The sequence below is a fragment of the Lysobacter sp. F6437 genome (assembly GCF_052547215.1).
This window is the reverse complement of record NZ_JBQWRB010000003.1, coordinates 57,262-278,984: the sequence shown is the minus strand read 5'-3', so window position 1 is coordinate 278,984 and position 221,723 is coordinate 57,262. Positions and strand designations below refer to the sequence as shown.

The window sequence follows — 221,723 nt, the reverse complement described above, 5'->3', positions numbered from 1 at the left end:
CGGCTGATCTGCAGCACCGGGGCGGCGGTCTCCAGGTCGACCTGGCGGATGCGCGAACCGGTGACTTCGATGCGGTCGAGGGTGGTGGGGTCCTGCGGGGCCGGGGCGGCTTCCTGCGCGCCGGCAAGGGCCGGCACAAGTGCCACCGCGATACCGGCCGGCAGCAGGCCGAGCCTCATCGCGGGGCGCAAATTGCGGTTAATCATCTATCTCTCTCCAGATAACGTTATGGGCGCGTTAAGCGCGTCGCCCAAACTACGGCCCGCGGGGCTACGCCGCTTTGCGGCCGAGGCCGGCTGACTTTGCCGAACCGGTCCTTGCAGCAATGGTCGACAGCGCCGGCAGGGGGGCCATCGCCAGCTTCCTGGCGGCATTGCGGTAGCCGGTCGCGGAGACCCCGTAGCGCGCGCGGAAGGCGCGGGCGAAGCTGCAGCAGTTGTCGAAGCCCGAGGCGGCGGCCACTTCGCCGATCATCAGCTGGCTGTTGTCCAGCAGGTCCGCCGCACGTTCCAGTCGCATCCGGGCGGATGCCGCCTGCGGGCTTTCGCCGTACAGGGCATGGAAGGTCTTGGAGAAGTACCAACTGGAGAAGCTGGTCAGCTCGGCCAGTTCGCTGATCCGGACCACCCGGTCGCAGTTGCCCTCCAGGTACATGTGGGCGCGCTGCATGCGCCCGAACACCTGGCGCTTGCGTGCCCCCGAACGTCCGGGGCAGCGCGCGATGCGCCCACGAAGGTCGCCTTGGACCGCCGCCAGTTGCAACAGCAGCGGCCGCAGCACCGCGATCTCGGCGGCGCCATCGGCACCCGGCTGGAGGGTGGCGAGGCGCTGGCCGGCAGCGCGCCAGAGGCGTACCAGCATCCGCGCTTCGCGCTTCTGCAGGCCGCCCCTCCCGGCGTGCAGACCGAGATCCGGAACGCGGCCCGCCGCCTTCAGCACATCCGCGCCCAGGCTGATACCGATGCAGACGCCGTGGCGGTCGGTCTGCAGTTGCGGGCGGGAATCGCGCTCGAGCGCGATCCACTCGCCGCGGCGCAGCCGGAACCGGCCTTCGCGTGCCTCGACCCAGGAACTGCCACGCAGTTGCACCCAGACGGTGAACACCTGTGGTGACAACTGCGCGCTGCCGAGCCGGGAGATACCGATACACGTGGCCGGAATGGCGCCCGCGGGGGTCCCGCCATCCGCCGGGTCGAGTTGCAGCAGTTGGCCCCGATCGGCCCAGAGAATCTTGTCCATCGCCTACCCATTTGCCAGGAGTGGCCCATGGGTTTGCCGCATCGGCTGGCCGGCTTCAGGAAAGTTCGCGGAGAGTTGGCCGAAATCGTGCCGAAGGTCGGGACGAAGAAATCACGAAAGGACTTTTCCCAATCCGGCCAATCACTTGCCGACGCCCGGCCAGAGGGCCTCGGCCGGCGGGTCGTACTTCGCAAAGCCAATGTCGCTGGCGTCGTACTCCACCAATGTGACGTACAGCCGGTTCGAGCGGGGGTCCAGGCTGAGTCCGTACGTCGCTGCGCGGCGATTGACGTCCAGACAGCGCGGCGCCCCGCCGGCCGCCGCCCCGTGCACGTCCAGCAGTGCTGAACAGCCGGCGGTACGCTCGATGCCGTAGACCCCGCCGCCCGGCGCCGCGGTCCACGACCGATAACGCTCGGGGGTTGGCCAGGTGCTATCGACCTGGCGCACGCTGCCGGGGTCGAGCTGGAGGTCGGCCTGCCAGAGCCCGGACTCGGCAGGACGCGCGAACAGGACACGGGCACCCGGTGCGTCCACTTCGATCCGGGACACGTCGTCGAGCCTGCCCACGCGTTTCCAGCCGTCGCTCAGATGGTCCAGCAGGTCGACGTGCAGCCGCCCGCGCCGGTCGGCCGACACCACCAGCACACGCTCACCGGAGCCGGTCGGATCGGGCATGTAGATCGCCTGCAACGGTTCCTCCACCGGCAGCGCGAGTCGGGTCATGCGGCCGCTGGCAGGCTCCACCTCGTACACGCCGGGCGAAGCCGTGCCGGCGGAATCGATCCCGCGACCGACCACGAGCAGGCGCTGGCTGTCGGCCGACCACCGCGGCAGATAGCGCGACTCGGGGCGCAGGCCGTCCAGCAGCCGCAGCGAGTCCGGATTGTCCACGTCGGCCCACCACAGCCGGTATTCACCGGAGCGGTCGGAGACGAACGCCAGTTGCCGCCCATCCGGGGCAATGGCAGGCAGGCGGTCACGGCCCGATGACCGGAACATGCGTTCGCCCGGGCCATCCCCGTCCAGGTCGAACCGGTAGACCCCGAACCAGGTGGTTCGCTGCACGTAGGCCAGGGCGGGTGCGTCGGCGGCGATCACCGGATCCTCGGCGTCCGTGATCCCCAGTTCGACGTGGACCCCGGTGTCGAGATCCAGCCGGTACAACCGGCTCTCGTTGTCATGGTGCCGGGAATAGACCAGCGCCCGCCCGTCCCGGTCCCAGTCCCAGCCGCGGATCTGGGCGTTCAGGTGGGTCAGCCGCTCCGCGGTTCCACCGGTTGCCGGCAAGCGCCAGAAATCGCCCAGCGGGGTATTGCGGACAAACACGATCCAGCGCCCGTCGGGCGAATACCGCGGGGCGAAATCATGGTTCAGCGGGCTGGCGCCTTCCTCCAGCGTGCTCAGCCGGCCCGTGTCCAGGTCCAACCGCTGCAGGCCGGGACGGTCGTGGGAGATGCCATGGCTGCCGAACACCAGCCCCTTGCCGTTTGGGGTCCAGTCGAAACTCGGCATGTAGTGTTCATCGCATTGGCCCACGACGCGGTCGGCACCGCCGCTCGCGGACACCACGCGGATCTCGCACCGTTCGCCCTGCACCACCCGCAGGAATGCGATCTCGCGGCCGTCGGGCGACCAGGCCGGGCTGACGTCGTCGGCCTGTCCATCCGGCCGGGTCAGCTGCCGCGGCGGCGTCGGCGTCGTGGTCTGGACCATGATCGCGATGTTGCGCTGGCCCCGCGGCACGGCCCTGTACGCGACCATCGACGCATCCGGGCTGAGGCTGGGGCTCCACTCGAAGCCCGGCGAAGACGTGATCAGGCGTGGCTCGGAAACGTTGGCGCCCACTGGCGTTTGGGGAGCGGTGGGCGATGGAACCGGTTTGCTGTGCCACACCGACCACCCGTAAAGGAGCCCGGCCAGCACGAGCGCGACCAGCGTGGCCCCGACCATCGCGCCCCAGCCGGCGCGTTGCTGTCGCGCACCGGCCGGGATATCGATGTCGTGCCGGGACGGCACCACCTCGTTTCCGCCAGGCCTGTCGGGCTGCGGCACCGCGGCCATGGTTTCCGCGACGGCCGCGGGCGGCGACGGCAGCCACTCCACTTCGGCAAGGAGCCGGTAGCCCCCCTTGGCGATGGTCTCGATATAGGGAGGCGCGCCGTCCGCCGGCCCGAACGCCTTGCGCAACTGGGTCACGGCCTGGGTGACGACGTCATTGGTCGGCATCGTGTCGGGCCAGACCCCGGCCAGCAGCGTATCCCGGCTGACCACCTTTCCCGCGTTGTCGACCAGCACCCGCAACACGCCCATCGACTTGGGCGTGATCCGCACCGGCCGGCGCGCACCCGGGGCATGGACCTCGCGCAGCGGCACGTCGACCTCGCACTGGCCTACGCGCAGGCGATCGGATGGCAGGAATTCAAGGTAGTTCGACATATCCGTTCGATTCTGACGCACCCCAAAGGTGCGGTCATGTGCCTGAAGGAAAAGCGAACCGCCCAATGTCGCAAAACGTGACCGTTGCAAACGCCCGCAGCGCTACTTCGCGTCGCGTGCCCGTCCCAGCGTCAGCCCGATCAGCCGCGACACCACCAGCGCGAGGTAACCCACGCCGGCGAACTGCTCCAGCATCACCAGCACCCGCGCCATCGGCGTCACCGGCACCACGTCCCCCAGGCCGGTGGCCGACAGGTTGGTGGCGCTGAGGAACAGCAATTCGATCCACGGACGGTTCGTGGCCGGGTCGAGCATGTTGACGAAGCTGCCCGGGTCCACCATCTGGCACACCAGATAGGCGAACGCGAACGCCCAGACCAGCAGGGTGAACGTCGCACCGGCCGCGAACAGTTCGTCGGCGCTGACGATGTGGTCGCTCAGCATGTAGCGGATCAGGCCGCTCGCGGCGTAGAAGTACAGCGCCGACTCGAGGGTCGACGACACGATCATCAGGGTGTCGCTGGCCAGCAGGATGGAAAACACCGACGCTGCGATCGCCGGCGCCGCGACCAGCCATGCCACCCACTTGACCGCCGGGCTGCGCGATACCACCCACACCGCCAGCAGCGGGAACAGCACGCCGAACGCGCCGAACAGCGCGCGGCCGCTGTGGCGGCCGTCGAACACCGGGTACAGCAGCAGGCTCAGCAACTGCGCCGCCAGCAGCACTGCCGATGGATGGCGCCGGGCAAGGAACTGCCAGCGGCGGTACAGGAAACCGTGGTTGCTCATGGGCATGGCCGCGAGTTTGCCGCAGAACCGCCGCTGGCGCGTGATCAGGCCTTGCGGTACACCTCGGCGCCGGCGGCGCGGAACTCCGAGGCCTTCTCCGCCATGCCCTCGGCCAGCGCGGCCTGCTCGTCGACGCCATGCTCGGCGGCGTAGTCGCGCACGTCCTGGGTGATCTTCATCGAACAGAAATGCGGGCCGCACATCGAGCAGAAGTGCGCGCTCTTGTGGGCGTCCTTCGGCAGGGTCTCGTCGTGGTATTCGGTCGCGCGCTCGGGGTCGAGGCCGAGGTTGAACTGGTCTTCCCAGCGGAACTCGAAGCGCGCCTTGCTCAACGCGTTGTCACGCGCCTGCGCGCCGGGATGGCCCTTGGCGAGGTCGGCGGCGTGGGCGGCGATCTTGTAGGCCATCAGGCCTTCGCGCACGTCGTCCTTGTTGGGCAGGCCGAGGTGCTCCTTCGGGGTGACATAGCAGAGCATCGCGCAGCCGTACCAGCCGATCATCGCCGCGCCGATCGCCGAGGTGATGTGGTCGTAGCCGGGCGCGATGTCGGTGGTCAGCGGGCCGAGGGTGTAGAACGGCGCCTCGCCGCAGACCTCCAACTGCTTGTCCATGTTCTCCTTGATCAACTGCATCGGCACGTGGCCGGGGCCTTCGATCATGGTCTGGACGTCGTGCTTCCAGGCGATTTTTGTCAGCTCGCCGAGGGTTTCGAGTTCGCCGAACTGGGCGGCGTCGTTGGCATCGGCGATCGAGCCCGGGCGCAGGCCGTCGCCGAGGCTGAAGGCGACGTCATAGGCCTTCATGATCTCGCAGATGTCCTCGAAGTGTTCGTACAGGAAGCTTTCCTTGTGGTGCGCCAGGCACCACTTGGCCATGATCGAGCCGCCGCGCGAAACGATGCCGGTGACGCGCTTCGCCGTCAGCGGCACGTAGCGCAGCAGCACGCCGGCGTGGATCGTGAAGTAGTCGACGCCCTGCTCGGCCTGCTCGATCAACGTGTCGCGGAAGATCTCCCAGGTCAGTTCCTCGGCGCGGCCGTCGACCTTCTCCAGCGCCTGGTAGATCGGCACGGTGCCGATCGGGACCGGCGAGTTGCGAATGATCCACTCGCGGGTCTCGTGGATGTGCTTGCCGGTAGACAGGTCCATCACCGTGTCGGCGCCCCAGCGCATCGACCAGACCAGCTTCTCGACTTCCTCGGCGATCCCCGACGACACCGCGGAGTTGCCGATGTTGGCGTTGACCTTGGTCAGGAAGTTGCGGCCGATGATCATCGGCTCGCTTTCGGGGTGGTTGATGTTGCTGGGGATGATCGCGCGGCCGCGGGCGACCTCGTCGCGGACGAATTCGGGGGTGATGATCTTCTGGATGTTGGCGCCGAACGATTCGCCCGGGTGCTGGTTCAGCAGGTGCGCCTCGCGGATCGCGTCGATGCGCTGGTTCTCGCGGATCGCGATGAATTCCATCTCCGGGGTGACGATGCCGCGGCGGGCGTAATGCATCTGGGTGACGTTGGCACCGGCCAGCGCGCGACGCGGCATGGGACGGTTGCCGAAACGCACGGCGTCGAGCTTCGGGTCGTGCTCGCGCTTGCGACCGAACTCCGACGACAGGCCGGACAACGCCTCGGTGTCTCCGCGCTCGGCGATCCACTGCGCGCGCAACGGGCTCAGGCCACGAGCCAGGTCGATCGACGATGCCGGATCGGTATAGGCGCCGGAGCAGTCGTAGACCGCCAGCGGTGCATTGTCCTCGCCACCAAACAGGGTCGAAGTCGGCGCCAGGGTGATCTCGCGCATCGGCACCCGGATGTCAGGGCGCGACCCTTCGACATGGATCTTGTGCGAGCCGGGGATCGGGCGCACGACGTCGGCGGACAGCTGCTCCGCCTGCTGCTGAAGGTTGGAGGGGATGGCATTCATGGCGTTCGTCCTGTGGCGGCGTGGACGAAGCGGCGGCGCACGGACCCACGGCGGAGCCGGGTCCGGCGAAGCTTCCCTACGGCGGTCTCAACCGCATCAGGTTCGAAGGGTCTGTCTCAACCGGCCCAACCGCACCGGTACCCCCGCTTCAGCGCGCATTTGACCACGGCCATGGCCCGAGGGCCAGTCGCGCGGCGCGGCGGCGATTTACCGCCGCGCCGGCACCTTGACCCGGAACCACGCCGCATACAGCGCCGGCAGGAAGAACAGCGTCAGCACCGTGGCGACCAGCAGGCCGCCCATGATCGCCACCGCCATCGGTCCGAAGAACGCGCTGCGCGACAGCGGGATCATCGCCAGGATCGCCGCCAGCGCGGTCAGCACGATCGGCCGGAAGCGGCGGACGGTCGCTTCCACGATCGCCTCCCAGGTTTCGTGCCCATCGCTGCGGTCCTGCTCGATCTGGTCGACCAGGATCACCGAGTTGCGCATGATCATCCCGGCCAGCGCGATCGTGCCGAGCATCGCGACGAAGCCGAACGGCACCCGGAACACCAGCAGGAACAGGGTGACGCCGATTAGTCCCAGCGGCGCGGTCAGCAACACCATGATGCTGCGCGAGAAGCTGCGCAGTTGCAGCATCAGCAGGGTGAACACGACGAACAGGAACAGCGGCACGCCGGCGGCGATCGAATCCTGCCCGCGCGTCGAATCCTCGACGCTGCCGCCGATGTCGACCGAGTAGCCGAACGGCAGGTCGGCACGGATGTCGTCCAGTGTCGGCGAGATCTGCGCCATCACCGTCGCCGGCTGGGTGCCGTCGTAGATGTCGGCGCGCACGGTCATGGTCGGTTTGCGGTCGCGATGCCAGATGATGCCTTCCTCGAAACCGTATTCCAGCGTCGCGATCTGCCCCAACGGCACGCTCTGGCCGCTTGCGGTCGGCACCATCAGGCTGCCGAGCTGGTCGAGCCGCACGCGCTCGTCGCCGGTGCCGCGCAGCATCATCTCGATCAGCTCGTCGCCCTCGCGATACGTACTGACCTGGTTGCCCGACAGCGAGCCGCCCAGCACCTGCGCCAGCTGCGCCGAACTGATCCCCAGCGCGCGCGCGCGGGCCTGGTCGACCTGCAGGCGCACGACCTTGCCGGGCTCGTCCCAGTCGAGGTTGACGTTGGCGACGTGGCCGTTCCCGCGGATCTTCTCGCGCACCTGGTAAGCGATCTCGCGGACCCGCCCGATATGTTCGCCCGAGACCCGGAACTGCACCGGATAACCGACCGGCGGCCCGTTTTCCAGCCGGGTCACGCGCAACTGCAGTTCAGGGAACTGCGGCACGATCTCCTCGATCATCCAGCTGCGGACCTCCTCGCGCGCCTCGATGTCGGCGGGCATCAGCACGAACTGGGCGAAGTTGGCCGCCGGCAACTGCTGGTCCAGCGGCAGGTAGAAGCGCGGCGAACCGGTGCCGACGTAGGCGGTGTAGTTGACCAGGTCTTCGCGCTCGGCCAACAGCTTTTCCAATCGCTCGACCTGCGCCCGGGTCGCCTTCAGCGAGCTGCCCTCGGCCAGCTCCATGTCGACCATCAGTTCCGGCCGCACCGAGTCCGGGAAGAACTGCTGCGGCACGAAGCGGAACAGCACCAGCGAGGCGGCGAAACCGGCGATGGTCAGGCCGATCACCAGCCAGCGACGGCGTACGCACCACAACAGCCACGCGCGGAAGCGCTGGTAGAAACGCGTGCCATACGGATCGTGTGTGTGGCCGTCGTGCGGCGCCGGCGCAAGCATGTCGGCGAACGCCGGCCAGTGGTCGGCCCAGCGCTGCCGCTGCGCGTGCCAGCGATCAGCCAGCGAGCCGGGCTTCGGCGCCGCGGCATGGCCGCCGTCGGGCAGCAACTTGTCGCCCAAGTAGGGAATGAACACCACCGCCGCGACCCACGACACCAGCAGCGCGATCGTCACCACCTGGAACAGCGAGCGCGTGTACTCGCCGGTGCTCGACGCCGCGGTCGCGATCGGCAGGAATCCCGCCGCCGTGATCAACGTGCCGGTCAGCATCGGGAACGCGGTCGAGTCCCACGCGAACGCCGCCGCGCGCAGGCGGTCCAGGCCCTGCTCCATCTTGATCGCCATCATCTCCACCGCGATGATCGCGTCGTCGACCAGCAGCCCCAGCGACAGCACGAGTGCTCCCAGGGAAATCTTGTGCAGGCCGACCCCGAACAGGCTCATGACGGTGAAGGTCATCGCCAGCACCAGCGGGATCGACAGCGCCACCACCAGCCCGGTGCGCAGGCCCAGCGACAGGAAGCTGACCAGCAGCACGATCACCACCGCCTCGGTCAGCACCTTGACGAACTCGTTGACCGACTCCTCCACCGCGGCGGGCTGGTCGGACACCTTGTGCAGTTCCATCCCGGCCGGGAGCGTCTGCTGCAATTCGGCGAACGTCTCCTCCAGGGTCTCGCCCAACTCGAGGATGTCGCCGCCATCGCGCATCGACACGCCGATGCCGATCGCATCCTCGCCGATGAAGCGCATGCCCGGTCCCGGCGGGTCGGCGAAGCCGCGGTGGACTTCGGCGACATCGCCCAGCCGGAACGTGCGGTCGCCGACCCGGATCGGGAAGTCGCGGATCTGCTCGACGCTCGTGAACTGTCCGCTGATGCGCAACGGCACCCGGCTGCTGGGAGTCTCGAAGAAGCCGGCCGGCACCATCGCGTTCTGCTGGTCCAGCGCATCCTTCACTGCCGCGGCGGGCACCCCGAGGGTGGCCAGCTTGGTATTGGAGAGCTCGATCCAGATCTTCTCGTCCTGCACCCCGAACAGTTCGATCTTGCCGACGTCGGGCACCTGCTGCAGCGCCAGTTGCACGCGCTCCGCATAGTCCTTCAGCACTGCGTAGTCGAAGCCCTCGCCGGTCAGCGCGTAGATGTTGCCGAAGGTGTCGCCGAACTCGTCGTTGAAGAATGGCCCGACGATGTCACGCGGCAACTCGGGGCGCAGGTCGCCAATCTTCTTGCGCACCTGGTAGAACAGTTCGGGGATCTCGCCGGAGCGCATCGAGTCGCGCGCGGCGAAGATCACCTGCGACTCGCCCGGCCGCGAGTACGAGCGGATGAAGTCGTACTCGCCGGTCTCCATCAACTTCTGTTCGATCCGGTCGGTGACCTGGCGGCCGACCTGCTCGGCGGTCGCTCCCGGCCACAGGGTATGGATCACCATCACCTTGAAGGTGAATTCCGGGTCCTCGCTGCGACCGAGCTTGAAGTACGACATCGCCCCGGCGATCGCCAGCACCAGCATCGCGTAGACCACCAGGCTGCGGTGGCGCAGCGCCCACTCGGAGAGATTGAAGCGCATGGCTCAGCCTTCGTCTTCGGACGACGCAGGCACGGGGGCTTCGACGGATCTGTTTTCGCGATCCACCGGTGCAACCTTCTGGCCGGCACGCAACAGATGCCCGCCGGCCGCGACCACCCACGCATCGGGCGCCAGGCCACTTGTCACCGGCGCGCGTTCGCTGCCATACGGGCCGACCTCGATCGGCTGCAGCTTCAGGGTGGATGTCGCGGGATCGACCACGAACACCGCGACCCCGTCCTCGCCAACGCGCTGCAACGCCGACAACGGCACGCTGAGTGCACGGTCGTCGTTGGTGGCGAAGTACACGCGCGCACTCTGGCCGAGGTCGAGCGTTCCTGCCGGCGCATCGATGGTGGCGCGCGCGGCGAACGTGCGCGATGCCGGGTCGGCAGCCGGCGCGACCTCGCGTACGCGGCCGGGCCAGCGCTTGCCGGGTCCGGACCACAGCTCGACCTGCACCGCCTGGCCCGGCTTGATCGTGTCGATCGCGCCCTCGGGCACCGCGAACACGACCTCGCGTCGGCCATCGGCGGCGAGGGTGAAGACCGGCTGGCCGGCACCGACGACTTCCCCGGCTTCGGCCTGGCGCGCGGCAATCACGCCATCCGCAGGTGCGCGCAACTGGCTGTAGCCGGCCTGGTTGCCGGCGACCTCGAGCTCGGCGCGCGCGGCGTCCACCTGGCCCCGGGCGGCGACGGCGGCGGCGTCCTGCGCATCCATGGTCGAGCGGCTGACCAGTTGCTGGTCGGCCAGCGTCGCGAACCGGGCGCGGTCGGCGCGGGCGCGACCGAGTTCGGCTTCGGCCGCGGCGAGTTGCGCGCGGGCGGCTCGGGCGCGCGCCTGCAGGTCGCCGGCGTCCAGCGTGGCGAGCACGTCGCCCTGCTTCACGTGGTCGCCGACATCGACCCGCCGCTCGACCAGCTTGCCGCCGACCCGGAACGACAGCGGGCTTTCCTCACGGGCGCGGATCTCGCCGGCCAGCGAACTGAAACCGTCAGTGGCCGCGGAAGGATGGGTCACCAGTACTGGGCGCGCCGCATCGGTCGGGGCCGGTTCGCCGCCGCAGGCCAACAGCAAGGCGCTGATGGCGAGTGCACATAACGTACTGCGCGTCCCGGCGCGAGCGGTGCGACGCGACGGCAAGCAACGGGTTCGACTGCGCATGGTCTGACGCCTTGTGTGGATTTAGTGCACCAGCCGGTACTGTATAAATATCGAACCCGGTAGTCTAGTATTGAATGATGGTCGCTCGATCCTCCCCTGACAGTCCCCACCACGATCCCGCGGCAACCGAGGCGGCGAAAGCCTCCGGACCGGGCCGCCCGAAAGACCTGGCCAAGCGCGCGGCGATCCTCGAGGCGGCCAAGCAGATGTTCACCCGGCACGGGTTCGACGGCGCCAGCATGGACCAGATCGCATCCGCGGCCGGGGTCTCCAAGCTCACCGTCTACAGCCACTTCGGCGACAAGGAGACGCTGTTCGGCGCCGCGGTCAAGTCCCACTGCGAGACCGGCCTGCCGACGTCGCTGTTCGAGGCCCGCCCCGATATCCCGTTGCGCGAACGCCTGCTGGCCGTGGCCCGGGCGTTCTACGGGATGATCACCAGCCCCGAGGCGATCGCCGGCCACCGCATGCTGTGCACGCCGCAACTGGCCGGCTCGCCATTGTCCCGGCTGTTCTGGGAGGCCGGTCCGGAACGGGTGCAGAACGCGTTCGGCACGCTGCTGGAGCGGCGCATCGCGTCGGGCGAACTGGATATCGAGCCCAGCCCCGAGGCCATCCACCGCGCCGGCACCCAGTTCTGCGTGCTGCTCAAGGGCGAGCCGCACGCGATGCTGGTGTTCGGCTGCGGCGACGTCGGCCCCGCCGACATCGAGGCGCACCTGGCCGCGTCGGTCGACATGTTCCTGCGCGCCTATGCCACCGACCGGAGCGGAACCCCGCGGAGCTCGCGATGACCCCTGACCGCGGTCGCGGTTACTTCTGGCACTCAGGGCCGCGCGACCCGAACGGCGATCCTGTCGCGGCCGCATCAAGCGGCCAGCGGCGCCCGGCGCCGGTACAATTGGCGGTCCACCGCGAGACTGAGACCCTGCAATGAGCACGATCGATTACGCCAACGCCCGTGAACTGATGGTCGAACAACAGGTTCGACCGTGGGACGTGCTCGACCCCCGGGTGCTCGACGTGATCGCGACGCTGCCGCGCGAAGAGTTCGTGCCCGCCGCCCACCGTGCCCTGGCCTACACCGACATGGCACTGCCGCTGCCGCATGGCGAGCGCATGATGAAACCGGTGGTCGAGGGCCGCACCCTGCAATCGCTGGCGCTGCAACCCGGCGACGACGTGCTCGAGATCGGCACCGGCAGCGGCTACCTGAGCGCCTGCCTGGCGCGGCTGGCCCGCGACGTGGTCAGCCTGGAGCAGCACGCCGACCTCGCCGACACCGCCCGCAGCCAGCTCCGCGCCCAGCGCCTGGGCAACGTCAACGTGATCCACGCCGACGCGTTTGCCTACGACACCGATCGCCGCTTCAGCGCGATCTGCGTGACCGCCGCAGTCGATGCCATTCCGGCGAAGTTCGTCGAATGGCTGCAACCGGGCGGGCGCATGTTCGTCATCCGTGGCCGTTCGCCGGCGATGGAAGCGGTACTGCTGCACAACGATGCCGGCCAGCCGCGCATCGAATCACTGTTCGAGACCGACCTCCCCTATCTCGTCGGCGCGGCGCCCCAGCCCGTCTTCGAGTTCTGAAGAAAACCCAAGGACACAGCATGATTCGCCGCCGCCTCGTTCTCGCCCTCGCCTTCGTCCTGCTGCCGGCCACCGCCGCCGCGGAAGACCTGTTGCAGACCTACGAGCTGGCGCGCGCCGGCGACCCGCAGTTCGCCGCCGCCGAATCCGGCCGGTTGTTCACCCGCGAAGGCGCGGTGCAGGCGCGCGCGCAGATGCTGCCGCAGATCGATGGCAGCGCCAGCATCAGCCGCTCGCGCAGTGAAGGTCCGGCGACCCAGACCCAGTTCGATCCGACGACCGGCGAGCCAGTGCAGTTCACCGGCGACATCGAAAGCGAGACCACCACCCGCAGCGTCGGCATCAACGGCAGCCAGATGCTGTTCGACATGTCGCGTTTCACCGCGCTGCGCAGCCAGAAGGCATTGAGCCGCGCCAGCGACTTCCAGCTCGAAGCCGCCGGTGACAACCTGATCACGCGTACCTCGGCCGCGTACTTCAACGTGCTGGTCGAGCTGGAAACCCTGGCCGCCGCGGAAGCCGCCGAGACCGCGCTGCAGAAGCAGTTCGATTTCGCCTCCAAGCGGCTGGAGGTCGGCCTTGCGCCGATCACCGACGTCCACGAGGCCCGCGCCCAGTACGACAGCGCGCGCGCCAACACCATCCTCGCGCGCACCCGCGTCGCCGATGCCTACCAGGCGCTGGCCGAGATCACCGGAACGCCGGTCAACAACGTCCGGGGCCTGCCCGCGGACTTCCAGCCGCAGTTGCCGGTCAGCGAAGGTGTCGATTCGTGGGTGCAGACCGCGTTCGAGACCAATCCGGCATTGCAGGCCAAGCAACTCCAGGTCGAATCGGCCCAGGCCGATGTCAGGACCGCGCAGGCCGCGCACCTGCCGACGCTTTACCTCAATGGCGGTTACAGCAAGGGCAGGACCACCGGCGACCGCACCTTCAGCAGCAGTGACCTTCCCGAGTCGGTCAACAGCCCGATCGAGAGCGAGAGCCGCGGCCCTGAAATCGGCATCACCCTCAACGTGCCGATCTTCTCCGGCGGCGCCACCCAGTCGCGCGTGCGCCAAGCCATCGCGCAGCGCGACATCGCCACCGACGAGCTGGAGCAGCAGAAGCGCGCGCTCGAGCGCAACACCCGCAATGCCTACGAGACCCTGGTCGCCGGCATCAGCGAAGTCGAGGCCCGTCGCCTCGCGCTGGTGTCCGCGCAAGCCGCGTACGACGCTTCGCAGGTCGGGCTGGAAGTCGGCACCCGCACCGTGCTCGACGTGCTGAACAACCAGAACAACCTGTTCACCGCGCAGCAGGCCTATGCGCTGGCCCGCTACAACTACCTGCAGCAGCGGCTGACACTCGAGCAGGCTGCGGGCACGCTCGACATCGCCGACGTGCAGGACATCAACCGCCTGCTGACCGTCGACGCGGATGCGCAGGTGCAGTCGGAAATCCGGCAGTAAAGGGACGGGCCGCACCCGGCCCCGCACCCTGTAGGAGCGGCTTCAGCCGCGATCGAACAACCGTTCGCCCGCGCCGGTTCCAGGTCGCGGCTGAAGCCGCTCCTACGAGTTCGACGGGCGTGCCTGCCCCGCCACCGAAGGCAACACCGGCTGCAACAACACCAGCGTCTGTGCCAGTGCACCGCGGCCGGTTTCGACCAGTACCCGGCCGGCCTCGGCCATCGCCTCGCGCGCCTGCGGGTCATCCAGCAGGCGTACCAGCTCCACTTCGACCTCACCGGCATCGGCGCAGACGCGCAACGCGCCCGCGTCATCGAGGCGTCGCGATATCTCGGAAAAATTGTGCAGGTGCGGGCCGGTCACGATCGCGGTCCCGGCCGCCGCTGGCTCCAGCAGGTTGTGCCCTCCGACCGGCTGCAGGCTGCCGCCAACGAACGCAGCGTCGGCGCAGGCATAGAAGTTCATCAGCTCGCCCAGGGTGTCGACCACGAACACCGCATCATCGGCGCGCGGCCAGCGACCGCGCGAACGCGTCGACACCGACCAGCCCACCGACCGCGCGTGTTCGGCGACCAGCCGGAAGCGCTCCGGATGGCGCGGCGCCCACAGCAGCAGCAGGTCGGGGAACCGCGCGCGCAGGTGCCGGTGGATGCCGATGACCGCGGCTTCCTCGTCCTCGTGGGTACTGGCGGCGATCCATACCGGCCGCACGCCGCAATCGACGCGGAACTGGCTGGCGAAGGTTTCCAGCGTCTCCGGCACGGCCACGTCGAACTTCAGGTTGCCCGTCTCGACCACCTGCGCGGAACGCGCGCCGAGCCGCACGAAACGCACCCCGTCGGCGAGTGACTGCGCCGCGACCGTGCGCACCGTACGCAACGCCCGGCCAATCAGCGGTGCCAGCACGCGGTAGCCACGCAGCGAGCGTTCAGACAGCCGGGCGTTGAGGATCAGCGACGGGATGCCGCGGTCGCGGCAACCGAACAGCAGGTTCGGCCACAACTCGGTTTCCATGATCAATGCCGCATGGGGCCGGTAATGGTCGAGGAAACGGCCGACCGCACCGGGAAGATCGTACGGCAGGTAGACGTGCTCGACCTCGTCATGCCGCCACAGCGCGCGCACGCGCTCCGAGCCGGTCGGGGTGATGGTGGTGACCAGCAGGCGCAGGTCCGGACGGCCGCGCTTGAGCGCGTTGACCAGCGGCACCGCCGCGTTGACCTCGCCGACCGACACCGCATGAAGCCACAGGGTCCGCCCGCAGTATGCGGTGCGATAGCGGGCGTAACGCTCGTGCCAGCGCTGGAAATAGGCGGGCTGGCGGAAGCCGCGCCATATCAGGTGGTAGACCGTGACCGGCACCAACAGGTACAGCGCGGCCGAGTACAGGCCGCGCAACAGGCGCTCGATCATGTCCGTCCGCATCGTGCCAAGGATAGCGAACAGCACGCTCCGTCGGGTGCAGGCGCGGCGACGATAGAATCACCGGCATGTCGACTTCGCCCGCCGCCGCCCTGCCCGCCCCTCCATGGGGACCGCGCCACTGGCCGACCTGGGCCGCGCTTGGCCTGATGTGGCTCGCGGCGCGGCTGCCGTGGTCGCTGCAACGCACGCTGGGTGCCGGCATCGGTGCGCTGGCGATGCGGCTGGCCGGGGCGCGGCGGCGGGCGGCACGGATCAACCTCGAGTTGTGCTTCCCGGAGATGGACGGAGCCGCCCGCCAGGCATTGCTGCGCGAGAGCTTCCGCGACTTCGGCATCGGCCTGTTCGAGTTCGCACGGGCGTGGTGGGGTCCGGTCGAACCGATGCGTCGCACGGTGCGGATCGAGGGAGTCGACGGGATCCGGGCGATCCTCGACGGCGGGCGCGGCGTGCTGCTGGTCTCGGGCCACTTCATGACCCTGGAGATGTGCGGGCGATTGATGTGCGACGAGTTGCCGCTGGCCGGCATGTATCGCCGCCACCGCAGCCCGGTGATGGAGTGGGCGGTGATGCGCGGACGGCTGCGCTATGCCACCGCGATGTTCGGCAACGACGAGTTGCGCGGGGCGATGCGCCACCTCAAGCGCGGCGGCATCCTGTGGTACGCGCCGGACCAGGACATGCGCGGCAAGGACACCGTGTTCGCACCGTTCTTCGGGGTGCCGGCGGCGACGATCACCGCGACCCACCAGTTCGCGCGGCTGTCGGGCTGCGCGGTGGTGCCGTTCTTCCATCGTCGCGAAGGCGCCGACTACGTGTTGCGGCTGGGTGAGCCGCTGCCGGACTTTCCGTCCACCGATGCGCAAAGCGACAGCACCCGGGTCAATGCCGCGATCGAGGCGATGGTGCGCGAGGCACCGAGCCAGTACCTGTGGATCCACCGGCGTTTCAAGCGACGCCCGCCGGGCATGGAATCGCCATACCGCTGAACCGGCTCAGGTCGCCGATGGCGGCTCGATCGCCCGTCCCGCCAGCAGGCTGCCTGCGTACAACGCCGCCAGCAACAGCGTCAGTCCGCCCCAGAACGTCGAGTAGAACGCCAGGTGGGTGTTGAGCGGGAACACCGTCACCGCCAGCGCCAGCATCGCCGGCCGTGCGCGTTCGCGGGCGGCCGCATCGGCGAAGCGCCACGCGCGCCAGGCCAGCGCGGCGCCCAGCAGCCACAGCAACAGCCCGAAGCCACCGGTTTCGCTGAGTACCTCCAGCACGATCTGGTGGGCGTGGAACGCCGGCCCCTCGCCCCATTGCGCGACCTCGCCGCGCTGCGGGTCGCACGCCGGGAACGCCTCGCGGAAGCCACGCGCACCGACGCCGTTGACCGGATGCCGCCCAGCCATGCACAACGCCGCGCCCCAGATCCGGCTGCGTCCCGACAACGCCCGGTCGACGCCTTCCTCATTGGCCGCGAGTACGTGGGTGGTACGGACCAGGCGGTCGCGGACATCGTGCGAGGCGTAGGCCAGTACCACCAGCATCACCGCGCCGAAGCCGAACACCGCGACCAGCTTCTTCCAGCCCAGCACCCGCCAGCCCGACAGCACCAGTACCAGCGCGTAGGTGATCCAGGACGCACGCGAGCCGGCCAGCACCACGACCACGCCCACGGCGGCCGCGGCGAGCAACCAGCCGGCACTGCCGAACCGGCGCCCGGCGGCGTACAGCGCGAACGACGACAGGCTCGCAATCACGATCCCGAGTTTCAGGTTGCATGGCCCGAGGATGCCGCCGAGGCGGTCGGCGCCGGCAACCTCCTCGGCCGTGCACATGCCGTGGCCACTGATCGCCTGCTTGATCGAGTCGATCCCGAAGAACAGCGGACTGGTACCGGTCAGCGCCTGCAGCAGTGCATCGACGGTCCATATTCCGATGATTACCGCGAGTCCGCCGAACGTGGTGCGGCGGCCGCGGTCGTTGGCCACCGCCGACGCCACCAGCCAAAGGAATGGCAGATAGCGCAGGTCGACCGCGGCCTCGCGCAGCGATCGCGGCGGATCGACCGCATCGAAGGCCGAGACCAGTTCGGGCAGCCAGTAGGCGAAGAACAGTACGCTGGTGAGCGCCCAGGCCTGGTGGCTCAGCAACTGGTTGCCACCGCTGAAACGCGAGGAAACCAGCTTGACGATCGCCAGCAACGCGCCCAGCACCAAAATGCCTTCGGCGTAGCCCGGGGCGGGCCACAGCGCAACGTAGGCGAGGATCCATGCCGGCGCCCAACGCCAGCCGCGGACCGGGCCGTGATCGTGGTCGTGGTCGTGGTCGTGGCCAGGCGACGACAGTGTTGGCGAATCAGTCGATGAGTTCGGCATAGACGGCCAGTGTGGCGCGCTGCATCGCGCGCAAGGTGTAGTCGGACAGTGCAGGCATCGTACCGGCTGACACCGCTGGCCGTGCAAGCAATTCCCGGGCACCGACGAGTAGTGCGTCCGGATCAAAGGGTGGAACCGCGCCGGCAGGTTGCAACTCGCGCAGCAACTCACCGACCCCACCGTGTGCCCATCCCAGCACCGGCCGCGCGGATGACAGCGCCTCGACCACGGTACGGCCGAATGCCTCCGGTTTGCGCGACAGTTGCAGCACCAGGTCGCTGGCGGCATAGGCCCGGGCGATCCGGTCCGTCGGCGGAGTGAACGCCAAGGCATCGGCGATACCAAGCGCGCCGGCACGTTCTTCGAGTTCGGCGATATAGGCTTCGCGACCGGCCTCGCGCGCGCCCGGCAACCACAGGCGCGCGTCCAGGCCATCGCCGCGCAGGCGCGCAAGCAGTTCCAGCGCATCGGCGTGGCCCTTCAGGCGGGTGCCGCGGCCGGGCAACAGCAGCAGCGGGCCGTCGCCAGCCAACGCCGGGTGCAGGTCAACGGCCCACGCACGCGCATCGCGATCCGGCACCGGCGCGGGCGGAAACGCGAGCGGGTCGATCCCGCGCGGAATCACCCGCAACTTGCCCGGCTCGGTCGACGGGTAGTGCTGCAGCACGTAATCGCGGACGGCGTCGGACACGCAGACCACGCGCTCACCCCGGGTCATCACCGCGCTGTAGCGCGAGGGCGAGTTGAGCCCGTGCACGGTGCTGACCAGCCGCGGACGCTCGGACGCCCCCATGCCGCGCAAAGCAAGCACGCCGACCCAGGCCGGTAGCCGCGAACGTACATGGACGATATCGGCACGCTCGCGTCGCAGCAGCGCGCGTAGCGGGCGCACGCGGGCCAGCGTAGTCAGCGACTTGCGACCGATGTCGAGTTCGATGTGTTCGGCGCCGAGCGCCTGCAGCCGCGGCACCAGTCGTCCGCCGACCGACACCACCAGCGCGCGATGGCCGGCTTCGACCAGCGCCTGCGCGATCTCAAGGGTGGAGCGTTCGACCCCGCCCGACTGCATCGCCGGCAACAGCTGGACGACGGTCAGCCGGCGCATGGCCGCGGGCTCGCGACGGTCAGTCTTCGAGGACGAAATGCGCGCCGCAATACGGGCAATCGCATTCGCGCTCGGCTTCGATCGGCAGGTAGACCCGCGGATGCGAATTCCACAGCGCCATCGACGGCAACGGGCAACTCAACGGCAGGTCGGCGCGCGAGACGGTGTAACGGCGCTCGGCATTGGCCTGGGTGGGGTGGTCGTGGGCAGCTGCGGTCATGTCGATGGCGGCGGTGATGCGAGGGCCGCAGTTTAGCAGCCGGCAGCCGCAAAGCCCGCCCGCTGGCCCGACCCTGTAGGAGCGACGTAAGTCGCGATTTCCTCGCGAACCGGGATCGCCGTGCGATCGCGACTTACGTCGCTCCTACAGGGAGCCTCCGGTGGGTCAGGCCGGCAGGTCGAACAGCAGGAGGTCGGCGCGCGATTCGCCTTGGCCCGTGATCCGTAACGGGCCACCTTCCTCGACGTAACCCAGTGCATCGCCGGCTACCAATGCGCGGCCGTTCACTTCCACCGCGCCCTGCGCCACGTGCAGCCAGTATCGCCGCGACGGCTGCAACTCGCGCTCGGCCACCTCGCCTGATGCCAGCCGCGCGTTGAACACGCGCGCATCCTGCCGGATCGCCAGGCTGCCACCGGCGCCGTCGGGCGACGCCAGCAGTTGCCAGCCCACGGCGTCGGTGGCATCGCGCTGCGCATACGCCGGCGCGGCGTTGACCCGGTCGGGCTGCAGCCAGATCTGCAGGAAATGCACCGGCTCGTCCTTCGAGGCATTGAACTCGCTGTGACGCACGCCGTGGCCGGCGCTCATCCACTGCAGCTCGCCCGGACGGATCACCCCACCGCCGCCGGTGCTGTCCTCGTGCGCAAGCGCGCCGGACAGCACGTAGCTGAGGATCTCCATGTTGGAGTGGCCGTGGGTCGGGAAGCCCGCGCCGGGCGCGACGCGGTCTTCGTTGATCACCCGCAGCACACCGAAGCCCATCCAGTCGGGATCGTGGTAGTCGCCGAACGAGAACGTATGGCGGCTGTCGAGCCAGTCGACGTGCGCCGGGCCGTGGCCGCGACTGCCGGAGGGGCGTTCGATGATCATGTTCAGGCGTCCTTGGGCACCGCGGCCTCGGTGGTGATGCGCAGGCTCACCTCGTCGCTGACGGCCGGCGCCGCCATGCCCAGGTCGAAGTCGGTGCGCTTGACGGTGGTGGTGGCGTCAAAACCGATCGCGGCCTGCCCGCCCATGTTCTCGCCGATCTTGTTGAGGGTGACGTCGAGCACCACCGGGCGGGTGATGTCCTTGATGGTCAGCTCACCGGTGACCGTGAGCTTGCCTTCGCCAGCGGACTCGACCCTGGTGCTCTTGAAGGTCGCGACCGGGAACGCGGCGGCATCGAAGAAGTCGCTGCTGCGCAGGTGCTCGTCGAACTTGGCGGTGAAGCTGTTGAGGCCCGACAGCGGCAGGGTCACTTCGACACTGGACGCGGCGACGTTGTCGGCGTCGTAGACCAGGGTGCCGTCGGCATCGCCGAAATGCGCGCTCGGGTTGGAGAAGCCGAAGTGGCTCCACTGCGCGATCACGTCGGTGTGGGCGGGATCGAGCTTGTAGGTGACCGGCTCGGCGAACGCGAGGGTGCTGGCGCTGGCCAGGGCGACGGTGAAGGCGAGTTTCTTGAACATGGGGATATCTCTTGGTGTGTTGGGCTTTGCCGGAGGCACCTGTGCATCCGGCGGGTCGGTCAAAGAATTCGCGCGGCCTCGTCGAACGGCAGCCGCGGCGAACGTGCGAACAGCTTGTCCGGGTCACCGTGACCGAGGTTGACCAGGAAGTTGGACTTGATCGTGGTGCCGTTGAAAAACACTTCGTCGACCATCGCGTTGTTGAAGCCCGACATCGGCCCCGTGTCGAGCCCCAGCGCGCGCGCGGCGAGGATCAGGTAGGCGCCCTGCAGGCTGCCGTTGCGGAACGCGTGGTCGTGGCGACCTTCGCGCGGGCCGTCGAACCAGCTCTTGGCGTCGGTATGCGGGAACAGGTACGGAAGTTTCTCGTGGAAGTCCTCGTCATAGCCGATGATCACCGTCACCGGCGCGGCCATGGTCTTGGCGTGGTTGCCTTCGCTCAACGCCGGGCCGAGCTTGGCCTTGGCCTCGGCCGACTTGACGAACACGAACCGCGCCGGCGTCTGGTTGGCACTGGTCGGGCCCCACTTCAGCAGGTCGTAGAGCGCGCGCAGGGTGTCGTCGCTGACCTCGCCGCCCAGCTCGTTGTGGGTACGGGCGGTGCGGAACAGCTGGTCGAGCGCCTGCGGCGGCAGTGCTGCGGTCGGGGGCGTGGCCTGGTCGGTCATTCGGGTCTCCATGAATGCGATGGTCGCGGAGAAGCCGCGGCCGATGCAGGCAAGTGTAAAGTCTGCCGTTGAAGCAACAGCCGACGCCTTCGCAACGTATTACCGACATAAATGGAACAATCGAGCCCCCGCGCGAGCAATTGGATGCTGACCGACGGCAATGCCGGCAACGTGCGCCAGGCGCGTGCACTGGCGGCGGCGCTGGGGCGGCCGGCGCGCGAATGGGTGCTCCGTCCGCGCGCGCCATGGCGATGGCTGGCTCCGCGCGCGCTGCCCGGCGCGGGTTTGGCATTCGGCGATGATTTCCGCGACGCGCTCGCAACGCCGCCGCGGCTGGCGGTCGGCTGTGGCCGGCAGGCCGCGCTGGCGACCCGGCTGCTGCGCCGGCGCGGTGTGCAGGCCGTGCAGATTCTCGACCCGCGACTCGCACCGCGACACTGGGACCTGGTGGTCGCGCCGGAGCATGACGACCTGGCCGGCGACAACGTCATCCGCCTGCTCGGCAGCCTCAATCCGATAGACGACGCGTGGCTGCAATCCGCGCGGCGCCACTTCAGTGCGCTGGCGACGCTGTCGCAACCACGCACCGCGCTGCTGTTGGGTGGCAACAGCGCGCATGCGCGGTTCCAGCCGACGTGGTGGGATGCGCTGGCCGACCGCTTGCAACGGGTGGTCGATGGCGAGGGCGGTTGCCTGCTGGTGACCACGTCGCGACGCACCCCCGCCGAGGTGACCGCGCGCCTGCACCAGCGCTTCGCGGGCCGCCCGGGCATGGTCTGGAGCGGCAGCGCCGATGGCCCGAATCCGTATTCCGGCCTGCTGGCCTGCGCCGACCGCATCGTCTGCACCGCGGACTCGGTCAACATGCTGTCGGAAGCCTGCGCGACCACGCTGCCGGTGTTCGTCGCCGGCATCGACGCGGTGCGTGGGCGGCCGCGGCGGTTCGTCGACAGCCTGCTGGGCCTCGGCCGGGTGCGGCCGGTGGACGGCGCCCTCGCTGCGTTCCCGGTGACCCCGTTGCGCGAGACCGCTCGTGTCGCCGCGGAAGTGCGCCGGCGGCTGGCGCTGGATTGAAGTCCGGATCTCGCCCCATGTAGGAGCGACGCAAGTCGCGACTTCCTCGCGAACCGGGATCGCCGTGAAATCGCGACTTACGTCGCTCCTACATGGGGATATCGCGCGTGGGGATATCGCGGTTGGATCCGGGTTCGGTCGCGGGCGTCCCGCTGAAATCCAGACCATGCACCGCCGCTGCATCGCGTATCGCGGCGCGCGCCGCTTCGACCGCCCCGTCGCGGGGCACTCGCCGCTGCCGCCGGTCAAGGCTGCATTCGAGCCCGCGCGTGAGCAGGGTCGCGTGCGCTGCGAGCAGTCTTGCGGCGGTGTCCGCATCGAACACGCCGGCCTGTCGCATCGTCTCGATCAAGCCCGGCGTGTCGCGCGGGCCGAGCAGGCCGGGCGCCGCGTCGGCATGGTCCAGCACCAGCGCCTGCAGCAGGAATTCCAGATCGACCAGCCCGCCCTCGCCCTGCTTGAGGTCGAAGGCCGCCGCGTCGCTTCGATCGAGCTCGGCACGCATGCGCGCACGCATCTTCGACACGTCGGCGCGCACCTCGTCGGGGTCACGCTGGCGCGCGAGGGTCTCATCGCGGACGCGCCCGAAGTCGGCGCACAGGCTGGCGTCGCCGCTGACGCAGCGTGCGCGTACCAGCGCCTGGTGTTCCCAGTTCCAGGCGCGGCTGCGCTGGTAATCGGCGAAGCTGGCCAGGGTCGATACCAGCAGGCCCTTGGCGCCGTCGGGCCGCAGCCGCACGTCGACGTCGAACAGCCGGCCGGCCGCCGATACCGTGCCGAGCAGCGCCACGACCTTCTGCGCCAGCCGCGCGAACCAGCGCGATGCATCCAGCGGGCGGGCGCCGTCGGACTGGTCGGCACCGTCGGTGGTGTCGTAGAGGAACACCAGGTCGAGGTCGGAACCGAACCCCAACTCGCCGCCACCGAGGCTGCCGTAACCCAGCACCGCGAACCGCGCCCCGGGTACCCGGCCATGCACGGCCGCGACCTCGCGTTGGGCCAGGGCGAGCACGCGCATCACCACGCCGTCGGCCAGCCATGCCAGTTGCCGTGCGCTCTCGACCGCATCCTGGCGGCCATCGCGGGTGGCCATCGCGATCCGGAAGCTCAACGCCTGCCGCACTTCGTTGAGTGCATTGAGCACCGCCTCGGTGTCGTCGGCGGCGATGCCGTCGTCGACACCGTCGCCGGCATCGCGCGCAACCGCCAGGCAGGCCTCGATCACTTCCTCGCGCCCGGGCAACGGGCCGCCAATGCGCGCGTCCAGCAACTCGTCCAGCAACAGCGGGTACGACGCCAACCGCTCGGCCAGCAACGCGCTATGGCCGACCACCTCGACCAGACGGGCCAGCGCCGGCGGCTGCTCGTCCAGCAACGCGAGGTAGGCGCTGCGGCGCAGGATGTTGTGCAGCAACGCGAGTAGCCGGCGCAACGCGAGCATCGGCTGGCTGGACCCGGCCGCACCCTGCAGCAACGCCGGCAGCACGCGATCGAGCCGGGCGCTGGTGCTGTCGGACAGGCCGCGCACACCGGGACTGCGGACCAGGTCGCGCAACAGCGAATCGGCCGACGCGGCGTCGGCGAAACCGGCGCCGGACAGCGACGCGAGTTCGCCGGGCTGTTCGCCCGCGGTATCGCGCAACTTGCGCCAGTAGCCGGCCAACGCGCCCGGCTGGTGCGTCGCCGGACGTGGCGCCAGCAGCGCGGCGAATTCCTCGCTGACCACCGCGCGATGCATGTCCAGCGCGGTGCGCAAGGCCGTCCAGTCGCCATACCCGAGGCCGTCGGCAATGCGGGCGCGATCGAGCGCATCGTCGGGCAGCGCGTGGGTCTGTTCGTCGCGCAGCATCTGCAGGCGGTTTTCCAGTCGTCGCAGGTAGAGGTAGGCCGTGGCGAGCGCGTCGCCCGCAGCGGGTTCGACCTGGTTGGCCTCGACCAATGCATTCAACGCGGGCTGCAACTGGCGGTCACGCAATTCCGGTTCTCGACCGCCGCGGATCAACTGCAACGCCTGCACCAGGAACTCGATCTCGCGGATGCCGCCGGGACCGCGCTTGACGTCATCGGCCAGTTCCTTGCGCGCGACCTCGGCGCTGATCGCGGCCTTCATGCCGCGCAGTCCGTCGAGCGCACCGTAGTCCAGGTAGCGCCGGTAGATGAATGGGCGCAGGGTCTCCAGGAAGCGCTCGCCCGCGTCCAGGTCGCCCGCCACCGGTCGCGCCTTCTGCCAGGCGTAGCGCTCCCAGTCGCGCCCTTCGCGCTGGAAGTACTGCTCCATCGCGGGGAACGACCACGCGACCCGACCGGCGTTGCCGTACGGGCGCAGCCGCAGGTCGACCCGGTGGCAGAAGCCGTCGGCGGTGACCTCGTCGAGCAACCGGACCAGGTGTTGGCCGAGCCGCGAGAAATACTGCTCGGCTTCGAGCGGCCGGGCGCCATCGCTGGTGCCGCCGCCGTGCTCGTAGGCATAGACCAGGTCGATGTCCGAACTGAAGTTGAGTTCGCCACCACCGAGTTTGCCGAGCCCGAACACCACCAGCCGTTGGTGCACGCCATCGTCGTCGCGCACGACGCCGTGGCGGCTGGCGAAGTCGGGTTCCAGCGCGCGCAGCGCCAGGTCCAGGCAGGTCTCGGCAAGCGCGGTACTGCCGGCGAGGGTGGCGTCGACATCGTCGAGGCCGTGCACGTCGCGCCAGACCAGCCGGGTCGATTCGGCCGCGCGGTAGCGGCGCAGGAGGCCCGGCCAGTCGCCGCGGTGGTCGGCGGAGAGCGTGGGCGCCACCGCGGGCGTGGCACCGTCGTCGTCGAGCAACCGGCGCAGCAGGTCGGGTTGGCGCGACAGGGTGTCGACTGCGAAATCGCTGGCAACCGCCACCGCACGTAGACGGGCCTGGCCGGTCGTCATCGACGGGCCGGCAGCAGCCAGCAGGCGCGCAATCGCGCGCTCGGCGATGGCATCGGTGGCAGGGCGGTCGGGACCGTCGGGGGCGTCATTCATCGAGGCGATGATGGCAGAAGTAAAAAGCCCGCCCCGGTCGAACCGGTAGCGGGCCTGCTCCCTCCCCCACGTCGGGATGCGGCCCGATCGTGAAGGAGTTGTTAGGTCGAGTGCACGCTGCAGTGCAAAAAAGAACCGCCCGGTTCAGAAACACAACGGGAGGAAACCCGGTTCACGCCGCCGCGAAGAACATCAGGTACACCAGCCGTCCGTTCTCGATCCGATCGCCGAACGCCGGCCCCGCCGTGTGCCACAGCCACGGCCGCAGCATCACCAGGCGGTTGAAGCGCATCGGCACGCGCATGGTCATTTCCCACTTCGAGTCGTCGGTGCCATCGCGTTCGATCAGTTGCTGGTACATCGCCGCGCGCGAGGAAAAGCCCATCGCCGCGATCTCCTCGTCGTTGAACGGCGCGCGATCGGTTCCGGTCGGGCGGTGACGGAAGAACTCCGTGCCGCCCTGGCAGTCTTCCGGTGCGCTGAGGTAGAGGATCCCGGACCAGTGCGCCGAGTCGACGTGCACCTTGGCGCGGCCGACATCGTTGGCCAGCGTGATCCGGAACTTCGCGTGCGACTGCGGCGGCGACACCGGCTTGAGCCGTTCGCCGACGATCCGCGAGGCGGCTTCAGACAGCCCGTCGATCTCCAGCCGCTCCAGCGAGTTGCGGCCGGGAAACGCACCCTGCAGATCCGGGTAGTTCAGCCCGAGCGCAGTCTGGCGGAACTGCCGTGCGTCGTGCACGCCGAGGAAGTCGTCGACGATGATCAGTGAAGTTGGCATGGGCGCGGAGCCTAGCCCGGTGGCCGCAGCCGCTCAAGGCGTGCAAACAAGAACCCCGCCTTGCGGCGGGGTCCCTGGTATTGCGGGTAGTGCGGGAAGGCGTGGGATCAGAAGCCCATGCCACCCATTCCGCCCATCCCACCCATGTCGCCGCCACCCGGCATCGCCGGCTCTTCCTTCTTCGGCAGCTCGGCAACCATCGCCTCGGTGGTGATCATCAGCCCGGCGATCGACGCGGCGTTCTGCAGCGCGGTGCGGGTGACCTTGGTCGGGTCCAGGATGCCGAACTCGAGCATGTCGCCATACTCGCCGTTGGCGGCGTTGTAGCCGTAGCTGCCCTTGCCTTCCTTGACGTTGTTGAGGACGACCGAAGCCTCTTCGCCAGCGTTGATGACGATCTCGCGCAGCGGCGCTTCCATCGCGCGCAGGGCGATCTGGATGCCGTGGTTCTGGTCTTCGTTGTCACCCTTCAGGCCGGTGATCGCGGCCAGCGCGCGGATCAGCGCAACGCCGCCGCCCGGGACCACACCCTCTTCCACTGCGGCGCGGGTCGCGTGCAGGGCGTCTTCGACGCGGGCCTTCTTCTCCTTCATCTCGATCTCGGTCGAGGCACCGACCTTGATCACCGCCACGCCGCCGGCCAGCTTGGCCACGCGCTCCTGCAGCTTCTCGCGGTCGTAGTCGGAAGAGGTCTCCTCGATCTGCGCCTTGATCTGCTTGATGCGGCTCTCGATGCCCGCGGTGTCGCCGGCGCCGTCGATGATGGTGGTGTTCTCCTTGGAGATCTGCACCTTCTTCGCGCGGCCCAGGTCGTTGATGGTCGCCTTCTCCAGCTGCAGGCCGACTTCCTCGGAGATCACGGTGCCGCCGGTCAGCACGGCCATGTCTTCCAGCATCGACTTGCGACGGTCACCGAAGCCCGGCGCCTTGACGGCGCAGACCTTGACGATGCCGCGGATGGTGTTGACCACCAGGGTCGCCAGCGCCTCGCCTTCGACGTCTTCGGCGACGATCAGCAGCGGCTTGCCGGCCTTGGCCACGCCTTCCAGCACGGGCAGCAGGTCGCGGACGTTGGAAATCTTCTTGTCGTAGAGCAGGATGAACGGGTCATCCAGTTCGGCCTGCATCGACTGCTGGTTGTTGATGAAGTACGGCGACAGGTAGCCGCGGTCGAACTGCATGCCCTCGACCACGTCGAGCTCGTTCTCCAGGCCCGAGCCGTCTTCGACGGTGATCACGCCTTCCTTGCCGACCTTGTCCATCGCCTGCGCGATCAGGTCGCCGATGTTGGCGTCGGAGTTGGCCGAGATCGTGCCGACCTGGGCGATTTCCTTGGAGGTCGACGACGGCTTGGAGAGGTTCTTCAGCTCGCCGACGGCCGAGGTCACGGCCTTGTCGATGCCGCGCTTGAGGTCCATCGGGTTCATGCCGGCGGCGACCGCCTTCATGCCCTCGCGGATGAACGCCTGGGCCAGCACGGTGGCGGTGGTGGTGCCGTCACCGGCGATGTCGGAGGTCTTGGAAGCGACTTCCTTGACCATCTGCGCGCCCATGTTCTCGAACTTGTCGGCCAGCTCGATCTCCTTGGCGACGGACACGCCGTCCTTGGTGATCGTCGGGGCGCCATAGCTCTTGTCGAGCACGACGTTGCGGCCCTTCGGGCCCAGGGTGGCCTTGACGGCATTGGCGAGAACGTTGACGCCGCGCACCATCTTTGCGCGCGCGTCTTCGCCGAAACGGATTTCCTTGGCGGACATTGCGGATTACCTCAAAAAGAATTGCGGAAAAGGGGGTTGGAACGGGAGGACGAAACCGCGATCAGCCGAGGATCGCGAAGATGTCGTCTTCCTTGACCACCAGCAGGTCGGTGCCGTCGAGCTTCACTTCGGTGCCGCTGTACTTGCCGAACAGCACCTTGTCGCCGACCTTGACCTTCGGCGCGCGCACGCTGCCGTTGTCGAGGGTCTTGCCTTCGCCGACCGCGACGACCTCGCCCTTGATCGGCTTCTCGGTGGCCGAGTCCGGGATCACGATGCCGCCGGCGGACATCTTTTCTTCTTCCATACGCTTGATGACCACGCGGTCGAACAGCGGCTTGATATTCATGGCAACCTCTAAGTGGTTGAAAGGGTGGGGAAAGAACGCGGAATCTAGCAGTCTCCCCAATCGAGTGCCAAGACCGGGGACGACAACGCCCGACTCAATCGGGACTGCCGGGGAGATGGGGGGCGCAATGGCGCTTTCAAGGCCGGTGGATGCGATCGGCGTCATCGCGACGCAAAAAAAGAGCGTGCCCCGAGGGACACGCTCTTTTCCGGTTTCGGGATTGGCTTCCGAGCGCGGCGCGATCCTGCACCTCTCCCCTGACCTGGACCCCCATGTCGAGCCGACTTCCTGTCGGTCAGCGGCCATGGTGGCCATTTTTGGTCACCGTGACTACAGACCACCCGGTATGGGATGGCTACCTCCGGTGGCTCCTATGTGTGATAAACGTCGAATAACCGTGGCCCGTCCGGGTACATCTTGAAATATAGCCACCGATAGGAAACCACTTGACGTGAATATCAGGCGCATAGTTAATACCGGTACCTACGACTTTGCCCGTGTACAAAACCCATGACCCCGGAATTACGCATCCGTCTCGCCCGTCGCCATGGCGGCTTGTCCCAGGCCGCGCTCGCCGCCGCGGTGGGTGTCCAGCGCAGCGCGGTCAGCCACTGGGAAGCATCTCCCGGCAAGTCGCCCAGCGCCTCGCACCTGCGCCAGGTGGCGATGGCGACCGGGGTGCAATTCGAATGGCTGGCGACCGGGCGCGGCAAGATGACCCTGTCGCCGGAAGTGGCGATGGATTCGGTCGCGGCCGCGGATGCACTGCTGGTCGACGATCCACTGGAGCTGCGGCTGCTGACCGCGTTCCGCGACTGCCCCCCGCGCTCGCGGGTGCCGCTGGTGGAGATCGCCGAGCAACTGGCGGTACACCGGGTCGGCCGTCCGCGTGGCGGCAGCCGGAGCTGACCCGCGGCTCCGGTGCAACGCGCTGGGCTAGGCTATGCAGCCCTCCACCCAGGTTCCCCGGTCAATGTCCGTCCTGCTTTGCCTGTGCACCTGCCCCGATGCCGCCAGCGCCCGCATCATCGCCGAGGCGCTGGTCGCGGAACGGCTGGCCGCCTGCGTCAGCCGGTTGCCGGGGCTGCAATCGACCTATCGCTGGGAGGGTGCGATCGAACATGCCGATGAAGTACTGCTGCTGATCAAGACCGGCGCCGACCGGCTCGACGCCGTTACCGCGAGGGTGCAGGCACTGCATCCATATGAACTGCCGGAACTGATCGCGGTCGAAGCCGCCGGCGGACTTGCGCCGTACCTCGCCTGGGTGGCCGAACAGACCCGTGAAGATGACTGAAGAAGCCAAGCACCCGCTCCACCGGGGCTTTCAACTGCTGGTCCTGACCCTGCTGCTCGGCGCACTGGCGCCGGCCATGGCGGCGATCGATCCGGACGACCTGCTGCCGGTCGACGAGGCATTCGCGCTGGAAGCGCGGGCGGAATCGCCCGATGCGATCGCGATCGACTGGCGCATCGCCGACGGCTACTACCTCTACAGGCACCGGACCAGCGTCGAGGCGGATACCGGCTTCGACGCACGGCCGCTGCAGATGCCGCCGGGCGAGGCCCACGAGGACGAGTTCTTCGGCGCGGTCGAGACCTATCGCGACCGGTTGCACGCGACCCTTCCGGGCCAGGCCAAGGCAGCGAGCACGGTCCTGACGATCAAGTACCAGGGCTGTGCCGACGCCGGCATCTGCTATCCGCCGCAGACGCGCAAGGTAACCGTTGCGCTGCTGGCCGGGGGTGCGAACAACGCAGCCACCGCGCCGCTGGTGCCGTTTGGCGCTCAGGGTGCAGGGGGTGCAGCGAATCCGCTGGCCGGGAGCCTCAATCCATTGCTGGGCGGTACGGCTGCCGGCACCGATCCGTTGCCGTTGCCGCCGGAGCAGGCGTTCGGCTTCGAGGCGATCGCCGGTGATGGCAATTCCCTGCTGCTGCGCTTCACCCCGGCGCGCGGCTACTACCTGTACCGCGACAACACCTCGCTGGAACTGGCAGGCAACGATGCCGGCATCACCCTCGGCGCGCCGCAATGGCCGCAAGGGACCGAGCACCGCGACGAGCACTTCGGCGACGTGGTGGTCTATTTCCGCCAGATCGACGTGCCGCTGCCATTGCGGCGCACACGCCCCGACCCGGCGACGCTCCGGCTGACCGCGACCTTCCAGGGCTGCCAGACGGACGGGATCTGCTATCCGCCGATGACGCGGATTGTCGAGGTGGCGTTGCCGACGGGTGTGGTGACGGCCGACAGCGTGGCGACCCCCGCGTCCGCCGATCGGGATGAGGCTTCCGACAACAAGCCCGATCCCGCCGAAACGCAAGCTGCGATCGCTTCGAGTAGGAGCGACGTAAGTCGCGATCGCACGGCGACCCCGGATGGCGAGGCGTTCGCGACTGACGTCGCTCCTACAGGGGCCGACTCGCGGGATGTCGCGGGAGTACCGGGCGCCGGTCTGGCCGAGGACAGCCGCCTTGCCGCCGCGCTCTCAGGCCCCGACCGCTGGCTGGCGCTGCTGAGCTTCTTCGGTTTCGGCCTGTTGCTGGCATTCACGCCATGCGTGCTGCCGATGATCCCGATCCTGTCCGGACTGATCGCCGGTGCGTCGGCGGGCCACGAGCGGGGCCTCGGTGCCAGGCGCGCATTCGGGCTGTCGCTGGTCTACGTGGTCGCCAGTGCGATGGTGTTCACCGCGGCGGGCGTGGTCGCCGGGCTGGTCGGTGCCAACCTGCAGATCGCGTTCCAGGACCCGTGGGTGCTGGCGGCGTTCGCGGCGCTGTTCGTGGCGTTGGCGCTGTCGAGCTTCGGGCTCTACGAGATCCAGTTGCCCGCCGCGCTGCGCAATCGGCTCGGCAGCCTCAGCGACCGCCAGCGCGGTGGTTCACTGGCCGGGGTGGCGGTGATGGGCGCGCTGTCGGCGCTGATCGTCGGTCCCTGCGTGGCGCCGCCGTTGGCAGCCGCGGTGCTGTATATCGGCCAGACCCAGGACCCCGTATTTGGCGGCGCCGCGCTGTTCCTGCTGGCGATGGGCATGGGCGTACCGCTGCTGGCGTTCGGCGTTGCCGCCGGCAAGGGCCTGCCGACCAGCGGGCCGTGGATGGTCGCGGTGCAGCGGGTGTTCGGCTTCGTATTCCTCGGCCTGGCGGTGTGGATGCTGTCGCGGATCCTGCCGGCGCCGTTGGTGCTCGGTTTGTGGGGCGCGTTGCTGATCGGCTCCGCGGTGATGCTGGCGCTGGCGCTGGGTAGGTCAGCGGCGCGTGACGGGCTGCGTGCGCTCGGCTGGACCGCGGCCGCGCTGCTGGGCGTGGCCGGCGCGACGCAGGTGGTCGGCGCGCTGGCCGGAAGCCACGATCCGCTGCGGCCGCTGGCAGGGCTGCGTGGCGGCGGCACCGAGGTCCGCGAACTGCCGTTCCGCACGATCAAGTCGCTGGCCGACCTCGACCGCGAGATCAAGGCCGCCGCAGCGGCCGGCCGGCCGCTGCTGCTCGACTTCTATGCCGACTGGTGCGTGGCCTGCAAGGAGATGGAGAAGTACACGTTCCCCGAGCCCACCGTGCACGCCGCGCTTGCCGATTTCGTCCTGCTCAAGGCCGACGTCACCGCCAACGACACCACCGACCAGGCGCTGATGAAGCGGCTCGGCATCATCGGCCCGCCGGCGACGCTGTATTACGTCGACTCAGCCGAGCGCCGCGAACTGCGGCTGTTCGGCTTCGAACCCGCCGCGAAGTTCGCCGAACGCGCCGATCGGGCGCGGGCGGCGCTGCCATGAAGCCGTTCACCAAGGTCCTGCTGGTCGCGGTCGGCGCCGGAACGCTCGGCATCGTCGCCGGGCTGTGGTCCAACGGTCCCGGGCCGCTGCTGGAATCCGAGCTCGGCCAGCGGGCGCTTCAGGGCGCGCTGTCCGCGTCCGCACCGCCGACACCGGACGGATTGGCCGTCGCCCGCCGTGGCGAAGTGATCCCGACCGTGGTGCTTCCCGACCTCGATGGCCGCCAGGTCACCCTGCCCGCCGCCCACGCGGGCCGCCCGCTGCTGGTCAACTTCTGGGCCAGCTGGTGCGGTCCGTGCATCCAGGAGATGCCAGAACTCGACCGCTTCGCTGCCAGCCAGGCCGCCGACGGCGTGCAGGTGGTCGGGATCGCGCTGGACGACGTCGAGGCGGTCCGGGCGTTCCTGCAGCACACCCCGGTGCGCTACCCGATCCTGCTCGACGCGCCCGGCCCGCGCGATTCGGGCGTGCAGCTCGGCAATCCCAAGGGCGTGCTGCCGTTCACCGCGCTGATCGATGCGGAGGGACGGCTGGTCAAGCAGAAGATCGGCCCGTTCGAGCACGGCGAGATCGACGGATGGGCCGCACCATGACCGGCGGCATTCAAACATCCGTTTAAATCGCGACAACTTCGGCGAAACAGCAGGGAACTTCTGGACAACGCGGCAACGCTTCGGCCACACTGCCGCCTTTCCGAATCCCGGCCCTCCATGCCAAAGCTGCTGGTCCTGCACGGCCCCAACCTCAACCTGCTCGGCGAACGCGAGCCGGCAGTGTACGGGCAGGCCACGCTGGCCGAGATCGACGCCGACCTGCGCGCACGCGCCGAGGCCGCCGGCCACGCGCTGGAGTGCATGCAGTCCAACGCCGAGCATGTGCTGGTCGAGCGGGTGCAGGCAGCGCGCGCCGACGGCACCGCACTGATCCTCATCAACCCGGCGGCCTTCACCCACACCAGCGTCGCCCTGCGCGATGCTCTGGCCGCCGCGGCGGTGCCGTTCTACGAGATCCACCTGTCCAACCCGCACGCCCGCGAACCGTTCCGCCACCACAGCTATTTCAGCGACCTGGCCGCGGGCGTGGTCGCAGGGTTCGGTGTCGACAGCTATCGCTACGCGCTCGATGCCGCGCTGTCGCGGCTGGCCACGGCCCGGCCCTGACGGCCCACCCGACCTATACGTGCCGCTCATCGCGGCGTCCCGAATTCCACCAAGAGGCCCACCCATGGACCTGCGAAAAATCAAGAAACTCATTGACCTGCTCGAAGAATCCAACCTGGCCGAGATCGAGATCAAGGAAGGCGAGGAGTCGGTGCGCCTGGCCCGCAGCCCGCGCGGCGGCGCCGTTGCGCCGATGATGCAGGCCGCGCCGGTGCAGATGCAGGCCCAGATGCCCATGCCCATGCACTCGCCGGTCGACGCCGCCACCGGCGGCAGCGCCAAGCCTGCCGATGACCTGCCCGCGGGCCACGTGCTGCGCGCGCCGATGGTCGGCACCTTCTACACCTCGCCGGCGCCGGACAAGCCGCCGTTCGTGACCGTCGGCCAGTCGGTGCAGGCCGGCGAGACGCTGGCGATCATCGAGGCGATGAAGATGTTCAACCCGATCGAGGCCGACGTCTCCGGCACCGTGCTCAAGGTGCTGGCCGAGAGCGGCCAGCCGATCGAGTTCGACCAGCCGCTGTTCGTGATCGGGTGATCCATGCTGGATAAAGTCGTCATTGCCAACCGGGGCGAGATCGCGCTGCGCATCCTGCGCGCCTGCCACGCGCTCGGCATCCGCACGGTGGCGGTGCATTCCACCGTCGACCGCAACCTCAAGCACGTCGCGATGGCCGACGAGTCGGTCTGCATTGGTCCTGCGCCGTCGACCGACAGCTACCTCAACATGGCGCAGCTGATCGCCGCGGCCGAGGTCACCGACGCGCAGGCGATCCACCCGGGCTACGGCTTCCTGTCGGAGAACGCCGACTTCGCCGAGCGCGTCGAGGAATCGGGCTTCATCTTCATCGGGCCCAAGGCCGAGACCATCCGCCTGATGGGCGACAAGGTCGAGGCGATCCGGGCGATGAAGGAAGCCGGCGTACCCTGCGTGCCCGGCAGCGGCGGCCCGCTCGGCGACGACGCCGAGACCAACATCAGGATCGCCCGCGAGATCGGCTACCCGGTGATCGTCAAGGCGGCCGGTGGTGGCGGCGGCCGCGGCATGCGCGTGGTCCACACCGAAGCCGCGCTGGTCACCGCAATCCAGACCACCAAGGCCGAGGCCAAGGCCGCGTTCGGCAACGACATGGTCTACATGGAGAAGTTCCTGGAGAACCCGCGCCACGTGGAGATCCAGGTGCTCGCCGATGGCCAGGGCAACGCCGTGCACCTGGGCGAGCGCGACTGCTCGATGCAGCGCCGCCACCAGAAGGTGGTCGAGGAAGCGCCGGCGCCGGGCATCACGCCCGAGCAGCGCGCGGAGATCGGCAGGGTCTGCACCGAGGCCTGCATCCGGATCGGCTATCGCGGCGCCGGCACGTTCGAGTTCCTGTACGAGAACGGCCGCTTCTACTTCATCGAGATGAACACCCGCATCCAGGTCGAGCACCCGGTCACCGAGATGGTCACCGGCATCGACCTGGTGCGCGAGCAGCTCAACATCGCCGCCGGCCACAAGCTGTCATTGAAGCAGGACGACATCGTGCTGGAAGGCCATGCGATCGAGTGCCGCATCAACGCCGAGGACCCGGACACGTTCATGCCGAGTCCGGGCCTGATCCAGCATTTCCACGCTCCCGGTGGCCCCGGCGTGCGCGTCGATAGCCACATCTACGAGGGCTACCGCGTGCCGCCGAACTACGACTCGATGATCGGCAAGCTGATCGTGCACGGTCCCGACCGCGAGACCGCGATCTGCCGCATGCGCGTGGCGCTGAGCGAGATGGTGGTGGACGGCATCAGGACCAACATCCCGCTGCAGCAGCGGATCCTGGCCGACGTCGGCTTCCAGCAGGGTGGGCAGAACATCCACTACCTGGAGAAGCGACTGAAGGAGCAGAAGGAAAAGTCGCTGTCGATCGTGTAGTCACGCACTTCCGGGCCGTGGCATCTACCGGGGCCCCTGCGGGGACTCCGGTGCCGGTTGCTGGGTCCCCGGGATCGGCCGTACGCCGTCGCTCGAGGAGACACTGATCACGGTCACGTACTCGCTGGAGCCGTCGGGCCAGATGACCCTGAAGGAACTCCCGGTCGGAAGCGTGGCGAACGGCGCGCCGCTGCCGGCGCGATAGGCCGCGGCGACCTGCGCGGCACCGGCCACCCGTTTCTCCAGCGGCGAATTCACCGACGTGGCCGTCACTGCCGACATCCCGCGGTAATCCTTCCCGAGCACGTCGATCACGACCCCGGCGGCCGCGACGGAATACGCGGCGAACAACGTGGTCCAGAACAACAGCTTGACCCTGCGCACGACAGCCTCGTTTTTCATTTCTGCACCTTCTTCTCGCCCGTCAGCGAGTCGGCCATACCATTCACCACGTCCGCCCCCTGTCGCGGCACTGCGGCATCGAAGACAAAACTGCTGAAATCCTGCCCGGGATCGCGCGAGCAGATCCCGCCATTGGCGCACTGCGACACCATCACCGCGCTGTCGGCACCGCACTCCATGCCCAGGTCACAGGCGGCGACCTGCCACGCCACCTCAGCCAGCCGGGTACCCGCGACCTGGCCCTCGAAGGCCCGGTCGCCACTCGCCTGGATGCCCATCGCCGGCGCCAGTGCCGCGAAGGATTCCGGATCCTGCGACTGCTGCACCCGATCCACCAGGTCGTGCTTGTACGCGTCGCTGGTGTCGAGCGGTTCGCCGGCGGCCAGCAGCGCGGCTTCCGCGGCAAGGCTCCCGGCCTCCGCGGCCTCGCGGGTCATGCCAAGAATCACCGTGTACGACAGGTCGTCGCCGGGCACGAACCGGGCACAGCGCTCGCTGGTGCGGGTCCGTGCGGCGACCATCGCATTGGAGGTTGCGAGCCCCATGTCCCTGATCGCGCGGGTGTCGCCGGCATAGTCCGCCGGCGCCATGGCATACGCCGAGCAGTAGTCGTAGACCCGGCTCAACATCCAGGTGGCCTCGGGATCGCCCGCCCGCGCCGCGGGCGCCAGCGTGTTGGCGTAGGCGTACAGGTCGCGTGCGTGCTCGAACCCCGCGCGGTGGTCCGGCATGCCGGGGACGCCGCGGTGCGGCCACCCGGCCGGCGTGTCGGCGGCGAAACCATGGCCGGCAGCGGGCTGCCGGGCACCAAGGGGCGCCTCGCCGGCAAGCCCGGTCGCGGCCGCGTCGACGGAAACCACCGCGCCCGGTTCGCCCCGGTACGCAACGATCCCCGCCAGCAACAACGCTGACGCCAGTGCAAACAGGACCAGTTGGCGGTGCACGGCAGGCAAAAGGGACGGCTCCCGGTGTCGAACCGCGAGACAGGCGGCGCGTCATCTTAGATCAACGGCCGGTTGCCTGCGCCGGGCACACGTCCCAACATGCATGTCCCGTACGCGATTGCCCGACATGCCCTTCCTCGAACTCACCGTGTCCTGCACAGAAGCCGACCAGCCGCGCCACGAGCGCGCGCTGGAGAACGTCGGCGCGCTCGCGGTCACCCTGGCCGACGCCCACGCCGACGCGCCCGACGAGCAGGCGATCTTCGAGCCCGGCGTCGGCCAGACCCCGATGTGGGGCGAACTGGTGCTGACCGCGCTGTTCGAGGGCGGCACCTCCGAGACCCTGCTGCTGCATGCACTGGCCGCCGCCGACGAGGGCATCGACTGGTCGCGTGCGCAGTTCCGCGAGATCGCCGACCAGGACTGGGAGCGGGCGTGGATGGACCAGTACGAGCCGCTGAAATTCGGTGCCCGGACCTGGATCGTGCCGTGGAACCACGACCTGCCCGAAGGCGCCGACGCACCCGACGCCGCGGTGGTGAGGCTCGACCCCGGCCTCGCGTTCGGTTCCGGCACCCACCCGACCACCGCGTTGTGCCTGCAATGGTTCGACGCACTGGCCGCCGAAGGCGTACTCGATGGCGCGACCGTGCTCGATTTCGGCTGCGGCTCCGGCATCCTCGCCCTGGCCGCGCTCAAGCTCGGCGCCGCCAAAGCGGTCGGCGTCGACAACGACCCACAAGCCCTGCTCGCCACCGATGACAACGCCGCGCGCAACGGCGTCGGCGAGCGGCTCGCGGTGTACCTGCCGGACGACGAACCGGTGGCGACGTACCCGGTCGTGGTCGCCAACATCCTCGCCTCGGCGCTGGTGGCTCTGGCCGACACGCTCGCCGCGCGGGTCGCGCCGGGCGGCCGCATCGCACTGTCGGGCATCCTCGACGGGCAGCAGGACGAGGTGCTGGCGCGCTACGCAGGTGGTTTCGAACAGTTACAGGTCGAGCAGCTGGACGACTGGATCCGGATCAGTGGCGTCCGTCGCCGCTGAGGCCCGGGCCGCGCGCGGGCTCGGCTAAACTCCGGCGCATGTTTGTCCCCTGCCCTCATTGCGGATTCCTGGTGGCCCTGATCGTCTCGCGGGGCGGGCCGGCGCAGCACTGCCCACGGTGCAGGAATCCGCTGGATGTCGAGCCGGACACCGGAGTCGACACCGACGCGCCCACTCCGCCAGCCCCGGAACCGCCGCTCGAACCGGAGCCGCAACCGACACCCGCCGCCGCGGCGCCTGCAGCGACGCCCGCATCACCCGGCGACCGGCCACGCCGACGCGTCCGCCGCTCGCACGCACCCAGCTTCGCCCGGGTCGTCGCACCCGCACCAGCCGCGCGCAAGCCGTGGTCCGGATGGTTGATCATCGCGGGGCTGGCCGTGCTGCTGGTGCTGCAGTTGCTGCTCGCGCAACGCCAGGAGCTTGCCGCAAGCGAACGCTGGCGACCATTGGCCAGCGGTGTCTGCGCGGTGTTCGGCTGCACACTTGCGCCGTGGCACGAGCCCGGCGCCTACACCATGCTCGCGCGCAGCGTGCAGCCGTCCGGCACGCCCGGCGTGTTGCGGGTGACCGCCAGCTTCCGCAACGACGCACGCTGGCCGCAACCGTGGCCGGCGCTGGCACTGAGCCTGTCGGACGTGCGTGGCCAGCCGGTCGCGCAACGCACGTTCGCAGCCCGCGACTACCGCGGCGGCGATGCTGCCGGCGACTCCGAACTCGCGCCCGGGCAAAGCGCCAGCGTGCAGTTCGACGTGGTCGAACCGGCCTCGCCGATCGTCGCATTCAACTTCGAATTTCGATGAACGGGCGACCCGCGGTGTCGGCAGCCACGTTCGCGCGTTAGACTCGATCCCCCGTCGTCGAACCGCAGGATGCGGCGCATGTGCCGCGCGACGGTTGCCTACGTCCGGGGGAGACGCGCTTGAACGCCGCAGCAGACCGTAACGATTCCAGCCGCCCGGAAACCGGACGCACCGGTCCACGGGTGCCGCTACGGGACCACGTCGCCACGTCGATCCGTCGTTACCTCGGCGACCTCGACGGTTGCGACAACGGCGATCTCTACCAGATCGCACTGCAGGAACTCGAGATCCCGCTGTTCGCCGAAGTGCTGACGCACTGCGACGGCAACCAGAGCCGCGCCGCGGCGATGCTGGGCATCCACCGCGCGACCCTGCGCAAGAAGCTGCGCGACTACGGCCTGGCCTGAGGTCGCCGCAGCAGGGCCGGTATAATTGGCGGCTTTCCCGCCGAAGCCGCCTGCCATGACGTCCGCCCCCTCGCCCGCCGCACCGGTAAAGATCCGCCGCGCCCTGCTTTCCGTGTCCGACAAGACCGGCCTGGTCGAACTGGCCCGCGCCTTGGCCGGCCACGGCGTCGAACTGCTGTCGACCGGCGGCACCGCCAGGGCGATCCGCGAAGCCGGGCTGGCGGTGAAGGACGTGTCGGAGGCCACCGGCTTCCCGGAAATGATGGACGGCCGGGTCAAGACCCTGCACCCGGCCGTGCACGGCGGCCTGCTCGGCCGCGCCGGCACCGACGAGGCGGTGATGTCGCAGCACGGCATCGACGCGATCGACCTGCTGGTACTGAACCTGTATCCGTTCGAAGCGGTGTCGGCCAATCCCGACAGCACGATGGACGAGATCATCGAGAACATCGATATCGGCGGCCCGGCGATGCTGCGCTCGGCGGCGAAGAACTTCGCCCGCGTCGCGGTCGCGACCGAGCCGGCGCAGTACGAAGCGTTGCTGGCCGAACTGGCCGCGAACGACGGCGCGCTGTCGGGCAAGACCCGGTTCGCGCTGTCGGTGGCCGCGTTCAACCGCGTCGCGTTCTACGACGCCTGCATCGGCAATTACCTGTCGTCGATCAATGACGACGGCAGCCGCGCGCTGTTCCCGGCGCAGAGCAACAGCAATTTCACCAAGGTCATGGACCTGCGCTACGGCGAGAATCCGCACCAGCACGGCGCGTTCTACCGTGACCTGTGGCCGGTGCCGGGCACGCTGGCGACCTTCACCCAGTTGCAGGGCAAGGAGCTGAGTTTCAACAACCTCGCCGACGCCGATGCCGCGTGGGAATGCGTGCGCCAGTTCGACGCCCCGGCCTGCGTGATCGTCAAGCACGCCAACCCGTGCGGCGTCGCGGTCGGCGCCGGCAACGGCGAGGCTTACGAGGCGGCGTTCGCGACCGACCCGACTTCGGCGTTCGGCGGCATCATCGCGTTCAACAAGACGCTCGACGCGGCGACCGCGAAGACCATCCTCGACCGCCAGTTCGTCGAGGTGCTGATCGCGCCCGACTACGACGCCGAGGCGCTCGCCTACGCGAAGAAGAAGGCCAACGTGCGTGTGCTGCAGATCCCGCACGGCGACGGCCGCAACAACTTCGACATCAAGCGGGTCGGTTCCGGGCTGTTGATGCAGACCAGCGACATCCGAGAGGTAACGCGCGATGAGTTGAAGGTGGTCACGAAGATCGCGCCGACCGAAGCGCAACTCGACGACTTGCTGTTCGCCTGGCGCATCGCGAAGTTCGTGAAGTCGAACGCGATCGTCTACGCGAAGGACGGCCGCAGCATCGGCATCGGCGCCGGCCAGATGAGCCGGGTGGTGTCAGCGAAGATCGCCGGTTTGAAGGCCGAGGAAGCCGGGCTGGTGGTGCCGGGTTCGGTGATGGCGAGCGATGCGTTCTTCCCGTTCCGCGATGGTCTCGACGCCGCTGCCGCAGCAGGGATCAAGGCGGTGATCCAGCCGGGTGGCTCGATGCGTGACAACGAGGTGATCGCCGCGGCCGACGAACACGGGATCGCGATGGTATTCACCGGGGTCCGGCACTTCCGCCACTGACGGGCTGCGGCTGCGGCTGCGGCGGCAACGGCAACGGCAACGGCAACGGCAACGGCAGAAGCTTGAGGGCTCTCGGCTTCGGGATGGGCGACGCCCTGCCGGGGTATTGTCTCCGCCCCTCCGTCGGGCCATCCATGGCCCGAGTCGGGGGCGTGCGCCATCCTTGGCGCACTCTCCGCAATACCCCGGCAGGACGCCGCTCCACGGTTTGGGTTCAGCGAGTTCCTGTTCAACCCGTGAACCCGTGAACCCGACTTCCGCATGCCTTTGTAGGAGCGGCTTCAGCCGCGATCGGGCAATCATTCGCTCGCACCGACTCCAGATCGCGGCTGAAGCCGCTCCTACCCGAAGCTATTCACGAAACCGCAAACATCCGGGCAGGAGGTGGACGGTGGGGGTGTTGCGGAAAAGCGGGCCATGGATGGCCCGCGGCCCGCCTCAGGGCAGGACCGCCCTGACGAAGGGCTGGAGCAACACCCCCGCCGGCCGCCTCCTGCGCGCCGACATCGCCCGAAGCGCCGTTGCTGTTGCTGTTGCTGTGGCTGTGGCTGTGGCTGTGGCTGTTGATGTGGCTGTTGTTGCGGTGGCCGCAGCCGCAGCCCAAGCGACCCTATCGATCAGCCCGACTCCCGATCACGCCAGATCTCGTGATCCACGCCATCGCCCAGCTCCGGATAGTCGGCGATATGGAACACCGGCGACCGTCCCGCAGCGAGCTGCCGGTCGTAGTCACGGGTCAGCTTCACCACCACCCCCGACAACCCCAGCAGCGCGGCCAGGTTGAGCGTCGCCATCATCGCCATTGCCGCATCGGCCGCGCTCCACACCAGCGGTACCTGCGCGTACACGCCCCAGACGATCACCCCCAGCGCCGCCACCCGCAACACGAACAAACCGACATCACCGCCACCGAGGTAAAGCAACCCACTCTCGGCGTACGAGTAGTTGCCCAGGATCGTGGTGAACGCGAAGAAGAACAGCGCGATGGCCGCGAACCAGCTGCCCCACGGGCCGAAGAACACCACCAGCGCGTTCTGGGTGATCACCACCCCGTCGCCACCGTCGGCAAGCACGCCCGACAGCAGGATCATCAACCCGGTCGCGGTACAGATCAGCAGTGTGTCGATGAACACACCCAGCGACTGCACCAGCCCTTGGCTGGCCGGATGGTGCGGCACCGGGGTCGCCGCCGCGGCGATGTTCGGCGCGCTGCCCATGCCGGCCTCGTTGGAGTACAGCCCGCGCTTGACGCCGTTGAGCATCGCCGCCGCCAGCCCACCCATCAGGCCGCCGGCCGCCGGCTCCAGCCCGAATGCGCTGCGCACCACCAGTGCCAGCACCGCCGGTACCTCGGCGATGTTGGTCGCCACCACCCACAGCGCCAGTCCGAGGTAGGCGACCGCCATGAACGGCACTACCCATTCGGCCACCCGCGCGACCGAACGCACGCCGCCGAAGATGATCAACGCGGTCAGCACCACCAGTCCGATTGCGATCTGCGCTTCGCTGAAGCCGAACGCGAGGTTCAACGACTGCGACATCGCGTTGGCGTGCACGCTGCTGAAGATCAGCCCGTACGAGAACACCAGACAGATCGAAAACGCCACCCCCAGCCACGGCAGCTTGAGCCCGCGCGACATGTAGTAGCCCGGACCGCCCCGATACTGGCCGTCCTCGTCGCGGACCTTGTACAGCTGCGCCAGCGCGCTCTCGGCATACGCCGTCGCCATGCCGAGTGCGGCCACCACCCACATCCAGAACAGCGCGCCCGGCCCGCCCAGGCTCAACGCGATCGCGACGCCGGCGAGGTTGCCGGTACCGACCCGCGAGGCCAGGCTGGTGCACAGCGCCTGGAATGGCGAGATGCCGGCGCTGTCGCCAGCGGTGCCGCGGCCGATCACGTGCAGCATGTGGCCGAAGCGGCGCACCTGCACGAACTTCAGCCGCACTGTGAAGTACACCCCGACCGCGATCAGCCCGTACACCAGCACGTAGTTCCACAGCACCGTGTTGACCAGGCCGATCACCGGCGTCAGCAGCGCCTCGATGCCGTTGAGGACGAACTCCATCGCGATTCCCGTTGTTGTCACCGAAGCGGGCGATGCTAGCAGCCGGCGGCCTATCGGCTCCGGTAAAATCGGTCCGATCATCCAGCCGTCCCTACCCCTGTAGGAGCGGCTTCAGCCGCGATCGGAAAATCGGTCGCCCGCGCCGACTCCGGATCGCGGCTGAAGCCGCTCCTACAACAGCCCGGGCAACCGGTCAGATCCATTACAAGGATTCGCTATGAAAATTCTCGTCATCGGTTCCGGCGGCCGCGAACACGCGCTGGCGTGGAAGCTCGCGCAATCGCCGCGCGTCACCGAGGTGCTGGTCGCGCCCGGCAACGCCGGCACCGCGCACGAGGACAAGTGCCGCAACGTCTCGATCAAGGCCGACGACCTCGACGGCCTGTTGAAGCTGGCGCAGGACGAAGGCGTCGCGGTGACCGTGGTCGGTCCCGAGGCGCCGCTGGTGGCCGGCGTGGTCGATCGCTTCCGCGCCGCCGGCCTGCGCGTGTTCGGGCCCACGGCCGCGGCCGCGCAGCTCGAAGGCAGCAAGGCGTTCGCCAAGGACTTCCTCGCCCGCCACGGCATCCCGACCGCGTTCTATGCGGTACATACCGAAGTCGACGCGGCGCTGGCCTACGTCCGCGAGAAAGGCGCACCGATCGTGATCAAGGCCGACGGCCTGGCCGCCGGCAAGGGCGTGATCGTGGCGATGACGCTCGACGAAGCCGAAGCCGCGGTGCGCGACATGCTCGCCGGCAATGCGTTCGGCGCGGCCGGCGCGCGCGTGGTGATCGAGGAGTTCCTCGACGGCGAGGAGGCCAGTTTCATCTCGATCGTCGACGGCGCCACCGCGCTGCCGATGGCGACCAGCCAGGACCACAAGCGCGTCGGCGACGGCGACACCGGTCCCAACACCGGCGGCATGGGCGCCTACTCGCCGGCGCCGGTGGTCACCCCGGAAATCCACGCGCGCGTCATGCGCGAAGTGGTCGAACCGACCGTGCGCGGGATGGCCGCCGATGGCGTGCCGTTCACCGGCTTCCTTTACGCCGGCCTGATGATCGACGCCAGCGGCGCGCCGAAGGTGATCGAGTTCAACGTGCGCTTCGGCGACCCTGAAACGCAGCCGGTGATGATGCGCCTGCAGTCCGACCTGCTCGACCTGGTGGAAGCCGCGATCGATGCCCGCTTGGCCGACACCGAAGCGCAATGGGACCCGCGTCCCTCGCTCGGCGTGGTGATGGCGGCCGAGAACTACCCCGGCACCCCGCGCAGCGGCGACCCGATCGGCAGCTGGGACGTGCCCGAGATCGGCGACAGCAAGGTGTTCCATGCCGGCACCCGACTGGTCGACGGCCAGGTCGTCACCGCCGGCGGCCGCGTCCTGTGCGTGTGCGCGCTCGGCGATACCGTGGCCGAGGCGCAGCACCGCGCGTATGAAGCGGTGTCGGGGATTTCATGGCACGGCGAGTTCCACCGCCATGACATCGGCTGGCGCGCGATCGAGCGCGAGCGCGCCACCTCCTGACTCGGCGCTTCTGTAGGAGCGGCTTCAGCCGCGATCGGACAATCGTCCGTCCGCACCGATTCCAGATCGCGGCTGAAGCCGCTCCTACAAAAGTCCGGAGCCATCGCCGCGTGGCGACCGTCTGCTAGGCTCGCCGCCAGCCCCCGGGGGAACCCGCATGTCGTCAAGCCAGTACACGCTGCTGCGCCAGCGCCGCTTCCTGCCGTTTTTCCTGACCCAGTCACTGGGCGCGTTCAACGACAACGTCTACCGCCAGGCGATCATCGGGATGCTGTTCTGGCTCGGCGTCAGCGCGGAGCAGAAGACGCTGTACGCCACGCTCGCGCCGGCGATCTTCATCCTGCCGTACTTCCTGTTCTCGGCGCTGGCCGGGCAGTTCGCCGAGCGCACCGAGAAGTCCACGCTGATCCGCATCACCACGGCCATGGAGATCGTGATCATGTCGCTGGCGGCGGTCGGCTTCGTGACCACCAACATGGCGGTGCTGCTGGTCGCGCTGTTCCTGACCGGCGTGCAGTCGACGCTGTTCGGACCGGTCAAGTACTCGATCCTGCCGGCAGTGCTGCACCCGCGCGAACTCACCGGCGGCAACGGACTGGTCGAGATGGGCACGTCGATCTCGATCCTGCTGGGGATGATCCTCGGCGGTTCGATCTTCGCGATGGCCGGCGCCAGCGGGCCGTGGGTGGCGGGCGCGGCGATCATCGCGCTGGCGATCGTCGGCCATCTGGTCAGCCGCGCGATCCCGAAGGCCGGGGCCGGTGCGCCGGACCTGAAGGTCAACTGGAATCCGATTCCCGAATCGATCGCGGTGCTGAAGCTCGCACGCAAGCAGTTGGCGGTACGCAACGCGATCCTCGGAGTCTCGTGGTTCTGGTTTGTCGGCACGGTGTTGACCTCGCAACTGCCGGCCTACGCCGAGGTCTACCTGGGCGGCTCGGCGACGCTGTACATCTTCGCGCTGGCGCTGTTCTCGGTTGGCACCGGGACGGGCTCGATGCTGTGCGAGCGGCTGTCGGCGCGCACGGTCGAGATCGGGCTGGTGCCGTTGGGCGCGTTCGGGATGACCGCGTTCCTGCTCGACCTCGCCCTCGCGCGGCCGGGCATAGCGACGGCAACGGGACTGGACGTGCCCGGGTTCCTGCAGCAGCCGGGGGCATGGCGCACGGTCGTCGACCTGCTCGGGATCGGCCTGTTCACCGGCTTCTTCGTGGTGCCGCTGTTCGCGCTGATCCAGAGCCGCACGCCGAAGTCGGAGATGTCGCGGGTGTTCGCCGCGCTGAACATCCAGAATTCGGGCTTCATCGTGCTGGCCGCACTGTCGTCACTGGCAGTGCAGCGCTGGCTGGGCTGGACGATTCCGCAGGTGTTCCTGGCACTGGCGATCGCCAACGCGCTGGTCGCGATATGGATCTTCACGATCGTGCCCGAGTTCCTGATGCGCTTCCTCAGCTGGGTGCTGGTGCGCACCCTGTACCGGCTGCGCGTGCAGGGGATCGACCGGGTGCCCGATGAGGGCGCGGCGCTGGTGGTGTGCAACCACGTCAGCTACATGGACGCGTTGATCCTCGCCGCGAGCATCCCGCGGCCGGTGCGCTTCGTCATGTACTACCGGATCTTCAACGTGCCGGTGATGCGCTGGATCTTCCGCACCGCCAAGGCGATCCCGATTGCCGGTGCGCGCGAGGACCCGGCGTTGATGCAGCGCGCGTTCGACGAGATCGACGCGGCGCTGGCGGATGGACAGGTGGTGGGGATCTTCCCCGAGGGCCGGCTGACCTCCGATGGCGAGATCGCGGCGTTCAAGTCGGGGGTCGAGAAGATCTTGGCGCGTGCCGCATTGGCCGGGCGGCCGGTGCCGGTGGTGCCGATGGCGCTGCGCGGGATGTGGGCGAGCATGTGGAGCCGGCGCGACACGCGAGTGGGTCTGATGCGGGTGCCGCGGCGCTTTCGGGCGCATGTCGAGGTGGTGGCGGGTGAAGCGTTTAAAGGTGCGCAGATGGATGCGGAGGTGCTGGAGTCGAAGGTGCGGGCGCTGCGCGGGGATGCTGCCTAGGCCCGCGGCGTAGGCGTCGGCCGGCATGCTCTTGTAGGAGCGGCTTCAGCCGCGATCCGGAACCGGGTGATCGACCGGGGATCCGATCGCGGCTGAAGCCGCTCCTACAAAGGACGGTTTTCGCAGGCCTTGTCAGCTCACGAAGCCGGCGATCACGAACAGCGCCAGCACCGCCAGCCACACCAGCAGGCAACGCCAGACCAGGCTCATCGCATCGCGTAGTTCGGGAAGGTCGGGCATTCCGGGACCGGCGATCGCCGCGGCGTTGGAGGCGGTGACCCCACTTTCGCCGCTGCCGTCGTCAGCCTGCCCGGCGACATAGTCGGCGGCCTCCTCGGCCAGTTCGCTGCGCACGCTGGCCCGAGCGACTGCACCGAGAAAGCGCTTGTCCAGCCGCAACGAGGCGCCGCCGCTGGCGCGCCAGGCACCGAGCACGGCATCGAAGTTGCCGACCAGCGCCAGCGCCAGGGTCATCAGTTGTGCGACCGGCCATTCCAGCAACGCCAGCAGGAAGCGGGCGCCGCGCGCGGTATCGCTGGGCAGGTTGCGCGATGCGTCGCCGCCGGATGGGGTCACCGACAACACCAGCAGCCGATACAGGACCGCACCGACCGGGCCCAACAGCAGGAACCAGAACAGCACCCCGAACCAGCGACGCATCGCGTTGCGGAATACCGACTCGACCAGGTTGCCCGGGTCCAGCGACGGGTTGCCGTCACTCGACAGCCACGCCGCGGCCTCGGCACGCGCCAGCGGGTCGTGCGCGTCGAGTACGGCGTTGACGTCGCGGTCGAGGTCACGCGGGCCCCAGGCGTAGAACAACACCGCGACGCCGAACAGCAGTTCGGCCACGCCCAGCAACTGCGCATCGAGCGCGATCTGGAAAAACCCGACCACCAGCAGCGGCGGTACCAACGCCAGCGCGATGCCCCATTGTCCGCGCCAGAAGCCGTCGTCCGGGAACTGCCGGTTGAGCCAGCCGACCCAGTCGCGATACCAGCCGTACTGCCGCACCGATGCCGCCAGTGACGGGGCCAGGTGGCCGAGCACGAGCGCTACGACGGCGGCGATCAGGGTGACTGACATGCGGGCTTCCTCCGGTGTCGCGCGCGGCTGCGCGACCACGGTTCGATTCTAGCGCGAGGCGTCGCTTTCGATCTCGCGCAACCACTGCTCGATCAGCCAGCGCGAGATCGAGATCGGCGCCGACAACCGCACGCCATCGTCATCCTCGTCGCCGTCACGTGCGCGGGCCGCGCGGATCTCGTCGGCATCGAACCAGCGCGCGTCTTCCAGTTCATCGTCGACCCGCGGCTCGTCGGGCTCGGCACGCGCGATGAAACCGAGCATCAACTGGCCCGGGAACGGCCACGGCTGCGAACCGAGGTAACGGCAGCCACGCACGCGCACGCCGGTTTCCTCCAGCACTTCGCGGGCCACGGTCTGCTCCAGCGTTTCGCCTGGTTCGACGAAACCGGCCAGCACCGAATAGCGCCGCGCCACCCAGCCGCGCTGGCGGCCGAGCAGGATCCGCGCGCCATCGGTGACCGCCACGATGACTGCCGGGTCGGTGCGCGGGTAGTGTTCGATCCCGCAGCCATCGCAGCGACCGAGCCAGCCGCCGCGTGAGAATCCGAGGGTGCCACCGCATACCCCGCAATGGCGATGCCGGCGACGCCAGTGCTGCAACGCGCGGGCCTGCGCGAACACGCCGGCATCGAATGCCGGCCACTGTCCCGCGGCGCTGCGCAGGTCAATCCGGCCGGGTGCCTGCAACGCGGTCAGTGCGGCATCGAGCGCGAACCAGCCGCACCCGTCCCCATCGCGCCCCAGGAAGATCGCCGCACCGGTGCCGCCGGGTCCTTCGCTGACCTGCGCACCGGTCGGCGCGAACAGCGCGCCGTCGGCATCGACCAGCGCCTGGCCATCGTCATCCAGCAGCACCACCCGTGCTTTCGGCCACAGTGCCGCGAGTGCTTCGGGCTCGCCACGCAGGGCGTCGGCGCGGTCGAGCACGCCGTGGCAGGCCGGATCGACCGCGGGAATCCGCGTGTCGGCGTCGGCGAAAGCGTCAGGTCCGACAAAGGCGAAGGGCGCGATGCCGCTCACGCCCGCGTACTCACGCCGAGAAGGACGACCCGCAACCGCAGGTGGTCTTGGCGTTGGGATTGCGGATCACGAATTGCGCGCCGTGCAGGCTCTCGGTGTAGTCGACCTCGGCGCCCATCAGGTACTGCAGGCTCAACGGGTCGACCAGCAAGGTGACGCCGTCGGTCTGCACCGCCAGGTCGTCCTCGCCCTGCTCCTCGTCGAACTCGAAGCCGTACTGGAAGCCCGAGCAGCCGCCGCCCTGGATGTAGACGCGCAGCTTGAGCTTGTCGTTGCCTTCCTCGCGGACCAGTTCGCGGACCTTCGCCGCCGCCGCCGAAGTGAACTGCAGCGGGCGTTCAAGCGATTGGTAGCCCGGTTCGGCGGGCAATCCGGGCAGCGGGGTAATCACGTCGTTCATCCGCTCAGGATGGGGGGCGCGGGTGCCTCATTCAAGCTCGGGTGCAGGCGCGGTAGCGCCGGTCGCCTCGGCCCAGGTGAACGAATGCTCGATTGCCGCACCCGAGCGCGGCTCCAGATGCACCGTCACCCGCACCGGGCTGAAGCCTTCGGGCAGGAACACGTCGCCCTCGACCTGCTGGAAATACTTGAAGGAATACGCCACTCCCTCCGAATCCGGCTGCTGCCGCAGCGCGTCCCAGTCCAGCGTCTGCCGTTTTCCGCCATTGGTCCCCTCGACCTCCAGGGTCAACTGGCCGGTACTGACCGCACCGCGGTTGAGGTTCTGGGTCAAGGTCGTCTTGAAATGCCAGGCCGAGCCGTCGCGCGCCTGCACGCTCTGCGACTGCATCGCCAGCGCATGCACGCTGAGCCCGTGGCGCTGGGCGGTGGCGCCGACCAGGCGTTCGTAGAAGGCGACGTCGGCGCGCAGACCGGCGATCTCCTCGTCGCGCTCGGCCAAGGTGCCCTGCAACTCGCGGTTGGCCTCGCGGCTGATCTGGTCGGACCGGCCCAAGGTAGCGACGCGCTGTTGTAGTTGCTCATGCTCGGACTGCAGTTGTTCGCGCGCGGACTCGCTGTCGGCCAGCTTTGCGCGGATGTCGGTCGAGGCCGGCGACAGCACCCGCCACAAACCCCAGGCACCGAACGCGAGCGCCAACGCGACCGCCACGACCAAAGCGATCCGCCAGTTGCGTGATGTGGAGGGAGTGGGCGTGCTGGCCATCGATGCTGCCATTCGGGGAGCGGTGGCCAGACTACAACGCCGATGACGCGGGGGTCAGCCAGTGATGGCGCTGACGTCCACCCTCCCTTCAGTTTCGGGCAGCTCGGCGGCGCGGCCGCGGAACTGCGCGACCTCGCCATGCTTCGCCGCGGCCTGCTCCGCCTCCACATGCAGCAACCGGCCGGTCAGGGTCGAACCGGCGGCCATCTCGACCACCTTGTAATGCGCGTTGCCCTGCACCCGTGCGCGCGAGGCCAGCTCCAGCCGCTCGCTGCAATGGATGTCGCCGTCGACCCGGCCATTGATCACCACCACCGGCGAGTGGATCTCGCCTTCGATGCTGCCGCTTTCCGCCAGCGTCAGCACCGCTTTCTCGCCCTCGGCGGCGACCAGCTTGCCGATCACCCGGCCTTCGATGTGCAGGCCGCCGCTGAATTGCAGATCACCGCGGATCACCACTTGCGGACCGATCAGGGTGTCGATCTGCCCCTCGGGCAGCTTGCTGCTCTTGTTCTTCAACATCAGGTATCCCCGGTTCCGGAAGGTTGGACCCAGGCCACCGCCTGGTCGAGCGACGCGTTCTCGCCGCGCAATGACACCCGCACGCGTTGCGGGACAAAGCCCTCGGGCAGCATCACGCTGCCCCTGAGCTGCTGGAAATAGCGGAACGAATAGGCCTGCGCGGGCGCGTCGTCGCGCTGGTGCAGGCGGTTCCAGTCGACGGTGGCGAGCTTGCCGTCCCGGACCCCCTCGACCACGAACCGCAACTGGCCGGTACTGACCGCGCCGCGGTTGAGGCTCTGGGTCAGCATCAACTCGTAGTGCCAGGTGCCGCCGGCCTCCGGCACGAACTCGGCCGAGTGCACGCTCAGGCCCTTGGGCTTGCGGGTCGCGCCGGCCAGCCGTTCGTAGAACGCGAGGTTGGCCTTGAGGTCGGCGATCTGCTGGTCGCGCTCGGCCAGTTCCTGCTGGACCTGGTGGTTGGCGGCACGGCTGATCTGGTCGGAACGCTTCAGCGTGGCCTGGCGCTGGCCCAGCGCACGCACCTGGGCCTGGGCCTGCTGCAATTGGGTCCGGGTGGTCTCCAGCGATGCACTGAGGCCGGGCAACCGCGGCGCGACGTACCAGCTGGCGGCCATCCACGCGAGCCCCAGCGACAGCACCCAGCCCAACAGGATCGCCACCCGGAATGCCGGCCGGCGATCGGGCGCGCGCGGCACGATCACATAACTTGAAGATGTTGTCCGAGCCATTGTCCCCGGACGGCGGCAACCCGCCGTCACTCCCCTATACTCGGCCCAAGTCTAGCGGGGATGCCCGATGTCGGATGCGCACCTGTTCGCAATTGGCGTAGTCCTGGCCTGGCTGGCCGGGGTCCGGGTCTACCTGACGGTGTTCGGGGTCGGCCTTGCCGGGTTCTTCGGCTGGCTGGACCTGCCCCAGGCGCTGGAGGTGACGGCCTCGCCGTGGGTGATCGGCGTCTCCGGCGTCCTTGCGATCGCCGAATTCTTCGCCGACAAGATCCCCGGGGTCGATTCGGGCTGGGACCTGGCGCATACCCTGCTGCGGGTGCCTGCGGGCGCGTTCCTCGCGGCGGCAACGATGTCGCCCGACGGCGACCTCGGCATCGGGACGCTGGCCGCCGGCGCAGGGGTCGCGCTGACAAGCCATCTGATCAAGAGCGGCTCGCGCGCCCTGCTCAACACCTCGCCGGAACCGGTCAGCAACTGGACCGCGTCGATCGGCGAGGACGTCGCCACCGTCGGCGGCCTGGCGCTGGTGTTCAACTACCCGTGGATCGCACTCGCGCTGGTGGTGTTGATCAGCCTGACGATCGGGACGCTGGTGTGGTGGCTGTGGCGGAAGATCTTCCGCCGCCCGCCACGACCCACGATCAACCGGACCTGAGTCCGGCCGGTTCAGTCCTCGATCTTGCGGGCGAGGTAGTTCTGCTCGCCGATGCGCTCGATCAGGTCGAGCTGGGTCTCGATCCAGTCGATGTGCTCCTCCTCGGAATCGAGGATGTCGGCGAACAGCTGGCGGCTGGTGAAGTCACCGACCTGCTCGCAATGGGCGATGCCCTCGCGCAACGCCGGCAGCGCTTCAAGTTCCAGCGCCAGGTCGCAGGTCAGCACCTCCCGCGGGCCCTCGCCGATGCGCAGCTTGCCCAGCGACTGGAAGTTCGGCAGCCCTTCGAGGAACAGGATGCGTTCCGACAGCCTGTCGGCGTGCTTCATCTCGTCGATCGACTCGTGGTACTCGTGGTCGGCCAGTTCCTTCAGGCCCCAGTTCTTCAGCATCTTGGCGTGCAGGAAATACTGGTTGATCGCGATGAGTTCGTTGTAGAGCGCCTTGTTGAGCAGCTCGATGACCTTGGCGTCGCCTTTCATGGCCATGCTCCGGATGCGGGGAATGGCGCCACTCTAGTGTGTTCCGGCAAGGCATGACGAAACACGAATCGAGTGCATCCGCAGTCGGTTATCAGTGGCTTTGGTCCGCGGCGAACGCCTGCGGACCGGTCGGCTCAGGCCGCGTGTTCCAGGTCGTGCCGCAGGATGGGCAGGGGCAGCGCCTGGACCGCGCGCGCCTGCATCAGCAGTTCGCTGGCCACGTCGACGCAGCTGCCGCAATTGGCGCCGGCACCGGTGCGCATGGTCAGCTCGGCCATGGTCCTGCAGCCGGCGTCCGCGGCATGGCGGATGTCGTGGTCGGTGACTCCGTTGCAGATGCAGACGTACATGCGCGGCGGCGGGGCTGGCAGCCGGATTGGCTGCAGCCGCATTCAACTACGAATGAGAATGATTGTCAATTCACCAGGATTAACGGCTGCCGCCATCGCCCCGCACCGGCGCCTGCCCCGACCGTGTCCGCGGGCGCTGACGATTCCAGCCATGGCCGCGCACCTCCGGCCCGGGCAGCGGCACCGCCTGCGCCCCGACCAGCCGCTGCGCGACCGGCGCGAGGTGGCGCAGTGCGCTGGTGTAAACCCCGCGCTTGAAGATCACCACGTGCTCCAGCGGGTACCAGAAGTCGACCCAGCGCCAGTGGTCGAACTCGGGCTTGTCGGTCAGGTCGAGCCGTAGGTCGGACTCCTGCCCGGTCAGCCGCAGCAGGAACCAGACCTGCTTCTGGCCGATGCAGACCAGCCGGTCGTTGCGGCGGATCGCGCGCTGCGGCAGGCGATAGCGCAGCCACCCCGGGGTCGCGCCGAGCACTTCAACATGCTCGGGCAGCAGGCCGGTCTCCTCGCGCAATTCGCGGAACATCGCCTCGAGCGGGGTCTCGTCGGTATTCATCCCGCCCTGCGGGAACTGCCAGCCATCACGCCGGATGCGGCGTGCCCAGAAAAGCCGGCCATCGGGGTGCATCAGAACAATGCCGACGTTGGGTCTGAAACCGTCCGGATCGATCACGATGCGGACTCCTGATTCATTTGACTTGCGTCACTGCCATCGACTCTGCCACGTGGGGGCGAGGACAACAAGGCGGACAGCCGGCAGGCGCAGCGGACGGGTGAACGGCCCGTTGACAGCCCGGTCGCGGACCGGGAAAATTGCCGGTTCCCCGTGGCTATGTAGCTCAGCCGGTTAGAGCACAGCACTCATAATGCTGGGGTCGGTGGTTCGAGTCCACCCATAGCCACCATTGGGGAACACAGGCAAGCCCGCGATTTCGCGGGTTTTTTTGTGCCCGATGGTTGTCCGCGCAACACGCACGGAGTCACACCGGGGGACCACGCCACGTGGGTTAGAGTCGGGGTCGGCAACCGCGAGGACGCCATGTCCCATCGTTTCATGTTCGCCCGTACGTACCTGGCCGACCTGGCGCTGTTGGCCATGCTGGTCGCGACGACCGCGTGGCTCTCGCTCACCCTGGCACGCGGACCGGGCGAGCTCGCCGCGATCTGGGTCGGCAACGGCATCATCGCCGGCTGGCTGCTGTCCCGGCGCACCGCGAGCTGGCCCGTCTACGTTGCGGTGGCGTTTGCCGCCGAACTTCCCGCACGCATGCTGGCCGGCGACGAGGCCCCGTACGCCGTTGCCATCGCGATCTGCAACCTGGTGGAGGTGCTGGTGGTCGCCGGCGTGGTCCGCAACCGCATTCCCAACATCCGCGACCCGAAGGACTGGGTGAACCTGGGCGGGATCGCCACCGGGGCAACGCTGGCGGCATGCGCGCTGGCCGGCTTGGTGGCGACGGCGGTGGCGCACTACATGCATGGCCAGGACGTCGTTCGCGCCTTCGTCGGATGGTATGCGGCGCATGTCGTGGGCATGGTGATCGTGGCGACCACGACGCTGGTCGCCCAGCACGAGCGGATGGGCCTGTTCGTCGCGCCGGGCCGGCGCTGGAGCCTGGCGGCCAACGTGGCCCTGGTCGTCGCCGTGGGCGTGGCGGTGTTCGCCACCCGATACCCGGTGCAGTTCCTGGCCTACCCCGCGCTGCTGCTCGCGGCGGTGCGCCACCGCTTCGTCGGCGTGGCGCTCGGGGTGATCGCGCTGGCGATGGTTGCCGCCACCGCCACCACCTTGGGCTACGGGCCCCTGCAGGACCTGGCGGCTGAAGGCCGCATCGCGCTGATACAGATCTACCTGGCCGGTGGCTGCCTGATGACCCTGCCGGTGTGCCTGTCGATGGCCGAACGCGACCGCCTCGCTTCACGGCTCGGCGACAGCGAACGGCGCTACCGCATGCTCGCCGACCACTCGCATGACGTCATCGCCCGCATCCGCGCCGACGGTGTCCGCCTGTACGTTTCTCCATCGGCGACCGAGATGCTCGGCTGGTCGAACGCGCAGTTGCTGGGGTCGCGCTGGGAACTGCTGCACCCCGACGACCGCGAGCCGCAGCGGCAGGCCATGGCCGACGCCTTCGCGTCGGGCGAGCCACGCACCGACATCTATCGCATCCGCCACTTCGACGGCCATTACATCTGGATCGAGGCGGTATCGCGCTGCATACCCTCCCCCGTCGGCGGCAGCCCGGACGAGCTGGTCATCACCATCCGCAACATCAACCGCCGGATGGCCGCCGAGCATGCGCTGGCGGAAAGTCGGCGCGAGCTGGAGCGGCAGTCGCGCGTCGACACCCTGACCGACCTCGCCAACCGCCGCCAGTTCGAGGAGCGCCTCGCCCTGGCGCTGAAGCGGCTGCGGCGCAATAGCACCCCGGTCGCGCTGATGTACCTGGACATCGACCACTTCAAGCAGATCAACGACCGCAACGGCCACGCCGCGGGCGATGTCGTGCTGCGTGCGTTCGCGAGGCGGCTTTGCGACAACGTGCGCGACACCGACCTCGTCGCCCGGCTGGGCGGGGACGAGTTCGTGATCCTGCTGGAGGACGCGGCGGCCGACACCGCCGAGGCGGTCGCGCGCAAGCTGGTGGACTGCATGGGCCAGCCCATCGATGTCGGCGCGACCTCGCTCACCATCGGCACCAGCATCGGCATCGCCCATGCGCGGCAACCGACCGATGCCGCGACGCTGATGGCGGAGGCGGACGCCGCGCTGTATGCGGCCAAGGCTGCCGGACGCAACCGATATGAGGTGGCCGGCTCCCGTCCGACCGGGACGTCGTCCTCGGCGTAGATCGCACCGTACCGCTAGCCGCTGCAGCCTCCACAGCAGATCGACGGCAGCACTTCGACCTGCCCGTGCGCCACCTCGCAACCGAGCGCGTGCAGCAGCGCGCGCAGTTCGTCGACGCCGAGCGAGGTGGCGATGCGCAGACCACCGGCCGGGTCGATGTCGAACACGGCGGCGGGATCGGCATCCAGCAGCGCGCCCTCGATCAGGTCCGGCTGCGGCAGCGGGGCGTTGGGGGTGAGTCGGCATTCCACGGTTCGGTCCTCAGGTGTTTTCCGGTTCCGGCAAGACGGCCTGGCGAATCAGCAGCGCGAGCTTGTCCGGCACGCCGTCCCATTTGGCCGCGTCCTTCATTGCTGGGATCCGCTTGTCGATCACTGGCCACGTCGGTGCCAGTTCGGCGTTGATCGCGATGAACGGTTCCTGCCCGCCCGGCACGTCGCCCTCGGCGTAGATCGCGCCAACCGGGCACTCGTCGACGCACAGGGTGCAGTCGATGCATTCGACCGGGTCGATGACGAGGAAATTGGGGCCTTCGTGGAAGCAGTCGACCGGGCACACCTCGACGCAATCGGTGTGCTTGCAGTTGATGCAGTTCTCGGTGACGACGTGGGTCATGTGTCGTCCTCCTGGCGCTTCGGGTACGGCCGGAATGTTCGGCCCAACGATGTGCCGTCGCCCTGATCTGGATCAATTCGGCCGGGCCGATCCCGCGCGAGACTGCACCCATCGAAACGAACAACCCCACTGGAGCAAACCGATGATCCGCAAGCTTTCCCTCGCTGCCGTGCTTGGCGCCGTGGCCCTCCCGGCGATGTTCATGGCCAGCCCGGCCAGTGCCGCCACCTGCAGTGCGACGGTCGAGAGCACCGACGCGATGAAGTTCACCACAAGCGAGCTGGTCGTGCCGGCGTCGTGCAAGGACTTCACCGTCACCCTCAAGCACATCGGGCAGTTGCCGAAGACCGTGATGGGCCACAACTTCGTGGTCGGCAAGAGCGCCGACATCGCCGGCATCAACGCCGACGGCATGAAGGCCGGTGTTGCCGCCAACTACGTCAAGGCCGGCGACACCCGCGTGGTCGCCGCCAGCAAGGTCATCGGCGGCGGCGAGTCGACCACGGTCAAGATCCCCGTAGCCAAGATCAAGGCCGGCGAGAAGTACAACTTCGTCTGCACCTTCCCGGGCCATTCCTCGATCATGAAGGGCACGCTGAAGCTGGGCAGCTGATCGCCCACGCGCCGGCCTGCCGGCACCCCGCAAACGGCGGCGACCGATGGAGAATCGGCCGCCGCTTTTTCTTTATCCACCGGCCTTTGCTGAATGCGGCGCGGTTGACGACAGTCAAGGCGGGACTGCCGGCCCGCACCTAGCCTGTAACGCATGACGACCACCCCCGCCTTCGATACCGAGCTGCTGCGCCGCTACGACCGGCCCGGCCCGCGCTACACGTCCTACCCGACCGCGCCGCAGTTCAGCGGCGCGTTTGGCGAGCCACAGCTGCGCGAGGCGGCGACCGCCAGCAACGGCGACCCGATCCCGCGCCGGCTGTCGCTGTACGTGCACGTGCCGTTCTGCATGAGTCCGTGCTTCTACTGCGGCTGCAACCGCATCATCACCCGCGACCTCGGCCGCGGCGAAACTTACCTGGTGCGGCTATACCGCGAGATCGCGATGATGGCGGAGCTGTTCGACCGCGACCGCGAGGTGATCCAGCTGCACTTCGGCGGCGGCACGCCCAACTTCCTGTCGCCGGCGCAGTTGGCCGACGTGGTCGACAGCCTGCGCAGCCACTTCCGCTTTTCCGACTCGCGCAAGCGCGACCTGTCGATCGAACTCGACCCGCGCTTCGTCAAACCGGCCGACGTCGCCGAGCTGGCGGCGATCGGCTTCAACCGCGCCAGCCTCGGCGTGCAGGATTTCGACCCCGCGGTGCAGCAGGCGGTCAACCGCATCCAGTCGGTCGAGGAGACCGTCGCGATCATCGACGCCTGTCGCGACAACGGCATGCGCTCGGTCAACGTCGACCTGATCTACGGCTTGCCGAAGCAGTCCCACATCGGCTTCGCGCGCACGCTCGACACCGTGGTCGCGGCCCGGCCGGACCGCCTGGCGGTCTACAGCTACGCGCACCTGCCGGAGCTGTTCAAGGCGCAGGGCCGGATCAACGCCGAAGACCTGCCGTCGGCCAGCGAGAAACTCGGCCTGCTGCAACTGGCAATCGAGAAGCTCACCGCCGCCGGCTACGTCTACATCGGCATGGACCACTTCGCCCTGCCCGACGACGACCTCGCCACCGCCCAGCAACGCGGCGGCCTGCACCGCAACTTCATGGGCTACACCACCCATGCCGACACCGACCTGGTCGGGCTCGGGGTCAGCGCGATCAGCCACATCGGCGACAGCTTCAGCCAGAACCCGCGCGACCTGCCGAGCTGGCAGATCGCCCTCGACGAGGGCCGGCTGCCGGTATTCCGCGGCATGCGCCTGAGCGAGGAAGACCAGCTGCGCGCCGACCTGATCCAGCGCCTGATGTGCCAGGGCGAGATCCCGATCGGTGCACTGGAGCGGCGCTACCTGATCGATTTCCGCGACTACTTCGCCGACGCGCTGGAGCGCCTGCAGCCGCTGGTCGACGACGGCCTGGCGCGGATCGAGCCGGACCGGATCGTGGCGACCTCGCGCGGGCGCCTGCTGCTGCGTAACATGGCGATGTGCTTCGACCATTACCTACACACGCCGGGCCCCGCCCACTCCGCCGTTACCGCCACGCCGCGCTTCTCCCGCGCGATCTGAGGGTTGCATGGAAGCCGGCATGAAGCCGACCGTGTTCCCGCGGCAGGACGGGCGCACGCTCGCCGACGACGGTGACCGGCTGAATTTCTGCTCGACCTGCGCGTTCTCGCAGGCCTGCCTCGACGAAGGCATGGACAAGGGTGGCCTGCACGACCTGCACATGCTGGTCGAGCACGTCGGGCCGTTCCACGCCGGCGACCACATCTTCCGCGAGGGCGACCCATTCGAGGCGATCGCCGCGGTCCGCGCCGGCACGGTCAAGACCTACGTGATCGACCGCGACGGCCGCGAGCACGTGCTCGGCTTCCACCTGCCCGGCGAGGTGATCGGGCTCGATGGCATCGACGGCGACCGTTACCCGTGCAACGCGGTCGCGCTGGACACGGTGATGTTGTGCCGGTTCTCATTCCCGAAGATTTCGGTGCTGGCCGCGCAGTTGCCCGGCTTGCAGCGCCACCTGTTCCGCCTGCTCAGTCGCGACATCGGCCGCGCCGCGTTGCTGGCCGGTGACTGGACCGCCGACCAGCGCATGGCGGCGTTCCTGATCGGGCTGTCACGGCGGCTGGCCGCGCGCGGCTTCTCGCCCAGCCGCTTCCAGTTGACGATGGCGCGAACCGACATCGCCAACTACCTGCGCCTTGCGCCGGAAACGGTCAGCCGGGTGCTGCGGCGGTTCCAGCAGGACGGGTTGCTGCAGGTCGACCGGCGCGAGCTGGAACTGATCGGTCGCGAACGCCTGGAAGCGCTCGCCGAGCCGGTACTCCGGGTCTAACAACCCCGCGTTCACCTTTCGATAACGGCGGCTTGCCCAGGTTGTGGCCGGGGCCGAAGCTGAACGCCAGCGGGACAAACCCTGAACCATCCCGGACTTGACCCACGTCAGGTCGCCTCCGCGCGCACCGGCCCAGACTGCGCGGACCTACCCGGAGAATGGAAATCCATGGATACGACGAGGCGGTTGTGGCTTGGGCTCGGCGCCCTGCTGATCGTGAGCTTCGGCATCATGTTGTGGATCGGCCGCGACATCTACCAGACCGCACCGCCGATCCCGCAGCAGGTGGTCAGCGAAAGCGGCCAGGTGCTGTACACCCGGGCCGACATCGATACCGGCCGGCAGGTCTGGCAGAGCATCGGCGGCCACCAGAACGGCTCGATCTGGGGCCACGGCGCCCTGCTCGCCCCCGATTGGTCGGCCGAGTGGCTGCACCGCGAGGCGGTCGCGATGCTCGACGCCCGCGCCCGCACGGAGTTCGGCAGTGCCTACGGGGAACTGGAGGCGCCCGAGCAGGCGCGGCTGGAGCAGCAGATCCGCCCGCTGTTGCGCACCAACACCTACGACCCGCAGACCGGCACGATCACCGTCTCCGACGAGCGCGCGCAGGCGATCTCGCAGGTGGCCGCGCACTACATGAGCGTGTTCTCCAACGACCCGGCCACCACCGAACTGCGCGAGGCCTACGCCCTGCGCGAGAACCCGGTGCCGGACATGGAGCATCGCCGGCAGATGACCGCGTTCTTCTTCTGGGCATCGTGGGCCACGGTCACCGAACGGTTGGATGACGACACCGGGCTGTCGTACACCCACAACTTCCCGCACGAACCGCTGGTGGGCAACAAGCCCAGCGCCAGCAGCTTCATGTGGTCGATGTTCTCGATCCTGTTCATGATCGCCGGCATCGCCCTGCTGGCATGGCACTACGCGGTCTGGCACTCGAAGGAGCCGAAGGTCGAGCCGCCGCTGAAGGACCCGTCGCTGAGCATCGTGGTGACGCCGTCGATGCGCGCGGTCGGAAAATACTTCTGGCTGGTGATGGCGCTGTTCCTGACCCAGATCCTGCTGGGCGCGACCACCGCGCACTACCAGGTCGAAGGCCAGGAGGCCTACGGCCTGGCGCTGGCGGACTTCCTGCCGTACGCGCTCACGCGCACGTGGCACACCCAGTTGGCGATCCTGTGGATCGCGACCGCCTGGCTCGCCACCGGCCTTTATCTCGCCCCGGCGATGTCGGGGCACGAGCCGAAGTTCCAGCGCCTCGGCGTCAACTTCCTGTTCGTCTGCCTGATCGTGATCGTGGTCGGCGCATTCGCCGGGCAGTGGTTCGCGGTGATGCAGAAGCTCGGGCTGGAGCACAACTTCTGGTTCGGCCACCAGGGCTGGGAATACACCGACATCGGCCGCTTCTGGCAGATCTTCCTGTTCATCGGCCTGTTGCTGTGGCTGGTACTGATGGGCCGGGCACTGTGGCCGGCGCTGCGCGCGAAAACCGAGACCACCTCGATCTCCGGGCTGTTCTTCCTGTCCACCGTGGCCATCGCGCTGCTGTACGCGGCCGGCCTGATGTGGCGCGAGGACACCCACATCTCGATCATCACCTACTGGCGCTTCTGGATCGTGCACCTGTGGGTGGAAGGCTTCTTCGAGGTATTCGCGGTCGCGGTGATCAGCTTCATCTTCGTCAAGCTGGGGCTGGTGCGCGGCAAGTCGGCAACCATCAACGTGCTGTTCGCGACCATCGTGTTCATGGCCGGCGGCGTGCTGGGCATGTTCCACCACCTGTACTTCGCGGGTGTCACGACCGGCATCATCGCGTTGGGTGCGAGCATCTCCGCGCTTGAAGTGGTGCCGCTCGCGCTGATCGGGCTGGAGGCCTACGACACCTGGAAGAACGGCCGCGCCACGCCGTGGATGCAGCGCTACAAGTGGCCGATCCTGTTCTTCATCGCGGTGAGCTTCTGGAACCTGGTCGGCGCTGGCCTGCTCGGCTTCCTGATCAACACCCCGATGGCGCTGTACTACATGCAGGGCACCAACCTGACCGCGGCCCACGGCCACACCGCGCTGTTCGGCGTCTACGGCATGCTCGGCATCGGCCTCATGCTGTACTGCCTGCGCGGCATGCGGCCGGAGCGTCGCTGGATCAACGGCCTGCTCAGTGGCGCGTTCTGGAGCTTCAACATCGGCCTGGCGCTGATGACGGTGCTCACCCTGCTGCCGATGGGCGTGTTGCAGCTGGAAGCCAACCTGACCCACGGCTACTGGTACGCCCGCTCGGCGGAGTTCATGAACCGCGCGATCATCGACGTGCTGGTGTGGCTGCGGGTGCCGGGCGACACCATCCTCGCGGTGGGTGCGTTCCTGGTGGCGCTGTTCGTGATGTCGCTGTGGCTGGGCCCACGCCCTGTCAACGAGCCGTCGCGGTTGCAGGAGCGACTGGCACGCGAGCAGGAACTCGGCGAGGAAGCTTGATCGCGTCGCGTTCGATGCAATCAGGGGGCGGCTTCGGCCGCCCCTTTTTTTCGCCGCGGGCGGATGACCTGGATCAATGCCGCGCCACCCCTTCGCCGACACACTGACCGCCATGGACATCCAAACTCCGCGCAGCTCACCCCACCTGCTGGCCGCCGCGCCGCACCGGCTGATGTTCTTCATCGGCTCGACCAACCTGCTGCTGGCGATGGCATGGTGGGCGGCCTGGCTGGCGTCGACGCGCTGGCCGGCGCTGGTGATGCCGCAACCGGATGCGTACGCCGGCTGGCTGCATGCGTTCGTCATGCAGTACCAGATGCTGCCGAGCTTCTTCTTCGGTTTCCTGCTGACCACGTTCCCGAAATGGATGGGGCAACCCGACGTCGACCGCTGGCGCTACCTGCCGGTCGGCGCGGGCCTGTTCGGCGGCCAACTGGCGACGCTGCTCGGCGCGATTGGCTGGGACGCCGGCATCGTTGTCGGTCTGTTGCTGACCCTCGCCGGGTGGCTGGCAGGACTGCTGATCCTCGGCTCGCTGGTCTGGCGCGACCAGAGCCGCAACTGGCACGCGCGCTCGTGCTTTGCCGCGCTGGTGCTGGGCCTGGCCGGGCTGCTGTGCTGGGCCGCGTTCGTGCTCGGCGCCTCGCCGCTGTGGGTGTTCGCGAGCATCAAGATCGGCAGCTTTGGGCTGCTGTTGCCGGTGTACCTGACGGTTGCGCACCGGATGTTCCCGTTCTTCGCCAGCCGGGTGGTGCCCGGTTACCAGCAGTGGAAACCGCTGTGGCTGTTGGCGGCGTTCTGGCCGCTCGCGCTCGGTCACCTGCTGCTCGAACTGTTCCACGCCTACGGCTGGCTGTGGCTGGTCGATGCGCCGCTGCTGGCGCTGACCGGCCTGATGCTATGGCGCTGGTGGCCGCGCGGCGACAAGCCGGGAATCCTGTCGGTGCTGTTCATCGGCATGGCGTGGCTGCCGCTGGCGTTCGCGTTGTACCTCGGCCAGAGCATCGCCTTTGATCTGACCGGCGTGTACTGGCTCGGCCGCGGCCCGGCGCACGCGCTGTTCGTCGGCTTCTTCGGCAGCGTGCTGGTGGCGATGGTCACCCGCGTGACCCAGGGCCATTCGGGCCGGCCGCTGGTGATGCCGGCGGCGGCGTGGTTCGCGTTCATCGCGATCCAGATCGTCGCGGAGATCCGGGTCGGGGCCGAAGTGTTGCCCGATTCGATGGCATGGCAGGCGGTCGCGGCGATCGGCTGGCTGGTCGCGTTCGCGCCGTGGGTGGTGCGGATCGGGCGGATCTACCTGGCGCCGCGCGCGGACGACAAACCCGGATGACTGCCGCGATCGAAAGCAGCGCGCCGCCGCGTGATGGATCGCGACAGCAAATAGCGGCACAACGAGAACAGGCATCGAGGCAAGCGAACCCATGATCGAGTTCTACCCGCAGATCAAGATGGTCCACATCTTCCTCGCCCTCGGCAGCGGCGCGATCTTCGCCCTGCGCGGCGCCGGCGTGCTGGCCAACATGCGCTGGCCGCACTGGCTGGTGGTGCGCTGGACCAGCTACGCGGTCGACACGTCCCTGCTGACCGCGGCGCTGATGCTGTTGACCATCCTGCCCGGCGAAATGTTTTCCAACGGCTGGTTGACGGCGAAACTCGTGTTGCTGGTGGCCTACATCGTGCTTGGCGTGTTCGCGATCAAACGCGCGCGCACCGGGGCTGCGAAAGCGGTCTGCTATGTCGCCGCGCTGGCGACCTTCGGCATGGTCTACAGCATCGCGCGCGCGCACCATCCGCTGGGGTTCCTGTATGGCCTGGTCGGCTGATGCCGTATCCGCGGACCCGCGTCCTATGAGCGGTACTGCGGCTTTTTGGTAGGAGCGACGAAAACGGGGGCGGGGCCCGGGTGATGAGGTAGTGCGGAAAGTCGGCCATGGATGGCCGACGGCCCCGAGTCAGGGCAGGGTGAGCGCAGGCGGCTTGCGCGGCACCGCCGCGCGTCTGCGGGAACGCCCGGCGTGCTACGCCGGTCAGGCCCGCGGAGCGGCCCTGACCGAGGGGTGCAGCACTACCCTGCCACCCGGGTCACGCGGCGCGGATGCACCCGAAGCGCATTCCGCAATGCGACATCAAACCCCGGCAAACACCAGCGTGCCGTTGGTCCCGCCGAAGCCGAAGCTGTTCGACATCACCGTCTTCAACTTCGCCTCGCGGCTCTCGCGCAGGACCGGAAAGCCTTCGGCCTTGGGGTCGAGGTTCTCGATGTTGGCCGAGCCGGACATGAAGCCACCACGCATCATCAGAAGGCAGTAGATCGCCTCGTGCACGCTGGCCGCGCCGAGCGAGTGGCCGGTCAAGGCCTTGGTCGACGACAGCGGCGGGACGTTGTCGCCGAACACCTCGCGCACCGCGCCCAGCTCGACCACGTCACCGACCGGGGTCGAAGTGCCGTGGGTATTGAGGTAGTCGATCGCGCCGACGCCCTGCCCGTCCAGCCCGGCCATCGCCATCTTCATGCAGCGCACCGCGCCTTCGCCGGACGGCGCGACCATGTCGACGCCATCGGAGGTCACGCCGTAACCGACCAGCTCGGCGATGATGTCGGCGCCGCGCGCCTTGGCGTGCTCGTATTCCTCCAGCGCCAGCATGCCGCCGCCACCGGCGATGACGAAGCCGTCGCGGTCGAGGTCGTACGGGCGCGAGGCCGACTCCGGGGTGTCGTTGTGCTTGGTCGACAGCGCGCCCATCGCGTCGAACTGCGAGGTCATGCCCCAGTGCAGTTCCTCGCCGCCGCCGGCGAACATCACGTCCTTGACGCCGTGGCGGATCAAGTCGGCGGCCGCGCCGATGCAGTGCGCCGAGGTCGCACAGGCGGCGGAGATCGAATAGCTCAGGCCGCGGATGCCGAACGCGGTCGACAGCGCCGCCGACACCGTCGAACCCATCGTGCGCGGGACCATGTACGGGCCGACCTTGCGCACGCCTTTCTCGCGCATCAGGTCGCCGGTGGCGATCTGCCATTCCGGCGAACCGCCGCCGGAACCGGCGATCAGGCCGCTGCGCTCACTGCGGACCTGCTCGTCGCTCAGGCCCGCCTGCGCGATCGCGTCGCGCATCGACACATACGCATAGGCCGCGGCGTCACCCATGAAACGCTTGAGCTTGCGGTCGATCTGCTCGACCAGGTCGATCTGCGGCGCGCCGGCGACATGGCTGCGCAAGCCCATCTCGGCGTACTCGGGGATGAAACGGATGCCCGACTTCAGCGCGCGCAGCGAATCGGTGACGCTCGCCGCCGCGTTGCCGATGCACGACACCAGGCCCATGCCGGTCACGACTACACGGCGCGAACCGGTACCTGCAGTATTGATGGCGGCCATGCTCAGAATCCTTCCGTCGAGGAGAACAGACCCACTCTAAGGTCGGAGGCCGTGTAGATCTCGCGACCGTCCACCAGCGTGCGACCGTCGGCGATCACCAGTTCGAGCTTGCCGCGCATGACCCGGCGGATGTCCAGCTCGTAGCTGACGATTTTCGCATCCGGCAGTACCTGTCCCGCGAATTTCACCTGGCCGACGCCGAGCGCGCGACCGCGGCCCGGCGCACCCAGCCACGGCAGGTAGAACCCGCACAGCTGCCACATCGCATCCACGCCGAGGCAACCGGGCATCACGGGATCACCCTCGAAGTGGCACTCGAAGAACCACAGGTCGGGGCGGATATCGAGTTCGGCGCGGACCAGGCCCTTGCCGTACTTGCCGCCTTCGGTGGATATCTCGGTGATGCGGTCGAACATCAGCATCGGTGGCGCCGGCAGGCGTGCATTGCCGGGGCCGAACATCTCGCCGCGGGCGCAGGCCAGCAACTGGTCACGGTCGAAGGAAGAGGGTCGATTCATCTGGTCAGGCACAGGCAATCCGCAGTTCGCAAAACCCGATTCTGCCGGTTTGCCGCGAAGCTTGCGTGGATGCGCGTCAACGCGTTGAACCGTACGCCTACGGATGGGCGCCCGGAAAGACCGGCAACGGCGTCGGGATTCATGGCGTGGCGCCTGCCAGGCGACCGAGCGTCGCCAGCGCCGTCTCCGCCCGTGCATCCAGCGGGTGGCCACAGTTGAGCCGCAGGCAGTGGCCGAAGCCGCGGCTGGCGGAAAACATCGGCCCCGGCGCGATGCTGATCCCCTGGGCCGCGCCCTCGCGTTGGATCGCCAGCGCGTCGGTGCCGGCCGGCAGTTCCAACCACAGGAAGTAGCCGCCGCCGGGCCGGGTGACCCGGGTGCCGCGCGGGAAATACCGGCCGACCGCCGCCAAGTGCTCCGCCTGCTGCGCGGCCAGGGCCTTGCGCAACCGCCGCAGGTGGCGGTCGAAGCCGCCGCGTTGCAGATAGTGGGCGATCGCCAGTTGCGACGGCACGTTGGTGTTGAGCGTCGTCGTCAGCTTGTGCCGGGCGATGCGCGCGGCGAAACGTCCGCCCGCGACCCAGCCGATCCGGTGCCCCGGCGCCAGGCACTTGGAGAACGACGAGCAGTGCATCACCAGCCCGTCGCGATCGAAGGCCTTGGCCGGCACCGGCCGTTCGCCACCGAAGTACAGCTCGGCGTAGACGTCGTCCTCGATCAGCGGGATGTCATGGCGCGCCAGCAGCTCGACCAGTTCGCGCTTGCGCGTCGCCGGCATGCTGGCGCCGAGCGGATTCTGGAAATTGGTCATCACCCAGCACGCCTTCGGCGCGTGTCGCGTGATTGCCGCTTCCACTGCATCCAGATCGATCCCTTCGCGCGGGTGGGTCGGCACCTCGATCGCGCGCAGCTTGCGGCGCTCGAGGATCTGCAGGGTGGCGTAGAAGCACGGCGATTCGACCAGCACCGCGTCGCCCGGCCCGGTCACCGCGCCGATGCACAGGTTCAGGGCCTCCAGCGCGCCGTTGGTGACGACGATGCCGTCGGCGTCGACCGGCATGCCGCCGAGCAGGTAGCGCAGCGCGATCTGCCGGCGCAGCTCGGCATTGCCCGGGGTCAGGTCGTCGACCGTGCTCCACGGGTCGATGTGCGGCGCGGTGGTGGCCAGCGCGCGGCCGAGCCGGTCCAGCGGGAACAGCAGCGGGCTCGGGAACGCCGAGCCGAACGGCACCACCTCGCGCGCCATCGACGCCTGCATGACCTCGAACACCAGGTCGCTGATATCGACGCTGCGCGACTCGCCATCCGGGCGCGACGCCAGTTCCGGTTCCGGCGGCTGGGCCGCGGCGGCGCGGGTCACGTAGTACCCCGAGCGCGGCCGCGACTCGGCCAGCCCGCGCGCCTCGAGCAGGTAATAGGCCTGGAACACCGTCGACGGGCTGACCCCGCGCGAGGCGCTGGCCTGGCGCACCGAGGGCAGCCGGTCGCCCGGCTTGAGCACGCCGCGACGGATGGAGTCGGCGACGTCCTCGGCGAGGGCTTCGTAGCGCTTCATGGCCAACGGGCCTGAACAGACCCAACTGATATGGTTTTTTTCACGGTTACCTGAGTCTACGCCTGCTGATCCGGTCCACCTATCCTGTCACCCGTCCCATAAGGATCGCGCGCGCGCCGATGAACCCGCTGGTCGAACTCAACCTTGCCCTGATCCTGTTCCTGCCCTGGTACGCGATCCTGGCCGTGCTGTTCTGGCTGTTCCCGCGCCAGCCACGGACCTTCGCGCGCAAGGCGTTCGACAGCGCCAGCCTGGTGCTGGCGACCGCGCTGTCGGCCTGGAGCATGTACTGGAGCATGGACACCGCCGACCCGCAGCACGGCCACATGTGGGGACAGATCCTGGCGACCTCGTTGTCCTATGGCGTGTTCCTGGCCGCCATGGCCGCGGCGATGCTGCTGCGCTGGCGCTGGCTGCGCGGGCGCACGGCGGTGGGCGCCCACTCCCCGCAGGCTTCCACCGAGGGCTACGCCCCATGAAGACGCTTTTCATCCTGGCCTTCCTCGGCCTGATCATCTACAACCTCGGCGCCGGCCTGTATTACATGCTGGTCGACACCGGCAAGAGCAAGCGCACGGTCAACGCGCTGACCCGGCGGATCGTGTTGTCGATCGCGCTGATCGGGATGGTCGCGGCCGGGATCTACACCGGCGTGATCGACCCGCACGGCGTCGGCGCGTGAACGGCGCCTGACACACCCCCGGTGTAACGTGCCGGGGTGGATTGATCTGGATCAAGCGGCTCGCCCACCGCGGCCGCGAAAATAACCGCGACAGCTAAACCAAGGCCTGCCATGACTGCGATCGACCCCGCCCCGGCGGCCGGTGCCCCTGCATCGGCCACCGTGCGTGACCACGTGCCGGATTCCGCACGCGGCTTCTACAACGACAAGGTGGTGCACCAGTTCGTGGTCGCGACCATGTTCTGGGGCATCGTCGGCATGGCGGTCGGCGTGTTCATCGCCGCCCAGCTGTACTGGCCGGCGCTCGGCGAAGGCATCGCCTGGCTTGGCTACGGCCGGCTGCGGCCGCTGCACACCAACGGCGTGATCTTTGCCTTTGGCGGCTCGGTGCTGTTCGCCACCTCGCTGTACGTGGTCCAGCGCACCTGCCACGTGCGGCTGATCAGCGACAAGCTCGCCAGCTTCGTGTTCTGGGGCTGGCAGGCGGCGATGGTCGGCGCGCTGGTCACGCTGCCGCTGGGCATCACCCAGGGCAAGGAATACGCCGAGCTGGAATGGCCGCTCGACATCCTCATCGCGATCGTCTGGATCGCCTACGGCTGGCTGTTCTTCGGCACGATTGCCAAGCGCCGGGTCAAGCACATCTACGTGGCGAACTGGTTCTACGGCGCCTACGTGATCGCGGTCGGGCTGCTGCACATCGTCAACAACCTGGCGATCCCGGCCGGGCTGTGGAAGTCGTACCCGGTCTACAGCGGCGCGGTCGATGCGATGGCGCAGTGGTGGTACGGCCACAACGCAGTCGCGTTCCTGCTGACCGTCGGCTACCTGGCCATGATGTACTACTTCGTGCCGAAGCAGGCGCAGCGGCCGATCTACTCCTACCGGCTGTCGATCGTGCACTTCTGGGCACTGATCTCGATCTACATGTGGGCCGGCCCGCACCACCTGCACTACACCGCGCTGCCGGACTGGGCGCAGTCGGTCGGCATGGTGTTCTCGGTGATCCTGCTGGTGCCGTCGTGGGGCGGTGCGATGAACGGCATCCTCACGCTGTCGGGCGTCTGGCACAAGCTGCGCACCGACCCGATCCTAAAGTTCCTGATCGTGGCGATCAGCTTCTACATGATCGCCACCTTCGAAGGCCCGCTGCTGTCGATCAAGACGGTCAACTCGCTGAGCCATTACACCGACTGGACCATCGGCCACGTCCATGCCGGCACCCTGGGCTGGGTGGCGATGATCTCGGTCGGCTCGGTGTACTCGTTGTACCCGCGGCTGGTCGGGGTCGAGAAGATGTATTCGATCAAGTGGATCGACACGCACTTCTGGATGCACACGCTCGGCGTGGTGTTCTACATCGTCTCGATGTGGATCGCCGGCATCACCCAAGGCCTGATGTGGCGTGCGACCAATGCCGACGGCACGCTGACCTACAGCTTCGTCGAGTCGCTGGTGGCGACGTATCCCTACTACCTGGGCCGCCTGGCGGGCGGACTGCTGATCGTCGGCGGCATGTGCCTGATGGCGTGGAACCTGTGGCGCACGCGGCAGATGGCGACCGTGCCGGCATTACACCCGGTGCTGCCGCCACACACGGCAGAAGCGAAGGGCTGAGGACGCGGACATGGGACTTGGACACGAGAAGATCGAGAAGAACGTCGGCCTGCTGGCAGTGCTGACGGCGGTGGCGGTATCGCTGGGCGGACTGGCCGAGATCGTGCCACTGATGTACCAGGCCGAGGCGATCGAGCCGCTGCCGGGGGTCGAGCCCTACCCCGCGCTGCAACTGGCCGGGCGCGACGTCTATATCCGCGAGGGTTGCTACAACTGCCACTCGCAGATGGTCCGCACGCTGCGCTTCGAGACCGAGCGCTACGGCCACTATTCGCTGGCCGGCGAGTCGGTCTACGACCGGCCGTTCCAGTGGGGCTCCAAGCGCACCGGGCCGGACCTGGCGCGCGTCGGCGGCCGCTATTCCGACGACTGGCACCGGGTGCATCTGATCGACCCGCGCGCGGTGGTACCCGAGTCGAACATGCCGGCGTTCCCGTGGCTCGGGAAGAACGCAGTGGACGCCGCGCAGGTCACGGTGAGCATGCAGGCGCTGCAACGCCTCGGCGACCCCTACACCGATGAACAGATCCAGCAGGCCGCGAGCGACGTGCGCGGCAAGACCGAGCTCGATGCGGTCGTGGCGTACCTGCAGGGTCTGGGCCGGCACGCGCCACGTGGCGCGGCGGCGGCCAGCGAGGTGGCGGACGCGCCCGCGGGCGTAGCCGGCAATGAATCCGGGGAGGGCTGAGCAATGTTGTCGGGACTGATCACACTCGGCCTGCTGCTGTTGTTCGTGGCGATCTGGGCCTGGGCCTGGCAGCCGCGGCACAAGGCGTCGTTCGATGCCACCGCGCGGCTGGCGCTGGAGGATGACGCAAGCGAACCCGCGACCCGGGAGGCCCGGCCATGACTCCGTTCTGGTCGTGGTTCGTGATCGCGCTGACGGTGCTCAACATCCTCGGCGTGGCCTGGCTGCTGTGGTGGACCTCCAAGCGTCGCCCGGGCGATCCCAAGCCCGAGGAGACCAGCCATTACTGGGACGAGGACATCACCGAGTACAACAAGCCGATGCCGCGCTGGTGGATCAACGGCTTCTATATCTCGATCGCGTTCGGCATCGGCTACCTGTTCTGGTTCGGCGGCTGGGGCAGCTACGCCGGCATGAGCGACTGGAGCTCGTCACGCGAGCACTCGCTGGACAAGGCGGCGTGGGACGCAACCCTGGCCGAGACCTTCCGGCCCTACGACGGTCAGCCGATCGACCGACTCGCGACCGACCCGACTGCGGTCGAACTGGGCCGCTCGATCTTCGCCAACACCTGCGCCACCTGCCACGGCTCCTCGGCCCAGGGCGCGATCGGCTACCCGGACCTGACCGACGACATCTGGCACTGGGGCGGCGAGCCCGAGCGCATCCTGCAGACCGTGCTCGACGGCCGCGATGGCGTCATGCCCGAATGGGGCAAGGTACTCAACGGCATGGGTGGCGCCAATGCGGTCGACCACGTGATCGCGTACGTGCAGGTGCTCGGCACACCGGACCAGTCGATGTACAACAATGCCCGGGCCGTTCGCGGCAAGAAGCTCTACGACGGCGTCTGCGTGGCCTGCCACGGGGTCGAGGGCAAGGGCAACATCGAGCTGGGCGCGCCGGACCTGACCGACGACTACTGGATGTACGGCAACAGCACCGCCTCCCTGCGCGAGACCATCGCCAATGGCCGCCACGGAACAATGCCGGCGCATGGCGAGCTGCTCGGCGAGACCCGCTCGCGGCTGGTCGCGGCCTATGTCTGGTCGCTGTCGCACAGGGCAGGCGCGGCGGCCGACAACGCGGCGGGAACGGCGCAGTGAGCGCGTACGCGCCGCCGCCGTTCGACCATGCGCCGCGACCGATGGCGCAGCGGATCGGCGCGATCCTGTGGCCGAGCTTCTTCGCCGCCGGGGTCGCGACGATGGTGTTCTTCGCCTTCGTCGACCCGCTGGAGCTTCGCGACATGACCTTCCCGCACGTCGCGATCACCCGCGGCGTCGGCTACACCATCGGCTTCTTCACCTTCTGGCTGGCGACCGCGTCGTCGAGCCTGTTCACCTGGCTGCTGCTGCGCCCGGCGAGCCGCTTCAACAAATCATTGCCACTGGAGTAATCCCCCGCGGTGAGCAAGAAGATCGACATTGATCTGCTGGATTCCGGCGGCGACTCGTTGTATGTCAGCGAGCGCAAGGTCTACCCGCGCGACGTGTCCGGTCGCTACGACCGGCTGCGCAAGGCCGCGGTGGCCTGGCTGCTGGGCATGTACTACGTGTTCCCCTGGCTGCAGTGGGACGGGCGCCAAGCGGTGCTGTTCGACCTGCCGGCGCGCAAGTTCCACGTGTTCGGGCTGACCTTCTGGCCGCAGGACTTCACCTTCCTGGCGATGCTGCTGGTGATCCTGGCGCTGCTGCTGTTCTTCGTCACCGCGCTGGCCGGGCGGCTGTGGTGCGGCTATGCCTGCCCGCAGACCGTGTGGACCGAGGTGTTCCTGTGGATGGAGCGCTGGACCGAGGGCGACCGGCCTGCGCGGATGAAGCTCGACGCCGGCCCTTGGACGCGCGAGAAGGTGCTGCGCAAGGGATCCAAGCACCTGCTGTGGCTGGTGTTTGCATTGTGGACCGGCTTCACCTTCGTCGGGTTTTTCACCCCGATCACCGGACTGGGCACGCGGCTGTGGCCATTCGACTGGAACGGCTGGGAAGTGTTCTGGGTGTTGTTCTATGCGCTGGCAACCTGGGGCAACGCCGGCTTCCTGCGTGAGCAGGTGTGCAAGTACATGTGCCCGTATGCGCGCTTCCAGAGCGCGATGTTCGACCGCAACACCCTGATCATCGCCTACGACCCAATGCGCGGCGAACCGCGTGGCCCGCGCAAGCGCGGCCTGGCCAGCGTGCTGGAACGCGCGCGTGGCCTGCTCGACGTGCGCAGCGCCTACGACTTCGTGTTCCGCGCCAGCCGCCACCCCAGCGCCGCCAGCAACCGCCTGCAGGCCGCGAGCACGGTGACCTTCGATGTCGGCCTGGAGGCCGCGCCGCTGCCGAAGTTCGCGCCCGAGGAACTCGGCGACTGCATCGACTGCACGATGTGCGTGCAGGTCTGTCCGGTCGGCATCGACATCCGCAACGGCCTGCAGTACGAGTGCATCGCCTGCGGCGCCTGCATCGATGCCTGCGACGACGTGATGGACAAGATGGGCTACCCGCGCGGGCTGATCCGCTACTCCACCCAGAACGCGATCGACGGCAAGTCGACCCGGGTGCTGCGCCCGCGCATCGCGATCTACGGCGCGCTGCTGCTGGTACTGGTGGCCGCGTGGAGCTGGGGCGTCGGCACGCGCAGTCCGCTGATCGCCGACGTGCTGCGCGACCGCAATGCGCTGTACCGCATGGCCGCCGACGGTGTCGAGAACGGCTATACCCTCAAGCTGGTCAACAAGACCGACGAGGCGCGGGAGTACCGGGTGAGCCTGCAGTCGGCAAATGCCGACATCGCCCTCGACGGCGGCACCCGCACCGTCCGCGCCCATGCCGCGCAAGTGCTGTCACTGCCGCTGGTGGCGACCGCGCCGGCCACGCTGAAGGGCCGCCACGAGGTCGTATTCGTGATCGAGTCGGTCGACGGCAAGGCCCGCGAGACCGTCGACAGCAGCTTCTTTGGACCGATGTGATGGACACAAACGACACGCCCCCGCAGGACACCCCCGAGCGCTCCTCGCCGTGGCGGCAACCGGTCATCTGGCTGGTGATCGCGCTGGTGGCGGCGTCGGTCATCGGCGGCATCACGATGATCGTGATCGCCAGCAACGCAGGCAATGACGACGCCGTCGCCGACCCGGTGCAGCGCACCGCCCAGGTGCAGACCGCCGACCTCGGCCCCGATGCCGCCGCCCGCGAGCGCAATCTCAGCGCGATCGTGCGGGTCGATGCCGAGCTGGAGCTGGTCGAGGTGTTGCCGGTTGAAGGCGACTTCGATCCGGCCGCGCTGCTGCAACTGCACCTGCGCCATCCGGTCGAGGCCGCCGAGGACGTGACGTTGCAGTTGCAACCGACCGAATTGGGTTGGCGCACCGGAACCGAAGTCGCCGGCGACCACGATTGGAACGTCGAACTCGGCCCGGTGAATGGCAGCTGGCGCCTGCAGGGCCGGCTGCCCGCGGGCCAGCAGGCCGCCCACCTGCAACCCGCGCTATCGGCCCAGTAGGCGGTGCGATGTCGGCGACGCTGGCCCCGGGCGTGAGCCGCGACGACCTGCTGGCCGTCGCCGCCGACGGCTGCTACCACTGCGGTGAGCCCCTGCCGGCCCGACCCGCGCAACTGCAGGTCGATGGCCAACCGCAGGCGTTCTGTTGTGATGGCTGCGCCGCGGCCGCGCAATGGATCCGCGATGCCGACCTCGGCGACTACTACCGCTTGCGCAGCGAGCACGCCGCGCGGGTCGGCACCGATGCGATCGACCTCGCCGTCTGGGACCGCGAGGAACTGCTGGCCGAGCATGTGCATGACGTTCCCGGCGGCCGCGAAATCACCCTGCTCACCGACGGCATGCGCTGCGCCGCCTGCGCCTGGCTGATCGACCGCGCACTGGCGCGCGAGGACGGCGTGCTCGAAGCCGGCGCCAACGCGATCACCGGCCGCATCCGGCTGGTCTGGGACCCGCAACGCACCCGCCTGTCGAAGCCGCTGCAGCAGCTGGTCGCGCTCGGCTACCGTCCGTACCTGGCCAGCGGCGAAGCGCGCGAGGCCGCGCGCCGGCGCGAACGCAACCGCGACCTGGTGCGGATCGGCATCGCCGGGCTGGGTTCGATGCAGGCGATGATGCTGGCCGGCTCGCTGTACCTCGACACCACCCACAGCATGCCGGTGCCGACCCGCGACTTCTTCCGCTGGCTGACCCTGCTGGTGTCGACGCCGGTGGTGTTCTACGCCGGCTGGCCGTTCATCGCCGGCGCCTGGCGCGAGTGGCGCCACCGCCAGCTCGGCATGGACACGCTGATCGCCGGCTCGACGCTGCTGGCGTACTTCGCCAGCGCGGTCGAGACCGTGCGCGGCGGCGAGCACGTCTGGTTCGACGCGGCGGTGATGTTCGTGTTCCTGCTGCTGGTCGCCCGGCAACTGGAACAGCGAGCGCGCAACATCGCCAGCGCCCAGGTCGATGCGCTGGCGCGGGCGCGGCCGGCGTTCGCGACCCGCGAACGCGGCGACGGCAGCCGCGAATCGGTGCCTCTGGCGGCGCTGGCAGTCGACGACGTCGCCTGCATCGCGGCCGGCGAGGCGGTGCCGGCCGACGGCGTGCTGCTGGACGACTCGGCGCGGTTCGAGGAGGCGCTGCTGACCGGCGAGGCCAACCCGGTCGACAAGCACGCCGGCGACCGCGTGTTCGCCGGCACCGTCTGCCGCGAGCGGCCGGCGCGGATGCGGGTCACCACAACCGGCAGCGCGACCCGGTTGTCGCAGCTGTCGCGGCTGGTCGAGCGCGCGCAGGCGCAGCGGCCGGCGCTCGCGCTGATGGCCGAACGGATCGCGCACTGGTTCGTCGCCGGGCTGTTGCTGGCGACGGTGCTGGTCTACTTCGCGTGGCGCGCGCACGACCCTTCGCGTGCGTTCGAGGTCACCCTCGCGCTGCTGGTGATCAGCTGCCCCTGTGCGCTGTCGCTGGCAGTGCCGGCGGCGCTGGCTTCGACCCACGGCGCGCTGGCCAGGCTCGGCGTGCTGGCGGTGCGCGAGAACGCGCTGGAGCGCCTCGCCGACGCCACCGACATCGTGTTCGACAAGACCGGCACGCTCGGCGACGGCCGCCCGGTGCTGGTTGAGCGAAAGGCTTTCGACGGCATCGAGCTGGCCGACGCACTGCGTATCGCCGCCGCGCTGGAACGCGACAGCGGCCATCCGATCGCACTCGCGTTCGCGTCGGTTGGCGGTGCGGACCTGCCGGCCGCGCGCGAGCTGCGCACGGTGCCGGGCCACGGCATCGAGGGCGTGGTCGACGGCCGCCGCTGGCGACTCGGCCGCGCCGGCTTCGCCACCGGTGCGGTCGCCACAACCGATGGCAACGACGACGCCGGTCTCTGGCTCGGCGATGGCGAACACGCGCTGGCGCGGTTCGAACTGGCCGAGAACGAGCGCCCCGACGCCCGTGTCGCTATTGACCTGCTGCGTGACAAGGGCCTGGCGGTGCACCTGTCGAGCGGCGACGCCGCGGTGCCGGTACGCCGCTTCGGCCGCCAGCTCGGCATCGATGCGGTGCATTTCCGCCAGACTCCGGAAGACAAGCTGGCGTTCGTGCGCAACCTGCAGAACGACGGCCGGCGGGTGGCAATGGTCGGCGACGGCCTCAACGACGCCCCGGTGCTGGCCGGCGCCGATGTCTCGCTGGCTATCGGCGACGGCGCCGCGCTGGCCCAGCGCGCGGCCGACCTGGTGCTGACCGGCCGCTCGCTGAAGCGGATACCGCAGGCGATCGAGCTGGCCCGCCGCACCCGCCGGGTGATCCGCCAGAACATCGCCTGGGCGCTGGGCTACAACCTGCTGGCACTGCCGCTGGCGGCCGCCGGGCTGGTCACGCCGTGGCTGGCCGCGCTCGGCATGGCGCTGTCGTCGCTGATCGTCACCGCCAACGCACTGCGCCTGACCCGCGCCGTACCGGGGCACGACCGATGAACATCCTGCTGTTCCTGATCCCGGTCAGCATCGTGCTGATGGGCCTGGCGATCTGGGCCTTCGTCTGGGCGGTGCGACGCGGCCAGTTCGACGATCTCGACACCCCGGCGATAGACATCCTCCGCGAGGATGTCCACGACCGGCGTGCGCAGCCGGCGCCATCTTCGAGCGACGGTGACTCCGACGCCGACAGCGACGCTGCGGGCGCGAGTGCTGGTGCTGGTGCTGGTGCGGAGACTGGGATTAGTACGGATACGGATACGGGGGGCGAGGCTGGAGCCGATGCCGCCCCGCCGCGCAACGACGCGCCGCCCCCCGACCCGCGCCGCCACTGACATGCCGATCGACTGGCTCACCCTCGGCGCCGCGCTGCTCACCGGCCTCATGGGCGGCGTGCATTGCGCCGCGATGTGCGGCGGCATCGCCACCGGCTTCTCGGCGATGGGCCCGCACGCGCGCTGGAAGTACGCGATCGAGCCCAACCTCGGCCGCGTGCTCGGCTACGTCGTGGCCGGCGCGATCGCCGGCGGCATCGGTCACGGCATCGTCGACCTCGCCCGGCTCGACTGGCTGGCGTGGACGTTGCGCGCGGCGGTCGGACTGGTGCTGGTGGTGGTCGCGTTGCGCCTGCTCGACCGCAACGGTCGCCTGGCGTTCCTTGCCCTGCCCGGCGCAAGCGGTGCCTGGAACCGGCTGCGTCCGCTGCAGCGGCGATTGCTGCCGGCCAACAGCAGCGCCAAGCGGATCGGTCTGGGCCTGCTGTGGGGCTGGATGCCGTGCGGCCTGAGCACCACCATGCTGGCCGCGGCGTGGCTGCAGGCCGACGCCCGCAACGGCGCGCTGACGATGGCCGCGTTCGGCCTCGGCACGCTGCCGCTGATGGTGTCGCTGACCTGGTCCGGCGCGCGCCTCGGCCAACGCCTGCAGCGTGGCGGCTGGCGCATCGCGATCGCGCTGCTGGTGCTGGCGGCGGGGCTGCTGACGGTCGCCTCGCCGTGGTTGATGCAGGTGCCGGCGCTGCACGGGTTTCTCGCCGCACTGGGCTGTTTGCCGCGTAGCGCCTGAATGCCCCGGCTGAATTGCCTGCCTGGATTGCCTGCCCGCTGGCTCGGCTGAAACGCCCCGCCTCGGAGCGCCGACCTGAAGGAACGCACCCGCACCGCGGGCACCGCAGTCGGCGGCGATACAATGCCGCCCATGGATATCTTCAAGAGCTTCACCCTGGAAGCCGCGCACCGGCTGCCGAACGTGCCCGAGGGCCACAAGTGCGCGCGCCTGCACGGTCACTCGTTCCGGGTCGAGCTGCACCTGACCGGCGAACTTGGCGCGGAGACCGGCTGGGTGATGGACTTCGCCGACGTCAAGAAGGCGTTCCAACCGCTGTACGACCGGCTCGACCACCACTACCTCAACGACATCGAGGGGCTCGACAACCCGACCAGCGAACGGCTGGCAGTGTGGATCTGGGATCGGTTGAAGCCGACCCTGCCGTTGCTGAGCGAAGTGGTGGTGCATGAAACCTGCACATCGGGGTGTCGCTACCGCGGTTGATACCGCCGCACGCGGTTCCGCGCAACGAATGTGGGTGCATTTGTAGGAGCGGCTTTAGCCGCGATCGGAAACCGGGCGCCCGCGCCGACTCCCGATCGCGGCTAAAGCCGCTCCTACAAGGGCCCGGGTATCCGAGAGCCAGCAAGCGAAGACGGCCCCGCACCGCCCGCAGCGTTTCCGCCAGTCGACGCTTCCCTGAACGGCATTCAGCTTTTCAACTCCGCCATGTTGCATCGCAACAAACCCTGCCTTATGCTGCACCGCACAAACCCGGCAATCCTTGTCGGCGCAGCAGGAGCCCAGCCATGAACCAGCAGTTCAACGAGCAGTTCGTCGCCGCCACGCGCCAGTTCGCGGACACGGCAGCCCAAGTCAACCGTATCGCCCTCGAGAACGCCCAGGCCGTGTTCGGCCTGCAGCTGGCGACCCTCGAAGACCGCGCCAATGCCGCGTTCGCTTTCTGGGGCGAGGCCGCCGAGGTCCGTGACGCCGATGGCCTCAAGAACCTGCTGCCGAAGGGCGCGCAGGTAGCCCGCGAGACGGTCGAGCGCAACGTCGCCACCGGCCAGGAAGTGATCGGCCGCACGGTCAAGGCCAACGAGCAGATCGGCGAGATCGCCAAGTCGCAGTTCGAGGCCGCCGCCAAGAGCACCCAGGCCAACGTCGAGCAGGCCACCAAGGCCGCGACCGAGAAGGCCGAGTCGTTCGCCCGCGGCGCGACCAAGGCTTCGAAGGCCAAGTAATCCGGCCGGCGCCCAGCGCCAGTCAGCAAGACTCTCTCTCCAGCTTCGGCAGGAACACGAAACCCGGCAGCGCAGGCTGCCGGGTTTTTTGTGCGTGCGCTTCCCGGTCAGTGCGCCGGGTCGGCCTTCGCTTCAAGCCGCGCCTGTTCCGCCGCCACCTTCTGGTGATCACGACCGATCAGCAGGTACATCACCGGCACCACGAACAGGGTGAAGAAGGTACCGATCGACATGCCGCCGACGATCACCCAGCCGATCTGGTTGCGCGCCTCGGCGCCGGCGCCCGACGCGATCGCCAGCGGCAGCGAGCCCAGCACCATCGCGCCGGTGGTCATCAGGATCGGACGCAGGCGCAGCGCCGCCGACTCGATCACCGCGTCGAGCTTGGGCTTGCCCTGCTCCTGCAGCTGGTTGGCGAACTCGACGATCAGGATGCCGTGCTTGGCGATCAGCCCGACCAGCGTGACCATGCCGATCTGCGAATAGATGTTCCAGCTGCCACCGCTGAGCTTGAGCGCCAGGAACGCGCCGAACGCCGCCAGCGGCACCGCCAGCAGGATCACCAGCGGGTCGACCCAGCTCTCGAACTGCGCCGCCAGCACCAGGAAGATGAAGATCACCGCGAGCAGGAAGATCTGCCCGAACTCGCTGGCCGACTCGCGGAACTCGCGCGACTGCCCGGACAGGTCATAGCTGGCGTCGGGGGCGACCTCCTCCAGCGTCGCCTCCAGCCAGTCCAGCGCTTCGCCCATCGGGTAACCCGGCGCCAGCCCGGCGCTGATGGTCACCGCGCGCAGCTTGTTGAAGTGGTTCAGCGACTTGGCCGCGACGGTCTCCTGCACGTCGACCAGGTTCGACAGCTGCACCATCTGGTCTTCCTTGCCGCGCACGTAGATGTTGGACAGGTCGCCCGGGGTACGGCGGTCGGCGTCCTCGACCTGCACGATCACGTCGTACTGCTCGCTGCCGCGCTTGAAACGGGTCACGTTGCGCCCGCCGAGCATGGTCTCCAGCGTATGGCCGACGGTCGCCACCCCGCTGCCGACCGCGGCGACCTTCTCGCGGTTGAGCGAGACCTTCAGCTGCGGCTTGTTGAGCTTGAGGTCGCTGTCGGGGTTGGTGAAATTGCCGCTCTCGGCCATCTTGCCGAGCACCTGCTGCGCGACCGCATCGAGATCCTCCCAGCTGCCGCTGCTCTGGATCACGAAGTTGACCGGCTGGCCGAAGCCCTGCTGGCCCAGCGGCGGCGGCAGGGTCGGGTACGCCATCACCCCGGGGATGCCCATGAACTGCGGGAACAGCTGGCCCTGCACTTCGGCGGCGGAAATGTCGCGGTCTTCCCAGTCGCTGAGCATCACGAAACCGATCACGTTGGTGACGGTCGGGAAGCCCGACAGCACGAAGTAGCGCTCGACGCTCGGCACCTGGCTGAGGATGCCCTCGATCATCCGCCCGTACTTGTCGGTGTAGTCGATCGTGGCGCCTTCCGGGCCCTGCCCGAAAGCGACGATCACGCCCTGGTCCTCCTGCGGTGCCAGCTCCTTCGGCATCAGCACGAACAGCCCGATCGCCAGCGCGGCGATGACCGCCGCCGCGCCGACCACGATCCAGCGCAGCGCCAGCAACCGGGTCAGCACCCGACGATAGCTCCGGTCGACCCAGCCCAGCACCCGCTCGCCGGCCTCGTAGAAGCGGCCGTGCTTCTTCTCGTGGCGCAGCAGTTTCGACGACATCATCGGCGACAGCGTCAGCGCGGTGAAACCCGACACCAGCACCGCGCCGGCCAGGGTCAGCGCGAACTCGACGAACAGCTTGCCGGTGCGCCCGGTCGAGAACGCCAGTGGCACGTATACCGCGGCCAGGGTCAGGGTCATCGCGACGATCGCGAAGCCAATCTCCTTGCTGCCCTGCAGCGCCGCCTGGAACGGCGGCATGCCTTCCTCGATGTGGCGGTAGATGTTCTCCAGCATCACGATCGCGTCGTCGACCACCAGCCCGATCGCCAGCACCATCGCCAGCAACGTCAGCGTGTTGATGGTGAAGCCGAACGCGTACATCAGGCCGAACGCGCCGATCAGCGAGACCGGGATCGTCACCAGCGGGATCAGCGTCGCGCGCCAGCTGCGCAGGAACAGGAAGATCACGATCACGACCAGCAGCACCGCCTCGAACACGGTCTTGAACACCTCGTCGATCGACTTCTCGATGAAGATCGTGCTGTCGAACGCGATCTCCAGCTTCATGCCCTCCGGCAGGGTCTTCTCGATCTCGGGCAGCAACGCATGGAGGTCGGCGGAGATATCCAGCGGGTTGGCGACGGCCTGCTTGACGATTGCCAGAGGCACCGCGGTGACGCCGTTGGCGCGCGCGCGGAAGCGTTCTTCCTGCGCGCCCAGTTCGACCCGGGCGACGTCCTTGAGACGCACCAGGTAACCGTTGACGTCACCCAGGATGATGTCGCCAAACTGCTCGGCGGTGCGCAGGTCGGTCTCGGCCAGCACGGTGAACTCACGCGCGTTGCCCTCGACCCGGCCGGCCGGGATCTCGACGTTCTGCGCACGCAGCGCGGCCTCGACATCGGCCGGGGTCAGGCCAAAGCCGGCCAGCCGCTGCGGCTGCAGCCAGATCCGCATCGCGAACGTGCTGGCGTAGACCTGCGCCTGCGCGACGCCACCGATCTGCTGGATGCGGTCCTTGACCAGCCGCTCGGCGTAGTCGGCGATCTCGACCTGCGAATGGTTCTGCGAGGTCATCGCCAGGAAGATGATCGGCTGGGCGTCGGCCTCCTGCTTCTGCACGATCGGTTCCTCGACCTCGTCGGGCAGGAAGTTGCGCGCCTGCGCCACGCGGTCGCGCACGTCGGAGGCGGCCGAGTCGGGATCGCGGTTGAGGTTGAAGTGGACGCTGACCTGGCTGGACTGCTCGCGGCTCACCGACTGCATGAACTCGATGCCTTCGATGCCCGACAGCGCTTCCTCGATCGGCTGGGTCACCTGCGACTCGATCACCTGCGCGCTGGCGCCGGGGTAGCTGGTGTTGACCGTCACCACCGGGGTGTCGACGTTGGGGATCTGCCGGACCGCGAGGCGGTCGTAGGCGATGATGCCGACCAGCAGCACCACCAGGTTGATCACGGTGGCGAATACGGGGCGGCGGATGGAGATGTCGGACAGGACCATGGACGTCTCTCTGCGTGGGGGCGGGGGACGGGCGCGGCGCGCGGCTTACTGCGCGTCTTCGGCGGCCGTCTCGGGCGGGGCGTCGTCGGTGGCTTCGCTGGCGGCCGGTGCTTCGGCGGCGGGTGCGGTCGCGTCTTCGGCGGCTTCGGGTGCGCCGGCCGCACCAGACGCGGCGTCCGGTTTGGCGCCTTCGGCGGGCAGCACCATCACGCCCATGCCCTCGTGCATCATCGGCTTGGCCTGGCCGGCGGTGATCACCACGTCGCCGGCCTTCAACCCTTCGACCACCTGCACCTTGCCCGGCACGCGGACGCCGGTCGTCACCACGGCCTTGTGGGCCTTGCCGTCGACCACGGTGTAGACGAAGCGAATCTCGCCTTCCTGCATCAGCGCCTGCTCCGGCACCAGCAGGCCATCGCCTGCGGCATTGCGGGTGTCCAGCACGAGCTTGGCGAACTGCCCCGGGCGCAGTTGTCCATCGGGGTTGGGGATTTCCGCACGCAACTGCACGCTGCGGCTGTCGAGGTCGATCACCGGGGCGATCGCGACCACCGTGCCGGCGAAGGTCTCGCCCGGGAACGCATCGACCGTGATGTCGATCGACTGGCCGTTGGCGATTTGCGACAACGCACCCTCGGGCACGCTGAAATCGACCTTGATCGGATCCATCCGCACCAGCGGCACCAGGTCCTGGCCGACGTTGACGAAGTCGCCGACGCTGACCTCGCGCAGGCCGATGCGGCCGGAGAACGGCGCCCGCAGGGTCATCTTCGACAAGGCCGCCCTGGCCGAGGCCACGCGCGCCTGGTCGACCGCGAACGCGGCGCGGGTCTGGTCGTAATCCGAGCGCGCGATCAACTGCGTCGCCGCCAGCTCTTTCGCACGCGAATTCGCACGCCGGCTGTTCTCGAGGTTGGCCTCCGCCTCGTTGAGCGCGGCGCGCGCGACGCTGGCGTCGAGGGTGAACAATGGCTGCCCGGCCTCGACCCGGCCACCTTCCTCGAAGTGGATACGCTCGATCCGGCCACCGACTTCCGGCCGCACCACGATCGATTCGTCGGCGCGCAGGCTGCCGACCGTCTGCAGGCCGCCACTCAACGGCTGCGGTTCGACCGTGACCGCCTCGACCGGCAGTTGCATCTCACCGCCGGGCGGACCGCCCGCGGCCTCGGCGGCGGGGTCGTCACCACAGCCGGCCAGGGCCAGCGTTCCGGCAAGCACGAATCCAGTAAGCAACAGGGTGCGGCGCATGGGGAGCCTCGTCATCCATTTCTTGTACTGGACAGTTTAGTCGAGTGCCGCCCCCGGCTCCCCATGCCGGAAGTCAGCCCGGATATCGGGTCAATCGACGACGCCACTGGCCAGCGCACGCTAGCGCGCCGGGGTTACGCTCGCGCGAAAGCCCGCCGGCCGCAAACCGACGGGCCGTTGTAGGAGCGGCTTCAGCCGCGATGGATGTTCGACGCCGAACAGCGTGCGGGCCGTTGCGACCCGGCAATGTCGCCGGTGAACCGGTTCTGGTTCGCGGCTGAAGCCGCTCCTACAACGGCAGGTCCAGATGCTCGGCCAGCGTCGCGGGGTCGGGCTGCGACGCATGCGGCAACCGCCCCCAGCATGGCACCGGGAGGCGTTGGCACAGGATCCCGAAGTTGTCATCGATCCGCGCCATCGCCGGGTCGACCTCGTTGGCGATCCAGCCAATCAATTCGACCCCGTCATCCTGGATCGCGCGCACGCTGAGGCGCGCGTGGTTGATGCAGCCAAGCCGCAGGCCGACCACCAGCACCACCGGCAACCGCAGCGCGCGGACCAGGTCGAGCTGGTCGAGATCGGCCGACAACGGTGCGGCCCAGCCGCCGACGCCTTCGACCACCACCGTGTCGGCGCGCGCGGACAGGCGCGCATGGGCGGAGAGGATCGGCGCCAGTTGCAGCTCGACGCCGTCGTCGCGCAGTGCCAGTTCCGGTGCGACCGGCGCGCGCAACGCGAACGGGTTGATGTCGGCGTACTCCGGACGCGGATCGCTGGCCGCCTGCAACAACAGCGCGTCCTCGTTGCGCCAGGCGCCGTCGATCAGGTCGCAACCGCTGGCGACCGGTTTCATCCCGACCGCACTCCGCCCGCGGGCGCGCAAGGCATGCAACAGGGCCGCGCTGGCGACCGACTTGCCGACGCCGGTATCGGTGCCGGTGACATAGAAGCTGGGGAAAGGCATCCGCCTATCGTAGGCATTCGCCTGCCACTAGTCGCGCGGCGGCCGCTGCTACACTTCGCGAATGTTCACCGCCACTGCCCTGTCCGGCACCAAGCCGGAGCAATACGCCGAGCTGCTGGCGCAGGTCCGCGCGCTGCTGCACGGCGAACGCGACCGCGTCGCCAACGCCGCCAACCTGTCGGCGCTGGTCTACCACGCGCTCCCTTCGCTGAACTGGGTCGGCTTCTATTTCTTCGACGGCCGCGAGCTGGTGGTCGGGCCGTTCCAGGGCCAGCCGGCGTGCGTGCGGATTCCGCTCGACAAGGGTGTGTGCGGCGCCGCTGCGAGCACCCGCGAGACCCAGCGCGTCGCCGACGTGAATGCGTTCGACGGCCACATCGCCTGCGACTCGGCCTCGCGTTCGGAAGTGGTGGTCCCGCTGTATTCCGGCGACACGCTGGTCGGCGTGTTCGACATCGACAGCCCCGAACCCGATCGCTTCGATGCCGACGACCAACGCGGCCTGGAAGCGATCGCACGTGCCTACCTGGAGTCGCTGGCATGAGTGAGACGCAGAAGTTGCGCAACATCGGCCCGAAGTCCTCGGCGTGGCTGCGCCAGGTCGGGCTGCACACGCGCGAGGAGATCGAGGAGGCCGGTGCGGTCGAGGCGTTCATGCGGGTCAAGCGCGCCGGCTTCAAACCGACACTCAACCTGCTGTACGCGATCGAAGGCGCACTGTGCGACTGCCACTGGCAGGAGGTGCCCGATGCGCGCCGGCAGGAACTGGTCAGCGCCGCCGAAGCCGCAATCGAGCAACTGCCGCCACCGCGGCACAAGCCGCCGGCCGGGCCGGTCACGACCACGGTGCTGGCCGCCGACACCGTGCCGACCAAGCCCGATCCCGACGCGCCCTGGCGCCGCAACTGACCGCGTCAGTAGCCGCGCGCCATCTTTTGCGCCGGGCAATACCCATCGCTTAGACTGCGTGCGCTTCGAGGTGACCCGGCGGCGTCCTGCCAACGGGTTGAAACGGGAAGCCGGTGACGCCGTCCAGGCCAGTCCGGCACTGCCCCCGCAACGGTAAGCGAGCCCAAGCCGCGGCTCACCGCCACTGTGCAATCCACTGCATGGGAAGGCGCCACGGCCGGTGTCGACAACGACGCCACTCGCGAGTCCGGAGACCGGCCTTGGCGCAGGGTTTGAACCCAATGGTTCCGACCCATGACGGTTGCGATGCGGCGGGCATTGCGGCGACGACGCCGGTGCTCGTCCGAACGTTTTCGCAGCAGGTCCCTCCTCCACGCAGCTTCCCGAAAGCCCGGCACGGCGATTTCCGTGTGCGTTGGAGAACCATCGATGCAATCCCGTTCGCTGTCCCTGGCCATCGCGGCCGCCCTCGCCCTCCCCGTTCTGGCATCCGGCGGAACTGCGCATGCCGCGGCCGCGGCCCAGTCGGCTACCGACCTCGATGGCGTGGTGGTCACCGCCACCCGCACCGCGATCGATGTCGATACCGCGCTGGCGCCGGTCGAAGTGATCGACCGCGCCGAGATCGAGCGCAGCCAGGCGCGCTCGCTGCCGGACCTGCTGGCGGGCCGCGCCGGGGTGTCGATGTCCAGCCAGGGCGGCGACGGCAAGCTGACCACGCTGTTCCTGCGAGGCAGCGAGTCCGACCACGTGGTGGTGCTGATCGACGGCATCCGCATCGGCTCGGCAACCTCCGGGCTGGTGTCGCTGCAGAACCTGCCGTTGGCGCTGATCGAACGCGTCGAGATCGTCCGCGGCCCGCGCTCCAGCCTGTACGGCAGCGAGGCGATTGGCGGGGTGATCCAGATCTTCACCCGTCGCGACGGCGACGCCGGTTACGCGCCGCGTGCGCATATTGGTGGCGGCAGCCACGGCGCGCACGAATTCGGCGTCGGCTTCGGCGGGCGCGGCGACCGCGCGTGGTTCGGTGCCGACTACGAGTTCCGGCGTACCGAAGGTTTCAATTCCTGTGACGTCGCCACGCCGGACCCGTTCGCCGGTGGCTGCTTCATCAGCGCACCCGAGCCCGACCTCGACGGCTACATCCAGAACGCCCTGGCCCTGCGCGCGGGCATCGACCTCAACGACGCCTGGCAACTGAGCACGGTGGCCCTGCGCAGCGAGGGCGAGAACGACTTCGACGGCGACTTCACCAACCGTTCCGAGACCGTGCAACAGGTGGTCGGCGGCAGCGTGCGCTGGCGGCCGTCCGACGCATTGCAGCTGAAGCTGACCGCCGGCCGTAACGTCGACGCCTCCGAGCAGTTCAAGGACGACGCCAACCTCGGCTACTTCGATACCGACCGCGACAGCGCCACACTGCAGGGCGACTTCGGCTTCGGCGAACGGCAGCTGCTCAGCGCCGGTATCGACTGGTTGCGCGACCGCGTCGCCGGCAGCACCACCTATGACGAAAGCGAACGCAGCAACCGCGCCGCGTTCGCGCAGTACCAGGGACGTTTTGGCGCGCAGTCGCTGCAGGCCAGCGTGCGTCGCGACGACAACGAGCAGTTCGGCGGCCACACCACCGGCAGCGCGGCCTGGGGCATGGAGTTCGCCGACGGCTGGCGGATCAGCGCCGGCTACGGCACCGCATTCAAGGCACCGACCTTCAACGAGCTGTACTACCCGTTCTTCGGCAATCCGGCGTTGCGCCCGGAAGAGTCCGAGAGCGCCGAACTCGGCCTGGCGTGGCGTGGCGGGCAACTCGATGTGCACCTGGATGCGTTCCAGAGCGACGTCGACGACCTGATCACGTTCGACGCCGCGATCAACCTGCCCAACAACATCGATCGCGCCCGCATGCGCGGCGCCGAACTCGGCATCGATACCGGCGTCGCACAATGGCAGGTGGCCGCCAGCATCAGCTACCTCGACACCGAAAGCCTGACCGGCTTCAACGCCGGCAAGGAGCTGCCACGCCGCGCCGGCCACAGCGCGCGACTGGAACTCGACCGCGCCTTCGGCGACTTCCGCTTCGGCGTCACCGGCATCGCCGAAGGCAGCCGCTTCGACGACGTCGCCAACACCCGCCGCCTGCCCGGCTACGCCACCCTCGACCTGCGCGCCGAGTACGCGCTGACCGACGCGCTGACCCTGCAGGGCCGGCTGGCCAACGTGCTGGACCGCGACTACGAGACCACCTCGTTCTACAACGAGCCCGGGCGCGAATGGTTCGTGACGCTGCGCTGGGTGCCCGCGCAGTAGATCATTCCGTGTCGGGGCACAGCGCCCGGTGGACGTCGGACTCCTTCGCGGGTTCCGTCGCCACCAGGCGTTCCACCAGTGCATCCACCTGCGCTTCGGCGGCGGCGATCGAGCCATCCAGGCGTTCGTCGCGGAACTCGTCGTATTCGATCGCGATGCGTTCGAATGCGTCGATTCCGATGTAGCGCAGCGGGTCGATCACGCCCGCCTCGGCGTGGTTGATCGCCGCCAGGCGCTCGCCGGGCTCGTAACCGTAATCGCCCCGCGACCCCAGCAGCACCGCCCGCTTGCCCAGGCCGGCCAGCAATGGCCAGTAGGGATCGCCGGCGCGGCCGCGGTCGAAGCCGAACGTGCGTCCGACCCGCACGATGTTGTCGACCCAGGCCTTGAGCGTGGACGGCATGCCGAAGTTGTACATCGGCACCCCGATCACGATCAGGTCGGCGGCGAGCAGTTCGTCGACCAGCGCGTCGCTCTGCGCGAGAACCTCGCGCATCCACGGCTCCCGCTGCGCCGGCGGAGTGAATGCCGCATGCACCCAGCGGCCGTCCACGGGCGCCGGTGGCTGCAGCGCGACGTCGCGGTACACAATCGGGTCCTGCGGTCGCCGCGACTGCCAGCGCTGGATGAAACGCGCCGACAGCCGACGGGTGTGGGAGCCATGCACCTGCATGCCGGAGAGGCCAAGGCGGGCGCTGGAATCGATATGGAGTAGCCTGAGCATGATTCACCTGTGCGTGGAGTGTCCACGCACAGAGTCCCCGCTTCATGGCGAGACGTAAAACGATCATTTCGCACCCGACAGATGCATTTATTTCATCTATATGGACACCCGCCAGCTGCCACCGTTAACTGCCCTGCGCGCCTTCGAAGCCGCCGCGCGGCACCTGAGCTTCAAACACGCCGCGGCCGAACTGTCACTGACTCCAACCGCCATCAGCCACCAGGTCCGTCAGCTGGAGGCATGCCTGGGCGTGGCGTTGTTCGTTCGCGGGACGCGTCGCGTGGACCTCACGCCGGCCGGACAAGGGCTGTTCCCGGCGCTGCGTGACGGGCTCGACGCGATGGCGCGCGGCGTGCAAGCCGTACGGCCCCGGCAGGGCCCGCGCGGGCTGGTACTGAGTACGACGATGGCGCTCGCCTCGCGCTGGCTGTTGCCGCGCCTGGCCCGATTCGCGGAGACGCATCCGGGCGTTGCGCTGCACCTGCACACCTGCGACGAAACGGTCGACCTCGCCGGTGGCGAAGCACACCTGGCGATCCGCTACGGTCCCGGGCGCTATCCGGGACTGGGCTCGGCGCTATTGCTGCCATCGCGGTTCGCGCCGGTATGCGCGCCCGCGCTGGCCGTGGCCACCCCGGACGACCTGCCGCGCGTGCCACTGATCGGATTCGAGTGGCTGCGCCGCGACGCGTCCACGCCGGACTGGCCGCTCTGGTTCGAGCACGCGAAGTGCCAGCCGCTCCCGCGCCAGTTGCATTTTTCCGATGAAGTCCACGCCATCCAGGCCGCGATCGCCGGCCAGGGTGTCGCACTGGTCAACCTGTCGCTGGTGGCCGACGAACTGCACACGGGCCTGCTGCACCAGCCGTTCGGGCCGACGCTGGAGGGCCACGGCTTCCACCTGGCATGGCCGGAGCAACGCGCGACCGACCCCGATGTCACCACGGTCCGGAAATGGCTGCAGCAGCAGGCGACCGGCACGTCCGCTGCCGTGCCATCGGCCAGCGCGACGCCCTGATGCATCAAGAGTTATTGAGAATCGTTTGCATCCGTACGGCCACGTTCCCATAATGCGCCCCCTCACTTCCGCAGGGGCGATGTCCGATGTCCGGTTCCACCTACCGCCGCCATTCCGGCGCCATGCTCATGTTGCTCGCACCCACGTTGCTGGCCTCGGCCATCGCACATGCACAGAGCGAGCCGGACGCGCTCACCCTTGACCGCGTCAGCGTCGTCGCCGAGCGCGCCACCACCGCGACCAAGACCGACACGCCCCTGGCCGAGACCCCGCAGGCGATCAGCGTGGTCACCTCCGAACTGTTCACCGACCGCGGCGCGCGCAACCTGCAGGAGACACTGCGCTACAGCGCCGGCGTCACCGCCGAGGCCTGGGGCCTGGACACCCGCGGCGACGGCAGCACCATCCGCGGCCTCGACCCGGTGCAATACCTGGACGGCATGCGCCGGCTGTACGGCTTCAGCCCGGTCGCGCGGCCGGAGGTCTACGGCCTGGAGCGCGTCGAGGTGCTGCGTGGCCCGTCATCGGTGCTGTACGGTGCCGGCGCCACCGGCGGCATCATCAACGCGATGAGCAAGCGGCCGGGTTTCAGGCCGTCGGGCGAGATCGGCCTGCAGGTCGGCAACTTCGAGCGCAGGCAGTTGCAGGGCGATGTCACCGGCGCGCTGGGCGACTCCGGCAACCTCGCCGGGCGGCTGGTCGGCGTGGTCCGTGATTCGGGCATGCAGACCGACCACCTCGAGGACGACCGCGTCTATGTCGCGCCGTCGCTGACCTGGCTGGGCGAGCGCAGCCAGCTGACCGTGCTGGCGAGCTACCAGCGCGACCAGAGCGCCTCCAGCCAGCAGTTCCTGCCGGTGGCGGCGACATTGCACGCGCCGCCCGGCGGCCGGCTGCACCCGTCGACCTTCCTCGGCGACAAGGATTTCGACAAGCTCGATACCCGCATGTCCAGCCTCTCGGTGCTGTTCGACCACCGTTTCAGCGACACCGTCAGCTGGCGCTCGAACCTGCGCTACACCGACTCGGAGACCGAGTTCCGCGAGCTGTTCCCGGACACCTACAGCAACCCCGAAGATCCCTTCATCGACGACGACGACCGCATCCTCAACCGGCTGTCGTACGGCGTGCGGCCGGACATCCGGATCCTGACCAGCGACAACGCGCTGCAGTTCGACTTCGCCACCGGCGCGTTCGAGCACCTGCTGCTGGCCGGCGTCGACCACACCGACTACCGCGAGGAGTCGTGGACGTTCTCCGGCATGGCCACCCCGATCGACATCTACGACCCGGTGTCGACCGGCGTCGCCATCCCCGAGTGGCAGCGCCTGCCGGATCAGCGCACCACCCAGACCGGCCTCTACCTGCAGGACCAGATCCGCTACGCCGACCGGGTCTCGGTCGTGCTCGGCGCGCGCCGCGACCATGCGCGCTCGGAAACGCAGGGCCTGGCCGACCAGACCGACAACGCCACCACGTACCGCATCGGCGTGATCGGCGAACTCGGCGCCAACGTATCGCCGTACGCCAGCTATACCGAGTCGTTCCTGCCGGTCATGGGACAGGACCTCTACGGCCGCCCGTTCGAGCCGATGCGCGGGCACCAGGTCGAGACCGGCGTGAAGTGGCAGCCGACCCGCAATGCGCTGTTCACCGCGGCGGCCTACCGCATCACCGAGACCAACCGCCAGACCAACGATCCCGACAACGTGCTCAACGTCGTGCAGACCGGCGAGATCGAGTCCAAAGGCTTCGAGCTGGAAGGCGCGTACGCCTTCGACAACGACTTCGCCGTGACCGCCAGCTACAGCCACAGCGAGGCCGAGGTCACCCGCAGCAACTACGCGCCGGAGGTCGGCCAGCGCCTGAACGACACCCCGCAGGACCTGGCCTCGGTGTGGTTGTCGAAGGGCTTCGAGCTCGGCGAAGGCAAGCAGCTGCGCGCGGGCCTGGGCGGCCGCCATGTCGGCTCGACGGTGTCGGCCAGCGCCGCCGGCAGCATCCGCACGCCCGGCTACACGCTGGCCGATGCATTGCTGGAACTGCGGATGCCGGACTGGACGGTCTCGCTAAACGTGACCAACCTGTTCGACAAGGAGTACTACGCGCCGTGCCGCATCTTCGGTGACTGCTTCACCGGCAATACGCGCACGGTGGTCGGTACCATCACCCGCCACTTCTGATCCATCGCCGACCCGCCGCTTCGAGGCCGCCATGCAGCGCGACACGCTCAAGACCTGGTTCCTTGTCCACAAGTGGACCAGCCTGGTGTGCACGCTGTTCCTGCTGATGCTCTGCGTGACCGGCCTGCCGCTGGTGTTCTGGGAGGAGATCAGCCACCTCACCGGCGCCGAGCCCGAGGCGGCGCCGGTCGCGGCCGATGCACGACCGGCCGACATCGACGAACTGGTGCGTACCGCCCTCGCCGAGTACCCCGGCGACGTGCCGCTGTTCTTCGGCTGGGACGACCACTCGCCGAGCGTCTACGTCAACACCGGCGCGCGGCCGGACACGCCGCCGCCGGAGATGCACACCGCGATCATGCACGGCTACACCGGCGAGGTGCTGCCGGCGCCGCAGTTCAACGAAGGGGTGATGTACTTCCTGTACCGGCTGCACACCGACGTGTTCGTCGGGCTGCCGGGGATGCTGTTCCTCGGCTCGATGGCGGTGCTGTTCGCGGTCGCGATCGTGTCGGGGCTGGTGCTGTACGGGCCGTTCATGCGCAAGCTGCGGTTCGGCACGCTGCGCACCGGCCGCAGCCGTCGGCTGGCATGGCTGGACCTGCACAACGTACTCGGCATCGTGACGCTGGGCTGGGCGTTCGTGGTCGGCATCACCGGCGCGATCAACACACTGGCGGGGCCGCTGGAGCAGGCCTGGCAGGCCGAGCAGCTCGGCGAGTTCGCCTCGCGCTACGAAGGCCGGCCGCGGCCCTCCCAGTTGCATCTCGCCTCGCTCGATGCCGCCGTCGCCACCGCGCGTGCCGCCGAGCCCGGCATGACACCGGCGTTCGTCAGCTTCCCGGGCACCGGCTACAGCGGCGACCACCACTACGGCGTATTCATGCACGGCGACACGCCGTTGACCGAGCGTCTGTATCGCCCGGTGCTGATCGACGCCAGGACTGGAGAACTCACCGCGCAACCGCAATTGCCCACCTACATGACCGTCCTGTTGATGTCGCAGCCGCTGCACTTCGGCAACTATGGCGGCATGCCACTCAAGGTCCTCTGGGCGCTGCTCGACCTGCTCACGATCATGGTGCTGGCGAGCGGGCTGTACCTGTGGTTCAAGCGCGGCAGTACCGAGGCGCGGGTGCGCGAGATCGAGCGGATGGGCGAACCCGGTATCGACGAGGGTGCCCGCGCGTGAGCGACCCCAGACCGTCCCGCGGTTCGCCGTTCGTCGCACCGGCGTGGATCGGCGCGGCCAGCATCGTCGGCCTGGTCAGTGCGCTGGTCGGCGACGGTGTGTTCGACGCGGTTTCGTGGCTGGTGTTCGCCGGGCTGGTCGCGTTGGCGCTGCGGGCGTGGCTAAAGCGCGATCGCTGAGCTGCGCTGCGGCATCACCCAGCGATCTCGGTAGACACCCGCCCGGCTGTTACTCCACCGTCACCGACTTGGCCAGGTTGCGCGGCTTGTCGACGTCGGTACCGCGTGCCAGCGCGACGTGGTACGCCAGCAACTGCACCGGGATGGTGTGCATGATCGGGCTCAGCACGCCGACGTGGCGCGGCGCGCGGATCACGTGGACGCCTTCGGAGGCGCCGAACTCGCTGTCCTCGTCGGTGAACACGAACAGCTCGCCGCCGCGCGCGCGGACTTCCTGCATGTTCGACTTGACCTTCTCCAGCAGGCGGTCGTTGGGCGCGATCACCACCACCGGCATGTCGGCGTCGACCAGCGCCAACGGGCCGTGCTTGAGCTCGCCGGCCGGGTAGGCCTCGGCGTGGATGTAGGAGATTTCCTTGAGCTTTAGCGCGCCTTCCAGCGCGATCGGATAGTGCACGCCGCGGCCGAGGAACAATGCATGGTCGCGCGGCGCGAACTTCTCCGCCCAGGCGCTGATCTGCGGCTCCAGGTTGAGCGCGTGCTGCACGCTGCCGGGCAGGTGGCGCAGCGCGTCGAGGTGCTCGGCTTCCTGTGCGTCGTCGAGCCGGCCGTGCAGTTTCGCCAACGTCGCGGTGAGGGTGAACAACGCGACCAGCTGGGTGGTGAAGGCCTTGGTCGATGCAACGCCGATCTCGGCGCCGGCGCGGGTGTAGTAGACCAGCTTGCTGGCGCGCGGGATCGCGCTCTCGGGCACGTTGCAGATCGACAGGGTCTTGTCGTGGCCGAGCGATTTGGCGTATTTCAGCGCCTCCATCGTGTCGAGGGTTTCGCCCGACTGCGAGATGGTGACGACCAGGTGCTTCGGGTTGGCGACTGCGGTGCGGTAGCGGTACTCGCTGGCGATCTCGACCGAGCACGGCAGCCCGGTGATCGCCTCGATCCAGTAGCGCGCGGTCATGCCCGCGTAGTAGCTGGTACCACAGGCGAGGATCTGCACACCTTCGATGTCGCGCAGGACCTCGGCCGCGTCGGCTCCGAACAGTTCCGGCGCAAAGCCGGCGTTGTCGATCACCGCCTCGATGGTGTCGGCGATCGCGCGCGGCTGCTCATGGATCTCCTTCTGCATGAAGTGGCTGTACGGGCCGAGCTCCAGCGACGCCAGTGACACGTCGGACAGGTGCACCTCGCGCTCGATCGGCGCGCCGGCTTCGTCGAACACGCGTACCGACTCGCGGGTGATCTCGGCGGTATCGCCCTCTTCCAGGAAGATCACCTTGCGGGTCGCCTGGATGATCGCGGAGACGTCGCTGGCGACGAAATTCTCGCCCTCGCCAAGGCCGACCAGCAGCGGGCAGCCCATGCGTGCGGCGATCATCCGGCCCGGCTCCTTGCGGCTGACCACGGCCAGCGCGAACGCGCCGTGCAGCTCACCAACGGCGCGTTGCACCGCGGCCAGCAGGTCCAGGCCCTGAGCGAGGAAGGAATGGATCAGGTGGGCGATGACCTCGGTGTCGGTCTGCGACTCGAACTCGTAGCCCATCGCGCGCAGCCTGTCGCGCTGCGCATCGTGGTTCTCGATGATGCCGTTGTGCACCAGTGCCACGCCGTGGCTGACGTGCGGGTGCGCGTTGGCTTCGGTCACGCCGCCGTGCGTCGCCCAGCGCGTGTGGCCGATGCCGACCTGTGCCTGGAAGCCCTCGGCCTGCGCGGCGCCCTCCATCTCCGAGACGCGGCCGGTGCGGCGCACGCGGCGCACGTCCGCGCCATCGAGCACGGCGATGCCGGCCGAGTCATAGCCGCGGTATTCGAGGCGCTTGAGGCCTTCGATCAGGACGGGTACCACATCGCGATCCGCGATCGCGCCGACGATTCCACACATAGGGGGAGAAGCTCCTGCAGGTATCGGCACAGTTTAACGGGCGAAGGACGTGTCCGCCGGACACCAAGGCGTCCGCACGGACTCCGGCGGACGCCTTGATTGCATCAAATTCCATTTCCAATCAATTACTTGGGAATTGGCACGGGATATGCGTCTATCGAGGCAAGATCCACGGGAATCCCACATGAGCATCCGCGACACCTCCGGCCAGGACCAGACCATCACCCCGGCCTCCCCGTTTGCCCGCAAGCGCAGGCAATGGTTGATCGGCGGCGCGGCCGGACTGGTCCTCCTGTTGCTGGTGGGCTGGCTGGTCATCGCCTGGAGCGGTGGCAGCCGCTCGTACGACGCCTCGCGGCTGCGCATCGCCGAGGTCACCCGTGGCGACCTGGTCCGCGACATCTCCGCAGATGGCCGGATCATCGCCGCCAACAGCCCGACCCTGTACGCGATCGCCGGCGGCACCGTCACCCTCGAGGTGGTCGCCGGCGACGTGGTCAAGAAGGACCAGGCGCTGGCGGTGATCGACAGCCCGGAGCTGCGCAGCGAACTCGCACAGGAGGAGGCGACGCTGGCCAGCCTCGAGGCCGAAGCCGGCCGCGCCTCGCTGGATGCGCAGATCGCGCGCTCGGCGGCGCGGCAGAGCCTCGACAAGGCGGAGATCGACCGCCAGGCCGCCGAGCGCGACCTGCAGCGCAACAAGACCGCCTTCGAAGGCGGCGCGGTGGCGAAGATCGACGTCGCCCGCGCGCAGGACGAGCTGAAGAAGGCCGAGCTCGGCCTTGCCCACGCCCGCCGCGAGTTCACCTTGCAAGGCAAGGGCGCCGGACTCGACAGCCGCAACAAGCAGCTGCTCGCCGACCGCCAGCGCGCGGTCGTCAACGAGTTGCAGCGGCAGGTCGACGCATTGACCCTGCGCGCACCGTTCGACGGCCAGGTCGGCCAGGTGCTGGTCGACCAGCGCGCCAACGTCGCTGCAAACACACCCGTGCTCGGCGTGGTCGACCTGACCCGCTTCGAGGTCGAAATCAAGGTGCCGGAAAGCTTCGCCCGCGACCTGGCGATCGGCATGCCGGCGCAACTGTCGGGCGGGCGTGGCGAGTACGCGGCGAAGGTTTCCGCGGTGTCGCCTGAAGTGGTCAATGGCGAGGTCACCGGCCGCCTGCGCTTCACCGACAAGCAGCCGCCGGGCCTGCGCCAGAACCAGCGCATGCGCGCGCGGATCCTGCTCGACACCCGCGAAGACGTGCTGCAGGTCGAACGCGGGCCGTTCCTCGAACAGGGCGGCGGCACCCGCGCCTACGTGGTCGACGACGGCACCGCCGTACTGACCCAGATCCGCACCGGCGTCAGCAGCCTCGGCGCGGTCGAGATCCTCGAAGGCCTGCAGGTGGGCGACCGGGTGGTCGTCTCCGGCAGCGACCAGTTCGGCGATGCCCCCGAAGTCCGGATATCAGGAGACTGACCATGAACACCCGCTCGCCCTTCCCCGACCAGCTCAACTGGACCTCGCAGGACCTGGCCGACGCCGTGCCGCTGCGCCTGTCCGAGCTGTTCGCATTCGACGCCTCGCTGGCCGGCATCGTCGCCGGCGACAGCGCCAATCCGCCCGCCGCGACGCGCGCGCAGCCGGGCAGCTACCTGCCCGCGCCGCCATCGCCAACCGGCTTCCGCATCCGCTAGCAAGTACGCGGACGAGCCAGCCACGCCCCACCCACTTTTCCCGATCGAGCCACACCGCCGGAGCCCAACATGCTGCACATGCAAGCCGTCACCAAGGTCTACCGCACCGAACTGGTCGAGACGCACGCGCTGCGCTCGCTCGACCTGCACGTGCGCGAAGGCGAGTTCGTCGCCGTCACCGGCCCGTCGGGCTCGGGCAAGACCACCTTCCTCAACATCGCCGGGTTGCTGGAATCCTTCACCGGCGGCACCTACAAGCTCGATGGCGAGGATGTGTCCAGTCTGTCGGACGACGCCCGCTCGCGCCTGCGCAACCGCAAGATCGGCTTCATCTTCCAGAGCTTCAACCTGATCCCCGACCTCAACCTGTTCGACAACGTCGACGTGCCGCTGCGCTACCGCGGGATGTCGGCGTCCGACCGCAAGCAACGCATCGAGGAGTCGCTGGCGCGTGTCGGGCTGGGTTCGCGCATGAAGCACTACCCGGCCGAGCTGTCCGGCGGCCAGCAACAGCGCGCCGCGATCGCCCGCGCGCTGGCCGGCAGCCCGCGCCTGCTGCTGGCCGACGAACCGACCGGCAACCTCGACTCGCAGATGGCCCGCGGCGTTCTGGAGATGCTCGAACAGATCAACGCCGAGGGCACCACCATCGTGATGGTTACCCACGACCCCGAGCTGGCCGCGCGCGCGCAGCGCAACGTGCACATCGTCGACGGCATGGCGACCGACGTGACCGCGGAACCCGGCCTGCGTCGTGCACCGCTCCACGCATCCGCCTGACTTTTTGTAGGAGCGGCTTCAGCCGCGATCGGAAAATCGTTCGCCTGCGCCGACTCCTGATCGCGGCTGAAGCCGCTCCTACAAAGACACCGACCACCGAAGGATCGTCCCATGTTCACTTACTACTTCGACCTCGCGCTGCGCAGCTTCCGGCGCAACAAGGTGCTGACCGCGCTGATGGTGCTGGCGATCGCACTCGGCATCGGCGCCAGCATGACCACGCTGACGGTGTTCCACGTGCTGTCGGGCGATCCGCTGCCGGGCAAGAGCCACACCGTGTTCTACCCGCAGATCGAACCGCGCTCGATGGGCGGTTACGTCGCGGGCGAGGAACCGTCGGAACAATGGACCCGCTTCGATGCCGAGGCGTTGCTGCGCGATGCGAAGGGGGACCGCCAGGCGATGATGTCCGGCGGCGCGGTGGCGGTCGAACCGCAAGCCGAGGGACTGGCGCCGTTCTATGCCGACGCACGCTACACATCGGCCGACTTCTTCCCGATGTTCGAGCTGCCGTTCGCCCACGGCAAGGGCTGGGGGGCCGCCGAGGACGACGCCAGTGCGCGCGTCGCGGTGATCTCCGCGCCGCTCAACGAGAAGCTGTTCGGCGGTGGCGACAGCGTCGGCAAGACCATCCAGCTCGACCAGCAGACGTTCCAGGTGATCGGCGTGCTGGACGAATGGCGGCCGACCCCGCGCTTCTACGACCTCACCAACACCCGCTATGGCGAAGTCGAACAGGTGTTCCTGCCGTTCTCGACCTCGCGCGCGCTGGAGCTGGGCACCAGCGGCAGCATGAACTGCTGGGACGCCGCCGGCGATTCCGCCAACGACGGCGACAACTACTCGATCAACGCGCCATGCGCCTGGATCCAGTACTGGGTCGAGCTGGACACCCCGGAGAAGGTCGAGGCGTACCGGCGCTACCTGGTGAACTATTCCGACCAGCAGCGCGCCGCGGGCCGGTTCGAGCGCCCGACCAGCGTGCGCCTGCACGACGTGATGGGCTGGCTCGACGAGAACGGCGCCGTGCCCGGCGACGTACGCCTGCAGGTGTGGCTGGCGATGGGCTTCCTGCTGGTCTGCCTGGTCAATACCGTCGGCCTGCTGCTGGCCAAGTTCCTGCGCCGCTCCACCGAGATCGGCGTGCGTCGCGCGCTGGGGGCATCGCGCCGCGCGATCTTCGCGCAGTGCCTGGTCGAGGCCGGGACGATTGGCCTTGCCGGCGGCGTGCTCGGCCTCGGGTTCGCGCTGCTCGGCCTGTGGGGCGTGCGCCAGCAACCGACCGGGTATGCGGAACTCGCCCAACTGGACGCCGGCATGCTGCTGCTCACGTTCGTCATCGCGGTGGTCGCGAGCCTGCTGGCCGGCATGTTGCCGGCATGGCGCGCCTGCCAGATCACCCCCGCCATCCAGCTCAAGAGCCAGTGAGGCACGTCATGGCCGATATCCGTCCCATCCTGTCGACCCTGCGTCGCCACAAGACCGCCGCCGCGCTGATCGTGCTGGAGGTCGCGCTGAGCTGCGCGATCATCTGCAACGCGGTATTCCTGATCAACGACCGCCTGCAGCGCATGGACCGGCCGAGCGGGCTGGCCGAGTCCGAGATCGTCCGGGTGCAACTGGCCGGCATCGGCCGTGGCGACAACGCCGAGGCGCTCAGCCGCGAGGATGTCGCGACATTGAGCGCGATCCCCGGGGTCAAGTCGGTGGCTCTGACCAACCAGCTGCCGTTCGGCAATTCGTCGTGGAACAGCTCGGTCAACCTGGCTGCGGAACAGCAGATCCCCAACCTCAACGCGGCGACCTACCTGGGCGACGAGTTGTTGCTGGAGACGCTGGGCCTGCGTCTGGTGGCAGGGCGCGACTTCACCCCGGACGAGTACGTCGACTGGAGCGTGTTCAGCGAACCGGGATCGACGGTCCAGCCGCACTCGATAATCATCACCCGCGCGATGGCCGAACGGCTGTACCCCGGCGAGGAGCCGGTCGGCAAGCAGCTCTACACCTGGGGCGAGGAGCCCTACCGGGTGGTCGGCGTGGTCGAGCACCTGGTCCGGCCCAATGAGCAGGGCGGCCGGTCGGAGGTCCAGCTGTCGATGATCCTGCCGATCCGGGTGCCGTTCACCATCGGCAGCAACTACATCCTGCGCACCGACCCGGACCGGCGCGAGGACGTGCTCAAGGCCGCGGTGGCGACACTCGACAAGGTCAACCCGAACCGGATCCTGATGGAGCACGAGACCATGCAGCAGACCCGCGCCGACTACTTCGCGCAGGACCGCTCGATGGCCTGGTTGCTGGTTTCGGTGATCGTCGGCCTGCTGGTGGTGACCGCGCTGGGCATCGTCGGCCTGGCCAGCTTCTGGGTGCAGCAGCGGACCAAGCAGATCGGCGTGCGACGCGCGCTCGGCGCGACCCGCGGCCAGATCCTGCGCTACTTCCAGACCGAGAACTTCCTGCTGGCCACGGTCGGCATCGTGATCGGGATGGCGCTGGCGTATGGCATCAACCTGATGCTGATGGACCGCTACGAGCTGGCGCGGTTGCCGGCGATCTACCTGCCGGTCGGTGCGATCGCGCTGTGGCTGCTGGGACAGGTCGCGGTGTTCGGCCCGGCCAGGCGCGCGGCCGCGGTGCCGCCGGCGGTGGCGACCCGCAGCGTCTGACCGCGGCCTCCAGTACGCTTGCCCGATGCCGACCGTCCTGATCATCGATGACAACCCCTCCGTCGCCATGGCGCTGGAGGTGCTGTTTTCGCTGCACGACATCGACACCTGCGCGGCAGGCAGTCCGGAGGAAGGCTTGGCCGTGCTCGAGCGCACGACTGTCGACCTGGTGGTACAGGACATGAACTTCCGCGCCGACACCACGTCGGGCGAGGAAGGCCTGGCGCTGTTCGGCGAAATCCGCGCGCGCCATCCGGACCTGCCGGTAATCCTGCTGACCGCCTGGACGCACCTGGAATCGGCGGTCGACCTGGTCAAGGCCGGCGCCGCCGATTACCTGGCCAAGCCGTGGGACGACCGCAAGCTGCTGGCGACGGTCAACAACCTGCTGGAACTGTCCGAGGCGCGGCGCGAGCTGCAGCGCCACCGCCAGGGTGAGCGCCGGCGCCGCGATGCGCTGGAACGCGAGTACGACCTGCGTGGCCTGGTATACGCCGACGCCGCGAGCGAACGCGTGTTGTCGCTAGCCTGCCAGGTCGCGCGCTCGGACCTGCCGGTGCTGATCACCGGCCCCAACGGCACCGGCAAGGAGAAGTTCGCCGAGATCGTGCATGCCAACTCGGCGGTGCGCGATGGCCCGTTCGTCGCGCTCAACTGCGGCGCGCTGCCGGGTGACCTGATCGAGGCCGAATTGTTCGGCGCCGAAGCCGGCGCCTACACCGGCGCCAACCGCGCGCGCGAGGGCAAGTTCGAGGCGGCCGACGGCGGCACCCTGTTCCTCGACGAGATCGGCACCCTGCCGCCGGCCGGCCAGGTCAAGTTGTTGCGAGTGCTGGAAACCGGACGCTTCGAGCGCCTCGGCGGCAACCGCGAGCGCACGGTCAAGGTCCGCATCGTCAGCGCGACCAACGCCGACCTGGCTGCGCTGATCGCCGACGGCCGCTTCCGCGAAGACCTGTACTACCGGCTCAACGCGATCGAGCTGAAGCTGCCTCCACTGGCCGAGCGGCCCGACGACATCCTGCCGCTGGCGCGCCATTTCCTGCCGCGCGGCAAACTGCTCGACGCGGGTGCCGAGCGCGCGTTGCTCGGTCACGCCTGGCCCGGCAACGTGCGCGAGTTGCGCAACGTGTTGCAGCGCGCCGCGTTGCTGGCACGTGGCGACCGCATCCTCGCCGCCGACCTCGGCTTGCCGGCCCGACCCGCGGGAACGGTCGCATCCGCGAATTCCGATGAGCCCGACCGGTCCGACATCGAAGCCGCGCTGGAGCGCAACGGCGGCGTGCTGGCCCAGGCCGCCGCCGAGCTGGGGCTGTCACGACAGGCGCTGTACCGCCGGCTCGACCGGCTCGGCATCAAGCGCGACTGAGCCCACGATGCGCTGGTTCCGCCGACTGCCGCTGAGCCTGGTCTTCACCGCGCTGGCGCTGTTGCACGTCGCGGGCGTCGCCGCGCTGGCGCTGTGGATCGCGCCGTGGCTGGCGCAGCCGTGGATGGCGTGGGCGATCGCGATCGCGCTCGATGTTCCGTTGCTCGCCTACCACGTGCGTCGTGCATTCGCGCCGATGAACTCGTTGTTCCGCACCCTTGCTGGCACCGTTGCCAGCTATCGCGATGGCGACTACGGCTTCAGCCTGTCCCCGATCGGCCACGGCGAACTGGGCGAGCTGGTCGGCGCCCACAACCGCCTCGGCGACACATTGCGGGAACAACGCCAGGCCCTGGTCCAGCGCGAACTGCTGCTCGACACGATGGTGCAGAACACGCCGGTGGCGATGTTGCTGGTGGATCCTTCGCGACGGGTCGTGCATGCCAACCTGGCCGCGCGCAAGCTGCTGGGCGAGGGCCGCAAGCTGGAGGGACAATCGTTCGAGGCGCTGGTGGCCCGCGCGCCCGACGCCCTGCGCGAGGCGCTGGAACGCGGCGGCGACGGCATGTTCACCGTCGGCGACGACAACGACCTCGACAACAGCGGCGAGGAAATCTACCACCTCGCCCGCCGCCAGTTCCGGCTCAACGGTCGCCACCACGAACTGGTGCTGCTGCGGGTGCTGACCGCCGAGTTGCGTCGACAGGAAGTGCAGACCTGGAAGAAGGTGATCCGGGTGATCAGCCACGAGCTCAACAATTCGCTGGCACCGATCGCTTCGCTGGCGCACTCCGGCGCCGAGCTGCTGCGGCGGGGCCAGTACGAGCGCCTGCCGGTCGCGTTGACCACGATCGAGGAGCGCGCCCGTCACCTCGAGGGCTTCATCCGCGACTACGCGCGCTTCGCCAAGCTGCCGGCGCCACGACGCGAATCCGTTGCATGGGGGCGCTTCGTCGCGCAACTGCGGACCCAGGTCGAGTTCGCCTGCGACGACAAGCACGTCCTCGAGCACGACTTTGCCCGCTTCGATGCCGCGCAGATGGAGCAGGGACTGCTGAACCTGCTCAAGAACGCCCACGAATCCGGCTCCGGACCCGGCGAGGTGCGGTTGTCGTTGCGTCGGACCCACGACGCCTGGCGGATCGACGTGCTCGACCGCGGCAGTGGCATGAACGAGGCGGTGCTGGCCAACGCGCTGTTGCCGTTCTATTCGACCAAGCGCCACGGCACCGGTCTCGGGCTCGCACTTGCCCGGGAAATCGCCGAAGCCCACGGCGGCCGGATCGCCCTGCTCAATCGCGAGAGCGGCGGCCTGTGCGTTTCGCTGGTGCTGCCGGATTGACGCGCAGTTGCCGACTGGCGATTTGATCCGGGCCTTTCGTAGGAGCGGCTTCAGCCGCGATCGGAAACCGGTCGCCCGTCCTGCTCCAGATCGCGGCTGAAGCCGCTCCTACAAGGGCACCGGTCCGCAAGGCCGCCGACGAAGGTGGCAAACGACGCTGCCATCGCGGCCTTCTGCATCATTTCTTCTTCGGTCGCTGCCAGCCTTCGATCACCGACTGGCGCGAGCGCGCCACCGTCAGCTTGCCGGCCGGGGCTTCGCGGGTGACCACCGACCCCGCCGCGACCGTCGCGCCCTCGCCCACCGTTACCGGCGCCACCAGCGAACTGTTGGAGCCGATGAAGGCGCCATCCTCGATCGTCGTGCGCGACTTGTTCACGCCGTCGTAGTTGCAGGTGATCGTGCCGGCGCCGATGTTGACGCCGCTGCCAATCACCGCGTCACCGAGGTACGTCAGGTGGTTGGCCTTGCTGGACACGCCCATCCGGGTGTTCTTGGTCTCGACGAAGTTGCCGACGTGGGCGCCGTCGGCCAGCACCGTGCCCGGTCGCAGCCGCGCGAACGGGCCGATCGTGCCGGCACCCTCGACCACCGCGCCATCGAGGTCGCAATGCGCGCGAACCTCGGTGCCGGGGCCCAGCCGGACGTTGCGCAGGCGGCAGAACGGGCCGATGCGTACGCCGTCGGCGAGCTCGACCGTACCCTCCAGCACCACGTCGACATCGATCTCGACATCGTGCCCGACCGTCACCTCGCCGCGCACATCGATCCGTGCCGGGTCGGCCAGGCGCGCACCGGCTACGCAAAGCGCCCGTGCGGCACGCAGTTGATATGCCCGCTCCAGCTGCGCGAGCTGCCACGGGTCGTTGGCACCCTCGACCTCGACCGGATCGTGCACGTGGACCATCTCGGCCGCGCTGAACTCGGCGGAGGCGGCGGCAAAAACATCGGTCAGGTAGTACTCGGCCTGGGCGTTGTCGTTGCCGAGGTGCTCCAGCCAGCGCCGCAACGGCTCGCCGTCGGCAATCAGGATGCCGGTATTGACGGTATTGATCTCGCGCTCCTCGTCGCTGGCGTCCTTCTGCTCGACGATGCGCGCGACATTGCCCTCGGCGTCACGCAGCACCCGGCCGTAGCCACTGGGATCTTTCAGGTCGGCGACCAGCACCGCGATCCGGCCCGGCGCCTGCAGCAGGGGTCGCAGGGTTCCAGCGGTGATCAATGGCACGTCGCCATACAGCACCAGCACCCGGGCGCCCGACGGCACGCCCGGCATCGCCTGCAGCAGCGCATGGCCGGTGCCGAGCCGCTCGACCTGCTCCGCCCAGTGCAGGTCGGGCTGGTCGGCGAATGCGTCGCGTACGCGCTCGCCGCCGTGGCCGTAGACCACGTGGATGCCTGCCGGCCGCAACTCACGCGCGGTGGCGATTGCATGACCCAGCATCGGTCGGCCGGCGATCTTCTGCAGCACCTTCGGTAGCGCCGATTTCATGCGCTTGCCTTCGCCCGCGGCGAGGATGACGACGTGCAGTGGTGCGGTCATGCGGACTCCGTTACTGAAACTGTTTGCGCCAATTCTAGCCGGCGTCCGCCTGCTAGGATGCGCCGGTGCCGAATCCACGATCGAACCCCAACCCCCAGCGCGCGAACCGCACCGCATGAGCCTGTCGCGCCAGGGTCGCCACTACCTGCTGATCGGCGGCATCCAATGGCTGCTGGACTGGGCGGTGATGGTCGCACTCAGTCATTGGGGCATGCCGGTCGAGCCGGCCAACGTCGCCGGCCGGGTCAGCGGCGCGATGCTGGGCTTCTGGTTGAACGGCCGCATCACCTTCGCCGGCGACGACACCACGGTGGGCCGACGGCAATTCCTGCGCTTCGTGCTGATGTGGCTGCTGACCACCGCGATCAGCACCTGGTCGATCGGCGCGATCGACGATGCGATCGGCCTGAAATGGGCGTGGCTGGCCAAGCCCGGGGTCGAGATCGTGCTGGGCGGACTCGGGTTCCTGTTGTCTCGGCATTGGGTGTATCGCCGCTGACGGCACCGCGCGAACTGGCGCCCATGTAGGAGCGGCTTCAGCCGCGATGGGGAGTCGGCGCGCGCAGACGGTTTGGATCGCGGCCAAAGCCGCTCCTACCAAGCCCGGACACTCCCGGCATCAAAAACTAGAACGCCGGCACTGGGCCGGCGTTCGCGTGATCGGACGGTACTTGTCCGGTCGTCAGTGCTTCATGTTCTTGCGCATGCGCTCAAGCGCCTGCAACTGCGCCATGACCTCGGCCAGTTGGGCCTGGGCCTCGGCGACCTCCATCTGCTCGCCGCGGTTGGCGAGGATGCGCTCGGCCTCCTCCTTGGCGGCGCGTACCGCGGCCTCGTCGATGTCCTGGGCGCGGATCGCGCTGTCGGCCAGCACCGTCACCACCTGCGGCTGCACCTCGAGGATGCCGCCGGACACGGCGAAGTCGAGCTGCTCGCCATCGGGCAGGGTCACCACCACCTTGCCCGGCTTCAGGCGGGTGATCAGCGGCGCATGCCGGGGCGAGATGCCGAGCTCACCGAGCTCGCCGGTCGCGACCAGCAGCACGGCGTCGCCGTGGTAGATCTCTTCCTCGGCGCTGACGATGTCGCAGCGGAACGTGCTTGTCATGACTGATCCCTTGCAGGCGGCGACTTAGCCGACGCCCATCTTCTTGGCTTTCTCGACCGCTTCCTCGATGCTGCCGACCATGTAGAACGCCTGCTCCGGCAGGTGGTCGTACTCGCCATCGACGATCCCCTTGAAGCCGCGGATGGTGTCCTTCAGCGACACGTACTTGCCCGGCGAGCCGGTGAACACTTCGGCGACGTGGAACGGCTGGCTGAAGAAACGCTCGATCTTGCGCGCGCGCGACACGGCTTGCTTGTCTTCTTCCGACAGCTCGTCCATGCCGAGGATCGCGATGATGTCCTTCAGTTCCTTGTACTTCTGCAGGGTCATCTGCACGCGGCGCGCGGTGTCGTAGTGCTCGTTGCCGATCACGTTCGGGTCCATCATGCGCGAGGTGGAGTCGAGCGGGTCGACCGCCGGGTAGATGCCCAGCGAGGCGATGCTGCGCGACAGCGCGACGGTGGAGTCGAGGTGGGCGAAGGTGGTCGCCGGCGACGGGTCGGTGTAGTCATCCGCGGGCACGTAGACCGCCTGGATCGAGGTGATCGAGCCGGTCTTGGTCGAGGTGATGCGCTCCTGCAGCACGCCCATTTCCTCGGCCAGGGTCGGCTGGTAGCCCACCGCCGACGGCATGCGGCCCAGCAGCGCCGAAACCTCGGTGCCGGCCAGGGTGTAGCGGTAGATGTTGTCGACGAAGAACAGCACGTCGCGGCCCTTGCCGGACTCGTCCTTCTCGTCGCGGAAGTACTCGGCCATGGTCAGGCCGGTCAGGGCGACGCGCAGGCGGTTGCCCGGCGGCTCGTTCATCTGGCCGTAGACCATCGCCACCTTGTCGAGGACGTTGGAGTCCTTCATCTCGTGGTAGAAGTCGTTGCCCTCGCGGGTACGCTCACCGACGCCGGCGAACACCGACAGGCCTTCGTGCGCCTTGGCGATGTTGTTGATCAGCTCCATCATGTTGACGGTCTTGCCGACGCCGGCGCCGCCGAACAGGCCGACCTTGCCACCCTTGGCGAACGGGCACATCAGGTCGATGACCTTGATGCCGGTTTCCAGCAGCTCGTTGGCCGCGGCCTGCTCTTCGTAGCTCGGCGCGTCGCGGTGGATTTCCCACTCAGCGGAGGCGTCGACATTGCCGGCCTCGTCGATCGGGCGACCAAGCACGTCCATGATCCGGCCCAGGGTGCCCTTGCCGACCGGCACCGAGATGCCCTTGCCGGTGTTGGTGGCAATCAGGTTCCGCTTGAGGCCGTCGGTGGAACCGAGCGCGATCGTGCGCACGACGCCGTCGCCCAGCTGCTGCTGGACTTCCAGCGTGATCTCGGTGTTCTCGACCTTCAGCGCGTTGTACACGCGCGGCACGCTTTCACGCGGGAACTCGACGTCGACGACGGCACCGATGATCTGAACGATCTTGCCCTGGCTCATGATGTTTCCTCGTAGCTCTCAATTGCTGCTTTGCAGGACGCACGTCGCGACCCGCAGGGGATGGGTGGTCAGACCGCCGCGGCGCCGCCGACGATTTCCGAGATTTCCTGGGTGATCGCCGCCTGCCGGGCCTTGTTGTAGACCAGCTGCAGGGTGTCGATCAGCTTGTTGGCGTTGTCGGAGGCGGCCTTCATCGCGACCATGCGCGCGGCATGCTCGGAGGCGACGTTCTCCAGTACGGCCTGGTACACCAGCGACTCGACGTAGCGTGTCAGCACGTGCTCCAGCACCGCTTCGGCGTCGGGCTCGTACAGGTAGTCCCAGTCGTGCCGGGACGGCAGCGCTTCCTGCGCCGGCAGCGGCAGTAACTGGTCGAACGAGGCCCGCTGGGTCATCGTGTTGACGAAGCCATTGTAGGCCAGGAACACGCGGTCGATGCTGCCGTCGCCATACCCGTCGAGCATGACCTTGATCACTCCGACCAACTGCTCGAGGTGCGGCTGGTCGCCCAGGTGGGTGACCGACGCCAGCATGTTGACCTTGATCCGGCGGAAGAACACCGAGGCCTTCTGGCCGATGGTGACCACGTCGACCTCGACGCCCTGCTCGTTCCAGTTGCGGATCTCGCCCAGCAGCTTTCGGAACAGGTTGTTGTTGAGGCCGCCGGCCAGGCCGCGGTCGGACGAGATGATCAGGTAACCGACCCGCTTCGGATCGGCCCGCTCGACCAGGTACGGATGCTGGTACTCGGAGTTGGCCTGGGCCAGGTGACCGATCACCTGCTTCATCGCGCGGGCGTACGGGCGCGAGGTCTTCATCCGATCCTGCGCCTTGCGGATCTTCGAGGCCGAGACCATCTCGAGCGCGCGCGTCACCTTGCGGGTGTTCTGCACGCTCTTGATCTTGGTTTTGATTTCACGTCCGCCTGCCATCTGACTTTCCTTACCAGGTGCCGGTCTTGACGAATTCTTCGATGCCCTGCTTGAACTGGGCCTCGATCTCGTCGTTCCAGTTGCCGCTGTCGTTGATCTTCTGGACCAGCTCGCCGTAGCTGTTGGTGAAGTGGGCGTGCAGGCCTTCCTCGAACGCCATGATCTTGTTGACCGCGACGTCGTCGATGTAGCCCTCGTTGACGGCGTAGATCGACAGCGCCTGCATCGCGATCGACATCGGCGCGTACTGCTTCTGCTTCATCAGCTCGGTGACGCGCTGGCCGCGCTCGAGCTGCTTGCGGGTGGCTTCGTCCAGGTCCGAGGCGAACTGCGCGAACGCGGCCAGCTCACGGTACTGGGCGAGCGCGATGCGGATGCCGCCCGACAGCTTCTTGATGATCTTGGTCTGGGCCGAACCACCGACGCGCGACACCGAGATGCCGGCGTTCACGGCCGGGCGGATGCCGGCGTTGAACAGGTCGGTCTCGAGGAAGATCTGGCCGTCGGTGATCGAGATCACGTTGGTCGGCACGAACGCGGAGACGTCGCCGGCCTGGGTCTCGATGATCGGCAGCGCCGTCAGCGAACCGGTCTTGCCCTTGACCGCGCCGTCGGTGAACTTCTCGACGTAGTCCTCGGACACGCGCGCGGCGCGCTCGAGCAGGCGGCTGTGCAGGTAGAACACGTCGCCCGGATAGGCTTCGCGGCCCGGCGGGCGCTTCAGCAGCAGCGAGATCTGGCGGTACGCCACGGCCTGCTTGGACAGGTCGTCGTACACGATCAGCGCGTCCTGGCCGCGATCCATGAAGAACTCGCCCATGGTGCAGCCCGAGTAGGCGCTGATGTACTGCATCGCGGGCGACTCGGAAGCGGTCGCGGCAACGACGATGGTGTGCGCCAGGGCACCGTTCTCTTCCAGCTTGCGCACGATGTTGGCGACGGTCGAGGCCTTCTGGCCGATCGCCACGTACACGCACTTGATGCCGGTGCCCTTCTGGTTGATCACCGCATCGATCGCCATCGCGGTCTTGCCGGTCTGGCGGTCACCGATGACCAGCTCGCGCTGGCCGCGGCCGATCGGGATCATCGCGTCGACCGACTTGTAGCCGGTCTGCACCGGCTGGTCGACCGACTTGCGCCAGATCACGCCGGGCGCCACGCGCTCGACCGGTGCGGTGACGCTGGTGTCGATCGGCCCCTTGCCGTCGATCGGCTCGCCCAGCGCGTTGACCACGCGGCCGAGCAGGTGTTCGCCGACCGGCACTTCGAGGATGCGGCCGGTGGTCTTGGCGACGTCGCCCTCGACCAGGTGCTCGTACTCGCCCAGCACCACGGCGCCGACCGAGTCGCGCTCCAGGTTCAGGGCCAGCGCGAACGTGTTGTTCGGCAGCTCGATCATCTCGCCCTGCATCACGTCGGCCAGGCCGTGGATGCGCACGATGCCGTCGGACACGGACGTCACGGAGCCTTCGTTGCGCGCCTCGGCGGTCAGCTTGACCTTCTCGATGCGGGTCTTGATCAGTTCGCTGATTTCGGACGGGTTGAGCTGGGTTTGCATGGGAGTTTCCCTTGTGCCCGGCGCGGGCGCCGGTATGTGCGGAATGCCTGGAATGTTGTTTGGATGGCCGGTCAGTTCGCCAGCGCCGCCTGCAGGCGCGCCAGCTTGCTTCTCAGCGAGCCGTCGATGACCACGTCGTCGGCGTCGATCACCGCGCCGCCGATCAGCGATGCATCGACCGCCGTATCGATCTCGACCTCGCGGCCGAAGCGCTGCTTCAACGCCACGCGGATCGACTCGAGCTCGGACGCCGGCAGTTCACTGGCGGAGGTGACCGTGGCCTTGACCACCTTGTCGGCCTCGGCGCGCAGCTGCTCGAACAGCCCGGTGATCTCCGGCAACAGCGGCAGGCGCCGGTTGTCGGCGAGCAGGCCGAGGAAGCGGGTGAACGCCTCGTCGGCACCGTCGATCGCCAGCAGGCCGACCGCGTCCGCCTCCAACAACTGCGGGTGGCCCAGCAAGGCATGCGCCTGCGGGTCCGCGGCCACGTGGCTGGCGAAGGTCAGCGCCTGCGACCACGCCGGGGTCGCATTCGCCTCGCGCGCCAGCGCGAAGGCGGCGCGCGCATAGGGCCGGGCGAGGGTCAGGTTCTGGCTCATCGCAGGGTCATCCGGTTGTGGGCGCGTGCGTTCAAAGCTGGGCCGCGAGCTCTTCGAGCAATGCCTTGTGGGCGTTGGCATCGATCTCGCGCTTGAGCAGGGCCTCGGCACCGCTCACGGCGAGCGTGGAGACCTGCTTGCGCAGTTCCTCGCGCGCACGGTTGCTCGACGCCAGGATCTCGGCATCGGCCAGCGCCTTCTGGCGGGTCGCCTCGACAGCGGCATCGGTCTTGGCCTGGTCGACGATCGCATTGGCGCGCTGGTGCGCCTGTTCGATGATCTCGTTGGCCTTGAGCCGCGCTTCCTTGAGGGCCTCGTTGGCCTTTTCCTGCGCGTTGGCGAGGTCGATCTGGCTGCGATCGGCCGCGGCCAGGCCTTCAGCGATCTTCTGCTGACGCTCTTCGATGGCGGCCATGATGTGTGGCCAACCGAATTTCATCACCATCCAGGCGACGGCAAAGAATGCCAGGCCCTGGATTACCAGCGTGATATTGGGAAGCATGACGTTCTCCTGGCACCGGCGGCACGGGCCGCCGGCGATTACCAAACCGCGTGTCTGATCAGGCGCCGAGCATGCCGAAGAACGGGTTGGCGAAGACCAGCAGCAGCGCGATCGCGACGCCGATCATCGGCACGGCGTCGAGCAGGCCGGCGACGATGAACATCTTGGTCTGCAGCATCGGGGTCAGTTCCGGCTGGCGGGCCGAACCCTCGAGGAACTTGCCACCGAGGATGGCGAAGCCGATGCCGGTGCCGAGGGCGCCGAGACCGATCAGGAGGCTGACGGCGATGACGGTGAACTTCATCACTTCGGCGAGGAGGGCTGCATTTTCCATGGTGTACTCCGTACTTGACGCGTTGAACTGAAGGTGGATGGAGGTAAAGCGGGATTACGAAAGCGGGTGGATCTGGAAACTGGATCGATGGACTAGTGCTTCTCGGTCGCCATGCTCAGGTAGACGATCGTCAGCATCATGAAGATGAAGGCCTGCAGCGTGATGATCAGGATGTGGAACGCGGTCCAGGCGAAGTCGGCGATGAACTGCACCGGCGCCATTGCCCAGGTCACGCCCGACGACAGCGCGCCGCCCAGGGTCATGACCGCGATCAGGATGAAGATCAGCTCGCCGGCATACATGTTGCCGAACAGTCGCAGGCTCAACGAGATCGGCCGGACCGATTCCTCGATCACGCGCAGCAGCAGGTTGACCGGCGCCAGCGCGATCTTCATCGGGGTGCTGTCAGCGTGGAACGGTGCGGTGAACGCCTCCTTGACGAACAGCCCGAAACCCTTGTGCTTGATGCCGAATACCTGGATCACCAGGAACACGCCCAGGGCCAGGCCGAGGGTGGTGTTGAGGTCGGCGGTCGGGACCGCACGCAGGTAGGCATGGGCCGGATCGTGGCCGGCCAACTCGTAGCCATTGGCCCACAGCCACGGCAGCAGGTCGATCGGCAGCAGGTCGATGAAGTTCATCAGGAACACGAGCACGAAGATCGTCAGCGACAACGGCCCGATGAACTTGCTGTGCGCGTGGAAGGTATCGCGCACCAGGCTGTCGACGATGCCGACCAGCATCTCGACGAACATCTGGAACTTGCCCGGCACGCCCGGCGTGGCCTTGCGCGCGGCACGGATGAAGAAGAACAGGAACAGGGCCGACAAGAGCACCGTGAAGAACACGGTGTCGAGGTTGATCGTCCAGAAATCGCCTTCGGCGAAGTTCCACTGCAGGAAGTGCAGATGGTGCTGGATGTATTCGGTCGAGCCGCCGCCAGAGGGTGTTTCAACGTTCACGCTTAGCCCTGCTTCCGAAGTTCAGTCCAATGAGGTAGGCCAACAAGCCGGCCACGACCCCCGCCAGCGTCGGGAGCGGCGGTAAACCCCACGTCCCGAGCGCAACTGCCAATCCACCTATCACCAGCACCCATTTCCCGATCGTGCCGAGAACCAGCCGCGCGAATGCCGCGCGGGCTGTCTGGATGCCGCCGCCCAGCGCCATGATGGCTGCCAGGGCGTTACCCAACACCATTGCCGCGCCACCCGCAGCCGCCCCCAGCGCCGGCCGGGGTCCCTGCATGACAAAGGCCAGCGCTACCAGGCCGGCGACGATGGCCGAAATGGCCACAGCGCGGAGCGCGGAGCGTCGGCCCAGGGCGACAGGGTCGTGCATGCAAGGTCCATCTGCGGATGGCGGGCACCTACAGGCGCCCGGTTGAGCCGCCGAATTATAGAGGTGTTGCGGGGCCGCGGCAACCGCCAGAGGCCGTGTGTTGCAGTAGTCGTGGCGTCGGCCCGGCCGCTGGAATCACGGTGGCGAATGAACGGGCGTCGCGAGTGCGGAACCTTTCCCGCCGGGACTGGTCAATCACAGGGAACGGCCCGCCGCCACTCTCTCTCCTCGTCGATGGCATGGCAGCGGCGGGCTCCAGGAGCCCCGGCCCCCAGGCCGGGGCTCCGTCCTGTGCGGAGCCCTATTTCTTCTTCGGGATATACAGGTCGGTGATGGTGCCGTCGTAAACCTCGGCCGCCATCGCCACCGATTCGCTCAGGGTCGGGTGCGGATGGATGGTGTGGCCGATGTCGCCGACCTCGCAGCCCATCTCGATCGCAAGCGCGACTTCCGAGATCAGGTCGCCCGCATGCACGCCGACGATGCCGCCGCCGATGATGCGCTGGCTGGCCTCGTCGAACAGCAACTTGGTGAAGCCTTCGGTGCGGCCGATACCGATCGCGCGACCGGAGGCCGCCCACGGGAACTTGCCGACGCCGACCTTGAGGCCCTTCTCCTTCGCCTCGTTCTCGGTGACGCCGACCCATGCGATCTCCGGGTCGGTGTAGGCGACCGACGGGATCACCCGCGCGACCCATTCCTTCTTTTCGCCAGCGGCGACTTCGGCCGCGAGCTTGCCTTCGTGGGTGGCCTTGTGCGCGAGCATCGGATTGCCGACCAGGTCGCCGATCGCGAAGATGTGCCTTGCCGTCGTGCGCATCTGCCGGTCGACCGGGATGAAGCCGCGGTCGGTGACTTCGACGCCGGCCTTGTCCGCGCCGATCCTGGCACCATTGGGCGCGCGGCCGACCGCGACCAGCACCCGGTCGTACGTCTTCGCCTCCGGCTCGCTGGCGCCCTCGAACTTGCAGGCGATGCCACCCTTCTGCGCCTTGGCCTCGACCACCTTGGTCTTGAGGTGCACCGCGACGCCCTGTTTCTTCAGGCGGTCGGCCAGCGGCTTGACCAGGTCCTTGTCGGCGCCCGGCATCAACTGGTCCATGAACTCGACCACGGTCACTTCGCTACCCAGCGCGCGGAACACCGTCGCCATCTCCAGGCCGATGATGCCGCCACCGACCACCAGCAGCTTCTTCGGAACCTCGGCCAGCTCCAGCGCGTCGGTCGAGTCCATGACCCGCTCGTCGTCCCACGGGAAGAACGGCAGCTTCACCGCCTGCGAACCTGCGGCGATGATGCACTGCTCGAACCGGATCAACTGGCTCTTGCCGCCTTCGGCCGTGATCTCCAGCTCGTTGGCCGAGATGAACGTACCGGTGCCGGTGACCACGCGCACCTTGCGCTGCTTGGCCATGCCGGCCAGGCCCTTGGTCAGTTGGCCGACGACCTTGTCCTTGTAGTCGCGCAGCTTGTCGAGGTCGATTTTGGGTTTGCCGAAATCGATGCCGAAATCCTTCGCGTGTGCAGCCTCCCCGACCACCGCGGCCGCGTGCAGCAGCGCCTTGGAGGGGATGCAGCCGACGTTGAGGCAGACGCCGCCGAGGCGGCCATGGCGTTCGACCAGCACGGTGTCGAGGCCAAGGTCGGCCGCACGGAACGCGGCGGTGTAGCCGCCGGGGCCGGCACCGAGCACCAGCATCGCGCATTCGACGTCGGCCTTGCGGCCCGAAGCGGCCGCAGGCTTCGGGGCGTTGGAAGAAGGCCGGGATGAAGGCGCCGGCGCCTCCGTCGCATCTCCACCCGTCGCGCGATGCGCGTCGCCCTCTCCCTTGGGCTGGAGAGGCGACTTCGCAGTGTCGGCTGGCTTGCCTGTAGTCGCAGCCTTCGTATCCGTTGCGGATGCGGCGGCCTTGCTCCCTTTGCCCGCGCTGTCGGTTTCGCGGGCTTCTTCTTCGCCACCCGCGTCGCCCTCGGTTTCCAGCACCGCGATCACCGCACCTTCGGCCACCTCGTCGCCAACTTTTATCCGCAACTCCTTGACCACGCCGGCGGCACTCGACGGCACCTCCATCGTCGCCTTGTCCGACTCCAGCGTGGCCAGGCCCTGGTCGACCTTGACGCTATCGCCGACCGCGACCAGCACCTCGATCACCGGCACGCCGTCGTAATCGCCGATGTCGGGGACCTTCACTTCAACCTGTGCCATGCCTGCGTCTCCTCAATGGCCGCGCGGATGCTTCGGCGCGGCGGGGCTTTCAGTGGATTCTGCGTCGCCCTCGGACTGGACCGGTCGTTCGGCGTCCTCGCGGGCGTCGTTGCCGGCCAGTTCGGCGCGCTCGTGTTCGCTCAGTTCCGGCACTGCGTCGGCGCCCGCCGTTGCCGGCGGTGCCACGCCGCGCAGCAGCGCGATCGCGTCGTCGCCGACAAGCCCGAACACGCTGCGCAGGTGCAGGTCGCGTTGCGGCAGCGGGATCTCGATGCCGTGGTGCTTGAACGCGGTGTCGAGTTCCCACAGGTAGGCGGCCTTGATCGCGGCGTTGCGCTTGGTCGCTTCCTCGGTCAGCCACACCGCCAGCAGGTACTCGACCGCGCCGTCACCGAAGTCGGCCAGCCACACCTGCGGCCGGTACCGGCCTTCCATCGACAGCGTGAATGGCACCTTCGCGGCGGCCTCCAAAGCGGCCTTCTTGACCCGCTCCTTGTCGACGCCATAGGCGACCTTGAACGGCACGCGCATGCGGCGCAGCACGTCGCGATGGGTCCAGTTGACCACCCGCCCGGTCATGAACTCCGCATTCGGCACCATGATGTCGATGTTGTCGTTGGTGGTGATGCGGGTGGCGCGGATGTTGATGTCGCGCACGGTGCCGCGTACGTCGGCATCGATCTCGATAAAGTCGCCCACCTTCAATGACTGGTCGAACAGCAGCACCAGGCCGCCGATGAAGTTGGCGAAGATCTCCCGCAGGCCGAAGCCCAGGCCGATGCCGAGCGCTCCGGCGAACACCGCGAACTCGCCGATCGGCACGCCGGCCAGGCGCAGCGCGACCATCACGCCGATCAGCAGCAACAGGTAATGGGCGACCCGCGACACCGCGTAGATCGCGGCATGGTTGACGTTCTGGCGGCGCTTCCCGTAGCGGACCAGCGCGCGCCGCAGCAGCATGGAGGCCAGCAGTGCGATCAGCACCGCGAGTACGGCCGCGACCACACCGCCAACGGTCAGCTGGAAACTCGCGAAGTTGAGCAGGCGATACTCGAGCAGCGGCTGCAGGCCCTGCCAGCCCTGGCGGGTGGCGGCATCGACCGATTCGGCGACGCGTAACCCCGCGTCCTCGACCTGTTCCGTGGGAGCTTTGACGCGCATGCGCATGGACGCGGCTCAGCCGGCCGCGGCCTGGTCTCCGTAGGAGGCCTCGCGAAGCACCTCGTCCAGTTCGTCGAGGTCGCGCTGCAGGTCCTGCCAACGCTCGGCACGGTCGTCCGCATCCTCCTCGTCGGCGGTCTTGACCAGGTCCTCGGCCTGTTCGACCAGCAACTCGCCCGCACCGCAACCGGGCTCCAGGCCGCTGTAGCGTTCGCCACCGATCACGAGCGACAGCACTTCATCGTCATGGAACTCGGCCGCGCGGTCGGCCGGCACGCCGGCCTGCAGCGTGCGTTGCCAGCCAGCGACCAGGCGGGCGGCCAAGGCGGCCGGCATCGGCACTTCAAGGACCTCGGGCTGCTGGTCGACCAGCAACACGCGCTTCATGCCACCAGCGCCGGTATCCCACTGGTCGACGCGCTCGGGCGGACGCGCGTAGCGCAGGGTCCAGTCGCCGCCATCGGCAGGCTGCACCAGCATGAGCGCACTTTCGGCGCCGCGTTTGGGCAGCCAGGTCAGGTGCATCGCAGGCGCCGCGTCCGCGACCAGCAGGCCTTCCACCGCGTCGCCGTGGTTCCCGGTCGCCGGCGGCCAGCCATGGCCGAGTTGCAGTTCGCATTCGGCGGCCTGCGCCAGCGGCGTCGCCAGCAGCGCGAGCGGCAGCAGCCATGCGCGCGGCGACATCACAACAGCACCCGCCGCATGTCGGCGAGGACCTGGCCGAGGTAGGTGGTGAAGCGCGCCGCGGCGGCACCGTCGATCACGCGGTGGTCGTAGCTCAGCGAAAGCGGCAGGACCAGCCGCGGCGCGAATTCCTTGCCGTTCCAGACCGGCCTGGTGTCCGAGCGCGAGACGCCGAGGATCGCAACCTCCGGCGCGTTGACGATCGGGGTGAACGCGGTGCCGCCGATGCCGCCGAGCGAGCTGATGGTGAAGCAGCCGCCGCTCATCTGCGCCGGGCCGAGCTTGCCCTCGCGCGCCTTGGCGGCGAGTTCGCCGGTCTCGGCGGCGATCTCCATCACGCCCTTTTTATCGCAGTCGCGCACCACCGGCACCACCAGCCCGTTGGGCGTGTCGGCGGCGAAACCGATGTGGAAATACTGCTTGAGCACGAGGTTCTCGCCGGTCGCGTCGAGCGAGGCGTTGAAGTCGGGGAACTTCTTCAGCGCGCTGACACTGGCCTTCATCAGGAACGCGAGCATGGTCAGCTTGGTCGCGTTGCCCTTGGCGATGGCCTTCTCGTTTTCCTTGTTGAGCTGGACCCGCAGCGCTTCCAGTCCGGTGATGTCGGCATCGTCGAACTGGGTGACGTGCGGGATCATCGCCCAGTTGCGCGCCAGGTTGGCGCCGGAGAGCTTCTGGATCCGCGACAGCGCGCGGGTTTCGGTCGGGCCGAACTTGCTGAAGTCGATCTTCGGCCACGGCAACAGGTCGAGCCCGCCACCACCGCCGGCCTTCGCCGCGCCGCCGGCCGCACCGGACATCGCGGCCTTGACGAACTTCTGCACGTCTTCCTTGTCGATCCGGCCGCCGCGCTGGCTGCCTTCGACGCGCATCAGGTCGACCCCGAGTTCGCGCGCGAACAGGCGCACCGCCGGGCTCGCGTACGGCACCTTGCCGGGCAGCAGTTCGTCGGCGTCGAACACCACTGGCGGGGAATGTGGCAGCGCGTCGGACTTGCCGCCATCGGCCGATTCGATCTCGCGTTTGGCAAGATCGTCGGGTTCGCCGACCCGGGTCGGCGGGACCTTCGTGCCGGTCTCGGACGACGCAACGCGCTCCCCGGCCTGGCCGGGTTCGGCACGCTTCGGTTCGGCCTGTTCCGGGGCGGCCTGCTTCGAGTCGGCCTGCTTCGAGCCGCTCGCTTCGGACTTCGCGTCGGCCGGCTTCTCCGCATCGCCACCAGACCCATCGCCAGCCGGCTCGATCATCGCGACCACGGCGCCTTCGGCGATCTCGTCGCCGACCTTGACCTTGACCTCGCGCACCACGCCGTCGAACGGCGCCGGCACTTCCATCGTCGCCTTGTCGGACTCGAGCGTGACCAGGCCCTGGTCGGCCTTGACCGTATCGCCCACCGCGACCAGTACCTCGATCACCGGCACGCCGTCGTAATCACCGATATCGGGGACGCGTGCTTCCTTCAACTCAGCCATGCTCGGCTCCGCCATGCGCGAAAGCCCTATTGTGGCCGTTGCGGCGTAGCGGCGCCAACTGTGACGCACCGCATCACCACGGGCGGGAATGGGCGAAAAGGCGGCCCGGCGTACTGTCCAGCAGGGGTTCAGGGCGGCCAATCGCGACCGCGCGATGCGGGTTATCACGCCCTTGGATGAAAGTTCCGTTGTTTCGGATCCGGCCGGCAAGCGATGTTCATTCGCGGCCCGATACGGTGTGTCCGCCTGCCAGTCCACCGGCCGGCTCCCCCACCGAATTGGAACGAGGAGACTTCTCCATGATCCGCATCCGTCACTTGACCCTGGCCCTGTTGGCCATCGCCCCCGCCGCCGCGTTCGCACAGGATGCCCCGGACCCCTACGCCACCCAGACCACCGCCGCCGAAGCGGACACCACCAACACCGGAGCCAAGCGCTTTGCCGTCGTCGGCGGCTATTCGCTCAGCGAACCGACCCGCAACCCGCAACTCGGCGACAGCCGCATGCAGGTCGACGGTGACGGCGCCGCGACCCTCAGCGCCAGCTACTACGTGACCGACAACATCGCGGTCGAGGCCTGGGGCGCGGTCGACAAGTTCGGCCACCGGGTCAACGTCGACGGCCAGAAGGCCGGCAGCGTCGAGGCCCAGCCGTACGCGGTCAGCGGCCAGTACCACTTCGGCGACGCCGGCCAGACCGTGCGCCCGTACGTCGGCCTGGGCTATTACCAGACCAACTTCGATGGCGAGAGCACCATTGAAAGCGGCGCACTCGCCGGCCAGCGCCTGGCGGTGGAGTCCCCGGAAGGCGCGATCGCCAGCGCCGGCGTCGACGTCAAACTGAGCCCGAACTGGTTCGCCCGCGCCGACATGCGCTACCTGCAGGGCAAGTCGGACGTGATGCTCGACGGCGCCAGTGCCGGCGAAGCCGAGCTCAACCCGGTGATGCTGGGCGTCGGACTGGGCGCTCGCTTCTAGCCATCAGTCCGTGCAGTACCACTCCAGCGGCGGGTCCTCCGGGGCCCGCCGTTGCCCTGTTCAGCCGGCCGCGGCGGCGTTCACGGCGCCTTGCCACGCGGCCGCTACGGTAGAGCCCACTTTCGCCGGGAGCCCGCCATGACCACCAAGCTCGACAAGCCGATCCGCCGCGAAGTCAACATCGACGACCGCGCCTACACCCTGACCATCGACCCCGACGGCCTCAAGCTGGTCGAGAAGGGCCATCGCAAGGGTCCCCAGCTGCGCTGGAAGGACGTCGTCAATGGCGATGCCGCGATCGCCGCTGCCCTGCAGGGCAGCCTCGCCGACTGAAGCCCGCGTCAGGCAGCCCCGTCTTCGGCGCGGATGCGTTCGCGCCGGAGCAGGTACAGGCCACTGGCAACGATGATCGCGGCGCCCAGCCAGGTCACCGCATCGGGCAGTACGCCCCACAACGCCACGTCCAGCAGCACCCCCCAGACCAGCGCGGTGTATTCCAGCGGCGCGATACGGGAGGCCTCGCCAATCCGGAACGCCTCGGTGATCGCATATTGGCCGAGTGCCCCGGCAAGGCCGACGCCCGCGATCACCCAGAGGTCGACCGGCCGGATCAACACCCAGCCCGGCGCCGCCAGCACGCCGCCGCCGATGGCCATGAACACCAGCAGCCAGACCATCATCGAGGCGGTCGAATCGGTGCGGCCAAGCACCCGCACCGTGATCGCGCTGACCGCATAGCCCAGTGCGGCCACCACCACCGCCAGTGCGGCCCAGCTCAACAGGCCATCGCCGGTGGGCCGCAGCAGCACCAGCACGCCGAGCAGGCCGGTCGCGATCGCGGCCCAGCGCCGCGGCCCGACCTTTTCGCCCAGCAGCGGCACCGACAACGCGGTGATCAGCAGCGGCGCGATGAAGAAGATCGAGTACGCGGTGGTCAGCGGCAGCGTCCGCAAGGCGTAGGCAAACGCCGCCATCATCCCGATCCCGATCGCCCCGCGCAGCAGGTGCAGCGGCCAGCGCACCCGCAATAGCGGCCGCAGTCCGCTGGTGGCCGCGACCCAGGCCAGCACGAACGGCAGCGACGACGCCCCGCGCAACGTCGCCACCTGCAGCGGCGGATAGCGCCCGGCCAGCTCCTTCAGCCCGGCGTCCATCAACGAGAACACCGCGACCGCCAACAGCATGATCACTGCGGCCCGGCGCGACGACTGCTCGTGCCCGGCCGGGGGCGGCGCAACGACTTCGGGCAGTGCGGGTGGATGGGGGCTCATCGGACCACGACTCGCAACCGGCGGCGCAGGCCCCAGCCGTAGGCAAGATAGTGGCCCAGCAGCAGGCCGCCAACCGCCAGCAGGCTGCCCTGGCGTGCCAGCCAAGCCGCATGGGCCCCGGCCCCGTCCCACAGTTGTGCCACCTGCACCAGCCCGAACGCGACACGCACCGCCACCACCAGCGTCAGGCCCAGCACCAGCCAGCGGTTGGGGGTGTAGTACAGGCCACCCTGCCCCGGGATGGGCGGTTCGAACCGGGTCAGCCACAGCCCGAGGATGCCGGCCAGCACGCCGGACAGGAACCCCACCAACGCATGCGGCAACGCCGCCTCGACCCAATGACCGACCAGCCAGGCCGCCAGCAGGAACAACCCGGCCGAACCCAGCAACAACCAGCTGTTGAGCCGCACGGCCCACGGCACCGCACGACGCCGGGCGCGGCCGCGCCGATAGCGCTGCCACAGGCCCAACGGCAGCAGCAGCGCCCAGGCCAGCGCGAAACCAAGCAGCAACAGTGGCAACAGCAGCAGGGGCATGCGCGGCGACCAGCGAATGGATCGCCGAGCATACCGGCGCGGCGCCTCGATCCACCGCGGTGGCACCCTGCACCCCGATTCCGCGTTATCCCATTCAGCCGGACCCGATCGTGCGGCAGGGGATCCTCGCGTGCAGCCATCGACCCAACCCCGGATTGCAGGCATCCCCGCCACGGGGCGACCCGGGCGGAGCTGGCGAGCCTGCATGGCGTGCCTGTTGTTGCTCGCACTGGCCGGTTGCGAAAAGCCGGTGCTGTCCGCGGATCCCGCGGCTGGCACCAACGCGTCCGGCGGCCGGCCGGTCCCCACTCTCGGCCCCGACGATGCAATCCGCAGCGCCGCCGACACCGCTGGACCCGCGCCGCGACCGGTCAGCGCCGGGCAGATGAAGCGGTCGATCGACGCCGACGGCAAGGTCGCGTTGCAGGTCAATTTCGATACCGACAAAGCAACGCTGCAACCCGATGCCGACCCGCTGGTCGAGCAGATCGCCAGCCTGCTGCGTCGCGACCCCGCGCTGCGGTTGTCGATCGAGGGCCATACCGATGCCCACGGCGAGGCAAGCCGCAATCGTGCGTTGTCGCGGCAGCGCGCCGAGACGGTCCGGGCCGCGCTGATCGTCAAGGGCATCGATGCCCGCCGGCTACGGGCGCAGGGTTTCGGTGCGGACCGCCCGGTCATCGGCAACGAGAGCGTCGAAGCTCATGCACGCAACCAGCGGATCGAACTGGTCCGGCTGGACTGAGCGGCTCGGCGCAGGCTGCCGGCGTCGATCACGAACCGCGATCGTTACGCGGCTGCGTTACCCTTCCGGTTTGACCACCTGCGGAGCCTGCCATGCCTTCCTTCGACGTCGTGTCCGAAGTCGACACCCACGAACTGACCAACGCGGTCGACCAGGCCGGCCGCGAGCTCACCACCCGTTTCGACTTCAAGGGCGTGGATGCGAAGTTCGCGCTGGAGGAGCAGGTCATCAGCCAGTCGGCGCCGAGCGACTTCCAGTTGCAGCAGATGACCGACATCCTGCGTGGCCGCCTGATCGCGCGCGGCATCGACGTGCGCTGCCTGGAGTTCGGCGACATCGAGACCAACCTGGCCGGCGCGCGCCAGAAGATCACGGTCAAGCAGGGCATCGAGCGCGAGCTGGCCAAGAAGATCCAGTCGACGCTGAAGGAGGCCAAGCTCAAGGTCGACAGCCAGATCAACGGTGACAAGCTGCGGGTCAACGGCAAGAAGCGCGACGACCTGCAGGCGGCGATCGCGTTGCTCAAGGGCGCGGAGTTCGAGCAACCGCTGCAGTTCGACAATTTCCGTGATTGAGCGCAGCCAAGGCGGCGCTCGCCGTGACTGAGCGCCGCGGGCACTGAGCGAACTCCGGACTCCGACCGTGGACGACGACCCGATCGCCGCGACCCGACGCTGGCTGCAGCGTGCGGTGGTCGGCCTGAACCTGTGCCCGTTTGCCAAGGCGGTGCAGGCGAAGGACCAGATCCGTTACGTGCTCAGCGAGGCGAGCACGCCCGAGGAGCTGCTGGAGGAGTTGGCGGCCGAGTTGGCCTGGCTCAACGACACCGATCCGGCGGTGGTCGACACCACGCTGCTGATCCATCCGCGCGTGCTGGCGGACTTTTACGACTACAACGATTTCCTCGACCAGGCCGACGCGGCGGTGGATGCGCTGGGGCTGGAGGGCGAGATCCAGGTCGCCAGTTTCCATCCGGACTACCAGTTCGCCGGCACTTCGTTCGACGACGCCGGCAACTGCACCAACCGCTCGCCGTACCCGATGCTGCACTTGTTGCGCGAGGCGAGCGTGGAACGCGCGGTGGCGGCGTTTCCGGATCCCGATGCGATTGTCGACCGGAATATCGAGACGCTGGAGGCGTTGGGCGTGGACGGGTATCGCCGGTTGCTCGAACCGTAGTTCCAGGTTGTTGAACCGCAATTCCCCGCTGTTGTCCGACTGGACGTCCTGCGATCGTAGGAGCGGCTTCAGCCGCGATCTGGAGCCGGTTCGATCGACCGGTTTCCGATCGCGGCTGAAGCCGTTCCTACAGGGGAGCCGTGGGACCGGGCAACCGCTGGTCAGCCGGCGAACAGCCGTTCGATATCGGCCTCGTCCAGCATCCGCCACTCGCCTTCCGGCAACCCCTCCAGCGCCAATCCGCCCACCCGGCTGCGATGCAGCGCTTCGACATGGTTGCCGACCGCGGCGAACATGCGCCGGGCCTGGTGGTAGCGCCCTTCGGTCAGGGTCAGCTGCGCGTGGCGCGGGTCGACCACCTCCAGCCCGGCGGGCGCCAGCGGGGTCTTCTCCGACTCCAGCATCAATGTGCCGCTGGCGAAGATCGCCGCCTCGTCACCGCGCAGGTCCTGCGCCAGGGTCGCGTCGTAGACCTTCGACAGTTTCGATTTCGGCGAGACGATCCGATGCAGCAGCTGGCCGTCGTCGGTCAGCAGCAGCAGGCCGCTGGTGTCGCGGTCGAGCCGGCCGACGGTCGACAGCAGCGGCGCGCGCAGCCGGTACCGCGGCGGCAGCAGGTCGTAGATGATCCGGCCCTTGTCCTTGGTCGAGCAGGTGTAGCCCACCGGTTTGTGCAGCATCAGCAGCATTCCGGCCGGTGGATCGAGCGGTTCGTCGTCGATCCGGATGGCGTCGTGCCCGACCTTGTCGTCGGCGTACAGCACCTCGCCATCGGCGTCGGTGATGCGGCCCTCGCGGAACATCAGCGCCACTTGCTTGCGGCTGCCGTAACCGAGGTTGGCGATGAGCTTGACCAGTTTCATCGCCCGTGGTCCCTCAGGGTGGCTGCCTTGTTGAACGGTTTCGGTGCGCGTTCGGGCCGCGCCGGCAACGCCTTGACCGCTTCGATGATCTTGAAGCCGTCCTGCTGGGCGACCGTGCGCACGCTGCCGAAGCTGGCGTTGAGCACTTCTTCGTACGGCAGGTGGCGGTTGGCGACCAGCCACAGGCGGCCGCCGGGCTTGAGCGCCTCGGCGGCGACCGCGATGAAGCGGCGGCCGATGTCGGGGCGGTCGGCGCGGCCCTGGGTGTGGAATGGCGGGTTGCTGACGATCACGTCGTAGCGCTCCGGCAGGCCGGTGGTGACGTCGTGCCAGTGGAAGCCGAGCACGGCCTGCGACTCGAACGGCGCGAGGTTGTGTCGCGCCAGGTCCAGCGCACGCGCTTCGGCCTCGTACAGGTCGAGCGCGGCGATGCCGGGACAGCGCTGCAGCAGTTCGACCGAGAGATAGCCGAAGCCGGCGCCGAGGTCGGCCGCGCGACCGGACAGGTCGGCCGGCAACTGCGCGGCAAGCAGGGCGGAGGCCGGATCGATGCGGTTCCAGGCGAACACGCCGGGACGGCTGGTGAAGCGCCCGTCCGCGATTGGCCGGGACGCGTCCAGCGCCTGCCACTGCGCCAACAGCGCGACATCGATTTTCGCGGCGCTGCCGGCCTGGTGCAGCGGCGCGGTCCAGAACGCGCGGCATTTGTGCTTGGTCAGGCTGCCGACCGGACCGGCGAGCTTGCGCAGGTCGTCCTCGCCCGAGCGCGCGCCCTCGTTGTTGCCGAGGCAGGCGACGACCCGGCCGCCGGGTGCCGCGCTGGCGACCGCGCGCGCATACAGCGCCCGCGCTTCCTCGCGCTGGCGTGGTGGCAGCAGCAACACCAGCGGGTAACGGTGCTCATCGCCGGGCTCCACCAGCGCCAGTCCCGCGCGTTGCAGGGCGTCCGCATCGGGCTTGAAACTCTGCTCGCAGACCAGTCCCGTCCGCGGACGCCGGTGCAGCGCCGCGCCTTCGCGCGCGCGCAGGAACAGCGTGCCGGCGTCCGGCCACGGCAGCAGCTTCTGCTCGAACGGCAGCATCAGGGTGTCCAGCGCGGGATCGTCGAGGGTCATGCGAGCGGTTGTGGCAGCGGGTCGCCCAGTTTACCGGCGCCCGGCGGCGCACAGGCCTGCACGCGTCCGTGACGGTTCGCCACGCAGGCTGCCGGGATGCCGGAAGGCCCTTCCATCGTGATACTGCGCGAGCAGGCGGCCGGGTTCGCGGGTCAACGCACACGCGAGGTGGGCGGCAACAGCCGGCTCGACATCCAGCGCATGGAAGGCTGAACGGGTGGAGGCGCTGCGCAGTTGGGGCAAGCACTTCCTGCCGCGAGTACAGCTTCGATTTCTACCGATGGAAGAAGGATTACGTGCTCAAGAAGCACTACCAGGTCCACACCCGGACCGAATGCCCACGGTGCGGGCGACGCCTGCAGTTCGAAGCCAAACTGGGCCGCAAGCAGCGCCGCGCGTTCTTCTGCGGGCATTGCCAGAAACTGTACGAATGACGTTCATTTTTTTCATCCGGACCCAACGTCTTCGCCGCCATCCTTGCCCCACACCTTCACTGGAGAATGCCATGCGCGCCCTATTCGTCGGCGGCACCGTAGACAACAGCGAACTGGACATGGACGGCGAGCCGCCAACCCATTATCCGGAGAACACCGGCGCCGGCCGCCCGCGCTATCGGCTGCACCAGCTCGGCCAGCGCGACGACGGCATTGCTTACGCGGTCTACGGTGCACCGGAGCTGAAAAACGACGAGATCGAGCGGATCGCCGAGGAGCGCGACTACGCACGACGCTTCAACGCCACCGCGGTGAGGTCGGGGCTGACTGCACCCTGAAGTGACGCATGCGAATGGGCGCCATCCTGTAGGAGCGGCTTCAGCCGCGATCCGGGGTCGGCGCGGGCGGACAGTTCCCGATCGCGGCTGAAGCCGCTCCTACCGCTGTCGGCTCAGCCTTGCAGTTCACGCAGCGTCACCGACGGCGGCGCATCCAGCACCCGGCGGGTGGCGAACAGACCCGCCGCCAGCGCAGCCAGCATCCCGAGCGCGGCACCGACCGCGGCCATGCCCCAGTTGGCCTCCCACGGCAGGTCGAACACCCGGGTCGCGACCACGCCCGCCAGCACCGAGGCGGCGATGGCCGCGACCACGCCGGAGAGCAAGCCGATCGCGGCGAACTCCGACGCCTGCGCCATCCGCAGCTGGCGACGACTGCCGCCCAGCGTGCGCATCACCCCACCCTCCAGCAGGCGCTCGTCCTGGCTGGCGCTGACCGCGGCCATCAGCACCAGCAACCCGGCCAGCAGCGAGAACCAGAACACCACCTCGACCACGGTCGATACCTGGTCGGCGGTTGCGCGCACCTGCTTCAGCACCGCGTCGATGTCGATCACGCTGAGGTTGGGGAAGCGCCCGACCAGGTCGGCGGTGAAACGCGGGTGCTGCGGCGACACGCTGACCGCGGTGATGTGGCTGGCCGGGAAGCCGTCGAGCGCACCCGGCGAGGCGACCACGAAGAAGTTCGGCCGGAAGCTCTCCCAGTCGACCTCGCGCAGGCTGGTGATGGTGGCGCCAAAACGCTGGCCGGCGATGTCGAACGCGACCGTGTCACCAATCTCCCAGCCCAGCGATTCGGCGTAACCCTGCTCGACCGACAACTCCGGCGCGGCCGGCGTGGTTGCGCCCCAGAACGTGCCGGCAACCACCTGGTTGTCGTCGCGCAGTTCGCCGGCCATCGACAGGTTGAACTCGCGGTCGGCGCGGCGACGCGAGCGCTGCGAATCCTCGCTGGCAGCGTCATCATTGTCGGCATCGGCATTGGTCCCGGCATAGTCCTCGCCCGACACCGGTTCGCCGTTGTGCTCGACCAGCCGGCCGCGGACCATCGGGTACAGCGTCGGCGCGTCGATGCCCTGAGCGGCGATGAACGCGCGCACCGCGTCGACCTGGTCGTCCTGCACGTTGATGATGAAACGGTTCGGCGCGTTCGCCGACAGTTGCAGCTGCCAGCGGTCGAGCAAGTCAGTGCGCACGAAGGTCAGCAGCAGCAGCGCCATCAGGCCGAGACCGAGAGAAGCGACCTGGGCAATGCTGGTCGCCGGCCGGCGGCCGACGTTGGCCAGCCCGTAGCGCAGGCTGCCACGCAGCCGCGAGCGCAACCGCCGCAACAGCACGATCAGGCCCCACGCCAGCAGCGCCAGCACCGCAAAAGTGGCGACGATGCCGCCCAGCATCGCGGTGCCGAGCGTGGCCGAGCCGGCCTTCCACCACAGCAGCGCGCCGAGCCCGGCCAGCCCTGTCAGCGCCACCAGCCACGCGCTGGGTTCGGTCGGGTCGAGGTCGCGGCGTAGCACCCGCAACGCCGGCACCCGCCGCAACGCCAGCACCGGCGGCGCGCCGAACGCCAGCAGCACCAGCAGTCCGACGCCATAGCCCTGCACCGCCGGCAGCCACCCCGCGGCCGGGATCGCCATGCCAAGCACGGGCTCCAGCCACAGGCCGATGGCCCATTGCAGTACGAACGCGATGCCGACGCCGACCGTGCTCGCCAACAGGCCGAGCAGCACCAGCTCGCCGATGTGGACGCCGGCCAGGGTCGCCTGGCTGGCGCCCAGGCAACGCATCACCGCGGTGCCCGACAGGTGCCGTTCGCTGTGCCTGCGCGCGGCCATCGCGACCGCGACCGCCGCCAGCACCACCGACACCAGCGCGGCCAGGCCGAGGAAACGGCCGGCGCGGTCGAGCGCGGAACGGATCTCCGGCCGCGCATCGCTGACCGTCTCCAGCCGCTGGCCACGCGCGAGTGCGGGCTTGGCTTCGGCGACGAAACGCTCGACCGCGCCCGGGTCGCCGGCCACCACCAATCGGTAGCGCACGCGGCTTCCCTCCTGCACCAGCCCGGTCGCCTGCAGGTCGGTCAGGTTGATGAAGAGCTTCGGCGCGACATTGAAATAGTCGAGCGCCGCATCGGGTTCGGCCACGACCAGCCCGGCCAGTCGCAGTCGCGAACTGCCGACGGTCACGTCGTCGCCGATGCGTGCATCGAGTGCGTCGGCACCAGCGTGGCTGAGCCATGCGGTGCCGCTCGCGGGCACGCCGCCGGCGATGCGCTCGACGCCGGAGCCGTCGACCAGCGTGAATGCGCCACGCAGCGGAAACCCCTCGCCCAGCGCGCGCAGGTCGCCCAGCTGCAACCGTGCATCCGCACCGCTGCCAACCCCGATCATGGTGTTGAGTTCGACCGTGCGGGTGGACTGCAGACCGGTCGCGGCACGTTCGATTTCCGCACCGATCGGCGTGTCGCCGCGCACCACCGCATCGCCGCCGAGCAACTGGTTGGCCTGCAGCGTCAAAGCGCGCTCGGCACGATCGGTGACGAAGCCGACCGCGGTCACCGCCAGCACCGCCAGCACCAGCGCCGCCAGCAGTATCCGCACGTCGCCGGCCTTGAGGTCGCGGCGCATCTGTCGCCACGCCATCGCCAGCACGTTGCCCGGGCCGATCCCGGCCGACCGGCTGCGAGTCGCACTCATGCGGCGATCCGCTCGTCCGCCACCAGCTCGCCACCGTCGAGCCGCAGGCGGTGGCGGCAGCGCTCGGCCAGGTGGTCGTCATGGGTCACCAGCACCAGCGTGGTGCCGGCGTCGGCGTTGAGCTCGAACAGCAGTTCGATGATCGACTGTCCAGTGTGGCTGTCGAGGTTGCCGGTCGGCTCGTCGGCAAACAGCAGCGACGGCGCGGTGACGAATGCGCGCGCCAATGCGACGCGTTGCTGCTCGCCGCCCGACAGCTGTCGCGGGTAGTGGTCGAGCCGTTCGCCGAGCCCGACCTTGCGCAGGATCGCCCGCGCCGGTGCGTCGACCTCGGCGTCGCCGCGCAACTCCAGCGGCAGCATCACGTTCTCAAGTGCGGTCAGCGACGGCAACAACTGGAAATTCTGGAATACGAAGCCGACCTTCTCACCGCGCACCCGTGCGCGTCCGTCCTCGTCGAGCGACGACAACAGCTCGCCGTCGAGCGTGACGCTGCCGCTGCTCGGGGTGTCGAGCCCCGCCATCAGCGACAGCAGCGTGCTCTTGCCGGACCCGGACGCGCCGACGATCGCGACGGTGTCGCCTTGCGCGATCGTGAAGCCGACCCCATCGAGGATGGTCAGCGGCCCCGATGGCAGTTGTACCCGCTTGCCGAGTCCGGCGACTTCGAGTGCCGCAGTGGCCGGTGTCGAACCGGCGGGCGTGGTGGCAAGCTGCTGAACGTGGCGATCGGCCATGATGGGTCCTGTGGCGACCCCTGCCGAGCGCGTGGCGCCGGCGACAGGAGACGGATGCAATGGGTGGATTGGTGAGCGGGACGCGCGTCGTGCGACACAGGTATGCGGCCTCCAGCCGCCCGGTTCAATGTGCCATTGGCTTGATGCTGGCGTCGCTGGTCGCGCTTTTGCTGCTGCTCGCCGGCCCCGCGCGGGCCGCGCCGGCGCAGGACGACGGCGTTGAAACGGCCGGGACCCACACGGTGCTCGTGATGGGTGACTCGCTGTCTGCCGCCTACGGCCTGTCCGCCGACGAGGGCTGGGTCGCACTGACCGCCGACCGCATCGCCGAGCGCAAGCCCGGCTGGGAGGTGGTCAACGCGAGCATCAGCGGCGAGACCACCGACGGCGGCGCGGCGCGGATCGTCGGCGCACTGGTGCGGCACCGGCCGCAGGTTGTGGTCATCGCGCTCGGCGCCAACGATGGCCTGCGCGGGCTGCCGACCGCGCGCACCGCGGCCAACCTCGCCTACATGATCGGTGCCGCCGAAGGCGCCGGTGCGCGGGTGCTGTTGATCGGCATGCAGATGCCGCCGAACCTCGGCGCCGCGTACACGCAGGCATTCGCCGGCAACTATCCGATGCTGGCCGGGCGTTTCGATACCGCGCTGCTGCCGTTCCTGCTGGAACCGATCGCACTCGACCGCAACGCCTACCAGGCCGACAACCTGCACCCGGTGGCCGCGGCTCAGCCGAAGTTGCGCGACCATGTGTGGACCGAGCTGGCACCGCTGCTGGACCTGTAGGAGCGGCTTCAGCCGCGATCGGATGGCGGGTCGCCGATACCGATCCACGATCGCGGCTGAAGCCGCTCCTACGCCAGGGAAAAAGCCCTTCGAGGGACAGGGCCGGGCCTTTTGCCGCGACATCGCTGTGATGTTTCCCGCCCCCATGCGAACCACCCCCGCATGGACACCATCAACGATCCGCCGATGACCGATGCCGTCGCCAACGAAGCGGACTCGCCGCAACTGCGCTTCGCCTCGTTGCTCGACCAGCATCGAGGCATCGTGCTCAAGGTCGCCCACGGCTATTGCCGCGATCCCGAAGACCGGCGCGACCTGCTGCAGGACATCAGCGTGCAGGCCTGGCGCGCATTTCCCGCATTCGAGCCGTCGCGCAGCCGGTTCTCGACCTGGCTGTACCGGATCGCCTTGAACGTCGCGATCTCGCAGGTGCGCCGCGTCCACCTGCGCCAGCAACACCATGACAGCCTCGACGACGAAGCGATCGCCGCGCTGCCCGACCCGGTCGCACGCGAGCCTGGCGAAACCGACGCCGGCATCCGCGCGCTGTACGCCGTGATCGACCGGCTCGATCCGCTCAATCGCGCGTTGATGCTGTTGTACCTGGACGAACGCAGCCAACGCGAAATCGCCGAGATCCTCGGCATCACCGAAAGCAACGTGGCGACCAAGCTGCACCGGTTGCGGCAACGGATCCGCGAAGAACTCGCTCCCCCCGCCACCCCGAGGACACCCTGATGGAACTCGACGAAATGAAGTCCGCCTGGAACCGCCTCGACGCCGAACTCGATGCCGCGTGGACCCGGCTCGACCTGCGCGCGGACGGCATCGAAGCGCTCGTCCTGCAGGACCGGCGCGAACGTGGGATCGGGCGCGGCCGCGCATCGCTGCGCCACTTCGGCCTGGCGCAGCTGGTGGAGATGGCGATCTGGATCGCGATGGTGATCGTCGCCGCATCGTTCTGGTACGACCACCGCGCGACGCCGCACCTGCTCGCCGCCGGCCTGGCCCTGCACGTCTACGGCATCGCCGCCATCTGGTCCGCCGCCACCCGTGCACTGCTCGCCGCGGGGGTCTACTACACGGCCCCGGTGGTGGACATCCAGCGTCGCCTGGCCCGGCTGCGGCGCTTCACCACCGTCACCACCGTGGCGCTGGGCTTGCCATGGTTGTGCCTGTGGCTGGTCGCGACAATGGTTGGCGCCAAGCTTTGGATGGGTGTCGACCTGTACGCGGCCGCGCCCGGCTGGGTGGTGTCCACGCTGGCGTTCGGCGCGGTGGCCATGGCCGGCAGCGTGTGGGTGGCGGTGCGATGGTCGAGGCACCCACCGACTCGCCCGTGGTTGCGCGCAATGATCGATGACCTGGCGGGTTGCAACCTGCGGCGAGCCGGACGGCAGCTCGACGAAATCGAGCGGTTCGAGCGGGCGTAGGCAGGGGGCTTTTGTAGGAGCGGCTTCAGCCGCGATCGGAAACGGTTTATCCAGGCCGGTTCCATGATCGCGGCTGAAGCCGCTCCTACAGGAGGCGTTTACAAGGGTTGTTTGCCCGTGAGGATGGGGTAGGGATTGATCGCGGTGCCTTCCCACCAGCGCTTCTCGGGGCCGAGCACGAAGATCGCGAAGTGCAGGTGCGGGGCGTCCTCGCTGGCGTTGCCGGTGCTGCCGACATAGCCGATCACCTCGCCGCGTTTCAGCACCCTGCCTTCGACCACGCCAGTGGCGTAGCGGTCCAGGTGGGCGTAGTAGTACGCATGGCGTCCGTCGGGATCGAACTGGTAGATCGTCAATCCGCCCGGGACGCTGGTGAACAGCTTCTCGACCTTGCCGTCAGTCGCCGCCAGCACCGGGGTGCCACGCGGCGCCATGATGTCGATTGCTTCGTGCACGCGGCCCTGGCCGCGGGCATCGTCGAAGGTGTTGTCGAGTTGCGCGAGCTGGATGCCGCGGACCGGCACGATCAGCTCCGCCCCAACCGCGGCGACGGTCGGTGTGGAGGCCGATGCCGAAGGCGGCGCGGTCGACGATGGCGCGGTGGATAGCGCTGGCGACAGCGGTGGCGCATCGACCCCTGCCGGTGGCGGCGTCACCGACTGCCGGGTCGGGTCGACGACCCGCGACGCAGGTGGCGTCCCGGTCGGCGGCGCGGGCGCCGGCCCGGTGTGCTGGCTGCGTTCGCGTTCGAACACCACCGCGGCATCGGGGTCGGCGTCGCCCCAGGTCATGAGGAAGTACACCGCGTTGGCGCCGACCAGCAGGCCGGCGAGGAACACCAGCAGGATCTTCATCGATCGCTTCCCCTTCGCATCGTCGTGGTCATTCGCGCAGCACGGCCTTAGTCCCCGGGGCGACCGCGTCCGACAGCGCGCGGGCGCTCCAGTTGGTCATGCGGATGCAGCCGTGCGACTGGGTCTTGCCGATCGTCGACGGTACCGGCGTGCCGTGGATGCCGTAATGCTCCTTCGACAGGTCGATCCAGACCACGCCGACCGGATTGTTCGGGCCGGGCGCGATCTCGGCCTTCTCGTGGCCGGGGTCGGCGTCCCAGAACAGGTCCGGGTTGTAGTGGAACGGCGGGTCCTTGGCGACGCCCTTGATCGTCCACTCGCCGATCGGCAACGGGTCGTGCGAGCTGCCCATCGTCGCCGGCCACTGGGCGAGCGTCCGGCCCGCGTCGTCGAGCAGCATCACCACCGCGTCGGACTTGTCGACCACGACCTTGTCGCCCTTCGGCAGGGTGGCCGCGGCGACGTTCGGCACGGTCCAGACGGCGCCGGCCTCGGTCTTCGCATCCGGATTCAACCGCTGCAGCAGCGCGGGGCTGGCGTGGAAGCGCTCGCCCAACGCTTCAAGCGCGGACCCGTAACCGAGACGCTCCAGCCCGGCCTTGGCTTCCATGTCTTCGGGAATCTTCACGAACGGGCCGGCGACATCGGCGGCCGTCAGCGTGTAGCGCACCAGCGCATCGACGGTGTCGCTGTTGAGCGCGATCCACGTCGCGGGATCGATGGTGCCGCTCGGATCGAGGTCGCGGCTGCGCTGGAACCCCTCGATCGCGCGACGGGTATTTGAGCCGAATGCGCCGTCGATCTCGCCGGGCGAGAAGTGCGCGCGATCGAGCAGGATCTGCGCGCGCAGCACCGCGGGACCTTCCGCGCCGGTGTCGGCGCCCACCGGGGTGCGGATGGCGGCGTCGTTGACGCTGGCGGCGTCCAGCCGCCGGTTTTCACCAGCAGGTGCCGCAGGCGGGGCGTCCCCGGCCGTCGTCGGTTGCGTGTCCTGCGCGAACGCGGCGAGCGGCACCATCGCGAACGCACACGCCAGGGCCAGCACGTGTCGTTTGCGCGTCGGCAGGGAAGTGGAGGGAAACAGGTCTGCAGTCACGGCAATCGTCCGGTAATCGATTGCCGTCGATCCTGCTGGAGCCCTATTCGCGGTTGCGTGAAAGTGGCCGGCCAGGCTGGCTGGCAACTGAAGCGACCGTCTTGTCGGATCCGCCTTCGCCGGTGCACGCGAGGAAGCGCGACCCCTTCAGCCAATCCATGTCGGGGTAGTAGGCGAACAGCAACTGGCCGCCCTTGAGGCTGTCGATCACCTCGCGCGCGATGCCGCTGCGCACCGCCGGGCAACCGAAGCTGCGACCCAGCCGTCCCTGCCGAAGCGCCTGCGCCGGATCGACGTAGTCGGCGCCGTGGATCACGATCAGGCGCTCGCGCGCGTGGTCGTTGACGCCGGGCTCGAGGCCATCCATCCGCAGCGAATAACCGTGGCCGCCGATGTAAGTCTCGGCGGTACTGAACAGCCCGAGGCTCGATTGCAGGCTGCCCTCGACATTGGAGAACTCGGTGGCGAAGTCGGCGCCGCTGTGTTTCCCATGGGCGACGTGCTCGACGTACAGCAGCCGGGCGTCGTCCAGCGCGAACACCCACAGCCGTGGTTCGGTCGAAGGCCGCGAATAGTCGATCACCGCCAGCCGCTCGACCGGCGCGACCGTGCCGCTGCCGGTCGCGCATTGCTGGGCCTGGACCGCCAGCGCGAGCACCTCGGGATCGGCCTTGGGGGCGGCGAGCGCGAGGCGTTGGGCCAGCGTGGGTTGCGGCGGCGGTGCGGGCGGCACCGGCACGACGCCTACGGGCGTCGACACCGCCTCCGCAGCCGGCGGGGTGCTGGTGCAACCCGGCAGCAGCGTCAGCATCAATGCCGTGGCCAGCCATGCCAGGCGACGCAGCGCCACGCGCGGCGATATCGGGTTGTCGGGTCGCGGATCCACCTTCACACTTTATCGACGCCGGACCGCGCGCGACTGAATCACCCTGAACGCGTCAGCCCGGTTCAGCCAGCGTTTGCGCGGTCGCCTCGTCCCAGCCCTGCCACGGATCGCGGCGCAGGCTGGCCGCGCGGCGCAATGCACGCGCCATCGTGTAATCGGCGCCGGAACGGGTCCGGCCGAGTTCGTCCCAGTGCAGCGGCACCGCCACGCCCGCCCCCGCACGGGCCCGCAACGACCAGCTCGCAACGCTGGTGGAGCCACGCGCGTTGCGCAGCCAGTCGATGAAGATCACGCCGTGCCGTTTCGCCTTGGACGCGGTGGCGACGTAGCGGTCGGGTGCATGCTCCGCCATCGCATTGGCGATCGCTTCGCAGAATGCCTTGGCCTCGTCCCAGCCGGGTCCCGGCGCGATCGGCACCACCACGTGCAGCCCTTTGCCACCGGACAGGCGCAGGAAACCGGCCATGCCGGCACCCGCGAGCCGGTCGCGCACCTCGCGTGCGCCTGCACGCATCGCCGACCACGCCACCCCCGCGCCGGGATCGAGGTCGAACACCAGCCGGTCGGGGTGTTCGAGATCGTCGATCCGCGATCCCCAGGGGTGCAGTTCCAGGGTGTTCATCTGGACCAGTTCAAGCAGGCCGGTCGCGTCCTCGATGTAGAGGTAATCGTCGTGCGCGCCGTCCTTTTCGCGAATCGATACCGCATGCACCGAGTCGCCGAGGGTTTGAGCGTGGTGTTTCTGGAAGAAGCACTGGCCCTTGATTCCGTCGGGACAGCGCACCACCGACAGCGCACGCCGCGCGACCTCCGGCAACAGGCGGGGCGCAACGGTCCGGTAGTAGTCGGCAACCTGTTGCTTGGTGATGCCGTCGGCCGGGTACGACAGCTTGCCGGGGCTGGTCAGCCGCACCGCCTCCGCCCGAGCCACGCCGGTCATTTCCCCGTCCTCGTCGTGCTGCGGATACGCACTGGACTAAGCGGCCTTGCTCCGCTTGGCCGTGGATTTCTTCGCGGCCTTCTTGGCGGCCTTCCTTGCCACCTTCTTCGCGCCGGCCTTCTTTGCGCCGGCCTTCTTCGCTGGCTTCTTGGCGGCCTTCTTCACCGGCTTGCGCTCCGCCTTGTCGTCCTTGTCCTTCGCGGCCGACTTCTTGGCCGGCGTGCGCTTTTTCTTCGCGATGCTCTGCTGCAGCAGCTCCATGAAGTCGACCACGTTGGTGCTGGCATGCTCCTCGACCTCGGGCTCCTCGTCGCCGTGGCGGACGACGCCCTTGTCCTTCATCCGCTGGGTGATCACGTCCTGCAGGCGGTGGCGGAACTCGTCCTGGTAATCATCCGGCGCCCACTCGCCCGACATGGTGTCGATCAGTTGCTCGGAGAACTTCAGCTCCTTGTCGGTGATCCGGTAGTCACCACTCTTGCCCTCGGGGATGCGGTACTCATCGATGTCGACCAGCTCCTGCGGGTAACGCATCATCAGCAGCAACAGCGCGTTGTCCTGCGGCATGACCGCGCACAGGCTCTCGCGGGTGCGGATCACGACCCGCGCGATGCCGATCTTGCCGGTGCTGGCGAGTGCCTCGCGCAGCAGCACGTAGCCCTTCTCGGCCTTCTTCGCGGGCACCAGCACGTAGGGCTTCTCGAAATACTGCGGGCCGATCGAGGCGACGTCGACGAACGCCTCGACCTCGATCGCGTCGTGGCTTTCCGGCGCGGCCGACTTGATGTCGCCGGGATCCAGCACGACGTAGCTGCCCTTGTCGTACTCGAACGCCTTGACGATGTCCTTCCACGCCACTTCCTCGCCGGTCTCCGCGTTGACCCGCTCGTAGCGGATCGGGTGGTTGTCGCGGACGTCGAGCATGCGGAACGAGATGTCGGTCTTGCGCTCGCCCGACATCAGCGACACCGGGATGTTGAGCAGGCCGAACGACAGCGTTCCTGACCACACGGGACGAGCCATGGCGATCTCCAGGTACGGACGGCCCACGGGCGACCGCCCGGACCGGGCGCACAGTATCCGGAGCCCGGCGTGACGCGTATGTCGAGCCTCGCCGGGGTCCCGTTTTCAGGACAGCGCGCGCTCGATGTCCGGTAGCGGGACGTTGGTGAGGTCGCGGTCGAGCTCCCCGATCAGCCGGTCGTTCACTTCCTTGTGCAGTTGCGGGCGTATCTCGCCGAGCGTGCGCGGGTCGGCCACCAGCACCACGTGCGCATACTGTTGCTGCAGCGCACCTTCGTTGAGCCGCTGCGCCAGTTGCTTCGCGAACGTCGCCTCGTCCGTCTGGTAACCGTCATTGCCACCGGGCTGTATGCCGGAAGGGCCCTCGTCGTTCACGTTCATGACTTCGAGCAGGTCGACCTGCTGCAACGAGATACCGGGCGGGTCGCCGACGTTGCGGAACACGCGCGCGCTGCCACCGTCGGCGACCACCACCAGCGTGCCTGCGGGGATGTTTTCCACGAGCCTTCTCCTTTCGCGTTTCGAAGCGACAGTCTGGCCGCCGCGATGTGATGCGGAAGGCTAGGCCACGCGAATTTTTCACCCCCGGTTTCCGCCGAGCGCGCTAGCGTTGCCACCACGTCAGGGAGACCACGCGATGACCCGCAATGCCGAACGCGTCCACACCGACCAGGCCGAACTCGACCGGCTTGGCCAGCTCATCGAACAGTTGCCCAATGGAGCGCACGTGGTGCTTCGGATGGAGGACGGCGATGCCATCGAGGGCATCGTCGCGGCCCGTCCGATCGCCCAGGTGTTCTTCGGGCCCGACGGGGAGGAAGGCACCAACGCGGTGCTGCGGCTGGAGCAGCCGGCGCTGTATCGCCCGGAGGCCGCGGGCTGGCGCGATGTCTGGGTCGACCGCATCCAGGCGGTCCGGCGGCTCGATCCGGAGTGAGCCTGGCGGCGGTGTTCGTGCACGACGCGCCGGGTGCAGTTACCCCTGCAACAGCATCCGGGTGACGCCGTTGGTCCAGCCGAAGCCATCCTGCAACGGGTACTCGCCGCCGCCACCGCCGTGCGCGTCGTCGGGTGCCGCCCCCACGTCGTATTTCTCCACCAGCTTGCCTTCGCGGCGATACACGTCGGAGACAGTGCGCAACCAGCGCCGCCGGATGTCCCCGGCCAGCACCGCCTCGCCGTAGTCGGCCAATCCGAGGATCGCCATCCATTGCAGCGGCGCCCAGCCGTTGGGCCGGTCCCATTGCTGGCCGTTGGCCACGCAGGTGGTGGCGAGCCCTCCACGGTCCAGCAGCCGGGCACGCACGGCGTTGGCGACACCGGCGGCCTGCGCGGGGCTGGCGATGCCGACGTACAGCGGGGTCGTCATCGCCGCGTTGGGCTGCGGGCGCGCCCGCCCGTCGCGCCAGTCGTAGTCGAGGTAGGTACCGTGCGCATCGCTCCACAGCCAGCGGTCGACCGCGTGGCGGCGCGCGCTTGCGCGGTGGGCGAACTCGCTGGCGGCCGCTTCATCGCCGGCGGCGGCGCCCAGTTCGGCGATCTGCTCCTCCAGCTTGTGCAGGAAACTGTTGAGGTCCACCGGCACGATCGCGGTGGTGCGGATGCTGGTCAGCGCGCCGTCACCACCGCACCAGCGCGAACTGAAATCCCAGCCCGAGGCCGCACCAGCGCGCAATTCGCGATACACCTCGTGCGCGGGACGGTCGCAGGCACGCGCGGTGGTCACGTCCTCCAGGTACGACTCCTCGCGCGGGGTGTCGCGGTCGTCCCAGTAGCGGTTCAGCAGGGCGCCGTCGTCCATCCGTACGCAATGACGGTGGACTTCGCCGGGGCGCAGGTCCCCGCCGCCGTCCATCCAGAACGCGTGCTCGCGACGCAGCCGCGGCAGGTAGGCCAGTGCCTCGCGCACGCCCTCGCGCTCGAACAGTTCGGTCATCAGCGCGAACACCGGGGGCTGCGACCGGCTCAGGTAGTAGCTGCGATTGCCATTGGGGACATGGCCGAAGGTGTCGATCAGGTAGGCGAAGTTGTCGGCCATGTGGCGCAGCAGATCCCGCCGGCCGCTGGCGGCGAGGCCGAGCATCGTGAAGTACGAATCCCAGTAGTACATCTCGCCGAAGCGCCCGCCCGGGACGACGTAGGGGTTGGGCAGCGGCAGCAGGGAGGAGCGCACCGGGTGTTCGCGCGGCTGGCGGGTCAGCACGCCCCAGAGTCCGTCGATGTGCTCGACCAGCGAGCGCTCGGGGTCGGACACGTAGTCGCTCTCGTGCGCGGCCTCGGGCCGGAAATGTTCGTGCACGAACCCGGCCAGGTCGAAGTCCGGCTGGTCGTGGCGGGCGCGGTAGGCCTCCAGGATGCGCTCGGGCGCGAGCAGCGGCGCGCAGTCGACGAAGGTCTTGCTGTCGTGAAACACGCGCTGCATCTGCACCGCGACGAACAGTTCCTGGTAACGGTCGGCCGGGGTCAGGCTGTCGGCCGGGGCCACCCGCGCGACCCGGGCCTGGTGACGTTCGGCATCGGCGCCTGCGTGCGGGTGTTCAGTCATCGACGCCGGCTTCATCGGTCCGGATGCGTTTTTCGCTGTAGTCCCACATCAGGCCGCCGTCGACGTACACGGTGCTGCCGGTGATGTAGTCGGCGTCGCGCGACGCAAGGAACGCGGCGACCCCGGCGACGTCCTTCGACGTGCCCAGCCGGTTCAGCGGGATGTTGGCCAGCAGCGGTTCCAGCAACGCCGGATCATCCATTACGGGGGCATTGATCGGCGTGCGGATGGCGCCCGGTGCGATGTTGTTGACGGTGATCCCCAGCGGCGCCAGTTCGACCGCGAGGTTGCGCATCAGCATCTTCATGCCGCCCTTGCTGGCGGCGTAGCTGGCGAAATTGGGGAACGGCAACTGCTCGTGGACCGAGCTGATGTTGATGATGCGCCCGCCATGCTTCGCGGCGCGGCAGTGGCGCACGAACGCCTGCGCGGTGAAGAACGCACCCTTGAGGTTGATGTCGAGCACGCGGTCGTAATCGGCCTCGGTGACCTCGTCGAACGCGGCGAAATGCTCGACCCCGGCGTTGTTGACCAGGATGTCGATATGGCCGGCCCGGGTCGCCGCCGCGTCGACCATCCCGCGGACGGCGGTGACGTCGCCGATGTCGGCCGCCAGCACCCAGCCGTCGCCACCGGCCTCCCGCACCAGCGCCAGCGTCCTGCGCGAGTCGGCGTCGTCGTGGAGGTCGACGACCACCACCCGGGCACCCTCGCGGGCCAGCCGGACCGCGATCCCGCGACCGATGCCCTGGCCGCTGCCGGTGACGATCGCCACCTTGCCTTGCAGACGCATGCATCCTCCTGCCGGGAAAGTGGTCGCAGGCTAGCGCGGCACGGGTAAAGGCACTGTCGCGGATATCGAGGGATCAGTCGTCGCGTGGTTGCTCGCGGTCGATCTCTTCGCGGGTCAGGTTGCGGTCGCCGCGTTGTTGCTGGAGCGGCGGCGTGACGTTGCCGCCCTGGCCAGGCTGGTTGGCGCGATCGCCGGGATTGCGCAACTCGCCCCTGTCGGTGTCGACCTTGTCCTCGGGCGAGGCGGGTGGATGGAACTTGCTCATGGCGGCTCCGTTGCGGCCGGCGGCCGCGTGCCTCGAACGTGTACCAGCCGCGGGGCATCGAGGATGTCAACGCGCCAAAAGAAAAACCCGGCCGAGGCCAGGAGCGCGCCCAAAAGAAAACCCGGCCGAGGCCGGGTTTTCCTGGTATCTAGTGCGACCGCCAGAGGCGGCTGCCTTCGATCGATGCCTTACAGCGCTTCGACGGCGTCAGCCTGCAGGCCCTTCTGGCCCTGGGTGACGGTGAAGCTGACCTTCTGGCCTTCCTGCAGGGACTTGAAGCCCTGACCCTGGATCGCGCGGAAGTGAACGAACACGTCCTCGCCATTCTCACGGGAAATGAAGCCAAAGCCCTTGGCATCGTTGAACCACTTGACGGTACCGGTTTCACGGTTCGACATTTTCTTGCTCCTTGGAACAGTTTTCTGAAATACCGCTTGCGCGGTGGTGTGCTGATTGCAAGGAGTAAGCGAGGTGCAACGATGTAGCGGATCAGGGATCTACGGCATCGGGCCACGATTCACGGTGACCCTGGCAAGCAGCACGCGCACCCTAGCCCGACCGGCCCAGGATTGCAACTGCCCCGTTGACCGCCCGGCTGTCCTGTTCAGGATGCGTGCCTCGCGGGGCCCCGGCAACGGTTTTGCCGCGCCCCCCCGGCCACGCTTGGCGTTGCCCTGGGCAAGCGCCGTATCCTGTGCGGCGCGCGGCCGCCCACGACCGCTCCGAAGACCACTGCGAGACATCCGAAATGACCACCGACACCCCGCCCGACCGCCTTGCCGCCGACCCGCGCAGCAAGTTCCACGACGCCGCCGCTTTCGACCGTGGCATCGGCATCCGTTTCAACGGCGAAGAAAAGCACAACGTCGAGGAATACTGCGTCAGCGAGGGCTGGGTCCGCCTTCCGGTCGGCCGCTCGCTGGACCGTCGCGGCAACGCGATGACGATGAAGTTCAACGGCACGGTGGAACCCTATTTCCTCGACATCCAGGCCGACACCGAAACCGACGCCGAATGATGTCGACGGTGACGCCTTCCGCGACGACCCCGCCCGACGGGGCGTCCGACACCCTGCTCGAACGCATGCGCGCGGCGGCCGAGCTGCTGGAACTGGTCAGCGCCGACCACTCGGTGCTGGACGCCCTGCCCCGCGACGACCGCGAGCGCCTGCAGCGCGCGGTCGCCGGCGCCTACCACCCCGACCGGCAGGCGCGCCGGCAGCGGCAGAAGGCGGCCAAGAAAGAGCAGCACGCCGCCCGCGTCAGCCGCGAGGAAGAGCGCCTGAACCAGACCGGCATCCGCGAGCTGCGGCGCAAGCCGGTGTTCACCACGCCCAACTACTTCCCGCCGCAGGACTTCCAGCCGCGCGACCTCGACGCCGACCAGCCGCTGCACGCCGAGGTGATCGAGCCGCAGCACTGCTACGTCTGCAAGCAGAAGTACACCGCGATCCACCACTTCTACGACCAGCTGTGCCCGGAGTGCGCGGAGTTCAACTTCCACAAGCGCACCGAGCTGGCCGACCTGCGCGGCCGGGTCGCGCTGCTGACCGGCGGGCGGGTCAAGATCGGCTACCAGGCCGGGCTCAAGCTGCTGCGCGCCGGCGCCGAGCTGATCGTGACCACGCGCTTCCCGCGCGACTCGGCCGCGCGCTACGCCGCCGAGCCGGACTTCGCCGAGTGGGGCCATCGGCTGGAGGTGTTCGGGCTCGACCTGCGGCATACGCCGAGCGTCGAGGCGTTCTGCACGGAGTTGTTGAAGACCCGCCCGCGGCTCGACTTCATCATCAACAACGCCTGCCAGACCGTGCGCCGTCCGCCGGATTTCTACGCGCACATGATGGAAGGCGAGACCGCGGCGCTGGCCGACATGCCGTCCGAAGTCCACCGGCTACTCGGCAGCTACGAAGGCCTGCGCGATGCATCGATGCTGCCTGGCGACGGGGGCGCGCTGGCCGCGACCGGCGCGGGCCATGCACCCGGACTCACCCGCGCGGCGGAGCTCTCGCAGATGCCGTTGCTGCCGGAGGAACTGCTGTCGCAGCAGCACCTGTTCCCCGAAGGCCGGCTCGACCAGGACCTGCAACAGGTCGACCTGCGCGAGAAGAACTCGTGGCGCCTGCGGATGGCCGAAGTGCCGTCGGTCGAGTTGCTCGAGGTGCAGCTGGTCAACGCGATCGCGCCGTACATCATCAACGCCCGGCTGAAGCCGCTGATGCTGCGCACGCCCGGCCGCGACAAGCACATCGTCAATGTCTCGGCGGTCGAGGGCCAGTTCTACCGCAACTTCAAGACCACCCGGCACCCGCACACCAACATGGCCAAGGCCGCGCTCAACATGATGACGCGCACCGCCGCGGCCGATTACCACGGCGACGGCATCCACATGAACAGCGTCGACACCGGCTGGGTGACCGACGAGGATCCGGCCGGCCTGGCCGCGCGCAAGGTGGTGGAGGAGCGCTTCCACCCGCCGCTCGACATCGTCGACGGCGCGGCACGGATCGTCGACCCGATCATCGACGGCATCAACACCGGCGAGCACGTGTGGGGGCAGTTCCTGAAGGACTACCGACCGACCGACTGGTAGGCGCACCGCCTGTTCCACCGGCCTCTCCGATGGGGATTTTGCAGGAGCGGCTTCAGCCGCGATCGGGAGCCGGTATGAGCGATCCACCGCCAGATCGCGGCTGAAGCCGCTCCTACAGCAGTGGGCCGGCCAGCCGTCGGCGATCCCGGGATTGGCGGTCATCTAGAATCGGATCGATTGCCCAGGCCGGTACGGGATGAACAAGATCGCCAGCACCACGTCGTCGCCATGAACCTGCCCGCCGGCATCGTCATCGAGGCACTGGCCGACGATGCCTGGCTGCTGCGGCTGGGCGACACGCTCGACCAACGCATCAACACGCGGGTGCATGCACTCGTCGCGCGGATCAACGCGGAGGCTCCGGCATGGTTGCGCGACGTGGTGCCGGCGTACGCGAGCCTGGCGGTGTTCTTCGAACCGCAACGGGTTCGCCCCGGGCAGGTACGCAGCTGGTTGTGCGACCTGGTCGGGCAGGCGACCAGTGACCTGCCTCCCGCGACCGGCCGCCGGGTCGAGATCCCGGTCGCCTACGGCGGCGAACACGGTCCCGACCTGGCCGCGGCCGCCGACGAGCTCGGGATTTCGCCGGACCAGCTCGCCGAGCGCCATGCCGACGGCGACTACACGGTCGCGATGATCGGCTTCGCGCCGGGCTTCCCGTACCTGTTCGGCCTCGACCCGGCCTTGGCGCTGCCGCGGCTGGCGACGCCGCGGGTGCACGTGCCGGCCGGCAGCGTCGGCGTGGCCGGCGGCCAGACCGGCATCTACCCGCGCGAAAGCCCCGGCGGCTGGCGCTTGCTGGGGCGCACGCCGCTGCGCCTGTTCGACCCCGGCAGCGAACCGCCGGGCGTGCTGCAGCCCGGCGACCGCGTGCGTTTCGTCGCCATCGATGCCGCCGAGTACGCGGCCCTTGCGGGGCGCGGCCGATGAGCGATGCGCTGCACGTGCTCGCGCCCGGCCCGTTGACCACCGTGCAGGACCGCGGCCGCACCGGATGGCGCTATCTCGGCGTGCCGCTCGCCGGGGCGCTCGACCCGCAGGCAATGGAGCTGGCCAACCGCCTGGTCGGCAACCGCGCCGATGCCGCGCTGCTCGAAATGAGCCTGCACGGCCCGCGCCTGCAACTGTTGCGACCGCTGCGCATCGCGCTTTCCGGCGCTGCGATGCAGGCCCGCTTCGAGGGTGTCGAACTGCCGATGCAGCGTCCGCTCGAGCTGCCGGCCGGCGTGCTCGAACTGGGCGGCATGCGCACCGGCGCCCGTGCATGGCTGGCGATCGCGGGCGGCATCGACGTGCCAATGGTGCTCGGCAGCCGCAGCACCGACCTGCGCGGCGGCTTCGGCGGCCTGCACGGCCGTGCGCTGCAACGCGGCGACCGGCTGGCCCTGGTCGCGCCGCCGGCGCTGGATTGCGCGCAACCGCGCATCGCCCGCTGGTGGATCGAACCGGACGACGCAGGCGATCCAGTCGCGATCCGCTACCGCCCCGCCGCCCATCCGCATGCGCTGGAACTGACGAACCACGCCTGGCAAATCGGTGCCGCCAGCAACCGCCAAGGCGTGCGGCTGCAAGGCTCGGCACTGCCCGGCAGCGATGCCAGCGACGTGTCCGCGCCGGTCGCCCCCGGCACCATCCAGCTGCCCACCGACGGCCAGCCGATCGTGCTGCTGGCCGACGCCCAGACCGTCGGCGGCTACGCCCGGCTCGGCCACGTCATCGCCGCCGACCTGCCGCGGCTGGCGCAATGCCGGCCCGGCGAGGCGCTGCGGCTGGTCGCCTGCGATGCCGCAACCGCGCACAACGCGGCTTGTGGGTTGCGGACACAGCTGGCCAGAATGGTGCTGATGATCGAGATGATGATCGAACGCGACCGCAAGCAACGGACAACGGCATGACCTCGCGCCGCATTGACTTCAATTGCGACGTCGGCGAAGGCTGCGGCAACGATGCCGCGATCCTGCCGTGGATCAGCTCGGCCAACATCGCCTGCGGCGGCCACGCCGGCGACGCCGGCACGATGCGCGCGACCCTGCGCCTGTGCCGCGACCTCGGCGTCGCCGCCGGTGCCCACCCGGGCTTCGATGACCCACGGCATTTTGGCCGCCGCACGCTGGCGCTGCCGCGCGAGGCCATCGTCCAACTGGTCAGCGGACAACTCGCAGGGCTGGCCGCCATCGCCGCCGGGGAAGGCGTGCGGCTGACCCACGCCAAGCCGCACGGCGCGCTCTACAACCTCGCCGCCGACGACCGGGCGATCGCCGATGCCATCGTCGCCGCGATCGTCGGCTTCGACGGCTCGCTGGCGTTGTACGCGCTGTCGGGTTCGGAGCTCGCCCGCGCCGGTGAAGCCGCCGGCCTGCGGGTCGCCCACGAAGTGTTCGCCGAGCGCGGCTACGGCGCCGACGGCCGCCTGCTGCCGCGCGGACAACCCGGCGCGGTGCTCGAATCGCTCGACGAGGCGGTGGCGCAGGCGCGCGAACTGGCCGGCCACGGTCGCGTGCGCAGCGCCGATGGCGAGCTGCTGCAACTGCGCGCCGACACCCTGTGCCTGCACGGCGACCGCAGCGATGCCGCCGGTTTCGCCCGTGCCCTGCGTGGCGCGCTGGAAGCGGATGGCATCCGCGTCCTCACCTTCGGCGCAGGCAACTGAACTACTGGCCGTTGCCGTGCGTACCGGTGGTCGCGGCGGGCTTCCTGCTGCGCCAGAACCCGGTGTTGTGGTGGACCTGCGCATCGCCGCCGGCGCCGTACACTGACCTCGGCTCGTTAACGGCGCCGCTGGAACGCGAACTCGCTGGCCTTTTCGCCGGCCGAAACCCGCACGCTCAGGCGGTCGCCCTCGCGCCGGTAGGCGATCACTTTCGGAAAATCGTGGGCAGGGTTCTCGAACACGAAGCCGTCCTGGTCGATCCGGGCCAGGCGGAACACCACCGGTGCCGGGTTGTGCGCGACTTCGGCGATGTAGACGACCGTGCCGTCGCGCAGCTCGATCCGCAGGGTTTCCTCGAACACGGTGTCGCCGCCCTGCATCGCCACGCCGACCCCCGACAATCCCCCGTCGTCCGGCGTCCATCGTTCGTAACCACTGCGACCGGCTGGCAGGTCGGTGCGCTGCCAGGTGCCCGCGAGCCACTGCAGAGGCTGGAGGGTGGCGACGGGATCGATTTGCGCCGGGCTGGACGCGCAGCCGGTCAGCAACCCGGCCAGCACCACTATCCAGGCCACACTCATTCGACGCATTGCATGCACCTCCGACTCGTTGCAGGCCATTGTAGGAGCGGCTTCAGCCGCGACCTGGAATCGGTGCGATCGGCCGGGCATCCGATCGCGGCTGAAGCCGCTCCTACAAAAAAACAGGGAGTACGGCTCAGGCCAGCGCGGTATCCAGCAGCATCATCAACACGAAGCCGAGCATCAAACCGGCGGTGGCGAAGTTCTCGTGGCCCTGCCGGTGCGACTCGGGGATGATCTCGTGGCTGACCACGAACAGCATCGCGCCGGCGGCGAAGCCCAGCCCGACCGGCAGCAGCAGGGGCGCCGCCACCAGCACGCCGACACCGAGCAGGGCGCCGACCGGCTCGGCCAGGCCCGACGCCATCCCGACCAGCACCGCGCGACCGCGGCCGTAGCCGGCCGCAATCAGCGCCACCGCCACCACCAGGCCCTCGGGAATGTCCTGCAGCGCGATGCCGGTCGCAAGCGCGGTGCCGTGGTTGAAGCCGGAGGCATAACCGGCGCCGATCGCCAGGCCTTCAGGCAGGTTGTGCAGGCAGATCGCGAACACGAACAGCCAGGTGCGTCGCAGCCGGCCGGCGGCGCCCCCTTCCGGGCCCTTGATGAAGTGCTCGTGCGGCAACGCGCGGTCCAGAGCCATGATCAACGCCGCGCCAAGCAGGATCGCGAAACCCACCACCAGGCCCGCGCCCCATTGACCCGCGCCTTGCGCGCGGGCCGCCTCGATGCCGGGCAGCACCAGCGAGAACGCGCTGGCGGCGAGCATCACCCCGGCACCGAAGCCGAGCATGGTGTCCAGCGCGCGCTGTTCAAGCCGACGTGCGAACCAGGCCGGCAGCGTCCCCAGCGCGGTCGCGGCGGCAGCGGCCGAGCCCCCGACCAGCGCGGCCAGCACCGGGCTGGCCTCAAGCGCCGGCAGTGGCACCGCGGTCTCGCCGTTTCATCACAGGCAGTTGCATGCAGGACCGGCCTGCGGCTGGCGCTTTCATACCGGTTTGCTCATGCCGGACCCTCCAATGCGAACCGCCACGCCGACGGCTCGACCGGCCCACGTTGCCGCCACCGCCGTCGGTTCCGCGTCAACAGCGAAGCCTCAGGCCTTGAGCTTCCAGCCGGTCTTGAAGATCCACCATACCGCGGCCAGGCACGCCACCAGGAACCCCAGGATCACCGCGACGCTGACCCCGACGTTGACGTCCGACACCCCGTAGAAACTCCAGCGGAAGCCGCTGATCAGGTACACCACCGGGTTGAACAGGGTCACCGTCTGCCACACCGGCGGCAGCATCTTGATCGAGTAGAACGCCCCGCCAAGGAAGGTCAACGGCATCACCACCATCAGCGGGATGACCTGCAGCTTCTGGAAGTCGTCGGCCCACAGCCCGATGATGAAACCGAACAGGCTGAAGGTCACCGCGGTCAGCAGCAGGAAGCACAGCATCCAGAACGGGTGCGCGATCTCGTAGGGCACGAACAGCCGCGCCGTGATGAGGATCAGCACGCCGAGTAGAAGCGATTTGGTCGCCGCCGCGCCGACGTAGCCGATCACCACCTCAACATAGGACACCGGCGCCGACAGCAGCTCGTAGATTGTCCCGGCCCACTTCGGCATGTAGATGCCGAACGAGGCGTTGGAGATGCTCTCGTTGAGCAGCGACAGCATCAGCAGTCCGGGGATGATGAAGGCGCCGTAGCTGACGCCCTCGATGTCGCCCATGCGCGAGCCGATCGCGGCGCCGAACACGACGAAGTACAGCGAGGTCGACAGCACCGGCGAGGCGATCGACTGGGTGATCGTGCGGAAGGTACGCGCCATTTCGAAGCGGTAGATCGCGGCGATCGCGTGCACGTTGCCGTGGATGTTCATGCGCGCGCCTCCACGGTTGCCGCCGGGCGGCTCGCGTTGGCACGCACCAGGTGGACGAAGATGTCCTCCAGCGAGCTTTCGCTGGAGTGCAGGTCCTTGAAGTCGATGCCCTGTTCGGCCAGCTGCCGCAGCAGGGTAGCGATGCCGGTGCGCTCGGACTGCACGTCGAAGGTGTAGACCAGCGCGGCGCCGTCGTCGGACAACTCCAGCGGCAGGCCGGACAGTCCGGCGGGCACGCGCTGCAGCGGTTCCTGCAGGGTCAGGGTCAGCTGCTTCTTGCCGAGCTTGCGCATCAGCGCCGCCTTGTCCTCGACCAGGATCAGCTCGCCCTTGAGGATCACCCCGATGCGGTCCGCCATCTGCTCGGCCTCCTCGATGTAGTGGGTGGTCAGGATGATGGTGACGCCCTGCTCGCGCAGGCGGTGGACCATCTGCCACATGTCGTGGCGCAGCTCGACGTCAACGCCGGCGGTGGGCTCGTCGAGAAAGAGTATTTGCGGTTCGTGCGCCAGCGCCTTGGCGATCAGTACGCGGCGCTTCATGCCGCCCGACAGCGCCAGGATCTTGCTGTCCTTCTTGTCCCACAGCGAGAGGTCGCGCAGCACCTTCTCCAGGTGGGCGGGGTCGGGCGCCTTGCCGAACAGGCCGCGGCTGAAGGCGACCGTCGACCACACCGATTCGAATGCATCGGTCGACAACTCCTGCGGCACCAACCCAATCTTGCTGCGCGCCGCGCGGTACTCGGCGACCACGTCGTGGCCATCCGCCAGCACCGTGCCGGAGCTCGGATTGACGATGCCGCAGATGATGCTGATCAGGGTGGTCTTGCCGGCACCATTGGGGCCAAGCAAGGCGAAGATCTCGCCCTTGCGGATGTCGAGGTCGACGCTCTTCAGCGCCTGGAAGCCGGAGGCGTAGGTCTTGTCGAGGTTGCGGACGGAGATGATCGGTTGCACTGGGCTCCCTGGGCGCGGTGCGCCTGGCGGATCGAACGGGACGGTCGCCAGAGTGCCTGTGGCGGCCGCCGCGATAAACCCCTTGCACGGGGAGGCAACGTCCCGACGGCGGGACAGTATGGAACCGGCGAAGCGTCACGACGGCGTGAGCCGTGTCGGCAAACGCCTTGCTACGCTCGCGGTTCCCCCAACGCCGTACCTGTAGGAGCGGCTTCAGCCGCGACCGGCAGTCGGCACGGGCGAACGGTTCCCGATCGCGGCTGAAGCGGCTCCTACAAAAATCGGTCAGCCCCAATTGCCAGCCAACCACAGGCGGAAACCCCATGAGCAAGATCCTCGTAATCGTAGGCAGCCTTCGTCGCGACTCGTTCAACCGCAAGCTCGCCGAAGCACTGGTCAAGCTGGCCCCGGCCGGGTTCGATTTCAGCTTCGCCGAGATCGGCGACCTGCCGCTGTACAACCAGGACGACGACGACAACCAGGCCGAGCCGGTCAAGCGCCTGAAGGGCGCGGTCAAGGCCGCGCAGGGCCTGTTGTTCGTCACCCCCGAATACAACCGCTCGGTCCCCGGCGTGCTCAAGAACGCGATCGACCATGCCTCGCGCCCTTACGGACAGAGCGCCTGGGCCGGCAAGCCGGCCGGCGTGATCGGCGCCTCCATCGGCTCGATCGGGACCGCGATGGCGCAGCAGCACCTGCGCAACACACTGGCCTACCTCGACGTGCCGACCATGGGCCAGCCGGAAGCCTTCATCCACGTCAAGGATGGCCTGTTCGATGACGACGGCGGGATCGGCAAGGACAGCCGCGAGTTCCTGCAGGGCTGGATGGGCGCCTATGTCGCGTGGGTGGAGAAGCACGCGGGCAAGGCGTAGGCGGCCGGTTGTCCCGGCTGGCTCGAATGGCGGCATGGCTGGTGTAGGAGCGGCTTCAGCCGCGATCTGGAGCCGGTACGGGCGAACGGTTTCAGATCGCGGCTGAAGCCGCTCCTACAGGTGGCTTTCGACACCCGTCCGGTCGACGCGCTGGCGTGATCCTTGCGTGGTTTTCCCGGGTTGCAGGCGACTTTCCGCAGGCGTAGAAAAAGCGTCAGGGGGAGCTCCCGGAGGCTCGCCATGAACCGTTACCGCCATCCCGCCCTGCTAGCCGCCGCGATCACCCTCGCCAGCGCCTGCACCGGTTCGCACGATGATCCCGAGGCCCTCATGCAGGCCGCGTCGCCACCGGAGGCCGCGCTCGGGGTCAACCTGCTCGAAGGCCTCGGCGACCACCATTTCGCGGTCACCAGCAACCACCCCGACGTGCAACGCTGGTTCGACCAGGGCCTGATGCTGGCCTACGGCTTCAACCACGATGCCGCCGAACGTTCGTTCCTGCGCGCCACCGAACTCGACCCCGAGTGCGCGATGTGCTGGTGGGGTGCGGCGCTGGTGCTGGGCCCGCATGTCAACGCGGCGATGGATCCGGAGAACAACGCGCGTGCATGGAGCCGCCTGCAGAAGGCCCGGTCGCTCGCGTCCAGCGCCAGCGACCGCGAACGGGCCTTCATCGAGTCCCTTTCCGCGCGCTATGCCGAAGACCCGCCGGAGGACCGCCGCCCGCTCGACCAGGCCTATGCCGACGCCACCCGGGTGCTGATGCAGGGCCGCCCGGATGACCTCGACGCCGCCACCTTCCACGCCGAGGCGCTGATGGACCTGCAGCCCTGGGACTATTACGACGACCGTCGCCGGCCCAAGGGCAACACCGCCGAGATCGTCTCGGTGCTCGAATCGGTGATCGAGCGCGACCCCGACCACGCCGGCGCGCTGCACCTGTACGTGCATGCGGTCGAAGCCTCCGACGACCCGCAGCGCGGGGTCGCCGCCGCCGACCGCCTGCGCGAGCTGATCCCCGGTTCCGGCCATCTGGTCCACATGCCCGCGCACATCTACTCGCGGGTCGGCCGCTGGCATGACGCGGTGATCGCCAACCAGCGCGCGATCGAAGCCGACGATGCGTACCTGGCGATGTGCCGCGGCAACACCGGCGGCGTCTACCCGCTGGGCTACGTGCCCCACAACCACCACTTCCTGTGGTTCGCCGCGAGCATGGAGGGCAACAGCGCGATCGCCCGCAGCGCCGCGCTGGAGACCGCCAAGCGCACCGACCTGCCCGAGCTGATGCGCCAGCCCGGCTTCGCCGCCCTGCAGCACTACTGGATGACCCCGTGGTTCGACCGCGTGCGCTTCGGCCGCTGGGACGAGATCGTCGGCGTGCCCAACCCGGCGCCCGACCTGCCCTACGTCAGCGCGATCTGGCATTACGCCGAGGGCACCGCAGCGGCGCGGCAGGACCGCATCGCCGATGCCGAACGCCACCTGGCCGCGTTGCGCAGGCTGGCGGACGACCGGGCGATGGAAAAACTGATGGTGTGGGACCGCTACCCGCTCAGCCATTCCGCGCGGATCGCCGAGCGCAGCCTCAGCGCCGAGGTGGCGAGCGCCGGTGGCGACCTCGACGGTGCGATCGTCGCGCTGCGCGAGGCGGCCACGATCGAGGACGCGATCCCCTACGACGAGCCGCCGGGCTGGCACGCGCCCGTCCGCCACTCGTTGGGTGCGTTGCTGCTGGCCGACGAACGGCCGGTCGAGGCGGAAGCTGTGTACCGGGCGGAACTCGAGCGCAACCCGGCCAATGGCTGGTCACTGCGCGGGTTGGCCCAGAGCCTGCAGGCGCAGCGTCGCAGCCACGACGCGGGCGAGGTCCAGCAGCGATTCGAGGCCGCCTGGCAGCATGCCGACGTCGAACTGGTGGCGTCGCGCCTCTAGCGGGTGGTGGACCGGGTCGCGCCCCGGCCGCCTCAGAACGCGTCGCTGCCGGGCCGCACGTCGATGCCGAGCGCGGGCGCCAGCACCCGCACCGCGTCGTCATCGCGGCTGAGCGTGATCCAGCCGGCGTGGGCATCGGCACCGGCATCCCAGGTCCACAGGGTGTAGCCGTATTCGCGCAGGCGGTCGTAGGCGGTCGCCATCAGTTCCGGGACGTCGGTGGCGGCCAGGAACTCGTCGTCGCCGACGTCCTCCACGCCCCAGTCGATCGACAGGTTCCAGCGCGCGACCAGTTCGTTGACGGCGTCGATGAAGGTCGCCGGGTCGTCGGCCTCGACGTGGAAGCCCGAGGTCCAGTCGATCACGTCCTTCAGCCGCGCCATCGGATCGGATCCGTCCTCGTCGCCCCCCTCGGCGGCCACGGCGTCGCGGTAGCCGTCGAACTGGCGCAAGGCGACCTCCTCGTCGCCGGGGTTGATCACCAGCAGCAGTTGCCAGACCAGCGCCTCGACGCTGGCCTCGTCGTCCTCGTCGTGCAGCGGCGCCTCGTGCTCGCGGCTGTTTTCGAAGTTGTCGTCGGGATCGAACTCGCGGTCGGGAGCGTTCATGGCCGTCGCCGGTCAGCGGGAAGGCCGTGATGGTGCGCCGACGGGGCGGGCTTTGGAAGCGCGCCGGCGGTTCAGTTCCGGGGATCGGGGCCGTTGCCGGCACGGCGTCTTTTCCGTTTTCACCGGGAAGCGCGCATAGTGGGGCAAGGCCGCCGCACGGGCGGCCTCCAGGCAAACCCCGAGGTGCGTCAGCCCTCGCAGGAGGGATTGATGTCAGTCAGCAAGAAGAGCAGCAAGACCAAGACCCGCAAGAGCGCCGCTGGCGCCGGCGGTGGAAACCTGCACAAACACTTCGAAAGTGAGCGCATCTCCGACGATATCGCCGCCTTCGAGAAGGCCGGCGGCAAGGTCGAGAAGCTCGGCGTGACCCGGGTGCTGCAGAAGATCGCCCCGACCAACGCCAGCGAGACGGCCAGCGCCCCGAAGCCCACGGCGGCACCGCGCAAGCGCTAGCGACGCGTCGCCCCGCCGGCGCGGTCACTCCGTCGGCGCAGCGGTCCCGGCTCCGTCCGCCCCACCCTCACCCGTTCCGCACCCGGCCGCACGGCCGAGCAGCAGGTCGCGCTCGCGCCCGTTGCGGGTGAGGCCGGCGGCGCGCTCGAATTCCGCGCGGGCCTCGCCGTGGCGACCGAGCTTGCCGAGCAGATCGCCGCGCACCGCCGGCAACAGGTGGTATTGCCTGAGCGCCGGTTCGTCGGCCAATGCCTCGACCAGCGCCAGGCCGGCGGCGGGGCCCTCGGCCATTCCCAGCGCAACCGCGCGGTTGAGTTCGACCACCGGCGACGGTGCGACCTGGGCCAGGATCGCGTAGAGCGCCGCGATACGCGGCCAGTCGGTGTCCGCGGCCTCCATCGCCCGCGCATGGCAGGCGGCGATCCCGGCCTGCAACGCAAACGGGCCGCGCGCACCGCCGAGTTGCTCGGCCCGCTGCAGCGCGGCCAGGCCGCGGGCGATCATCAGCCGGTCCCAACGCGCGCGATCCTGCTGCAGCAACACGATCGGCGTGCCGTCCGCAGCTATCCGGGCATCCGCGCGCGAGGCCTGGATCTCCATCAGCGCGACCAGCCCGTGGACTTCCGGCTCCAGCGGCATCAGCCCTGCCAGCACCCGGCCCAGCCGCAACGCCTCCTCGCACAGCGCAGGCCGCATCAGGTCATCACCGGCGGTCGCCGCGTAGCCCTCGTTGAAGATCAGGTAGACCACCCCGAGCACCGACGCCAGCCGTTCGCGCAGGTCGTCGCGGCGTGGCACCTCGAACGGCACCTGCCGGTCCGACAGGGTCCGCTTGGCCCGCACGATCCGCTGGGCGACGGTCGCCTCCGGCTGCAGGAACGCGCGCGCGATCTCGTCGGTGGCCAGCCCGCCGAGCAGGCGCAGGGTCAGCGCGACCTGCGCCTCGGTCGACAACACCGGGTGGCAGGCGGTGAACACCAGCCGCAGCAGGTCGTCGCCGATGTCGTCCTCGAGGCGATCGTCGTCGTCCGGCGGCTTGTCGAACGCGTCCATCTGCCGATCCTCCAGCTCGTGGCCGAACTCCTCGTGCTTGCGCTGGATCAGCGTGTTGCGACGCAGGCGGTCGATCGCGCGGCGCTTGCCGGTGGCCATCAGCCATGCGCCGGGGTTGTCGGGCACGCCATCGGCCGGCCAGTGCTCCAGCGCGGCGACCAACGCATCCTGCGCGAGCTCCTCGGCCAGCCCGACATCGCGCACCATCCGCGCCAGCCCGGCGATCAGGCGCGGCGACTCGATCCGCCAGACGGTGTCGATGGCGCGGCGGACTTCGCGATGTCGGTCGTTCCCTGTCATGGCGAGCGATCACACCACCGCGGCCGCGCCGGCACAAGGACCGGCACCGCGTTCCTGTCCCTGCGACGAACCGGCGTGCGCGGGATCGACACTCCCGGCGCGGCCCGGATTGGACGATGAACCGTGCCGCCGGCGCGCCCGATGGCGACGCCCGATCTGCGGCATCATTGGACGCCCCGGCCCCACTGTGGAAGACACATGCAATTCCTCCTGCTGGTCTACACCGACGAGACGTTGCTGGACGCCCTGCCCGACGGCCAGTTCGACACGCTGATGCGCGGCTGCTTCGAGCACGCCGACGAATTGCGTTCGGACGGTTGCCTGCTCGGATCGCAGCAACTGGAACCGGTGGCCACCGCGCGCTCGGTGCGCATCCGCGATGGCCGCACCCGCGTGCTCGACGGTCCGTTCGCAGAAACCAAGGAAGTCCTGGCCGGATTCAACCTGATCGAGGCCCCCAGCCTCGACGACGCCGTCCGCATCGCCTCCGAATTCCCCTGGGCGAAGACCGGATGCATCGAGGTGCGGCCGGTCCGCGACATGGCCGCGGTGCGTTCGAGGGTCGGCGCCGCGGCGCAACCGGCCGAGCAATCAGCCTAGGTACCGGTACGAACTCGGGGCCGCACCCGGCCAGCCAGCAACACGCCCAGCACCGCCAGCGCGGCGGTGATCGCGAACCCCGACAGGTACGCCGCAATCGGTGCGCGCACCAGCAACGCCGCGAACAGCGATCCACCGAGCGCCAGGATGCCCGCGGTGAACAGGGCATCGCACAACTGCAATGCGGATGCGTTGACGCCCTGCCGGGAGGGCGGCGACAGTTCCAGGGTCAGCACCGACAGGCTCGGGAACACCGTGCCCATGCCCAGTCCCGCGAGCACCCAGCCGGACAGCGCCACCACGACCGGCACCGCCGGCGACACCGCCGACGCCGTCACCAGCACGCCGACCGCCAACATCGCCATGCCGATCCCCAGCACCCGCTGCGGCGCGCGCGCGACCATGCGCCCGCGGTTCCACGAACCGATCGACCAGCCGAGCGCGCCGATCGTCAGCGCCATCCCGGCCCAGGTCGGTGTCAGCCCGCGTTCGCGCGACAGCAGCAGCGGCAGGAACACCTCGGTGCCAAAGAACGCCGCCGCGGCAATCCCGCGCAGCGCGATCACCGTGGGCAGGCCGCGGGCGGCACGCAAGGTGCCCGGCGGCAGCAACCGCGGCATGCAGACCAGCAACCCGGCCAGCGCGACTGCCAGCAGTCCCGCTGCCACCCAGCCACGCTGCTGTCCGCCGTAATGAAGCAGCAGGGCGCTGGCGGCGGCACCGGCCGCCCAGAAGATGCGGCGACCCTCGCCGGACGGCGCCGGTGTCTCTCCTTCCGCCGCACCGAGCCCACGCAACGCCGGCAACACCATCGACGCGGCCGCCACCGCGAGCAGCGGCACCAGCAGGAACACCCAGCGCCAGCCCAGTTGTTCGACGATCACCCCGCTGATCACCGGCCCGACGATCGCCGGCAACACCCAGGCCGCGGCGAACGCGGCGAATATCCGCGCATGCAGGCGGGGCGGATACACCCGACCCACCACCACGTACAGCGTCACCGACATCAGGCCGCCGCCGAAACCCTGGATGATGCGACCGAGCAGCAACACCCACATCGCCGGTGCCAGCCCGGCGACGACCAGGCCCAGCGCGAACCACACGATGCCCTGCTGCAGCGGCGCCCGCGGACCACTGCGATCGGCCCAGCGACCGGCCGCCACCATGCCGACCACGCTCGCGGCGAGGGTTCCGGCGAACGCCATCGCATACAGCGTCAGTCCGTCCAGCGCCTGGGCCACGGTCGGCATCGCGGTGCTGACCGCCAGTGCCTCGAAGGCGTACAGCGCGACCAGCGCCACCGCGCCGAGTGTCGGCGCGCGGTAGCGATGCGCGAGCAGGCCTTCGTCGTCGTGCATGGGCTGCGCCGTGGCGGCCGCGTCGGAGGGTTCCGTCGCCGGATCACTTGCAATCGGCGCGGAGTCATGCTGGTCGGCCATGGAGTGTTTCTCGATTGACGCGGGAATGCGTGGGCGACGAGGATAAAAGCTCAAGCTAGGTCGAGGTCAAGCCCATGCCAAGAGCGCAGGAACTGTCGGTCGGACAACTGGCCGAACGCAGCGGAGTGGCGGTGTCGGCACTGCACTTCTACGAGACGCGCGGCTTGATCCGCAGCCAGCGCACCGCCGGCAACCAGCGCCGCTTCACCCGCGATACGCTCCGGCGGGTGGCGGTGATCCGCGTCGCGCAGCGCGTCGGCATCCCGCTGGCGACGATCCGCGAGGCGTTGGCGACCCTGCCCGACGACCGCACCCCGACCCGCGCGGACTGGTCACGGCTGTCGACGCGCTGGCGCGAGGAACTCGACGCCCGCATCCGGCAGTTGAGCCAGCTGCGCGACACCCTTGATGAATGCATCGGCTGTGGCTGCCTGTCCCTGCAACGCTGCAGGCTGGCCAACCCGGCAGACGAACTGGGCCGCCAGGGCGATGGCGCACAGCGTTGGAAGGAAGCCTCGAACTGAATCCGGACCCGCCCGCGGGAATCGTTCCAACGCGGTCGCCGGGGTGCCACCGCGAGCGGGAACGAAAGAAGGCAGCCCGCGAGCGGACTGCCTCCCCGTAACGCGGCGCGCAAGTCACGCGCCGCCAGCGACGCATCAGGCGTCAGTCCTTCTCGGTACCGATGACCTTGCCGTTCGACGGGTCGATCTTCAGCTCGACGTCCTTGCCTTCCGGGTCGTCGGCCTCGGCGTTCCAGATGCCGTCCTCGTAGTCGACGTCGTGCACGTTGACGTAACCGGCGGCGGCCAGTTGCGCGCGCACGTCGGCCTCGCTCATCTGTGCGACTTGGGTATTCGGATAGACCTTGCCGGTGGCCGGGTCGATCCGCACTTCCATGCGGTTGCCGTCGGCGCTGCGCGCGTCCGCCTTCCACACGCCGTCCTCGAATTCGACGTCATTGACCTTGGTGTAGCCCTGTTCGGTCAGGCTGGCGCGGACCTGCTGCTCGGTCATCGCGTCTTGCGCCAGCGCGGCGCCGGACACGCACGCGGCGAGGGCCAGGGTGAGGATTGCGATCTTCTTCATGGGTGCCTCCGGGCTGTGGGGTTGCCGGACGAGTCTTGGCGGAAGCATGGAAACACCCGGTGAACGATACGGCTGGTCGATGCGGCCGATTCAGCTTCGTCGCGTCGTGTGCGTAACCGTCGCGTCAACACGTTCCCATGGCGGCGTCCCGGCGAACTGTTCCGCAAGGAAGTCGACGAACGCGCGCACCCGCGGCGGCACCAACCTTCGCTGCGGCATCACCGCGTGGATGCCGGTGTCGCTGAAGCGGTAGTCGGGCAGCACCGGTTGCAACCGGCCGGCGCGCAGGTCCCCGCTGACATGCCACGCCGAGTGCCGGGCGATGCCGAGCCCGGCCACCGCGGCATCACGCAGCAGGTCGCCCTGGTTGCTCTCGATCCGGCCGTGCACGCGCACCGCGACTTCACGGCCCCGGCGGTCGCGCATGCGCCAGGTGTCCTGCCGGCCCTGCGCGCTCGACAGCAGCAGACACTGGTGGCGTTCGAGTTCGGCCGGGGTCGCCGGCATGCCGTGGCGGCGCAGGTAATCCGGCGAGGCGCAAAGCACGCGCCGGTTGGTCGCCAGCTTGCGCGCGACCAGGCTGGAGTCGTCGAGGTCGCCGATGCGGATCGCCAGGTCCAGCCCGGCGCTGACCAGGTCGACGGTCTGGTCATTGAGATCGACGCTGAGCCGCACCGCGGGATGGCGCGCGAGGAACTCCGGCAGCAGCGGCGAGATGTACAGCCGCCCGAAGGTCGAGGACATCGTCACCCGCAGCGTGCCGGCGACGTGCGCGCCGCCCTCGCGCAGGCCATCGGTCAGCGCCTCCAGGTCTTCGACCAGCGGGCGGCCCTGCGCGGCCAGCTGCAGGCCCTCGGGGGTGGGATGCAGGGTGCGCGTGGTCCGGTGCAGCAGGCGCACGCCGAGCTGCTTTTCGAGTCGCTTGAGCCGCTGGCTGGCAACCGCCACCGACAGGTCGAGGCTGCGGGCGGCCGCGCTGATCGAGCCGAGGTCGAGCACGCGCAGGAACAGGGCGATGTCGTCGATACGGTCCATGGCTATCAACAAATTGTTGAAACTGATTGTCGATATTGGTGGTTTTTGCATATAACGCAACGTCCTAGCCTGCGCGCTTCCTTCCCGCCCTGCAGCCGCCATGTCCACCGCTTCCCCCGTTCCCGTCGCCCGCCCACGCACCCCGCTCGCGCTGTACGCGCTGACCATCGGCGCATTCGGCATCGGCACCACCGAGTTCGTGATCATGGGCCTGCTGATGCAGGTCGCCGCCGACCTGCAGGTCACCATCGCCGCCGCCGGCCTGCTGATCTCCGGTTATGCGCTGGGCGTGTTCGTCGGTGCGCCGCTACTAACCGCGGCAACCAGCCGGATGCCGCGCAAGGCCGCGCTGGTCGCGCTGATGGTGGTGTTCACCCTCGGCAACCTCGCCTGCGCGCTGGCACCGGATTACACGTGGCTGATGGTCGCGCGGGTGGTCACCTCGCTCGCCCACGGCACCTTCTTCGGCGTCGGCGCGGTGGTCGCGACCGGGCTGGTGGCGGAGGACCGCAAGGCCTCGGCGATCTCGATCATGTTCACCGGGCTGACCGTGGCGACCCTGCTCGGCGTGCCGGCCGGCGCATGGCTGGGCCTGCACTTCGGCTGGCGTTCGACGTTCTGGGCGGTGGTCGCGATCGGCGTGGTCGCGACCGCGGTGATCGCCGCGCTGGTGCCGGCCGATCGTGCCGACCAGGCGCCGATATCGATGCGCGAGGAGGTCAAGGTGCTGGGCCGCGTGCAGGTGCTGCTCGGGCTGCTGGCGACGGTGGTCGGCTACGCCGGCGTGTTCGCGGTGTTCACCTACATCCAGCCGATCCTGACCCGCATCACCGGCTTCGTCGACAGCGCGGTGTCGCCGATCCTGCTGGTGTTCGGGGTCGGCATGATCGCCGGCAACCTGTTGGGCGGGAAGCTCGCCGACCGCCGGCTGGTGCCGACCCTGCTCGGCTCGCTGGCGGTGCTGGCGCTGGTGCTCGGGCTGATGACGTTCGCGCTGCACAGCAAGCCGGCCGCGGTGCTGTTCACCGGCCTGCTCGGCGCGGCTGCGTTCGCCACCGTCGCGCCGCTGCAGTTGCGGGTGTTGCAGAAGGCCGAGGGTGGCGGCCAGAGCCTGGCGTCGAGCTTCAACATCGCCGCCTTCAACCTCGGCAACGCAATCGGCGCGTGGCTCGGCGGCGCGGTGATCGACCACGGTCCCGGGCTGGCGGCGGTGACCTGGGTCGCCGCGCTGGTGACCGTGCTTGGGCTGGCGATCGCGCTGTGGAGCGTGCGGCTCGATCGCCATCCACGTGTCAGCCGCCGGCCCGTGCACGGTGCCGCCGCCATCGTCCTGCTGGCCGGCGCCGCCTTCGCCACCATGCCCGCGCAAGCCAACCCGGCGCCGGATCGGCCGGTGTGGACAGCGACCTGGACCGCAAGCCCGCAACCGCTCTGGGCAGGCGATTTCGCCCTGCCGGTCAATGTGCCGTCCAGCCTGTGGAACCAGACCGTGCGCCAGGTCGCCCGGGTCAGCGTCGGCGGCGACCGCGTGCGCATGCGGCTGTCGAACGAATACGGCTCGACCCCGCTGCATGTCGGCGCTGCGCGGATCGCGCTGGCCGGCGATGGCGTCGCCACCGTTCCCGGCTCCAGCCGCGCGCTCACCTTCGGCGGCAAGACTTCCATCACCATCCCGCCGGGTGCACCAGTGGTCAGCGACCCGGTCGCGCTCGACGTGGCGGCGCTGGCGAGCCTGTCAGTCAGCCTGTACTTGCCGCGGCCGACCGCGGTGTCGACCTTCCATTGGGACGCGCGACAAACGGCGTACGTGATGGCCGGCGACCAGGTCGCGGCCGACGCGCCGGTGCCCGACTCCACCCTGTCCGCTCGCGTGTTCCTGACCTCGATCCTGGTCGAGCGCGCGGCGCCGACCCGCACAGTGGTGGCCATCGGCGACTCGATCACCGACGGCGCCACCGCGACGATGGACGCCAACACGCGCTGGCCGGACTTCCTCGCAGAACGACTGGTCGACGACGACGTCGCGGTCCTCAACGCAGGCATCTCCGGCGCGCGCCTGCTGCGCGACAAGATGGGCAGCAACGCGCTCGCGCGCTTCGAGCGCGACGTGCTGGCGCAGCCCGGGATCGCCACCGTCATCGTGCTGATCGGCATCAACGACATCAGCTGGAACTCGATGGTGTTCGCGCCGGACGACGCTCCGGTCGCCGCGGTCGAAGTCATCGCCGGCTACCGCCAGCTGATCGCCCGCGCCAGGCTCCACGGCGTCCGCATCGTCGGCGCCACGCTCACGCCGTTCGAGGGCGCGCTGCAGGACACGCCCATGGCGGGCTACTACAGCGCCGAAAAGGAACAGGTACGCCAGGCAGTCAACCGCTGGATCCGCGACAGCGGCGAGTTCGACGCGGTGATCGACTTCGACGCCGCGATGCGCGACCCGACCCATCCATCGCGGCTGCTGCCGGCCTACGACTCCGGCGACCACCTGCACCCCGGCGACGCGGGCAACCAGGCGATGGCCGAGGCCATCGATATCGATGCGCTGCTCGGCGGCGGCTGAGCCCGGCACAGGCCGCGACTGCGGACGATCAACCCCAGCGCAGCGGCTCGCTCACCACGGCAACGACGTGCCGTTGGCGTGCCAGAACGTGCCGGTCTGCTCCAGCGCCAGGGTGTCGAGCCGTTCGACCAGTTGCGCGGCCGCCTGCTCCGGGCTGACGTCACCACTGCCGCCGACCATGTCGGTGGCGACGAACCCCGGGTGCAGCAGGAACACCGCGATCCCGCGCGGCGCCAGATCGACCGCGAGCGACTTGCCGATCGCGTTCACCGCCGCCTTCGAGGCGCGGTAGCCGTAGCGCCCGCCCGAGCCGTTGTCGGCCATCGAGCCCATGCGACTGGTGATGATGCCGACCTTCGCGTTGTCGGCAAGCTTGTCCATCAACGCCTGCGCGACCCGCAACGGCCCGAGCGCGTTGACCTCGAACTGTCGGCGCATGCCGTCAAAGCCCGCGTCATTAATCTCCCCCAACGCCTCGCGCCCGAGGATGCCGGCGTTGAGCACGAGCAGGTCGATACGGGTGTCCCCGAGGCGTTCGGCCAGCGCGGCCAGTGCATCGTCGTCGGTCACGTCGACGCCGGATTCGACCTGCGCGCCGGTCGCCGCCAGCGCGTCACTGGAATTGCGGCAGGCCGCGATGACCGTGTCGCCGCGGCCGGTGAAATGCTTCGCAAGCGCCAGGCCGATGCCGCGGTTGGCGCCGGTGATCAGGACGGTCTTCATGCGGTGACTCCGTGTGGGGATCCCCGATGGATGGCGCCGTGCGCGACACCAATCAAGCCCGCCCCGCCGGCGAAACACCACGAAAAGGTCATCAATTCGATAGTTTCCGGCGGACAAACGACAACCCGGGCGGATGTAGCGGCCCTCGGCGCTGCCTACGATGCGGGCATGTGTACGAATCGCGATATCAACGAGGCCCGCATGACGATCGACCTGGACCGGCCGTACCGCCTGTCCGACAGCCAGGTGGCGCAGTTCCGGCGCGACGGCTTCATCAAGCTCAAGGACGTGTTCAACGCCGACGAGTTGCGCCACTACGGCGAAGAGATCACCCGGCTGACGATCGCGCTCAACACCCAGACCCTGCCGCTGGAGCAGCGCAGCACCTACGACCGCGCGTTCCTGCAGGTGATGAACCTTTGGCGCGAGGGCGAGCTCGTACGCGAGTTCGTGTTCGGCAAGCGCCTCGCGGGGCTGGCCGCGGCGCTGCTGCAGGTCGACGGCGTGCGCCTGTACCACGACCAGGCGCTGTACAAGGAGCCCGGCGGCGGCATCACCCCGGCCCATGCGGACCAGTACTACTGGCCGGTCGACAGCGACCGCTGCATCACCGCCTGGGTGCCGCTGCAGGCGGTGCCACAGGAGATGGGGCCGCTGGCGTTCTTCGCCGGCAGCCAGGACGTCGAGTTCGGCCGCGATCTCGGCATCTCCGACGAGAGCGAGCAATTGATCACCGCCAACATGGAAGCGCACGGCTTCCCGGTGGTCGACGCGCCGTTCGAGCTGGGCGAAGTCAGTTTCCACCTCGGCTGGACCTTCCACCGCGCCGGCCCGAACCGCTCCGATCGCCCGCGCGCGGTGATGACGGTGATCTACATCGATCGCGACATGCGCCTCAAGGCGCCGGAGAACCACATGCAGCAGGCCGACTGGGACAAGTGGTGCCCGGGTGCCGTGGTCGGCGAAGTGATCGACAGCCCGATCAACCCGGTGTTGTTCGAACCCACATGAGCGGCCCGGCCCGCCAAGTCGTCACCGGACCGGCCGCGATCGCCGACGGGCAGGGCGGCTTCTCGATCGAGACGATCGAGGTCGACCCACCCGGCCCCGGCGAGGTGCGGGTGGCGATGGCGGCCGCCGGCGTCTGCCACACCGACCACGCTTCATTGCGTTGGCCGGGTCCACTGGTGATGGGGCACGAAGGCGCCGGCCATGTCGAATCGGTCGGCGACGGCGTCCGCGGACTCGAACCCGGCCAACCGGTGCTGCTCAACTGGGCGATCCCGTGCGGTGATTGCTTCCAGTGCACGCGCGGCGCGCAGGCGCTGTGCGAACGCACCCATGAACTCGACGTGCCACGCCTGGGCAGCAGCCGCGCGCATGCCGGCGCCACCCGGCTGCGCGGCGAACCGGTCGCGCGCTCGTTCCACCTCGGCACCTTCGCCACCCACACGCTGGTGCGCGTCGGGGCGGTGACGCCGCTGCCACCCGACTTGCCCTTGGATGCCGCCTGCATCCTCGGGTGCGCGGTCATGACCGGGGTCGGCTCGGTGGTCAACGTCGCCGCGGTCGCGCCGGGCGAGTCGGTCGCGGTGATGGGTTGCGGCGGAGTCGGCCTCAACGTGGTGCAGGGTGCGCGGCTGGCCGGTGCGACAACGATCATCGCGATCGACCGGCAGCCATCGCGATTGCAGCGCGCGCGCGAACTCGGCGCCACCGATTTGATACTGGCCACCGACGATGACCCCCAGGCGGTGGTCGACGCGGTTCGTGCACTCAGCGACGGGCGCGGTGTCGACCACGCGTTCGAGGCGACCGGCGTGCCGGCACTCGCGTTCCTGCCGCTGCAGCTGGTGCGCAATGGCGGCAACGCGCTGCAGGTCAGCGGCGCGCACGGCGACGGCTGCGTCGAACTGCCGCGTTTCTTCTGGAACAAGCGCTACCTGACGCCGCTCTACGGCGACTGCGTGCCCGCGCGCGACTTCCCGCGATTGTTCGCGTGGGTCGCCCAAGGCAAGCTCGAACTCGACTCGCTGGTCAGCCACCACTATCCACTGGACGGCCTCGACCGGGCCTTCGCCGACATGCTCGACGGCCACAGCGCAAAAGGAGTATTGCGAATCGCATGAACAGCAAACCCACCCCGTTCCGCACCGTCGAGCGCTCCAACCTCGGCATCCCGATGGACGGCCTGGAGTTCGTGACGGTCAAGAGCCGCGCCCTGGGCCAGCGCGCCGACGTCACCTTCCACGTCCCGCCGCAGGCGCGCGGCTGCACCGACCTGCCGGTCGTGATGCTGCTGCACGGCGTCTACGGTTCGCACTGGGCATGGGCACTCAAGGGCGGCGCGCACGTGACCGCGCAGCGGCTGATCGACGAGGGCGCATTGCCGCCGGTAATGCTGGTGATGCCGTCCGACGGCCTGTGGGGTGACGGATCGGGTTACGTCGCCCATGGCGGCCAGGATTTCGAACGCTGGATCATCGACGAGGTGCCGCAACTGGCGACGCAACTGGCGGCCGGTTGCACGCCGCGCTCGCCGCTGCTGGTGGCCGGGCTGAGCATGGGCGGCTTCGGCGCGTTGCGGCTGGCCGGCAAGTACCCCGACCGCATCACCGCGGCGGCCGCGCATTCGGCGGTGACCGACCTCGCCCAGCTCGACGATGCGATCGAGGAAAGCCGCGACGACTGGAGCGATGCCTGCGCCGACCGCACCGTGCTCGCCGCACTCACCAACGCACGCGGAAAGTTACCGCCGATCCGCTTCGACTGCGGTCGCGGCGACGGTCTTTCGGCGGCCAACTTCGCCCTGCACCAGTCGTTGCAGGACGCCGGCATCGCGCACGAATACGCGCAGCGCAACGGTGACCACGATTGGGACTACTGGACCCTCGCACTGGAGGACACGTTGCGCTTCTTCGGCGACGTCCTGCGTGGCGAGCGGCCCGCAACCGGAGAAGATCACGCATGAGAAACGCGCGCATGACCGGAACACGCATGACCCTCGCCCGAAACCTGGCCGGCTGGACCCTCGCGATGGGAATGCTGGCGATAACGGCGGCATGCTCACCTGCGCCTCCCGAACCGGCAACCGAAGCAACCGCGGCGCCTGTCGACGACGCGCCGACACCCGCGCTGGCCAAGGCCGGCGAGGAAGTCTTCTACCACGTGTTCATGCGCAGCTTCCGCGACAGCAACGGTGACCGCATCGGCGATCTTCCCGGGCTGACCGCGCAACTCGGCTACCTGCGCGAGCTCGGCATCACCTCGATCCTGCTGACCCCGCTGCAACCGTCGCCGTTCTACCACAACTATTTCGCCACCGACTTCGAGGCGATCGAGCCGGCGTACGGGACGATGGAGGACTACACCGCCTTCGTCCGCGCCGCCCACGCGCACGGCCTGAAGGTCTACCTCGACCAGGAGATCCAGTACGTCGGCGAGGGCCACCCGTGGCTGGAGCAGTCGCGCGGAAAACCCGACGCGCCGTTCGCCGACTACCTGCTGTGGCGCGACCCGGCGCACACCGAGCCGGAGCCCTTCCTCGAGCAGGCCCGCTGGGAGGGTTACGACGGCCGCCACATCGCCATCGCGATGGTCGACATGAACCAGCCCGCAGTGAAGCGCTACTTCGAGGAGATGCTGCTGGCCTGGGCCGACCCCCACGGCGATGGCAGCGGCCGCGACGGCGTCGACGGGTTCCGCATCGACCACATGATGGACGACCTCGACCACAAGGGCCTGGCCACCAACCTGTTCGCCGACTTCTGGACGCCGATCTTCGACACCCTGCGCGAGCGCCGTCCCGGCTTCCGCATCCTCGCCGAGCAGAGCGACTGGGGCTTCGGCGAGGACTGGCTGGTCGAGGGCGATGCCGACCTGGTGTTCGCGTTCCCGCTGCGCGGCGCGCTGATCGAACTCGACAAGTCCGACATCGTGGAGGCCGCGCACAAGACCGCGGCGATCACGCCCGCCGGCAAGGGCCAGATCGTATTCCTCGAAAACCACGACACCGACCGTTTCATGTCGCTGCTCGAGCGCGACGGCGATACCGACGATGCACCGGCCCGCGCGCGCGCCGGCGCCGCACTCGCGCTGCTGATGCAGGGCGAGCCGCTGCTCTACTACGGGCAGGAACTCGGCATGCGCGCCATCACCCGCACCGGCACGCTGTCCGACTCCGCGCACATCCCGCTGCGCGAGGCGATGCGCTGGTCGGCCGACCTCGACGCGCCGGGCTCGGCAACCTGGTACGAGGGCGAACAACCGTGGTGGACCGACCGCTACAACCGCTCCAACGATGGCATCTCGGTCGAGGAACAGGACGCCGACGCGGGCTCATTGCTCAACTGGTACCGCCGCCTGCTCGCACTGCGCCAGTCGCGCCCGGAACTGCGCAATGGCGACCAGCAATTCGCCTGCCCCGACAGTCCCGGCATCGTCTGCCTGCTGCGCACCTCCGGCACCCAACGCACGTTGCTGCTGGCCAACCTTGGCACCACGCCCGCCGGTCCCGGACTCGACGCCGCGCTGGCCGGCGATACATGGACCGACCTGCTCGACGGTGGCACAGTCGACCCGACCCAGCCCCTGCCCGCCATGGCCGTCCGGATACTCGGTTCGCCCTGAGCACTCCACCCACGGACGTCGACATGCCCCTGCCCCATCTCGACCGTCCCCTCTGCGAACCGGTGGAACTGCGACCCGGCACCGGCCTGCGGCTGGAACGGGTCCGCCAGGGCGCCGATGCCGGCATCACCACGCCGTTCCCGCACTACCACGACGTGCATGAGCTGGTGCTGTTCGGCAACGTGCGCGGCGACTTCCTCGCCGATGGCTGGCGTTACCCGCTGGAGCCGGGCTGCATCGCCTTCGTACCGTCGATGCGCCAGCACGACTTCACCCTGGAGCCCGGCCCGCGTGACTGGGTGCTGCTGCAGGTCGACGCCATCGCCGGTGAGACCCTCGCCCGCGAACCCGGACTCGAGCGCCTCGCGCAGGCGTTCTGCGCCCTGCCCGGCCCGAGGTTGCGGCAACGCATCGGCCAGATCGCGGAATGGCTGGGCGAACTGCGCAGCGACGATCCGCTGGCGCTGCCGCTGCTCACCGCGCTGCTGCACGCGGCGGTCCGTGCCCCGCTGATCGAAGGCGGCAAGCTCCCCGGCGACAGCGACAGCCTCGAACGGTTGCGCCCCGCGATCGAACGGCTGCGTCGCGACCCGGCCAACGCACCCGCCGCCGAACAGGCCGCGGCACTTTGCGCGCTCGCGCCGGCCTACTTCAGCCGCCGCTTCAAGCAGCAGGTCGGCATGGCCTGGAGCGAGTACGTACGCACCCATCGCCTGCACCTGGCCAGCCAGCGCCTGCTCGACAGCGACCGCACCGTCAGCGACATCGCCTACGGACTGGGCTTCTCGACCCCGTCGCATTTCGGCGAACTGTTCCACCGCCGCTTCGGAATGACGCCGGTGGATTACCGGCGCGCCGGCCGGGCACACCAGGCCGATCCGCCCGCCGGATCCGGCGACTGTCATCATTGACCCCGCCAAAATACGGCGCACCCCATTACACGAAGGCAACCGCATGGCGATGTCCGAAGACGATATCCAGAAGGGCTGGATCTACCGCACCAGCCACCAGCAGGAGCGGCTGGTGCTGGGCTGGGACCGCGACGGCAACGTGGTGTACTGCTCGAAAGGCAAGAACCCCGACGCGCCGTTCCACAACTGCCACGTGCGCATCACCACCCGCAAGTTCGCCCAGCGCGCGATCGGCAAGCTGCGCCAGGTCGACGACGTGCAGCCGTACATCGTCGCCAACAAGGCGACCACGGTGGTGGTGCGCTAGCCGCGTCGATTCCAATTTGTGCCGGCGGCATCGCCGTCCGCGGAATGACGCGTTGCCCGCCTGTACAGGCGGGTGATGACTTCCGGAGCTTTCCAGCGCCCCTCCGCAAGCCTAGTCTGGCGGGACATTCTTCCCGGTTTCCCGCCCCCATGTCCCGACTCCCCCGCCGCTCGCTGCTCTCGCTGACCCTGTCCGCCGTCCTCGCCACCGGGCTGGCCGCCTGTTCGCCCGGCACCGACCGGACCGCCGGCGCCCCGGTAGCCGTCAGCACGACGCCCGCTACCGATACCGCCACGACGGCGCCGGCGCTCGGCAGCTTCGGCTTCGACATCGCCGGGATGGACCGCGAGGTCGCGCCGGGCGACGACTTCTATCTGTACGCCAACGGCGGCTGGATGGAGACCACGCAGATCCCGTCGGATCGCTCCAGCTTCAACAGCTTCACCAGGATCGTGGTCGACACCGAGAAGAACGTCCGCACGATCATCGAGGACGCCGCCGCCGACGACGCACAGGGTCCGATGCGCAAGGTCGGCGACTACTACACCGCGTTCATGGACGAGGCCGGGATCGAGGCCAGGGGCATCGCGCCGCTGCAGCCCGAGCTGGATGGAATCGCGGCGATTGCCGACAAGCGGGCGCTGGCGACCGAACTGGGCAGCCAACTGCGCGCCGACGTCGACCTGCTGAATGCCACCGACTACTACACCGACCGCCTGTTCGGCCTGTGGGTGTCGCAGGACCTGCACCAGCCGGACCGCAACGTACCGTATCTGGTGCAGGGCGGCCTGGGCATGCCCGACCGAAGCTTCTACCTCGACGGCGGCCGCATGGCCGAGTTGCGTACGGCCTATCAGGCGCACGTCGCGAAGATGCTGGAGCTGGCCGGGATCGACGATGCCGCGCGCAAGGCCGAGCGTATCGTCGCGCTGGAAACCGCCATCGCCAAGGTGCATGCGACCCAGGAGCAGACCAACAACGTCGAGGCCGGCGCCAACGCGTGGACCGCGGCCGACTTCCCGACCAAGGCGCCGGGTCTCGACTGGGATGCATTCCTGCAGGCGGCGGGGCTCGGCGAACAGCAGGACTTCATCGCCTGGCAGCCCGACGCCGTCGCCGGCATCTCGAAGCTGGTCGCCTCGCAGCCGCTGGACACCTGGAAGGAGTACCTCGCCTTCCACGCCATCGACCGCGCCGCATCGACCCTGCCCAAGGCGTTTTCCGACGCGCAGTTCGACTTCTACGGCAAAACCCTCAACGGCACCCCGCAGCAGCGCGACCGCTGGAAGCGCGCGGTCAGCGCGACCAACACCGCGCTCGGCGAGGCGGTCGGGCAGGAGTACGTCAAGCGCCACGTCAGCGCCGAGACCAAGGCGCGCGCCGAGGCGATGGTGGACAACATCGTCGCCGCGTTCGGCAAGCGCATCGATGCGCTGGAATGGATGAGCGACGAGACCAAGGCGCAGGCCCGGGCCAAGGTCGCCGGGTTGACGGTCGCGCTGGGTTACCCGGACAGCTGGCGCGACTACGGCGCGCTGCAGGTCAAGCCCGACGATGCGCTGGGCAACGCGCAACGCGCGTCCGCCTTCGAGTACCAGCGCAACCTCGCCAAGCTCGGCCAGCCGGTCAACCACGACGAGTGGTACATGCTGCCGCACACGGTCAACGCGCTGAACGTGCCGCTGGAGAACCGCCTGATCTTCCCGGCCGCGATCCTGCAGCCGCCGTTCTTCGACCCCAACGCCGACGACGCGGTCAACTACGGCGCAATCGGCGCGGTCATCGGCCACGAGATCAGCCACAGCTTCGACAACCTCGGCGCGCTGTTCGACAAGGACGGCAAGCTGCACAACTGGTGGACGCCCGAAGACCTCGAGCGGTTCGAAGCCGCGGGTGACGCACTGGCCGCGCAGTTCAGCCAGTACAAGGCATTCGACGACCTGTCGGTCAACGGCAAGCTGAGCCTGGGCGAGAACATCGCCGACGTCGCCGGCCTCGCCACCGCCTACGACGCCTACCGGCTGTCACTGCAGGGCAAGCCGGGCGAGACGCTGGAGGGCTTCAGCCCCGACCAGCGCTTCTTCCTCGGCTTCGCCCAGGCCTGGCGCGGCAAGTACCGCGAGGCCGCGCTGCGCAACGCGATCCTGACCGACGTGCACGCCCCCGGCCGGTTCCGCGCGCAGACGGTGCGCAACCTCGACGCTTGGTACCCGGCGTTCGAGGTCAAGGAAGGACAGGCGCTGTACCTGGCGCCGGAAGACCGGGTCAAGGTCTGGTAGCGGATGCGGGTGATTGGCGGCACACCGGCGACGGGCCGACAGATGAGACAGGCACCACGATGACGACGCCCGACATGATCGGCTGGGGCGCCTCGGCGATCCTGATCGCGACCCTGGCCCGCCAGGGCTGGCACCAGTGGAAGGACCCGGATCCGCGCGGGGTGTCGCATTGGTTGTTCCTCGGCCAGATATCGGCCTCGGTCGGCTTCATCGCCTACAGCTGGCTGCTGCACAACATGGTCTTCATCGTCACCAACAGTCTGATCCTGGTGACTGCGGTCGTCGGCCAGCTGGTGTTCCTGCGCGCCCGGCGCAAGTCGAAGCGCGCCGGACGATAAACGCGCGGCGTGCGTCAGCGTGCGATGCAGGTCTGGCCGGCCCAGAGGTGGATGACGCTGGCGTTGTCATCGTCCGAATCGAGCAGGCCGGCCACGCCGCCGGCGGTGAACTCGGTGCCCAACGTGGTCGAATCGATCTGCACCACCGAGCCGCCGCTTTCGAGCGCAGTGCGGGTGGAACCGATCGCCAGTCCGTCGACGGTCGACACGCCGGAGCCATCCGGCCCGACCGACCAGCCGACGAACGCGTCGTCGACGAACCACGTCGCCAACCCGCCCGGCCAGCGCACCCGGGTCGCGCCGCACTCGTTGTTATCGCCCTCGTCGACCGGCGCAGCGCCGATGACCTTCCGAAGCGTTGCCAGCGTTTCAGCCTTGCCGGTGCCGAACGCGATCGGACGCGCCGAGCCTGATGGCGACACGAAGATGCGCAGGCCCTCGCCTTCCAGCGCCAGCCGCGCCGCGGGCGGCTCCGAGGCGGAAGGCGCCGATGCGACGGCGCCCGATACCTCGGGCGACCCCGTCTCCTCACTCGATTGCGAACCGGGCTTTGGCGCCGTCGCGGTGCGGCTGAAGCACTGCGGCCCGACATCGTGGTTCCACTCGTCGGCATTCCACGGCCCACCGCGTGCCTGGACCTGCGCGGTATCGGTGACGAACTCCGCGCACAGGGTGTAGTTGCGCCCGCCATCCACCGTGTAGTCGTATGCGTTGCCGGTGACCGGATCGGCGATCGACAGTTGCTGGCCGGGCTGCGCGGCGAGGGTGGCGAGGTCCGGCGGCACCGTGGCGTTGGCCTGCACATAGGTGTCGATCGCCTGGACGATGCGGTTCAACTCGTCGATGCGGCGACTGTCCAGCCGGCCGTCGCGCTGCACCGACGGCGAGTCCATCACCAGCACCGCGACCACTACGGTCGCCAGCACCACCACGCTGGCGACGATCGCCAGCCAGCGTCCGGAACGGTCCTGCTTCGGGTCGATGCTCACGATTCCGCCTCCTCGCGACGCAGGTCGCGCAGGTAGTAGCCGAAGATCGCGCCGGCGATCGCCCCGACCACCAGCACCTTGAGCACGAAGCGCAGCGACAACTCGCCGCCCAGCAGGTTGTAGACCAGGGTGATGAGGTCGCCGATCAGGATCGTGGCGGCGAGGAACAGGGTCAGGTAGGTCAGCCAGCGCCGCACCGCCGACAGGCGCCGGGCCGGGTTGCGCGCCATGTCCTGGCCGAGGTGGCGGGCGACGAACAGGAACACCGGGAAGGCGATCACCAGCGACGCCACCGACCAGCGCATCGAGTGCGCGGCATTCCGGACCGCGTACGCCGGATCGGCCGCATCGGGCAGGAACCGGTTGATCAGGTCGAACAGCAGGCTGCCCAGCTGGTACGCCGACAGATACAGCGTCGCGAACAGCACCAGGTAGAGGAAGGCCTCACGCGGCGAGAGGTAGGGGCGCGGCCTTGGCACCGGCAGCGGGAACTCGACGTCGGCGTAGGCGTCGAGTGCGTCGCGGGCCTGCTCCGGCGTCCACCCGGCGCCGGCCAGCGCAGTTCCGATCGACTCTTTGGAGGCGCCCGCGGCGAGCGCCTCGCGTACGAATACATCCAGATCCTGCGTGCCTGCGGCCATGCCTGCTCCTCATCGGGGACATCGGTCCCCGGAATCTAGCAGGCCGGCGTGATGTGCCGCGTGGCCGCCGCGTGGTGCCGCGGGTCAGCCGTCGCGGCGCGGCAGCTTCCAGTCCGGACGGATGAAGTGGCAGGTGTAGCCCTCCGGGAGCCGCTCCAGGTAATCCTGGTGCTCCGGTTCGGCTTCCCAGAAGTCACCGGCAGGCTCGAGCTGGGTCACCACCTTGCCGGGCCACAGGCCGGACGCGTCGACGTCGGCGATGGTGTCCTCGGCGACGGCCTTCTGCTCCGGCGAGGTGTAGAAGATCGCGGACCGGTACGACGTGCCGAGATCGTTGCCCTGGCGGTTTTCGGTGGTCGGGTCGTGGATCTGGAAGAAGAACTCCAGCACCTGCCGATAGCTGGTCTGCGCCGGGTCGAACACGATCTCGATCGCCTCCGCATGGCTGCCATGGTTGCGGTAGGTCGCATTGGGCACGTCGCCGCCGCTGTAGCCGACCCGGGTCGAAACCACTCCGGGCTGCTTGCGGATCAGGTCCTGCATGCCCCAGAAACAGCCGCCGGCGAGAATCGCCTTTTCCGTACTCATCGAATGTCCTCCACCTGGTCGAGATAGGCGCCGTAACCCTGGGCGTCCATCTCCTCGCGGGGAATGAAGCGCAGCGACGCGGAGTTGATGCAATAGCGCAGGCCGCCGCGGTCCGGCGGGCCGTCGGGGAACACGTGGCCGAGGTGGCTGTCGCCGTGGGTCGAGCGCACCTCGATGCGGGTCATGCCGTGGCTGGTGTCGCGCAACTCGCTGACATGGGCCGGCTCGATCGGCTTGGTGAAGCTCGGCCAGCCGCAGCCGGACTCGAACTTGTCCGAAGACGCGAACAGCGGCTCGCCGGACACGATGTCGACATAGATGCCGGGGTGCTTGTTGTCCAGGTACTCGCCGCTGCCGGGCGCTTCGGTGCCGCTGTGCTGGGTGACGCGGAGCTGCTCGGGGGTGAGGCGGGCGATGGCGTCGGGATCCTTGCTGTACCGGGACATGCGAATTTCCTGATGCGGGGGGACACCCGACTGGATGGGGATCGCCGGGCCAAACTCAACATCCCCGCGGGCCTCTGCTAACGTCGCCGCACACACCGTCAGGCCCGCCGATGACCCCGCTGCGCACCGTCCGCGTCACCCGCTACGTCACCCCGCTGCGCGAGGGCGGCTCGATGCCGGCGGTCGTCGAGGCCGACGACGACGGCCTGTACGTGCTCAAGTTCCGCGGCGCCGGCCAGGGTGCGCGGGCACTGGTCGCCGAAATGGTGGTGGGCGAGCTCGCCCGCGCGCTCGGCCTGCCGGTACCGGAGATCGTGCTGGTCGAACTGGACCCGGAACTCGCCCGCACCGATCCCGACCCGGAAATCCAGGAACTCATCCGCGCCAGCGCCGGCCTCAACCTCGGGCTCGACTACCTTCCCGGCTCGGTCAACTTCGATCCCGCCGCCGAGCAGCCCGACAGCGCACTCGCCTCCGCAGTGGTCTGGCTCGACGCGTTCACCAGCAACGTCGACCGCACCTACCGCAACACCAACCTGCTGATCTGGCACCGCGCGCTGTGGCTGATCGACCACGGCGCGGCGCTGTATTTCCACCATGGCTGGGATGGCTCGGCCGATGCTGCCGACAGCCGCTTCCCGATGATCCGCGACCACGTGTTGCTGCCGCTGGCCGACGAACTGGAAGCCGCCGACGCGCGCCTTGCCCCATTGGTCACGCGCGAACTGCTGCAGGCCATCCTCGCCCGCGTACCGGACAGCTGGCTCGCCGATGCCGATGCGTGGGCCGACCCGGCCACCCAGCGCGCGGCCTACGTCGAGTTCCTGTTGCAACGCCACGCGCAGCGCCGTGGCTTCATCGAGGAGGCCCTGCATGCACGCGGCTGACAGCTACGACTACGCGCTGATCCGGGTGGTGCCGAGGGTGGAGCGCGGCGAGTTCATCAATGCCGGGGTGATCGTGTCCTGCGAGTCGCGGCAGTTCCTGCAGGCACGCGTCGAAGTCGACGAGTCGCGCCTGCGCGCGCTCGATCCGGCGATCGACATCGACACCGTGCGGCGCCACCTGCAGGCGATCGTGCGGATCTGCGACGGCGCCCCCGATGCCGGACCGATCGCACGCCTGCCGCGTCGCGCGCGCTTCCACTGGCTGACCGCCACGCGCAGCTCGATCATCCAGACCTCGCCGACCCACATGGGCCGTTGCGTCGACCCCGGGGGATCGATCGATCGGTTGTTCGAGCAGATGGTTTCAACCTGAACGCCAGCAGCGCTGAACAGGCGGATTTCACGATCGCCTAGCCGGTTTTTAACAACCGCCATGACAGCCTCGGGGTGGCAAAAACGCAACACCGATGCACCGGACGCATCTCCCCCACGCCACTTCAGGAGCATCGCCATGACACGTTTCAAGCTTTCGACACTGGCCCTCGCGCTGCTGGGCAGCCTGGCCCTCACCGCCTGCGACAACAGCGTCGACACCGCAGCCACGGACGCCTATCCGGCCGATACCACCGCAGCGACACAGCCGGTCGACGACACCGCGCAGGAAGGCATCACCGATCCGACGACCGATCCGTACGCCACTGACGACGCCACCACCACCATGGGTGACGCGAGTGTCCCGACCGAGGATCCGATGATCGACCAGGATCCGAGCCTGGCGCCGGAAACCGACCCGATGGACCAGGACGACAGCGAACTCGATTCGACCGATCCAACCGACGAACCGACACCGCAGCTCTGACGGACGCGGAATAACGAAAAAGGGGGCGCGAACTCTTCGCGCCCCCTTTTTTTGTGCAGGTTGCGGAGGCCACCGTGGGCCCGGTTACTTCTTCCCCACCAGCCAGTCCATGCCCTCGGCCTCGTCACGGAACACGCGCGCCTGCAGCCCCGCGGCGACCGCGGAAATCTCGCAGTACATGATCTGGTCCAGTGCAAAAGGTTTGACGTGGGCGATGAGGACCCCTTCCAGCCCGTGGCCCTTCATCCGCGCCACCAGCCCCTTCCATTCCGACGCCGACAGCTCCTCGCCCTCCAGCTCGTCGATGAGCAACAGTCCGGATGGCCGCCGCCGGGCGAGTTCTTCCGCGATCGCCTCCCAGTAACCGACCGTCGACGACAGCGTGCGCACGCCGATGACCCGCGCCCGCAGCACGTTGTTGTCGCAATCGGAAAAACGGATCAGGAATTCTTGTCCCATGGGCCTTTCCCGGTGCTCGCGGATGCGCCGGTTGTGGGTTGCAGAATACTCCGCCACGACCGCGGCGGCTGCGCCTGGCGATCTATCCGCCTGCGTTCAACAACGCCGTCAGCGGATTGGCCGGGTCAGCCAGCAACTTCACGGTCAACGCCAGCGCCATGATCACCAGCAGTGGCCGGATCATCCTGCCGCCGATGCGCAGCGTCAGGTGCGCACCGACCTGGCCGCCGGCGATGCTCGCCACCGCCATCAGCAGGCCGATCATCCACAACACCTGGCCGCCGATTACCAGCGTGATCAGCGCGGCGATGTTGCTGGCCAGGTTGAGGAGCTTGGCGTGCGCGGTCGCCGATACCAGTCCCAGACCGAACAACGCGACCAGCGCGGTGGTCAGGAACGAGCCGGCGCCGGGGCCGAAGAAACCGTCATAGAAACCGATCGCGGTAACGATGCCGACCAGCGCGCCGATCCCCAGCCGGCTGTGCCGGTCCTCCTCGGAGGCCTTCGGCGCAACGGTGAAATAGATCACCATCAGCATCAGCAGCACCGGGATCAGCCCGGCGAGGAACGCGGGATCGACCCGTTGCAGCACCCACGCGCCGACCGCCGAGCCGAGGAAGGCACCGATCGCCGGCTTGCGGAAGCGCCGGAAATCGATCCGCCCCTTGCGCGCGAACGCGATCACCGCGCTGGCGGTGCCGAAACTGCTCTGCAACTTGTTGGTGGCGATCGCGTGGACCGGCGGCACCCCGGCCGCCATCAACGCCGGGATCGTCAGCAGCCCGCCGCCACCGGCAATCGCGTCGATCACCCCCGCCACGAACGCCACCAGCATCAGCAGGGCGATGACTTCGATGCCAAGTTCCATAGATGCTGTCCGGATGATCGACGGGTCGGCATTATCGGCCATCGGCACAAACCAACCCATGCACTGGAATCCCGATGACCGAGATCGCCATCCTCACTCCCGACCCGTCCGATGCCACCTTCGCGGCCCTGTGGCCGGGCGTCCTTGAGCGCCTGCAGCGCGCATTGGCCGGCGCCGGCGTGCGCGCGGTGCCGACACCGTGGACCGACCACGTCGACGACGCCAGCAGACTGGAACGGTTCCCGCTGGTGCTGCCGCTGATCGTGTGGGGTTACCACTACGTGCCCGACCGCTGGCTGCAGGCTTGCCGGAGCTGGCAGGTCGCCGGCATCGCGCTGGCCAACCCGGCCGAGGTGCTGGCGTGGAACGCGGACAAGCGCTACCTGGACCGGTTCGCGCAGCGCGGCATCGCGGTACCGCCGACCGCGTGGACGCAGCGGGTGACGGCCGACCGGATCGAAGCCGCGTTTACCAGCACCGGCGCCGAACAGTTGATCGTCAAGCCGACCGTCTCCGGCGGCGGCTGGAAGACCCGCCGCCTGCGTCGCGGCGACGCACTCGACGAAGTGACGCACGACATCCCGGTCGGCGCCGCAATGATCCAGCCCTACCTGCCGACCATCGAGACCGAGGGCGAAACCTCGCTGCTGTTCTTCGGCGGCCGCTTCAGCCACGCCGTCAACAAGCGGCCGGTCGCCGGCGAGTTCCGCATCCAGGTGCAGTACGGCGGGATCTACACGCCGGTGCCGACGCCGCCCGCCGGCGCGCTCGCACTGGCGGAGCAGACGCTGGCCGCGATCGATGCGCCGCTGCTGTACGCCCGCATCGACACCGTGCCCGACGCCGACGGCCGCTGGCTGCTGATGGAGGCCGAACTGATCGAGCCGGATTTCTACCTGGACACCGCGCCGCAAGCCGGCACGGCATTCGGGCGGGCGGTGGCCGAACTTATTGGAGGAAGCGATCGAGTTCCGCCGGCTCCGGAACCCGGCACTGCGCCCGTCGCCCGAACCAGCGATAGCGGTTCCGCGCGGTAAACCGGTAGCCGCGATCGCGCAACGCGCGAGGCACCGCAAGCAGCAGTTTCGCCACCACGCGCCAGCCGCCGCCGAGTCCGTGCAGGACCCGCCCGATCGCGTCCGTGTCGGTCCAGGCGCCCGCTTCGTCGACCAGCAGGAACGACAGAGGATCGTCGGGATCGAGTCCATGGCGCGACAGCAGCTCGCGCCCGGAGGCCGACTGCATCGTCGCAAACCGGTACCGCCCCTTGCGGTCGTAGCGCAGCAGGAACCGCACCCAGCCGTTGCACAACACGCAGACGCCATCGAAGACGATGACCGCGCCGTCAGAGCGGCTCGACATGCAGCCACCCCCGGTAATGCACCAGCAGGCCGACCCACGGCAACGCGGCGCGGACATCGAAGGTGTAGCGCCCATCCACTTCCGATTCGCAAGCCACGACCGCGCCGAAGGCACGCGCCGGCAGCGCCACGCCCAGCGCGCGCACGCGGCGCACCCGCCAGACCAGCCGGCCGTGTTCGACACCGAGGCGGAAGCCGAACGTCACCAGGCCCAGCCGCTCGCACAGCAGGCCGTCGGACGCCCACAGGCGCGAGCGCATCGAGTGGCCGCCGATGTGCCGGGTCCAGCGTTCCACCGCCGGGTCCGACACGATCTCGACCGCCACTGGCCCGTGGCCCGCCGGCGGCAGCCGCGTGGCCCAGCCACACAGGCGCGACAACGCACCGCGTCCACGTTCCACCTGCACCTCACCGGCATACACCATCGTCCCCGAACGCAGGTGCAGATGCTGCACGCTCGATGGCAGTCCGACGAAATCGGCGTCAACAAGCTGGCGGAAGACCGGCACCGCCGCATCGGTGGATGTTCCAACAGCGGGCGTCATGACGCGACTCCTGATGACCCGGTATCGCCCACCATTGCGCTCGCGGTGGCGGACTCCGATTCCGGGAGATGCGCAGGCGCCGGCCGGCCGCATGCGTCAAGCGACTCCAGGAACGCCGTCGGCAATGCGAAAGTGCCAAACCATCCGCGGCGCGTCCCGGTAAGCACGCGCAGCATCTGGCCACGCCCGACCGGCAGGCGCGACGCCGGATGGAACACGCGGTCCCGCACCCGTGCCAGTCCATCGCGTTCGGACTGGAACAGGGGCGTCAGCCAGCGGCTCCAGAAATGATAGATGCCGATGTGGTCGCGACGGCTGCGTGCGTAGCGGTCCAGCGCCACCTCGACGGGGCTGTCGCTGCGCAACTCGTCGCGCAACGCGCGGGCGTCGAGCAGCGCCATGTTCACGCCCTGCCCCAGTTGCGGGCTCATCGCGTGGGCCGCATCACCGAGCAACACGGCGCGACCGCGATGCCAGCGCGCATGCACGGTATCGCGGTATCGGGCCTGCGCCAGGCCATCAGGCACCGGCGTGCCGTGGAGCCGCGACAGCGCGTCGGGCCACACTGCGGCGATGGCCGCATGCCAAGCCGGCGCATCGACGCCGGCTTCGGCCAGTTCGGCCACCGGCAGGCTCCAGAAAAAGCTCAGGCGCGGCGTCGGATCATCCGGGCGGGTGCCCACCGGCAGCATTCCGATCATCCGCCGCGCGCCGACGTAGCGTTGCTGCAACTCGTCGGCCCACGGCCAGTCGCCGGCCGGCACTAGGCACCACTGCGCACCCCACGGGTACGGCCGGTCGAGCCGGGCTGCGGCCACCTGCGTCCGCAGCGAAGACGCCGCACCGTCGGCGACGACCACCAAGTCGAAGCCTTGGTAGCGCCGACCGGCCGCGTCGGTCACCGCGCCCGCCTCGTGATCGACCGCGACGATGCGCGTGCCGCAGTGCAACTGGCGGCCTTCGCACCACGCCGAGTCGAGTACCGAGAACAAGGCGCCGCGCTGCACGCCCAGCCCCGACAGACGGGGATCGAGCTCGTGGTAGCGCATGTCCATCACCGCGCGGCCGGCGGCAGTTTCGCCGTACAGCCGCGACACCGTGGCGCCGTGCCGCCGCAGGGTGTCCAGCAACCCCAGCTCCCACAGCACCAATTGCCCGACCGGCTGCAGCAGGAAGCCGGCCCCGACCGGGCCGAGCGTCGCGGCCTGCTCGAACACCTCGACCTCGTGGCCATCACGCGACAGCATCAGGGCGACGGCCTGTCCGCCGGTGCCGTACCCCACCACCGCCACCCGCAATCTGCGCACTGTTCCCCCTGCCTCCGTGCCGTGTACAGGGCGAATGGTAGCGGCGGAATGGTCGCAGGGCCGCACGCCGGCGTCGCGCTCGGCCGGAAGACCTCCCGAGGCTGCCGCGCCTACGTCGCGGGAGGCGCCTCGTCGAGCGGAACCTCGCCCCCGGTGGGGGCCGCAGCGTCCACCGGGGGTGGCGGTGCTGCCGGCGTCTCCGGAGTCACCCGCCAGATCGTGTTCGACAGGTCGTCGGCGACGATCAGCGCGCCGCGCGGGTCGACGGTCACGCCAACCGGTCGGCCATAGGTGGTGCCGTCGACGTTGAAACCACTGACGAAGTCGACCGGATCGCCCGCCGGCCGGCCGTTGCGGAACGGCACGAACACGACCTTGTAGCCGACCGGTTCGGCGCGGTTCCAGCTGCCGTGCTCGCCGACGAACGCGCCGTTGGCGAACGCGCCGCCCATCGCCGGGATCGAGAAGTCGAGCCCCAGCGCCGCAACGTGCGAACCCAACGCGTAGTCCGGCTTGATCGCCGAGGCGACCTTCTCCGGGTCCTGCGGCATCACCCGCGGGTCGACGTTCTGGCCCCAGTAGCTGTACGGCCAGCCGTAGAAGCCACCCTCGCGCACCGAGGTCAGGTAGTCGGGCACCAGGTTCGGCCCGAGCTCGTCGCGCTCGTTGACCACCGCCCACAGCTGGTCGGTGCCGGGCAGGATCGCCAGCGCGGTGGGGTTGCGCAGGCCGGTCGCGTACACCTTGTGCGCGCCGGTCGCGGGATCGAAGCGCCACACTTGCGCGCGCTCGACCTCGGCGTCCATGCCGCGCTCGGTGATGTTGCTGTTGGAACCGATGCCGACGTACAGGAACCGCCCGTCCGGACTGGCGGTCATCGCCTTGGTCCAGTGGTGGTTGATCGCCGACGGCAGGTCGGCGACCTTGACCGGCGCGCCGCTGGCCTGAGTCTGCCCCTCGCGGTAGTCGAACCGCACCAGCGCGTCCTGGTTGGCGACATACAGCGCGTTGCCGATCAGCGCCAGCCCGTACGGCGCGTTGAGGTTTTCGGCGAACACCGACTGCAGCTCGTAGGTGCCGTCGCCGTCGGCATCGCGCAGCAGGCTCAGGCGGTTGCCACCCTTGACCGAGGTGTTGCCGGCGGCCTTGATCGGTCCGGCGATGATGTCCTTGGGTTTCAGTTTGGCCGCGTTGCCGCCGCGGCCCTCGGCCACCAGGATGTCGCCGTTGGGCAGCACCAGTGTCTGCCGCGGGATCTTCAGGCCGGTCGCGATCGCGGTGATCCGGTAGCCCTCGGGCACCACCGGTCGGCGATCGCCCCACTCGCCCGGGCTGGCGATGACCATGCTCGGCAGCAACCCGCGCTGCGGCTTCGGCAGGGTCGGGTCGGCCCCGTACTGCGACGGCTCGGGTTTGTCGCCGCACGACGCCAGCAGCAGCGACAGGCCGGCGACCGTGGCGACCAGCGCAAGCGGGTGGGAGCGGTTCATGACGCACCTCCAACGCGGTAGCCGGAGAATCCCAGCCACGTCGCCGCGCATGCCAGCAGGGTCGTGATCGAAGACAGCACCACCGCCTCGGGCATGATCGCCCACGCGTCCTGGCCGTGGACCAGCGCGTTGATGAAACCCAGCACGAACGTCGCCAGGACCAGCAGGAAATACAGCCACCCGCCCCTGCTCCGGCGCCCGGCGCGGAACAGGCCGGCGATCGCGCACACCAGCACGATTCCGCACAGCACCATCGCCCCGACGATCAGCCACGAAGCGAAGTTGCTCCACTGGATCTGATGGCTGGAGCGATACGCGCAATCGGCCAATAGCGCGCCGAGAAAAAGCGGCGCAGCGCCGGCCAGCAAGACCGCGTGGAAAGGATGGATCGCCCGCAGGCGGGTCCGGTCGAATATCGCTGCCATGTGCCTTTCCCGAGAGCCTGAACGGGACTACCCCATCACAGCGGGAGTGCACGGGAAGCGAAGGGCGCTCGGCTGCGCAGCCGGACGGCGCTGCAACCCGGTCCCGCTCGGCCGCAACCGGCTATTGCACCGGGTGTGTCTCGAGAGCGGCGTCGTAGATCTTGCCGCCATCGCGGAAGACATAGCGCAGCCGCGTCCAGGCCTTCGGATCGCGCGCGGGATCGCCGTCGAGCACCACCAGGTCGGCGATCATGCCTGCCTCGACCTGGCCGCGCCCTTCGCCCCCCGGCAGCCGGCTCGCCGGCGAGGTGGTCAACGCCGCGAGGATCTGGTCGAACGACAGTCCGGCGCGCTGCAGCAATTCAAATTCAAGCGCCGGATCGTAGTCTTCAATGAACCCGACATCGGTACCGAACCAGATGCTGCCGCCCAACTGCTGGTAGTCGCCGACCTCTTTCAGAATGGCGTCCAGAGTGGGTTCGGGATTGACGCTGAACAGTTTGAGGGTGGGCACCAACGCCATGTCCTGCTCTCGCATCCGCTGCAGATGCGAGTGGTCGAAGCCGTCCAGGTCCTCGACCGAATGGGCGAGCACATCCACCCCGGACGCCAGTGCCACTTCCAGCCCCGCCACGTCCGACGGGTGGGTGAACACCAGCACGTCTTGGCGATGCGCTTCCGCGACCGCCGCGCTGGCGATCCCGACCGGCATCGGCTTGGCCGGACGGCCCTGCTGCACCCACGCTCCGGTGAACACTTTCACCACGTCCCCGCCAGCCGCCAGGTTGGCGCGCACAGTGGCGGCGGCCTCTTCCGGCGACGCCGGCTGCGACAGTCGCGACAGCAGTTCGGGCGGCAGATCGCGGAGGTAATACGGCACGCCATCGGGCGGGAACAGCGGCGACATCGCCGTGATGATTCGCGGTCCGGCGATTTCGCCGGATTCGATCCGCGTCCGCATCGGAAAGGTGTCGCGCGGATCCGACCCGGTGTCGACGACCGAGGTGAATCCGTAGCGGACCAGCATCTCGCGCAACTGCGACTCCAAGCGCGGCGCCGGCAGTTCCGCCGCACCCGCCCACTTCGGCTCGGTGAAGTGCACGTGGCTGTTCCAGAATCCCGCCAGCACCACGCCGCCTTCGGCATCGATCACCGTGGCATCGGCGCCGGCGTCGATGGCCGCTGCAGGACCCACGGACACGATGCGGTCGTTGCGCACCAGCACTGCGGCGTTGTCTATCGGCGCGGAGCCCGGCGCCGGGTACACCCTGGCTCCGGTGATGACCAGGTCGGCGGACATGGCCGCGGGGCTGGCGCACAGCGCCGCCAGGGCCAGGCCGAGTGTCAGGACTTGTCGCATCACGCAGTCTCCCGTTCGGGTTGTCGAAAATTCATGGGCGGGCCTCGTCGAAGAAATGGTCCAGGGCGCGGTCGCAGAGGTCCAGGAATGCGGCGTCGTCCATCGCGAAGCGCTTGGAGCGATGCAACATGACGAGCCCATGGACCTGGGCCCAGATGAACATCGCCCGTTCAATCGAGTCCCTCGGGGCGAGCCACGCCTGCTCCTGCGCCTCCCTGATGCGTGAGGCGATCAGGCTGATGACGGGCGAGCGGTTGGCTACGAAGTCTTCCGGATAGAGGCGCTCGACGCGGGTGCGCAGCACGAAACAGGCATCGAAGGACGCCGGCTCTTCGAGGTGGAATTCCGCATAGGCTCGCCCGCTCCTGCGCAGCCACGCCACCGGGTCGGGCTCGGTGATCGCATCGACCCGCCTTTTCCACGATTCAAACGCCTGCTCACCTACCGCAGCCAGCAGCTCGTCGCGCCCTTTGAAATGCCGGTAGACGGCCATCGGTGTCACGCCCGCGGCGACGGCCACCGCGCGGAGGCTGAACTGCTCCATCCCGACGCGGTCCAGTTCCGCGATGGCACAGGTGAGAATTCGGCCTCGGGCGCTCATGTATACAGCGTATACCTCTGTGCCCGGCCGTCAAGAGGGGCGTCCTGACTGAAGCAAACGCGGCCGTTCTTCAAGCCTCGCCCGGATCGGCGTTGCGCCTTACCCATGTGGCCCACCTCCTGGCCGTGGCCGAAAGTGGAAGCAGGTGGGTGTGGATTTCCCGGCCCAGCTTCGAGACGGCGTAGCCATCTTCCTGCTTCACGACCAGGCCGGCGGCGCGCAGCTCCTTGAGCCGCGTATTCAACACGGCAGGCGAGATCGTTTCGCAGGCGGCTTCGAGCTCGCGGAACGTGCAGGGGCCCTGCTCGCTGAGCGTCCACACCACCCCCATGGCCCATCGCCGACCGAGCAGGTCGAACAGGGCCATGATCGGACTGCCACTTTTCGACCCACGTACCGGAGTTCCCGGAACAGGAATCCTGACCATTCGCACACCTCCGCTATTGTTTTGATAGTACGCTATGTTTTTGATAGCTAGCACGGAGGGATCATGTCACGTCCAAGGCTGTATGTCGGCACCCGGAATGCATCCAGTTGGGCGATGCGCGCGTGGCTCGCACTCAAGGCGTCGGGCTACGACTTCGACGAAGAACTGGTCGACATCCGCCGGCCGCAACGCTTCCGCAACCTCGCGGTGATCGGCGAGTTCTCGCCACCGGCCGCGGTGCCGGTGCTCGATACCGGTCGCACGGTGATCTACGACTCCAACGCAATCATGGAGTTCGCCAACGACTCGTGCGACGGAAGGCTGCTGCCGCGCGACATCGAGGCACGCGCCCACGCCCGCTCCCTCATCGCCTGGCAGCACGCCGGCCTGTCGTCGCTGTGCCACCGGATCTCGTTCGAGAGCGCCTTCTATCCCCTCAAGCGTCCACTCACCGATGCGGAACAGGATGATTGCAACCGCCTGTTCCAGTGCTACGAGGCGACACTGGACCGTTACGGCGATGCCTATCTGTTCGGCGACATTTCGCTGGCCGATTTCATGCACGCCCCGACCGTGGTCCGGTTGGCCAGGCATTCGCTCGACACCTTGGCGTGGCCGCGGACCGAAGCCTGGATGCGATTGCTGCTGGCCCACCCGCTCGTTTCCGAATGGTTGGCCGAGGCCGACCGCCTTCCACACATCTGGTACGACGACTATCTCGTCGATCCGCGCGATCCCGCGACCCTGTTAACAGCAGGGCCCGGGGGATAAGCCCGGGCCCTGTTGAAACCGCTGGATTAAGCAGGCGTCAGGCCTTCTTCTCGTCCTCGATCCACTGGTCGACCTTGCGCTCCAGCAAGGTCAGCGGCAGCGCACCACCACCGAGCACGGCGTCATGGAAGCCACGGATGTCGAAGCCGTCACCCAGTTCCTTCTCGGCCTTCGCGCGCAGCTCCTGGATCTTGATCATGCCGATCTTGTAGCTGGTCGCCTGGCCCGGCCAGGTGATGTAGCGCTGCACTTCGGCCTCGATCGTCGCCAGCGGGATCGAGCTGTTCTCGGAGAAGTACTCGACGGCCTGCTCCTGGGTCCAGCCCTTGGCATGCATGCCGGTGTCGACCACCAGCCGGATCGCGCGCCACATCTCGGAGGTCAGGCGGCCGTACTCGGAGTACGGGTCGGTGTAGGTGCCCGGCATCTCCTTGGCCAGCGCTTCGGCGTACAGGCCCCAGCCTTCCTGGTAGGCGTTGAAGCCGGCCTGCTTGCGGAACTCCGGCACGCCTTCCAGCTCCTGGGCGATCGCGATCTGCATGTGGTGGCCCGGCAGGCCCTCGTGGTACGCGATGACCTCCAGCGTGGTCTTCGGCATCGAGTTCATGTCCGACAGATGCGCGTAGTACACGCCCGGGCGCGAGCCGTCCGGCGTGCTCGGGTAGTAGTGCTGCGCGGCGCCGTCGACCTCGCGGAACGGCTCGACCCGCTTGACCACCAGGTCCGCCTTCGGCAGCAGGCCGAAGTAGTTCGGCAGCTGCTTCTTGATCGTGTCGATCGCCTTGGTGGCGTCGTCGATGTAGCCCTGGCGGCCGGCGTCGGTGTTGGGGTATTTGAACTGCGGGTCGGTATCGACGAACTTGAAGAACGCCTTCAGGTCGCCTTCGAAACCGACCTTGTCCTTCAGTGCCACCATCTCGCCGCGGATGCGCGCGACCTCGTCCAGGCCGATCTGGTGCACCTGGTCCGGGGTCAGGTCGGTGGTGGTCGCCGCACGCAGGCGCTCGGCGTAGTAGGCGGCGCCGTCGGGGTGGGTGGTGCCGACGCCGGACGGATTGACGTCCGCGTTCGGCAGGTCGGCCTTGTACCAGGCGATGACGTCGGCGTAGGCCGGCTGCACCGCCTCCACCAGCGCCGCGCGGGCGGAGTCCTTCAGCTCCTGCGCGCGGGCGGCGTCGATCTTGCCGGCCTCCACCAGCGCATCGGCCTTGGCCTGCGCATCGGCCCACAGCGCGCTGTCCTCGCCATCGGTGAACGGCGCGCCGGTGATGACCTTGCCGGCCTGCTCGATCACGCCCTCATGGGCGAAGCGCGGCGGCCGGATGCCGAGTTCGGCGGAGTGCTTCACCTGGTCCATCAACTGGCCGAACGCACGCGGCACCTCGCGCAGGCGCGACACGTAGGCGGTGTAGTCGGACTCCTCCTCGACCTTGTGGAAGCTGATCAGGAAGGTCGGCAGCTGCGACTGCATGCCGCCCATCTGCTCGAACGGATAACCGTGGTCGGCGAACCGGTCGGCCGCCTGCGCCGCTTTTGTCTGGTACTCGAACAGGTCCCACGACAGCTTGGCGTCGTCGCCGAGCGCGGCGTAGTCGAACGTCGACTTCATCTCCCCGAGCGCGGCGACCTTCCAGGCGAGCCGCTTCTGCTCCGCCTCGCGCGACATGTCGTCGAGCTCGGAGTAGCGGTCCTTGCGGCCGAGGAAGGTCATTTGGACCGGGCTGAACTGCAGTTGCTCCTCGTACTTTTGCTCGAACCACGCATTGATGCGCGCGTCCTCGCTGGTGGCGCCCGCCTGCGCGGCGGTGGCATCAGGCGCGGCGGCGGACGAGTTGGTCGGTGCGGGGTTCGAGCATGCGGCCAGCAAGGCCAGCGACAGGGCGGATACGACGAGGGTGCGGCGCATGAAGGCTCCGGGTTGGGTGGGAGCGGGGCTCCCGGGACCACCCGATGATGCCTAATGAATGGCGCGGATGCAGGGTGCCGAAAGGCCCGGGTGGCGGGGGCCATTGGTGCGGCGGCGGGCGTCTTTCAAACGCGCGACGCCTCCATCACCCACGCCGTCAACGGATTGCCCGGATCCGCCAGCAGCTTGACCGTCAGCACCAGCGCCATCAGCAGGGAGATGGCGTCGATTCCGATTTCCATGGGCGATCCATTTATGGCGTGCCGGATTATGGCTCGCCCACGGTCCCGAATCGGTAATGCCTACACCTGCCGTGCCTGCACTGGAACAACGCATCGCGGGGTCCGGTTATCCTCCCAAGCTGCATCGCACTTGAGCGTTATGGATCCTGATGAAAGCGCTGATTTCCGCAATCCTGTCCATCGCCCTCGCGGGCCTGAGCATGCCCGCACCGGCTTCCGAAACGCCGGGACCGCACGATCGCGCGGAGGCGGTCCGCATCATCGCGGACTTGCGCAAAGTGGTGGCCGACAACGGCGTCGAGCGGCTGGAAGCGGTGCGGATCGGCGGCATCGACCAGTGGGTATCGATTCGTGGCAGCGACCGTCGCAACCCCGTGCTGCTGATGCTGCACGGTGGGCCGGGATGGGTGGCGATGCCGACCAGCTGGTACTTCCAGCGGGGCTGGGAGGAGTACTTCACCGTCGTCCAGTGGGACCAGCGCGGCGCCGGGAAGACCTACGTCGCCAATGATCCGGCCGCCGTGGCGCCGACCATGACGCGTGAGCGCATGGTCGCCGACGCCGAGGAAATGGTCGCGTGGCTGCGCACGGAGTTCGGCAAGGACAGGATCTTCGTGCTCGGCCACTCGTGGGGCAGCTATCTGGGACTCGAGCTGGCGCAACGCAGGCCCGAGTGGCTGCACGCCTACATCGGCATCGGCCAGATCACGAATGCGCCCGAAAGCGAACGTCGCGGTTGGGCCTGGACATTGCGGCAAGCGCAACGGGACGGCAACGCTCAGGCCGTGGCCGAACTCGAAGCGCTCGCCCCCTATGCGCAGGGCGACGATCCGGTTCCGCTCGACAGCCTGTTCAAACAGCGCAAATGGCTGAACCACTACGGCGGCATGGTTCACAACCGCAGGGGCGGCGATGCCGAAGCCGCGGCGGTGAAACTGTCGCCGGAGTACTCCGACCTTGACGTAGCCGGAATGTGGAAAGGCAACGACTTCTCAATGCAGCACTTGCTGGCCGACGTGCTTACGCGGGACATGACGGCGGTGCGCGAGATCGATACCCCGCTGTTCCTGTTCCTGGGGCGTCATGACCACAACGTGTCCTCCGCGCTGGCCGCGGAATGGTTCGAGACGGTGAAGGCACCACGGAAACAGCTGGTCTGGTTCGAACAGTCGGCCCATGAAGTCATGATTGAAGAACCGGGCAAGACGCTGGTCACGCTGGTGCGGGAGGTCCGCCCCATCGCCGAACGCGCGGGCGACGTGGCGCCCCGCCCATGACGCCAATGGGCCTGCCCGAAGCTCCGGGCCACTCTTTTACATGGTGCCCTTCGCCAGCTTCAACGCAATGGCTACCGCTTCGCTCGAAAATTCATGGCCGCTGGCCATATCACCATTCACGGTGACCTTCTCGCTGGCCAGTAGTGGCGGGAAGAATTTCGCCCGTGGCGTGTACATCGGCGCGGTGACCTTCAAGCCGGCTGCATCTGGATATTCACCGAACAGCTCGCGGTACAGCAGCACCGCCTCAAGTAGCTGGAGCTGCGGGCCGGGGTGCATGCCGTCCGGGTCATGCCAAGGCAGGTCCGGGTGCGATGCGACGGCCTGTGCGTGGAGCGCCGAGACCGCGATCAACCGTACCGATGCCGCCGCTGCGGCCTCCGCTTCTGCTTTGAGCAACGCCTCGGACGCCGAAGGCAACCCCTGATAGGTGCCCAGATAAAGTGGCGTCGCCCCATGCTTGCGTGCCGTAGTGGCCAGGGACTGCAGTGCCACCTTCGAGATACGAGGGGTTTCGCATGCGATATCCATGCAGAGCAGATCACCGCCGCGTTCCTGCAGTACTACGTAGTCGTACGGCTCGTTCGCCAGCACAGCGTTGACGGAACCGTCTTCCACGCGATGACTCAGCGTCGCGCCTCCCTGGACCAGCATCTCGCTGTGGATCGGGTGGCCGTTGACATCACCGAGTGCATCGAGGACGGCGGGGAGATTACCGGTGTATATCAGGCTGTTGCCGACGAAGAGGATGCGGGTCGGGTCGGATGCCAAGGACGGGCTGCTGCATGCAGCGAGCACAAGCGCCACGACAAGAAGCCCGAACTTCCGTGCGAAGAACCGTGGGAGCGAGTTCCATTCGTTGGTCATAAAACCGCTCCTGCGTCAGTGAGTCGTGTAAGTCCCCGTATTGGGGGCGAGCGATCCACAAACCAATGAACTTCATATTCTCGCCCCTCTGGGCGGGTGAACGCGGCATTTAGGCGGGCCTCGCTGGCATGACCGCCTGCCGTCCTACCGCGGCGTATGAATCGACAGGCTCTGACCCCGTGAACCTCCTTGAAAAAGCTGCTTGGGCGCGCCCGCCCCCGCGCGCCGCATGTCGACACCGCGCCAGCGGATGGCACGTCCCGCTCTTCGCACATCGCTGACACCATCGACGCGCATTGAATGCAGCGGGGCTCACCCAGCAAGGCGGGTCCGGTGCAAACGTGCGCGCCACCATCGACCACGCGTTGGCGCGTGCCGGGCTCGCACGTCCAAAGGACTCGGCTTCCTGGTGGCGTACCCGGCACGGACCGCGCGGGCGAATGGCTCGAAGTGCTGGAACTGGTTCCGCACCGACGACCAGGCGCGTGGCCGTGGTGAGCCGGCTATGATCGCCGGCATCGTCGGTGAGGTGGCCGCTGATTACCGTGTCGACCCCCAGCGTGTCTTCGTCGCCGGCCTGTCCGCGGGCGCGGCGATGGCGGTGATCCTGGGCGAGACCTACCCCGATGTCTTCGCGGCGGTCGGCGCACATTCCGGCCTGCCCTTCGGCGCCGCCCATGACATGGGTTCCGCCTTCACCGCGATGTCGACGGGTGCGCAGCGCAACGCCGCAAACTCCAGCGGACGCGGCGACACCCCCGCAGTGTCGACCATCGTGTTCCACGGCGACGCCGACCACACCGTCGCGCCCGGCAACGGCCAAGCGATCGTCCGCGATGCCACCGCGGGCACGACGCAATCCAGCACACACGCGGGCGTCGCCCCGGGGGGGCGGGCCTACAAGCAGGAGGTGTTCGTCGGCACCGCAGGCCAACCGCGGGTGGAGTACTGGACCGTGCATGGTGCGGGCCACGCCTGGAGCGGTGGCAGCAAGCGCGGCACCTACACGGATCCTTCGGGGCCGGATGCCTCGGCGGAGATGGTGCGGTTCTTCCTGCAGGCTGACCAGGAACGTCTGTAGGACTATCCCGCGCCGTGGTGCGCGGACACCGGAGCCGCTTCTCCGGTCTTGCGGGACGGACGCCGCCACGGCAGCAGCATCGGCACGCGACGCTGGTAATCGCGATAGGTGTCACCGAACTGGGCGACCAGGTCGCGCTCCTCCAGATACTTCACCGCCACCAGGATGTAGCCGGTAGTCACGCCAGCGAACAGCAAATGCCCCAGCGTCATCGTCGGCGTGGCCCAGAACGCGATCAGGAACCCGAACATGATCGGGTGGCGCACGATGCGGTACAGCGCGCGGGTCACGAACGGCGCCGACGGCCTCGGCCCGCGGCCGAGCGCGGCGCGCCACGACTGGCGCAGGCCGAACAGGTCGAAGTGGTCGATCAGGAACGTGCTGGCCAGCACCATCACCCAGCCCAGCGCCGCCAACCCGTACAGCAGCCAGCGCGCGGCTTCGACTTCGACGTCCCACACCGGCATCGGCATCGGCCGCCATTGCCAGTACAACAGCACCAGCACGACGTTGGCGGCGAGCACGAAGGTGCTGCGCTCCAGCGACGCCGGCACGATGCGCGTCCACCACCGTTTGAACGCCGGCCGCGCCATGCCGCTGTGCTGCACGGCGAACAGCGACAGCAGCGCCAGGTTGATCACCAGTGCCAGTGGCAGCGTCGTGGCCACGCCGTTGTCGACGTGCTTGGGCACGCCCACCCCGGACACGAAACCGATCGCATACAGGAAGACCAGCAGGAACACCGCGTAGCAGGCGGTGCCGTAGACGAATGCAAAGGCACGGAACATGGGGAACTCCCGCGGTCGTGGGGGACGTTGGATTCAGCCTGCGCCGCGTCGCCCGGCGCGGCGATGGGAACCTTGTCCCGGCCGTTGCGCCCGTTCCTGCCCCGATCGGGACAAATGTCCCGGGTGCCGCTGGGTCTTTCGCCGGGCCGGGCCGCGCCGCGCGTCAGCCCGGCCCGCCGCGCCGACCGACCACGCGCACGATCGCCTCCGCGCGGCTGCGTACGCCGAGCTTCCGGTAAACACCCGAGACATGGTTGCGCACGGTCTTCTCGGCGATGCCCAGTTCCCAGCCGATCTGCGCATTGCTGCGACCGTCGCACAGCAGCGCCAGCACCTCGCGCTCGCGCATGGTCAGCACCGCCTCGCGCGCCGGATCCGCGCGCGCCTCGGGCCGCACCACGCCGGTGAAGGCCAGCACCTCGTCCTGGAAGTCGCGCCACGCCGGCTCGTGTTCCAGCAGCACGTGGTTGCAGGATTCCAGTTGGACGAAGCGCGCACCCGGGATGCGACTGGCCAGCAGCCGGCCCTGCGACAGCGGCGCGATCTGGTCGCGGTTGGCATGCAGCACCAGGGTCGGCACGCGGACCTGTTCCAACTGGTCGCGCACATCGACATTGCCCCGCGCCTGCAGCAACAGCGGCGCGTTCACTGCCGACGTGGTGCGCCGGCACAGGTCGTTGAACCAGTCCAACTGCTCGGCCGTGCCCTCGGGCGCGAAACGCTCGGCGAACAGGCGACGGAACGCCGGGTTGTCGCTGCCCCAGCCCAGCCCGACCACCTCCATCACCGCGCGGAACAGCGCCGCGCGCCGCGGGTCGTCGCTGCGCAGCCCGCCGACCGCGTAGCCGCCATACAGGACCAGATGCGAGACCCGCCGCGGATGCCGCACCGCATAGCGGATCGCCGTGGCCGCGCCCTGGCTGATGCCGAGCAGCGCGAACGGGCGATCGATGCCGGCCGCGTCGACCACCGCCTCCAGGTCCTCCACCCAGCGCGGCAGCGTCAGGTCGCCGGCATTCCAGTCCGACATCCCGCAGCCGCGCTCGTCATAGCGGATGTAGCGGTAGTGCCCGCCGAGGAAGCGCACCCAGTGGGCCCAGACCGGGCTCTCGCTGTCGTACTGCAGATGGGTCAGCCAGGTGGCGGCCTTGACCAGCGGCGGCCCGCGACCGGTTTCGGCCCACGCCAGCTGGACGCCGTCGCCGGTCCGTACGTAATGCACCTGCTGCTTCATCTGCCCCGCGATCGCTGTGAAAACGGCTCGTCCTAGCCAACGTGGCGGGGGCGGCGGGGCGGTCGGTTGGCTTGGCCCGGACATCCGGTAGGAAGTCCGGCGCCCCGGTCTTGAGGTCGGGAACCTCATTGACGAGCATTGGACCTCGTCGGAGAGGTCTTGGCCCCTAAAACAGCCTCAGGAAGCGTATAGAGCGACTATTTCGAATCCGCATGACCTTGCGCGAACTCCGGGAACACCTCGGCCATCGGCGCCTCGTCCGGCAGGATGTAGAACACCCCGCCCCGCTCGAACGTCGGACTCAGGATCTGCTTGTAGAACCCGGGCGAGACGTTGATGCAGCCATGACTGATGCGGTTGTCGTCGGGTGTAGGCGATGCAAGGCGCTCGGCGCGCCTCTCAGCCGGGACGCCGGTAGCGGTAGGGTGGATGGAAACCGCGGAATCGTAGTCCACCCACAGCACCCGCCCGGCATCGATTGACGGGCCGAAACCACCTACGAACCGACCCGCAGGCGTTGTGCGATCCCGGCCCGGAATTTCGCGTAGCGCGAGACCGGCGACGCCGGGAGCGGAGTGATCGCCGACCGCCGAGCCGAAGAGCCCGGGTGCGGTGCCGCGGAGTCGGCCGTCGCCGCCGAACACCAGGATCTGTGCAGCCGCCTTGTCCATGATCGCGAACGGATAGCCTTGGCTATCCCCGGATGCGACGACCCAGCCCGCGAGCTCGATCACCGTGTCGGACACTTCCTGGCCTCGCGGAAGCTCGTCGACGGCGGTCACAGGTTGCGCGGCGGCATCCTCGGCAGCGGCCACGTTGAAGCTCGCGAACGCCAGCGCCAACGCCAGCGCGCCGTGGGCGACCTTCATCGCGGGGTGTATGCACGTGCGAATGAGACGACTCCTTTGGAATTGGATGGAGTGACAAAGGAAGCCCGGTGACCACAAGGCCGCCGGGCTCCAGGCTTCAAGCGGTGCGACGAAACCTGCGCAATACGACTAACCGCGCGGGTTTCGGCCCGGTGCCGTTTCGAGCCGCTGGACGCGGCCTTCGATCTGATCGAGCCGCTGGTTGGCCTGCTGTGCGGACTGGTTGGCGGATTCGGCACTCTGGGCCGCGCCCTGCACCCGCGTGTCGAGTTGGTCGAGGCGCGAGTTGATGCCTGCAAACTCGTCATCGTAGGTGGCGCAACCGGCAAAACCCACGGCAGCGACGAGCGCCACGCCGAGCGCACGCGCCGGCCTCAGTTGTTGCTTGGTCAGGAACATTTGCAATTCTCCTTCGTCTGGGGGTTCCCGGAATATAGCGACCTTTTTGCCAGCGCCATGTCCTCCCCTTCAGCTGCCGTTGGCCTAGGTGGATGAACGGTGAAAAAGGTGACAACCCGTGCGCGTTCCGGGAGAGACGTAATGCCACTTGGGAGCGAACGCAGGCCCCAAAATCAACCGGCACCCGCACCTGCTCGAGCAGGTCGCTGACATCGACATCTCCCCGCGCCTGTAGCAGCGCCACCGCGTTGGCCGGCGAGGTGGTCTGCCGGCACAGCTTCGTTGAACCGCGCGAGTTGCTCGGCCGTGCCCTCCGGCACGAAGCGCTCGGCGAACAGGCGGCGGAACGCCGGGTTGTCGCTGCCCCAGCCCAGGCCGACCACCTCCATCACCGCCCGGAACATCGCCGCACGCTCCGGGTCATCGCTGCGCAGTCCGCCGACCGCGTAGCCGCCATACAGGACCAGGTGCGACACGCGCCGCGGGTGCCGCACCGCATAGCGGATCGCCGTCGCCGCGCCCTGGCTGATGCCGAGCAGCGCGAACGGGCGATCGATGCCGGCCGCGTCGACCACCGCCTCCAGGTCCTCCACCCAGCGCGGCAGCGTCAGGTCGCCGGCATTCCAGTCCGACATCCCGCAGCCGCGCTCATCAAAGCGGATGTAGCGGTAGTGCCCGCCGAGGAAGCGCACCCAGTGGGCCCAGACCGGGCTCTCGCTGTCGTACTGCAGATGGGTCAGCCAGGTGGCCGCCTTGACCAGCGGCGGCCCGCGGCCGGTTTCCGCCCAGGCCAGCTGGACGTGGTCGGCGGTTTCGACGTAGTGAACCTGTTGCTTCATTGGGCCCAGCCGTTGCGGGGACGGATGGTTCAGGTCAACGCGGGCGGGTCGGGGGAGCGGACGTCCGCCGATTGGTAAGCCGGTCTACGCCGGGACAGATGCGCTACCCCCGGATGCATACAGCCACAGCGATGGCGTGCGCGGATAAAACCTGCACCGGCCGGCACCGATAAATATCGATGCCGGCCGTTTGGACTATGCAGAGATGCTTACGCAACCACGCTTACAAGTCCAAGCCGAAGCCGATGCCAGAGGATTGTTCGGAATCGCTAAATGCCGCGCCGATACTGAACGACGCGCGATCACCAATAGCCTTGGCGTAACCGACCGACAACGCCTGCTCACCATGTTGGAAACCGGCACCGATTGCGATCCGTCCCCGAGGGCTGCGGCTGCCCGCCGCGTTCATGCCCATCTGCATCATCGCCGCACTCATCGCACCTTGGCGATTGATGCGCTCATCGGTTTCGCCAAGACGCTGCCAGACATCATCGCGAAGCTGATCGAACCCGGTCTCCATCGCAGTGAAGCGGGTGTCGGTGTAAGCGTTCGCGCTGCTCAGCGTGGCCGCGGACCTACTGTTGGTATAGGTGTTAGCCGATGCCAACGTTGATGCGTCACCACTCTGAAGCTGTTCCAGGTTCACTGCATCGGTCGCAGCAGTGCCAGCAGCGACGTTGGAAACTCGCGTCCCCTCGGCGCCGGCCAGTGTGAGTTGGTCACCGCTGGCGTCGTCGTACGACACCCCGTCGGGGCCGGCACTCCCTGCTGGTCCTTGAGGACCGGCAGGTCCCTCAGGACCGGCTGGGCCGGCTGGACCCATGGGACCCGCTGGGCCCGCTGGGCCCGCTGGCCCAGTCGAACCGATGTTGGCGATCGAAGCTTTCAACCCCGTTATTTGCTGGTCGACAGAGCCAAAAGCCGAGCCGACATCGTGAAAATTAAGGCCTTGCACCACATAGGTCGGAGCAGTGAAATTCCCACCCAGAAAGCTTGCACCACCGCCGAACGCACCCATCAACGGATACATCTGCGAAAGATTGACGGCGTCGTAGTCCTGAGTAGCCATTGCCACGTTGGTTATCTGGCGTTCCGCACCGACGGCTCCCACGGAAATCGTGTTTTCCCGATCATTGGAAGAACCCGCGCCCAACGCCATGCTGTAGTTCGCACTGACATTGGTATGTATACCAACGCCCATGCTGTAGTCGCCGGTCACGATGTTGTAGTGTCCGACGGCCGCCGAGTCTTCGCCGCTAACACTATTGAAATTTCCGAAAGCGGCTCCGCTGGAGATATTTACCATGTTGCCGTTGCCCACCACGAAGCCGCCAGCCACGGTGTTATTGCTTCCGTACACGTCTGAAGGTTCGGTGACCGTATTGTCGCTTCCGTAAACCTCGCTGCCATAAGGGCTGCTGGCGCTGCTTACCTCATTGCCAGAACCGAACACGGTGCTATAACTCGACGTCACGTTGTTCAAGTTCCCGACCGCAAAACTGTACGTACCGCCCACGTAGTTGGAAAACCCGAAGACGGTGGCTAACTGTCCATCGACCAGATTCGCGCGCCCTATGGCCGTACCCAGGTTCGTATTTACCGTGTTGTCGCCGCCAATGGCGATCGCATCGTTGCCGTTTGCAGTGTTGCCATTGCCACACGCCAGCGCGTTGCTACCTGTCGCTGTACTTGGCGTCCCCGCAGCTGGCGTCAGATCGCAAGTCGATTGCGCAAAAACCAAGGTTGAAGCAGACGTGTAAAGAGCCATCGCGCTCGCGACAGCGAGCGCGGTTCGGTTGATACGAGTCATAAACCCCCCAAAGATAAACACCTACTCGGACGGCAGCGTTCACCGTATCGAGCAGCCCCAGACGAGAGCATACCGGAACAAATTATGCGAGCAACGACGCTTACTAATGCAGTGCTCAAGTTAAGGCAGCACCCTTCTCCTGCGGCACAGCCGACGACAATGACCTCTTGAGTCCAACTGAGACCGCGGGACATCATTCCAAAGACCTCGTGGGGATCTCCTGATCACCTTTGGGACGCCTCGGGGACTTCGAAGCTCATCCACGAGGTCTGGAATCTCGCCTTCTGAACCTCATCGGAGAGGCCGGAACCTCGGAATGGATGAAACGCCAGTCCAGCGCTGTCTCGCTACTAGTCGAGGCCGCGTGACAGGTAGTACTCGGCCTTGTACTGATAGAGGAATTCCTCTGCGTCGGCCGGCTCCATCGGGTATTCGCCCGACGTGACATCCGCGAGCATGACCGCATACGCGGGCGTTGCCTTGAACGCATCGAACCGCTTCCTGCGGTACGCGGTGAAGTCATCAGCACCCATATCCAACCGCTCGATGACACGCCCCTCCCGCACCCGTAGCAGGGTGTACCGCTCGGACGTGGAGCCGTAACCCATGTGTACGTAGTCGATGACTTCACCCCGCGGAATCACCAGCGCGCCGGTGTACCACGTGGCAGGAACGTCATCGCGGCCGTTGAAGACCTGGGTGACGATGTCCTCCATCGGGGGCTCAAGGCGGTACTCCTTTCGCTCGGCGTCCATCCCCCGCTTCGCACCGTCCTCCTGCATCCGGACTTCGACCTTGTCCACGATGAGGTAACCATCCCGAATAGCGAAGGTCGCCACGTAGCCACGCCAGTTGGCGGTCGTCATGGGGCGGAACTTCGGAACCTCGTCGCGATGTGCATATAGATAAGACTGAAGGGGATTGGTGTGCAGCGGCACCTCTTCCCCATCGAGCAGCAGCTTGTCCGGCATCTGGGCAGTGGCGTCGGCGAGCTGCGAGACTGCAAAGATCACCAGCAGCAATGCAATCAAACACTTCATAGAACCCATCCGCATCGCATTGGAGGTTGGTGGACGAAGCCCGCCTAACTCGGTGCTTTTTCAGACTTGGCGCGAAGTGCCTTGGCCGCGGATTTCGCAACCTTCTTTCGCGCCTCATCTGCCTTGTCCCCTTCCAGCACTTCGCGCTTAAGCACCTCGTTGACTAGAACGTCTTTGATCTCGTCGGAGTCAATACGAACATCAGGAGACATGCGGCGCAGTTCGCGACGGATAACGCTGAGCACTGGATCTGTCTGAAGCATCGCACCAAGGTAGAAGCGTGACAGCGCCTGCCTTTGCGTGTGGTACTCACCCAACACAGATCGCTGCCAGCCCTCCTTGCACCATAGGTAGAGCAGCTCAAGATCACTAGAGGCACGGGAGTTGAGCGCGCAAAAATCGATCTCCAGGACCAGCTCCTGATCAATCGGCTTTGCAAAGATCAGGTGATAGACGCGCCATACTAAACCATTGGTCAGCAGCACCCAATCGACACCTTGGTTGGCCGCGTAATCGATAGCCTGCTTAACGTGCTGGTCCTTCAGGTCGAGGCCGATGGCCTTCACCTCGATCAACGTTTCCAGCCGGCCATCGATCTTTATCGCGAGATCGCAGTAAGTGCCGCGAATGGAGTGCTCGGAAGTGACGTCCGAGTATTTGTCGTACCCGAATACATCGGCAAGCATGTCCTTGATGATGGTGACCGTGTCCGCTTCGCCAACATCGCGATTCTTGGCATCTGCCAGGATCGGCTGGTAACGCTTGAGTCCTGCAACAAGACGCGCGGCAACTCGCTTAGGTACTACGGCCATCCTCCTTCCCCTTTCGTTGCGGCTATTCCGCCCATACAAGCACGACGGACGTCACACAACAACTCGAGCAACGGGACAGTTCCCGCATACAAGTTGTTGAGTGCTCGGTGTGTAGGAGCGGCTATGCTGCCAGCACCAAGGGGAGATGGTTCAGTAGCGATGTTGATAAAAGAGGCCGATGATCAGGCCACACAGCTCGCGGAAGTTCAGAAGCGCGCACAAGGGGCAGGAGTCGACGCGAAACGGGCTGTAGTGGAGTTGCGCAACCGCCGCGCAGGTGTGCGTGGAGAACAGCAGGCTGCGTACCTCATTGACTTCGACTACGCGGCCTCGCCCAACTGGGCGGTGATCCATGACCTGCGTCTGGAGCATGGCGGCCGCGTAGCGCAGATCGACCACCTGTTGATCAACCGCTGGATGGACGTATACGTGCTGGAGACCAAGTCCTTCCATGCCGGAGTCAAGATCACCGAGGAAGGCGAGTTCCTGCGCTGGAACAACTATCGCAAAACCTACGAAGGCATGGCGTCGCCGATCGAGCAGAACGAGCGGCACGTTCAAGTGCTGCGAGCGTCGATGAAAAGCATCCAGATGCCGACTCGACTGGGGCTGCGCATCCCACCGGCGTTTCAGTCGTTCGTGTTGGTTAGCTCTACCGCGAAGGTCTATCGGCCCAAGAGGTTCGATGCTTCCCGCGTGATCAAAGCCGACCAGTTGAAGAAGTCGATCTGGCGCGACATCGACAACGAGAACGGCATGTTGAGCCTGCTCAAGACCGCAAAAATCGTATCGAGCGAAACGCTGGAGTATGTGGCCCGGCAACTGGCTGCACTGCATGCACCATTGCGACCGTCCTCGCCGGGAATTAGGGATACGCCGATTACTCCCGCGACATCCACGACGACACGACCACCGCGTATTGCAGGTCGGGAGCGCGTCGAGCCGGTCTTGTCGAGAGCGCCAGCGCCGCCCGCCGAACCGCAGGCTCAGCGGATCGCGGAACCAGTGGAGGCAGGGCACTCCACCCCGGCCGCGGCGTCGGCTCTGCGGACTTGCGAGTGCAAAGTCTGTCAATCGAGTCAGGGCAATATTCTGTCCGGCAAGTACGGCTACTACTTCAAGTGTCGAGACTGCAGCACCAACACCGCCATCCGCTTTACCTGCGAACCTGGCCACACACCGCGCCTGCGCGGTGAGCGCGGCGCGTTCTATCGCGACTGCGCGCAGTGTGGCAGCAGCGAGCTTTTCCACTGCAATGTCGTAGCCGACACGCGATGATCTTCACGGCGGCGGTACTGGCCTATCAACTGTTCTTCGTCGGAGTGCTGTGCATAGCCAGCCGCTTCGGGCGAGTTCCACTCAACGTAGTGTTAGTGCTCTGTCTGCTATGGACGGCAACTCACGTTTTCTTGCTGCCGCTGGCCCTGCTGCAGGCATCAGTAATTCTATGCAGCTACACGATGTTCCGACGCCGGCATTCACCGCCGAAGCCTCACGTCTAGAAATAAACCCGCCTCCATTTTTCCGCCTTGTTCTCCGCAGACCGAGGCCACGATTGCTGCTGCAAGGGTTGGCGGGACTAGGCTGGGGCCGGCGCTGCCCATCACGGGTGCCTGGCACGATCTGCTCGGGCTTGTTGTGGGACAGCTCGGGCGCGGACTAAGCGCTTGGGCCATGCGGTACTGCACGCAGCGGGAGGAGTGACCAAGTTCACGAACGCTCCCGACCGCTCCCGTAAGCGAACTAGTCGAGGTAGGTGCCCCGGCAGGTGGAACCGGCTCTTCGAGTGTCAGCCCCTTCTCTTCTCAGCAGCCCTTGAGAACACCAAGTGGCTGTTTTTATTGAAGAAAATACCGTGACTCCCGGCACACCCAGTCTCAGCTGGTGAGATAATGTCCACCTCAATAGCGCGGTTGACCACCATTAGTAGTGTCTAACATGGATCAGCTCGCTACATATAGAGGTTTAACATATAAGTTATCCACAGCTTGTTCCGTTTCGCACCACATGCTTGGGGTGTATACTTCATCCACGAGCTATCAATGACTTAGAGCGCAAGAAAAAACCCTCGCTGGCAGGCGAGGGTTCGTTCCACAACTCACTGACTGCGAAGGAGGTGCCACAACCGCTCAAAACCTGAACGAACTGTCCAGCAGGGCGGATCGCAACGGGACTACGCAGGCAGCCTTGGCAGGCTCGGAATTATAGGCGGTTTCGCCCTTTCCGTAAACGTCTACGAAGTCCTCTAGCGACTCCGGCCATATCGGCAATCAACGACTCCTTCTGTGGGAGCGGCGGTTCCCCGTTGGGCAGTGCTTAGCACTCAATCAACCCAACTGACAGGAGCCGATCATGGCTAAGAAGGTCACACAACACCGCAGTGCCATTTCCGGTCGCTTCGTTACGAAGCGTTATGCGGAATCGCACAAACCCGTAACGGTAACCGAACGTAACCGGAAGCCGTCGCGTTCGCGCGGCAAGTAAGAGTGGGGCGAGCCGAAAGGCTCGCCCCTTTTTCTTCGTAGATCGTAAGAGGAAACAGATATAGATGAGTACCGTCCCCAAGCTCTCTCCCGTTGTACCAAAACCCCGTCTGTCGGATCGCAACCTCGCGCGCTTTGTACGCATGTCGGCCAGTCGGCAAATGCGGTTTCTACACGATCAAAAGTACCCGAGAGGAACGCCGCAAGTATTCATGCAACCCTACTACGCGAAGGCGATTGCGGGCGTACGTGACGTTATGAAGCGCGGCTTTCCGGGCATCATTGACGCGCGTGCGAAGTTGCAACGCATTGCACAGGAAGCACGCCGCAACAATTCAATGCGGGTGCTGGACTCCTTCATCGCCTCTCCGCACGCAAAGCGAAAGCTCAAGGTCATCCCTGGCCATCGCTATAAAGCGCATGTGCGGACCCTCGAAATCCGCTTCTCCCCCCACGTCGTGGCAATGGATGGCGACGAGGTTCGCTACATCTACTTCCATGAGAAGGGCGTGCAGTGTGACCCCGAGGAAGCTCGCTTGACGCTTGAGTTCGGCTACTGGGTACTAAGACAGAACGGCGTTGCCGCTAAGCCGCATCAGTTCGAACTGATTGACCTGTTCTCCGGCAAGTACTTCCAAGGCGAGCCGACAAGGCCCGCGACCTTGAAGTTGTTGGACGAGTTGGCTCAGCACATCGAAAGCCAGTGGCCCACCATCGAGCTGTAAACAGGCGGTTCGCTATCCCGTTTCAGTCCATATGACTGGGGCGGGATAGCTTGAACCCTCACGGTGTTTTCACTGGCCGATTTGAGTCCCGGCCCTCTATCAAACCCCAAGCGGATTCGGCTTCTCCACATCGATCTTGTACTGCTTGATCGCCCGAGCCACATCCTTCGCCGTCATCTTCCCTTCCGCCGCCAGCGCTGCGATCGCGGCATGGGCGACGTGGTACCGGTCCACCTCGAAGTGGCTGCGCAGGTTCGCCCGGGTGTCGCTGCGGCCGAAGCCGTCGGTGCCCAGCACGGTGTAGTGCATCGGCACGTAGGCGCGGACCTGCTCCGGGTAGGCGCGGATGTAGTCGGTCGAGACGATCGCCGGGCCCTGGCGGCCTTCCAGCAGGCTGGTGATGTACGGCTTGCGCGGGGCCTTCGACTCGGGGTTCATGCGGTTGTAGCGCTCGGCGTCGGCGCCGTCGCGGGCCAGCTCGTTGAAGCTCGGGCACGACCAGATGTCCGCGGTCACGCCGAAGTCCTTCTCCAGCAGTTCGGCGGCGGCGATCACCTCGCGCAGGATGGTGCCGCTGCCCATCAGTTGCACGCGCTGCTCGGTCTTCTTGGCCTTGCCGGCGTCCTTCAGCAGGTACATGCCCTTGATGATCCCCTCGGCGCTGCCCTCGGGCATGTCGGGGTGGCTGTAGTTCTCGTTCATCAGGGTCAGGTACCAGTACTCGTCGACCTGGTCCTCGAGCATGCGCTTCATGCCGTGCTGCAGCAGGGTGACGACCTCGTAGCTGAAGGTCGGGTCGTAGCTGCGCACGTTCGGGATCAGCCCGGCCTGCACCATGCTGTGGCCGTCCTCGTGCTGCAGGCCTTCGCCGTTGAGGGTGGTGCGGCCGGCGGTGGCGCCGAGCAGGAAGCCGCGCGCGCGCATGTCGGCGGCCTGCCAGGCGGAGTCGCCGATGCGCTGGAAGCCGAACATCGAGTAGTAGATGTAGAACGGGATCAGCTGCAGGTCGTTGGTGCTGTAGCTGGTGGCGCAGGCCATCCAGCTGGCGAACGCGCCGGCCTCGGTGATGCCCTCTTCCAGTACCTGGCCGGCGGCGTCCTCGCGGTAGTACATCAGCTGGTCGCGGTCGACCGGCTTGTACTTCTGGCCGTGCGGCGAGTAGATGCCGAGCTGGCGGAACATGCCTTCCATGCCGAAGGTGCGGGCTTCGTCGGCGACGATCGGCACGCAGCGCGGGCCCACCTGCTTGTCGCGCAGGGTGATGCTGAGCGCCTGCACGAACGCCATGGTGGTGCTGATCTCGCGCTCGCCGGTGGTCTTGAGCAGGCGCTCGTAGGCCTCGAGCTTGGGCGCGGTCAGCGACTCGGTGGACTTGCGCCGGCGCTGCGGCAGGAAGCCGTTGAGCGCGCTGCGGCGCGCCTTCATGTACTGCACTTCCTCGGAGTCTTCGCCGGGGTGGTAGAACGGGATCTTGCCGTCGGCCAGTTGCTCGTCGGTCACCGGCACGTTGAAGCGGTCGCGGAAGATCCGCACCGCCTCGTCATCCATCTTCTTGGTGCCGTGGGTCGGGTTGAGCGACTCGCCGGCATCGCCCATGCCGTAGCCCTTGACCGTCTTGGCCAGGATCACGGTCGGCATGCCCTTGGTCTTCACGGCCGCGTCGTAGGCGGCGTAGACCTTGTGCGGGTCGTGGCCGCCGCGGTTGAGGCGCCAGACGTCCTCGTCGGACATATTGGCGACCAGCTGCGCGGTCTCCGGGTACTTGCCGAAGAAGTTCTCGCGGGTGTACTTGCCGCCGAACGCCTTGCAGTTCTGGTACTCGCCGTCGACGGTTTCCATCATCAGCTGGCGCAGCTTGCCGGAGGTGTCGCGCGCCAGGAGCGGGTCCCAGTAGCTGCCCCAGATGGTCTTGATGACGTTCCAGCCGGCGCCACGGAAGTTGCCTTCCAGCTCCTGGATGATCTTGCCGTTGCCGCGCACCGGGCCGTCGAGACGCTGCAGGTTGCAGTTGATGACGAAGATCAGGTTGTCGAGGCCTTCGCGGCCGGCGACCGAGATGGCGCCGAGGCTTTCGGGCTCGTCGGTCTCGCCGTCGCCGAGGAAGCACCAGACCTTGCGGTCGGTCTTCGGCATCAGGCCGCGGCCTTCGAGGTACTTCCACTGCCGCGCCTGGTAGATCGCGGCGATCGGGCCCAGGCCCATCGACACGGTCGGGGTCTGCCAGTAGTCCGGCATCAGCCACGGGTGCGGGTAGCTGCTCAGCCCCTTGCCGCCGACTTCCATGCGGAAGCAGTCGAGCTGCTCCTCGCTGATGCGGCCTTCGAGGAACGAGCGCGCGTAGATGCCCGGCGAGCTGTGGCCCTGGATGTAGAGCAGGTCGCCCGGGTGGTCCTCGGACGGGGCGCGCCAGAAGTGGTTGAAGCCGACGTCATAGAGCGTGGCGCCGGACGCGAAGCTGGCGATGTGGCCGCCGAGGTCGCCGGGCTTGCGGTTGGCGCGCACGACCATCGCCATCGCGTTCCAGCGGATGATCGAGCGGATCTTCCACTCCATCGCGGCGTCGCCCGGGCTCTTGGCCTCCAGGTGCGGCGGGATGGTGTTGATGTACTCGGTGGTCGGCGCAAACGGCAGGTCGGCGCCGGCGCGGCGGCTGACTTCGACCATGTTCTCCAGCAGTGCGTGCGCGCGGTCGGTGCCGTCGCGCGCGATCACCGCCTGGATCGACTCGACCCACTCCTGGGTCTCTGTCGGGTCGGGATCGTCCTGCAGCAGGTGGGCAAACGGGCTTTCGTAGGTCGGAGTCATGCGCCTCGCGGCCCCGTGGCCGCGCCTCTTGAATGGGGGTGGGAGTCGTTCCTGCCATTCTATCAGCGGGGTGCGGGGCGGGCTTGTCGTGGCCGGGCCAGTTCCGGGCCATGCGGATGCGAATGTCCGGGCTTTTGCCCGATTGGGTTTGCTGCGTTGTAGGAGCGGCTTTAGCCGCGATCTGGAGTCGGTACGGGCGAACGATTCCAGATCGCGGCTAAAGCCGCTCCTACAACTGCGGGATGCGTGGTCGGACGGACGCGAGCGGGGTTTTCCGATTTTCGTCCGCGCCGGACATTGCCACGCTTGCTTGATGGGACACGCGCGACTCCGCCTTGGCCGCCATTCGTTGGACGGGCAGGTCTATCTGGTCACCTTCACCACGGCCGGGCGTCAGCCGCATTTCGCGGATGGGTCGGTCGCTACGTCCGCGTGCCGGCTGTTGACGGCGACGACGCAATGGCAGCGGTCACGCCTGCTGGCGTGGGTGTTGATGCCGGATCACTGGCACGGGCTGGTCGAACTGGGCGGGTTTGATTCACTGCCCGCGTGCGTCGGGCGGGTCAAGGGACGCAGCGCGCGGTTGTTGCGACAGGCGCACCCGGAAGTAGGTGCGGTGTGGGCGCCGGCGTACCACGACCGGGCGCTGCGGGCCGAAGAGCAACTGGTGGACGCGGCGCGGTACGTGGTGATGAACCCGGTGCGTGCGAGGTTGGTGCGGCGGGTGGGGGATTACCCGTATTGGGATGCGGTGTGGCTGTAACCGTTTCCCCGGACTTTTGTAGGAGCGGCTTTAGCCGCGATCTGAAAATCGTCCGCCCGCGCCGACTCCCGATCGCGGCTAAAGCCGCTCCTACAGGGGCCGACGGGCCGGCGTAGGCAAACGCGGCCAGCGGGAGCTTCAGCGGCGGCGTTCGTCACCCGCCGCGGGCGGTGCGGATCTGGGCGTCTACGGCGGCGATGGCGGTCAGGTTGACGATGCGGCGGGAGGTGCAGTCGGGGGTCAGGATGTGGGCGGGTTTGTCCAGGCCCATCAGGATCGGGCCGATCGCTACGCCGTCGGTGGCGACGCGGAACATGTTGTAGGTGATGTTGGCGGCGTCGAGGTTGGGCATCACGAACAGGTTGGCGCGGCCATTCAGACGCGTGTTCGGGAAGATTCGCCGGCGCAGGGCGTCGTTCCAGGCGGTGTCGGCCATCATCTCGCCGTCGACCTCCAGGCGCGGGGCGCGCTGGCGCAGGATCTGGTAGACCTTGCGCATCTTCGCCGCGCTCGGGTTGTCGTGGCTGCCGAAGTTGGAGTGCGACAGCAGTGCGACCTTGGGTTCGACGCCGAACAGCTTCAGCCTGTAGGTCGCCTGCAACGTCGCCTCGGCAATCTGCTCGGCGCTGGGGTCGAGTTGCACGTGGGTGTCGAGGAAGAACCACGCGCCCTGGTCGTTGATCACGCCGGTCATCGCGGCGGTGCCGGTGACGCCGCGGTCGAAGTCGAACACGCTGCGCAGGTAGCCGAGTTTCTTGTGGAAGCGGCCGACCACGCCGCAGATCATCGCGTCGGCTTCGCCGCGCTCGACCATCAGCGCGGCGATCAGGCTCGGGCGCGAGCGCAGCAGGCTCTTGGCGGCGTCGGCGGTGACACCGCGGCGCTCGGTCAGCGCATGGTACTGCTGCCAGTATTCGTGGAAGCGCGGGTCGTCGTTGATGTTGGTCAGCTCGAAGTCGACGCCCTGGCGCAGGCGCAGGCCGAGCTTCTCGATACGCGTATTGATGACTTCAGGGCGGCCGATCAGGATCGGGAACGCAAGGCCGTCGTCGACCACGGTCTGCACCGCGCTCAGTACCACGTTCTCCTCGCCCTCGGCGTAGACCACGCGTTTGCGGTCGGCGCGGGCGCGGTCGTAGACCGGCTTCATCATCAGGCCGGTGCGGTAGATGAACTGCGCGAGCGTCTCCTCGTACGCCTGCATGTCGGTGATCGGGCGGGTGGCCATGCCCGAATCCATCGCGGCGCGCGCGACGGCGGGGGCCAGCACCACCAGCAGGCGCGGGTCGAACGGGCGCGGGATCAGGTAGTCGGGGCCGAACGTCGGCACATCGCCGCCGTAGGCCGCGGCCAGGTCGCCGGCCTCCATCCGCGCCAGCTGCGCGATCGCGTGCACGCAGGCGAGCTTCATCGCCTCGTTGATCTCGCGCGCGCCGACGTCGAGCGCGCCGCGGAAGATGTACGGGAAGCACAGCGCGTTGTTGACCTGATTCGGGTAGTCCGAGCGGCCGGTGGCGATGACGCAGTCGGGGCGGACCTTCTTGGCGTCCTCCGGCAGGATCTCCGGGTACGGGTTGGCCAGCGCCAAAATGATCGGCTTGTCGGCCATCGTGGCGACCATTTCCGGCTTGAGTATGCCGCCGGCGGACAGGCCCAGGAAGATGTCGGCGCCAGCGACAATCTCGGCCAGCTCGCGCTTGTCGGTATCGGAGGCGTAGCGGGCCTTGTCGGGGTCGAGGTTGGGCCGGCCGGCGTAGATCACGCCCTCGCGGTCGAATGCGGTGATGTTCTCCTTCTTCGCGCCCATCGCCACCAGCATGTCGAGGCAGGCGATGCCCGCCGCGCCGGCGCCGGTGGTGGCGATGCGAACACTGCCGATGTCCTTGCCGACCACTTCCAGCGCGTTGTACACGGCCGCGCCGACGATGATCGCGGTGCCGTGCTGGTCGTCGTGGAACACCGGGATGTTCATCCGCTCGCGCAGCTTGCGCTCGACGATGAAGCACTCCGGCGCCTTGATATCTTCCAGGTTGATGCCGCCGAAGGTTGGTTCCATCGCCGCGATGATGTCGACCAGCTTGTCGGGGTCGCGCTCGTCCAGCTCGATGTCGAACACGTCGATGCCGGCGAACTTCTGGAACAGCACGCCCTTGCCTTCCATTACGGGTTTACCGGCCAGCGGGCCGATGTCGCCCAGGCCGAGCACCGCGGTGCCGTTGGTGATCACCGCCACCAGGTTGCCGCGCGCGGTGTAGTCGCGGGCGCTGTTGGGGTCTTCGACGATGGCCTCGCAGGCGTAGGCCACGCCCGGCGAGTACGCCAGGGCGAGGTCGCGCTGGGTCACCATCGCCTTGGTCGGGGTGACCTTGATCTTCCCGGGCGGGCTGAGGCGGTGGTAATCGAGGGCGGCTTGCTTGAAATCGTCGGTGTTGGACATCTTCGGCGCACGGCGGGGAGGACAGGTGATTCTAGCCAGACCGGCCGCCGCGCGCCGTCCGGAAGCTGGCCGCAGTGCTCAGATGTCGTGGAAACCGTGCGCGTCGATCGCGTCCAGCCGGATCTGGTTGGCGAACAGCGAGAACGCCAGCATCCCCGCCAGGCCGTTGGCGCGGGCGATCCAGCGCGGCATCCAGCGCGGCGGCAGCAGCACGCCGGACTCGAACAGCGGCGCGAACCGCTGCACGTCGACCAGGGTCATCTTGCCGGCGAACAACCAGCGGCACAGGCGCAACTGGCGCTGGCGCATGGCCCAGCGGAAGAAGGTGTGCACCCCGACCAGCCCGCGCAGGTACACGGCGTCCTTGGTGAAGGCCGCGCCGCCGGTGGTCGGAACGCCGCGGAACACGCGCTGGGCCGAGGCGAAGCCCTCCTCGGGGCTCTGGCCTGAATCGAGGAAATAGCGGAACACCTCGATGAAGTCGGCGCCCTCCAGCGCCATCGCGACCGCCTCGATGCGCAGGCTGAGCCGCTTCATCCGGCTGATATCGATGCTGCCGGTGATCTGCTCGGCGAACGTCGCCAGCCCTTCTTGGGTTGCGGTGGCGCGCGGCGAGGACAGTGCCAGGCTGCCGAGTACCGGTTGCTCGCGGCCGTTGAGCGCGCTCAGCGAGTGGACGAAGGCTTCGTGCTGCAGCAGCTGGTCGCGGTCGTAGTCACTGAACGAGGCGGTGGTGCGCAGGCGGATGCGGGTGGCGCCGGCGGCGGCCTTGGCGATCAGGTCGGGGTCGAGCACGACGTCGATCACGCGTTCGTTGAAATAGTCGTCGAGGTCGCGCTGGAGCTGCAGCTGCAATGCCGTGGCGGAGATGGCGACCTGCTCGGCCGGCGAGACCAGCTCGCGGTCGTACTCGTCGGCGATCGCGAGGAAATGCCGGGCGGCGACGCGCGCGTCGGGGCCGTTGCCGGGCAGCGGATCGAACGGGCTGCCGTAGAGCTGGATCGACAGGTCCGTGACGGCGTCGGTACCAAGCGCCTCGCACAACTGGGCGGCGGTGGCCCAGCTGCGGGTGGAGTCGATCAGGTACTGGCCGAGCGGATGCCCGGGGTCGGCGGCGCGGGCGATTTCATCGAGTTCGGCGCGGGCGTCGCTGAAATCGTGGCGCGGGTACTCGATCCGCGGCAACCGGGCGACGCCGCGGGCGTAGTCGGCGACGAAATCGATCTCGTGACCGGCCGGCCAGCTGGCCAGGCTCAACAGCTTGATGTCGCGTGCGACGACGACCATGCGCGCGTCGAGTGCGGCGTGATGGGCGACGTCGGGCGCGAGGCCGGTCATCAGCGCCGGGTTTTGCGGCCGGTGGGGCGCGCGTTGGGGATGTCGCCGGCCGGTTTCGCGGCGGGTCGGCCGGGCGCCCGCGTCGATGTGTTTTCGGCTTGGCGCTGGGCCAGTCGGTCGGCGGCGCCGGCGACTTCGCTGCCGAGCTTGTGGTAGCTGGCGTAGCGTTGCGGGTCGAGCTTGCCGGCCTCGATCGCCGCACGCACCGCGCAGCCGGGTTCCTTCGCATGCTGGCAGTCGCGGAAGCGGCACTGCGCGGCCAGTTCCTCGATGTCGGCGAAACTTTCGGCGACGGTTTCCTCACCGGTCGGCTTGAGTTCGCGCATGCCGGGGGTGTCGATCAGGCAGGCGCCGGAGGGCAGCGGGATCAACGCGCGGTGGGTGGTGGTGTGGCGGCCGCGGTCGTCGCTTTCGCGCACCGCGCCGGTCTTCATGCGCTCGATCCCGAGCAGCGTGTTGGTCAGGGTCGATTTTCCGGCGCCGGAGCTGCCGACCAGCACCGCGGTGCTGCCAGGCCTCAGCCACGGGTTGAGCGCGGCGACGCTGTCGGGGTCGCGCGCATTGACCGCACGCACGGCGATGTCCTGCGCGGCCAGTTCGACCAGCGCGGCGAGCGAGCCGGGGACGTCGGTCGCGTGGTCGGCCTTGGTCAGCACCACCACCGGTTCGGCACCGCTGCCGTGGACCAGCAGCAGGTAGCGCTCGATCCGGCGCGGGTTGAAGTCGGCGTCGAGCCCGCAGACCACGAACACGGTGTCGACGTTGGCGGCGATCAACTGCTGCTTGTAGTGCTCACCGGCGGCGCCGCGCTTGATCGCGCTGTGGCGCGGCAGCAGCGCGACGATCTGGTCCTTGCCGGCGGCGTGCTCGGTCGAAGGCGCGATCAGCACCCAGTCGCCGACGCCGGCCCGCTGCTCGGCCGGGGTCGCGCCTTTTTTGTAGCTGGGTGCGCGTTGCCATTCGGGTGGCGACTCGACCGGGAAACTGTTGCCGGGGCCGTCGGCCACCACGTAGCCGCTGCGGTGCTGCTCGACCACCCGCGCCGGGCGGGCTTGCGGATGGCCGGCGATGGCCTCGCGCCAGGCGGCGATTGCGGGCCGGCCGTCGGCGTCGAGCGGCCATCCGATCGCCTGCAGGGCGAGGTCCGGGGTCACGGTAGGCAGGGAATCGGGGGCATGGCTGGATTCTACATAGCCAGGACCGCACACCTTTCGTAGGAGCGGCTTCAGCCGCGATCGGGAGTCGGCGCGGGCCAACGGTTTCCCGATCGCGGCTGAAGCCGATCCTACAGGGGCGTGTGGATCGGATAGGCTTGGCTTTACCCCTTCCTTTGTCGTGCTCCGATGCCGCCTGCCAGCCTGAAAACCCGCGCCCGCCTGTCCGAAGTGCGTTACGAGATCCGCGGTGAACTGGCCCGCCGCGCACGTGAGCTGGAGACGCAAGGCCGGCAGCTGATCAAGCTCAACATCGGCAACCCGGGGGCGTTCGGCTTCCGCGCGCCGGAGCACCTGCAGCAGGCCATCGCCGGGCGCATATCCGACACCGATCCGTACACCCACCAGCAGGGCCTGCCGGCCGCGCGCGAGGCGATCGCGGCGTTCCACCAGCAGCGCGGCACGCCCAATGCCAGCGCTGAGCGGGTGTTCGTCGGCAACGGCGTCAGCGAGTTGATCGACCTGTCGCTGCGTGCACTGCTCAACCCCGGCGACGAGGTGCTGCTGCCCTCGCCCGACTATCCGCTGTGGTCGGCGTCGACCATCCTCAACGACGGCCGCCCGGTGTATTACCGCTGCGCCCCCGAGAACGGTTTCCTGCCCGATCCCGAAGAGATCGAGGCGCTGGTCAGTCCGCGCACGCGCGCGATCGTGCTGATCAACCCGAACAACCCGACCGGCGCGACCTACCCGCGCGAATTGCTGGAACGCATCGTCGCGATCGCCGCGCGGCACGGCCTGCTGCTGATGGCCGACGAGATCTACGACTCGATCCTGTACGACGGCGCGAGTTTCCAGCCACTCGCACCACTCGCCGGCGAGGTGCCGTGCCTGTCGTTCGGCGGGCTGTCGAAGGTGCACCGCGCCTGCGGCTGGCGCGTGGGCTGGGCGGTGCTGTCGGGCGACCCGCTGGCCAGCGGCGAGTTCCACCATGCGATGGACCTGCTCGGCGCGCTGCGGCTGTGCGCCAACGTGCCGGGGCAGTTCGCGATCGAAGCCGCGTTGCACGGCGAGGACACCATCGCGCCGTTGTGCGCGCCGGGCGGGCGGCTGTACGAGGCGCGTCGCGCGGTGGTCGAGAGCGTCGCCGCCAGCGAGCACCTGCAACTGGTCGAACCGGCCGGCGCGCTGTACGCGTTTCCGGCGGTGACCGGCGCCGCCTCGCAAGGGTTCGACGATCACGCCTTCGCGCTGGAACTGCTCGAATCCGAGGACGTGCTGGTGGTGCCGGGCTCGAGCTTCAACGTGCCCTACCGCAACCATTTCCGGGTCACGCTGCTGCCGCAGCCCGACGACCTGCGCGAAGTATTCGCGCGGATCGAACGAGTGCTCGCACGCCGCGCCGATGCCGCCACCCGCGACCGCACCGCCGCGGCCTGACCGCAGTCCCACGGAGCTTCCATGGCCACCGACCCCACCGCCCTGACCTATCTCGCGCTTGGCGACAGCTACACCATCGGCGAGGGCGTCGCGTCCGGCGAGCGCTGGCCGGTGCGCCTGACCCTCGCGCTGCGCGAGGAAGGCGTGCCACTGGAGTTCCCGCGCACGCTGGCGACCACCGGCTGGACCACCGATGAGCTGTCGACCGCGATGGACGCCGCGCAGCCGCCGCTGGGTCGCTATGACTTCGTGTCGCTGCTGATCGGGGTCAACAACCAGTACCGCGGCCGCAGCGTCGGCGACTATCGCGGCGAGTTCCACGAGTTGCTGAGGCGCGCGATCCGCTTGGCCGGCGACCGCAGCGACCGGGTGCTGGTGTTGTCGATCCCGGACTGGGGCGTCACGCCATTCGCAGCCACGCAAGGTCGCGACGCGGCGCAGGTCGCGGCCGAGCTGGACGCCTACAACGCCGCGGCCGCCGAACTGTGCGCGCAGCATGGGGTGGCGTTTGTCGACATCACCGACACCAGCCGCGCACGCGGTGCGGAGCAATCGATGCTGGTCGACGATGGCCTGCACCCGTCGGCTGCGATGTACGCGCTCTGGGCCGGGCACGCGCTGCCGGTTGCACGCGGGTTGCTCGGCCGGCGGGAATGAGCGTCGCAACCCGGCCGATGGCGCGCGACCAGGCCCGCGCGATCGCCGCCGCCTTCGCCCCGGCGCACCTGCTCGGCAGCCGCTGGGACTACTACTACAGCCGCAGCAAACTCGGCAGCGACCCGTTGTATCCCGGCGTCTGCGATGCGCTGCGCGACAGCACCGCGCCGCTGCTCGACATCGGCTGCGGGCTCGGCCTGCTCGCCCACGCGCTGCGCGCCGACGGCATCGGCCTGCGTTACCGCGGGATCGACAACGATGCCGGCAAGATCGAGCGCGCGCGTGCCGCGGCGCAGCGGCAGGGACTGGTCGACGTCAACTTCGAACGGGTCGACCTCGCGGCGGCCGGATTTTCGCTCGACGCGCTCGGCCACCGCGGCAGCGTCGCGATCCTCGACGTGCTGCAGTTCATCCCGCCCGACGCGCAGGACCGCACGCTCGACGCCGCGATCGCGATGCTGGAACCCGGCGCCCGGCTGGTAATCCGCACCGGCCTCGACGACGGCGGCCGGCGTGCGCGCGTGACCCGCGCGGTCGACGTGTTCTCGCGAGTGCTGGGCTGGATGAATGCCGGGCCGAGCCGCTACCCCTGTGCCGACGCACTGCGCGCGAAGTTCGAGGCGGCCGGGCTGGATTCGGAGTTCATGCCGCTGTACGGCAACACCCCGTTCAACAACTGGCGCGTGGTGGCGACAAAGCGTGCTTCCGCAGGAGCGGCTTCAGCCGCGACGTGAATTCGGCGCACGAACCACCATCCGATCGCGGCTGAAGCCGCTCCTACCAGGCATGCCGGGCATGCGGGCCACACAAGCGCCGACGCGGCGCCCCCCCCCCCCCCCGAAGCGCGCAACCTATCCGCACTGTTGCCGTGGCACTTCCTCAAACATTTCCGGCAAGACCGTCCGGTAGCCCAGTTCGTCCAGCCGCCGCAGCAGCAGCGCGATCGTCTCGACGTTGCGACCGTGGCGCGCGCCTTCATGCAGCAACACGATCGCACCCGGCCCAAGGTCGCGCTCGATCCGCGCCACCACCGCCTCCGGTTCCGCCGCCACCGCATCGAAACCACGCGCGCTCCATGCCACCCGCGCCAGCCCGTGCTCGCGCAGCGGTGCCGACACGAACGGATTGGCCATCCCGACCACCGCGCGAAACCAGCGCGGCGCGACCCCACCGATCCCGGTCAGCGTCGCCTGCGCCTGCGCCACTTGCCTGCGCATCCCGCCTGGGCCCAGCGCCCAGAACCACGCCTGCGGGTGCGACTGGCTGTGGTTGCCGATGCCGTGCCCGCGCCGCACGATCTCGCGCAGCGTCGCCGGGCGGGCCTGCGCACGCTCGCCGACCACGAAGAAAGTCGCCGTCGCACCGTGGGTGTCGAGCAGGTCGAGGATCGTGTTGGTGTCGTCGGAGGGACCATCGTCGATCGTCAGCCAGACCACCCGTTCCCGGGTCGGCAGCCGCACCAGCACCGGACTGAACATCGCCGAATCGGCCTTCATCACGCCCCACAGGAACACCATGTGGCTGGCCAGCATCAACGGCAGCCCGACCGCCCAGCCCAGTTGCCACCACGCCAGCGCGACCAGCGACTGGGACAACAGCAACGCCACCCACCAGGCATGTGGACGGCGCGGGACGCGATGGAGGGCGGTGGCGGGCATGGCCGGCATCATGCCATCGGGCCGTGCCGTATCGCCGGCGCGGGTTGCTTGCCACGCGCCGTCAAGTCAGCTGGGGTAAACCGGTGCAACCGCCGTCGGCGGTACACTGGCCGGCCCACATACGTTGCCCGGAAAACCGCCATGTCGCTCGACCCCGCCCTGCACTCGCGCATCCAGTCCCTGCTCGACGACAACAAGGTCGTGCTGTTCATGAAGGGCGAGCCGGGCGCGCCGCAGTGCGGCTTCTCGGCCAAGGCGGTCGGCGCGCTGGCGTCGACCGGCGTCGCCTACCGGCACGTCGACGTGCTGTCCGACCCGGAGATCCGCGAGGGCATCAAGCAGTACGGCGAGTGGCCGACGATCCCGCAGCTGTACATCGGCGGCGAGCTGGTCGGCGGCAGCGACATCATCGAGCAGATGGCCAACTCCGGCGAGCTGCATGCCGTGCTCGGCGTGCCCGCGCCCGACCGCACCCCGCCGCAGATCAGCATCACCCCGGCCGCCGCGCAGATGCTGCGCGAGGCGGTGTCCAATGCCGGCGACGGCTACGCGTTGCAGATCGAGGTGGACCCGCGCTTCAACGCCAAGCTGCAACTGGCGCCGGTCGACCCGGCCGCGATCGCGACCGAGGCCGAGGGCCTGCGCGCTCAGTTCGACCTCGCCAGCGCCCAGCGCGCGCGCGGGTTGTCGATCGACTGGGTCGACGACGAGCGTGGCCGCGGACTGGTCATCGAGAACCCCAACGCGCCGCCGAAGGTGACCCCGATCAGCGCGGTGGAAGCGGCCGAGCGGGTCGCCGCCGGCAGCCTGACCCTGGTTGACGTGCGCCCGGCCGAAGAGCGCGAAGTCGCGTCGGTCAACGTCCCGTTCTCGATCATGGAAGGCGAAGCACTGGCGCACCTGGAGGCGTTGCCGAAGGACACCGAGCTGGCGTTCCTGTGCCACCACGGCCGCCGCAGCGCGCAGGCCGCCGAACATTTCCGCGGACTTGGCTTCACCCGGCTGCACAACGTCGAGGGCGGCATCGAGGCGTGGAGCGAGACCGCCGACAGCCACGTGCCGCGGTATTGACGCGCGGCCGAGAGCCCCTACATTTTCCTGCCGTTCGCGTCGACTCAGCCGCCGAATCCACCCTCATCCAGGAAGGCCTGCTCGGCGGGGCTGGTGGCGCGGCCGAGCAGGTGGTTGCGGTGCGGGAAGCGGCCGAAGCGCTCGATGATGCCGTGGTGGTGCACGGCCCACTTGTCGGCGCCGGGTTGGTCCATCGACTGGTACAGCTCCAGCGCGCGCTGCTGGTCCAGCATCGCTTCGGAATGGATGAACGGCAGGTAGAAGAACGTGCGCAGGTCCGGGTCGACCTGCCGGTCAAAGCCGTGCCCGACTGCGCGCTCGGCCAGATTTCGCGCCAGCGGGTCGGTGGCATAGGCGTGCGCGCTGCCGCGGAACACGTTGCGCGGGATCTGGTCGAGCAGCAGCACCAGCGCCAACGCGCTTTCGGCCCACTCGGCCCAGTCGTGCAGCTCGCCACGCGCGGCGGCCAGGTGCAGGTCGAGGCAGGCGTCGCGGCATTGCGCATCGAACGCCACGCCCCCGCCGAACCATTTGGATGGCCCCGCCTCGCGCCAGAAACCGACGACTTCGCTTGCCCTCGCATCCATCGCAATACCTCCGTCTGAGTCGAACCGCAGCCTAGCAAGCCGGCGCGGAAGTCCGTGTAGGCGGACGACGTCCGCGTTGCGGCTCAACGGTCCGCTTCGGCCTCATCGCCGTCATCCCAGTCATCATCGCCCAACTGTGTTTCCAGCTCGGTGATCCATGCCGCGGTGATGCTTTCCAGCGTGACCGCGTGGATCAATGGCTGGATCGCCCCGCCCGCCGCGCCACCCGAATACGACTCGGCGATGAAACGCGCATAGCGCTCGCGGTATACCCGCCAGCCCAGGTGCACCGCCTCGAACGCGTCCAGCCCATGGCCATCGAGTTGCGCGCGCAGGCGGGCGACCAGGCCGTCGAGCCGCGCGTCGACCTGCCGGAACGAGGTGATCGCGCGCTCGTTCATCGCGTCCTCGTCGAACGCGGTTTCGTCACCGGAACGCGCGACCTCGGCGACCTCGTTGACGTAGCGGTCGGCGATGCGCACGGCGGCCTCGGCCTTGCCGATCAGCCGGCTCTCGAACCGGCGCAGTTCGTCGAGGCTGGTGTTGGCGCCTTCCAGTCCCTGCTTCAGCGCGAGCAGCTTCTGGTTGCGGTCGATCGCCTCGACCGTGGGGCGCCGCTCGACCCGGCGCTGGACGAAGTAGAACGCCCAGGTCAGTACGGCGCCGGCGAGCAGGTAGGCGAATTGTTCCATCGGTGAATTCCTCCAGGCCGACAGTGTGCCGCGATGGCATCGCAGCCGTTGCGATTTGCCCAATCGGCCGGTTGCCGGGCGATCCATGGGTTCCGTGGCGCCGGTCACCCGGCCGTGACGTTCGTCAGGGTTGGCACCGCCCCGGCGCACGGCTACGGTCCGATGGTTGTCCACGCCAATGAACGGGGAATCGATGCACCGACCACAGCTTGCCGCGCTCGCGGCCGCGCTTGCCTTCTCGCTGGGCGGCGGTGCCGTCCACGCCACGCCGGACAAGGGCGCGTCACCGTTCACCAACGATCCGTATCCGAGCACCTACCAGCGCATCGCCGCGCCGCCGGTGCTGATCGACAACGCGACCGTGCTGACCGGCACCGGCGCGCGGCTCGACAACGCCGACGTGCTGATGGCCGACGGCCGTATCGTCGCGGTCGGGCCGTCGCTGGAACTGCCGGCCGGGGCGACCCGGGTCGACGGCAGCGGCAAGTGGGTGACGCCCGGCATCATCGATGTGCACTCGCACCTCGGCGTCTATCCCAGCCCCGGCGCACGCGCGCACAGCGACGGCAACGAGGCGACCGCGCCGGTGACCGCCAACGTCTGGGCCGAGCATTCGGTCTGGCCGCAGGACCCGGGCTTCAACGCCGCGCGCGCCGGCGGCGTGACCTCGCTGCAGATCCTGCCCGGTTCGGCCAACCTGGTCGGCGGCCGCGGCGTGACCCTGAAAAACGTGCCGGCGGTGAGTTACCAGGCGATGAAGTTCCCCGGCGCGCCGTGGGGCCTGAAGATGGCCTGCGGCGAGAACCCCAAGCGGGTGTATGGCGAGAAGGGCGGGCCGTCGACCCGGATGGGCAACGTCGCTGGCTACCGCGCGGCCTTCATCGACGCGACCGAATACCTGAAGAAGAACGGCGGCGACACCAAGCCCGCGGAAAAGCGCAGCTGGTGGCAGTCCGACGAGCCCGACAGCGGCCAGGACAGCGGCGGCAAGCGCGACCTCAAGCTGGAGACGCTGGCCGGCGCGATCAACGGCGACATCCTGGTCCACATCCACTGCTACCGCGCCGACGAGATGGCGACGATGCTCGACCTGGCCGACGAGTTCGGTTTCAAGGTCGCCGCGTTCCACCACGCGGTCGAGGCCTACAAACTCGCCGACCGGCTGGCCGCCGAGGGGGTCTGCGGCGCACTCTGGGCCGACTGGTGGGGCTTCAAGATGGAGGCGTTCGACGGCATCCAGGAGAACATCGCGCTGGTCGACCGCCCGGCCGGCAGCTGCGCGATCGTGCACAGCGACTCGGAGGAAGGCATCCAGCGGCTCAACCAGGAGGCGACCAAGGTCATGGCGCACGCGAAGCTTGCCGGCATCGAGATCACGCCCGAGCACGCGATCCAGTGGCTGACCGCCAACCCGGCCAAGTCGATGGGCATCCTCGACCAGACCGGCACCCTGGAGGCCGGCAAGATGGCCGACGTGGTGGTCTGGAACGGCACGCCGTTCAGTGTCTATGCGCAGGCCGAGCAGGTGTATGTCGACGGTGCGCGCGTGTACGACCGCGACGACCCGTCACGGCAACCGGAGTCCGACTTCATGCTGGGCCAGTCGACCGGTGACGCGATCCAGGCTGGGGGTGTGCTGTGAGCGGCCGTAGCGTGGGGACGGCGGCGTTGAAGTCGTCGCTCGCGGTCGCGTTGCTGTCGTGCCTGGCGCTGACCGCGAACGCGCAGGACATGCTCGTACGCGACGCCACCGTGCATACCGGCGGCGCGCAGGGCACGCTGGAAAACACCGACGTGCTGGTGCGCAACGGTCGCATCGCGGCGATCGGCACCGGCCTCGCCGCACCGGCCGGCGTGCAGGTAGTCGAGGCCGGTGACCGGCCGTTGACCCCGACCCTGTTCGGCGGCATCACCGGGATCGGCATCGAGGAGGTCTCGGGCGAACGCTCGACCGTCGACAACACCCTCGCGCTCGGCGCGGAAACCCACCAGATGATGGTGCGCCCCGAATTCGACGTGACCCTGGCCTTCAACCCGGCCTCGGTGCTGATCCCGGTCAACCGGGTCGAGGGCATCGGCTGGACCCTGATCGGCGCCGGCAACGATGACGGCGGCTCAATCATCGGCGGCCAGGGCGCGGTGATGCGGCTCGACGGCAGCGTCGACCCGGCCGGCCCGGATGTGTTGTTCATCGATCTGGGCAGTGATGCCGCCGGCCTCAGCGGCCGCTCGCGCGCGGCGCAGTGGATGATCCTCGACCAGTTGATCGACGAGGCCAACGGCCGGATCGCACCCGACGCCAACGCCGCGCTGCTGACCCCGGCCGGCCGCGCGACGCTGAAGAAGTACATCGATGGCGGCGGCCGCGTGGTGGTCGAGGTCGACCGCGCCGCCGATATTCGCCAGCTGCTGCGCTGGTCGGACCGCCATGGCGTCGACATCGCGATTTCCGGCGGTGCCGAAGCCTGGAAACTCGCCCCGAAACTCGCGGCGGCCAAGGTCCCGGTGTTCGTCGATCCGCTGGCCAACCTGCCGTCGGGCTTCGACCAGATCGGCTCCAGCATGGAGAACGCCGCGCGTCTGCAGGCCGCCGGTGTCGCGGTCGGCTTCAGCCAGGGCGGCGATGCCAGCCACAACGCGCGCAAGGTTCGCCAGTTGGCCGGCAACGCGGTCGCCAACGGGCTTCCGTGGGACGACGGCCTGGCCGGGCTGACCTCGGTGCCGGCGCAGGCCTTCGGCGTCGCCGACGAACTGGGCAGCATTGCTGTTGGCAAGCGTGCCGACCTGGTGCTGTGGAGCGGCGACCCGCTGGAGGTCAGCGAAGTCGCGCTGCAAGTGTGGTTCGACGGCGAGCCGATCGAGATGCGTAGCCGCCAGACCGAACTGCGCGACCGCTACCTGCGCCCGCAGGTGCCACGCGCGAATGGCGGACTGCCAAGGGCCTATCCCGCGGGCGACAGTCGCTGAGGCACGGCGCCGTGACCCAACTCCACCGGGCCCGCCACGTGCGGGCCCGGTGCTTTCCGCTGCTTGTGGTTCCGCGCTCCTGGCTTTCGTAGGAGCGGCTTCAGCCGCGATCGTGGAACCGGTACGAGCAGCCGAGCATCCGATCGCGGCTGAAGCCGCTCCTACAAAAGCGCTGATCGATCGCTACCACATCACTCCAGTTTTGCCTGTTTGGGCTGATCCTCAGCGTCTGGCATTAACCGTATCGCCGGATTGCGACCACGGTCCGCTCGAGCCCTACCCATGGCGGTAGCTGCCCCGCCGGACACGTGATAGAGCCGATACCCACCAACCCCCGCGGCGGCGGTATGCTGTCGGCGTTTTGTGACGAACGTCGTCATTCTGACCCGGGGGTCAACGATGCGTATTGGTTTGGTGGTCGACTCGGCCTGCGATCTGCCGTTGGAGTACCTGCAGCAACACGGGGTGACGGTATTGCCGATCACCGTGCGCATCGGCGAGGCGGTGCTGGCCGACCACCGCAACGAGGAGGCCACGCTGGAGTTCCTCCACGCGCATGTCGCCGAGGGCGGCGCCGAAGCAGAGACCATGCCGTTCACCGTGCAGCAGATCCACCAGTTGTTCCTGGAGCGGCTGGTGATCGACTACGACTACGTGTTCTGCATGACCATCACCAGGTCGCGCAGCCCGATCTTCGACAACGCGCAGCAGGCCGGCTTCGCGATCCTCAACGACTACAAGCCCGTGCGCGCCGCAACCGGCAACAACACGCCATTCGCGCTGCGCGTGGTCGATACCCAGAACCTGTTCGCCGCGCAGGGCATCACCGCGGTCGAAGCGGTGCGCCTGCGCGACGCCGGCGAGGGCGCGCCGAAGATTCGTGCACGGCTGGAAAACCTCGCCCTGCACACCCACGGCTACCTGGTGCCACGCGACCTGTACTACCTGCGCGCACGTGCCCGGACCAAGGGCGATCGCAGCGTCAGCCTGCTCAGCGCCGCGCTCGGCAGCGCGCTCGACATCAAGCCGGTATTGCATTGCAACCGCGGCGAGACCGGGCCAGTCGCCAAGATCAAGGGCTTCGAGCCCGCCGTGGAGAAGGTGTTCGCCGGCACCATCAAGCGCATCCAGGCCGGCCTGATGACCCCGACGGTGTGCCTGAGCTATGGCGGCGAGCTCGACGAGATGCGCGCGCTGCCGGGTTACCAGGAACTACGCGCGGCCTGCGTCGACAACAACATCGAGCTGTTCGAAAGCGTGATGAGCCTGACCGGCATGGTCAACGTCGGCAAGGGCGCGGTGGTGGTCGGCTTCGCATCCGAGGGCGGCATCCGCTTCGACTAGCCTGATGGGCGGGTAAAGCGCGAAAGCTCGGGGCTTTTGTAGGAGCGGCTTCAGCCGCGATCTGGAACCGTTCACCCGCACCGACTCCAGGTCGCGGCTGAAGCCGCTCCTACGTGAAGCTCCGGCACAGGCGAAGCCCCGACACAGGAGCGGAAAGCCCGGAACGGTCGTGCGGTGGCAACCGATCATCTCCGGTCGCCACCATCGGCAAACCCGCCTTGGGACTTCCTGCCTACGCACTGGCGTGCCTGCACGGCTACGCTGCGGGATTCGTTTGCCACAAGTGCCCCGTCCATGACCCCTCGCCTGCTCGTCCTCGCGCTGTCCAGCGCGCTGTCCGCGTCCTTCGCCCTGCCCGCGCTTGCGCAGGACCCGGTGCAGTTGGAGCAGGACGCACTCGACCCGGTCGGCACCGACCCGGCGCAGGCCGCGCCCGACGTCGCCAAGGGCAAGACCGCGCGCGATGGCGAAGACGAAGCGGAAAAGGAGTGGGACGTCAGCGCCGCCCACGGTCCGACAAAGACCATTCGCTTCAGCACCGACGAAGGCACCTGGATGGACGTCGACGTCGCCCCCGATGGCAACGAGCTGGTGTTCTCGCTGCTCGGTGACCTGTACCGGCTGCCGATCAGCGGCGGCACCGCGCAACGCATCACCTCCGGGCCGGCCTGGGACGTGCAGCCGCGCTGGTCACCCGACGGTGCCGAGTTCGCGTTCACCTCCGACCGCGGTGGCGGCAACAACCTGTGGCGCATCGACACCGACGGCAGCGACCCGGTGCAGGTCACGCAGGAGGACTTCCGCCTGCTCAACAATCCGGCGTGGACCCCGGACGGCCGCTTCATCATCGGCCGCAAGCACTTCACCTCCGAGCGCTCGCTCGGCGCCGGCGAGTTGTGGATGTACCACGTCAGCGGCGGCAAGGAGGGCCTGCAGCTGACCGAGAAGAAGAACGAGCAGCAGGACCTTGGCGAACCGGCGGTGTCGCCCGACGGCCGCCATGTCTACTACTCCGAGGACGTCAGCGGCGGCGAGACGTTCCAGTACAACAAGAACCCGCACGACGTGATCTACGCGATCAAGCGGCTCGACCGCCAGACAGGCGAGACCGACACCCTGGTCGCGACCCCGGGCGGCGCGGTGCGGCCGCAGCCGTCGCCGGACGGCAAGTCGCTGGCGTTCGTCAAGCGCATCCGCGACAAGTCGGTGCTGCACGTGCTCGATCTCGCCAGCGGCGAGGTACGACCGGTGTGGGACGGCCTCAGCCACGACCAGCAGGAAGCCTGGGCGATCTTCGGGCCGTACACCGGTTTCGACTGGATGCCCGATTCGAAGTCGGTGGTGTTGTGGGCGCAGGGCAAGCTGTGGCGGATCACGATGCCGGGCGGCGAGGCAACGGAAATCCCGTTCACCGCGCAGGTCGAGCAGACCGTGACCGAGCCGCTGCGCTTCCAGAACGACATCGACGAAGGCAGCTTCGCGCCGAAGATGATCCGCGACGTCGCGACCTCGGCCGACGGCGACACGATGGTGTTCCACGCGCTCGGCACGCTGTGGCGCAAATCGCTGCCCGGCGGCGAACCGCGTCGCCTGACCAGCAACGAGGGCCTGTACGAATACGAGCCCAGCTTCAGCCCCAATGGCGACAAGCTGCTCTACACCACCTGGTCGGACGCGGCGATGGGCGCGATCTACGTGCGCAACGCCAATGGCTCGGGCAAGGGCACCCGCCTGACCGACGACAAGGGCTTCTACTACAACCCGCGGTTCTCGCCCGACGGCAATCGGATCGTGTATTCCAAGAGCGGCGGCAGCGGCCTGACCGGCAGCCTGTGGTCGGTCGACCAGGGCGTCTACGTGATGCCGGCGCGCGGTGGCACGCCGGTGCGGGTCGCCGACAAGGGCAGTGCGCCGCAGTTCAACGCCGACGGTTCGCGCGTGCTCTATCTGACCGGCGGCGGGCTGGAGAAGAAGCTGATGTCGGTCGGCCTGCACGGCGAAGACCCGCGCGAGGTGTTCAACCTCAAGTACGTCGATTCGGTGAAGGTCAGCCCCGACGGCAAGTGGGTCGCGTTCACCGAGTTGTTCAACGCCTACGTCGCGCCGATGGTGTCGACCGGCAAGGCGATCGAACTGAGCAAGGACTCCAAGGCGATCCCGGTGACCGCGGTCAGTGCCGATGTCGGCAGCTACCTGCACTGGGCGGCCGACAGCGAGTCGCTGCACTGGATGGTCGGCGACAAGTACCACTCGCGTTCGCTCGACGAGAGCTTCGCGTTCCTGACCGACGGCAACACCGGGATCGCAAAGCCTGTACACGGTGGCGGCATCGCGGTCGGCCTGACCGTGCCGGTCGACGCGCCCGACGAGCTGGTCGCGTTCACCAACGCGCGCATCATCACCATGCGCGATGCCGGGAATTCCGAGGAGGTCATCGACAACGGCACGATTGTCTTGCGCGGCGACGAGATCGTCGCGATCGGCGCCACCGGTTCGGTGCAGGTGCCGGCCGGCGCCAACGTCATCGACGCCACCGGCAAGACCATCGTGCCCGGCACCATCGACGTCCACGCCCACGCCGCGCACTTCGGCCAGGGTGTCGTCCCGCAGCAGAACTGGGCGTACTACACCAACCTCGCGTTCGGCATCACCACCATGCACGACCCCTCGGCGACCACCGAGTTCGTGTTCTCCGAGGCCGAGCTGCAGAAGGCCGGAAAAATGGTCGGCCCGCGGATCTTCTCGACCGGCACGATCCTGTACGGCGCCGACGGCGACTTCAAGGCGGTGGTCAACTCGCTCGACGACGCCCGCAGCCACCTGCGCCGGATGCAGGCCAACGGCGCGTTCTCGGTCAAGAGCTACAACCAGCCGCGCCGCGAGCAGCGCCAGCAGATCAACACCGCGGCAAGGGAGCTCGGCATGCTGGTGGTCGAGGAAGGCGGCTCCACCTTCCACCACAACATGACGATGATCCTCGACGGCGTCACCGGTATCGAGCACAACATCCCGGTCGCACCGCTGTACAAGGACGTGGTCGAGCTGTGGAGCCAGACCGACGTGCGCAACACGCCGACCCTGGTGGTCAGCTACGGAGGCCTGTCGGGCGAGTACTGGTGGTACGCGCGCGACAACGTCTGGGAGAACGACAAGCTCAACCGCTTCTTCCCGCGCGAGACCCTCGACGCGCGCAGCATCCGTCGCGAGACCGCACCGGACTGGGACTACTACCACGTCGAAGTCGCCAAGGCCGCCAAGGTCCTGCGCGATGCCGGCGTCGGCATCCAGATCGGCGGCCACGGCCAGTTGCAGGGGCTGAGCGCGAACTGGGAAATCTGGCTGCTGACCCAGGGCGGCTTCAGCAACTTCGAGGCGCTGCGCGCGGCGACGATCGATGGTGCCGACTACCTCGGCCTCGATGCCGAGATCGGCTCGCTGGAAGTCGGCAAGCAGGCCGACCTGGTGGTGCTGAACTCCAACCCGCTGGAGGACATCCGCGCCACCATCGACACCCGCTACGTGATGGTCGACGGCCGCCTGTTCGACGTCGACGCCGACATGGCCGAGATCGGCAACGACGCGACTCCGGAGCCGAACTTCTACTGGCAGCGCCACCGCGACGGCCAGACTTTCGGCACCGAGTTCGGCCCGACCGCGGTCTGCCATTGCCCGAAGGGTCACCACGGCGGCCACGTGCACCTCGACTGAGCCATACGCCCCTGTAGGAGCGGCTTCAGCCGCGATCTGGAATCGGCACGGGCGGAACGATTATCCGATCGCGGCTGAAGCCGCTCCTACAGGGCGCCGGTGGCGCTTCACGGGGGGCCCATGCCAGTCTCCCTAAGCTTTTCCCGCCCATACAAGGAAACCGCCATGGCCACTCGTTACTACATCGCCCTGCCCGACGGTGACCGCGCCCGCGGCGCCGATCCGGAGTTGTCGTTCAAGTCGCAAGGCGCGGATGGCTTCGCCAGCGAACTGCAGGCCGCGCTGCGCAGCGACGAACTGTTCCAGCGTTGGCGTGCGCGGCAGGACGACCCCGACGACATCGACGAGGCACTGGCCGCGACCGATCCTGACGCGACCGTCGAAGGCAAGCGGGACGCGATGCACATCGACCTCGTGGTCACCACCTCGCTGCCCGGCAACGTCTTCAAGCAGCGCCTGCGGCTGCTGGCCGGCAGTGGCTGGGAACTGCGCGACGTGACGGCGGCCTGAGCCCGCGCACGCGTCGATTGCGGCTCGCAAGCGGGCTTTTGTAGGAGCGGCTTCAGCCGCGATCGGGAACCGGCTTGAGCAAACGATTCCCCGATCGCGGCTGAAGCCGCTCCTACAAACCCGCCCACCGGGCGACAATGGCCGCATGACCGACATCCTGCTCGCCTGGAGCGGTGGCAAGGACGCTGCCTGGACCCTGCATACGCTGCGCCAGCGCGACGACGTGCGCGTGGCCGGCCTGTTGACCACGGTCACCGCCGGCTTCGACCGCATCGCCATGCACGGCATCCGCCGCGACGTGCTGCAGGCACAGGCCGATGCGGTGGGCCTGCCGTTGATCGAGTCGGTGATCCCGCAAGCCTGCGACAACGATACCTACGAGGCCGCGTTCGCCGCTGCGCTGAGCACCGCGCGTGAACGCTGGCCGGAGCTAGACACCATCGCGTTCGGCGACCTGCGCCTGGCCGACGTGCGTGCCTGGCGCGAAGCGCTGTGCGCACGGCACGGCTGGACCATCCGGACCCCCCTGTTCGGCAGCGATACCGCGGCACTGGCACGCACGATGATCGCCGGCGGTCTGCGCACGCGCCTGTGCTGCGTTGACACCCAGCAGCTCGACGCGGCATTCAGTGGACGCGCATTCGACGACGTATTGCTGGCCGAACTGCCGCCGGGCTGCGACCCCTGCGGCGAGGACGGCGAGTTCCACACCCTCGTCTCCGCCGGGCCGATGTTCGAACGGCCGCTGCAGGTCGAGCGCGGCGAAACCGTCCTGCGCGACGGCCGCTTCGCCTTCACCGATTTCGAACTGGCTCCTTTTTAGGAGCTTCTATTCCTGCAGCGCCGCCGCATGGTGGGCGACGTGCTCGCCGATGAAGCTGGCAATGAAGTAGTAGCTGTGGTCGTAGTCCGGCTGCATCCGCAGGGTCAGGGGATGACCGAATGCG

216 protein-coding genes, 1 tRNA gene, 3 pseudogenes and 2 riboswitches (2 of these 222 only partly in view) are annotated in these 221,723 nt (G+C 68.3%); of the genes and pseudogenes, 107 read left to right on the top strand and 113 right to left on the bottom strand.

The annotated features are described in order from the left end of the window. The 7 genes from ACT9F5_RS11505 to ACT9F5_RS11475 all read right to left on the bottom strand — a co-directional run. Window positions 1-206, bottom strand: the start of a protein-coding gene (locus ACT9F5_RS11505) for a TonB-dependent receptor domain-containing protein (protein WP_445120084.1). 2,746 nt of this gene lie to the left of the window's left edge; 206 of the gene's 2,952 nt are visible here — the first part of the coding sequence; the start codon lies at window positions 204-206; the stop codon falls past the left edge of the window. A gap of 64 nt (window positions 207-270) precedes the next feature. Next, window positions 271-1,239: a helix-turn-helix domain-containing protein gene (locus tag ACT9F5_RS11500; RefSeq protein WP_445120083.1), complete on the bottom strand. Its 969-nt coding sequence runs from the start codon at window positions 1,237-1,239 to the stop codon at window positions 271-273. A gap of 141 nt (window positions 1,240-1,380) precedes the next feature. Beyond that, a complete protein-coding gene (locus ACT9F5_RS11495) occupies window positions 1,381-3,744 on the bottom strand; it encodes a winged helix-turn-helix domain-containing protein (RefSeq protein WP_445120082.1) in 2,364 nt (787 codons plus the stop codon). A 36-nt stretch (window positions 3,745-3,780) separates the two neighbouring features. Next, entirely contained in the window at window positions 3,781-4,470 is a 690-nt protein-coding gene (locus ACT9F5_RS11490; protein ID WP_445120081.1) for an ion channel, read from the bottom strand. Window positions 4,471-4,514: 44 nt separating this feature from the next. Continuing rightward, window positions 4,515-6,392 carry a phosphomethylpyrimidine synthase ThiC gene (gene thiC, locus ACT9F5_RS11485; RefSeq protein ID WP_445120080.1) on the bottom strand — a complete coding sequence of 626 codons (1,878 nt, stop codon included), beginning with the start codon at window positions 6,390-6,392 and terminating at the stop codon, window positions 4,515-4,517. 55 nt (window positions 6,393-6,447) lie between these two features. Continuing rightward, window positions 6,448-6,547: riboswitch (TPP riboswitch) on the bottom strand. 52 nt (window positions 6,548-6,599) lie between these two features. Continuing rightward, window positions 6,600-9,758, bottom strand: a complete 3,159-nt coding sequence (locus ACT9F5_RS11480) for an efflux RND transporter permease subunit (protein WP_445120079.1) — start codon at window positions 9,756-9,758, stop codon at window positions 6,600-6,602. Between the two features lie 3 nt (window positions 9,759-9,761). Beyond that, window positions 9,762-10,781 carry an efflux RND transporter periplasmic adaptor subunit gene (locus ACT9F5_RS11475; RefSeq protein ID WP_445120078.1) on the bottom strand — a complete coding sequence of 340 codons (1,020 nt, stop codon included), beginning with the start codon at window positions 10,779-10,781 and terminating at the stop codon, window positions 9,762-9,764. A gap of 221 nt (window positions 10,782-11,002) precedes the next feature. Between ACT9F5_RS11475 and ACT9F5_RS11470 the strand changes: the two genes are divergently transcribed. From ACT9F5_RS11470 to ACT9F5_RS11460, 3 genes are all read left to right on the top strand, one after another. After that, on the top strand, window positions 11,003-11,719 hold the full coding sequence (locus tag ACT9F5_RS11470; protein WP_445120077.1) for a TetR/AcrR family transcriptional regulator C-terminal domain-containing protein: 717 nt from the start codon (window positions 11,003-11,005) through the stop codon (window positions 11,717-11,719). 139 nt (window positions 11,720-11,858) lie between these two features. Then, window positions 11,859-12,515, top strand: a complete 657-nt coding sequence (locus ACT9F5_RS11465) for an rRNA adenine N-6-methyltransferase family protein (protein ID WP_445120076.1) — start codon at window positions 11,859-11,861, stop codon at window positions 12,513-12,515. Between the two features lie 20 nt (window positions 12,516-12,535). After that, the gene (locus ACT9F5_RS11460) at window positions 12,536-13,966 is read left to right on the top strand and encodes a TolC family outer membrane protein (protein WP_445120075.1); all 1,431 of its coding nucleotides are present in this window, start codon (window positions 12,536-12,538) and stop codon (window positions 13,964-13,966) included. A 102-nt stretch (window positions 13,967-14,068) separates the two neighbouring features. On the opposite strand, the gene waaA is transcribed toward ACT9F5_RS11460, so the two are convergent. Continuing rightward, the gene (gene waaA, locus ACT9F5_RS11455) at window positions 14,069-15,391 is read right to left on the bottom strand and encodes a lipid IV(A) 3-deoxy-D-manno-octulosonic acid transferase (RefSeq protein ID WP_445120117.1); all 1,323 of its coding nucleotides are present in this window, start codon (window positions 15,389-15,391) and stop codon (window positions 14,069-14,071) included. A 65-nt stretch (window positions 15,392-15,456) separates the two neighbouring features. Between waaA and lpxL the strand changes: the two genes are divergently transcribed. Then, window positions 15,457-16,377, top strand: coding sequence for an LpxL/LpxP family Kdo(2)-lipid IV(A) lauroyl/palmitoleoyl acyltransferase (gene lpxL / locus ACT9F5_RS11450; protein WP_445120074.1), 921 nt, complete (start codon window positions 15,457-15,459; stop codon window positions 16,375-16,377). A 6-nt stretch (window positions 16,378-16,383) separates the two neighbouring features. Here lpxL and ACT9F5_RS11445 read toward each other — a convergent pair whose 3' ends face one another. The 6 genes from ACT9F5_RS11445 to ACT9F5_RS11420 form a co-directional block, all read right to left on the bottom strand. Beyond that, window positions 16,384-17,754: an O-antigen ligase family protein gene (locus ACT9F5_RS11445; RefSeq protein ID WP_445120073.1), complete on the bottom strand. Its 1,371-nt coding sequence runs from the start codon at window positions 17,752-17,754 to the stop codon at window positions 16,384-16,386. Next, entirely contained in the window at window positions 17,735-18,859 is a 1,125-nt protein-coding gene (locus tag ACT9F5_RS11440) for a glycosyltransferase (protein WP_445120072.1), read from the bottom strand. The genes ACT9F5_RS11445 and ACT9F5_RS11440 overlap by 20 nt, the downstream gene beginning before the upstream one ends. Before the next feature lie 19 nt (window positions 18,860-18,878). Beyond that, window positions 18,879-19,079, bottom strand: a complete 201-nt coding sequence (locus tag ACT9F5_RS11435) for a zinc-finger domain-containing protein (RefSeq protein ID WP_445120071.1) — start codon at window positions 19,077-19,079, stop codon at window positions 18,879-18,881. A gap of 165 nt (window positions 19,080-19,244) precedes the next feature. Then, window positions 19,245-19,952, bottom strand: coding sequence for a pirin family protein (locus tag ACT9F5_RS11430; protein WP_445120070.1), 708 nt, complete (start codon window positions 19,950-19,952; stop codon window positions 19,245-19,247). Window positions 19,953-19,954: 2 nt separating this feature from the next. After that, complete coding sequence (locus tag ACT9F5_RS11425; RefSeq protein WP_445120069.1) at window positions 19,955-20,533, bottom strand: YceI family protein; 579 nt, start codon at window positions 20,531-20,533, stop codon at window positions 19,955-19,957. A gap of 59 nt (window positions 20,534-20,592) precedes the next feature. Further along, window positions 20,593-21,201: a malonic semialdehyde reductase gene (locus tag ACT9F5_RS11420; protein ID WP_445120068.1), complete on the bottom strand. Its 609-nt coding sequence runs from the start codon at window positions 21,199-21,201 to the stop codon at window positions 20,593-20,595. Between the two features lie 144 nt (window positions 21,202-21,345). Here ACT9F5_RS11420 and ACT9F5_RS11415 point away from each other — a divergent pair, with 144 nt between their 5' ends. Then, window positions 21,346-22,275: an ELM1/GtrOC1 family putative glycosyltransferase gene (locus ACT9F5_RS11415; protein WP_445120067.1), complete on the top strand. Its 930-nt coding sequence runs from the start codon at window positions 21,346-21,348 to the stop codon at window positions 22,273-22,275. A gap of 88 nt (window positions 22,276-22,363) precedes the next feature. Here the strand turns inward: ACT9F5_RS11415 and glnE are convergent, their stop codons facing one another. The 4 genes from glnE to groES form a co-directional block, all read right to left on the bottom strand. Next, the gene (gene glnE, locus ACT9F5_RS11410) at window positions 22,364-25,273 is read right to left on the bottom strand and encodes a bifunctional [glutamate--ammonia ligase]-adenylyl-L-tyrosine phosphorylase/[glutamate--ammonia-ligase] adenylyltransferase (RefSeq protein WP_445120066.1); all 2,910 of its coding nucleotides are present in this window, start codon (window positions 25,271-25,273) and stop codon (window positions 22,364-22,366) included. 172 nt (window positions 25,274-25,445) lie between these two features. After that, window positions 25,446-26,054: a DUF6445 family protein gene (locus ACT9F5_RS11405; protein ID WP_445120065.1), complete on the bottom strand. Its 609-nt coding sequence runs from the start codon at window positions 26,052-26,054 to the stop codon at window positions 25,446-25,448. 107 nt (window positions 26,055-26,161) lie between these two features. Continuing rightward, the gene (gene groL / locus ACT9F5_RS11400; RefSeq protein ID WP_445120064.1) at window positions 26,162-27,811 is read right to left on the bottom strand and encodes a chaperonin GroEL; all 1,650 of its coding nucleotides are present in this window, start codon (window positions 27,809-27,811) and stop codon (window positions 26,162-26,164) included. 61 nt (window positions 27,812-27,872) lie between these two features. Further along, window positions 27,873-28,160, bottom strand: coding sequence for a co-chaperone GroES (groES, locus tag ACT9F5_RS11395; RefSeq protein ID WP_445120063.1), 288 nt, complete (start codon window positions 28,158-28,160; stop codon window positions 27,873-27,875). 510 nt (window positions 28,161-28,670) lie between these two features. Here groES and ACT9F5_RS11390 point away from each other — a divergent pair. The 7 genes from ACT9F5_RS11390 (at window position 28,671) to accC (ending at window position 35,005) form a co-directional block, all read left to right on the top strand. Beyond that, window positions 28,671-29,069, top strand: coding sequence for a helix-turn-helix domain-containing protein (locus tag ACT9F5_RS11390; protein ID WP_445120062.1), 399 nt, complete (start codon window positions 28,671-28,673; stop codon window positions 29,067-29,069). Window positions 29,070-29,133: 64 nt separating this feature from the next. Beyond that, the gene (gene cutA / locus ACT9F5_RS11385) at window positions 29,134-29,457 is read left to right on the top strand and encodes a divalent cation tolerance protein CutA (protein ID WP_445120061.1); all 324 of its coding nucleotides are present in this window, start codon (window positions 29,134-29,136) and stop codon (window positions 29,455-29,457) included. Further along, window positions 29,450-31,936 carry a protein-disulfide reductase DsbD gene (gene dsbD / locus ACT9F5_RS11380; protein WP_445120116.1) on the top strand — a complete coding sequence of 829 codons (2,487 nt, stop codon included), beginning with the start codon at window positions 29,450-29,452 and terminating at the stop codon, window positions 31,934-31,936. The genes cutA and dsbD overlap by 8 nt, the downstream gene beginning before the upstream one ends. Continuing rightward, window positions 31,933-32,529, top strand: coding sequence for a redoxin family protein (locus tag ACT9F5_RS11375; protein WP_445120060.1), 597 nt, complete (start codon window positions 31,933-31,935; stop codon window positions 32,527-32,529). The genes dsbD and ACT9F5_RS11375 overlap by 4 nt, the downstream gene beginning before the upstream one ends. A gap of 117 nt (window positions 32,530-32,646) precedes the next feature. Continuing rightward, complete coding sequence (aroQ, locus tag ACT9F5_RS11370; RefSeq protein WP_445120059.1) at window positions 32,647-33,096, top strand: type II 3-dehydroquinate dehydratase; 450 nt, start codon at window positions 32,647-32,649, stop codon at window positions 33,094-33,096. 64 nt (window positions 33,097-33,160) lie between these two features. Beyond that, window positions 33,161-33,634 carry an acetyl-CoA carboxylase biotin carboxyl carrier protein gene (accB, locus tag ACT9F5_RS11365; RefSeq protein ID WP_445120058.1) on the top strand — a complete coding sequence of 158 codons (474 nt, stop codon included), beginning with the start codon at window positions 33,161-33,163 and terminating at the stop codon, window positions 33,632-33,634. A 3-nt stretch (window positions 33,635-33,637) separates the two neighbouring features. Then, entirely contained in the window at window positions 33,638-35,005 is a 1,368-nt protein-coding gene (gene accC, locus ACT9F5_RS11360) for an acetyl-CoA carboxylase biotin carboxylase subunit (RefSeq protein ID WP_445120057.1), read from the top strand. Between the two features lie 24 nt (window positions 35,006-35,029). Here accC and ACT9F5_RS11355 read toward each other — a convergent pair whose 3' ends face one another. After that, the gene (locus ACT9F5_RS11355) at window positions 35,030-35,407 is read right to left on the bottom strand and encodes a hypothetical protein (protein WP_445120056.1); all 378 of its coding nucleotides are present in this window, start codon (window positions 35,405-35,407) and stop codon (window positions 35,030-35,032) included. Further along, window positions 35,404-36,360, bottom strand: coding sequence for a hypothetical protein (locus tag ACT9F5_RS11350; protein ID WP_445120055.1), 957 nt, complete (start codon window positions 36,358-36,360; stop codon window positions 35,404-35,406). The genes ACT9F5_RS11355 and ACT9F5_RS11350 overlap by 4 nt, the downstream gene beginning before the upstream one ends. Window positions 36,361-36,478: 118 nt before the next feature. On the opposite strand from ACT9F5_RS11350, the gene prmA reads away from it, so the two are divergent. The 4 genes from prmA (at window position 36,479) to purH (ending at window position 40,251) form a co-directional block, all read left to right on the top strand. Next, complete coding sequence (prmA, locus tag ACT9F5_RS11345; RefSeq protein WP_445120115.1) at window positions 36,479-37,399, top strand: 50S ribosomal protein L11 methyltransferase; 921 nt, start codon at window positions 36,479-36,481, stop codon at window positions 37,397-37,399. 71 nt (window positions 37,400-37,470) lie between these two features. Beyond that, entirely contained in the window at window positions 37,471-38,202 is a 732-nt protein-coding gene (locus tag ACT9F5_RS11340) for a DUF3426 domain-containing protein (protein WP_445120054.1), read from the top strand. A 119-nt stretch (window positions 38,203-38,321) separates the two neighbouring features. Next, entirely contained in the window at window positions 38,322-38,609 is a 288-nt protein-coding gene (gene fis, locus ACT9F5_RS11335; protein WP_445120053.1) for a DNA-binding transcriptional regulator Fis, read from the top strand. 55 nt (window positions 38,610-38,664) lie between these two features. Next, window positions 38,665-40,251, top strand: coding sequence for a bifunctional phosphoribosylaminoimidazolecarboxamide formyltransferase/IMP cyclohydrolase (gene purH / locus ACT9F5_RS11330; RefSeq protein WP_445120052.1), 1,587 nt, complete (start codon window positions 38,665-38,667; stop codon window positions 40,249-40,251). A 617-nt stretch (window positions 40,252-40,868) separates the two neighbouring features. On the opposite strand, the gene ACT9F5_RS11325 is transcribed toward purH, so the two are convergent. Continuing rightward, entirely contained in the window at window positions 40,869-42,320 is a 1,452-nt protein-coding gene (locus ACT9F5_RS11325; RefSeq protein ID WP_445120051.1) for an amino acid carrier protein, read from the bottom strand. A gap of 217 nt (window positions 42,321-42,537) precedes the next feature. On the opposite strand from ACT9F5_RS11325, the gene purD reads away from it, so the two are divergent. Both purD and ACT9F5_RS11315 read left to right on the top strand, forming a co-directional pair. Then, on the top strand, window positions 42,538-43,830 hold the full coding sequence (purD, locus tag ACT9F5_RS11320; protein ID WP_445120050.1) for a phosphoribosylamine--glycine ligase: 1,293 nt from the start codon (window positions 42,538-42,540) through the stop codon (window positions 43,828-43,830). A gap of 157 nt (window positions 43,831-43,987) precedes the next feature. Further along, window positions 43,988-45,886: an MFS transporter gene (locus ACT9F5_RS11315; RefSeq protein WP_445120049.1), complete on the top strand. Its 1,899-nt coding sequence runs from the start codon at window positions 43,988-43,990 to the stop codon at window positions 45,884-45,886. Window positions 45,887-46,018: 132 nt separating this feature from the next. Here the strand turns inward: ACT9F5_RS11315 and ACT9F5_RS11310 are convergent, their stop codons facing one another. The 6 genes from ACT9F5_RS11310 to ACT9F5_RS11285 all read right to left on the bottom strand — a co-directional run bounded on the left by ACT9F5_RS11310 (window position 46,019) and on the right by ACT9F5_RS11285 (window position 50,413). Next, window positions 46,019-46,972 (bottom strand): cobalamin biosynthesis protein, encoded by a 954-nt coding sequence (locus tag ACT9F5_RS11310; RefSeq protein ID WP_445120048.1) that lies wholly within the window; start codon window positions 46,970-46,972, stop codon window positions 46,019-46,021. 48 nt (window positions 46,973-47,020) lie between these two features. Next, window positions 47,021-47,932 (bottom strand): NAD(+) diphosphatase, encoded by a 912-nt coding sequence (gene nudC, locus ACT9F5_RS11305; protein ID WP_445120114.1) that lies wholly within the window; start codon window positions 47,930-47,932, stop codon window positions 47,021-47,023. 73 nt (window positions 47,933-48,005) lie between these two features. Then, window positions 48,006-48,395: an iron-sulfur cluster insertion protein ErpA gene (gene erpA, locus ACT9F5_RS11300; RefSeq protein ID WP_445120047.1), complete on the bottom strand. Its 390-nt coding sequence runs from the start codon at window positions 48,393-48,395 to the stop codon at window positions 48,006-48,008. A 27-nt stretch (window positions 48,396-48,422) separates the two neighbouring features. Next, window positions 48,423-49,160, bottom strand: a complete 738-nt coding sequence (locus ACT9F5_RS11295) for a DUF6776 family protein (RefSeq protein WP_445120046.1) — start codon at window positions 49,158-49,160, stop codon at window positions 48,423-48,425. Window positions 49,161-49,214: 54 nt separating this feature from the next. After that, entirely contained in the window at window positions 49,215-49,682 is a 468-nt protein-coding gene (locus tag ACT9F5_RS11290; protein ID WP_445120045.1) for a polymer-forming cytoskeletal protein, read from the bottom strand. Beyond that, complete coding sequence (locus tag ACT9F5_RS11285; RefSeq protein ID WP_445120044.1) at window positions 49,682-50,413, bottom strand: DUF6776 family protein; 732 nt, start codon at window positions 50,411-50,413, stop codon at window positions 49,682-49,684. The genes ACT9F5_RS11290 and ACT9F5_RS11285 overlap by 1 nt, the downstream gene beginning before the upstream one ends. Window positions 50,414-50,480: 67 nt before the next feature. Here ACT9F5_RS11285 and ACT9F5_RS11280 point away from each other — a divergent pair, with 67 nt between their 5' ends. Further along, window positions 50,481-51,068, top strand: a complete 588-nt coding sequence (locus ACT9F5_RS11280) for a DUF4126 family protein (protein WP_445120043.1) — start codon at window positions 50,481-50,483, stop codon at window positions 51,066-51,068. 11 nt (window positions 51,069-51,079) lie between these two features. On the opposite strand, the gene bfr is transcribed toward ACT9F5_RS11280, so the two are convergent. The 3 genes from bfr to ACT9F5_RS11265 all read right to left on the bottom strand — a co-directional run bounded on the left by bfr (window position 51,080) and on the right by ACT9F5_RS11265 (window position 52,573). Beyond that, complete coding sequence (gene bfr, locus ACT9F5_RS11275) at window positions 51,080-51,550, bottom strand: bacterioferritin (protein WP_445120042.1); 471 nt, start codon at window positions 51,548-51,550, stop codon at window positions 51,080-51,082. 134 nt (window positions 51,551-51,684) lie between these two features. After that, window positions 51,685-51,900 carry a (2Fe-2S)-binding protein gene (locus ACT9F5_RS11270; RefSeq protein ID WP_445120113.1) on the bottom strand — a complete coding sequence of 72 codons (216 nt, stop codon included), beginning with the start codon at window positions 51,898-51,900 and terminating at the stop codon, window positions 51,685-51,687. A 79-nt stretch (window positions 51,901-51,979) separates the two neighbouring features. After that, window positions 51,980-52,573 carry an RNA pyrophosphohydrolase gene (locus ACT9F5_RS11265; protein ID WP_445120041.1) on the bottom strand — a complete coding sequence of 198 codons (594 nt, stop codon included), beginning with the start codon at window positions 52,571-52,573 and terminating at the stop codon, window positions 51,980-51,982. Window positions 52,574-52,728: 155 nt separating this feature from the next. Between ACT9F5_RS11265 and ACT9F5_RS11260 the strand changes: the two genes are divergently transcribed. Continuing rightward, a tRNA-Met gene (locus ACT9F5_RS11260) sits at window positions 52,729-52,805 on the top strand. Window positions 52,806-52,939: 134 nt separating this feature from the next. Further along, a complete protein-coding gene (locus tag ACT9F5_RS11255; protein ID WP_445120040.1) occupies window positions 52,940-54,751 on the top strand; it encodes a diguanylate cyclase domain-containing protein in 1,812 nt (603 codons plus the stop codon). A gap of 14 nt (window positions 54,752-54,765) precedes the next feature. Here the strand turns inward: ACT9F5_RS11255 and ACT9F5_RS11250 are convergent, their stop codons facing one another. After that, window positions 54,766-55,002 carry a hypothetical protein gene (locus ACT9F5_RS11250; RefSeq protein WP_445120039.1) on the bottom strand — a complete coding sequence of 79 codons (237 nt, stop codon included), beginning with the start codon at window positions 55,000-55,002 and terminating at the stop codon, window positions 54,766-54,768. Between the two features lie 10 nt (window positions 55,003-55,012). After that, entirely contained in the window at window positions 55,013-55,366 is a 354-nt protein-coding gene (gene fdxA, locus ACT9F5_RS11245) for a ferredoxin FdxA (RefSeq protein WP_445120038.1), read from the bottom strand. Between the two features lie 142 nt (window positions 55,367-55,508). Here fdxA and azu point away from each other — a divergent pair, with 142 nt between their 5' ends. The 6 genes from azu (at window position 55,509) to ACT9F5_RS11215 (ending at window position 62,618) form a co-directional block, all read left to right on the top strand. Then, window positions 55,509-55,979 (top strand): azurin, encoded by a 471-nt coding sequence (azu, locus tag ACT9F5_RS11240; protein ID WP_445120037.1) that lies wholly within the window; start codon window positions 55,509-55,511, stop codon window positions 55,977-55,979. A gap of 153 nt (window positions 55,980-56,132) precedes the next feature. Further along, complete coding sequence (hemN, locus tag ACT9F5_RS11235; protein ID WP_445120036.1) at window positions 56,133-57,545, top strand: oxygen-independent coproporphyrinogen III oxidase; 1,413 nt, start codon at window positions 56,133-56,135, stop codon at window positions 57,543-57,545. Between the two features lie 19 nt (window positions 57,546-57,564). Further along, window positions 57,565-58,317 carry a cyclic nucleotide-binding domain-containing protein gene (locus tag ACT9F5_RS11230; RefSeq protein WP_445120035.1) on the top strand — a complete coding sequence of 251 codons (753 nt, stop codon included), beginning with the start codon at window positions 57,565-57,567 and terminating at the stop codon, window positions 58,315-58,317. A gap of 168 nt (window positions 58,318-58,485) precedes the next feature. After that, window positions 58,486-60,792 (top strand): cbb3-type cytochrome c oxidase subunit I, encoded by a 2,307-nt coding sequence (locus ACT9F5_RS11225; RefSeq protein ID WP_445120034.1) that lies wholly within the window; start codon window positions 58,486-58,488, stop codon window positions 60,790-60,792. A 76-nt stretch (window positions 60,793-60,868) separates the two neighbouring features. Beyond that, on the top strand, window positions 60,869-62,125 hold the full coding sequence (locus ACT9F5_RS11220) for an NnrS family protein (protein ID WP_445120033.1): 1,257 nt from the start codon (window positions 60,869-60,871) through the stop codon (window positions 62,123-62,125). A gap of 91 nt (window positions 62,126-62,216) precedes the next feature. Continuing rightward, window positions 62,217-62,618: a SirB2 family protein gene (locus ACT9F5_RS11215; RefSeq protein WP_445120032.1), complete on the top strand. Its 402-nt coding sequence runs from the start codon at window positions 62,217-62,219 to the stop codon at window positions 62,616-62,618. 303 nt (window positions 62,619-62,921) lie between these two features. On the opposite strand, the gene fabB is transcribed toward ACT9F5_RS11215, so the two are convergent. From fabB to ACT9F5_RS11200, 3 genes are all read right to left on the bottom strand, one after another. Next, window positions 62,922-64,172: a beta-ketoacyl-ACP synthase I gene (gene fabB, locus ACT9F5_RS11210; RefSeq protein WP_445120031.1), complete on the bottom strand. Its 1,251-nt coding sequence runs from the start codon at window positions 64,170-64,172 to the stop codon at window positions 62,922-62,924. A gap of 2 nt (window positions 64,173-64,174) precedes the next feature. Next, on the bottom strand, window positions 64,175-64,690 hold the full coding sequence (fabA, locus tag ACT9F5_RS11205; protein WP_445120030.1) for a 3-hydroxyacyl-[acyl-carrier-protein] dehydratase FabA: 516 nt from the start codon (window positions 64,688-64,690) through the stop codon (window positions 64,175-64,177). Between the two features lie 139 nt (window positions 64,691-64,829). Then, a complete protein-coding gene (locus tag ACT9F5_RS11200) occupies window positions 64,830-66,245 on the bottom strand; it encodes an aminotransferase class I/II-fold pyridoxal phosphate-dependent enzyme (protein ID WP_445120029.1) in 1,416 nt (471 codons plus the stop codon). 119 nt (window positions 66,246-66,364) lie between these two features. Between ACT9F5_RS11200 and ACT9F5_RS11195 the strand changes: the two genes are divergently transcribed. The 14 genes from ACT9F5_RS11195 to ACT9F5_RS11130 all read left to right on the top strand — a co-directional run bounded on the left by ACT9F5_RS11195 (window position 66,365) and on the right by ACT9F5_RS11130 (window position 77,468). Then, entirely contained in the window at window positions 66,365-66,724 is a 360-nt protein-coding gene (locus ACT9F5_RS11195; protein WP_445120028.1) for a hypothetical protein, read from the top strand. After that, a complete protein-coding gene (locus ACT9F5_RS11190; protein WP_445120027.1) occupies window positions 66,721-66,927 on the top strand; it encodes a twin transmembrane helix small protein in 207 nt (68 codons plus the stop codon). Before ACT9F5_RS11195 ends, ACT9F5_RS11190 begins: the two co-directional genes overlap by 4 nt. A 111-nt stretch (window positions 66,928-67,038) precedes the next feature. After that, on the top strand, window positions 67,039-68,544 hold the full coding sequence (ccoN, locus tag ACT9F5_RS11185) for a cytochrome-c oxidase, cbb3-type subunit I (RefSeq protein WP_445120026.1): 1,506 nt from the start codon (window positions 67,039-67,041) through the stop codon (window positions 68,542-68,544). A 10-nt stretch (window positions 68,545-68,554) separates the two neighbouring features. Then, entirely contained in the window at window positions 68,555-69,232 is a 678-nt protein-coding gene (gene ccoO / locus ACT9F5_RS11180) for a cytochrome-c oxidase, cbb3-type subunit II (RefSeq protein WP_445120025.1), read from the top strand. A gap of 3 nt (window positions 69,233-69,235) precedes the next feature. Next, window positions 69,236-69,394, top strand: coding sequence for a CcoQ/FixQ family Cbb3-type cytochrome c oxidase assembly chaperone (locus tag ACT9F5_RS11175; protein ID WP_445120024.1), 159 nt, complete (start codon window positions 69,236-69,238; stop codon window positions 69,392-69,394). Further along, window positions 69,391-70,338, top strand: a complete 948-nt coding sequence (ccoP, locus tag ACT9F5_RS11170; protein ID WP_445120023.1) for a cytochrome-c oxidase, cbb3-type subunit III — start codon at window positions 69,391-69,393, stop codon at window positions 70,336-70,338. Before ACT9F5_RS11175 ends, ccoP begins: the two co-directional genes overlap by 4 nt. Before the next feature lie 41 nt (window positions 70,339-70,379). Beyond that, on the top strand, window positions 70,380-70,631 hold the full coding sequence (locus tag ACT9F5_RS11165) for a hypothetical protein (protein ID WP_445120112.1): 252 nt from the start codon (window positions 70,380-70,382) through the stop codon (window positions 70,629-70,631). Window positions 70,632-70,640: 9 nt separating this feature from the next. Continuing rightward, a complete protein-coding gene (locus tag ACT9F5_RS11160) occupies window positions 70,641-72,185 on the top strand; it encodes a 4Fe-4S dicluster domain-containing protein (protein ID WP_445120022.1) in 1,545 nt (514 codons plus the stop codon). Beyond that, complete coding sequence (locus ACT9F5_RS11155) at window positions 72,185-72,718, top strand: FixH family protein (protein ID WP_445120021.1); 534 nt, start codon at window positions 72,185-72,187, stop codon at window positions 72,716-72,718. Before ACT9F5_RS11160 ends, ACT9F5_RS11155 begins: the two co-directional genes overlap by 1 nt. Before the next feature lie 8 nt (window positions 72,719-72,726). Continuing rightward, window positions 72,727-75,174: a heavy metal translocating P-type ATPase metal-binding domain-containing protein gene (locus tag ACT9F5_RS11150; RefSeq protein ID WP_445120020.1), complete on the top strand. Its 2,448-nt coding sequence runs from the start codon at window positions 72,727-72,729 to the stop codon at window positions 75,172-75,174. After that, on the top strand, window positions 75,171-75,509 hold the full coding sequence (gene ccoS, locus ACT9F5_RS11145) for a cbb3-type cytochrome oxidase assembly protein CcoS (protein WP_445120019.1): 339 nt from the start codon (window positions 75,171-75,173) through the stop codon (window positions 75,507-75,509). Before ACT9F5_RS11150 ends, ccoS begins: the two co-directional genes overlap by 4 nt. Before the next feature lies 1 nt (window position 75,510). Then, window positions 75,511-76,239, top strand: coding sequence for an urease accessory protein UreH domain-containing protein (locus ACT9F5_RS11140; RefSeq protein WP_445120018.1), 729 nt, complete (start codon window positions 75,511-75,513; stop codon window positions 76,237-76,239). A 132-nt stretch (window positions 76,240-76,371) separates the two neighbouring features. After that, window positions 76,372-76,725 (top strand): 6-carboxytetrahydropterin synthase QueD, encoded by a 354-nt coding sequence (gene queD, locus ACT9F5_RS11135; RefSeq protein WP_445120017.1) that lies wholly within the window; start codon window positions 76,372-76,374, stop codon window positions 76,723-76,725. Between the two features lie 305 nt (window positions 76,726-77,030). After that, window positions 77,031-77,468, top strand: coding sequence for a phasin family protein (locus ACT9F5_RS11130; RefSeq protein WP_445120016.1), 438 nt, complete (start codon window positions 77,031-77,033; stop codon window positions 77,466-77,468). 107 nt (window positions 77,469-77,575) lie between these two features. Here ACT9F5_RS11130 and ACT9F5_RS11125 read toward each other — a convergent pair whose 3' ends face one another. From ACT9F5_RS11125 to bioD, 3 genes are all read right to left on the bottom strand, one after another. Continuing rightward, a complete protein-coding gene (locus ACT9F5_RS11125) occupies window positions 77,576-80,647 on the bottom strand; it encodes an efflux RND transporter permease subunit (protein ID WP_445120015.1) in 3,072 nt (1,023 codons plus the stop codon). A gap of 45 nt (window positions 80,648-80,692) precedes the next feature. Next, window positions 80,693-81,898 carry an efflux RND transporter periplasmic adaptor subunit gene (locus ACT9F5_RS11120; RefSeq protein ID WP_445120014.1) on the bottom strand — a complete coding sequence of 402 codons (1,206 nt, stop codon included), beginning with the start codon at window positions 81,896-81,898 and terminating at the stop codon, window positions 80,693-80,695. Window positions 81,899-82,187: 289 nt separating this feature from the next. Continuing rightward, complete coding sequence (gene bioD / locus ACT9F5_RS11115) at window positions 82,188-82,862, bottom strand: dethiobiotin synthase (protein ID WP_445120013.1); 675 nt, start codon at window positions 82,860-82,862, stop codon at window positions 82,188-82,190. 61 nt (window positions 82,863-82,923) lie between these two features. On the opposite strand from bioD, the gene ACT9F5_RS11110 reads away from it, so the two are divergent. The 3 genes from ACT9F5_RS11110 to btuB all read left to right on the top strand — a co-directional run bounded on the left by ACT9F5_RS11110 (window position 82,924) and on the right by btuB (window position 86,078). Beyond that, window positions 82,924-83,406, top strand: coding sequence for a GAF domain-containing protein (locus tag ACT9F5_RS11110; protein WP_445120012.1), 483 nt, complete (start codon window positions 82,924-82,926; stop codon window positions 83,404-83,406). After that, window positions 83,403-83,771, top strand: coding sequence for a TfoX/Sxy family DNA transformation protein (locus tag ACT9F5_RS11105; protein ID WP_445120011.1), 369 nt, complete (start codon window positions 83,403-83,405; stop codon window positions 83,769-83,771). Before ACT9F5_RS11110 ends, ACT9F5_RS11105 begins: the two co-directional genes overlap by 4 nt. Window positions 83,772-83,822: 51 nt before the next feature. Then, window positions 83,823-84,048, top strand: a riboswitch (cobalamin riboswitch). Window positions 84,049-84,200: 152 nt separating this feature from the next. Next, entirely contained in the window at window positions 84,201-86,078 is a 1,878-nt protein-coding gene (gene btuB, locus ACT9F5_RS11100) for a TonB-dependent vitamin B12 receptor (RefSeq protein WP_445120010.1), read from the top strand. A 1-nt stretch (window position 86,079) separates the two neighbouring features. Here btuB and ACT9F5_RS11095 read toward each other — a convergent pair whose 3' ends face one another. Beyond that, window positions 86,080-86,802 (bottom strand): NAD(P)H-dependent oxidoreductase, encoded by a 723-nt coding sequence (locus tag ACT9F5_RS11095; RefSeq protein ID WP_445120009.1) that lies wholly within the window; start codon window positions 86,800-86,802, stop codon window positions 86,080-86,082. A 100-nt stretch (window positions 86,803-86,902) separates the two neighbouring features. On the opposite strand from ACT9F5_RS11095, the gene ACT9F5_RS11090 reads away from it, so the two are divergent. The 4 genes from ACT9F5_RS11090 to ACT9F5_RS11075 all read left to right on the top strand — a co-directional run bounded on the left by ACT9F5_RS11090 (window position 86,903) and on the right by ACT9F5_RS11075 (window position 91,374). Beyond that, window positions 86,903-87,820, top strand: a complete 918-nt coding sequence (locus tag ACT9F5_RS11090) for a LysR substrate-binding domain-containing protein (RefSeq protein ID WP_445120008.1) — start codon at window positions 86,903-86,905, stop codon at window positions 87,818-87,820. A gap of 86 nt (window positions 87,821-87,906) precedes the next feature. After that, window positions 87,907-90,003, top strand: coding sequence for a TonB-dependent siderophore receptor (locus ACT9F5_RS11085; RefSeq protein ID WP_445120007.1), 2,097 nt, complete (start codon window positions 87,907-87,909; stop codon window positions 90,001-90,003). Between the two features lie 31 nt (window positions 90,004-90,034). After that, window positions 90,035-91,195: a PepSY domain-containing protein gene (locus tag ACT9F5_RS11080; RefSeq protein WP_445120006.1), complete on the top strand. Its 1,161-nt coding sequence runs from the start codon at window positions 90,035-90,037 to the stop codon at window positions 91,193-91,195. Next, window positions 91,192-91,374 (top strand): hypothetical protein, encoded by a 183-nt coding sequence (locus ACT9F5_RS11075; RefSeq protein WP_445120005.1) that lies wholly within the window; start codon window positions 91,192-91,194, stop codon window positions 91,372-91,374. The genes ACT9F5_RS11080 and ACT9F5_RS11075 overlap by 4 nt, the downstream gene beginning before the upstream one ends. Before the next feature lie 49 nt (window positions 91,375-91,423). Here the strand turns inward: ACT9F5_RS11075 and glmS are convergent, their stop codons facing one another. Further along, the gene (gene glmS, locus ACT9F5_RS11070; RefSeq protein WP_445120004.1) at window positions 91,424-93,253 is read right to left on the bottom strand and encodes a glutamine--fructose-6-phosphate transaminase (isomerizing); all 1,830 of its coding nucleotides are present in this window, start codon (window positions 93,251-93,253) and stop codon (window positions 91,424-91,426) included. A gap of 184 nt (window positions 93,254-93,437) precedes the next feature. Between glmS and ACT9F5_RS11065 the strand changes: the two genes are divergently transcribed. From ACT9F5_RS11065 to ACT9F5_RS11035, 7 genes are all read left to right on the top strand, one after another. Next, window positions 93,438-94,718 (top strand): efflux RND transporter periplasmic adaptor subunit, encoded by a 1,281-nt coding sequence (locus ACT9F5_RS11065; protein WP_445120003.1) that lies wholly within the window; start codon window positions 93,438-93,440, stop codon window positions 94,716-94,718. A gap of 2 nt (window positions 94,719-94,720) precedes the next feature. Further along, the gene (locus tag ACT9F5_RS11060) at window positions 94,721-94,936 is read left to right on the top strand and encodes a hypothetical protein (protein WP_445120002.1); all 216 of its coding nucleotides are present in this window, start codon (window positions 94,721-94,723) and stop codon (window positions 94,934-94,936) included. Window positions 94,937-95,005: 69 nt separating this feature from the next. After that, window positions 95,006-95,716 carry an ATP-binding cassette domain-containing protein gene (locus tag ACT9F5_RS11055; RefSeq protein ID WP_445120001.1) on the top strand — a complete coding sequence of 237 codons (711 nt, stop codon included), beginning with the start codon at window positions 95,006-95,008 and terminating at the stop codon, window positions 95,714-95,716. Window positions 95,717-95,827: 111 nt separating this feature from the next. Next, window positions 95,828-97,144, top strand: a complete 1,317-nt coding sequence (locus ACT9F5_RS11050; RefSeq protein ID WP_445120000.1) for an ABC transporter permease — start codon at window positions 95,828-95,830, stop codon at window positions 97,142-97,144. A gap of 8 nt (window positions 97,145-97,152) precedes the next feature. Further along, window positions 97,153-98,382: an FtsX-like permease family protein gene (locus ACT9F5_RS11045; protein ID WP_445119999.1), complete on the top strand. Its 1,230-nt coding sequence runs from the start codon at window positions 97,153-97,155 to the stop codon at window positions 98,380-98,382. A 25-nt stretch (window positions 98,383-98,407) separates the two neighbouring features. Further along, window positions 98,408-99,751 carry a sigma 54-interacting transcriptional regulator gene (locus ACT9F5_RS11040; RefSeq protein ID WP_445119998.1) on the top strand — a complete coding sequence of 448 codons (1,344 nt, stop codon included), beginning with the start codon at window positions 98,408-98,410 and terminating at the stop codon, window positions 99,749-99,751. 7 nt (window positions 99,752-99,758) lie between these two features. Further along, window positions 99,759-101,093 carry an ATP-binding protein gene (locus tag ACT9F5_RS11035; protein ID WP_445119997.1) on the top strand — a complete coding sequence of 445 codons (1,335 nt, stop codon included), beginning with the start codon at window positions 99,759-99,761 and terminating at the stop codon, window positions 101,091-101,093. A 50-nt stretch (window positions 101,094-101,143) separates the two neighbouring features. Here the strand turns inward: ACT9F5_RS11035 and ACT9F5_RS11030 are convergent, their stop codons facing one another. Together ACT9F5_RS11030 and glmU are read right to left on the bottom strand one after the other, a co-directional pair. Next, window positions 101,144-101,275 (bottom strand): hypothetical protein, encoded by a 132-nt coding sequence (locus ACT9F5_RS11030; RefSeq protein ID WP_445119996.1) that lies wholly within the window; start codon window positions 101,273-101,275, stop codon window positions 101,144-101,146. Beyond that, on the bottom strand, window positions 101,272-102,636 hold the full coding sequence (gene glmU / locus ACT9F5_RS11025; RefSeq protein WP_445119995.1) for a bifunctional UDP-N-acetylglucosamine diphosphorylase/glucosamine-1-phosphate N-acetyltransferase GlmU: 1,365 nt from the start codon (window positions 102,634-102,636) through the stop codon (window positions 101,272-101,274). The genes ACT9F5_RS11030 and glmU overlap by 4 nt, the downstream gene beginning before the upstream one ends. Window positions 102,637-102,751: 115 nt before the next feature. Here glmU and ACT9F5_RS11020 point away from each other — a divergent pair, with 115 nt between their 5' ends. After that, window positions 102,752-103,135 carry a GtrA family protein gene (locus tag ACT9F5_RS11020; RefSeq protein WP_445119994.1) on the top strand — a complete coding sequence of 128 codons (384 nt, stop codon included), beginning with the start codon at window positions 102,752-102,754 and terminating at the stop codon, window positions 103,133-103,135. Between the two features lie 183 nt (window positions 103,136-103,318). Here the strand turns inward: ACT9F5_RS11020 and ACT9F5_RS11015 are convergent, their stop codons facing one another. The 13 genes from ACT9F5_RS11015 to ACT9F5_RS10955 form a co-directional block, all read right to left on the bottom strand. Further along, window positions 103,319-103,744 (bottom strand): F0F1 ATP synthase subunit epsilon, encoded by a 426-nt coding sequence (locus tag ACT9F5_RS11015; protein ID WP_445119993.1) that lies wholly within the window; start codon window positions 103,742-103,744, stop codon window positions 103,319-103,321. Window positions 103,745-103,768: 24 nt separating this feature from the next. After that, a complete protein-coding gene (atpD, locus tag ACT9F5_RS11010) occupies window positions 103,769-105,172 on the bottom strand; it encodes a F0F1 ATP synthase subunit beta (RefSeq protein WP_445119992.1) in 1,404 nt (467 codons plus the stop codon). Window positions 105,173-105,240: 68 nt separating this feature from the next. Then, window positions 105,241-106,104 (bottom strand): F0F1 ATP synthase subunit gamma, encoded by an 864-nt coding sequence (gene atpG / locus ACT9F5_RS11005; protein ID WP_445119991.1) that lies wholly within the window; start codon window positions 106,102-106,104, stop codon window positions 105,241-105,243. 10 nt (window positions 106,105-106,114) lie between these two features. Continuing rightward, window positions 106,115-107,662, bottom strand: a complete 1,548-nt coding sequence (gene atpA / locus ACT9F5_RS11000) for a F0F1 ATP synthase subunit alpha (RefSeq protein WP_445119990.1) — start codon at window positions 107,660-107,662, stop codon at window positions 106,115-106,117. A gap of 71 nt (window positions 107,663-107,733) precedes the next feature. Then, window positions 107,734-108,261: a F0F1 ATP synthase subunit delta gene (locus ACT9F5_RS10995; RefSeq protein ID WP_445119989.1), complete on the bottom strand. Its 528-nt coding sequence runs from the start codon at window positions 108,259-108,261 to the stop codon at window positions 107,734-107,736. Window positions 108,262-108,292: 31 nt separating this feature from the next. After that, window positions 108,293-108,763 (bottom strand): F0F1 ATP synthase subunit B, encoded by a 471-nt coding sequence (locus tag ACT9F5_RS10990; protein ID WP_445119988.1) that lies wholly within the window; start codon window positions 108,761-108,763, stop codon window positions 108,293-108,295. A gap of 58 nt (window positions 108,764-108,821) precedes the next feature. Beyond that, complete coding sequence (atpE, locus tag ACT9F5_RS10985) at window positions 108,822-109,097, bottom strand: F0F1 ATP synthase subunit C (protein WP_445119987.1); 276 nt, start codon at window positions 109,095-109,097, stop codon at window positions 108,822-108,824. A gap of 92 nt (window positions 109,098-109,189) precedes the next feature. Continuing rightward, window positions 109,190-110,059, bottom strand: a complete 870-nt coding sequence (gene atpB, locus ACT9F5_RS10980; RefSeq protein ID WP_445119986.1) for a F0F1 ATP synthase subunit A — start codon at window positions 110,057-110,059, stop codon at window positions 109,190-109,192. Continuing rightward, window positions 110,049-110,435, bottom strand: a complete 387-nt coding sequence (locus tag ACT9F5_RS10975; RefSeq protein WP_445119985.1) for a hypothetical protein — start codon at window positions 110,433-110,435, stop codon at window positions 110,049-110,051. Before ACT9F5_RS10975 ends, atpB begins: the two co-directional genes overlap by 11 nt. Window positions 110,436-110,736: 301 nt before the next feature. Then, on the bottom strand, window positions 110,737-112,641 hold the full coding sequence (gene lpdA, locus ACT9F5_RS10970) for a dihydrolipoyl dehydrogenase (protein WP_445119984.1): 1,905 nt from the start codon (window positions 112,639-112,641) through the stop codon (window positions 110,737-110,739). A gap of 12 nt (window positions 112,642-112,653) precedes the next feature. Next, entirely contained in the window at window positions 112,654-113,808 is a 1,155-nt protein-coding gene (locus ACT9F5_RS10965; protein ID WP_445119983.1) for a mechanosensitive ion channel domain-containing protein, read from the bottom strand. A gap of 9 nt (window positions 113,809-113,817) precedes the next feature. Further along, window positions 113,818-114,486: a hypothetical protein gene (locus tag ACT9F5_RS10960; RefSeq protein ID WP_445119982.1), complete on the bottom strand. Its 669-nt coding sequence runs from the start codon at window positions 114,484-114,486 to the stop codon at window positions 113,818-113,820. Next, window positions 114,486-115,973: a 2-oxo acid dehydrogenase subunit E2 gene (locus ACT9F5_RS10955; protein ID WP_445119981.1), complete on the bottom strand. Its 1,488-nt coding sequence runs from the start codon at window positions 115,971-115,973 to the stop codon at window positions 114,486-114,488. The genes ACT9F5_RS10960 and ACT9F5_RS10955 overlap by 1 nt, the downstream gene beginning before the upstream one ends. Before the next feature lie 284 nt (window positions 115,974-116,257). Between ACT9F5_RS10955 and ACT9F5_RS10950 the strand changes: the two genes are divergently transcribed. Further along, a complete protein-coding gene (locus ACT9F5_RS10950; protein WP_445119980.1) occupies window positions 116,258-116,935 on the top strand; it encodes an OmpW family outer membrane protein in 678 nt (225 codons plus the stop codon). 138 nt (window positions 116,936-117,073) lie between these two features. Beyond that, a complete protein-coding gene (locus ACT9F5_RS10945) occupies window positions 117,074-117,268 on the top strand; it encodes a hypothetical protein (protein WP_445119979.1) in 195 nt (64 codons plus the stop codon). A gap of 8 nt (window positions 117,269-117,276) precedes the next feature. Here the strand turns inward: ACT9F5_RS10945 and ACT9F5_RS10940 are convergent, their stop codons facing one another. Both ACT9F5_RS10940 and ACT9F5_RS10935 read right to left on the bottom strand, forming a co-directional pair. After that, a complete protein-coding gene (locus ACT9F5_RS10940) occupies window positions 117,277-118,206 on the bottom strand; it encodes an EamA family transporter (RefSeq protein ID WP_445119978.1) in 930 nt (309 codons plus the stop codon). Continuing rightward, entirely contained in the window at window positions 118,203-118,742 is a 540-nt protein-coding gene (locus tag ACT9F5_RS10935; RefSeq protein ID WP_445119977.1) for a DUF1453 domain-containing protein, read from the bottom strand. Before ACT9F5_RS10935 ends, ACT9F5_RS10940 begins: the two co-directional genes overlap by 4 nt. A 205-nt stretch (window positions 118,743-118,947) precedes the next feature. Here ACT9F5_RS10935 and ACT9F5_RS10930 point away from each other — a divergent pair, with 205 nt between their 5' ends. The 3 genes from ACT9F5_RS10930 (at window position 118,948) to ACT9F5_RS10920 (ending at window position 120,666) form a co-directional block, all read left to right on the top strand. After that, window positions 118,948-119,487, top strand: coding sequence for an OmpA family protein (locus tag ACT9F5_RS10930; RefSeq protein ID WP_445119976.1), 540 nt, complete (start codon window positions 118,948-118,950; stop codon window positions 119,485-119,487). 92 nt (window positions 119,488-119,579) lie between these two features. Then, on the top strand, window positions 119,580-120,062 hold the full coding sequence (locus tag ACT9F5_RS10925) for a YajQ family cyclic di-GMP-binding protein (protein ID WP_445119975.1): 483 nt from the start codon (window positions 119,580-119,582) through the stop codon (window positions 120,060-120,062). Between the two features lie 43 nt (window positions 120,063-120,105). Then, window positions 120,106-120,666: a DUF1415 family protein gene (locus ACT9F5_RS10920; protein WP_445120111.1), complete on the top strand. Its 561-nt coding sequence runs from the start codon at window positions 120,106-120,108 to the stop codon at window positions 120,664-120,666. 161 nt (window positions 120,667-120,827) lie between these two features. Here the strand turns inward: ACT9F5_RS10920 and ACT9F5_RS10915 are convergent, their stop codons facing one another. Beyond that, a complete protein-coding gene (locus ACT9F5_RS10915; RefSeq protein WP_445119974.1) occupies window positions 120,828-121,529 on the bottom strand; it encodes a pseudouridine synthase in 702 nt (233 codons plus the stop codon). Then, window positions 121,526-122,644 carry a methyltransferase gene (locus ACT9F5_RS10910; protein ID WP_445119973.1) on the bottom strand — a complete coding sequence of 373 codons (1,119 nt, stop codon included), beginning with the start codon at window positions 122,642-122,644 and terminating at the stop codon, window positions 121,526-121,528. The genes ACT9F5_RS10915 and ACT9F5_RS10910 overlap by 4 nt, the downstream gene beginning before the upstream one ends. Before the next feature lie 245 nt (window positions 122,645-122,889). On the opposite strand from ACT9F5_RS10910, the pseudogene ACT9F5_RS10905 reads away from it, so the two are divergent. Next, window positions 122,890-123,078: pseudogene (locus ACT9F5_RS10905) on the top strand (endonuclease); the annotation flags it as partial. 71 nt (window positions 123,079-123,149) lie between these two features. Next, complete coding sequence (locus ACT9F5_RS10900; RefSeq protein ID WP_445119972.1) at window positions 123,150-123,416, top strand: hypothetical protein; 267 nt, start codon at window positions 123,150-123,152, stop codon at window positions 123,414-123,416. A gap of 113 nt (window positions 123,417-123,529) precedes the next feature. Here the strand turns inward: ACT9F5_RS10900 and ACT9F5_RS10895 are convergent, their stop codons facing one another. Together ACT9F5_RS10895 and ACT9F5_RS10890 are read right to left on the bottom strand one after the other, a co-directional pair. Further along, complete coding sequence (locus tag ACT9F5_RS10895) at window positions 123,530-126,112, bottom strand: FtsX-like permease family protein (RefSeq protein WP_445119971.1); 2,583 nt, start codon at window positions 126,110-126,112, stop codon at window positions 123,530-123,532. Further along, window positions 126,109-126,849, bottom strand: a complete 741-nt coding sequence (locus ACT9F5_RS10890) for an ATP-binding cassette domain-containing protein (RefSeq protein ID WP_445119970.1) — start codon at window positions 126,847-126,849, stop codon at window positions 126,109-126,111. The genes ACT9F5_RS10895 and ACT9F5_RS10890 overlap by 4 nt, the downstream gene beginning before the upstream one ends. Window positions 126,850-126,992: 143 nt before the next feature. On the opposite strand from ACT9F5_RS10890, the gene ACT9F5_RS10885 reads away from it, so the two are divergent. The 3 genes from ACT9F5_RS10885 to ACT9F5_RS10875 all read left to right on the top strand — a co-directional run bounded on the left by ACT9F5_RS10885 (window position 126,993) and on the right by ACT9F5_RS10875 (window position 129,067). Then, window positions 126,993-127,634, top strand: coding sequence for a GDSL-type esterase/lipase family protein (locus ACT9F5_RS10885; protein WP_445119969.1), 642 nt, complete (start codon window positions 126,993-126,995; stop codon window positions 127,632-127,634). Window positions 127,635-127,820: 186 nt separating this feature from the next. Beyond that, on the top strand, window positions 127,821-128,372 hold the full coding sequence (locus tag ACT9F5_RS10880; protein ID WP_445120110.1) for a sigma-70 family RNA polymerase sigma factor: 552 nt from the start codon (window positions 127,821-127,823) through the stop codon (window positions 128,370-128,372). Next, entirely contained in the window at window positions 128,372-129,067 is a 696-nt protein-coding gene (locus ACT9F5_RS10875; RefSeq protein ID WP_445119968.1) for a hypothetical protein, read from the top strand. Before ACT9F5_RS10880 ends, ACT9F5_RS10875 begins: the two co-directional genes overlap by 1 nt. Before the next feature lie 98 nt (window positions 129,068-129,165). Here ACT9F5_RS10875 and ACT9F5_RS10870 read toward each other — a convergent pair whose 3' ends face one another. The 6 genes and pseudogenes from ACT9F5_RS10870 to ACT9F5_RS10845 form a co-directional block, all read right to left on the bottom strand. Continuing rightward, window positions 129,166-129,921, bottom strand: coding sequence for a peptidoglycan DD-metalloendopeptidase family protein (locus ACT9F5_RS10870; protein ID WP_445119967.1), 756 nt, complete (start codon window positions 129,919-129,921; stop codon window positions 129,166-129,168). Between the two features lie 28 nt (window positions 129,922-129,949). Further along, window positions 129,950-130,939, bottom strand: a complete 990-nt coding sequence (locus ACT9F5_RS10865) for a L,D-transpeptidase family protein (RefSeq protein ID WP_445120109.1) — start codon at window positions 130,937-130,939, stop codon at window positions 129,950-129,952. A 121-nt stretch (window positions 130,940-131,060) separates the two neighbouring features. Next, entirely contained in the window at window positions 131,061-131,828 is a 768-nt protein-coding gene (locus ACT9F5_RS10860) for a murein L,D-transpeptidase catalytic domain-containing protein (RefSeq protein WP_445120108.1), read from the bottom strand. A 127-nt stretch (window positions 131,829-131,955) separates the two neighbouring features. Next, a pseudogene (gene ligD / locus ACT9F5_RS10855) lies at window positions 131,956-132,858 on the bottom strand (non-homologous end-joining DNA ligase); the annotation flags it as partial. Between the two features lie 21 nt (window positions 132,859-132,879). Next, window positions 132,880-133,866: a non-homologous end joining protein Ku gene (gene ku, locus ACT9F5_RS10850; RefSeq protein WP_445119966.1), complete on the bottom strand. Its 987-nt coding sequence runs from the start codon at window positions 133,864-133,866 to the stop codon at window positions 132,880-132,882. Between the two features lie 105 nt (window positions 133,867-133,971). Then, window positions 133,972-134,367: a baeRF12 domain-containing protein gene (locus ACT9F5_RS10845; protein ID WP_445119965.1), complete on the bottom strand. Its 396-nt coding sequence runs from the start codon at window positions 134,365-134,367 to the stop codon at window positions 133,972-133,974. A gap of 136 nt (window positions 134,368-134,503) precedes the next feature. Between ACT9F5_RS10845 and ACT9F5_RS10840 the strand changes: the two genes are divergently transcribed. Beyond that, entirely contained in the window at window positions 134,504-134,803 is a 300-nt protein-coding gene (locus ACT9F5_RS10840) for a DUF3247 family protein (RefSeq protein ID WP_445119964.1), read from the top strand. Window positions 134,804-134,842: 39 nt separating this feature from the next. Here ACT9F5_RS10840 and treF read toward each other — a convergent pair whose 3' ends face one another. The 4 genes from treF to ACT9F5_RS10820 all read right to left on the bottom strand — a co-directional run bounded on the left by treF (window position 134,843) and on the right by ACT9F5_RS10820 (window position 137,867). After that, window positions 134,843-136,411: an alpha,alpha-trehalase TreF gene (gene treF, locus ACT9F5_RS10835; protein ID WP_445119963.1), complete on the bottom strand. Its 1,569-nt coding sequence runs from the start codon at window positions 136,409-136,411 to the stop codon at window positions 134,843-134,845. Continuing rightward, complete coding sequence (locus tag ACT9F5_RS10830) at window positions 136,404-137,204, bottom strand: glucose 1-dehydrogenase (RefSeq protein ID WP_445119962.1); 801 nt, start codon at window positions 137,202-137,204, stop codon at window positions 136,404-136,406. The genes treF and ACT9F5_RS10830 overlap by 8 nt, the downstream gene beginning before the upstream one ends. Window positions 137,205-137,277: 73 nt before the next feature. Continuing rightward, on the bottom strand, window positions 137,278-137,469 hold the full coding sequence (locus ACT9F5_RS10825; RefSeq protein ID WP_445119961.1) for a hypothetical protein: 192 nt from the start codon (window positions 137,467-137,469) through the stop codon (window positions 137,278-137,280). A gap of 188 nt (window positions 137,470-137,657) precedes the next feature. Continuing rightward, window positions 137,658-137,867 carry a cold-shock protein gene (locus ACT9F5_RS10820; protein ID WP_036194962.1) on the bottom strand — a complete coding sequence of 70 codons (210 nt, stop codon included), beginning with the start codon at window positions 137,865-137,867 and terminating at the stop codon, window positions 137,658-137,660. Window positions 137,868-138,217: 350 nt separating this feature from the next. Here ACT9F5_RS10820 and ACT9F5_RS10815 point away from each other — a divergent pair, with 350 nt between their 5' ends. From ACT9F5_RS10815 to ACT9F5_RS10795, 5 genes are all read left to right on the top strand, one after another. Continuing rightward, complete coding sequence (locus tag ACT9F5_RS10815) at window positions 138,218-138,487, top strand: DUF3297 family protein (RefSeq protein WP_445119960.1); 270 nt, start codon at window positions 138,218-138,220, stop codon at window positions 138,485-138,487. Beyond that, a complete protein-coding gene (locus tag ACT9F5_RS10810) occupies window positions 138,487-140,058 on the top strand; it encodes an SDR family oxidoreductase (protein ID WP_445119959.1) in 1,572 nt (523 codons plus the stop codon). The genes ACT9F5_RS10815 and ACT9F5_RS10810 overlap by 1 nt, the downstream gene beginning before the upstream one ends. Before the next feature lie 228 nt (window positions 140,059-140,286). Then, a complete protein-coding gene (gene pxpB / locus ACT9F5_RS10805) occupies window positions 140,287-140,988 on the top strand; it encodes a 5-oxoprolinase subunit PxpB (RefSeq protein ID WP_445119958.1) in 702 nt (233 codons plus the stop codon). Beyond that, on the top strand, window positions 140,985-141,953 hold the full coding sequence (locus ACT9F5_RS10800; protein WP_445119957.1) for a biotin-dependent carboxyltransferase family protein: 969 nt from the start codon (window positions 140,985-140,987) through the stop codon (window positions 141,951-141,953). Before pxpB ends, ACT9F5_RS10800 begins: the two co-directional genes overlap by 4 nt. Next, window positions 141,950-142,708, top strand: a complete 759-nt coding sequence (locus ACT9F5_RS10795; RefSeq protein WP_445119956.1) for a 5-oxoprolinase subunit PxpA — start codon at window positions 141,950-141,952, stop codon at window positions 142,706-142,708. The genes ACT9F5_RS10800 and ACT9F5_RS10795 overlap by 4 nt, the downstream gene beginning before the upstream one ends. Window positions 142,709-142,824: 116 nt before the next feature. On the opposite strand, the gene ACT9F5_RS10790 is transcribed toward ACT9F5_RS10795, so the two are convergent. The 4 genes from ACT9F5_RS10790 to ACT9F5_RS10775 form a co-directional block, all read right to left on the bottom strand. Beyond that, the gene (locus ACT9F5_RS10790) at window positions 142,825-143,298 is read right to left on the bottom strand and encodes a DUF6265 family protein (protein ID WP_445119955.1); all 474 of its coding nucleotides are present in this window, start codon (window positions 143,296-143,298) and stop codon (window positions 142,825-142,827) included. 127 nt (window positions 143,299-143,425) lie between these two features. Next, window positions 143,426-144,217 (bottom strand): ZIP family metal transporter, encoded by a 792-nt coding sequence (locus ACT9F5_RS10785; RefSeq protein WP_445119954.1) that lies wholly within the window; start codon window positions 144,215-144,217, stop codon window positions 143,426-143,428. 168 nt (window positions 144,218-144,385) lie between these two features. Further along, the gene (locus ACT9F5_RS10780) at window positions 144,386-145,159 is read right to left on the bottom strand and encodes an ABC transporter permease (RefSeq protein WP_445119953.1); all 774 of its coding nucleotides are present in this window, start codon (window positions 145,157-145,159) and stop codon (window positions 144,386-144,388) included. Beyond that, window positions 145,156-146,115, bottom strand: a complete 960-nt coding sequence (locus tag ACT9F5_RS10775; protein ID WP_445119952.1) for an ATP-binding cassette domain-containing protein — start codon at window positions 146,113-146,115, stop codon at window positions 145,156-145,158. Before ACT9F5_RS10775 ends, ACT9F5_RS10780 begins: the two co-directional genes overlap by 4 nt. A 323-nt stretch (window positions 146,116-146,438) precedes the next feature. On the opposite strand from ACT9F5_RS10775, the gene ACT9F5_RS10770 reads away from it, so the two are divergent. Both ACT9F5_RS10770 and ACT9F5_RS10765 read left to right on the top strand, forming a co-directional pair. After that, window positions 146,439-146,990, top strand: a complete 552-nt coding sequence (locus ACT9F5_RS10770; protein WP_445119951.1) for an NAD(P)H-dependent oxidoreductase — start codon at window positions 146,439-146,441, stop codon at window positions 146,988-146,990. 240 nt (window positions 146,991-147,230) lie between these two features. After that, window positions 147,231-148,925, top strand: coding sequence for a hypothetical protein (locus tag ACT9F5_RS10765; protein WP_445119950.1), 1,695 nt, complete (start codon window positions 147,231-147,233; stop codon window positions 148,923-148,925). A gap of 32 nt (window positions 148,926-148,957) precedes the next feature. Here ACT9F5_RS10765 and ACT9F5_RS10760 read toward each other — a convergent pair whose 3' ends face one another. Continuing rightward, window positions 148,958-149,533, bottom strand: coding sequence for a DUF6630 family protein (locus ACT9F5_RS10760; RefSeq protein WP_445119949.1), 576 nt, complete (start codon window positions 149,531-149,533; stop codon window positions 148,958-148,960). Between the two features lie 210 nt (window positions 149,534-149,743). On the opposite strand from ACT9F5_RS10760, the gene ACT9F5_RS10755 reads away from it, so the two are divergent. After that, the gene (locus ACT9F5_RS10755; protein ID WP_445119948.1) at window positions 149,744-149,986 is read left to right on the top strand and encodes a hypothetical protein; all 243 of its coding nucleotides are present in this window, start codon (window positions 149,744-149,746) and stop codon (window positions 149,984-149,986) included. A 24-nt stretch (window positions 149,987-150,010) separates the two neighbouring features. Here the strand turns inward: ACT9F5_RS10755 and ACT9F5_RS10750 are convergent, their stop codons facing one another. Next, entirely contained in the window at window positions 150,011-151,339 is a 1,329-nt protein-coding gene (locus tag ACT9F5_RS10750; protein ID WP_445119947.1) for a DUF6596 domain-containing protein, read from the bottom strand. A 198-nt stretch (window positions 151,340-151,537) separates the two neighbouring features. On the opposite strand from ACT9F5_RS10750, the gene ACT9F5_RS10745 reads away from it, so the two are divergent. Beyond that, on the top strand, window positions 151,538-151,939 hold the full coding sequence (locus ACT9F5_RS10745) for a YciI family protein (RefSeq protein ID WP_445119946.1): 402 nt from the start codon (window positions 151,538-151,540) through the stop codon (window positions 151,937-151,939). On the opposite strand, the gene ACT9F5_RS10740 is transcribed toward ACT9F5_RS10745, so the two are convergent. Beyond that, the gene (locus ACT9F5_RS10740) at window positions 151,936-153,378 is read right to left on the bottom strand and encodes an MFS transporter (RefSeq protein ID WP_445119945.1); all 1,443 of its coding nucleotides are present in this window, start codon (window positions 153,376-153,378) and stop codon (window positions 151,936-151,938) included. The two genes, ACT9F5_RS10745 and ACT9F5_RS10740, sit on opposite strands and share 4 nt — an antisense overlap. A 74-nt stretch (window positions 153,379-153,452) precedes the next feature. Between ACT9F5_RS10740 and soxR the strand changes: the two genes are divergently transcribed. Then, window positions 153,453-153,902: a redox-sensitive transcriptional activator SoxR gene (soxR, locus tag ACT9F5_RS10735; protein ID WP_445119944.1), complete on the top strand. Its 450-nt coding sequence runs from the start codon at window positions 153,453-153,455 to the stop codon at window positions 153,900-153,902. 142 nt (window positions 153,903-154,044) lie between these two features. Here soxR and ACT9F5_RS10730 read toward each other — a convergent pair whose 3' ends face one another. Together ACT9F5_RS10730 and ACT9F5_RS10725 are read right to left on the bottom strand one after the other, a co-directional pair. Then, entirely contained in the window at window positions 154,045-154,467 is a 423-nt protein-coding gene (locus ACT9F5_RS10730) for a PepSY domain-containing protein (protein WP_445119943.1), read from the bottom strand. 90 nt (window positions 154,468-154,557) lie between these two features. After that, the gene (locus ACT9F5_RS10725; protein ID WP_445119942.1) at window positions 154,558-155,502 is read right to left on the bottom strand and encodes a LysR substrate-binding domain-containing protein; all 945 of its coding nucleotides are present in this window, start codon (window positions 155,500-155,502) and stop codon (window positions 154,558-154,560) included. 100 nt (window positions 155,503-155,602) lie between these two features. On the opposite strand from ACT9F5_RS10725, the pseudogene ACT9F5_RS10720 reads away from it, so the two are divergent. Next, window positions 155,603-156,832: pseudogene (locus ACT9F5_RS10720) on the top strand (MFS transporter); the annotation flags it as partial. Between the two features lie 27 nt (window positions 156,833-156,859). Further along, entirely contained in the window at window positions 156,860-158,062 is a 1,203-nt protein-coding gene (locus ACT9F5_RS10715) for an SGNH/GDSL hydrolase family protein (RefSeq protein WP_445120107.1), read from the top strand. 51 nt (window positions 158,063-158,113) lie between these two features. Here the strand turns inward: ACT9F5_RS10715 and ACT9F5_RS10710 are convergent, their stop codons facing one another. Beyond that, window positions 158,114-158,785 carry an SDR family NAD(P)-dependent oxidoreductase gene (locus tag ACT9F5_RS10710; protein WP_445119941.1) on the bottom strand — a complete coding sequence of 224 codons (672 nt, stop codon included), beginning with the start codon at window positions 158,783-158,785 and terminating at the stop codon, window positions 158,114-158,116. A gap of 168 nt (window positions 158,786-158,953) precedes the next feature. Here ACT9F5_RS10710 and ACT9F5_RS10705 point away from each other — a divergent pair, with 168 nt between their 5' ends. From ACT9F5_RS10705 to ACT9F5_RS10670, 8 genes are all read left to right on the top strand, one after another. Continuing rightward, window positions 158,954-159,796 carry a phytanoyl-CoA dioxygenase family protein gene (locus ACT9F5_RS10705; RefSeq protein WP_445119940.1) on the top strand — a complete coding sequence of 281 codons (843 nt, stop codon included), beginning with the start codon at window positions 158,954-158,956 and terminating at the stop codon, window positions 159,794-159,796. Beyond that, complete coding sequence (locus ACT9F5_RS10700) at window positions 159,793-160,914, top strand: alcohol dehydrogenase catalytic domain-containing protein (protein WP_445119939.1); 1,122 nt, start codon at window positions 159,793-159,795, stop codon at window positions 160,912-160,914. Before ACT9F5_RS10705 ends, ACT9F5_RS10700 begins: the two co-directional genes overlap by 4 nt. Continuing rightward, window positions 160,911-161,756, top strand: a complete 846-nt coding sequence (locus ACT9F5_RS10695; protein WP_445119938.1) for an alpha/beta hydrolase-fold protein — start codon at window positions 160,911-160,913, stop codon at window positions 161,754-161,756. The genes ACT9F5_RS10700 and ACT9F5_RS10695 overlap by 4 nt, the downstream gene beginning before the upstream one ends. Before the next feature lie 26 nt (window positions 161,757-161,782). Further along, complete coding sequence (locus ACT9F5_RS10690; RefSeq protein ID WP_445119937.1) at window positions 161,783-163,414, top strand: alpha-amylase family glycosyl hydrolase; 1,632 nt, start codon at window positions 161,783-161,785, stop codon at window positions 163,412-163,414. Between the two features lie 23 nt (window positions 163,415-163,437). Further along, complete coding sequence (locus ACT9F5_RS10685; protein WP_445119936.1) at window positions 163,438-164,325, top strand: helix-turn-helix domain-containing protein; 888 nt, start codon at window positions 163,438-163,440, stop codon at window positions 164,323-164,325. A gap of 43 nt (window positions 164,326-164,368) precedes the next feature. Then, window positions 164,369-164,632, top strand: a complete 264-nt coding sequence (locus tag ACT9F5_RS10680; protein WP_445119935.1) for a hypothetical protein — start codon at window positions 164,369-164,371, stop codon at window positions 164,630-164,632. A gap of 149 nt (window positions 164,633-164,781) precedes the next feature. Beyond that, window positions 164,782-166,911, top strand: a complete 2,130-nt coding sequence (locus tag ACT9F5_RS10675; RefSeq protein ID WP_445119934.1) for a M13-type metalloendopeptidase — start codon at window positions 164,782-164,784, stop codon at window positions 166,909-166,911. 59 nt (window positions 166,912-166,970) lie between these two features. Further along, complete coding sequence (locus ACT9F5_RS10670) at window positions 166,971-167,249, top strand: hypothetical protein (protein WP_445119933.1); 279 nt, start codon at window positions 166,971-166,973, stop codon at window positions 167,247-167,249. A 14-nt stretch (window positions 167,250-167,263) separates the two neighbouring features. Here ACT9F5_RS10670 and ACT9F5_RS10665 read toward each other — a convergent pair whose 3' ends face one another. From ACT9F5_RS10665 to msrB, 4 genes are all read right to left on the bottom strand, one after another. Next, a complete protein-coding gene (locus tag ACT9F5_RS10665) occupies window positions 167,264-168,238 on the bottom strand; it encodes a hypothetical protein (protein ID WP_445119932.1) in 975 nt (324 codons plus the stop codon). After that, window positions 168,235-168,879 carry a DUF5671 domain-containing protein gene (locus ACT9F5_RS10660; protein ID WP_445119931.1) on the bottom strand — a complete coding sequence of 215 codons (645 nt, stop codon included), beginning with the start codon at window positions 168,877-168,879 and terminating at the stop codon, window positions 168,235-168,237. The genes ACT9F5_RS10665 and ACT9F5_RS10660 overlap by 4 nt, the downstream gene beginning before the upstream one ends. Window positions 168,880-168,963: 84 nt before the next feature. Then, window positions 168,964-169,467: a peptide-methionine (S)-S-oxide reductase MsrA gene (msrA, locus tag ACT9F5_RS10655; protein WP_445119930.1), complete on the bottom strand. Its 504-nt coding sequence runs from the start codon at window positions 169,465-169,467 to the stop codon at window positions 168,964-168,966. Continuing rightward, on the bottom strand, window positions 169,464-169,913 hold the full coding sequence (msrB, locus tag ACT9F5_RS10650; RefSeq protein WP_445119929.1) for a peptide-methionine (R)-S-oxide reductase MsrB: 450 nt from the start codon (window positions 169,911-169,913) through the stop codon (window positions 169,464-169,466). The genes msrA and msrB overlap by 4 nt, the downstream gene beginning before the upstream one ends. Before the next feature lie 119 nt (window positions 169,914-170,032). Between msrB and ACT9F5_RS10645 the strand changes: the two genes are divergently transcribed. From ACT9F5_RS10645 to ACT9F5_RS10635, 3 genes are all read left to right on the top strand, one after another. Further along, a complete protein-coding gene (locus ACT9F5_RS10645; protein ID WP_445120106.1) occupies window positions 170,033-170,800 on the top strand; it encodes a HipA family kinase in 768 nt (255 codons plus the stop codon). Next, complete coding sequence (locus ACT9F5_RS10640; RefSeq protein WP_445119928.1) at window positions 170,787-171,173, top strand: DUF3037 domain-containing protein; 387 nt, start codon at window positions 170,787-170,789, stop codon at window positions 171,171-171,173. Before ACT9F5_RS10645 ends, ACT9F5_RS10640 begins: the two co-directional genes overlap by 14 nt. A 138-nt stretch (window positions 171,174-171,311) precedes the next feature. Further along, entirely contained in the window at window positions 171,312-171,659 is a 348-nt protein-coding gene (locus ACT9F5_RS10635; protein WP_445119927.1) for a hypothetical protein, read from the top strand. Window positions 171,660-171,743: 84 nt separating this feature from the next. Here ACT9F5_RS10635 and ACT9F5_RS10630 read toward each other — a convergent pair whose 3' ends face one another. Together ACT9F5_RS10630 and ACT9F5_RS10625 are read right to left on the bottom strand one after the other, a co-directional pair. Then, window positions 171,744-172,118 carry a hypothetical protein gene (locus tag ACT9F5_RS10630; protein WP_445119926.1) on the bottom strand — a complete coding sequence of 125 codons (375 nt, stop codon included), beginning with the start codon at window positions 172,116-172,118 and terminating at the stop codon, window positions 171,744-171,746. Between the two features lie 82 nt (window positions 172,119-172,200). After that, window positions 172,201-172,986, bottom strand: coding sequence for a TSUP family transporter (locus tag ACT9F5_RS10625; RefSeq protein ID WP_445119925.1), 786 nt, complete (start codon window positions 172,984-172,986; stop codon window positions 172,201-172,203). A gap of 74 nt (window positions 172,987-173,060) precedes the next feature. Between ACT9F5_RS10625 and ACT9F5_RS10620 the strand changes: the two genes are divergently transcribed. After that, window positions 173,061-174,023 (top strand): ATP-grasp domain-containing protein, encoded by a 963-nt coding sequence (locus ACT9F5_RS10620; protein ID WP_445119924.1) that lies wholly within the window; start codon window positions 173,061-173,063, stop codon window positions 174,021-174,023. Here the strand turns inward: ACT9F5_RS10620 and ACT9F5_RS10615 are convergent. The 8 genes from ACT9F5_RS10615 to ACT9F5_RS10580 form a co-directional block, all read right to left on the bottom strand. Next, entirely contained in the window at window positions 173,935-174,348 is a 414-nt protein-coding gene (locus ACT9F5_RS10615) for a DCC1-like thiol-disulfide oxidoreductase family protein (RefSeq protein ID WP_445119923.1), read from the bottom strand. The genes ACT9F5_RS10620 and ACT9F5_RS10615 overlap by 89 nt on opposite strands. Then, window positions 174,332-174,892, bottom strand: coding sequence for a DUF4166 domain-containing protein (locus ACT9F5_RS10610; protein ID WP_445119922.1), 561 nt, complete (start codon window positions 174,890-174,892; stop codon window positions 174,332-174,334). Before ACT9F5_RS10610 ends, ACT9F5_RS10615 begins: the two co-directional genes overlap by 17 nt. After that, window positions 174,889-176,199 carry an FAD-dependent monooxygenase gene (locus tag ACT9F5_RS10605; protein ID WP_445119921.1) on the bottom strand — a complete coding sequence of 437 codons (1,311 nt, stop codon included), beginning with the start codon at window positions 176,197-176,199 and terminating at the stop codon, window positions 174,889-174,891. Before ACT9F5_RS10605 ends, ACT9F5_RS10610 begins: the two co-directional genes overlap by 4 nt. A gap of 110 nt (window positions 176,200-176,309) precedes the next feature. Further along, window positions 176,310-177,689 (bottom strand): PQQ-dependent sugar dehydrogenase, encoded by a 1,380-nt coding sequence (locus ACT9F5_RS10600; protein ID WP_445119920.1) that lies wholly within the window; start codon window positions 177,687-177,689, stop codon window positions 176,310-176,312. Further along, window positions 177,686-178,114: a DUF2231 domain-containing protein gene (locus ACT9F5_RS10595; protein ID WP_445119919.1), complete on the bottom strand. Its 429-nt coding sequence runs from the start codon at window positions 178,112-178,114 to the stop codon at window positions 177,686-177,688. Before ACT9F5_RS10595 ends, ACT9F5_RS10600 begins: the two co-directional genes overlap by 4 nt. Window positions 178,115-178,235: 121 nt before the next feature. Next, window positions 178,236-179,474 (bottom strand): amidohydrolase family protein, encoded by a 1,239-nt coding sequence (locus tag ACT9F5_RS10590; protein WP_445119918.1) that lies wholly within the window; start codon window positions 179,472-179,474, stop codon window positions 178,236-178,238. 31 nt (window positions 179,475-179,505) lie between these two features. Next, on the bottom strand, window positions 179,506-180,075 hold the full coding sequence (locus ACT9F5_RS10585) for a WHG domain-containing protein (protein WP_445119917.1): 570 nt from the start codon (window positions 180,073-180,075) through the stop codon (window positions 179,506-179,508). A gap of 70 nt (window positions 180,076-180,145) precedes the next feature. Next, the gene (locus ACT9F5_RS10580) at window positions 180,146-180,442 is read right to left on the bottom strand and encodes a winged helix-turn-helix transcriptional regulator (RefSeq protein WP_445119916.1); all 297 of its coding nucleotides are present in this window, start codon (window positions 180,440-180,442) and stop codon (window positions 180,146-180,148) included. A gap of 123 nt (window positions 180,443-180,565) precedes the next feature. On the opposite strand from ACT9F5_RS10580, the gene ACT9F5_RS10575 reads away from it, so the two are divergent. Then, window positions 180,566-181,273: a glutathione S-transferase N-terminal domain-containing protein gene (locus tag ACT9F5_RS10575; protein WP_445119915.1), complete on the top strand. Its 708-nt coding sequence runs from the start codon at window positions 180,566-180,568 to the stop codon at window positions 181,271-181,273. Window positions 181,274-181,310: 37 nt separating this feature from the next. Here ACT9F5_RS10575 and ACT9F5_RS10570 read toward each other — a convergent pair whose 3' ends face one another. Then, the gene (locus ACT9F5_RS10570) at window positions 181,311-183,179 is read right to left on the bottom strand and encodes a DUF885 family protein (protein ID WP_445119914.1); all 1,869 of its coding nucleotides are present in this window, start codon (window positions 183,177-183,179) and stop codon (window positions 181,311-181,313) included. A gap of 391 nt (window positions 183,180-183,570) precedes the next feature. Here ACT9F5_RS10570 and ACT9F5_RS10565 point away from each other — a divergent pair, with 391 nt between their 5' ends. Then, window positions 183,571-184,698, top strand: coding sequence for an alpha/beta fold hydrolase (locus ACT9F5_RS10565; RefSeq protein ID WP_445119913.1), 1,128 nt, complete (start codon window positions 183,571-183,573; stop codon window positions 184,696-184,698). Window positions 184,699-184,734: 36 nt separating this feature from the next. Here the strand turns inward: ACT9F5_RS10565 and ACT9F5_RS10560 are convergent, their stop codons facing one another. Beyond that, complete coding sequence (locus ACT9F5_RS10560; protein WP_445119912.1) at window positions 184,735-185,565, bottom strand: SGNH/GDSL hydrolase family protein; 831 nt, start codon at window positions 185,563-185,565, stop codon at window positions 184,735-184,737. Between the two features lie 229 nt (window positions 185,566-185,794). Here ACT9F5_RS10560 and ACT9F5_RS10555 point away from each other — a divergent pair, with 229 nt between their 5' ends. Further along, a complete protein-coding gene (locus tag ACT9F5_RS10555; RefSeq protein ID WP_445119911.1) occupies window positions 185,795-186,646 on the top strand; it encodes an extracellular catalytic domain type 1 short-chain-length polyhydroxyalkanoate depolymerase in 852 nt (283 codons plus the stop codon). Window positions 186,647-186,648: 2 nt separating this feature from the next. Here ACT9F5_RS10555 and mddA read toward each other — a convergent pair whose 3' ends face one another. From mddA to ACT9F5_RS10515, 8 genes are all read right to left on the bottom strand, one after another. Next, window positions 186,649-187,434 (bottom strand): methanethiol S-methyltransferase, encoded by a 786-nt coding sequence (gene mddA, locus ACT9F5_RS10550; protein ID WP_445119910.1) that lies wholly within the window; start codon window positions 187,432-187,434, stop codon window positions 186,649-186,651. Window positions 187,435-187,597: 163 nt separating this feature from the next. Continuing rightward, window positions 187,598-188,668, bottom strand: a complete 1,071-nt coding sequence (locus ACT9F5_RS10545; protein WP_445119909.1) for an alpha/beta fold hydrolase — start codon at window positions 188,666-188,668, stop codon at window positions 187,598-187,600. A gap of 197 nt (window positions 188,669-188,865) precedes the next feature. Beyond that, entirely contained in the window at window positions 188,866-189,537 is a 672-nt protein-coding gene (locus ACT9F5_RS10540) for a hypothetical protein (protein WP_445119908.1), read from the bottom strand. Window positions 189,538-189,666: 129 nt separating this feature from the next. Continuing rightward, a complete protein-coding gene (locus tag ACT9F5_RS10535; protein WP_445119907.1) occupies window positions 189,667-189,936 on the bottom strand; it encodes a hypothetical protein in 270 nt (89 codons plus the stop codon). Window positions 189,937-190,109: 173 nt separating this feature from the next. Continuing rightward, complete coding sequence (locus tag ACT9F5_RS10530; protein ID WP_445119906.1) at window positions 190,110-190,775, bottom strand: alpha/beta fold hydrolase; 666 nt, start codon at window positions 190,773-190,775, stop codon at window positions 190,110-190,112. A gap of 223 nt (window positions 190,776-190,998) precedes the next feature. Then, window positions 190,999-192,585 carry a YadA-like family protein gene (locus ACT9F5_RS10525; RefSeq protein ID WP_445119905.1) on the bottom strand — a complete coding sequence of 529 codons (1,587 nt, stop codon included), beginning with the start codon at window positions 192,583-192,585 and terminating at the stop codon, window positions 190,999-191,001. Between the two features lie 350 nt (window positions 192,586-192,935). After that, complete coding sequence (locus ACT9F5_RS10520) at window positions 192,936-193,625, bottom strand: hypothetical protein (RefSeq protein ID WP_445119904.1); 690 nt, start codon at window positions 193,623-193,625, stop codon at window positions 192,936-192,938. Window positions 193,626-193,669: 44 nt separating this feature from the next. After that, window positions 193,670-194,437 (bottom strand): hypothetical protein, encoded by a 768-nt coding sequence (locus ACT9F5_RS10515; RefSeq protein WP_445119903.1) that lies wholly within the window; start codon window positions 194,435-194,437, stop codon window positions 193,670-193,672. Window positions 194,438-194,560: 123 nt separating this feature from the next. On the opposite strand from ACT9F5_RS10515, the gene ACT9F5_RS10510 reads away from it, so the two are divergent. After that, window positions 194,561-195,715: an NERD domain-containing protein gene (locus ACT9F5_RS10510; protein WP_445119902.1), complete on the top strand. Its 1,155-nt coding sequence runs from the start codon at window positions 194,561-194,563 to the stop codon at window positions 195,713-195,715. 1,270 nt (window positions 195,716-196,985) lie between these two features. Further along, window positions 196,986-197,645: a hypothetical protein gene (locus ACT9F5_RS10505; protein ID WP_445119901.1), complete on the top strand. Its 660-nt coding sequence runs from the start codon at window positions 196,986-196,988 to the stop codon at window positions 197,643-197,645. Window positions 197,646-197,744: 99 nt separating this feature from the next. Here ACT9F5_RS10505 and aceE read toward each other — a convergent pair whose 3' ends face one another. Then, window positions 197,745-200,450 carry a pyruvate dehydrogenase (acetyl-transferring), homodimeric type gene (gene aceE / locus ACT9F5_RS10500; protein ID WP_445119900.1) on the bottom strand — a complete coding sequence of 902 codons (2,706 nt, stop codon included), beginning with the start codon at window positions 200,448-200,450 and terminating at the stop codon, window positions 197,745-197,747. A 313-nt stretch (window positions 200,451-200,763) separates the two neighbouring features. Between aceE and ACT9F5_RS10495 the strand changes: the two genes are divergently transcribed. Beyond that, window positions 200,764-201,213 (top strand): REP-associated tyrosine transposase, encoded by a 450-nt coding sequence (locus ACT9F5_RS10495; RefSeq protein WP_445119899.1) that lies wholly within the window; start codon window positions 200,764-200,766, stop codon window positions 201,211-201,213. 154 nt (window positions 201,214-201,367) lie between these two features. Here the strand turns inward: ACT9F5_RS10495 and ACT9F5_RS10490 are convergent, their stop codons facing one another. The 3 genes from ACT9F5_RS10490 to rsgA form a co-directional block, all read right to left on the bottom strand. Further along, window positions 201,368-203,650: a phosphate acyltransferase gene (locus ACT9F5_RS10490; RefSeq protein WP_445119898.1), complete on the bottom strand. Its 2,283-nt coding sequence runs from the start codon at window positions 203,648-203,650 to the stop codon at window positions 201,368-201,370. 78 nt (window positions 203,651-203,728) lie between these two features. Further along, the gene (locus ACT9F5_RS10485) at window positions 203,729-204,988 is read right to left on the bottom strand and encodes a tyrosine/phenylalanine carboxypeptidase domain-containing protein (protein ID WP_445119897.1); all 1,260 of its coding nucleotides are present in this window, start codon (window positions 204,986-204,988) and stop codon (window positions 203,729-203,731) included. Continuing rightward, a complete protein-coding gene (gene rsgA, locus ACT9F5_RS10480) occupies window positions 204,988-206,151 on the bottom strand; it encodes a ribosome small subunit-dependent GTPase A (RefSeq protein WP_445120105.1) in 1,164 nt (387 codons plus the stop codon). The genes ACT9F5_RS10485 and rsgA overlap by 1 nt, the downstream gene beginning before the upstream one ends. A 180-nt stretch (window positions 206,152-206,331) precedes the next feature. Here rsgA and ACT9F5_RS10475 point away from each other — a divergent pair, with 180 nt between their 5' ends. From ACT9F5_RS10475 to ACT9F5_RS10465, 3 genes are read left to right on the top strand one after another with little or no spacing between them, the layout of a single operon-like run. Continuing rightward, the gene (locus ACT9F5_RS10475) at window positions 206,332-207,582 is read left to right on the top strand and encodes an aminotransferase class I/II-fold pyridoxal phosphate-dependent enzyme (RefSeq protein WP_445119896.1); all 1,251 of its coding nucleotides are present in this window, start codon (window positions 206,332-206,334) and stop codon (window positions 207,580-207,582) included. Window positions 207,583-207,603: 21 nt separating this feature from the next. After that, window positions 207,604-208,239 carry a GDSL-type esterase/lipase family protein gene (locus ACT9F5_RS10470; protein WP_445119895.1) on the top strand — a complete coding sequence of 212 codons (636 nt, stop codon included), beginning with the start codon at window positions 207,604-207,606 and terminating at the stop codon, window positions 208,237-208,239. Between the two features lie 17 nt (window positions 208,240-208,256). After that, a complete protein-coding gene (locus ACT9F5_RS10465; RefSeq protein WP_445120104.1) occupies window positions 208,257-208,973 on the top strand; it encodes a methyltransferase domain-containing protein in 717 nt (238 codons plus the stop codon). A gap of 117 nt (window positions 208,974-209,090) precedes the next feature. Here ACT9F5_RS10465 and ACT9F5_RS10460 read toward each other — a convergent pair whose 3' ends face one another. After that, a complete protein-coding gene (locus ACT9F5_RS10460; protein ID WP_445119894.1) occupies window positions 209,091-209,897 on the bottom strand; it encodes a polysaccharide deacetylase family protein in 807 nt (268 codons plus the stop codon). 141 nt (window positions 209,898-210,038) lie between these two features. Between ACT9F5_RS10460 and grxD the strand changes: the two genes are divergently transcribed. Next, window positions 210,039-210,968, top strand: coding sequence for a Grx4 family monothiol glutaredoxin (gene grxD, locus ACT9F5_RS10455; RefSeq protein WP_445119893.1), 930 nt, complete (start codon window positions 210,039-210,041; stop codon window positions 210,966-210,968). A gap of 44 nt (window positions 210,969-211,012) precedes the next feature. Here grxD and ACT9F5_RS10450 read toward each other — a convergent pair whose 3' ends face one another. Both ACT9F5_RS10450 and ACT9F5_RS10445 read right to left on the bottom strand, forming a co-directional pair. Next, complete coding sequence (locus tag ACT9F5_RS10450) at window positions 211,013-211,555, bottom strand: DUF924 family protein (protein WP_445119892.1); 543 nt, start codon at window positions 211,553-211,555, stop codon at window positions 211,013-211,015. 83 nt (window positions 211,556-211,638) lie between these two features. Continuing rightward, a complete protein-coding gene (locus ACT9F5_RS10445) occupies window positions 211,639-212,247 on the bottom strand; it encodes a lysozyme inhibitor LprI family protein (RefSeq protein ID WP_445119891.1) in 609 nt (202 codons plus the stop codon). Window positions 212,248-212,440: 193 nt separating this feature from the next. On the opposite strand from ACT9F5_RS10445, the gene ACT9F5_RS10440 reads away from it, so the two are divergent. From ACT9F5_RS10440 to ACT9F5_RS10415, 6 genes are all read left to right on the top strand, one after another. Next, window positions 212,441-213,889 (top strand): amidohydrolase family protein, encoded by a 1,449-nt coding sequence (locus ACT9F5_RS10440; protein ID WP_445119890.1) that lies wholly within the window; start codon window positions 212,441-212,443, stop codon window positions 213,887-213,889. Window positions 213,890-213,915: 26 nt separating this feature from the next. Further along, complete coding sequence (locus tag ACT9F5_RS10435; protein WP_445119889.1) at window positions 213,916-215,214, top strand: amidohydrolase family protein; 1,299 nt, start codon at window positions 213,916-213,918, stop codon at window positions 215,212-215,214. Window positions 215,215-215,613: 399 nt separating this feature from the next. Continuing rightward, the gene (locus tag ACT9F5_RS10430) at window positions 215,614-216,558 is read left to right on the top strand and encodes a DegV family protein (protein WP_445119888.1); all 945 of its coding nucleotides are present in this window, start codon (window positions 215,614-215,616) and stop codon (window positions 216,556-216,558) included. Between the two features lie 294 nt (window positions 216,559-216,852). Continuing rightward, window positions 216,853-220,266, top strand: a complete 3,414-nt coding sequence (locus tag ACT9F5_RS10425; RefSeq protein WP_445119887.1) for an amidohydrolase family protein — start codon at window positions 216,853-216,855, stop codon at window positions 220,264-220,266. Window positions 220,267-220,431: 165 nt separating this feature from the next. Then, window positions 220,432-220,776, top strand: coding sequence for a hypothetical protein (locus ACT9F5_RS10420; RefSeq protein WP_445119886.1), 345 nt, complete (start codon window positions 220,432-220,434; stop codon window positions 220,774-220,776). Window positions 220,777-220,921: 145 nt separating this feature from the next. After that, window positions 220,922-221,599, top strand: a complete 678-nt coding sequence (locus tag ACT9F5_RS10415; RefSeq protein WP_445119885.1) for a Dph6-related ATP pyrophosphatase — start codon at window positions 220,922-220,924, stop codon at window positions 221,597-221,599. Window positions 221,600-221,605: 6 nt separating this feature from the next. Here ACT9F5_RS10415 and fghA read toward each other — a convergent pair whose 3' ends face one another. Beyond that, window positions 221,606-221,723 carry the final stretch of an S-formylglutathione hydrolase gene (gene fghA / locus ACT9F5_RS10410; RefSeq protein ID WP_445119884.1) on the bottom strand. Its footprint extends 713 nt past the window's final position, so the window shows 118 of its 831 coding nt (coding positions 714-831); its start codon lies off the right edge, out of view; the stop codon is at window positions 221,606-221,608.

What these genes read in the sequence shown, in the direction of transcription:
- ACT9F5_RS11500 (WP_445120083.1), bottom strand. Translation starts at nt 1,239, where the DNA reads ATGGACAAGATTCTCTGGGCCGATCGGGGCCAACTGCTGCAACTCGAC.
- ACT9F5_RS11490 (WP_445120081.1), bottom strand. Translation starts at nt 4,470, where the DNA reads ATGAGCAACCACGGTTTCCTGTACCGCCGCTGGCAGTTCCTTGCCCGG.
- thiC (WP_445120080.1), bottom strand. Translation starts at nt 6,392, where the DNA reads ATGAATGCCATCCCCTCCAACCTTCAGCAGCAGGCGGAGCAGCTGTCC.
- ACT9F5_RS11480 (WP_445120079.1), bottom strand. Translation starts at nt 9,758, where the DNA reads ATGCGCTTCAATCTCTCCGAGTGGGCGCTGCGCCACCGCAGCCTGGTG.
- ACT9F5_RS11470 (WP_445120077.1), top strand. Translation starts at nt 11,003, where the DNA reads ATGGTCGCTCGATCCTCCCCTGACAGTCCCCACCACGATCCCGCGGCA.
- ACT9F5_RS11465 (WP_445120076.1), top strand. Translation starts at nt 11,859, where the DNA reads ATGAGCACGATCGATTACGCCAACGCCCGTGAACTGATGGTCGAACAA.
- ACT9F5_RS11460 (WP_445120075.1), top strand. Translation starts at nt 12,536, where the DNA reads ATGATTCGCCGCCGCCTCGTTCTCGCCCTCGCCTTCGTCCTGCTGCCG.
- waaA (WP_445120117.1), bottom strand. Translation starts at nt 15,391, where the DNA reads ATGCGGACGGACATGATCGAGCGCCTGTTGCGCGGCCTGTACTCGGCC.
- lpxL (WP_445120074.1), top strand. Translation starts at nt 15,457, where the DNA reads ATGTCGACTTCGCCCGCCGCCGCCCTGCCCGCCCCTCCATGGGGACCG.
- ACT9F5_RS11445 (WP_445120073.1), bottom strand. Translation starts at nt 17,754, where the DNA reads ATGCCGAACTCATCGACTGATTCGCCAACACTGTCGTCGCCTGGCCAC.
- ACT9F5_RS11440 (WP_445120072.1), bottom strand. Translation starts at nt 18,859, where the DNA reads ATGCGCCGGCTGACCGTCGTCCAGCTGTTGCCGGCGATGCAGTCGGGC.
- ACT9F5_RS11435 (WP_445120071.1), bottom strand. Translation starts at nt 19,079, where the DNA reads ATGACCGCAGCTGCCCACGACCACCCCACCCAGGCCAATGCCGAGCGC.
- ACT9F5_RS11430 (WP_445120070.1), bottom strand. Translation starts at nt 19,952, where the DNA reads ATGATCATCGAACGCCCCTCCGGCAGTCGCGGCCACGGCCCGGCGCAC.
- ACT9F5_RS11425 (WP_445120069.1), bottom strand. Translation starts at nt 20,533, where the DNA reads ATGTTCAAGAAACTCGCCTTCACCGTCGCCCTGGCCAGCGCCAGCACC.
- ACT9F5_RS11420 (WP_445120068.1), bottom strand. Translation starts at nt 21,201, where the DNA reads ATGACCGACCAGGCCACGCCCCCGACCGCAGCACTGCCGCCGCAGGCG.
- ACT9F5_RS11415 (WP_445120067.1), top strand. Translation starts at nt 21,346, where the DNA reads ATGCTGACCGACGGCAATGCCGGCAACGTGCGCCAGGCGCGTGCACTG.
- glnE (WP_445120066.1), bottom strand. Translation starts at nt 25,273, where the DNA reads ATGAATGACGCCCCCGACGGTCCCGACCGCCCTGCCACCGATGCCATC.
- ACT9F5_RS11405 (WP_445120065.1), bottom strand. Translation starts at nt 26,054, where the DNA reads ATGCCAACTTCACTGATCATCGTCGACGACTTCCTCGGCGTGCACGAC.
- groL (WP_445120064.1), bottom strand. Translation starts at nt 27,811, where the DNA reads ATGTCCGCCAAGGAAATCCGTTTCGGCGAAGACGCGCGCGCAAAGATG.
- groES (WP_445120063.1), bottom strand. Translation starts at nt 28,160, where the DNA reads ATGAATATCAAGCCGCTGTTCGACCGCGTGGTCATCAAGCGTATGGAA.
- ACT9F5_RS11390 (WP_445120062.1), top strand. Translation starts at nt 28,671, where the DNA reads ATGACCCCGGAATTACGCATCCGTCTCGCCCGTCGCCATGGCGGCTTG.
- cutA (WP_445120061.1), top strand. Translation starts at nt 29,134, where the DNA reads ATGTCCGTCCTGCTTTGCCTGTGCACCTGCCCCGATGCCGCCAGCGCC.
- dsbD (WP_445120116.1), top strand. Translation starts at nt 29,450, where the DNA reads ATGACTGAAGAAGCCAAGCACCCGCTCCACCGGGGCTTTCAACTGCTG.
- ACT9F5_RS11375 (WP_445120060.1), top strand. Translation starts at nt 31,933, where the DNA reads ATGAAGCCGTTCACCAAGGTCCTGCTGGTCGCGGTCGGCGCCGGAACG.
- aroQ (WP_445120059.1), top strand. Translation starts at nt 32,647, where the DNA reads ATGCCAAAGCTGCTGGTCCTGCACGGCCCCAACCTCAACCTGCTCGGC.
- accB (WP_445120058.1), top strand. Translation starts at nt 33,161, where the DNA reads ATGGACCTGCGAAAAATCAAGAAACTCATTGACCTGCTCGAAGAATCC.
- accC (WP_445120057.1), top strand. Translation starts at nt 33,638, where the DNA reads ATGCTGGATAAAGTCGTCATTGCCAACCGGGGCGAGATCGCGCTGCGC.
- ACT9F5_RS11355 (WP_445120056.1), bottom strand. Translation starts at nt 35,407, where the DNA reads ATGAAAAACGAGGCTGTCGTGCGCAGGGTCAAGCTGTTGTTCTGGACC.
- prmA (WP_445120115.1), top strand. Translation starts at nt 36,479, where the DNA reads ATGCCCTTCCTCGAACTCACCGTGTCCTGCACAGAAGCCGACCAGCCG.
- purH (WP_445120052.1), top strand. Translation starts at nt 38,665, where the DNA reads ATGACGTCCGCCCCCTCGCCCGCCGCACCGGTAAAGATCCGCCGCGCC.
- ACT9F5_RS11325 (WP_445120051.1), bottom strand. Translation starts at nt 42,320, where the DNA reads ATGGAGTTCGTCCTCAACGGCATCGAGGCGCTGCTGACGCCGGTGATC.
- purD (WP_445120050.1), top strand. Translation starts at nt 42,538, where the DNA reads ATGAAAATTCTCGTCATCGGTTCCGGCGGCCGCGAACACGCGCTGGCG.
- ACT9F5_RS11315 (WP_445120049.1), top strand. Translation starts at nt 43,988, where the DNA reads ATGTCGTCAAGCCAGTACACGCTGCTGCGCCAGCGCCGCTTCCTGCCG.
- ACT9F5_RS11310 (WP_445120048.1), bottom strand. Translation starts at nt 46,972, where the DNA reads ATGTCAGTCACCCTGATCGCCGCCGTCGTAGCGCTCGTGCTCGGCCAC.
- erpA (WP_445120047.1), bottom strand. Translation starts at nt 48,395, where the DNA reads ATGAACGACGTGATTACCCCGCTGCCCGGATTGCCCGCCGAACCGGGC.
- ACT9F5_RS11295 (WP_445120046.1), bottom strand. Translation starts at nt 49,160, where the DNA reads ATGGCCAGCACGCCCACTCCCTCCACATCACGCAACTGGCGGATCGCT.
- ACT9F5_RS11290 (WP_445120045.1), bottom strand. Translation starts at nt 49,682, where the DNA reads ATGTTGAAGAACAAGAGCAGCAAGCTGCCCGAGGGGCAGATCGACACC.
- ACT9F5_RS11285 (WP_445120044.1), bottom strand. Translation starts at nt 50,413, where the DNA reads ATGGCTCGGACAACATCTTCAAGTTATGTGATCGTGCCGCGCGCGCCC.
- ACT9F5_RS11280 (WP_445120043.1), top strand. Translation starts at nt 50,481, where the DNA reads ATGTCGGATGCGCACCTGTTCGCAATTGGCGTAGTCCTGGCCTGGCTG.
- bfr (WP_445120042.1), bottom strand. Translation starts at nt 51,550, where the DNA reads ATGAAAGGCGACGCCAAGGTCATCGAGCTGCTCAACAAGGCGCTCTAC.
- ACT9F5_RS11270 (WP_445120113.1), bottom strand. Translation starts at nt 51,900, where the DNA reads ATGTACGTCTGCATCTGCAACGGAGTCACCGACCACGACATCCGCCAT.
- ACT9F5_RS11255 (WP_445120040.1), top strand. Translation starts at nt 52,940, where the DNA reads ATGTCCCATCGTTTCATGTTCGCCCGTACGTACCTGGCCGACCTGGCG.
- fdxA (WP_445120038.1), bottom strand. Translation starts at nt 55,366, where the DNA reads ATGACCCACGTCGTCACCGAGAACTGCATCAACTGCAAGCACACCGAT.
- azu (WP_445120037.1), top strand. Translation starts at nt 55,509, where the DNA reads ATGATCCGCAAGCTTTCCCTCGCTGCCGTGCTTGGCGCCGTGGCCCTC.
- hemN (WP_445120036.1), top strand. Translation starts at nt 56,133, where the DNA reads ATGACGACCACCCCCGCCTTCGATACCGAGCTGCTGCGCCGCTACGAC.
- ACT9F5_RS11230 (WP_445120035.1), top strand. Translation starts at nt 57,565, where the DNA reads ATGAAGCCGACCGTGTTCCCGCGGCAGGACGGGCGCACGCTCGCCGAC.
- ACT9F5_RS11225 (WP_445120034.1), top strand. Translation starts at nt 58,486, where the DNA reads ATGGATACGACGAGGCGGTTGTGGCTTGGGCTCGGCGCCCTGCTGATC.
- ACT9F5_RS11220 (WP_445120033.1), top strand. Translation starts at nt 60,869, where the DNA reads ATGCCGCGCCACCCCTTCGCCGACACACTGACCGCCATGGACATCCAA.
- ACT9F5_RS11215 (WP_445120032.1), top strand. Translation starts at nt 62,217, where the DNA reads ATGATCGAGTTCTACCCGCAGATCAAGATGGTCCACATCTTCCTCGCC.
- fabB (WP_445120031.1), bottom strand. Translation starts at nt 64,172, where the DNA reads ATGGCCGCCATCAATACTGCAGGTACCGGTTCGCGCCGTGTAGTCGTG.
- fabA (WP_445120030.1), bottom strand. Translation starts at nt 64,690, where the DNA reads ATGAATCGACCCTCTTCCTTCGACCGTGACCAGTTGCTGGCCTGCGCC.
- ACT9F5_RS11200 (WP_445120029.1), bottom strand. Translation starts at nt 66,245, where the DNA reads ATGAAGCGCTACGAAGCCCTCGCCGAGGACGTCGCCGACTCCATCCGT.
- ACT9F5_RS11195 (WP_445120028.1), top strand. Translation starts at nt 66,365, where the DNA reads ATGAACCCGCTGGTCGAACTCAACCTTGCCCTGATCCTGTTCCTGCCC.
- ACT9F5_RS11190 (WP_445120027.1), top strand. Translation starts at nt 66,721, where the DNA reads ATGAAGACGCTTTTCATCCTGGCCTTCCTCGGCCTGATCATCTACAAC.
- ccoN (WP_445120026.1), top strand. Translation starts at nt 67,039, where the DNA reads ATGACTGCGATCGACCCCGCCCCGGCGGCCGGTGCCCCTGCATCGGCC.
- ccoO (WP_445120025.1), top strand. Translation starts at nt 68,555, where the DNA reads ATGGGACTTGGACACGAGAAGATCGAGAAGAACGTCGGCCTGCTGGCA.
- ACT9F5_RS11175 (WP_445120024.1), top strand. Translation starts at nt 69,236, where the DNA reads ATGTTGTCGGGACTGATCACACTCGGCCTGCTGCTGTTGTTCGTGGCG.
- ccoP (WP_445120023.1), top strand. Translation starts at nt 69,391, where the DNA reads ATGACTCCGTTCTGGTCGTGGTTCGTGATCGCGCTGACGGTGCTCAAC.
- ACT9F5_RS11165 (WP_445120112.1), top strand. Translation starts at nt 70,380, where the DNA reads ATGGCGCAGCGGATCGGCGCGATCCTGTGGCCGAGCTTCTTCGCCGCC.
- ACT9F5_RS11155 (WP_445120021.1), top strand. Translation starts at nt 72,185, where the DNA reads ATGGACACAAACGACACGCCCCCGCAGGACACCCCCGAGCGCTCCTCG.
- ACT9F5_RS11150 (WP_445120020.1), top strand. Translation starts at nt 72,727, where the DNA reads ATGTCGGCGACGCTGGCCCCGGGCGTGAGCCGCGACGACCTGCTGGCC.
- ccoS (WP_445120019.1), top strand. Translation starts at nt 75,171, where the DNA reads ATGAACATCCTGCTGTTCCTGATCCCGGTCAGCATCGTGCTGATGGGC.
- ACT9F5_RS11140 (WP_445120018.1), top strand. Translation starts at nt 75,511, where the DNA reads ATGCCGATCGACTGGCTCACCCTCGGCGCCGCGCTGCTCACCGGCCTC.
- queD (WP_445120017.1), top strand. Translation starts at nt 76,372, where the DNA reads ATGGATATCTTCAAGAGCTTCACCCTGGAAGCCGCGCACCGGCTGCCG.
- ACT9F5_RS11130 (WP_445120016.1), top strand. Translation starts at nt 77,031, where the DNA reads ATGAACCAGCAGTTCAACGAGCAGTTCGTCGCCGCCACGCGCCAGTTC.
- ACT9F5_RS11125 (WP_445120015.1), bottom strand. Translation starts at nt 80,647, where the DNA reads ATGGTCCTGTCCGACATCTCCATCCGCCGCCCCGTATTCGCCACCGTG.
- ACT9F5_RS11120 (WP_445120014.1), bottom strand. Translation starts at nt 81,898, where the DNA reads ATGCGCCGCACCCTGTTGCTTACTGGATTCGTGCTTGCCGGAACGCTG.
- bioD (WP_445120013.1), bottom strand. Translation starts at nt 82,862, where the DNA reads ATGCCTTTCCCCAGCTTCTATGTCACCGGCACCGATACCGGCGTCGGC.
- ACT9F5_RS11110 (WP_445120012.1), top strand. Translation starts at nt 82,924, where the DNA reads ATGTTCACCGCCACTGCCCTGTCCGGCACCAAGCCGGAGCAATACGCC.
- ACT9F5_RS11105 (WP_445120011.1), top strand. Translation starts at nt 83,403, where the DNA reads ATGAGTGAGACGCAGAAGTTGCGCAACATCGGCCCGAAGTCCTCGGCG.
- btuB (WP_445120010.1), top strand. Translation starts at nt 84,201, where the DNA reads ATGCAATCCCGTTCGCTGTCCCTGGCCATCGCGGCCGCCCTCGCCCTC.
- ACT9F5_RS11095 (WP_445120009.1), bottom strand. Translation starts at nt 86,802, where the DNA reads ATGCTCAGGCTACTCCATATCGATTCCAGCGCCCGCCTTGGCCTCTCC.
- ACT9F5_RS11090 (WP_445120008.1), top strand. Translation starts at nt 86,903, where the DNA reads ATGGACACCCGCCAGCTGCCACCGTTAACTGCCCTGCGCGCCTTCGAA.
- ACT9F5_RS11085 (WP_445120007.1), top strand. Translation starts at nt 87,907, where the DNA reads ATGTCCGGTTCCACCTACCGCCGCCATTCCGGCGCCATGCTCATGTTG.
- ACT9F5_RS11080 (WP_445120006.1), top strand. Translation starts at nt 90,035, where the DNA reads ATGCAGCGCGACACGCTCAAGACCTGGTTCCTTGTCCACAAGTGGACC.
- glmS (WP_445120004.1), bottom strand. Translation starts at nt 93,253, where the DNA reads ATGTGTGGAATCGTCGGCGCGATCGCGGATCGCGATGTGGTACCCGTC.
- ACT9F5_RS11065 (WP_445120003.1), top strand. Translation starts at nt 93,438, where the DNA reads ATGAGCATCCGCGACACCTCCGGCCAGGACCAGACCATCACCCCGGCC.
- ACT9F5_RS11060 (WP_445120002.1), top strand. Translation starts at nt 94,721, where the DNA reads ATGAACACCCGCTCGCCCTTCCCCGACCAGCTCAACTGGACCTCGCAG.
- ACT9F5_RS11055 (WP_445120001.1), top strand. Translation starts at nt 95,006, where the DNA reads ATGCTGCACATGCAAGCCGTCACCAAGGTCTACCGCACCGAACTGGTC.
- ACT9F5_RS11050 (WP_445120000.1), top strand. Translation starts at nt 95,828, where the DNA reads ATGTTCACTTACTACTTCGACCTCGCGCTGCGCAGCTTCCGGCGCAAC.
- ACT9F5_RS11045 (WP_445119999.1), top strand. Translation starts at nt 97,153, where the DNA reads ATGGCCGATATCCGTCCCATCCTGTCGACCCTGCGTCGCCACAAGACC.
- ACT9F5_RS11040 (WP_445119998.1), top strand. Translation starts at nt 98,408, where the DNA reads ATGCCGACCGTCCTGATCATCGATGACAACCCCTCCGTCGCCATGGCG.
- ACT9F5_RS11035 (WP_445119997.1), top strand. Translation starts at nt 99,759, where the DNA reads ATGCGCTGGTTCCGCCGACTGCCGCTGAGCCTGGTCTTCACCGCGCTG.
- ACT9F5_RS11030 (WP_445119996.1), bottom strand. Translation starts at nt 101,275, where the DNA reads ATGATGCAGAAGGCCGCGATGGCAGCGTCGTTTGCCACCTTCGTCGGC.
- glmU (WP_445119995.1), bottom strand. Translation starts at nt 102,636, where the DNA reads ATGACCGCACCACTGCACGTCGTCATCCTCGCCGCGGGCGAAGGCAAG.
- ACT9F5_RS11020 (WP_445119994.1), top strand. Translation starts at nt 102,752, where the DNA reads ATGAGCCTGTCGCGCCAGGGTCGCCACTACCTGCTGATCGGCGGCATC.
- ACT9F5_RS11015 (WP_445119993.1), bottom strand. Translation starts at nt 103,744, where the DNA reads ATGACAAGCACGTTCCGCTGCGACATCGTCAGCGCCGAGGAAGAGATC.
- atpD (WP_445119992.1), bottom strand. Translation starts at nt 105,172, where the DNA reads ATGAGCCAGGGCAAGATCGTTCAGATCATCGGTGCCGTCGTCGACGTC.
- atpG (WP_445119991.1), bottom strand. Translation starts at nt 106,104, where the DNA reads ATGGCAGGCGGACGTGAAATCAAAACCAAGATCAAGAGCGTGCAGAAC.
- atpA (WP_445119990.1), bottom strand. Translation starts at nt 107,662, where the DNA reads ATGCAAACCCAGCTCAACCCGTCCGAAATCAGCGAACTGATCAAGACC.
- ACT9F5_RS10995 (WP_445119989.1), bottom strand. Translation starts at nt 108,261, where the DNA reads ATGAGCCAGAACCTGACCCTCGCCCGGCCCTATGCGCGCGCCGCCTTC.
- ACT9F5_RS10990 (WP_445119988.1), bottom strand. Translation starts at nt 108,763, where the DNA reads ATGCTTCCCAATATCACGCTGGTAATCCAGGGCCTGGCATTCTTTGCC.
- atpE (WP_445119987.1), bottom strand. Translation starts at nt 109,097, where the DNA reads ATGGAAAATGCAGCCCTCCTCGCCGAAGTGATGAAGTTCACCGTCATC.
- ACT9F5_RS10975 (WP_445119985.1), bottom strand. Translation starts at nt 110,435, where the DNA reads ATGCACGACCCTGTCGCCCTGGGCCGACGCTCCGCGCTCCGCGCTGTG.
- lpdA (WP_445119984.1), bottom strand. Translation starts at nt 112,641, where the DNA reads ATGGCACAGGTTGAAGTGAAGGTCCCCGACATCGGCGATTACGACGGC.
- ACT9F5_RS10965 (WP_445119983.1), bottom strand. Translation starts at nt 113,808, where the DNA reads ATGCGCATGCGCGTCAAAGCTCCCACGGAACAGGTCGAGGACGCGGGG.
- ACT9F5_RS10960 (WP_445119982.1), bottom strand. Translation starts at nt 114,486, where the DNA reads ATGTCGCCGCGCGCATGGCTGCTGCCGCTCGCGCTGCTGGCGACGCCG.
- ACT9F5_RS10955 (WP_445119981.1), bottom strand. Translation starts at nt 115,973, where the DNA reads ATGGCGGAGCCGAGCATGGCTGAGTTGAAGGAAGCACGCGTCCCCGAT.
- ACT9F5_RS10950 (WP_445119980.1), top strand. Translation starts at nt 116,258, where the DNA reads ATGATCCGCATCCGTCACTTGACCCTGGCCCTGTTGGCCATCGCCCCC.
- ACT9F5_RS10945 (WP_445119979.1), top strand. Translation starts at nt 117,074, where the DNA reads ATGACCACCAAGCTCGACAAGCCGATCCGCCGCGAAGTCAACATCGAC.
- ACT9F5_RS10940 (WP_445119978.1), bottom strand. Translation starts at nt 118,206, where the DNA reads ATGAGCCCCCATCCACCCGCACTGCCCGAAGTCGTTGCGCCGCCCCCG.
- ACT9F5_RS10935 (WP_445119977.1), bottom strand. Translation starts at nt 118,742, where the DNA reads ATGCCCCTGCTGCTGTTGCCACTGTTGCTGCTTGGTTTCGCGCTGGCC.
- ACT9F5_RS10930 (WP_445119976.1), top strand. Translation starts at nt 118,948, where the DNA reads ATGGCGTGCCTGTTGTTGCTCGCACTGGCCGGTTGCGAAAAGCCGGTG.
- ACT9F5_RS10925 (WP_445119975.1), top strand. Translation starts at nt 119,580, where the DNA reads ATGCCTTCCTTCGACGTCGTGTCCGAAGTCGACACCCACGAACTGACC.
- ACT9F5_RS10915 (WP_445119974.1), bottom strand. Translation starts at nt 121,529, where the DNA reads ATGAAACTGGTCAAGCTCATCGCCAACCTCGGTTACGGCAGCCGCAAG.
- ACT9F5_RS10910 (WP_445119973.1), bottom strand. Translation starts at nt 122,644, where the DNA reads ATGACCCTCGACGATCCCGCGCTGGACACCCTGATGCTGCCGTTCGAG.
- ACT9F5_RS10900 (WP_445119972.1), top strand. Translation starts at nt 123,150, where the DNA reads ATGCGCGCCCTATTCGTCGGCGGCACCGTAGACAACAGCGAACTGGAC.
- ACT9F5_RS10895 (WP_445119971.1), bottom strand. Translation starts at nt 126,112, where the DNA reads ATGAGTGCGACTCGCAGCCGGTCGGCCGGGATCGGCCCGGGCAACGTG.
- ACT9F5_RS10890 (WP_445119970.1), bottom strand. Translation starts at nt 126,849, where the DNA reads ATGGCCGATCGCCACGTTCAGCAGCTTGCCACCACGCCCGCCGGTTCG.
- ACT9F5_RS10885 (WP_445119969.1), top strand. Translation starts at nt 126,993, where the DNA reads ATGCTGGCGTCGCTGGTCGCGCTTTTGCTGCTGCTCGCCGGCCCCGCG.
- ACT9F5_RS10880 (WP_445120110.1), top strand. Translation starts at nt 127,821, where the DNA reads ATGACCGATGCCGTCGCCAACGAAGCGGACTCGCCGCAACTGCGCTTC.
- ACT9F5_RS10875 (WP_445119968.1), top strand. Translation starts at nt 128,372, where the DNA reads ATGGAACTCGACGAAATGAAGTCCGCCTGGAACCGCCTCGACGCCGAA.
- ACT9F5_RS10870 (WP_445119967.1), bottom strand. Translation starts at nt 129,921, where the DNA reads ATGAAGATCCTGCTGGTGTTCCTCGCCGGCCTGCTGGTCGGCGCCAAC.
- ACT9F5_RS10865 (WP_445120109.1), bottom strand. Translation starts at nt 130,939, where the DNA reads ATGGTGCCGCTCGCCGCGTTCGCGCAGGACACGCAACCGACGACGGCC.
- ACT9F5_RS10860 (WP_445120108.1), bottom strand. Translation starts at nt 131,828, where the DNA reads ATGCTGACGCTGCTGCCGGGTTGCACCAGCACCCCGCCGGCTGCGGAG.
- ku (WP_445119966.1), bottom strand. Translation starts at nt 133,866, where the DNA reads ATGGCTCGTCCCGTGTGGTCAGGAACGCTGTCGTTCGGCCTGCTCAAC.
- ACT9F5_RS10840 (WP_445119964.1), top strand. Translation starts at nt 134,504, where the DNA reads ATGACCCGCAATGCCGAACGCGTCCACACCGACCAGGCCGAACTCGAC.
- treF (WP_445119963.1), bottom strand. Translation starts at nt 136,411, where the DNA reads ATGACTGAACACCCGCACGCAGGCGCCGATGCCGAACGTCACCAGGCC.
- ACT9F5_RS10830 (WP_445119962.1), bottom strand. Translation starts at nt 137,204, where the DNA reads ATGCGTCTGCAAGGCAAGGTGGCGATCGTCACCGGCAGCGGCCAGGGC.
- ACT9F5_RS10825 (WP_445119961.1), bottom strand. Translation starts at nt 137,469, where the DNA reads ATGAGCAAGTTCCATCCACCCGCCTCGCCCGAGGACAAGGTCGACACC.
- ACT9F5_RS10820 (WP_036194962.1), bottom strand. Translation starts at nt 137,867, where the DNA reads ATGTCGAACCGTGAAACCGGTACCGTCAAGTGGTTCAACGATGCCAAG.
- ACT9F5_RS10815 (WP_445119960.1), top strand. Translation starts at nt 138,218, where the DNA reads ATGACCACCGACACCCCGCCCGACCGCCTTGCCGCCGACCCGCGCAGC.
- ACT9F5_RS10810 (WP_445119959.1), top strand. Translation starts at nt 138,487, where the DNA reads ATGTCGACGGTGACGCCTTCCGCGACGACCCCGCCCGACGGGGCGTCC.
- pxpB (WP_445119958.1), top strand. Translation starts at nt 140,287, where the DNA reads ATGAACCTGCCCGCCGGCATCGTCATCGAGGCACTGGCCGACGATGCC.
- ACT9F5_RS10800 (WP_445119957.1), top strand. Translation starts at nt 140,985, where the DNA reads ATGAGCGATGCGCTGCACGTGCTCGCGCCCGGCCCGTTGACCACCGTG.
- ACT9F5_RS10795 (WP_445119956.1), top strand. Translation starts at nt 141,950, where the DNA reads ATGACCTCGCGCCGCATTGACTTCAATTGCGACGTCGGCGAAGGCTGC.
- ACT9F5_RS10790 (WP_445119955.1), bottom strand. Translation starts at nt 143,298, where the DNA reads ATGCGTCGAATGAGTGTGGCCTGGATAGTGGTGCTGGCCGGGTTGCTG.
- ACT9F5_RS10780 (WP_445119953.1), bottom strand. Translation starts at nt 145,159, where the DNA reads ATGAACATCCACGGCAACGTGCACGCGATCGCCGCGATCTACCGCTTC.
- ACT9F5_RS10770 (WP_445119951.1), top strand. Translation starts at nt 146,439, where the DNA reads ATGAGCAAGATCCTCGTAATCGTAGGCAGCCTTCGTCGCGACTCGTTC.
- ACT9F5_RS10765 (WP_445119950.1), top strand. Translation starts at nt 147,231, where the DNA reads ATGAACCGTTACCGCCATCCCGCCCTGCTAGCCGCCGCGATCACCCTC.
- ACT9F5_RS10760 (WP_445119949.1), bottom strand. Translation starts at nt 149,533, where the DNA reads ATGAACGCTCCCGACCGCGAGTTCGATCCCGACGACAACTTCGAAAAC.
- ACT9F5_RS10755 (WP_445119948.1), top strand. Translation starts at nt 149,744, where the DNA reads ATGTCAGTCAGCAAGAAGAGCAGCAAGACCAAGACCCGCAAGAGCGCC.
- ACT9F5_RS10750 (WP_445119947.1), bottom strand. Translation starts at nt 151,339, where the DNA reads ATGACAGGGAACGACCGACATCGCGAAGTCCGCCGCGCCATCGACACC.
- ACT9F5_RS10745 (WP_445119946.1), top strand. Translation starts at nt 151,538, where the DNA reads ATGCAATTCCTCCTGCTGGTCTACACCGACGAGACGTTGCTGGACGCC.
- ACT9F5_RS10740 (WP_445119945.1), bottom strand. Translation starts at nt 153,378, where the DNA reads ATGGCCGACCAGCATGACTCCGCGCCGATTGCAAGTGATCCGGCGACG.
- soxR (WP_445119944.1), top strand. Translation starts at nt 153,453, where the DNA reads ATGCCAAGAGCGCAGGAACTGTCGGTCGGACAACTGGCCGAACGCAGC.
- ACT9F5_RS10730 (WP_445119943.1), bottom strand. Translation starts at nt 154,467, where the DNA reads ATGAAGAAGATCGCAATCCTCACCCTGGCCCTCGCCGCGTGCGTGTCC.
- ACT9F5_RS10725 (WP_445119942.1), bottom strand. Translation starts at nt 155,502, where the DNA reads ATGGACCGTATCGACGACATCGCCCTGTTCCTGCGCGTGCTCGACCTC.
- ACT9F5_RS10715 (WP_445120107.1), top strand. Translation starts at nt 156,860, where the DNA reads ATGCCCGCGCAAGCCAACCCGGCGCCGGATCGGCCGGTGTGGACAGCG.
- ACT9F5_RS10710 (WP_445119941.1), bottom strand. Translation starts at nt 158,785, where the DNA reads ATGAAGACCGTCCTGATCACCGGCGCCAACCGCGGCATCGGCCTGGCG.
- ACT9F5_RS10705 (WP_445119940.1), top strand. Translation starts at nt 158,954, where the DNA reads ATGTGTACGAATCGCGATATCAACGAGGCCCGCATGACGATCGACCTG.
- ACT9F5_RS10700 (WP_445119939.1), top strand. Translation starts at nt 159,793, where the DNA reads ATGAGCGGCCCGGCCCGCCAAGTCGTCACCGGACCGGCCGCGATCGCC.
- ACT9F5_RS10695 (WP_445119938.1), top strand. Translation starts at nt 160,911, where the DNA reads ATGAACAGCAAACCCACCCCGTTCCGCACCGTCGAGCGCTCCAACCTC.
- ACT9F5_RS10690 (WP_445119937.1), top strand. Translation starts at nt 161,783, where the DNA reads ATGACCCTCGCCCGAAACCTGGCCGGCTGGACCCTCGCGATGGGAATG.
- ACT9F5_RS10685 (WP_445119936.1), top strand. Translation starts at nt 163,438, where the DNA reads ATGCCCCTGCCCCATCTCGACCGTCCCCTCTGCGAACCGGTGGAACTG.
- ACT9F5_RS10680 (WP_445119935.1), top strand. Translation starts at nt 164,369, where the DNA reads ATGGCGATGTCCGAAGACGATATCCAGAAGGGCTGGATCTACCGCACC.
- ACT9F5_RS10675 (WP_445119934.1), top strand. Translation starts at nt 164,782, where the DNA reads ATGTCCCGACTCCCCCGCCGCTCGCTGCTCTCGCTGACCCTGTCCGCC.
- ACT9F5_RS10670 (WP_445119933.1), top strand. Translation starts at nt 166,971, where the DNA reads ATGACGACGCCCGACATGATCGGCTGGGGCGCCTCGGCGATCCTGATC.
- ACT9F5_RS10660 (WP_445119931.1), bottom strand. Translation starts at nt 168,879, where the DNA reads ATGGCCGCAGGCACGCAGGATCTGGATGTATTCGTACGCGAGGCGCTC.
- msrA (WP_445119930.1), bottom strand. Translation starts at nt 169,467, where the DNA reads ATGAGTACGGAAAAGGCGATTCTCGCCGGCGGCTGTTTCTGGGGCATG.
- msrB (WP_445119929.1), bottom strand. Translation starts at nt 169,913, where the DNA reads ATGTCCCGGTACAGCAAGGATCCCGACGCCATCGCCCGCCTCACCCCC.
- ACT9F5_RS10640 (WP_445119928.1), top strand. Translation starts at nt 170,787, where the DNA reads ATGCACGCGGCTGACAGCTACGACTACGCGCTGATCCGGGTGGTGCCG.
- ACT9F5_RS10635 (WP_445119927.1), top strand. Translation starts at nt 171,312, where the DNA reads ATGACACGTTTCAAGCTTTCGACACTGGCCCTCGCGCTGCTGGGCAGC.
- ACT9F5_RS10630 (WP_445119926.1), bottom strand. Translation starts at nt 172,118, where the DNA reads ATGGGACAAGAATTCCTGATCCGTTTTTCCGATTGCGACAACAACGTG.
- ACT9F5_RS10625 (WP_445119925.1), bottom strand. Translation starts at nt 172,986, where the DNA reads ATGGAACTTGGCATCGAAGTCATCGCCCTGCTGATGCTGGTGGCGTTC.
- ACT9F5_RS10620 (WP_445119924.1), top strand. Translation starts at nt 173,061, where the DNA reads ATGACCGAGATCGCCATCCTCACTCCCGACCCGTCCGATGCCACCTTC.
- ACT9F5_RS10615 (WP_445119923.1), bottom strand. Translation starts at nt 174,348, where the DNA reads ATGTCGAGCCGCTCTGACGGCGCGGTCATCGTCTTCGATGGCGTCTGC.
- ACT9F5_RS10610 (WP_445119922.1), bottom strand. Translation starts at nt 174,892, where the DNA reads ATGACGCCCGCTGTTGGAACATCCACCGATGCGGCGGTGCCGGTCTTC.
- ACT9F5_RS10600 (WP_445119920.1), bottom strand. Translation starts at nt 177,689, where the DNA reads ATGAACCGCTCCCACCCGCTTGCGCTGGTCGCCACGGTCGCCGGCCTG.
- ACT9F5_RS10595 (WP_445119919.1), bottom strand. Translation starts at nt 178,114, where the DNA reads ATGGCAGCGATATTCGACCGGACCCGCCTGCGGGCGATCCATCCTTTC.
- ACT9F5_RS10590 (WP_445119918.1), bottom strand. Translation starts at nt 179,474, where the DNA reads ATGCGACAAGTCCTGACACTCGGCCTGGCCCTGGCGGCGCTGTGCGCC.
- ACT9F5_RS10585 (WP_445119917.1), bottom strand. Translation starts at nt 180,075, where the DNA reads ATGAGCGCCCGAGGCCGAATTCTCACCTGTGCCATCGCGGAACTGGAC.
- ACT9F5_RS10580 (WP_445119916.1), bottom strand. Translation starts at nt 180,442, where the DNA reads ATGGCCCTGTTCGACCTGCTCGGTCGGCGATGGGCCATGGGGGTGGTG.
- ACT9F5_RS10575 (WP_445119915.1), top strand. Translation starts at nt 180,566, where the DNA reads ATGTCACGTCCAAGGCTGTATGTCGGCACCCGGAATGCATCCAGTTGG.
- ACT9F5_RS10570 (WP_445119914.1), bottom strand. Translation starts at nt 183,179, where the DNA reads ATGCGCCGCACCCTCGTCGTATCCGCCCTGTCGCTGGCCTTGCTGGCC.
- ACT9F5_RS10565 (WP_445119913.1), top strand. Translation starts at nt 183,571, where the DNA reads ATGAAAGCGCTGATTTCCGCAATCCTGTCCATCGCCCTCGCGGGCCTG.
- ACT9F5_RS10560 (WP_445119912.1), bottom strand. Translation starts at nt 185,565, where the DNA reads ATGACCAACGAATGGAACTCGCTCCCACGGTTCTTCGCACGGAAGTTC.
- ACT9F5_RS10555 (WP_445119911.1), top strand. Translation starts at nt 185,795, where the DNA reads ATGTCGACACCGCGCCAGCGGATGGCACGTCCCGCTCTTCGCACATCG.
- mddA (WP_445119910.1), bottom strand. Translation starts at nt 187,434, where the DNA reads ATGTTCCGTGCCTTTGCATTCGTCTACGGCACCGCCTGCTACGCGGTG.
- ACT9F5_RS10545 (WP_445119909.1), bottom strand. Translation starts at nt 188,668, where the DNA reads ATGAAGCAGCAGGTGCATTACGTACGGACCGGCGACGGCGTCCAGCTG.
- ACT9F5_RS10540 (WP_445119908.1), bottom strand. Translation starts at nt 189,537, where the DNA reads ATGAAGGTCGCCCACGGCGCGCTGGCGTTGGCGCTGGCGTTCGCGAGC.
- ACT9F5_RS10535 (WP_445119907.1), bottom strand. Translation starts at nt 189,936, where the DNA reads ATGTTCCTGACCAAGCAACAACTGAGGCCGGCGCGTGCGCTCGGCGTG.
- ACT9F5_RS10530 (WP_445119906.1), bottom strand. Translation starts at nt 190,775, where the DNA reads ATGAAGCAACAGGTTCACTACGTCGAAACCGCCGACCACGTCCAGCTG.
- ACT9F5_RS10525 (WP_445119905.1), bottom strand. Translation starts at nt 192,585, where the DNA reads ATGACTCGTATCAACCGAACCGCGCTCGCTGTCGCGAGCGCGATGGCT.
- ACT9F5_RS10520 (WP_445119904.1), bottom strand. Translation starts at nt 193,625, where the DNA reads ATGAAGTGTTTGATTGCATTGCTGCTGGTGATCTTTGCAGTCTCGCAG.
- ACT9F5_RS10515 (WP_445119903.1), bottom strand. Translation starts at nt 194,437, where the DNA reads ATGGCCGTAGTACCTAAGCGAGTTGCCGCGCGTCTTGTTGCAGGACTC.
- ACT9F5_RS10510 (WP_445119902.1), top strand. Translation starts at nt 194,561, where the DNA reads ATGCTGCCAGCACCAAGGGGAGATGGTTCAGTAGCGATGTTGATAAAA.
- ACT9F5_RS10505 (WP_445119901.1), top strand. Translation starts at nt 196,986, where the DNA reads ATGAGTACCGTCCCCAAGCTCTCTCCCGTTGTACCAAAACCCCGTCTG.
- aceE (WP_445119900.1), bottom strand. Translation starts at nt 200,450, where the DNA reads ATGACTCCGACCTACGAAAGCCCGTTTGCCCACCTGCTGCAGGACGAT.
- ACT9F5_RS10495 (WP_445119899.1), top strand. Translation starts at nt 200,764, where the DNA reads ATGGGACACGCGCGACTCCGCCTTGGCCGCCATTCGTTGGACGGGCAG.
- ACT9F5_RS10490 (WP_445119898.1), bottom strand. Translation starts at nt 203,650, where the DNA reads ATGTCCAACACCGACGATTTCAAGCAAGCCGCCCTCGATTACCACCGC.
- ACT9F5_RS10485 (WP_445119897.1), bottom strand. Translation starts at nt 204,988, where the DNA reads ATGACCGGCCTCGCGCCCGACGTCGCCCATCACGCCGCACTCGACGCG.
- ACT9F5_RS10475 (WP_445119896.1), top strand. Translation starts at nt 206,332, where the DNA reads ATGCCGCCTGCCAGCCTGAAAACCCGCGCCCGCCTGTCCGAAGTGCGT.
- ACT9F5_RS10470 (WP_445119895.1), top strand. Translation starts at nt 207,604, where the DNA reads ATGGCCACCGACCCCACCGCCCTGACCTATCTCGCGCTTGGCGACAGC.
- ACT9F5_RS10465 (WP_445120104.1), top strand. Translation starts at nt 208,257, where the DNA reads ATGGCGCGCGACCAGGCCCGCGCGATCGCCGCCGCCTTCGCCCCGGCG.
- ACT9F5_RS10460 (WP_445119894.1), bottom strand. Translation starts at nt 209,897, where the DNA reads ATGCCCGCCACCGCCCTCCATCGCGTCCCGCGCCGTCCACATGCCTGG.
- grxD (WP_445119893.1), top strand. Translation starts at nt 210,039, where the DNA reads ATGTCGCTCGACCCCGCCCTGCACTCGCGCATCCAGTCCCTGCTCGAC.
- ACT9F5_RS10450 (WP_445119892.1), bottom strand. Translation starts at nt 211,555, where the DNA reads ATGGATGCGAGGGCAAGCGAAGTCGTCGGTTTCTGGCGCGAGGCGGGG.
- ACT9F5_RS10445 (WP_445119891.1), bottom strand. Translation starts at nt 212,247, where the DNA reads ATGGAACAATTCGCCTACCTGCTCGCCGGCGCCGTACTGACCTGGGCG.
- ACT9F5_RS10440 (WP_445119890.1), top strand. Translation starts at nt 212,441, where the DNA reads ATGCACCGACCACAGCTTGCCGCGCTCGCGGCCGCGCTTGCCTTCTCG.
- ACT9F5_RS10430 (WP_445119888.1), top strand. Translation starts at nt 215,614, where the DNA reads ATGCGTATTGGTTTGGTGGTCGACTCGGCCTGCGATCTGCCGTTGGAG.
- ACT9F5_RS10425 (WP_445119887.1), top strand. Translation starts at nt 216,853, where the DNA reads ATGACCCCTCGCCTGCTCGTCCTCGCGCTGTCCAGCGCGCTGTCCGCG.
- ACT9F5_RS10420 (WP_445119886.1), top strand. Translation starts at nt 220,432, where the DNA reads ATGGCCACTCGTTACTACATCGCCCTGCCCGACGGTGACCGCGCCCGC.
- ACT9F5_RS10415 (WP_445119885.1), top strand. Translation starts at nt 220,922, where the DNA reads ATGACCGACATCCTGCTCGCCTGGAGCGGTGGCAAGGACGCTGCCTGG.